This window comes from Kordiimonas sp., from assembly GCF_048264555.1.
Lineage (GTDB): Bacteria > Pseudomonadota > Alphaproteobacteria > Sphingomonadales > Kordiimonadaceae > Kordiimonas.
On sequence record NZ_JBLXCX010000001.1, the window covers coordinates 286,145 to 510,372 of the forward strand.

The 224,228-nt window shown below is 56.0% G+C and carries 238 protein-coding genes, 1 tRNA gene, 1 other RNA gene and 1 pseudogene (2 of these 241 running past the window's edge); 117 read left to right on the plus strand and 124 right to left on the minus strand.

Annotated elements, in window-relative coordinates; genetic code table 11:
• The 3 genes in view from ACN0XZ_RS01290 to ACN0XZ_RS01300 are tightly spaced (each overlapping or abutting the next) and all read right to left on the minus strand, a layout consistent with a single transcriptional unit that may run on beyond the window.
• Positions 1-1,121 carry the 5' portion of a recombinase family protein gene (locus ACN0XZ_RS01290; RefSeq protein ID WP_417455897.1) on the minus strand. Its footprint begins 640 nt before the window's first position, so only the first 1,121 of its 1,761 coding nucleotides appear in the window; it begins with the start codon at positions 1,119-1,121; the stop codon falls past the left edge of the window.
• Complete coding sequence (locus tag ACN0XZ_RS01295) at positions 1,069-1,311, minus strand: hypothetical protein (protein WP_417455898.1); 243 nt, start codon at positions 1,309-1,311, stop codon at positions 1,069-1,071. Before ACN0XZ_RS01295 ends, ACN0XZ_RS01290 begins: the two co-directional genes overlap by 53 nt.
• Positions 1,308-2,591, minus strand: a complete 1,284-nt coding sequence (locus tag ACN0XZ_RS01300) for a hypothetical protein (RefSeq protein ID WP_417455899.1) — start codon at positions 2,589-2,591, stop codon at positions 1,308-1,310. The genes ACN0XZ_RS01295 and ACN0XZ_RS01300 overlap by 4 nt, the downstream gene beginning before the upstream one ends.
• Before the next feature lie 287 nt (positions 2,592-2,878).
• On the opposite strand from ACN0XZ_RS01300, the gene ACN0XZ_RS01305 reads away from it, so the two are divergent.
• Positions 2,879-3,391 carry a hypothetical protein gene (locus ACN0XZ_RS01305; protein WP_417455900.1) on the plus strand — a complete coding sequence of 171 codons (513 nt, stop codon included), beginning with the start codon at positions 2,879-2,881 and terminating at the stop codon, positions 3,389-3,391.
• Between the two features lie 397 nt (positions 3,392-3,788).
• Here ACN0XZ_RS01305 and ACN0XZ_RS01310 read toward each other — a convergent pair whose 3' ends face one another.
• Positions 3,789-4,742: a S41 family peptidase gene (locus ACN0XZ_RS01310; protein WP_417455901.1), complete on the minus strand. Its 954-nt coding sequence runs from the start codon at positions 4,740-4,742 to the stop codon at positions 3,789-3,791.
• A 152-nt stretch (positions 4,743-4,894) separates the two neighbouring features.
• Between ACN0XZ_RS01310 and ACN0XZ_RS01315 the strand changes: the two genes are divergently transcribed.
• Positions 4,895-5,275 (plus strand): hypothetical protein, encoded by a 381-nt coding sequence (locus ACN0XZ_RS01315; RefSeq protein WP_417455902.1) that lies wholly within the window; start codon positions 4,895-4,897, stop codon positions 5,273-5,275.
• Position 5,276: 1 nt separating this feature from the next.
• Here the strand turns inward: ACN0XZ_RS01315 and ACN0XZ_RS01320 are convergent, their stop codons facing one another.
• Entirely contained in the window at positions 5,277-5,894 is a 618-nt protein-coding gene (locus ACN0XZ_RS01320) for a tyrosine-type recombinase/integrase (RefSeq protein ID WP_417455903.1), read from the minus strand.
• A gap of 252 nt (positions 5,895-6,146) precedes the next feature.
• Here ACN0XZ_RS01320 and ACN0XZ_RS01325 point away from each other — a divergent pair, with 252 nt between their 5' ends.
• The 9 genes from ACN0XZ_RS01325 (at position 6,147) to ACN0XZ_RS01365 (ending at position 13,591) form a co-directional block, all read left to right on the plus strand.
• Positions 6,147-6,905, plus strand: coding sequence for a hypothetical protein (locus ACN0XZ_RS01325; RefSeq protein ID WP_417455904.1), 759 nt, complete (start codon positions 6,147-6,149; stop codon positions 6,903-6,905).
• Between the two features lie 199 nt (positions 6,906-7,104).
• Entirely contained in the window at positions 7,105-8,235 is a 1,131-nt protein-coding gene (locus ACN0XZ_RS01330; RefSeq protein ID WP_417455905.1) for a DUF6884 domain-containing protein, read from the plus strand.
• Positions 8,236-8,252: 17 nt separating this feature from the next.
• Positions 8,253-9,929, plus strand: coding sequence for an SIR2 family protein (locus ACN0XZ_RS01335; RefSeq protein ID WP_417455906.1), 1,677 nt, complete (start codon positions 8,253-8,255; stop codon positions 9,927-9,929).
• Position 9,930: 1 nt separating this feature from the next.
• Positions 9,931-10,407, plus strand: coding sequence for a nucleoside 2-deoxyribosyltransferase (locus tag ACN0XZ_RS01340; RefSeq protein ID WP_417455907.1), 477 nt, complete (start codon positions 9,931-9,933; stop codon positions 10,405-10,407).
• 67 nt (positions 10,408-10,474) lie between these two features.
• Positions 10,475-11,110, plus strand: a complete 636-nt coding sequence (locus tag ACN0XZ_RS01345) for a recombinase family protein (protein WP_417455908.1) — start codon at positions 10,475-10,477, stop codon at positions 11,108-11,110.
• A 203-nt stretch (positions 11,111-11,313) separates the two neighbouring features.
• On the plus strand, positions 11,314-11,550 hold the full coding sequence (locus tag ACN0XZ_RS01350) for a helix-turn-helix transcriptional regulator (protein WP_417455909.1): 237 nt from the start codon (positions 11,314-11,316) through the stop codon (positions 11,548-11,550).
• A gap of 14 nt (positions 11,551-11,564) precedes the next feature.
• A complete protein-coding gene (locus ACN0XZ_RS01355; RefSeq protein WP_417455910.1) occupies positions 11,565-12,377 on the plus strand; it encodes a DNA adenine methylase in 813 nt (270 codons plus the stop codon).
• A gap of 2 nt (positions 12,378-12,379) precedes the next feature.
• Positions 12,380-12,646, plus strand: a complete 267-nt coding sequence (locus tag ACN0XZ_RS01360) for a hypothetical protein (protein WP_417455911.1) — start codon at positions 12,380-12,382, stop codon at positions 12,644-12,646.
• Between the two features lie 237 nt (positions 12,647-12,883).
• Complete coding sequence (locus ACN0XZ_RS01365) at positions 12,884-13,591, plus strand: hypothetical protein (protein ID WP_417455912.1); 708 nt, start codon at positions 12,884-12,886, stop codon at positions 13,589-13,591.
• A 686-nt stretch (positions 13,592-14,277) separates the two neighbouring features.
• Here ACN0XZ_RS01365 and ACN0XZ_RS01370 read toward each other — a convergent pair.
• A tRNA-Leu gene (locus ACN0XZ_RS01370) sits at positions 14,278-14,362 on the minus strand.
• A gap of 140 nt (positions 14,363-14,502) precedes the next feature.
• Here ACN0XZ_RS01370 and ACN0XZ_RS01375 point away from each other — a divergent pair.
• The 4 genes from ACN0XZ_RS01375 (at position 14,503) to ACN0XZ_RS01390 (ending at position 16,440) form a co-directional block, all read left to right on the plus strand.
• The gene (locus ACN0XZ_RS01375) at positions 14,503-15,081 is read left to right on the plus strand and encodes a YqaA family protein (RefSeq protein WP_417455913.1); all 579 of its coding nucleotides are present in this window, start codon (positions 14,503-14,505) and stop codon (positions 15,079-15,081) included.
• 18 nt (positions 15,082-15,099) lie between these two features.
• Entirely contained in the window at positions 15,100-15,585 is a 486-nt protein-coding gene (locus ACN0XZ_RS01380) for a disulfide bond formation protein B (protein WP_417455914.1), read from the plus strand.
• Positions 15,586-15,589: 4 nt separating this feature from the next.
• On the plus strand, positions 15,590-16,195 hold the full coding sequence (locus ACN0XZ_RS01385) for a demethoxyubiquinone hydroxylase family protein (RefSeq protein ID WP_417456638.1): 606 nt from the start codon (positions 15,590-15,592) through the stop codon (positions 16,193-16,195).
• 98 nt (positions 16,196-16,293) lie between these two features.
• Positions 16,294-16,440 carry a hypothetical protein gene (locus tag ACN0XZ_RS01390; RefSeq protein ID WP_417455915.1) on the plus strand — a complete coding sequence of 49 codons (147 nt, stop codon included), beginning with the start codon at positions 16,294-16,296 and terminating at the stop codon, positions 16,438-16,440.
• Positions 16,441-16,463: 23 nt separating this feature from the next.
• On the opposite strand, the gene ACN0XZ_RS01395 is transcribed toward ACN0XZ_RS01390, so the two are convergent.
• From ACN0XZ_RS01395 to ACN0XZ_RS01405, 3 genes are all read right to left on the minus strand, one after another.
• The gene (locus ACN0XZ_RS01395; RefSeq protein ID WP_417455916.1) at positions 16,464-17,183 is read right to left on the minus strand and encodes a VOC family protein; all 720 of its coding nucleotides are present in this window, start codon (positions 17,181-17,183) and stop codon (positions 16,464-16,466) included.
• Between the two features lie 158 nt (positions 17,184-17,341).
• Positions 17,342-17,914 (minus strand): HNH endonuclease, encoded by a 573-nt coding sequence (locus ACN0XZ_RS01400; RefSeq protein ID WP_417455917.1) that lies wholly within the window; start codon positions 17,912-17,914, stop codon positions 17,342-17,344.
• A 224-nt stretch (positions 17,915-18,138) separates the two neighbouring features.
• On the minus strand, positions 18,139-18,615 hold the full coding sequence (locus ACN0XZ_RS01405) for a VOC family protein (RefSeq protein WP_417455918.1): 477 nt from the start codon (positions 18,613-18,615) through the stop codon (positions 18,139-18,141).
• Between the two features lie 98 nt (positions 18,616-18,713).
• Here ACN0XZ_RS01405 and ACN0XZ_RS01410 point away from each other — a divergent pair, with 98 nt between their 5' ends.
• Complete coding sequence (locus ACN0XZ_RS01410; protein ID WP_417455919.1) at positions 18,714-19,328, plus strand: TetR/AcrR family transcriptional regulator; 615 nt, start codon at positions 18,714-18,716, stop codon at positions 19,326-19,328.
• A gap of 59 nt (positions 19,329-19,387) precedes the next feature.
• Entirely contained in the window at positions 19,388-20,242 is an 855-nt protein-coding gene (gluQRS, locus tag ACN0XZ_RS01415) for a tRNA glutamyl-Q(34) synthetase GluQRS (RefSeq protein WP_417455920.1), read from the plus strand.
• 58 nt (positions 20,243-20,300) lie between these two features.
• Here the strand turns inward: gluQRS and ACN0XZ_RS01420 are convergent, their stop codons facing one another.
• Positions 20,301-20,906, minus strand: a complete 606-nt coding sequence (locus tag ACN0XZ_RS01420; RefSeq protein ID WP_417455921.1) for a hypothetical protein — start codon at positions 20,904-20,906, stop codon at positions 20,301-20,303.
• Between the two features lie 294 nt (positions 20,907-21,200).
• Between ACN0XZ_RS01420 and ACN0XZ_RS01425 the strand changes: the two genes are divergently transcribed.
• The 5 genes from ACN0XZ_RS01425 (at position 21,201) to ACN0XZ_RS01445 (ending at position 24,790) form a co-directional block, all read left to right on the plus strand.
• Positions 21,201-21,389: a twin transmembrane helix small protein gene (locus ACN0XZ_RS01425; RefSeq protein ID WP_417455922.1), complete on the plus strand. Its 189-nt coding sequence runs from the start codon at positions 21,201-21,203 to the stop codon at positions 21,387-21,389.
• A complete protein-coding gene (locus ACN0XZ_RS01430) occupies positions 21,390-21,956 on the plus strand; it encodes a cob(I)yrinic acid a,c-diamide adenosyltransferase (protein ID WP_417455923.1) in 567 nt (188 codons plus the stop codon).
• A 177-nt stretch (positions 21,957-22,133) separates the two neighbouring features.
• Entirely contained in the window at positions 22,134-22,880 is a 747-nt protein-coding gene (locus tag ACN0XZ_RS01435; RefSeq protein WP_417455924.1) for an electron transfer flavoprotein subunit beta/FixA family protein, read from the plus strand.
• Positions 22,880-23,806, plus strand: a complete 927-nt coding sequence (locus ACN0XZ_RS01440; protein ID WP_417455925.1) for an electron transfer flavoprotein subunit alpha/FixB family protein — start codon at positions 22,880-22,882, stop codon at positions 23,804-23,806. Before ACN0XZ_RS01435 ends, ACN0XZ_RS01440 begins: the two co-directional genes overlap by 1 nt.
• A gap of 108 nt (positions 23,807-23,914) precedes the next feature.
• The gene (locus ACN0XZ_RS01445; RefSeq protein ID WP_417455926.1) at positions 23,915-24,790 is read left to right on the plus strand and encodes a 3-hydroxybutyryl-CoA dehydrogenase; all 876 of its coding nucleotides are present in this window, start codon (positions 23,915-23,917) and stop codon (positions 24,788-24,790) included.
• Positions 24,791-24,869: 79 nt separating this feature from the next.
• On the opposite strand, the gene ACN0XZ_RS01450 is transcribed toward ACN0XZ_RS01445, so the two are convergent.
• A complete protein-coding gene (locus ACN0XZ_RS01450) occupies positions 24,870-26,738 on the minus strand; it encodes a tetratricopeptide repeat protein (protein ID WP_417455927.1) in 1,869 nt (622 codons plus the stop codon).
• Between the two features lie 179 nt (positions 26,739-26,917).
• Between ACN0XZ_RS01450 and ACN0XZ_RS01455 the strand changes: the two genes are divergently transcribed.
• Entirely contained in the window at positions 26,918-27,553 is a 636-nt protein-coding gene (locus ACN0XZ_RS01455; RefSeq protein ID WP_417455928.1) for a hypothetical protein, read from the plus strand.
• A gap of 63 nt (positions 27,554-27,616) precedes the next feature.
• Here ACN0XZ_RS01455 and ACN0XZ_RS01460 read toward each other — a convergent pair whose 3' ends face one another.
• Complete coding sequence (locus ACN0XZ_RS01460; RefSeq protein ID WP_417455929.1) at positions 27,617-28,384, minus strand: FAD:protein FMN transferase; 768 nt, start codon at positions 28,382-28,384, stop codon at positions 27,617-27,619.
• A gap of 382 nt (positions 28,385-28,766) precedes the next feature.
• On the opposite strand from ACN0XZ_RS01460, the gene ACN0XZ_RS01465 reads away from it, so the two are divergent.
• Entirely contained in the window at positions 28,767-29,444 is a 678-nt protein-coding gene (locus ACN0XZ_RS01465; RefSeq protein ID WP_417455930.1) for a glutathione S-transferase family protein, read from the plus strand.
• Here ACN0XZ_RS01465 and ACN0XZ_RS01470 read toward each other — a convergent pair.
• Positions 29,441-30,034 (minus strand): TlpA disulfide reductase family protein, encoded by a 594-nt coding sequence (locus ACN0XZ_RS01470; RefSeq protein ID WP_417455931.1) that lies wholly within the window; start codon positions 30,032-30,034, stop codon positions 29,441-29,443. The genes ACN0XZ_RS01465 and ACN0XZ_RS01470 overlap by 4 nt on opposite strands.
• A 94-nt stretch (positions 30,035-30,128) precedes the next feature.
• Positions 30,129-30,710, minus strand: coding sequence for a TlpA disulfide reductase family protein (locus ACN0XZ_RS01475; RefSeq protein ID WP_417455932.1), 582 nt, complete (start codon positions 30,708-30,710; stop codon positions 30,129-30,131).
• A gap of 74 nt (positions 30,711-30,784) precedes the next feature.
• Between ACN0XZ_RS01475 and argH the strand changes: the two genes are divergently transcribed.
• From argH to lysA, 3 genes are read left to right on the plus strand one after another with little or no spacing between them, the layout of a single operon-like run.
• On the plus strand, positions 30,785-32,194 hold the full coding sequence (gene argH / locus ACN0XZ_RS01480; RefSeq protein ID WP_417455933.1) for an argininosuccinate lyase: 1,410 nt from the start codon (positions 30,785-30,787) through the stop codon (positions 32,192-32,194).
• Positions 32,191-32,313 carry a hypothetical protein gene (locus ACN0XZ_RS01485; protein ID WP_417455934.1) on the plus strand — a complete coding sequence of 41 codons (123 nt, stop codon included), beginning with the start codon at positions 32,191-32,193 and terminating at the stop codon, positions 32,311-32,313. The genes argH and ACN0XZ_RS01485 overlap by 4 nt, the downstream gene beginning before the upstream one ends.
• Positions 32,314-32,331: 18 nt before the next feature.
• Positions 32,332-33,609: a diaminopimelate decarboxylase gene (gene lysA, locus ACN0XZ_RS01490; RefSeq protein WP_417455935.1), complete on the plus strand. Its 1,278-nt coding sequence runs from the start codon at positions 32,332-32,334 to the stop codon at positions 33,607-33,609.
• Here lysA and ACN0XZ_RS01495 read toward each other — a convergent pair.
• Genes ACN0XZ_RS01495 through ACN0XZ_RS01505 form a run of 3 tightly spaced genes read right to left on the minus strand, consistent with a single transcriptional unit; the run spans position 33,543 to position 35,673 of the window.
• A complete protein-coding gene (locus tag ACN0XZ_RS01495; protein ID WP_417455936.1) occupies positions 33,543-34,004 on the minus strand; it encodes a response regulator in 462 nt (153 codons plus the stop codon). The genes lysA and ACN0XZ_RS01495 overlap by 67 nt on opposite strands.
• A 38-nt stretch (positions 34,005-34,042) precedes the next feature.
• Positions 34,043-34,597, minus strand: coding sequence for a phosphoribosyltransferase (locus ACN0XZ_RS01500; protein WP_417455937.1), 555 nt, complete (start codon positions 34,595-34,597; stop codon positions 34,043-34,045).
• The gene (locus ACN0XZ_RS01505) at positions 34,597-35,673 is read right to left on the minus strand and encodes a zinc-ribbon domain-containing protein (RefSeq protein WP_417455938.1); all 1,077 of its coding nucleotides are present in this window, start codon (positions 35,671-35,673) and stop codon (positions 34,597-34,599) included. Before ACN0XZ_RS01505 ends, ACN0XZ_RS01500 begins: the two co-directional genes overlap by 1 nt.
• A 200-nt stretch (positions 35,674-35,873) precedes the next feature.
• Between ACN0XZ_RS01505 and ftsE the strand changes: the two genes are divergently transcribed.
• The 5 genes from ftsE to ACN0XZ_RS01530 all read left to right on the plus strand — a co-directional run bounded on the left by ftsE (position 35,874) and on the right by ACN0XZ_RS01530 (position 39,971).
• On the plus strand, positions 35,874-36,602 hold the full coding sequence (ftsE, locus tag ACN0XZ_RS01510) for a cell division ATP-binding protein FtsE (RefSeq protein WP_417455939.1): 729 nt from the start codon (positions 35,874-35,876) through the stop codon (positions 36,600-36,602).
• A gap of 3 nt (positions 36,603-36,605) precedes the next feature.
• On the plus strand, positions 36,606-37,484 hold the full coding sequence (locus tag ACN0XZ_RS01515; protein WP_417455940.1) for a cell division protein FtsX: 879 nt from the start codon (positions 36,606-36,608) through the stop codon (positions 37,482-37,484).
• A 10-nt stretch (positions 37,485-37,494) separates the two neighbouring features.
• Positions 37,495-38,055 carry a YdcF family protein gene (locus tag ACN0XZ_RS01520; protein WP_417455941.1) on the plus strand — a complete coding sequence of 187 codons (561 nt, stop codon included), beginning with the start codon at positions 37,495-37,497 and terminating at the stop codon, positions 38,053-38,055.
• 19 nt (positions 38,056-38,074) lie between these two features.
• The gene (locus ACN0XZ_RS01525; RefSeq protein WP_417455942.1) at positions 38,075-39,022 is read left to right on the plus strand and encodes a DUF2125 domain-containing protein; all 948 of its coding nucleotides are present in this window, start codon (positions 38,075-38,077) and stop codon (positions 39,020-39,022) included.
• Between the two features lie 82 nt (positions 39,023-39,104).
• A complete protein-coding gene (locus ACN0XZ_RS01530; protein WP_417455943.1) occupies positions 39,105-39,971 on the plus strand; it encodes an SDR family oxidoreductase in 867 nt (288 codons plus the stop codon).
• 26 nt (positions 39,972-39,997) lie between these two features.
• On the opposite strand, the gene ACN0XZ_RS01535 is transcribed toward ACN0XZ_RS01530, so the two are convergent.
• The 3 genes from ACN0XZ_RS01535 to hisC are packed head-to-tail and all read right to left on the minus strand — an operon-like array spanning position 39,998 to position 42,647.
• On the minus strand, positions 39,998-40,612 hold the full coding sequence (locus ACN0XZ_RS01535) for a LysE family translocator (protein WP_417455944.1): 615 nt from the start codon (positions 40,610-40,612) through the stop codon (positions 39,998-40,000).
• Positions 40,613-40,615: 3 nt separating this feature from the next.
• Positions 40,616-41,539 carry a prephenate/arogenate dehydrogenase family protein gene (locus ACN0XZ_RS01540; RefSeq protein WP_417455945.1) on the minus strand — a complete coding sequence of 308 codons (924 nt, stop codon included), beginning with the start codon at positions 41,537-41,539 and terminating at the stop codon, positions 40,616-40,618.
• The gene (gene hisC / locus ACN0XZ_RS01545; RefSeq protein WP_417455946.1) at positions 41,532-42,647 is read right to left on the minus strand and encodes a histidinol-phosphate transaminase; all 1,116 of its coding nucleotides are present in this window, start codon (positions 42,645-42,647) and stop codon (positions 41,532-41,534) included. Before hisC ends, ACN0XZ_RS01540 begins: the two co-directional genes overlap by 8 nt.
• A gap of 174 nt (positions 42,648-42,821) precedes the next feature.
• On the opposite strand from hisC, the gene metX reads away from it, so the two are divergent.
• From metX to ACN0XZ_RS01560, 3 genes are all read left to right on the plus strand, one after another.
• On the plus strand, positions 42,822-43,982 hold the full coding sequence (gene metX / locus ACN0XZ_RS01550) for a homoserine O-acetyltransferase MetX (protein WP_417455947.1): 1,161 nt from the start codon (positions 42,822-42,824) through the stop codon (positions 43,980-43,982).
• The gene (gene metW, locus ACN0XZ_RS01555) at positions 43,975-44,574 is read left to right on the plus strand and encodes a methionine biosynthesis protein MetW (RefSeq protein WP_417455948.1); all 600 of its coding nucleotides are present in this window, start codon (positions 43,975-43,977) and stop codon (positions 44,572-44,574) included. Before metX ends, metW begins: the two co-directional genes overlap by 8 nt.
• 89 nt (positions 44,575-44,663) lie before the next feature.
• On the plus strand, positions 44,664-45,155 hold the full coding sequence (locus tag ACN0XZ_RS01560) for a hypothetical protein (RefSeq protein ID WP_417455949.1): 492 nt from the start codon (positions 44,664-44,666) through the stop codon (positions 45,153-45,155).
• 6 nt (positions 45,156-45,161) lie between these two features.
• Here the strand turns inward: ACN0XZ_RS01560 and rraA are convergent, their stop codons facing one another.
• Both rraA and ACN0XZ_RS01570 read right to left on the minus strand, forming a co-directional pair.
• Complete coding sequence (rraA, locus tag ACN0XZ_RS01565) at positions 45,162-45,668, minus strand: ribonuclease E activity regulator RraA (protein ID WP_417455950.1); 507 nt, start codon at positions 45,666-45,668, stop codon at positions 45,162-45,164.
• Positions 45,669-45,709: 41 nt separating this feature from the next.
• Complete coding sequence (locus ACN0XZ_RS01570; RefSeq protein ID WP_417455951.1) at positions 45,710-45,922, minus strand: hypothetical protein; 213 nt, start codon at positions 45,920-45,922, stop codon at positions 45,710-45,712.
• A gap of 221 nt (positions 45,923-46,143) precedes the next feature.
• On the opposite strand from ACN0XZ_RS01570, the gene ACN0XZ_RS01575 reads away from it, so the two are divergent.
• Positions 46,144-46,788, plus strand: coding sequence for a glutathione S-transferase family protein (locus ACN0XZ_RS01575; RefSeq protein ID WP_417455952.1), 645 nt, complete (start codon positions 46,144-46,146; stop codon positions 46,786-46,788).
• A gap of 4 nt (positions 46,789-46,792) precedes the next feature.
• Here the strand turns inward: ACN0XZ_RS01575 and ACN0XZ_RS01580 are convergent, their stop codons facing one another.
• The 3 genes from ACN0XZ_RS01580 to ACN0XZ_RS01590 are packed head-to-tail and all read right to left on the minus strand — an operon-like array spanning position 46,793 to position 48,957.
• Positions 46,793-47,527: a class I SAM-dependent methyltransferase gene (locus tag ACN0XZ_RS01580; protein WP_417455953.1), complete on the minus strand. Its 735-nt coding sequence runs from the start codon at positions 47,525-47,527 to the stop codon at positions 46,793-46,795.
• Positions 47,517-48,788, minus strand: coding sequence for an alpha/beta fold hydrolase (locus tag ACN0XZ_RS01585; protein WP_417455954.1), 1,272 nt, complete (start codon positions 48,786-48,788; stop codon positions 47,517-47,519). Before ACN0XZ_RS01585 ends, ACN0XZ_RS01580 begins: the two co-directional genes overlap by 11 nt.
• A complete protein-coding gene (locus tag ACN0XZ_RS01590) occupies positions 48,772-48,957 on the minus strand; it encodes a hypothetical protein (protein ID WP_417455955.1) in 186 nt (61 codons plus the stop codon). Before ACN0XZ_RS01590 ends, ACN0XZ_RS01585 begins: the two co-directional genes overlap by 17 nt.
• Before the next feature lie 209 nt (positions 48,958-49,166).
• Between ACN0XZ_RS01590 and phaR the strand changes: the two genes are divergently transcribed.
• Both phaR and ACN0XZ_RS01600 read left to right on the plus strand, forming a co-directional pair.
• The gene (phaR, locus tag ACN0XZ_RS01595; protein ID WP_417455956.1) at positions 49,167-49,757 is read left to right on the plus strand and encodes a polyhydroxyalkanoate synthesis repressor PhaR; all 591 of its coding nucleotides are present in this window, start codon (positions 49,167-49,169) and stop codon (positions 49,755-49,757) included.
• A gap of 93 nt (positions 49,758-49,850) precedes the next feature.
• Entirely contained in the window at positions 49,851-51,032 is a 1,182-nt protein-coding gene (locus ACN0XZ_RS01600) for an MFS transporter (RefSeq protein WP_417455957.1), read from the plus strand.
• Between the two features lie 5 nt (positions 51,033-51,037).
• Here ACN0XZ_RS01600 and ACN0XZ_RS01605 read toward each other — a convergent pair whose 3' ends face one another.
• From ACN0XZ_RS01605 to ACN0XZ_RS01620, 4 genes are read right to left on the minus strand one after another with little or no spacing between them, the layout of a single operon-like run.
• Positions 51,038-51,706: an ABC-type transport auxiliary lipoprotein family protein gene (locus ACN0XZ_RS01605; protein WP_417455958.1), complete on the minus strand. Its 669-nt coding sequence runs from the start codon at positions 51,704-51,706 to the stop codon at positions 51,038-51,040.
• Positions 51,703-52,674, minus strand: coding sequence for an MlaD family protein (locus ACN0XZ_RS01610; protein ID WP_417455959.1), 972 nt, complete (start codon positions 52,672-52,674; stop codon positions 51,703-51,705). Before ACN0XZ_RS01610 ends, ACN0XZ_RS01605 begins: the two co-directional genes overlap by 4 nt.
• Positions 52,675-52,692: 18 nt before the next feature.
• Positions 52,693-53,463: an ABC transporter ATP-binding protein gene (locus tag ACN0XZ_RS01615; protein ID WP_417455960.1), complete on the minus strand. Its 771-nt coding sequence runs from the start codon at positions 53,461-53,463 to the stop codon at positions 52,693-52,695.
• Positions 53,464-53,480: 17 nt separating this feature from the next.
• Positions 53,481-54,620 (minus strand): ABC transporter permease, encoded by a 1,140-nt coding sequence (locus ACN0XZ_RS01620; protein ID WP_417455961.1) that lies wholly within the window; start codon positions 54,618-54,620, stop codon positions 53,481-53,483.
• A gap of 139 nt (positions 54,621-54,759) precedes the next feature.
• Between ACN0XZ_RS01620 and ACN0XZ_RS01625 the strand changes: the two genes are divergently transcribed.
• The 4 genes from ACN0XZ_RS01625 (at position 54,760) to ACN0XZ_RS01640 (ending at position 58,689) form a co-directional block, all read left to right on the plus strand.
• On the plus strand, positions 54,760-56,166 hold the full coding sequence (locus ACN0XZ_RS01625; RefSeq protein WP_417455962.1) for an MmgE/PrpD family protein: 1,407 nt from the start codon (positions 54,760-54,762) through the stop codon (positions 56,164-56,166).
• A 36-nt stretch (positions 56,167-56,202) separates the two neighbouring features.
• On the plus strand, positions 56,203-57,018 hold the full coding sequence (locus tag ACN0XZ_RS01630; RefSeq protein ID WP_417455963.1) for an NTP transferase domain-containing protein: 816 nt from the start codon (positions 56,203-56,205) through the stop codon (positions 57,016-57,018).
• A gap of 168 nt (positions 57,019-57,186) precedes the next feature.
• Positions 57,187-58,152 (plus strand): prolyl aminopeptidase, encoded by a 966-nt coding sequence (pip, locus tag ACN0XZ_RS01635; protein ID WP_417455964.1) that lies wholly within the window; start codon positions 57,187-57,189, stop codon positions 58,150-58,152.
• An 87-nt stretch (positions 58,153-58,239) separates the two neighbouring features.
• Positions 58,240-58,689 carry a copper chaperone PCu(A)C gene (locus ACN0XZ_RS01640; RefSeq protein WP_417455965.1) on the plus strand — a complete coding sequence of 150 codons (450 nt, stop codon included), beginning with the start codon at positions 58,240-58,242 and terminating at the stop codon, positions 58,687-58,689.
• 6 nt (positions 58,690-58,695) lie between these two features.
• On the opposite strand, the gene hemH is transcribed toward ACN0XZ_RS01640, so the two are convergent.
• Entirely contained in the window at positions 58,696-59,703 is a 1,008-nt protein-coding gene (hemH, locus tag ACN0XZ_RS01645; protein ID WP_417455966.1) for a ferrochelatase, read from the minus strand.
• A gap of 123 nt (positions 59,704-59,826) precedes the next feature.
• On the minus strand, positions 59,827-60,870 hold the full coding sequence (locus ACN0XZ_RS01650; protein ID WP_417455967.1) for a succinylglutamate desuccinylase/aspartoacylase family protein: 1,044 nt from the start codon (positions 60,868-60,870) through the stop codon (positions 59,827-59,829).
• Between the two features lie 144 nt (positions 60,871-61,014).
• Between ACN0XZ_RS01650 and ACN0XZ_RS01655 the strand changes: the two genes are divergently transcribed.
• The 4 genes from ACN0XZ_RS01655 to argB all read left to right on the plus strand — a co-directional run bounded on the left by ACN0XZ_RS01655 (position 61,015) and on the right by argB (position 64,710).
• Complete coding sequence (locus tag ACN0XZ_RS01655; RefSeq protein ID WP_417455968.1) at positions 61,015-61,647, plus strand: cation transporter; 633 nt, start codon at positions 61,015-61,017, stop codon at positions 61,645-61,647.
• Positions 61,648-61,656: 9 nt separating this feature from the next.
• The gene (locus tag ACN0XZ_RS01660; RefSeq protein WP_417455969.1) at positions 61,657-62,946 is read left to right on the plus strand and encodes an MFS transporter; all 1,290 of its coding nucleotides are present in this window, start codon (positions 61,657-61,659) and stop codon (positions 62,944-62,946) included.
• Positions 62,947-63,044: 98 nt separating this feature from the next.
• Positions 63,045-63,761, plus strand: coding sequence for a lysoplasmalogenase family protein (locus ACN0XZ_RS01665; RefSeq protein ID WP_417455970.1), 717 nt, complete (start codon positions 63,045-63,047; stop codon positions 63,759-63,761).
• Between the two features lie 49 nt (positions 63,762-63,810).
• Entirely contained in the window at positions 63,811-64,710 is a 900-nt protein-coding gene (argB, locus tag ACN0XZ_RS01670; RefSeq protein ID WP_417455971.1) for an acetylglutamate kinase, read from the plus strand.
• Here the strand turns inward: argB and ACN0XZ_RS01675 are convergent.
• From ACN0XZ_RS01675 to ACN0XZ_RS01685, 3 genes are all read right to left on the minus strand, one after another.
• Positions 64,707-66,107, minus strand: a complete 1,401-nt coding sequence (locus tag ACN0XZ_RS01675) for a class II fumarate hydratase (RefSeq protein WP_417455972.1) — start codon at positions 66,105-66,107, stop codon at positions 64,707-64,709. The genes argB and ACN0XZ_RS01675 overlap by 4 nt on opposite strands.
• A gap of 72 nt (positions 66,108-66,179) precedes the next feature.
• Entirely contained in the window at positions 66,180-67,469 is a 1,290-nt protein-coding gene (locus tag ACN0XZ_RS01680; protein WP_417455973.1) for a DUF2336 domain-containing protein, read from the minus strand.
• A gap of 1 nt (position 67,470) precedes the next feature.
• Positions 67,471-69,135: a diguanylate cyclase gene (locus tag ACN0XZ_RS01685; RefSeq protein ID WP_417455974.1), complete on the minus strand. Its 1,665-nt coding sequence runs from the start codon at positions 69,133-69,135 to the stop codon at positions 67,471-67,473.
• 95 nt (positions 69,136-69,230) lie between these two features.
• Here ACN0XZ_RS01685 and ACN0XZ_RS01690 point away from each other — a divergent pair, with 95 nt between their 5' ends.
• The 3 genes from ACN0XZ_RS01690 (at position 69,231) to dapE (ending at position 72,026) form a co-directional block, all read left to right on the plus strand.
• A complete protein-coding gene (locus tag ACN0XZ_RS01690) occupies positions 69,231-69,923 on the plus strand; it encodes a pyrimidine 5'-nucleotidase (protein ID WP_417455975.1) in 693 nt (230 codons plus the stop codon).
• Between the two features lie 107 nt (positions 69,924-70,030).
• Positions 70,031-70,876, plus strand: a complete 846-nt coding sequence (dapD, locus tag ACN0XZ_RS01695) for a 2,3,4,5-tetrahydropyridine-2,6-dicarboxylate N-succinyltransferase (protein ID WP_417455976.1) — start codon at positions 70,031-70,033, stop codon at positions 70,874-70,876.
• Between the two features lie 4 nt (positions 70,877-70,880).
• The gene (dapE, locus tag ACN0XZ_RS01700) at positions 70,881-72,026 is read left to right on the plus strand and encodes a succinyl-diaminopimelate desuccinylase (RefSeq protein WP_417455977.1); all 1,146 of its coding nucleotides are present in this window, start codon (positions 70,881-70,883) and stop codon (positions 72,024-72,026) included.
• Positions 72,027-72,301: 275 nt separating this feature from the next.
• Here the strand turns inward: dapE and ACN0XZ_RS01705 are convergent, their stop codons facing one another.
• The 8 genes from ACN0XZ_RS01705 to ffs form a co-directional block, all read right to left on the minus strand.
• Positions 72,302-72,688: a GFA family protein gene (locus ACN0XZ_RS01705; RefSeq protein ID WP_417455978.1), complete on the minus strand. Its 387-nt coding sequence runs from the start codon at positions 72,686-72,688 to the stop codon at positions 72,302-72,304.
• On the minus strand, positions 72,678-73,007 hold the full coding sequence (locus tag ACN0XZ_RS01710) for a DUF4286 family protein (RefSeq protein ID WP_417455979.1): 330 nt from the start codon (positions 73,005-73,007) through the stop codon (positions 72,678-72,680). Before ACN0XZ_RS01710 ends, ACN0XZ_RS01705 begins: the two co-directional genes overlap by 11 nt.
• Before the next feature lie 4 nt (positions 73,008-73,011).
• On the minus strand, positions 73,012-73,617 hold the full coding sequence (gene recR, locus ACN0XZ_RS01715) for a recombination mediator RecR (RefSeq protein ID WP_417455980.1): 606 nt from the start codon (positions 73,615-73,617) through the stop codon (positions 73,012-73,014).
• A gap of 3 nt (positions 73,618-73,620) precedes the next feature.
• Positions 73,621-74,100, minus strand: coding sequence for an ABZJ_00895 family protein (locus tag ACN0XZ_RS01720; protein ID WP_417455981.1), 480 nt, complete (start codon positions 74,098-74,100; stop codon positions 73,621-73,623).
• Between the two features lie 4 nt (positions 74,101-74,104).
• On the minus strand, positions 74,105-74,386 hold the full coding sequence (locus tag ACN0XZ_RS01725; RefSeq protein ID WP_417455982.1) for a GIY-YIG nuclease family protein: 282 nt from the start codon (positions 74,384-74,386) through the stop codon (positions 74,105-74,107).
• 4 nt (positions 74,387-74,390) lie between these two features.
• Positions 74,391-74,714, minus strand: a complete 324-nt coding sequence (locus ACN0XZ_RS01730) for a YbaB/EbfC family nucleoid-associated protein (protein WP_417455983.1) — start codon at positions 74,712-74,714, stop codon at positions 74,391-74,393.
• An 18-nt stretch (positions 74,715-74,732) separates the two neighbouring features.
• Entirely contained in the window at positions 74,733-76,520 is a 1,788-nt protein-coding gene (locus ACN0XZ_RS01735) for a DNA polymerase III subunit gamma/tau (RefSeq protein ID WP_417455984.1), read from the minus strand.
• Positions 76,521-76,718: 198 nt separating this feature from the next.
• Positions 76,719-76,815, minus strand: an RNA gene (gene ffs, locus ACN0XZ_RS01740) — signal recognition particle sRNA small type.
• A gap of 85 nt (positions 76,816-76,900) precedes the next feature.
• Here ffs and nudC point away from each other — a divergent pair.
• On the plus strand, positions 76,901-77,812 hold the full coding sequence (gene nudC / locus ACN0XZ_RS01745) for an NAD(+) diphosphatase (protein ID WP_417455985.1): 912 nt from the start codon (positions 76,901-76,903) through the stop codon (positions 77,810-77,812).
• A gap of 218 nt (positions 77,813-78,030) precedes the next feature.
• On the plus strand, positions 78,031-78,510 hold the full coding sequence (locus tag ACN0XZ_RS01750; RefSeq protein ID WP_417455986.1) for a hypothetical protein: 480 nt from the start codon (positions 78,031-78,033) through the stop codon (positions 78,508-78,510).
• Between the two features lie 77 nt (positions 78,511-78,587).
• On the opposite strand, the gene ACN0XZ_RS01755 is transcribed toward ACN0XZ_RS01750, so the two are convergent.
• Genes ACN0XZ_RS01755 through cobB form a run of 3 tightly spaced genes read right to left on the minus strand, consistent with a single transcriptional unit; the run spans position 78,588 to position 80,030 of the window.
• On the minus strand, positions 78,588-78,992 hold the full coding sequence (locus ACN0XZ_RS01755) for a cupin domain-containing protein (protein ID WP_417455987.1): 405 nt from the start codon (positions 78,990-78,992) through the stop codon (positions 78,588-78,590).
• Between the two features lie 4 nt (positions 78,993-78,996).
• Positions 78,997-79,299 (minus strand): 4a-hydroxytetrahydrobiopterin dehydratase, encoded by a 303-nt coding sequence (locus tag ACN0XZ_RS01760; protein ID WP_417455988.1) that lies wholly within the window; start codon positions 79,297-79,299, stop codon positions 78,997-78,999.
• 29 nt (positions 79,300-79,328) lie between these two features.
• On the minus strand, positions 79,329-80,030 hold the full coding sequence (gene cobB / locus ACN0XZ_RS01765) for a Sir2 family NAD+-dependent deacetylase (RefSeq protein WP_417455989.1): 702 nt from the start codon (positions 80,028-80,030) through the stop codon (positions 79,329-79,331).
• A gap of 93 nt (positions 80,031-80,123) precedes the next feature.
• Here cobB and ACN0XZ_RS01770 point away from each other — a divergent pair, with 93 nt between their 5' ends.
• Positions 80,124-80,600, plus strand: a complete 477-nt coding sequence (locus ACN0XZ_RS01770) for a low molecular weight protein-tyrosine-phosphatase (RefSeq protein ID WP_417455990.1) — start codon at positions 80,124-80,126, stop codon at positions 80,598-80,600.
• 8 nt (positions 80,601-80,608) lie between these two features.
• Positions 80,609-81,517 carry a fructosamine kinase family protein gene (locus ACN0XZ_RS01775; protein WP_417455991.1) on the plus strand — a complete coding sequence of 303 codons (909 nt, stop codon included), beginning with the start codon at positions 80,609-80,611 and terminating at the stop codon, positions 81,515-81,517.
• Here the strand turns inward: ACN0XZ_RS01775 and ACN0XZ_RS01780 are convergent.
• Positions 81,514-83,076 carry an alkaline phosphatase D family protein gene (locus tag ACN0XZ_RS01780; RefSeq protein WP_417455992.1) on the minus strand — a complete coding sequence of 521 codons (1,563 nt, stop codon included), beginning with the start codon at positions 83,074-83,076 and terminating at the stop codon, positions 81,514-81,516. The genes ACN0XZ_RS01775 and ACN0XZ_RS01780 overlap by 4 nt on opposite strands.
• A gap of 142 nt (positions 83,077-83,218) precedes the next feature.
• On the opposite strand from ACN0XZ_RS01780, the gene ACN0XZ_RS01785 reads away from it, so the two are divergent.
• From ACN0XZ_RS01785 to ACN0XZ_RS01795, 3 genes are read left to right on the plus strand one after another with little or no spacing between them, the layout of a single operon-like run.
• Complete coding sequence (locus tag ACN0XZ_RS01785) at positions 83,219-83,590, plus strand: hypothetical protein (protein ID WP_417455993.1); 372 nt, start codon at positions 83,219-83,221, stop codon at positions 83,588-83,590.
• 51 nt (positions 83,591-83,641) lie between these two features.
• A complete protein-coding gene (locus ACN0XZ_RS01790; protein ID WP_417455994.1) occupies positions 83,642-85,699 on the plus strand; it encodes a TonB-dependent receptor family protein in 2,058 nt (685 codons plus the stop codon).
• A gap of 12 nt (positions 85,700-85,711) precedes the next feature.
• Entirely contained in the window at positions 85,712-86,245 is a 534-nt protein-coding gene (locus ACN0XZ_RS01795; protein WP_417455995.1) for a YcnI family protein, read from the plus strand.
• 48 nt (positions 86,246-86,293) lie between these two features.
• Here ACN0XZ_RS01795 and thpR read toward each other — a convergent pair whose 3' ends face one another.
• Together thpR and ACN0XZ_RS01805 are read right to left on the minus strand one after the other, a co-directional pair.
• Positions 86,294-86,914, minus strand: a complete 621-nt coding sequence (thpR, locus tag ACN0XZ_RS01800; protein ID WP_417455996.1) for an RNA 2',3'-cyclic phosphodiesterase — start codon at positions 86,912-86,914, stop codon at positions 86,294-86,296.
• Positions 86,915-87,058: 144 nt separating this feature from the next.
• The gene (locus ACN0XZ_RS01805) at positions 87,059-87,751 is read right to left on the minus strand and encodes an arylesterase (RefSeq protein ID WP_417455997.1); all 693 of its coding nucleotides are present in this window, start codon (positions 87,749-87,751) and stop codon (positions 87,059-87,061) included.
• A gap of 104 nt (positions 87,752-87,855) precedes the next feature.
• Here ACN0XZ_RS01805 and ACN0XZ_RS01810 point away from each other — a divergent pair, with 104 nt between their 5' ends.
• The 7 genes from ACN0XZ_RS01810 to ACN0XZ_RS01840 all read left to right on the plus strand — a co-directional run bounded on the left by ACN0XZ_RS01810 (position 87,856) and on the right by ACN0XZ_RS01840 (position 95,796).
• Positions 87,856-88,599, plus strand: a complete 744-nt coding sequence (locus tag ACN0XZ_RS01810) for an ABC transporter ATP-binding protein (RefSeq protein WP_417455998.1) — start codon at positions 87,856-87,858, stop codon at positions 88,597-88,599.
• On the plus strand, positions 88,596-91,130 hold the full coding sequence (locus ACN0XZ_RS01815; RefSeq protein ID WP_417455999.1) for an ABC transporter permease: 2,535 nt from the start codon (positions 88,596-88,598) through the stop codon (positions 91,128-91,130). The genes ACN0XZ_RS01810 and ACN0XZ_RS01815 overlap by 4 nt, the downstream gene beginning before the upstream one ends.
• Before the next feature lie 104 nt (positions 91,131-91,234).
• Positions 91,235-91,948, plus strand: coding sequence for a Bax inhibitor-1/YccA family protein (locus tag ACN0XZ_RS01820; RefSeq protein ID WP_417456000.1), 714 nt, complete (start codon positions 91,235-91,237; stop codon positions 91,946-91,948).
• A 65-nt stretch (positions 91,949-92,013) separates the two neighbouring features.
• Positions 92,014-92,463, plus strand: a complete 450-nt coding sequence (locus ACN0XZ_RS01825; RefSeq protein ID WP_417456001.1) for a GNAT family N-acetyltransferase — start codon at positions 92,014-92,016, stop codon at positions 92,461-92,463.
• 165 nt (positions 92,464-92,628) lie between these two features.
• Positions 92,629-93,726, plus strand: a complete 1,098-nt coding sequence (locus tag ACN0XZ_RS01830; RefSeq protein ID WP_417456002.1) for an acyltransferase family protein — start codon at positions 92,629-92,631, stop codon at positions 93,724-93,726.
• A 112-nt stretch (positions 93,727-93,838) separates the two neighbouring features.
• Positions 93,839-94,834, plus strand: a complete 996-nt coding sequence (locus tag ACN0XZ_RS01835) for a mechanosensitive ion channel family protein (RefSeq protein WP_417456003.1) — start codon at positions 93,839-93,841, stop codon at positions 94,832-94,834.
• A complete protein-coding gene (locus ACN0XZ_RS01840; RefSeq protein ID WP_417456004.1) occupies positions 94,831-95,796 on the plus strand; it encodes a zinc transporter ZntB in 966 nt (321 codons plus the stop codon). The genes ACN0XZ_RS01835 and ACN0XZ_RS01840 overlap by 4 nt, the downstream gene beginning before the upstream one ends.
• On the opposite strand, the gene ACN0XZ_RS01845 is transcribed toward ACN0XZ_RS01840, so the two are convergent.
• Positions 95,797-97,056, minus strand: a complete 1,260-nt coding sequence (locus ACN0XZ_RS01845; RefSeq protein ID WP_417456005.1) for an adenosylmethionine--8-amino-7-oxononanoate transaminase — start codon at positions 97,054-97,056, stop codon at positions 95,797-95,799.
• A 12-nt stretch (positions 97,057-97,068) separates the two neighbouring features.
• The gene (bioB, locus tag ACN0XZ_RS01850) at positions 97,069-98,049 is read right to left on the minus strand and encodes a biotin synthase BioB (protein ID WP_417456006.1); all 981 of its coding nucleotides are present in this window, start codon (positions 98,047-98,049) and stop codon (positions 97,069-97,071) included.
• A 130-nt stretch (positions 98,050-98,179) separates the two neighbouring features.
• Here bioB and ACN0XZ_RS01855 point away from each other — a divergent pair, with 130 nt between their 5' ends.
• From ACN0XZ_RS01855 to tusA, 5 genes are all read left to right on the plus strand, one after another.
• Positions 98,180-99,364, plus strand: coding sequence for an aminotransferase class I/II-fold pyridoxal phosphate-dependent enzyme (locus tag ACN0XZ_RS01855; protein ID WP_417456007.1), 1,185 nt, complete (start codon positions 98,180-98,182; stop codon positions 99,362-99,364).
• Positions 99,361-100,032 (plus strand): dethiobiotin synthase, encoded by a 672-nt coding sequence (bioD, locus tag ACN0XZ_RS01860; protein ID WP_417456008.1) that lies wholly within the window; start codon positions 99,361-99,363, stop codon positions 100,030-100,032. Before ACN0XZ_RS01855 ends, bioD begins: the two co-directional genes overlap by 4 nt.
• A 196-nt stretch (positions 100,033-100,228) precedes the next feature.
• Positions 100,229-100,453: a hypothetical protein gene (locus ACN0XZ_RS01865; RefSeq protein WP_417456009.1), complete on the plus strand. Its 225-nt coding sequence runs from the start codon at positions 100,229-100,231 to the stop codon at positions 100,451-100,453.
• A 273-nt stretch (positions 100,454-100,726) separates the two neighbouring features.
• The gene (locus ACN0XZ_RS01870) at positions 100,727-101,509 is read left to right on the plus strand and encodes a helix-turn-helix transcriptional regulator (protein ID WP_417456010.1); all 783 of its coding nucleotides are present in this window, start codon (positions 100,727-100,729) and stop codon (positions 101,507-101,509) included.
• A 126-nt stretch (positions 101,510-101,635) separates the two neighbouring features.
• A complete protein-coding gene (gene tusA / locus ACN0XZ_RS01875; RefSeq protein WP_417456011.1) occupies positions 101,636-101,884 on the plus strand; it encodes a sulfurtransferase TusA in 249 nt (82 codons plus the stop codon).
• A gap of 25 nt (positions 101,885-101,909) precedes the next feature.
• On the opposite strand, the gene ACN0XZ_RS01880 is transcribed toward tusA, so the two are convergent.
• From ACN0XZ_RS01880 to ACN0XZ_RS01895, 4 genes and pseudogenes are all read right to left on the minus strand, one after another.
• Positions 101,910-102,671, minus strand: coding sequence for a TIGR02186 family protein (locus ACN0XZ_RS01880; protein WP_417456012.1), 762 nt, complete (start codon positions 102,669-102,671; stop codon positions 101,910-101,912).
• Entirely contained in the window at positions 102,671-103,612 is a 942-nt protein-coding gene (locus ACN0XZ_RS01885; RefSeq protein ID WP_417456013.1) for a sulfite exporter TauE/SafE family protein, read from the minus strand. Before ACN0XZ_RS01885 ends, ACN0XZ_RS01880 begins: the two co-directional genes overlap by 1 nt.
• A gap of 136 nt (positions 103,613-103,748) precedes the next feature.
• The gene (locus tag ACN0XZ_RS01890) at positions 103,749-104,579 is read right to left on the minus strand and encodes a hypothetical protein (protein ID WP_417456014.1); all 831 of its coding nucleotides are present in this window, start codon (positions 104,577-104,579) and stop codon (positions 103,749-103,751) included.
• Positions 104,580-104,694: 115 nt separating this feature from the next.
• Positions 104,695-104,991 (minus strand): annotated as a pseudogene (locus tag ACN0XZ_RS01895) (Mpo1-like protein); the annotation flags it as partial.
• Positions 104,992-105,179: 188 nt separating this feature from the next.
• On the opposite strand from ACN0XZ_RS01895, the gene ACN0XZ_RS01900 reads away from it, so the two are divergent.
• The 16 genes from ACN0XZ_RS01900 to ACN0XZ_RS01975 all read left to right on the plus strand — a co-directional run bounded on the left by ACN0XZ_RS01900 (position 105,180) and on the right by ACN0XZ_RS01975 (position 121,488).
• Entirely contained in the window at positions 105,180-105,632 is a 453-nt protein-coding gene (locus ACN0XZ_RS01900; RefSeq protein ID WP_417456015.1) for a MerR family transcriptional regulator, read from the plus strand.
• A gap of 47 nt (positions 105,633-105,679) precedes the next feature.
• Positions 105,680-107,473: an acyl-CoA dehydrogenase C-terminal domain-containing protein gene (locus ACN0XZ_RS01905; RefSeq protein WP_417456016.1), complete on the plus strand. Its 1,794-nt coding sequence runs from the start codon at positions 105,680-105,682 to the stop codon at positions 107,471-107,473.
• A gap of 18 nt (positions 107,474-107,491) precedes the next feature.
• Positions 107,492-108,697: an acetyl-CoA C-acetyltransferase gene (locus tag ACN0XZ_RS01910; protein ID WP_417456017.1), complete on the plus strand. Its 1,206-nt coding sequence runs from the start codon at positions 107,492-107,494 to the stop codon at positions 108,695-108,697.
• 21 nt (positions 108,698-108,718) lie between these two features.
• Positions 108,719-110,938, plus strand: coding sequence for a 3-hydroxyacyl-CoA dehydrogenase NAD-binding domain-containing protein (locus ACN0XZ_RS01915; protein WP_417456018.1), 2,220 nt, complete (start codon positions 108,719-108,721; stop codon positions 110,936-110,938).
• 213 nt (positions 110,939-111,151) lie between these two features.
• Positions 111,152-111,577: a hypothetical protein gene (locus ACN0XZ_RS01920; RefSeq protein ID WP_417456019.1), complete on the plus strand. Its 426-nt coding sequence runs from the start codon at positions 111,152-111,154 to the stop codon at positions 111,575-111,577.
• A gap of 1 nt (position 111,578) precedes the next feature.
• A complete protein-coding gene (locus tag ACN0XZ_RS01925) occupies positions 111,579-111,815 on the plus strand; it encodes a helix-turn-helix transcriptional regulator (protein WP_417456020.1) in 237 nt (78 codons plus the stop codon).
• Positions 111,816-111,908: 93 nt separating this feature from the next.
• Positions 111,909-112,424, plus strand: a complete 516-nt coding sequence (locus ACN0XZ_RS01930) for a demethoxyubiquinone hydroxylase family protein (protein WP_417456021.1) — start codon at positions 111,909-111,911, stop codon at positions 112,422-112,424.
• A gap of 57 nt (positions 112,425-112,481) precedes the next feature.
• Positions 112,482-113,123: a B3/4 domain-containing protein gene (locus ACN0XZ_RS01935; RefSeq protein ID WP_417456022.1), complete on the plus strand. Its 642-nt coding sequence runs from the start codon at positions 112,482-112,484 to the stop codon at positions 113,121-113,123.
• Between the two features lie 74 nt (positions 113,124-113,197).
• On the plus strand, positions 113,198-114,601 hold the full coding sequence (locus ACN0XZ_RS01940; protein WP_417456023.1) for a hypothetical protein: 1,404 nt from the start codon (positions 113,198-113,200) through the stop codon (positions 114,599-114,601).
• Between the two features lie 78 nt (positions 114,602-114,679).
• A complete protein-coding gene (locus tag ACN0XZ_RS01945) occupies positions 114,680-115,513 on the plus strand; it encodes a crotonase/enoyl-CoA hydratase family protein (protein WP_417456024.1) in 834 nt (277 codons plus the stop codon).
• A gap of 41 nt (positions 115,514-115,554) precedes the next feature.
• Positions 115,555-116,478 (plus strand): NINE protein, encoded by a 924-nt coding sequence (locus ACN0XZ_RS01950; RefSeq protein ID WP_417456025.1) that lies wholly within the window; start codon positions 115,555-115,557, stop codon positions 116,476-116,478.
• Between the two features lie 8 nt (positions 116,479-116,486).
• On the plus strand, positions 116,487-117,131 hold the full coding sequence (locus ACN0XZ_RS01955) for a phosphoribosylanthranilate isomerase (RefSeq protein ID WP_417456026.1): 645 nt from the start codon (positions 116,487-116,489) through the stop codon (positions 117,129-117,131).
• Between the two features lie 54 nt (positions 117,132-117,185).
• Positions 117,186-118,394: a tryptophan synthase subunit beta gene (gene trpB / locus ACN0XZ_RS01960; protein ID WP_417456027.1), complete on the plus strand. Its 1,209-nt coding sequence runs from the start codon at positions 117,186-117,188 to the stop codon at positions 118,392-118,394.
• A gap of 15 nt (positions 118,395-118,409) precedes the next feature.
• Positions 118,410-119,234, plus strand: a complete 825-nt coding sequence (trpA, locus tag ACN0XZ_RS01965) for a tryptophan synthase subunit alpha (RefSeq protein WP_417456028.1) — start codon at positions 118,410-118,412, stop codon at positions 119,232-119,234.
• 27 nt (positions 119,235-119,261) lie between these two features.
• On the plus strand, positions 119,262-120,134 hold the full coding sequence (gene accD / locus ACN0XZ_RS01970) for an acetyl-CoA carboxylase, carboxyltransferase subunit beta (protein WP_417456029.1): 873 nt from the start codon (positions 119,262-119,264) through the stop codon (positions 120,132-120,134).
• A 34-nt stretch (positions 120,135-120,168) separates the two neighbouring features.
• A complete protein-coding gene (locus ACN0XZ_RS01975; RefSeq protein WP_417456030.1) occupies positions 120,169-121,488 on the plus strand; it encodes a bifunctional folylpolyglutamate synthase/dihydrofolate synthase in 1,320 nt (439 codons plus the stop codon).
• Between the two features lie 74 nt (positions 121,489-121,562).
• Here ACN0XZ_RS01975 and trxA read toward each other — a convergent pair whose 3' ends face one another.
• The 15 genes from trxA to ACN0XZ_RS02050 form a co-directional block, all read right to left on the minus strand.
• Complete coding sequence (trxA, locus tag ACN0XZ_RS01980) at positions 121,563-121,880, minus strand: thioredoxin (RefSeq protein WP_417456031.1); 318 nt, start codon at positions 121,878-121,880, stop codon at positions 121,563-121,565.
• 156 nt (positions 121,881-122,036) lie between these two features.
• Positions 122,037-125,474 (minus strand): double-strand break repair helicase AddA, encoded by a 3,438-nt coding sequence (addA, locus tag ACN0XZ_RS01985; protein ID WP_417456032.1) that lies wholly within the window; start codon positions 125,472-125,474, stop codon positions 122,037-122,039.
• Positions 125,471-128,455, minus strand: coding sequence for a double-strand break repair protein AddB (gene addB / locus ACN0XZ_RS01990; RefSeq protein ID WP_417456033.1), 2,985 nt, complete (start codon positions 128,453-128,455; stop codon positions 125,471-125,473). The genes addA and addB overlap by 4 nt, the downstream gene beginning before the upstream one ends.
• Position 128,456: 1 nt before the next feature.
• Positions 128,457-129,182, minus strand: a complete 726-nt coding sequence (locus ACN0XZ_RS01995) for a nucleotidyltransferase family protein (protein WP_417456034.1) — start codon at positions 129,180-129,182, stop codon at positions 128,457-128,459.
• Positions 129,179-129,658, minus strand: a complete 480-nt coding sequence (gene tsaE / locus ACN0XZ_RS02000; RefSeq protein WP_417456035.1) for a tRNA (adenosine(37)-N6)-threonylcarbamoyltransferase complex ATPase subunit type 1 TsaE — start codon at positions 129,656-129,658, stop codon at positions 129,179-129,181. Before tsaE ends, ACN0XZ_RS01995 begins: the two co-directional genes overlap by 4 nt.
• Before the next feature lie 62 nt (positions 129,659-129,720).
• Positions 129,721-132,078: a PAS-domain containing protein gene (locus ACN0XZ_RS02005; protein ID WP_417456036.1), complete on the minus strand. Its 2,358-nt coding sequence runs from the start codon at positions 132,076-132,078 to the stop codon at positions 129,721-129,723.
• 76 nt (positions 132,079-132,154) lie between these two features.
• The gene (locus ACN0XZ_RS02010; RefSeq protein ID WP_417456037.1) at positions 132,155-132,505 is read right to left on the minus strand and encodes a VOC family protein; all 351 of its coding nucleotides are present in this window, start codon (positions 132,503-132,505) and stop codon (positions 132,155-132,157) included.
• Positions 132,506-132,621: 116 nt separating this feature from the next.
• The gene (gene metK, locus ACN0XZ_RS02015) at positions 132,622-133,791 is read right to left on the minus strand and encodes a methionine adenosyltransferase (protein WP_417456038.1); all 1,170 of its coding nucleotides are present in this window, start codon (positions 133,789-133,791) and stop codon (positions 132,622-132,624) included.
• Between the two features lie 42 nt (positions 133,792-133,833).
• Positions 133,834-135,120 carry an adenosylhomocysteinase gene (gene ahcY / locus ACN0XZ_RS02020; protein ID WP_417456039.1) on the minus strand — a complete coding sequence of 429 codons (1,287 nt, stop codon included), beginning with the start codon at positions 135,118-135,120 and terminating at the stop codon, positions 133,834-133,836.
• A gap of 120 nt (positions 135,121-135,240) precedes the next feature.
• Complete coding sequence (locus ACN0XZ_RS02025; protein WP_417456639.1) at positions 135,241-135,516, minus strand: HPr family phosphocarrier protein; 276 nt, start codon at positions 135,514-135,516, stop codon at positions 135,241-135,243.
• Between the two features lie 33 nt (positions 135,517-135,549).
• Positions 135,550-135,948 (minus strand): PTS sugar transporter subunit IIA, encoded by a 399-nt coding sequence (locus ACN0XZ_RS02030; RefSeq protein WP_417456040.1) that lies wholly within the window; start codon positions 135,946-135,948, stop codon positions 135,550-135,552.
• Positions 135,949-135,981: 33 nt separating this feature from the next.
• On the minus strand, positions 135,982-136,869 hold the full coding sequence (gene rapZ / locus ACN0XZ_RS02035) for an RNase adapter RapZ (RefSeq protein ID WP_417456041.1): 888 nt from the start codon (positions 136,867-136,869) through the stop codon (positions 135,982-135,984).
• Complete coding sequence (locus ACN0XZ_RS02040) at positions 136,866-137,327, minus strand: HPr kinase/phosphorylase (protein WP_417456042.1); 462 nt, start codon at positions 137,325-137,327, stop codon at positions 136,866-136,868. The genes rapZ and ACN0XZ_RS02040 overlap by 4 nt, the downstream gene beginning before the upstream one ends.
• Before the next feature lie 54 nt (positions 137,328-137,381).
• On the minus strand, positions 137,382-139,025 hold the full coding sequence (locus ACN0XZ_RS02045; protein WP_417456043.1) for a sensor histidine kinase: 1,644 nt from the start codon (positions 139,023-139,025) through the stop codon (positions 137,382-137,384).
• 24 nt (positions 139,026-139,049) lie between these two features.
• Positions 139,050-139,757 (minus strand): response regulator, encoded by a 708-nt coding sequence (locus ACN0XZ_RS02050; protein ID WP_417456044.1) that lies wholly within the window; start codon positions 139,755-139,757, stop codon positions 139,050-139,052.
• A gap of 377 nt (positions 139,758-140,134) precedes the next feature.
• On the opposite strand from ACN0XZ_RS02050, the gene ACN0XZ_RS02055 reads away from it, so the two are divergent.
• Positions 140,135-141,739, plus strand: a complete 1,605-nt coding sequence (locus ACN0XZ_RS02055) for a phosphoenolpyruvate carboxykinase (RefSeq protein WP_417456045.1) — start codon at positions 140,135-140,137, stop codon at positions 141,737-141,739.
• A gap of 65 nt (positions 141,740-141,804) precedes the next feature.
• Here the strand turns inward: ACN0XZ_RS02055 and ACN0XZ_RS02060 are convergent, their stop codons facing one another.
• Complete coding sequence (locus ACN0XZ_RS02060) at positions 141,805-143,922, minus strand: ATP-binding protein (protein WP_417456046.1); 2,118 nt, start codon at positions 143,920-143,922, stop codon at positions 141,805-141,807.
• Between the two features lie 143 nt (positions 143,923-144,065).
• Positions 144,066-144,749 carry a DNA-3-methyladenine glycosylase I gene (locus ACN0XZ_RS02065; protein ID WP_417456047.1) on the minus strand — a complete coding sequence of 228 codons (684 nt, stop codon included), beginning with the start codon at positions 144,747-144,749 and terminating at the stop codon, positions 144,066-144,068.
• 256 nt (positions 144,750-145,005) lie between these two features.
• On the opposite strand from ACN0XZ_RS02065, the gene ACN0XZ_RS02070 reads away from it, so the two are divergent.
• A complete protein-coding gene (locus ACN0XZ_RS02070; protein WP_417456048.1) occupies positions 145,006-145,521 on the plus strand; it encodes a J domain-containing protein in 516 nt (171 codons plus the stop codon).
• Positions 145,522-145,530: 9 nt separating this feature from the next.
• On the opposite strand, the gene ACN0XZ_RS02075 is transcribed toward ACN0XZ_RS02070, so the two are convergent.
• Complete coding sequence (locus ACN0XZ_RS02075; protein WP_417456049.1) at positions 145,531-146,001, minus strand: Lrp/AsnC family transcriptional regulator; 471 nt, start codon at positions 145,999-146,001, stop codon at positions 145,531-145,533.
• A 146-nt stretch (positions 146,002-146,147) separates the two neighbouring features.
• On the opposite strand from ACN0XZ_RS02075, the gene ACN0XZ_RS02080 reads away from it, so the two are divergent.
• A complete protein-coding gene (locus tag ACN0XZ_RS02080; RefSeq protein ID WP_417456050.1) occupies positions 146,148-147,059 on the plus strand; it encodes a DMT family transporter in 912 nt (303 codons plus the stop codon).
• Positions 147,060-147,257: 198 nt separating this feature from the next.
• Here ACN0XZ_RS02080 and ACN0XZ_RS02085 read toward each other — a convergent pair whose 3' ends face one another.
• Genes ACN0XZ_RS02085 through ACN0XZ_RS02095 form a run of 3 tightly spaced genes read right to left on the minus strand, consistent with a single transcriptional unit; the run spans position 147,258 to position 148,935 of the window.
• Positions 147,258-147,935, minus strand: a complete 678-nt coding sequence (locus tag ACN0XZ_RS02085) for a GNAT family N-acetyltransferase (RefSeq protein WP_417456051.1) — start codon at positions 147,933-147,935, stop codon at positions 147,258-147,260.
• 27 nt (positions 147,936-147,962) lie between these two features.
• A complete protein-coding gene (locus ACN0XZ_RS02090; RefSeq protein ID WP_417456052.1) occupies positions 147,963-148,271 on the minus strand; it encodes a DUF1272 domain-containing protein in 309 nt (102 codons plus the stop codon).
• A gap of 10 nt (positions 148,272-148,281) precedes the next feature.
• Positions 148,282-148,935 (minus strand): pyridoxamine 5'-phosphate oxidase family protein, encoded by a 654-nt coding sequence (locus ACN0XZ_RS02095; RefSeq protein ID WP_417456053.1) that lies wholly within the window; start codon positions 148,933-148,935, stop codon positions 148,282-148,284.
• A gap of 108 nt (positions 148,936-149,043) precedes the next feature.
• Here ACN0XZ_RS02095 and ACN0XZ_RS02100 point away from each other — a divergent pair, with 108 nt between their 5' ends.
• From ACN0XZ_RS02100 to ACN0XZ_RS02115, 4 genes are all read left to right on the plus strand, one after another.
• Positions 149,044-150,465, plus strand: coding sequence for a PLP-dependent aminotransferase family protein (locus tag ACN0XZ_RS02100; RefSeq protein WP_417456640.1), 1,422 nt, complete (start codon positions 149,044-149,046; stop codon positions 150,463-150,465).
• Positions 150,466-150,567: 102 nt separating this feature from the next.
• Positions 150,568-151,308, plus strand: coding sequence for a carbonic anhydrase (locus ACN0XZ_RS02105; RefSeq protein WP_417456054.1), 741 nt, complete (start codon positions 150,568-150,570; stop codon positions 151,306-151,308).
• On the plus strand, positions 151,292-152,104 hold the full coding sequence (locus ACN0XZ_RS02110) for a hypothetical protein (protein ID WP_417456055.1): 813 nt from the start codon (positions 151,292-151,294) through the stop codon (positions 152,102-152,104). Before ACN0XZ_RS02105 ends, ACN0XZ_RS02110 begins: the two co-directional genes overlap by 17 nt.
• Positions 152,105-152,331: 227 nt before the next feature.
• Positions 152,332-153,747, plus strand: coding sequence for a sodium-dependent transporter (locus ACN0XZ_RS02115; RefSeq protein WP_417456056.1), 1,416 nt, complete (start codon positions 152,332-152,334; stop codon positions 153,745-153,747).
• An 82-nt stretch (positions 153,748-153,829) separates the two neighbouring features.
• Here the strand turns inward: ACN0XZ_RS02115 and ACN0XZ_RS02120 are convergent, their stop codons facing one another.
• Positions 153,830-154,246 (minus strand): SufE family protein, encoded by a 417-nt coding sequence (locus tag ACN0XZ_RS02120; RefSeq protein WP_417456057.1) that lies wholly within the window; start codon positions 154,244-154,246, stop codon positions 153,830-153,832.
• A 139-nt stretch (positions 154,247-154,385) separates the two neighbouring features.
• Between ACN0XZ_RS02120 and ACN0XZ_RS02125 the strand changes: the two genes are divergently transcribed.
• Together ACN0XZ_RS02125 and ACN0XZ_RS02130 are read left to right on the plus strand one after the other, a co-directional pair.
• A complete protein-coding gene (locus ACN0XZ_RS02125; protein WP_417456058.1) occupies positions 154,386-155,747 on the plus strand; it encodes a spinster family MFS transporter in 1,362 nt (453 codons plus the stop codon).
• 133 nt (positions 155,748-155,880) lie between these two features.
• Entirely contained in the window at positions 155,881-157,485 is a 1,605-nt protein-coding gene (locus ACN0XZ_RS02130) for an amidohydrolase family protein (protein ID WP_417456059.1), read from the plus strand.
• 37 nt (positions 157,486-157,522) lie between these two features.
• On the opposite strand, the gene ACN0XZ_RS02135 is transcribed toward ACN0XZ_RS02130, so the two are convergent.
• From ACN0XZ_RS02135 to ACN0XZ_RS02160, 6 genes are all read right to left on the minus strand, one after another.
• Positions 157,523-158,077, minus strand: coding sequence for a PAS domain-containing protein (locus ACN0XZ_RS02135; RefSeq protein ID WP_417456060.1), 555 nt, complete (start codon positions 158,075-158,077; stop codon positions 157,523-157,525).
• Positions 158,078-158,142: 65 nt separating this feature from the next.
• Complete coding sequence (locus ACN0XZ_RS02140; protein ID WP_417456061.1) at positions 158,143-158,733, minus strand: PAS domain-containing protein; 591 nt, start codon at positions 158,731-158,733, stop codon at positions 158,143-158,145.
• A 160-nt stretch (positions 158,734-158,893) separates the two neighbouring features.
• Positions 158,894-159,286 carry an envelope stress response membrane protein PspC gene (gene pspC, locus ACN0XZ_RS02145; RefSeq protein WP_417456062.1) on the minus strand — a complete coding sequence of 131 codons (393 nt, stop codon included), beginning with the start codon at positions 159,284-159,286 and terminating at the stop codon, positions 158,894-158,896.
• Positions 159,273-159,500 (minus strand): envelope stress response membrane protein PspB, encoded by a 228-nt coding sequence (gene pspB / locus ACN0XZ_RS02150; protein WP_417456063.1) that lies wholly within the window; start codon positions 159,498-159,500, stop codon positions 159,273-159,275. Before pspB ends, pspC begins: the two co-directional genes overlap by 14 nt.
• Positions 159,501-159,541: 41 nt before the next feature.
• Positions 159,542-160,252 carry a phage shock protein PspA gene (pspA, locus tag ACN0XZ_RS02155; protein ID WP_417456064.1) on the minus strand — a complete coding sequence of 237 codons (711 nt, stop codon included), beginning with the start codon at positions 160,250-160,252 and terminating at the stop codon, positions 159,542-159,544.
• Positions 160,253-160,426: 174 nt separating this feature from the next.
• A complete protein-coding gene (locus ACN0XZ_RS02160) occupies positions 160,427-160,597 on the minus strand; it encodes a hypothetical protein (protein WP_417456065.1) in 171 nt (56 codons plus the stop codon).
• A gap of 221 nt (positions 160,598-160,818) precedes the next feature.
• On the opposite strand from ACN0XZ_RS02160, the gene pspF reads away from it, so the two are divergent.
• Positions 160,819-161,850 carry a phage shock protein operon transcriptional activator gene (gene pspF, locus ACN0XZ_RS02165; protein WP_417456066.1) on the plus strand — a complete coding sequence of 344 codons (1,032 nt, stop codon included), beginning with the start codon at positions 160,819-160,821 and terminating at the stop codon, positions 161,848-161,850.
• An 18-nt stretch (positions 161,851-161,868) separates the two neighbouring features.
• A complete protein-coding gene (locus ACN0XZ_RS02170; protein ID WP_417456067.1) occupies positions 161,869-162,273 on the plus strand; it encodes a hypothetical protein in 405 nt (134 codons plus the stop codon).
• A gap of 9 nt (positions 162,274-162,282) precedes the next feature.
• Here the strand turns inward: ACN0XZ_RS02170 and ACN0XZ_RS02175 are convergent, their stop codons facing one another.
• Entirely contained in the window at positions 162,283-163,635 is a 1,353-nt protein-coding gene (locus tag ACN0XZ_RS02175) for a putative O-glycosylation ligase, exosortase A system-associated (protein ID WP_417456068.1), read from the minus strand.
• 133 nt (positions 163,636-163,768) lie between these two features.
• Here ACN0XZ_RS02175 and ACN0XZ_RS02180 point away from each other — a divergent pair, with 133 nt between their 5' ends.
• Both ACN0XZ_RS02180 and ACN0XZ_RS02185 read left to right on the plus strand, forming a co-directional pair.
• Positions 163,769-165,463 (plus strand): amidohydrolase, encoded by a 1,695-nt coding sequence (locus ACN0XZ_RS02180; protein WP_417456069.1) that lies wholly within the window; start codon positions 163,769-163,771, stop codon positions 165,461-165,463.
• Between the two features lie 148 nt (positions 165,464-165,611).
• On the plus strand, positions 165,612-166,574 hold the full coding sequence (locus ACN0XZ_RS02185) for a tetratricopeptide repeat protein (protein ID WP_417456070.1): 963 nt from the start codon (positions 165,612-165,614) through the stop codon (positions 166,572-166,574).
• Positions 166,575-166,724: 150 nt separating this feature from the next.
• Here the strand turns inward: ACN0XZ_RS02185 and putP are convergent, their stop codons facing one another.
• Positions 166,725-168,218, minus strand: coding sequence for a sodium/proline symporter PutP (gene putP / locus ACN0XZ_RS02190; RefSeq protein WP_417456071.1), 1,494 nt, complete (start codon positions 168,216-168,218; stop codon positions 166,725-166,727).
• Between the two features lie 108 nt (positions 168,219-168,326).
• Positions 168,327-169,361 (minus strand): helix-turn-helix domain-containing protein, encoded by a 1,035-nt coding sequence (locus ACN0XZ_RS02195; RefSeq protein ID WP_417456072.1) that lies wholly within the window; start codon positions 169,359-169,361, stop codon positions 168,327-168,329.
• Between the two features lie 108 nt (positions 169,362-169,469).
• Here ACN0XZ_RS02195 and ACN0XZ_RS02200 point away from each other — a divergent pair, with 108 nt between their 5' ends.
• Entirely contained in the window at positions 169,470-169,676 is a 207-nt protein-coding gene (locus ACN0XZ_RS02200) for a hypothetical protein (protein WP_417456073.1), read from the plus strand.
• A 410-nt stretch (positions 169,677-170,086) separates the two neighbouring features.
• Here the strand turns inward: ACN0XZ_RS02200 and ACN0XZ_RS02205 are convergent, their stop codons facing one another.
• Both ACN0XZ_RS02205 and ACN0XZ_RS02210 read right to left on the minus strand, forming a co-directional pair.
• Positions 170,087-170,248, minus strand: coding sequence for a hypothetical protein (locus ACN0XZ_RS02205; RefSeq protein ID WP_417456074.1), 162 nt, complete (start codon positions 170,246-170,248; stop codon positions 170,087-170,089).
• 47 nt (positions 170,249-170,295) lie between these two features.
• A complete protein-coding gene (locus ACN0XZ_RS02210) occupies positions 170,296-172,368 on the minus strand; it encodes a prolyl oligopeptidase family serine peptidase (protein WP_417456641.1) in 2,073 nt (690 codons plus the stop codon).
• Positions 172,369-172,616: 248 nt separating this feature from the next.
• Between ACN0XZ_RS02210 and ACN0XZ_RS02215 the strand changes: the two genes are divergently transcribed.
• Both ACN0XZ_RS02215 and ACN0XZ_RS02220 read left to right on the plus strand, forming a co-directional pair.
• Positions 172,617-174,230: an EAL domain-containing protein gene (locus tag ACN0XZ_RS02215; RefSeq protein WP_417456075.1), complete on the plus strand. Its 1,614-nt coding sequence runs from the start codon at positions 172,617-172,619 to the stop codon at positions 174,228-174,230.
• Between the two features lie 9 nt (positions 174,231-174,239).
• Positions 174,240-174,452 (plus strand): hypothetical protein, encoded by a 213-nt coding sequence (locus ACN0XZ_RS02220; RefSeq protein ID WP_417456076.1) that lies wholly within the window; start codon positions 174,240-174,242, stop codon positions 174,450-174,452.
• Here the strand turns inward: ACN0XZ_RS02220 and ACN0XZ_RS02225 are convergent.
• The 3 genes from ACN0XZ_RS02225 to ACN0XZ_RS02235 form a co-directional block, all read right to left on the minus strand.
• Positions 174,449-175,369 carry a hypothetical protein gene (locus tag ACN0XZ_RS02225; protein WP_417456077.1) on the minus strand — a complete coding sequence of 307 codons (921 nt, stop codon included), beginning with the start codon at positions 175,367-175,369 and terminating at the stop codon, positions 174,449-174,451. The genes ACN0XZ_RS02220 and ACN0XZ_RS02225 overlap by 4 nt on opposite strands.
• Positions 175,370-175,755: 386 nt before the next feature.
• Positions 175,756-177,558, minus strand: coding sequence for a translation elongation factor 4 (gene lepA / locus ACN0XZ_RS02230; RefSeq protein ID WP_417456078.1), 1,803 nt, complete (start codon positions 177,556-177,558; stop codon positions 175,756-175,758).
• Positions 177,559-177,658: 100 nt separating this feature from the next.
• Positions 177,659-178,651, minus strand: a complete 993-nt coding sequence (locus tag ACN0XZ_RS02235; RefSeq protein WP_417456079.1) for a 2-hydroxyacid dehydrogenase — start codon at positions 178,649-178,651, stop codon at positions 177,659-177,661.
• A gap of 115 nt (positions 178,652-178,766) precedes the next feature.
• On the opposite strand from ACN0XZ_RS02235, the gene ACN0XZ_RS02240 reads away from it, so the two are divergent.
• The 3 genes from ACN0XZ_RS02240 (at position 178,767) to ACN0XZ_RS02250 (ending at position 181,272) form a co-directional block, all read left to right on the plus strand.
• Complete coding sequence (locus ACN0XZ_RS02240; RefSeq protein ID WP_417456080.1) at positions 178,767-179,261, plus strand: SH3 domain-containing protein; 495 nt, start codon at positions 178,767-178,769, stop codon at positions 179,259-179,261.
• 116 nt (positions 179,262-179,377) lie between these two features.
• Positions 179,378-180,331, plus strand: a complete 954-nt coding sequence (locus tag ACN0XZ_RS02245; RefSeq protein WP_417456081.1) for a bifunctional helix-turn-helix transcriptional regulator/GNAT family N-acetyltransferase — start codon at positions 179,378-179,380, stop codon at positions 180,329-180,331.
• The gene (locus tag ACN0XZ_RS02250) at positions 180,328-181,272 is read left to right on the plus strand and encodes a GNAT family N-acetyltransferase (protein ID WP_417456082.1); all 945 of its coding nucleotides are present in this window, start codon (positions 180,328-180,330) and stop codon (positions 181,270-181,272) included. Before ACN0XZ_RS02245 ends, ACN0XZ_RS02250 begins: the two co-directional genes overlap by 4 nt.
• Positions 181,273-181,355: 83 nt before the next feature.
• Here the strand turns inward: ACN0XZ_RS02250 and ACN0XZ_RS02255 are convergent, their stop codons facing one another.
• From ACN0XZ_RS02255 to ACN0XZ_RS02350, 20 genes are all read right to left on the minus strand, one after another.
• Positions 181,356-181,811, minus strand: coding sequence for a MarR family winged helix-turn-helix transcriptional regulator (locus ACN0XZ_RS02255; protein WP_417456083.1), 456 nt, complete (start codon positions 181,809-181,811; stop codon positions 181,356-181,358).
• A 144-nt stretch (positions 181,812-181,955) separates the two neighbouring features.
• Entirely contained in the window at positions 181,956-182,495 is a 540-nt protein-coding gene (locus tag ACN0XZ_RS02260; RefSeq protein ID WP_417456084.1) for a hypothetical protein, read from the minus strand.
• A gap of 115 nt (positions 182,496-182,610) precedes the next feature.
• Positions 182,611-184,005 carry an NAD(P)H-dependent flavin oxidoreductase gene (locus ACN0XZ_RS02265; protein WP_417456085.1) on the minus strand — a complete coding sequence of 465 codons (1,395 nt, stop codon included), beginning with the start codon at positions 184,003-184,005 and terminating at the stop codon, positions 182,611-182,613.
• 124 nt (positions 184,006-184,129) lie between these two features.
• Positions 184,130-186,301 (minus strand): polyribonucleotide nucleotidyltransferase, encoded by a 2,172-nt coding sequence (gene pnp / locus ACN0XZ_RS02270; protein WP_417456086.1) that lies wholly within the window; start codon positions 186,299-186,301, stop codon positions 184,130-184,132.
• A 209-nt stretch (positions 186,302-186,510) separates the two neighbouring features.
• Positions 186,511-186,780 carry a 30S ribosomal protein S15 gene (rpsO, locus tag ACN0XZ_RS02275; RefSeq protein ID WP_417456087.1) on the minus strand — a complete coding sequence of 90 codons (270 nt, stop codon included), beginning with the start codon at positions 186,778-186,780 and terminating at the stop codon, positions 186,511-186,513.
• Between the two features lie 19 nt (positions 186,781-186,799).
• On the minus strand, positions 186,800-187,699 hold the full coding sequence (gene truB, locus ACN0XZ_RS02280; protein WP_417456088.1) for a tRNA pseudouridine(55) synthase TruB: 900 nt from the start codon (positions 187,697-187,699) through the stop codon (positions 186,800-186,802).
• A gap of 2 nt (positions 187,700-187,701) precedes the next feature.
• The gene (rbfA, locus tag ACN0XZ_RS02285) at positions 187,702-188,157 is read right to left on the minus strand and encodes a 30S ribosome-binding factor RbfA (RefSeq protein WP_417456089.1); all 456 of its coding nucleotides are present in this window, start codon (positions 188,155-188,157) and stop codon (positions 187,702-187,704) included.
• A gap of 42 nt (positions 188,158-188,199) precedes the next feature.
• A complete protein-coding gene (infB, locus tag ACN0XZ_RS02290) occupies positions 188,200-190,821 on the minus strand; it encodes a translation initiation factor IF-2 (RefSeq protein ID WP_417456090.1) in 2,622 nt (873 codons plus the stop codon).
• A gap of 1 nt (position 190,822) precedes the next feature.
• Positions 190,823-191,479, minus strand: a complete 657-nt coding sequence (locus ACN0XZ_RS02295; RefSeq protein WP_417456091.1) for a DUF448 domain-containing protein — start codon at positions 191,477-191,479, stop codon at positions 190,823-190,825.
• Between the two features lie 9 nt (positions 191,480-191,488).
• Positions 191,489-193,132: a transcription termination factor NusA gene (gene nusA / locus ACN0XZ_RS02300; protein WP_417456092.1), complete on the minus strand. Its 1,644-nt coding sequence runs from the start codon at positions 193,130-193,132 to the stop codon at positions 191,489-191,491.
• Between the two features lie 78 nt (positions 193,133-193,210).
• Positions 193,211-193,732 carry a ribosome maturation factor RimP gene (gene rimP, locus ACN0XZ_RS02305; protein WP_417456093.1) on the minus strand — a complete coding sequence of 174 codons (522 nt, stop codon included), beginning with the start codon at positions 193,730-193,732 and terminating at the stop codon, positions 193,211-193,213.
• Positions 193,733-194,037: 305 nt separating this feature from the next.
• Positions 194,038-194,760, minus strand: coding sequence for a tRNA (guanine(46)-N(7))-methyltransferase TrmB (gene trmB, locus ACN0XZ_RS02310; protein WP_417456094.1), 723 nt, complete (start codon positions 194,758-194,760; stop codon positions 194,038-194,040).
• Between the two features lie 69 nt (positions 194,761-194,829).
• On the minus strand, positions 194,830-196,446 hold the full coding sequence (gene lnt / locus ACN0XZ_RS02315; protein ID WP_417456095.1) for an apolipoprotein N-acyltransferase: 1,617 nt from the start codon (positions 196,444-196,446) through the stop codon (positions 194,830-194,832).
• Entirely contained in the window at positions 196,433-197,344 is a 912-nt protein-coding gene (locus tag ACN0XZ_RS02320) for a hemolysin family protein (protein ID WP_417456096.1), read from the minus strand. Before ACN0XZ_RS02320 ends, lnt begins: the two co-directional genes overlap by 14 nt.
• Positions 197,337-197,870, minus strand: a complete 534-nt coding sequence (gene ybeY / locus ACN0XZ_RS02325) for an rRNA maturation RNase YbeY (RefSeq protein WP_417456642.1) — start codon at positions 197,868-197,870, stop codon at positions 197,337-197,339. The genes ACN0XZ_RS02320 and ybeY overlap by 8 nt, the downstream gene beginning before the upstream one ends.
• Before the next feature lie 57 nt (positions 197,871-197,927).
• Positions 197,928-198,974 carry a PhoH family protein gene (locus ACN0XZ_RS02330; protein WP_417456097.1) on the minus strand — a complete coding sequence of 349 codons (1,047 nt, stop codon included), beginning with the start codon at positions 198,972-198,974 and terminating at the stop codon, positions 197,928-197,930.
• Positions 198,975-199,015: 41 nt separating this feature from the next.
• Entirely contained in the window at positions 199,016-200,419 is a 1,404-nt protein-coding gene (gene miaB / locus ACN0XZ_RS02335) for a tRNA (N6-isopentenyl adenosine(37)-C2)-methylthiotransferase MiaB (RefSeq protein WP_417456098.1), read from the minus strand.
• 185 nt (positions 200,420-200,604) lie between these two features.
• A complete protein-coding gene (locus tag ACN0XZ_RS02340) occupies positions 200,605-201,525 on the minus strand; it encodes a lysophospholipid acyltransferase family protein (protein WP_417456099.1) in 921 nt (306 codons plus the stop codon).
• 46 nt (positions 201,526-201,571) lie between these two features.
• On the minus strand, positions 201,572-201,997 hold the full coding sequence (locus ACN0XZ_RS02345; RefSeq protein WP_417456100.1) for a Fur family transcriptional regulator: 426 nt from the start codon (positions 201,995-201,997) through the stop codon (positions 201,572-201,574).
• Between the two features lie 135 nt (positions 201,998-202,132).
• Complete coding sequence (locus ACN0XZ_RS02350) at positions 202,133-202,543, minus strand: MucR family transcriptional regulator (RefSeq protein ID WP_417456101.1); 411 nt, start codon at positions 202,541-202,543, stop codon at positions 202,133-202,135.
• Positions 202,544-202,653: 110 nt separating this feature from the next.
• On the opposite strand from ACN0XZ_RS02350, the gene ACN0XZ_RS02355 reads away from it, so the two are divergent.
• Complete coding sequence (locus tag ACN0XZ_RS02355) at positions 202,654-202,953, plus strand: sulfurtransferase TusA family protein (RefSeq protein WP_417456102.1); 300 nt, start codon at positions 202,654-202,656, stop codon at positions 202,951-202,953.
• A 13-nt stretch (positions 202,954-202,966) separates the two neighbouring features.
• On the opposite strand, the gene rimI is transcribed toward ACN0XZ_RS02355, so the two are convergent.
• Positions 202,967-203,494, minus strand: coding sequence for a ribosomal protein S18-alanine N-acetyltransferase (rimI, locus tag ACN0XZ_RS02360; RefSeq protein WP_417456103.1), 528 nt, complete (start codon positions 203,492-203,494; stop codon positions 202,967-202,969).
• A 12-nt stretch (positions 203,495-203,506) separates the two neighbouring features.
• Positions 203,507-204,172 (minus strand): tRNA (adenosine(37)-N6)-threonylcarbamoyltransferase complex dimerization subunit type 1 TsaB, encoded by a 666-nt coding sequence (gene tsaB / locus ACN0XZ_RS02365; RefSeq protein WP_417456104.1) that lies wholly within the window; start codon positions 204,170-204,172, stop codon positions 203,507-203,509.
• Between the two features lie 117 nt (positions 204,173-204,289).
• On the opposite strand from tsaB, the gene ACN0XZ_RS02370 reads away from it, so the two are divergent.
• Positions 204,290-205,357: a polysaccharide deacetylase family protein gene (locus tag ACN0XZ_RS02370; protein WP_417456105.1), complete on the plus strand. Its 1,068-nt coding sequence runs from the start codon at positions 204,290-204,292 to the stop codon at positions 205,355-205,357.
• 21 nt (positions 205,358-205,378) lie between these two features.
• On the opposite strand, the gene ACN0XZ_RS02375 is transcribed toward ACN0XZ_RS02370, so the two are convergent.
• The gene (locus ACN0XZ_RS02375; protein WP_417456106.1) at positions 205,379-205,942 is read right to left on the minus strand and encodes a NifU family protein; all 564 of its coding nucleotides are present in this window, start codon (positions 205,940-205,942) and stop codon (positions 205,379-205,381) included.
• Positions 205,943-206,020: 78 nt separating this feature from the next.
• Between ACN0XZ_RS02375 and ACN0XZ_RS02380 the strand changes: the two genes are divergently transcribed.
• Positions 206,021-206,503 carry a GNAT family N-acetyltransferase gene (locus ACN0XZ_RS02380; protein WP_417456107.1) on the plus strand — a complete coding sequence of 161 codons (483 nt, stop codon included), beginning with the start codon at positions 206,021-206,023 and terminating at the stop codon, positions 206,501-206,503.
• Positions 206,504-206,523: 20 nt separating this feature from the next.
• On the opposite strand, the gene ACN0XZ_RS02385 is transcribed toward ACN0XZ_RS02380, so the two are convergent.
• Complete coding sequence (locus ACN0XZ_RS02385) at positions 206,524-207,084, minus strand: TetR/AcrR family transcriptional regulator (protein WP_417456108.1); 561 nt, start codon at positions 207,082-207,084, stop codon at positions 206,524-206,526.
• A gap of 151 nt (positions 207,085-207,235) precedes the next feature.
• On the opposite strand from ACN0XZ_RS02385, the gene ACN0XZ_RS02390 reads away from it, so the two are divergent.
• The 3 genes from ACN0XZ_RS02390 to ACN0XZ_RS02400 all read left to right on the plus strand — a co-directional run bounded on the left by ACN0XZ_RS02390 (position 207,236) and on the right by ACN0XZ_RS02400 (position 210,282).
• Complete coding sequence (locus ACN0XZ_RS02390) at positions 207,236-209,245, plus strand: transglycosylase domain-containing protein (protein ID WP_417456109.1); 2,010 nt, start codon at positions 207,236-207,238, stop codon at positions 209,243-209,245.
• 10 nt (positions 209,246-209,255) lie between these two features.
• Positions 209,256-209,651: a DUF1801 domain-containing protein gene (locus tag ACN0XZ_RS02395; protein ID WP_417456110.1), complete on the plus strand. Its 396-nt coding sequence runs from the start codon at positions 209,256-209,258 to the stop codon at positions 209,649-209,651.
• 226 nt (positions 209,652-209,877) lie between these two features.
• A complete protein-coding gene (locus ACN0XZ_RS02400) occupies positions 209,878-210,282 on the plus strand; it encodes a group III truncated hemoglobin (protein ID WP_417456111.1) in 405 nt (134 codons plus the stop codon).
• A gap of 1 nt (position 210,283) precedes the next feature.
• Here the strand turns inward: ACN0XZ_RS02400 and ACN0XZ_RS02405 are convergent, their stop codons facing one another.
• From ACN0XZ_RS02405 to ACN0XZ_RS02420, 4 genes are read right to left on the minus strand one after another with little or no spacing between them, the layout of a single operon-like run.
• On the minus strand, positions 210,284-210,988 hold the full coding sequence (locus tag ACN0XZ_RS02405; RefSeq protein ID WP_417456112.1) for a M48 family metallopeptidase: 705 nt from the start codon (positions 210,986-210,988) through the stop codon (positions 210,284-210,286).
• Positions 210,985-211,611 (minus strand): hypothetical protein, encoded by a 627-nt coding sequence (locus ACN0XZ_RS02410; protein ID WP_417456113.1) that lies wholly within the window; start codon positions 211,609-211,611, stop codon positions 210,985-210,987. The genes ACN0XZ_RS02405 and ACN0XZ_RS02410 overlap by 4 nt, the downstream gene beginning before the upstream one ends.
• A gap of 37 nt (positions 211,612-211,648) precedes the next feature.
• On the minus strand, positions 211,649-212,077 hold the full coding sequence (locus ACN0XZ_RS02415) for a YcgN family cysteine cluster protein (RefSeq protein ID WP_417456114.1): 429 nt from the start codon (positions 212,075-212,077) through the stop codon (positions 211,649-211,651).
• A complete protein-coding gene (locus ACN0XZ_RS02420) occupies positions 212,077-212,670 on the minus strand; it encodes an SCO family protein (RefSeq protein WP_417456115.1) in 594 nt (197 codons plus the stop codon). The genes ACN0XZ_RS02415 and ACN0XZ_RS02420 overlap by 1 nt, the downstream gene beginning before the upstream one ends.
• 152 nt (positions 212,671-212,822) lie before the next feature.
• Between ACN0XZ_RS02420 and ACN0XZ_RS02425 the strand changes: the two genes are divergently transcribed.
• The 4 genes from ACN0XZ_RS02425 to ACN0XZ_RS02440 are packed head-to-tail and all read left to right on the plus strand — an operon-like array spanning position 212,823 to position 216,239.
• A complete protein-coding gene (locus ACN0XZ_RS02425; protein WP_417456116.1) occupies positions 212,823-213,392 on the plus strand; it encodes an ankyrin repeat domain-containing protein in 570 nt (189 codons plus the stop codon).
• A complete protein-coding gene (locus tag ACN0XZ_RS02430) occupies positions 213,367-214,347 on the plus strand; it encodes a hypothetical protein (protein ID WP_417456117.1) in 981 nt (326 codons plus the stop codon). Before ACN0XZ_RS02425 ends, ACN0XZ_RS02430 begins: the two co-directional genes overlap by 26 nt.
• A gap of 9 nt (positions 214,348-214,356) precedes the next feature.
• Positions 214,357-215,694 carry an ActS/PrrB/RegB family redox-sensitive histidine kinase gene (locus ACN0XZ_RS02435; protein ID WP_417456118.1) on the plus strand — a complete coding sequence of 446 codons (1,338 nt, stop codon included), beginning with the start codon at positions 214,357-214,359 and terminating at the stop codon, positions 215,692-215,694.
• Positions 215,691-216,239 carry an ActR/PrrA/RegA family redox response regulator transcription factor gene (locus ACN0XZ_RS02440; protein WP_417456119.1) on the plus strand — a complete coding sequence of 183 codons (549 nt, stop codon included), beginning with the start codon at positions 215,691-215,693 and terminating at the stop codon, positions 216,237-216,239. The genes ACN0XZ_RS02435 and ACN0XZ_RS02440 overlap by 4 nt, the downstream gene beginning before the upstream one ends.
• 4 nt (positions 216,240-216,243) lie before the next feature.
• Here ACN0XZ_RS02440 and ACN0XZ_RS02445 read toward each other — a convergent pair whose 3' ends face one another.
• Complete coding sequence (locus ACN0XZ_RS02445; protein ID WP_417456120.1) at positions 216,244-217,575, minus strand: hypothetical protein; 1,332 nt, start codon at positions 217,573-217,575, stop codon at positions 216,244-216,246.
• 67 nt (positions 217,576-217,642) lie between these two features.
• Entirely contained in the window at positions 217,643-218,341 is a 699-nt protein-coding gene (locus ACN0XZ_RS02450) for a transglutaminase-like cysteine peptidase (RefSeq protein WP_417456121.1), read from the minus strand.
• 142 nt (positions 218,342-218,483) lie between these two features.
• On the opposite strand from ACN0XZ_RS02450, the gene ACN0XZ_RS02455 reads away from it, so the two are divergent.
• On the plus strand, positions 218,484-220,538 hold the full coding sequence (locus ACN0XZ_RS02455; RefSeq protein WP_417456122.1) for an HD-GYP domain-containing protein: 2,055 nt from the start codon (positions 218,484-218,486) through the stop codon (positions 220,536-220,538).
• On the opposite strand, the gene ACN0XZ_RS02460 is transcribed toward ACN0XZ_RS02455, so the two are convergent.
• Together ACN0XZ_RS02460 and ACN0XZ_RS02465 are read right to left on the minus strand one after the other, a co-directional pair.
• Positions 220,522-221,004: an MmcB family DNA repair protein gene (locus ACN0XZ_RS02460; protein WP_417456123.1), complete on the minus strand. Its 483-nt coding sequence runs from the start codon at positions 221,002-221,004 to the stop codon at positions 220,522-220,524. The two genes, ACN0XZ_RS02455 and ACN0XZ_RS02460, sit on opposite strands and share 17 nt — an antisense overlap.
• Positions 221,005-221,107: 103 nt before the next feature.
• Entirely contained in the window at positions 221,108-221,503 is a 396-nt protein-coding gene (locus tag ACN0XZ_RS02465) for a hypothetical protein (RefSeq protein ID WP_417456124.1), read from the minus strand.
• A 181-nt stretch (positions 221,504-221,684) separates the two neighbouring features.
• On the opposite strand from ACN0XZ_RS02465, the gene ACN0XZ_RS02470 reads away from it, so the two are divergent.
• The 3 genes from ACN0XZ_RS02470 (at position 221,685) to ACN0XZ_RS02480 (ending at position 222,871) form a co-directional block, all read left to right on the plus strand.
• The gene (locus ACN0XZ_RS02470) at positions 221,685-221,900 is read left to right on the plus strand and encodes a DUF3126 family protein (protein WP_417456125.1); all 216 of its coding nucleotides are present in this window, start codon (positions 221,685-221,687) and stop codon (positions 221,898-221,900) included.
• Positions 221,901-221,929: 29 nt separating this feature from the next.
• Entirely contained in the window at positions 221,930-222,148 is a 219-nt protein-coding gene (locus tag ACN0XZ_RS02475) for a YqaE/Pmp3 family membrane protein (RefSeq protein ID WP_417456126.1), read from the plus strand.
• Between the two features lie 129 nt (positions 222,149-222,277).
• Positions 222,278-222,871, plus strand: a complete 594-nt coding sequence (locus tag ACN0XZ_RS02480; RefSeq protein ID WP_417456127.1) for a GNAT family N-acetyltransferase — start codon at positions 222,278-222,280, stop codon at positions 222,869-222,871.
• A 2-nt stretch (positions 222,872-222,873) separates the two neighbouring features.
• Here ACN0XZ_RS02480 and ACN0XZ_RS02485 read toward each other — a convergent pair whose 3' ends face one another.
• Entirely contained in the window at positions 222,874-223,371 is a 498-nt protein-coding gene (locus ACN0XZ_RS02485; RefSeq protein WP_417456128.1) for an ureidoglycolate lyase, read from the minus strand.
• A 10-nt stretch (positions 223,372-223,381) separates the two neighbouring features.
• Positions 223,382-224,228, minus strand: the 3' portion of a protein-coding gene (locus ACN0XZ_RS02490; protein ID WP_417456129.1) for a urate hydroxylase PuuD. 344 nt of this gene lie beyond the right edge of the window; the window shows 847 of its 1,191 coding nt (coding positions 345-1,191); its start codon lies beyond the right edge, outside the window; its stop codon occupies positions 223,382-223,384.

Here is a 224,228-nt window from a genome sequence, read left to right on the forward strand (position 1 = left end):
CGTGCGCCCATGTAGACAATGCCTTTAGCGGTATAGGGCGTGAACACGCGCCTGCACTCACCACACCGCACAAGCCCGCGAAACGGCAGTTCCAGCTTGTTTTCATAGTGGACACTGACCCGCTTCTCGCCAAGCTTTGCCTGCACCGCATAGAAGGTTTTCTGGCTCACAAGTGGCCTGTGGCTTGAACTCTTCACATAGCCACCTTCATTGCCGACGATCATGCCGAGATAGAAGGGGTTGGTGAGGATGCGGTGTATCTGTGTTTTTGGCACCGGACGGCAGACCTTGGGTGATGTTGGTTCATCTTCATCCTCCTCCAGCATTTCCGCCTCGGTACGCCGTCTGCGCATCGGCGGGGTGGTGAGGCCCTGCTCATTGGCCCACCGGGCCATATCGGACAGGCTCATGTCCGCCTCGGCATAAAGCTCAAACATACGGCGAATGATGGGTGCCCGGTCGGGGTCAAACGGCTTTTCGGTTGAGCTGCCGATGTTGAGATAGCCAATAGGTGCCTTATAGGTACAGATACCGCGCTCCCGCATGTTGCGGGTCGCCAGCTTCACCTTCTCGCTGGTGACACGGGAATGATGGGCGGCGAACATGCCGTCGATATCCATATGCAGCGCCCCAGCGCTGGTATCGTCATATTGAGCAAAGGCAAAGCGGATATCGATGCCGCTACGCATCAGCTTGGCGATGATGGCATCATCGGCTTTATTGCGGCTCATACGGTCCCAGCAGAGGCATATGGCACCCTTGAAATACCCCTTGCTCAAGACCTGCATAAGCTGCCTGAACTTGGGCCGGGCAATGTCATATTGCACCATGCCTGCAGCATTGATGATGACGTTATTATCTTCCTTGAAGCCCGAATGTCGTTCGGCGATTATGCCGTCGGTGCAAAAGCCGGACAGGGATAGGGAAGCGACCGGCAGCCCTGCCCGCTCGGCAAATTTGAGGTTTTCTTCCCGCTGATATTTCAGCGAGTTTTTCTGGTTGTTCGGCTCGTCGGTACTTTTGCGGTCATAGACCAGATACCGATCGCGAAAGGCTCCTGCCCGCATGTCACGCAGAAGGTGCTTTTCCTGAGGTGTAGTTGGATTCATGGTGAGTGGCATTATCGGATAACTCACGCTCCGCCTCTTCTTCCATTTCTATCTCATTGATGAGGAAAGCCAGCTCCGTAAGTGACCGCACCGTCTCTTCTGAAAAGACATAGTCTTTCGGATCGATATACGGCAGGTTTGGTCGGCAGCGGACCACGCGGCGGATGACTTTCCGCCGCCTATCTGGAACCTTGCCGATCATACCTCGCTGTCGCTGATATTGCGAACCTGACTTGGGATATTGGCCGGTACCCCACTCGGGTTCCCACTGTCACCCGTCTCATTCGGGTCCGCAGGGAAGATGAATTTCCTGTTGCGATTGTTTGGATCGCGCTCCTCGATCACGAGCCCTGTCGTCTCCAGCATAGGCAATATCTGTTTGCGGAGCTGGGTGGCGTCAAGCATGCGGCCATAGACATGGAAATGCTCGGACAGAACCTCAGCCCGGGTCAATCCGACCAGCCGTCCGCCATAGGCTTTCTGCTTGTCCCGCCATGCCGGCTGGATGACGTCACGATAGATGGAATAGACATAGGGCGGCAGATTGAGTTCCTGACTGACGGATATTTCCGTCCAGAGAGCATGTGCCTCGGCAAAATCATCGGCGTGCACGGTGATGGTGGCACCATCCCTGTCCCGCCACCAGAAGTTCAACAGGGCGAACGCTTTTATCAGTGAGATGAAGCGTTTGATATCTCGTTGACTGCGCGGGCGTAGAACTTTCTGATCGTCCAGAAAGACACGTTGAATTTCGATCTGGAGTTTAGGGTTGATACGGATATCGGTGATATGCGCGTCCCGGATCGCCTGCAAACGATCCTTGAGCAGCATGCGACCTTTGTCACGCTCCACTTTGGAAATGTATTTTTCTCCACCGCTTGCACGATCAATGGCAGCACCGATGCTCTGGCGTATCTTGTCCTGATGCACCTCAGGCGACAGCAGGAAAAAGCGCGTCGCTTCCTGTTCATCCACTCTGAGCCCGGCCGTTGAGAAAATGACGCTGGGGTATCCCTTGAGAAGCACATCTTTGGTGCGCAATCCCTGCTTCTGGCTCTTGTCGGTGATCTTGATGTTGATCTCCTTTGCATCGTGCGACAGAAGCGGCCTGAGACGTGACAGGAGCTCGTTGTGGGGCTGATCGAGGAAGATCAGCACCTTACGGCCAAGATCGACGACAACGCGGCCCTTCTTGGTTTTGTCGGGGATGCCGACATCATGAAAAAAAGCGGTCGGGCTGCAATATCCCATCTGCATCACGTCGCCGTCGGGAAAGAGCTTGGCGACCTCAATGGGGATATAGCTTTTCCCGGTGGATGATGGGGCATTGTATGAGACGTTGAACTGGTCGTCCTCCGTGAAGGCCGACAGGGCACACAGGAAGGTCACCAGCTTGTTGGTGCGGTCATGTTTGATAGTGAGGTCGAGAACATGAGCAAGCCGTTCCGAATTGAGCGGCTCATAGGGCTGTTGGTTTGACATGGCATATGGGCGTTAACGAGTATGTCCATCAGTCTATGCAAAGTGTGCTCAGCAAGGTAGGGGGAGAGGCTTGTCGCCTCCATCAACTTCCCCCCCCTAGTGCATCTGTGATCAGTCCCGTAACCTATATGTCTGATGCCGCGCCTTCTGTGCCTGGTATCAACATTAAAAGACATGCTCGCTCGCTCCACCGAGAGCTGGAAACCGGGACTGTCCACCATGCACTTGAGCCTGCCTGACCGCCATCAGTGAAACCATTGATGCGCGCGAGATAACTTCATAACCCTATGAACAAGACCCACGGTCGTGGGCAGCGTGTTCTTGCTGCCTATCCAACCCGTATCGGTTTCGGCTATGCCCTTTACAACGATGACACCTTGGAGGATTGGGGTATCAAATGGGCTGCGAAAGGGGAGGAGAAGAACAAGGTCTGCGTCCGCAAATTCAAGCAGCTCATTGAAGACTGCCGTCCGGATATCCTGATCCTTGAATATATCCCTGACGAGCTCAATGAGCGCCGCAAACGGGTCGCTGAGCTGATCAATGCCCTCGGGCAGATCGCCCGCGTGAACCATATCAGGCTGTTCCGCTATTCACGGGGTGAGATCAAGCAAGCCTTCGAGAAACATGGCATCACAACAAAGCAGGCGATTGCCGAGAAGATTGGCGACATGACACCAGAACTGCAATCGCTGGTTCCACCGCCGCGCAAACTCTGGGATCCAGAACCCGATGCTATGACCTATTTCTCAGCCGTATCGCTGATCCTCACCTATTTTCAGTTCGCTGGTAGGGAATAAACGTTCTTACAACACTGTTCTTCAAGCCTCGGCACTGCCGGGGCTTTTCATATAAAGGAAACGCCGAAGCTCTGGTGATAGCCAATCACACGGGTAGGTGTTAATGCTGGAATAGAGCTTCGGCGCCAACAGAACGATGCAACAGATATTGATAATAATCCCTTAAAAGGGGTGAGGCGCGCCAGAACCACACCTCACCCCCTGCCCCGACAAGACACCATGAAAAGTCGGAGCTCTCTCGGCAGCCCCTGCGAAGGCCTGCCGAAAGGTACGGTTCGTGAAACAGGTGCGTGTCCAGCCGTCTTTTGGGAAGGAAGACTGGACACGCGGCTCTCGCACCACTTGCTTTTCATACGGAGGGGTAGAGAGCAAACTGGAAGATGATACCGGCAGCGCATTATCGTGCCCGCCGGAATAGCTGGCGGATGGCGAAGGTGTATACCGTGTCGGTGGCAACACCGAGTTCGCCGTCACGCCTGAGGTTATAGGTTCGCTTATAATCTGGCGTCACATGGGCAGGAGGCGCCTCATCTGCACCAGGCGCATACCGCAGCACCGTGTATCCGAGACGCCGCTTGTTACCCACGGCATCCACAAAGGGAAACCATGCCTGAGCTGACCATTTCCCAAAGGTCTGCCGACCGACCAGAAATACCTTGTCCGGGTTCAGTCGCCGCATGATCTCGGCGAGTATTTCACAGGCCGAGTATGTCTGGTCGTTGATGAGGATCGCGAAGCGCCGGTCTCTCAGGCTGCCAACCCGCTCAGGCTCTTCTGGATAGAAGCGTTCAGCCAGCTCGCGGACATGGAAGGTTTTGCTGATGAGGCGAAAATCGGATGCCTCGCTGTCCCGCTTGGTTTCGGTATAGACGGGATCATCACTGCCTGGGTCCACCACCATGAGCGCCACCTTGATGGCTTGATCCAACCGACCGCCGCCATTCTGGCGTAGGTCCAGTACGATGTGTTCCTGCTCGATACTGGAGACGGCCGTATAAAACTCCTCCGCAGTGTTCAGGCCAAAACGCTCTATCCGTACATAGGCCCAATCTCCCGGCACATCTGCAGAGACAGTTTTACCATCTTCCTGCCAATGCTTTCGGGCCGCTTCTTCCTGCCAACCACCGATGATGCGGTCAAAGGGACCGAAACATTCGTCGCCGTGACGGCCATCCAGTTCCTTTCTGATATCTCTCAGGCAAGCAGCCTCGTCAATCTCGCTGAGGGAGAATTGTTTGATGAGGTCAAGGAGGTGGGCTTCGATTTTCTCCGTTACAGCATCATCGGCCCACAGAGAAGAACCATGCATGAGCGCAGCAGCGACACACCCTCCCAGAAATATACTTTTCACACCTGCCTCCCCTTGGATCACGAATTTGTTCCAAGGGAAATGCGATTAGCCCTTGAACAGTTCGATCATATTGTTCAAGGGGGGGGTTGATGCGGCAGCTGTGCTAAGCTGAGGTGTTAATCTCTCAGTTGTGGTCTTTTGGGGAGGATGGAATGCACATTCAGATGACGGTGGCGGAAGCGGAGTCACTCATCGCAACCAGATATCCGGGCCTTAGTAAGCCTTTGACGAAATTCCCCAAACACGCTCCTCAGTCACTAGATGCATGGCTGACTGCACGCAAACGAGAACGCGGGTACATGCCTCGCAAATACGCTGCGGTCCCTTTTTATATTTACTTAGCAGAGCACGCTATAGACGCGTTACCGCCACGGGTGTTTCCAGCTGTTTTTAATTTCGAAGATGGCACTCGCTTGCCAGACAAAGGGCTGATTAAAGCTTTATTTTATAATGGTTCGTTATGTTGTCGGCATGTAGGAGAGTTAGCCTTCGGCTTGACAGAAGAAGGTCAGAGGAGATTTTTTGGGGATTAGATCAAGTATCTTGGGAGGCCACTCGCCTACTAAGGCCCTTCCACAGAAGATCGGCAAATTGCCGCTCCTCAGGCCCTGTCGCATTGGTATAGATTGCCGTCGTTTGCATATGTGTGTGACCCAGCCACTTCTGCACCATATTGAGCGGCACTCCCGACTGAATGGCGGATACCCCGAGGCTGTGACGTAACCCACGCGGGCTGGCGTGCACTCCCTCGATACCAGCTTGCTCCATCACCTCTTTTACTCGCGACCAACCAGTGGTCCTGCACCACGGCCATAGCGGCTGGTTTATATGCTGCGCATTTTGTTGCGCGTCCCTGATCGCATGAACCCTATCTATTATATTTAACAACTCCATAGGCACCGGCACGGACCTAAAATGGCCCTTATGTCGTTTCTTCAAACTCTCGAGCACCACGGCTTGGCCTTCAAGATCGATGCGCATCGGCGTAAGGGCGAGCACTTCAGAAATACGTGCGCCCGTATAAGCCATGACCATACAAAACGTCATAACTTCGGGCTCCGAGGCTGTCGCAACCCTCAAAAAGGCCTGTCGCTCAGACAAGTTGAGGTATTTGCGATTGCCACGGGCATCGAACACAAGAGATGTCGTCATAGCGCTAACCACTCGAAACAAATGAGGTTGACATCATCTCCGACCATGAACAATATGATCGAACTGTTCAAAAGCGCAGATTTCTGCGGAAAAATCATCCTATTCATCATACCATGTTCTCGGCATTTCGCGGTGCGTATCAGCCCACAGGGGGCGTGGCAGTTGCATTCTTCTCCGGCAAAAGAATAGGATATTTTGGCGCTATGGCTGTCGCATTGGGCCGATTTTATATGCGACACGTGGAGGAACAGGGTGGCAGCAATCTGTCTCAATGGAACATTACTCAAAACGCTTGTAGCTGACCACTACCCTAAACGGGTGCCTGGCTTGCTTGATGCCTGGGCCACATCCGAGCGGAAGATACTTTCAACCCCACCAGACCGCGCAACCATATATCGCTGGATGAATGGACAGCTTCCCCGCACGGCAGGCGATCTGCTCTCCTTATGCAGCCTGCTCGATATTGACCCCTTCAGCATCCTCACCGCCAAAGACGGCGGCATATCCGACGCCATTCACTGGCTGCTGACTTCTGTACAATTGCGGCAGTGGCGGCAACCATCGCTCAGCTTTTTGGCAGACCTCTTCGGTCGCCAGCAGGCTTGGCCGCCGTCTTCGCTCGCCGAAGATTACTATGGCCGTCCATGGCATATAGAAGAATTCGAGCATGACCCGACAAAACAGGCGCTGTATTACGCATGCATTGAACTGTCTGCTCCGGCCAATATGCCTTCAATACCACAGGTGTTTCACTTCGCCTTCTGCAACCCCGGCGTCTTTGGTGAACGCTGGCTGCAATATGGGTTTGTCGAGCGATATAAGAATACAGTGCGACTGGTGCATATCAACGGACATACAGAAACATGCGAGGCGGGAACGTCTAGCGAGCCGAGCCGGATAGAGACGTGGTTTGGGCCAGGACATGCTGTGTTTCGCGTAGCTTCATTACATCCGTTTCATTTGAAAATTAAAGAAACTACCTGCAGCCCTTATCTACGATTTCCAGCGTGACGGATAATAGTCTGGGCAAAGCTAAAAAACACGCATTTGACGAATGATTGGATACAAATAGCGTGAAACGCTCTAAGTTGTGCTACTATTAGCTTAACAATTCTCGCTTTTTTTGTAACTATTAAGATTGTTGGGAGTTTGGGGCAGCGAAAATATCTCAAAAAGCATGAGCGCAACACTACATTCCATTCGAAATGAAATGGCCCAATATAGAGAGAGGGGTTTCAGAGTCATCTGCCTAATATCCTGCAGCAAAAAGAAGTTGGCAGAGAAAATGGCGGCTCAAGATATCTACTGCTCGCCCCTGTTTAAAAAATCTAGAGAATTTGCTGAGCGCTATTGCGATGACTTTTTTATTCTTTCGGCGAAACATGGACTTCTATCAAAACATCACATCGTAGCACCCTATGATGAGACATTAACCCGATATAACAGTGACGCCCTTGCAACGTGGGGCGCTGCCCTAAGAAAACAGATTGCTGCAGAATTCTCACGTAACACAGTTTTCTATATGCTTGCCGGATCGAGGTATATAGCTCCAATCAAAAATGGGTTGAAAACCGAAGGCTACTCTTTGGAAAGTCCATTGGAGGGCCTCTCGCTCGGGAACCGGCTAAAGAGGTTAAATACGTGGCACAGAGCAGAAACACGTCATGAGTGGATTCAGGCACTCTATAAGTCGCTGGAAAGGCAATTCGTAGCAGACCAAGTCTTTCGATTATGCGACCTCGCAACCACCACTTTGCCATCCAAGGGGGTATATATATTTATGGATCCGGCGGAGGTGAGCGCTTACTCAGCGATGGTGCCACGCATTGTTAGGATAGGCACCCATGGAGTGTCCCTAAATTCAAAATCAACCCTAAGAAACCGCCTCAGAACCCACAAAGGAACAGAAGCTGGTTATGGGAATCACAGAGGCTCGATTTTTCGGCTGCATGTGGGCAGAGCTATAATTGCAAGAGACGACATAAGCGATGGAGCCCAGAATTGGGGAATTGGCTCAACGGCCCCTCAAGATATTCGTGAGGCGGAGATTAAACTAGAGAAATATGTCTCTGAAACGCTTTCCCAGTATCTCGTTGCCTTTATCCCAGCCGATGATGTGTCTAGCGCCAATAGTGTTCGTTCTGACATAGAATCCGGCCTTATTACCTTGCTGACAGAGGACATGGCCATACTGGACACACCCACAAATAAATGGCTGGGAAACTACTCTGACAGAGAGGTAATTGCCCATTCGGGCCTTTGGAACATTCGGCATGTGGGGGCTCGGCTGACGCCCAAAAACCTCGCCGCTTTGAAGGATTTTGGACTACTGGAAACTTAATTGAGGGCGGGGGCTTTATGGAAACCTTTAAGTACTTGCGTTCGGCTATCAGGCGGCAACCCAACTTAGCCAAGTGGCTATGCCATATCATACAGCGTAGAGATGGAAAGCAACTCTCCCTTATGCTTGGGGCCGGAGCCTCGACAGACGCAGGCATTCCTATGTGGGAAGAACTCGTTGAACGCATCTCTCACGAACTATCAGATTTTCGCGAAACTTATTCGGGGATAGTGGAATGTAGCCCCAACAAAATGGCTGCTGCATATCGGACACAACTACTATTTCAGCAATTTTGGTCTACTCGTGACGAGTATTCAGGCACAAGCGATTTTGCAGATCTAGAACACAAGAATGCTTGGCTAGATATCGTGCGGCGGGGCCTTTACAAGGATATTGCGGACACTGATGACATAGAAGCCGTGATATCTAACCATCCTTACTTGGCGGAACTAGCCAACTTGGCATTTCAATGCCCCCATGTGTTAACCTTGAACTTTGACGACCTTCTTTCCCTCGCCATGCGGCATCTATTGGAGAATGACGGCAGTAGAAAGCATATGGACGACAGGAAAGCTCCCGACGTCCGCTGGTTGCCAGAGCAACTCCCCACGCGGGGACGTACGACAATCTATCACTTGAATGGCCTATTGTCGTTCCACAGAGGGAAAAAACGTAGTGGTGATTTAGTGTTTACCGAAAGTGCCTTTGCCGATGTTCTCGTCGACGCGAACAGCCCGTCGGCAGAAAGAAGCCTATCTTATTTTTCAGAGAGCACTTTTTTACTACTGGGATTGTCACTTGAGGATGTTTCCCTCAAGAATTTGCTCCGCGCCTGTAGAAATAGGCACCCAGCTCACCCTCATTATTTCATCCACTGGATGCCAAATGCGGAAGCACTAACAGAGGGCTATCTTTCACACGTTTTTGCCACAAATTTGGAAGTTTATAATCTGGTAACCATCTTCCTTACCACCGAGGAAATTCATGAGTTCCTGAAGTTTGTCGCATATACTCGCAATACTAGTGAAGATCGATCAATGATACGGAGTGAATTACAGGACCTTGGTCATGATTCACCTTGTCAAAGATACTATATCGTGGGGCCTGTCGGTGCGGGAAAAACAACCTTAATCGAAAACTTAAGGTCTTTTGAGACTTTTGAAGAATGGACAGGAAATCCTCCGTCCGCAATGTATCGGGAACATACCTCTTTAAGTGCTTTAGAACGTAACAAAATTGATAATTGGGTGAGCAAACAAATCCGTCGTAAGAATGAGTTTATGAGAAATGCCGATGTCGGGTTTTATTTTATGGATCGAGGACCACTAGACGCGCTTGCGTTTTCCAAAACGGCCGAGGAAGTGGCAGAAAAAGCAGATAAAATTCTTAATGGCATTGGCAACGGTCGTCGCCTTGAGGAAGGCGAAGTTATTTTCCTTTCAGCCCTACCAAAAGAGCTAATCCGGAGAAACTTGGGGAGAGGAAGATTGAAAAAAAACGATGACGAATACCTACGCATCCAGAGCGAAGATCTGCGGGAAACTTATCAGGTCTCACCCGAGAAGATCAGGTATACAGATCGTGCTAACGCGAAGGAAATTGCCCGTCAAATTATGATAGAATGTTTGACAGGGGATTATACGCCCACCAAAATGCATGACCTAATTGAAAACAAAGCGCATGGGAGCAGTTAAATTGAAGAAAAAACTGTACTTAGCTGCCCCACTATTTACGCCGGAAGAAAGAGCTTTCAATCAAAAGCTGGCGAAGATTCTATCTGGCAAGTTTGACGTATTCCTCCCGCAACGAGATGGAGCTCTTGTCGCCGAAAAAATTGATGAGGGGACACCTCCTATCAGTGCAAAAATGGAAGTGTTCAATAATGATGTAACCGCAATCCAAAATAGCGACATTGTGTTTGCCATTTATGACGGGAGGACAATCGATGAAGGGGTTGCCTTTGAGGTTGGACTTGCGTTTGGGTTGGGGAAAAAATGTTGGGCATACAAAAGTGATGTACGGTCACTTCTTCCGCACGGTGATAACCCAATGTTGGAAATGCCCGTTACTCGCTGGTTTCGTTCCATTTCGGAGGTTCGTTCTGAGTTCTCTAACAACGATGATGTGAACCCTTCGCACCGACAAAAACAAATACCAGACTTGCCAGGGTAACCACTAACTTCGTATTCAATCTGAGCCGTTGGGTTGCTTTGCTGGTTGACTGGAGGTTTTAAAGGCAATGCTCCGTGCAGGTCCTACCCCATACGGCTATAAAAGGGAAGGTGGACAACTGGCCCTCAATCCTGACGAGGCTCCAGCCCGTCTCCGGCTCTTCGAGCTCTTCGCAGAACATGGCCGCAAGAAGACCGTCGCCGAGATCATCAACGCCGAAGGCCATCGCACCCGTGCTAGTGTCATGTTCACCTCCCAAACCCTCACCCGCCTCCTCACCGACCCCCGCGTCCTCGGCGTGCCGGGAGAGGTCGAGCAACTAGTTCCTCAAGAGCTGTGGGATCGCTGCCAAGCCATACTGCAATCACAAGAGGGGAAGGGAGGTGTAACGCGCAAGGTCACCAACCTTTTCTCGGGCGTCCTCTTCTGCTCATGCGGCCAGAAGATGTATGTGCCTTCCAGCTCACCGAAGTATGTATGCTCGGACTGCCGCAACAAGATTGCGCCCGACGACATCGAAGACATCTTTCACGCCCAACTGGAAGCATACCCCCTGCCCGCAGATCTCGCATCAGCCGAAGAGAGCCTCTTTGACAAATGGCCCTCGCTCCCGTTCGAGAGCAAACGAACCGTTGTCGAGGCCATCACCAAACGCATCGAAGTCGCCGACAAAAAGGTAATCTGTTTCCTTTATATCCTATGAAAAACCCGGCAAATGGGGGACATCTTTTCCCCTGTAACCCGACAGGTCTAACCCTTGGCACACCAAGGGATTACAGCATCCCAGACCAGCGCTCTCACATGTGACAAAACAACAGGGTCACATGTTACCCAATAGCCATACCCACACGTTTCCTGACGTGCCCACAGTACTCCGCATCAACCACAAAACGCGGAGACACACACATGACATCCACTCCTACCAATCAGGCCTCAGAAGGCCAAAATAGGGAAGTCGGCACCGACATGCTGACCACCCATGAGGCTGCCCGACTCCTCGGTCTGGCACCCTCCACCCTCAACAAATGGCGCCTCTACGGTCTTGGGCCACGCTTCGTGAAGCTTGGCCGCGCCGTGCGCTACCGCCGCCCGGATGTCGATGCCTATCTGGCCTCGCACACCCACACTTCTACCCGCACGTAACAGGAAACATCATCATGAACCATTTCACCCCCATTGAGCCGACCCGCCCGGCAGCACCCTATATTGGCGGTAAACGCATGCTGGCACCCGCCATCATCAAACGCATCAACGGCGTACCCCACGTTACCTATGCCGAACCATTTGTTGGCATGGGTGGCGTCTTCCTCCGTCGCACCAACGTACCGAAGGCAGAGGTGATTAACGACTACAGCGGCGATGTCGCAGTCTTCTTTAGAATTCTCCAACGCCACTATGCGCACTTCATGGAGATGCTGAAATTCCAACTCACCAGCCGCCGCGAATTCGAACGTCTGCGCGCAGCCAATCCCGATACGCTCACCGACCTCGAACGCGCAGCCCGTTTCCTCTATCTGCAGAAGGTGGCCTTCGGCGGGCTCGTTGAGGGCCGCACCTTCGGCGTTGATGTGCGGAATGCGGGAAGGTTCAACATCACCAAGCTGGGACCGCTTCTCGAAGACATCCACGAGCGGCTAGCGGGAGTTATTATCGAGAACCTGTCCTACGAGACGTTCATCGAAAAATACGACCGCGACAGCACGCTCTTTTACCTCGACCCGCCCTACTTTGGTGTCGAGGACTATTATGGCAAATCACTCTTCTGCAGGGCTGATTTTGAAAAACTTGCAGAGCAGCTCGCCAGCCTCAAAGGGAAGTTCATTCTGTCCCTGAATGACACTCCCGAGGTCCGGCACATCTTCCGCGCGTTCGATATCGAAGCGGTGCCAGTGCGGTACAGCGTATCCATGAAGAACAATACGCAGGCAGGGGAGGTTCTCATCTCCAATACAAACGGGAAGGGAGCGTAGTCATGGACAAGCCTTGGCCCCAACCGCGCATCGAGGAATTGCTGACATCTATCCTCGAAGAGTTGCGCATGACCAAAGTACCCAAGCGGCTCTGGTCCCTCGACGACATTGCCGCATACATGAACCGGTCCAAAATCACGATCCAGCAGCGAGTGGCCTGCAAGCCGGATTTCCCGAAGGCCATCCGCATCCCAACGAGCGCAGGCAAACTCGGACCGCTCTGGTACCCAGATCAGGTGAAGGCATACATCAAGCGTCACCAGAAATGAGTCTTAGAAAGTGGTGTTTCGGAAGTGGGTGGTCATGGTTCTGACCACCCACTGTTCACAGTATTACCCTCTATTCGACCAGCTCTCATTCGAACAATGTCCACAACGTATCTTCTCGGGGGGTCACCAACGGCTTGAATCATGACATGCTTCGCCGCAGAACTCTTTAGAGTAGCATTTTTACCCTAATAGGTTATACTTCCGGGGTTAGGGGTGTACTCACCGCAGGAGGGAGAAATGATGCGCTCGACGGCTTGTTTCATGTTTTTGGCTTTGACACTGACCAGTTGCAGTCAAATTGATCGCCAAGTATCACAAACCAAAGACAGTGCCGGCAGCAAGAAAGACACCGTAACCGTTCACTTGGTGCTCGACAAAATCAAACAAGAGCTCAGGATATTCAAACGCGAGTTTGAGACCGCTCCCAAACCCGGTCCATATACATGGAAGTGCAAACTATCAGAGGGCAACAAGGCAAAGGTCAAAGAGTTCGAACCGCCATACAAAATCAATAAGGTGGAAGTCTCACTCACCGTCACGGACAAAGCGTCAGACACAAACTCGGTTTCCGTCAGCGCTCTTCCCATTGCTGAGCTTGGCCTTAGCGGATCTAGATTCGTGGAATCTACAGCGAAAAACACTGTGGCATTGAAATTTGAAGTTGACGAAATCCCACCGGCAGAGATGAAGTTACCCCTAGAAGAGAACGGATTAGCTGACGCAATGCTTCAAATTTTGCGAGATTTTGGAAAGGTGGATAGTGAACAACCCTGCTTTATGTCAATGACCGCCACCTTGCAACTCGTCTTCATGGTGCAACATGACCAAAAATCCAATGGTGGCTTCAGGCTCTTGGTCTTAAATCTTGGGAAGTCCATGCTAAAATCTACAACCTATATGAACACAGTTACTGTAGAACTGAGCGTCCCCGGCGGGATTAACTGAATCTGCAGGGCTTCACTGCGTTTTGGACACCACAGAAACGAGAGTCTCACAGCCAACTCCATAGCGGCTGGATTGTGGTGATCCAGCGGCAACTTGAGATCGAGCTGGCCCGCCGTCTAGGCAAACTCAGGAGCGTCCAATTTTCTGGACAATTGCGTAGTTGCTTCGTGCCTAGGTAAGTCCTAAATGTCGGCGAACCTGATTTTTGCCTAGCACCTAGCTTCAGCCGATTCCGCGCAACTTTGACAAGCCCCTTCTTTGCTGGCTCCATCAACCGCAAAAGTCCATGGCTCGGACCGAAAGCTAAGCATTTCTCGGGTCACTGTTTTTGGTTTCTGTCGGCACGACGGAAAACCTCTCTAAATGGACATCTGACCAGTTCAAATTCCCCATTTTCCCCGCGCCCCATAATGGTCTCGATCGCAAACCGGACTTTCAGAGAGCCATTCGGCTCCCATCGAGCGCAGACAAGCACCGGCCATTCTGGTACTGAGACCACGTGAAGGCATACATCAAGCGTCACCAGAAATGAGTCTCAAAAGGTGGTGTTTCGGAAGTGGGTGGTCACGGATTTGGCCACCCATTTTCATGACTTGAATATGCTCAAATTCCGAGCATACTGATAAAAGTCACTGCGCCAAATTTACGCCATGTACTGTTAAGTACTTTGAAATATAACGAAAATGTGGTGCCCCCGGTCGGACTCGAACCGACACTCCCGAAAGAACCGGATTTTGAATCCGGCGCGTCTACCAGTTCCGCCACAGGGGCCTGTGAGGTGGGCTCTTATCGAGCGCCGTGCATCATATACACCGCCGCACACACGTCAAGCGCGGAAAAGTGAGATTGTGTGATTGTATTTCCCCGCCCGCATTGCTAACCATCATTTGGTGTAGTGGCGGGGAGCACCAATGCTGAAAAAGCTGTATGACTGGACGATCGCGAAGGCTGAAAGCCCGGCGAGTGAGAAGTGGCTGGCGGGTCTATCCTTCGCCGAAAGCAGCTTTTTCCCGATCCCGATTGACCTCATGATGATCCCGATGATTCTGGCCCGGCCCGCGAAGGCCTTTCGGCTGGCAACCATCACGCTCATCGCGTCCGTTCTGGGCGCGCTGTTTGGCTATATGATCGGCGCGCTGCTGTTCGAGGCCATCGGCCAACCCATCCTTGAACTTTACGGCTATCAGGAAGCTTTCGCCACCTTCCAGCAGAATTATGCCGAATACGGCATCCTCATTATCCTGGTGGCGGGTTTTACGCCCATCCCCTTCAAGGTGGTCACGATTGCAAGTGGTGTGGTGAGCATGAACCCCTTTGTGTTTTTCCTCACCTCCATCCCGGCGCGGGGCGCACGGTTCTATCTGGTCGCGGCGCTTCTGTGGAAGTTCGGCGATCCGATCCGTGAGTTTATTGAAAAACGCCTTGGCCTTGTCACCACCGCCTTTGTCGCCCTCGGCATCGCCGGGTTTGCCGTGATCAAGTTTTTGTAAGCATTCAGGAGAAAAGCCATGGCCTCAAACCTTATATCCCTGCCAGATCGTGAGCCCGTGCTTTTTGGCGGCCTTGTGGCGGCCCTCCTGCTCGGTAGCGCCTTTGCCTTCCAATATGCGGGCTATCCGCCGTGTGAGCTGTGCTGGTGGCAACGCTACCCCTATATGGGAGTGATTGCGGTTGCCCTTACCAGTAAGCTGGTGAAGGCCCTGCCGCACAAGCTGATCCTGCTTCTGCTCGCGCTTCTTTTTGCGGCTGACGCTGGCATTGCCGCCTTCCACTTCGGGGTGGAGCAAAAATGGTGGGAAGGGCTCGCCACCTGTTCAGGTTATGTGGACATGGGGGACAGTGTAGACGCGGCATTAGAGGCCATCATGAACGCGCCTGTCGTGAGGTGCGACGAAATAGCATGGTCCTTGTTTGGTATATCAATGGCGGGTTATAATTTCCTCATCGCCACAGGGATGGCCCTGTTTACGGCTAAAAAGATAAAAGATGCCTGAGCATATGCCCAAGACAGAAGCGGAATTTAAGCCAACCACCACCAAGCAGAAGCCTGCGCTGCCGCTGCCCGGTGACCGTGGTTTTGGGGCTGACACCGAACGCATGCTGCGGGTAGACCACGCCGGTGAGTTTGGCGCGGTGCGCATTTACGCGGGCCAACGGGCTGTGCTGGGTGAAAACCACCCACGTGCTGGCCTTTTCAAACATATGTATGAGCAGGAAGAGGTTCACCTCGCCCGCTTCAATAAAATGATCACCGAGCGCGGTGTGCGCCCAACCCTGATGGCGCCCTTTTGGCACGTAGCGGGCTTTGCCCTTGGGGCCACCACAGCCCTGATGGGGGAGAAAGCCGCCATGGCCTGCACCGCGGCCGTTGAGGAAGTGATCGACGATCATTACCAGCACCAGCGGGACAGTTTGGCCGCGCGCGCCGATGCCGACCGTGACCATGAGCTTGAAGAGGTGATTGAAACCTTTCAGGCGGAAGAGGTTGAGCATATGGAAATTGCAAAAGCCCACGGCGCAGAAGACGCCACCGGCTACCCCCTGCTTTCCGGGCTCATCAAAGCCGGATGCCGCACCGCGATTTGGATATCAAAACGGGTTTAATGCCCTCTCTCAATAATTGCTGACGCCGCGTGATAGCTGACGGTTTTTGTCAGCTGTCCTCGCGCATAGTTCTGCCCATAACAAACAAGGGCAAAACCATGCGACACGAGACGATAGCAACCGAGATAGAACCACCCGAAATCAAGACCGTTTATGAACCGCCAGCGGCAGAGTCCACGCGCATCTGGCGCTGGATGCTGGCCACGGCTGTGCTGTGTATCCTGCAGGGCTTTATTGCGGGATAAAAAACCGCCCCGCACAAGCACGATCAGCGTAGTTCAACCCTGCCATTTGGGGTGTTCAGGATGAGCATGAGCTGCGGTGCCGCCGCGCTGTCCAGCTCAAGCGGCAAACCATAAGCCTCAACAAGGCCTTCGAGCGCATCTGCAGACGGCCCGCTGAGCACAAGGGTGTCAATCCCGGCACCCGCCGGTGATGTCATGGCGGGGTGAGGTTCTGTCATCCACTCGATCGCAAACTGGAAGGTGTTTTCGCCCCAGTTGAGGCCAGAGAGGGATACGGTGCGCCAGCTCAGGCTTGTGCCGTCAGGTTTTTGCCTGCCACCCTCGCGCACTTCACCGAGCTCAAGACCCTGGGCCTGCATCAGGGCGGGCGCTTCATCAGCGCTCCGCATGCCAAGGGCAAAGCCTGCAATATGCGCATGGGCGTAGGTGGCGGCGCGCTCGCCCATCATATCAGGCGTAACACCTTCCTTCGGCCCTGCGATCTCGAGGTAGGTACAGGGGCCGAGCTGCGCCAGATAGTTGGCGGTGACACCATTGCTGTGCTCGCCGCCATAAACGGGCTTCACACCGGTGAGGGCTTCAAAGCGCAGAGCGTAAGCCGCGAGGTCCGGCACCGCATAAACCACATGATCGAGCGTAATGGCACCATCACAGCCTTCCTGCGCCTTGACCACAACACTGCCGCCCGCACACAAGAAACAAGCCGCCATAAGCGCCCGCAACTTTCCCCACGTATTTGTCATCACTTGCTCCAACCCATAATCCAGGAAGGTGCGCCATGCCCCCAGCGCACACTGATACAAAGACAATATCCGCTTGCTAGCGCGACAGCCATTACATCACACATCCTGTATGAGGTGTGATGCCCAGCGCACACACATATCGCGACAGGCTGACTGGCCTATTGCTCCAGTTCAGCGTCCCAATAAAGAAAATCCCGCCAACTTTCATGCAGATAGTTTGGTGGGAATTGGCGACCACTGGCATGCAGTTCCTGATTGGTGGGCCTATGGGGCCACCGCATGGGGAACATATGCGCCTCCTCAGGCGTGCGGCCACCCTTTTTCAAATTGCAGGGGGCACAGGCCGCGGTAATGTTCGTCCAGCTTGTGCGCCCGCCATAGGTACGCGGGATGACATGATCAAAGGTCAGGTCATCTGTGGCACCACAATATTGGCAGGTAAATTCATCACGCAGGAAAAGGTTAAACCGTGTGAAAGCCGGATAGCGCGGCTGACGCACATATTTTTTAAGCGCAATCACGCTTGGCAGGTTAATCGCTGTGGAAGGTGAATGCACCTGACGGTCATAATTTGAAAGGATATTCACCCGGTCAAGAAAGACGGCCTTGAGCGCCGTTTGCCAGTTCCACAGGCTGAGCGGAAAATAGCTGAGCGGCCGGTAATCGGCGTTCAGCACCAAAGCCGGGCAACTATCCGGCGAAGGCAAGTGGGGTGCGAAATGAACACCCATGTTTCTGTCCCCCTAACTGATCGTGGCGGTAAAAAAACCACCTGATCATACTGGGAACCGACGCCCACCGTCGGTCCCGCCCTTATGGGCTACAACTCCGACACGTCCGAGAATCAAGATACAGTGTTACGCCTTAATGACAAAGCTTTATCTTGTGTCGAATCAGCCGGAAGAATCAGAAAAATGCTGGGGGATGATTCATTTTTGCCGCACTCAAGCCGGGCTTAGGCGCAGCTTTCGTCAAACACGGCTTCCCAACGTTCCTGCATCTCCTCCGCACTCAGGTCCTCCACCTTCTGCTGCAAAAACCAGCTATAACCAAATGGGTCTGCCACGAGGCCCGAGAGATACCCATAAAACTGTTTTTCAACCGCCCGCATCGATTGGCAGCCCGCCGCCACCGCCTGATTAAACGCCGCATGCGCGTCCTCAACCTCAATTGTGAACTTCACCGGGCATCCGCCGATGGTGATGGGGCTGAGCGCACCAAAATCGGGATACTCATCAGCGATCTGCAAAAGCGTATCACCGATCATAAACTCGGCGTGGCCGATCACACCATTCGGATCTTCAAGCCGAAAAATCTCCCGCGCGCCAAAAGCCTGCGCGTAAAACGCCAGGGCTTTTTTTGCATCCTTCACTGTCAGATAGGTGCTGACAAGTTTTACTGCGCCGCCTTTATTTTTGCTGTCGTCACTCATGGCCTGCTCCTCTGTCTCTATATATGCCGCGATGGCTTGATCATGAGAATCAATTATGTTACGTTACGTAACGTAATTAAGAAAACGAGTCAAGCAGCATGGCAAAGAGCCCAAAAAACCAAAAGACAGATGTTGGAAAACCGGTCCGCGGTCGCCCAAGAAGCGAGAAAACCCGCACGGCCATTCTTAAGGCCACGGCTGAGCTGACCCGGGAAAATGGTGTGCCGGGCGTGACGATTGAGGCCGTTGCTGCGCGGGCGGGTGTTGGCAAACCGACAATCTACCGCTACTGGGCCAACGCGCATGAGCTGGTAATGGCTGCGCTGATGGAAGCCGCCCCCACTGGCGGCAATGCACCCTCAGGCGATGACCCTCTTGAAGCACTTCGGGCTGTGTTGCACCGCATTGCCGAAACATTTGCGAGCACAACGGGCCGTTATGTGGCGATGATGCTGGCCGCCGCCAATGAAGACAGCGAGGTTTCAAAAGCTTTTCGCAGCCATTTTATCCGCACCCGCAGAAGTGAGGCGGCATCTGAGTTGAAACGCGCGGAGGATGAAGGCCTGCTGCGTGAGGGCGCAGACGTGCAGCTCGCGCTTGATATGATGTTTGGTGCCGTGTTCTATCGGCTTTTGATGGAGCAAAAACCGCTGGATAAAACGGCGATGGACCGGTTGCTGGACGCTTGCCTGCACGGGTTATTGCGGGCCTGAGGGATGCGTGTGTGTTTCTTGTTTTCTTTCACCCGCCGCTTTCATAAGCTGCCCCCATCATGAAGAAGCCAGATCACCCATGTGTCACACGTTTTGCGCCCAGCCCCACCGGGCGGCTCCATAAAGGCCATGCCTATTCAGCGCTGATGGCCTACCGGTACGCTGAGGCACATAGCGGGCGCTTCCTTCTGCGCATTGAGGATATTGATACCACGCGCTGTAGGCCTGAGTTTACAGACGGCATTTTTGAAGACCTCAAGTGGCTCGGCCTCAAATGGGAAGAGCCCGTGCGCCAGCAAAGCCAGCATTTTGAAGACTATCAGGCAGCACTTGAGACGCTCAAGACCATGGGCCTCGCCTACCCCTGTTTTTGCACCCGCAAGGATATCGAGGCCGAGATCGCCAAATCTGCCTCAGCCCCCCACGGGCCGGACGGGCCGATCTATCCCGGCACCTGCAAACACCTGAGCGCCAAGGAACGCGCGGCACAGATTGAAGCGGGCACAGCCCATGCCTGGCGGCTTGACCTTGACGCGGCGCTCAAGGCAATCAACGAACCACTGGTGTGGCAGGATGAGGTGAAGGGTACTGTGCCCGCCACCCCGAGAGAGCTTGGCGACGTGGTGCTCGCCCGCAAGGATACACCCACAAGCTATCATCTGAGTGTGGTGGTGGATGATGCGCTGCAAGGCGTTACCCGCATCATCAGGGGGGAGGATCTCTATCACGCCACCCATATTCATGTGGTGCTGCAACGCGTCCTCAATCTACCCACCCCCACCTATCACCACCATGGGCTTTTGCTGGATGAAAAGGGGGAGCGCTTTGCCAAACGCAACAAATCTGTCACGCTTGAAAGCCTGCGCGCGGGCGGCATGACAGCGCCCGCGCTTATACAATCACTCAGGCTATAAAAAAAGGCCCCGCCAGCAGCGGAGCCTTCAAATGGGTCAGGCGCTTTCGCCGGTAAATCTAGCTGCCGGTTTTTGCGCAGGTATAGATTTTGGTGGAGTAAGCGATCGGCTCTTTTGATGTCGCTTCGCGTACATAAAGCAGGTACGGCATGTTTTTGGTTGCGGCCTGAAACTTATAATACCGCCCTGGCGCGTCCACACTTTCAAAATAGTGTGTGGGGATCGTCTTGGTGGGGCGGAAAAAGGCTTCAGGGTTACGGCTATAGTTGATCTGCGCCACATGGCGGCGACGGGAGTCGAGATCAAGGCTATCAATCTCCTCCGCATTCGCGTCGGTCATCAGCGCCACGCCCCCTGAGGTCATTTCAAGGCGGAAAGCCCAGTCGCTCAGGACCATCTCTTCAACCCGCTCTTTCGAATGATGGCGAAGTTCACGCACGAACATATTATACCCGCGCAGCGTCTCTTCATTCATGACCGTGGTTTCGCTGATTGGCATGGCCAGCAGGTCACGTACTTCTTCTGTCTGCAGGGGCTGCGCGCACACCACATCCAGCTTGCCAGCCGCTTGCGCGCCTGTGCCAGCCATGAGAATTGCGCCAACGCTTGTAGCCAGGGTTGCCAGCGTGTGCCGGATGGTGGGTTTGCGGGTTCTATCTGTCATATTCATCTCCATCTACCCCCGTGGGGGCACTATGTGACTTGCCACAACTCGCACACACACTCTACCGCCTGTCACCCCAATCAAATTGAACGAACAGCATAGCGTACAAGGCACGCAAAGCATACATCTTTGTAATCCTTGATTGTAATTTACGTCTAATGACATATCCCAAAAGTTATACCACTACACCCCATACAGGCCTTAGTCATGCACGGCCTGCGTCAATCTGTCCGGGCTTGTGGTCCTGCCTTATAGGTTTATAGTGGGCGAAATTAACTCGATAAGGTTTCCCCCATGAACTTCCTGTTTTTCCTTGGCCTTCTTTTCATGTTCATCACGCTTGTGGTGTTCTTTGTCGGTGTTGGCGGCATGTCAAAAGGCGGTGATTTCAACAAAAAATACGGCAACAAACTGATGCAGGCGCGGGTGGCATGCCAAGCGCTGGCGATCCTTTGTTTTGTGCTGTGGGCTGTCTCAAACTAGATGGTCAAGCTTACCAAAATATACACACGCGGGGGCGACGGTGGCCAAACCTCGCTCACCGGCGGGGACCGGGTGGCGAAAGACGATGCGCGTATTGAGGCTTACGGCACCGTTGATGAAGCCAATGCGGCCATCGGCATCGCACGGCTTACAACCGAGGGCGTGCCAGATACCATGCTGATGCGCATCCAGAACGATATGTTCGATTTGGGTGCAGACCTATCAACCCCCGGTGATGACTTCACGCCGGGTGAGATGACACTCAGGATCACCGATGCGCAAGTGACCCGGCTTGAGGAAGAGATTGACGCCCTGAACGCGGACCTCTCCCAGCTCACGAGCTTTGTGCTGCCCGGTGGCACACCGGCGGCGGCCCATCTGCATCTCGCGCGGACCCTTGTGCGGCGGGCTGAACGCAACACCATTACCGCAAGCCGCACCATGCCGATCAACCCGGCAGCGATAAAATATTTGAATCGGCTGTCCGACCACCTATTTGTCCTTTCAAGATACCTGAACAAAAAAGGTTCAGGTGACGTTTTGTGGGTACCAGGCGGCAATCGGTAGACGCTTTGTCGTTACGGAAAACCGGTTTTTGCTGCACTGCATTGACTCGGGTTTTTATCTGGTTTAACGCTTTGTACCCCTAAATTTTCCAAGGGCTGAGGCCATTTTCGCTTCGGTCTTGTCAACATAAGTTCCCCGGGCTTTGTTGCCCTGCACAAAAATGGGAGAGAGAACCCCATGAAGATCATGGTCCCCGTCAAACGGGTCGTCGATTACAACGTGAAAGTTCGCGTAAAATCAGACAATTCCGGCGTCGAACTCGCCAACGTTAAAATGTCCATGAACCCTTTTGACGAGATTGCTGTTGAAGAAGCAATCCGGTTGAAAGAAGCCGGCAAGGCAGAAGAGATCGTTGTTGTCTCTATCGGCCCAAAAGCGGCGACAGAAACCCTGCGCACGGGCCTTGCCATGGGCGCTGACCGCGGCATCCTTGTTGAGCATGACGGTGAAAGCGAACCACTCGCTGTTGCAAAAATCCTCAAAGCCATTGTGGAAGAAGAACAGCCCGGCATTGTGCTTCTCGGCAAACAGGCCATTGATGATGACTGCAACCAAACCGGCCAGATGCTCGCGCAGATGCTCGGCTGGCCACAGGGCACTTTTGCTTCTGAAGTTGCCGCAGAGGACGGTTCTGTAAACGTTACCCGTGAGGTTGATGGCGGCCTTGAGACAGTGAAGCTCAAGCTTCCTGCCGTGATCACCACTGACCTGCGCCTCAACGAACCACGCTATGCGTCGTTGCCCAACATCATGAAGGCGAAACGCAAGCCGATTGATGAGAAGAAGCCGGAAGACTTTGGTGTTGATATGGCAACCCGCCTCAAGACCCTGAAAGTTGAAGAGCCGCCAAAACGCGAAGCCGGTATCAAGGTTGAAAGCGTTGAAGCACTGGTCGCCAAGCTTAAAGAAAAGGGAGTAATCTAATGACCGCTCTCGTAATTGTTGAACATGATAACGCGTCCGTAAAAGACGCAACGCTCGCAACCGTGACTGCTGCCAAGGCTTTTGGCGATGTGCACGCGCTTGTTGCAGGCTCCGGCTGTGGTGCAGCCGCTGAAGCTGCCGCGAAAATTGACGGCGTTTCCAAAGTACTGGTGGCAGATGATGCGGCATACGCCCATCCGCTCGCGGAAGAGCTGGCCGCTGTGGTGCTTTCTGTTGCAGGTGATTATGACGCGATCCTCGCGCCAGCCACCACCTCTGGCAAAAACTTCCTGCCGCGTGTGGCAGCATCCCTTGATGTTGCGCAAATCTCGGACATCATCGAAGTGGTATCTGAAGACACGTTCAAACGCCCGATCTATGCAGGCAACGCCATCGCGACCGTGCAGTCGTCAGACGCGAAGAAGGTAATCACCGTGCGCGGTACCGCTTTTGATAAGGCGGCGGCTGAAGGCGGTTCTGCGTCAGTTGAGAATATCGCAGCGGCCGCGAAGGCTGGCGTGTCTGAATTTGTGGGTGCCGAGCTTTCAAAATCTGACCGCCCTGAGCTGACATCGGCGAAGATCATCATCTCTGGTGGTCGCGGCATGGGCTCCGGCGAGAACTTCAAGATCATTGAAGCTGTGGCAGACAAGCTGGGCGCCGCCGTTGGTGCGTCCCGCGCGGCTGTGGATGCTGGCTTTGTGCCAAACGACTATCAGGTAGGCCAAACCGGTAAGATCGTGGCGCCTGAGCTTTATATCGCCGTGGGCATTTCCGGTGCCATCCAGCACCTCGCCGGCATGAAAGACAGCAAGATCATCGTTGCGATCAACAAGGACGAAGAAGCCCCGATCTTCCAGGTTGCGGACTACGGCCTTGTGGCTGATCTCTTTGATGCAGTGCCTGCTCTTGAGAAGGCTCTCTAAGCCCAGAGACAATCAGAAATTAAGGGCGCTTCTATAGCGCCCTTTTTTTAAACGTGATAATAAGAAGCCAGTTAAGGCTCTGAAAACAAAGCTTCGAAAGAAATAAGAATGGTTGAGAAGGTAGGGGTTATTGGCGCGGGCCAGATGGGTAATGGCATTGCGCATGTCAGTGCGCTCGCGGGCATGGATGTTGTGCTTTCTGACGTGAGCATGGACCGGGTTGAAGCTGGCCTCAAGGTCATCAAAGGCAACCTGTCCCGCCAGGTGGGCAAAGGCAAAATCACCGCTGAGGAGATGAACGCCGCCCTTGACCGCATCAAGCTCGCGGACAATCTCGCCGCCCATAATCATTGCGACCTTGTGATCGAAGCCGCGGTCGAGAACGAGAAGATCAAAACCTCGATCTTCAAAGAGCTGTGCCCGCACCTGAAATCAAGCGCACTGGTGGCATCAAACACATCGTCCATCGCCATCACGCGGCTCGCGGCCACCACTGACCGGCCCGAGAAGTTCATGGGTGTTCATTTCATGAACCCGGTGCCGCTCATGCAGCTTGTGGAGCTGATCCCGGGCATTGCGACCTCTGAAGACACCTTTGAGCGCTTCAAGGTATTTACCGGCAAGCTCAACAAAACCACGGTGATCTCGGAAGATTTCCCCGCCTTTATCGTCAACCGAATTTTGATGCCCATGATCAACGAGGCCATCTATACGCTTTATGAAGGCGTTGGCAGTGTTGAGGCGATTGATAATGCAATGATGCTGGGCGCCAACCACCCTATGGGCCCGCTCACGCTCGCAGACTTTATCGGCCTTGATACATGCCTCTCCATCATGCAGGTGCTGTATGACGGGCTGGCGGACAGTAAATACCGCCCCTGCCCGCTGCTTGTGAAATATGTGGAAGCCGGATGGCTTGGCCGCAAAACCGGGCGCGGGTTTTATGATTACCGCGTTGAGGGTGACCCGGTACCAACCCGCTAAGCCTACCGCTCAATTTAGCCAAATGAAAAAGCCGCTCCATCATGAAGCGGCTTTTGTTTTTTGGTGGGGACCAGTCAGCTTATTGCTGTTTGTCTTTCTGCTCCTGTGCGGCCTTATATTCGATAATGGTGTTTCTCATCTCATCCTGAAACGCCTTATCAAAGCTCGCGAGATTGAGCGCGGCCTCCGTGGCGGTAATCGCCTCATTATAGGAGCCAAGTTGCGCCAGCGCGTAGCCATAGTTCGCGGCCACCACGGCGGAGTTCGGCAACAACTGCCGCGCCTGACGCAGGGCTATTCTGGCTTCTGAAAACTCAGACAGCATCAAATGGGTATGTCCGAGCTTGGCATAAAGCTGACCATCGTTCGCGACCTTTGAGACCAGCTCCTTAAGGTCTGCCTTGGCGGCCTTATAGTTGCCGAGCGCGCTGTAGGCATAAGCCCTGTTTTTAAGCGCAGACTGATAGTCCGCCTTCAGCGCGATGGCTTTTGAAAGCGACGTCACCGCATCTTCCATCTGGTTCATGCGGTAATAGGCCGCGCCCTTGATATTATGGGCCAGCGCGTCACTGCCGCCTTTTTCCAGAAGCTTGTTGGCGGTCGCCAGCGCATCCACATACCCAGCATTTTCAAGCTGCATATTGGCGATGGAGGTCAGGTGTTCGCTTGAGAGCAGACCCAAATCTTCAAGGCCTGACATCAGCTCAATCGCTTTTGGGGTATTGCCAGCCCGATATTCAGCAATGGCTTGAGCAGCGATCAGGCTACCCTTGATCTGCTGGTTGGTTTCGTCATTTTCGCTCGCGCCAGACTGCGACGCTATCTCGACCGCTTTGCGGTAATTCTCAGCCGCTTCCCTGCCCCGCCCAAGCGCCACATTGGCGGCGCCCGCTGCCGCTTGGGCATCGGCGTCCGCGGTATCTGCGGCCGTCAGCGGTGCAAGAACCTCAAGCGATGGTCCCGGAAAGCCCGTGCGCACAAGGCTTTCAGCCAAGGACAGCCTGACCTCACGGTCCTCGGGGTGTGCATCGAGGAAAATCTGCAAATACTTTGACGCGATGGAATATTTGCCTGCCCGGAAGGATACCATGCCGTAAAGGCGTGTTGCTGCTGGATAAGCCACCAGTAAATCCCCGGTACGCAACAGCGTTTCATGCGCTTCCTGCAAGTTACCTTTTTCCGCCAGAATAAAGGCCGCATAAAACTGGGTGATGGTATAGTTGGGCGCGATGGCGATAGCCCGGTCCAATGTTTCTTCGGCTTTTTCCAGATTGGCGACATCAAGGTACGCGGCCGTTAGCTCCAAGATAGCGTGGATATAGGTCGGCTGTATCTCAAGGGCGCTGTTGAACAATTCTATGGCCCGCTCAGATTCACCGCGAGCGCGTGCAACCGAGCCCATGATATATTCAGGCATCGCAGTGCTATTGTCTTTACCAAGTGCTGATCGCGCTGCGGCATCCGCAGCATCGAGATTTCTCTCACCCAGTTCAAGGAGAGCGATACCAAGATCTACCCGATGGTTTTGTGGCTCCATCTCAGCTGCGGCAGCATAATATTTCCGCCCGAGCTCCAGATTGCCTTCCTGCACCGCAAGGTCTGCCTGAAGCATTAGCGCTTCAAAACCACCACTGCCGGACAGCATAACGTTCCTGAGTTCAGCCTTGGCATCCTCCAGCCTGCGCTGCAGCATATAGGCCGAGCCCATGGAAAGGGCGGTTTGAGACCGGATGGCGCCGCTGTTGCGCGCTTTTTCAATCGCAACCTGGGCCGCGACTCCGTTGAACTGCGTAAGGTAAACATCGGCCAGAACAAGGAAATCGTCCGTACTCGCAATATTCAATTGCTCTTTGGCGCGGATGACCTGGATGACCCTATCCGTTTCGCCCTCTTCCACAAGCTTCTCGAGCGCGGCCTTGTCATAAGCCGCCAACTCATTGGAACTCAAACCCAATTCATTTGAATCGCCGCACGCAGCCAGAAGCAACGCAACCAGTAAACCGTATTTTCGAACCATGCTGAGACCTGCCCCGTCAGATAGTTGCGTACTTCTTACAATTTAAATAGAATTTCTTTCAGTTTTTAGATATAAGGACAACAAATCACATTGTCATGGGATATTTGAAGATGACGGGTCTAAAGAAAATCTTTGCAGCAGGCGTTGCTTTGGCGGCTGGTTTGGCGCTTTCAAACGCAGCATCAGCGGCCACAATTTATGGCGAGTTACAGGCCGATGCGGGCGAGTACTCCCCGATCGCTTTGGGAGAATCTGTTGCGCTCGACGGCTGCGGATCCTCATTCGATTCCAATCCCAACCCCAGCGTACAAGGGACTTTGACCTCCCTCTGTAACGGGGTTACTGATCTCGCTCCATTCGATTTTACCTGGAGTGTTTACGAGTTTGATGGCGTCGCCACCTATTCGTTCCTTGGGTATGTCCTCGAGGAAACGGTCTCACCGATCCTGACAACTGGCGGTGCTAGTGATCTTATTCAGGCGGCGGGCACTTATTTCCTTAGCTTGAACGTAACCCTATCACCGTCCTCATCTACATTCGCATTGCCTGGTGGCAACACTGGTGCATTCCAGCCGAATCCGGGTAACCTGTCTCCGAACTCGCACTCAGCCTTCTCTAATTTTGCGCTGATTGTGAACCCGGCGTCTGTGCCTGAGCCTGCTGGTGCGCTTCTTCTGTTGCCAGCCCTCGTTTACATGGCGCGCCGCCAGCGCAAACAGCGCAGCCAAGGCCAAGTGGCGAGCTAATACAGGCAGAAATTCAGTTCTTGTGAGAAGCCCGGCAAACGCCGGGCTTTTTGTTGTCTCGCTTTAGCTTAAGGCGCTTTCCAGCAGCCGTGGCCCGTCAGGCGTCAGCACAAGCCCGCGAGCGCCAAGCCCCTTTAGCACCTTCGCTGCATCCGCCTGCATCAGTGCCGCAACGCCGGTGAGGCTGTTGGCAAGCGCGGCCGACGGCGCCCGCACTATCACGTTTGAGGCGCCCAGTTCTTCCCGCGCGCGCAACATGCCTTTGCGGGTATCATAAAGCGCGGTTTCACCATAGCCGGGGCCAAAACACGCAAGCGCGCCGCCCCTCAAGGTAATCGGCAGGCTCGTCTCCCCCATCACCCCGAGGTTGAAGTGGATACGCCACTCCTGCGGGCCAAATGCCCGAATGCATCCGTCAAGGTCAACAATACCCCTGCCGACACCGGCTTCCTCCAACGCACGCACAGCCACATCAACCGCATAACCCTTCGCGATGGATTTCAGCTCCAACCGCAGCGGCTTGTTGAGGCGCACAAAGTTCTTCACGGAAAGGTCGATATCCGTCCAGACTGCAGCACCTGCTGTGCCCGAGGCGGCAATATCAAACACACCGTCCGAGCGGTAGGCGATCTCATTCGCGATCCTGAGCATCTGCCATAGATTGTTTGAGACATAATGGCTCTCCCTTACGGGGGCAGCCAGGAGGCGCATCAGTTCACTGTCCACACAGCCTGTGTTCACCGAGGCCTCCAAAGCCTCCACCGCATCAAATGCTTTCCTGATCACCCGCATGGCACAAAATCCGTGAAGCCCGAGCGTGGAAATTCGCATGGTTGCCCCCATCACAGGTTTTGAACGTGACATTTTCTGGCAACAGGTCATCGGTTTCCTTTCTCCGCATTGCTCGGTCTTTTAGAGGGCACTGGGGTCGCCGCAGTCGCGCCACACATACGCCGCACATAACCGGATAATCACCCCTGAAACGCCACAGAAACGCGCACACTTGCGCCACACATGTGTGGCGTAAAAATAGCACCAGTTTCAGCACCTTTCTGGCTTGTTCATTGAGTATAATTAATAATCATTCTTAATTGCAATACCTAAGATGAGGTGAATTTTTCTTCGCTCGGTGGCATGCCAAACCCGCTCGCGCGCTCGTGCTGGCTGTGGTATGTGGGGTAGTCTCTCTTATGCATCTGGAGGAGCCCACGCCATGCCCGCGCTTAAAATCATCATCGGAACAAAGACTTATTCAAGCTGGTCCCTTCGCGGCTGGCTCGCAGTGGCCCACACCGGCCTCGTTTTCGAGGAAGAGAAGCTAACGCTCGACACACCAGAATTTTATGAGCGCATTGGCGCCCTTTCGCCAAGCCGGACGGTGCCTGCGCTTCATCACGGTGCGACTGTTGTGTGGGATTCGCTCGCCATCATTGACTATTGCGCCCGCATCGCGCCACAGGCCTATTGGTGGCCGGAGGATGACGCCGCTTATGGTTTCGCCCGCAGCATCTGCGCGGAAATGCACTCTAGTTACATGGGCTTACGCACATATGCGCCGATGAACCTGAGGGGTTCATGGTCCAACTTAGACCTCTGTGACGCTGTCGCCAATGACGTGAAAAAAGTCACTGCCCGCTGGGATGAAGCCCGCCAACGCTTTGGTGGCGCAGGGGATTTTCTCTTTGGGGACTTCAGCGCGGCGGACATGATGTTCGCACCCGTTGTGGCCCGGCTTATCACCTACGGCATTGAGGTGAGTGATACCTCCCGCGCTTACATGGACGCGGTGCGCGCCCACCCGCTGGTGGACGCCTGGTACCAAGATGCAGCCCTTGAAGATGAGGTTGTTGCGCAGGACGAAATTCCCGCTGACGCTACCCGGCTCGGCTAGATTTTCCCGTCTGCCAGCGCTTCAAAAAAGGCAATGGTTTCCGGCGCTTCCCAGTGCCGGAGCCTGTATGACGTCGCCTTGATCACCCCGTCCGGACCCACAATAACCGAGGCAGGGCCAGTACCGTTCCGCCGGAAATCCGGGTCCATGGTCAGGTCCCGCAATATGCTCAGGTGATAGGGTGTATAGGGCGCAAGGCCCTCAATACCCCAGCGGTCCAGCGTGCGTTTGGCCTGGTGAATATTGCCTTCATCAAGGCTGAGCGCCACCACTTCCATCCGGTCATCGCCCAGTGTGCGCTGCAATGCCGCAAGGCTCCGGAGGTGCGCCCGACACCCGAGGCATTCTCTGCCATAGAAGGTGATAACAAGCGCCTTGCCTGCCTTCTCACCCAGGGTCTCAACGGTTTTCTGGCTGCCCTTGAAGTCAGAGACCACCTTCATATCAGCCACCTGCACCTCACCCGCCTTCACGTTGAGGCCGCTGAGGTCACCAACCAGATAGTCATCCACACCTGTGGCATGTGCCTGCCCGGCTATAAAGCCAGCCAGCAACATAAGTGAGAAGCCTGTGCGCCTGAGCGTGACCATGTGCCAATCCTTGCATCCGTTGAACCCCTACAGGATAGCACAAACGAGGGTGCAGCGTGATGACAAGCCTGTGAATTTATACGCTGGCCAGCCTTTATATCTTGCCGGCGGCCAATGCCTTGAAAAGCTCTATCGCTTCAGGCTTGTCCCATTTTAAGGGGCCAAGAAACAGGGCTTTCACCTCACCGTCACGCCCAACCACATAGCTTGTGGGCAATGCGCCGTCTGCCAGATCAAACGCGATCTTCATCGTGGGTTCCGCGTAAAGCGCGAGGCCTTCAATACCCCATTCCTTCAGGGTTTCCTCAGCCTGAAGAATGCCGCCACGGTCCACCGTTATCGCCACCACTTCAAAGTCGTCACCGCCCAGCTCATGCTGCAGGTTTGCAAGCTCTTTCATCTCCGCCCGGCACGGCGCGCACCAACTGGCCCACAGGTTTATAAGCATCGCCTTGCCCTTGAGGCTTGAAAGCGGCGCTTTGCTGCCGTCCGCAAAGATAATTTCATGCGAGGGCAACATCATGGGCGTTTCAGGCAAGGTCAGCTTTGCCATTTCGCCTTTCAGGTAAGAATTTATCGGTGCATCCGCCGTTGTCGGCGTTATAAACACTCGATAAGCTGCAACGCCCAAAAGAGCGACCACGATGGTGGAAAGTATAAGGACTTTTTTGTGCATCCACGGACTCCAGGTTACAAAGGGACGTTAGCGGCCACAAACATATAGGCGCTGATTGGAAAGGCAAGACTGGCATGGATCACAATAACGATAAGAACGCGAAAAAAGGTCAATCCATGTGGGGTGGGCGCTTTGGCGCAGGCCCGTCTGCCATCATGCAGGAAATCAACGCTTCTATCGGTTTTGACAAACGCCTTTATGCAGAAGACATCGCTGGCTCCAAGGCGCACGCGAGCATGCTAGGCACACAGGGCATTATCTCGCAGGATGACGTTACCGCCATCCACAAGGGCCTTGATCAGGTCAAGGCAGAGATTGAAGCGGGCGAAATGGTGTTCGACCCCGCCCTTGAGGATATCCACATGCATGTGGAAAGCCGCCTGCGCGAGCTTGTGGGGGACGCAGGTGCGCGCCTTCATACCGGCCGTTCCCGCAACGATCAGGTGGCGACGGACTTCCGCCTCTGGGTACGGGAACGCTGTGACGAGCTGGATCTGGGCCTGAAGGGCCTCCTGAGCGCGCTCGTTGATCAGGCTGACAAACACGCTGGGTCGGTGATGCCCGGTTTCACCCATTTGCAGACTGCGCAGCCCGTTACCCTTGGCCACCACCTGATGGCCTATCATGAAATGTTTGCGCGCGACCGCGCACGGCTGAAAGATTGCCGCACACGGGTGAACGAGAGCCCGCTGGGCGCCGCAGCGCTTGCGGGCACCAGTTTCCCCATCGACCGGCACATGACCGCTGATGCCCTTGGTTTTGACCGGCCGCTCGCCAACTCGCTCGACGCTGTATCGGCGCGGGATTTTGCGCTTGAGTTCTTGTCGGTGCTTTCAATCTCTGCTGTGCATCTTTCCCGCCTCGCGGATGAGATCGTGCTGTGGGCCACATCCGCCTTTAAGTTTCTCGAGCTGTCTGACGGGTTTTCAACCGGCTCGTCTATCATGCCGCAAAAGCGCAACCCTGATGCCGCAGAGCTTGTGCGCGCCAAGGTTGGCCGCATTACAGGGTCGCTGAACGGCCTGATGATGGTGATGAAAGGCCTGCCGCTCGCCTACTCAAAAGACATGCAGGAAGACAAGGAACCTGTGTTTCAGGCGGTAGATGATTTTGTGCTGTGCCTTGCCGCCATGACCGGCATGATCGAAGACCTGAAACCCCGCACTGATGAAATGGCGAAAGCCGCTGGGCTGGGCTTCTCAACCGCAACCGATCTCGCCGATTGGCTTGTGCGGGTGCTTGGCCTGCCGTTCCGCGATGCCCACCATGTAACCGGCGCGGTCGTCAAGGAAGCGGAGAGCCGCGGGCTTGACCTCAAGGACCTGCCCCTTGATGCCATGCAAGCGGTAGAGCCACGCATTACTGACGATATTTATTCGGTGCTGAGCGTCGAAGCATCTGTCACCAGCCGCACATCTTTTGGCGGCACGGCACCTGAGAATGTGAAAGCGGCTGTGAAAGCCGCGCGGGAGGCACTCAAATGAAACGTCTGATCAAAACTGTCACCATCATCGGCCTGATCGTGAGCGCGGGCACCAGCCTGAGCGCTTGCGGCAAAAAAGGCGACGTGAAGCCACCCCCAAGCTACCAGAACAGCAATTAGTGCAGACCTGAGGGCCAGATGGACCATTTCCAGTATAAAGACGGCGTAATGCACGCCGAAGACGTTGCTCTCCCCCGCATCGCAGACGAGGTTGGCACACCGGTTTACGTTTATTCAACGGCGACGCTCAAGCGCCATTTCCGCGTTTTCAGGGAAGCATTTGCGCGCATCAACCCGCTCATCTGCTTCGCGGTAAAAGCAAACAGCAACCAGGCTGTGCTCACCACCCTCGCCCGTGAAGGCGCAGGCGCTGATGTTGTGAGCCTGGGTGAGCTGATGCGGGCGCTGAAGGCTGGCATACCGGGTGAGCGCATTGTTTTCTCCGGCGTTGGTAAAACCGATGAGGAAATGGAAGTCGCGCTGAACGCGAACATCAAGCAGTTCAGTGTGGAAAGCGAAGCGGAGCTTGAGGCGCTCAATAGCGTCGCTGCGCGCCTTGGTAAAATTGCGCCGGTTTCCATCCGGGTTAACCCGGACGTGGACGCCATGACCCACGCTAAAATTTCCACCGGCAAATCCGAGAACAAATTCGGGATCGCATGGCAGAAGGCAGATGCCGTTTACGCGCGCATTGGTGAACTCGCGAACGTGAAAGCCGTTGCTGTTAACGTGCATATCGGCTCACAGCTCACCAAACTTGAACCCTTCAAGGAAGCCTTTATCCGTGTGATTGCGCTTGTGAGAGACCTGCGCGCGAAGGGACATGATATCACCCATATCGACCTCGGCGGCGGGCTCGGCATTCCTTACGCGCCGGATGCTGAAGTGCCACCTGCGCCAAGCGCCTACGGTGAGATGATCCAGGAGGTGATGGGCGATATCGACTGTGACATCATCCTTGAGCCTGGCCGTCTGATTGCAGGCAACGCAGGCATCCTGCTTAGCAAAACCATTTATGAGAAGCGCGGCGAAAACCGCACCTTCTATATCATTGATGCCGCGATGAATGACCTGACCCGGCCCGCGATGTATGACGCCTATCACGCCATCGCACCAGTCAACGAGCCGCAAGCAAACGACCCGGTGGTCGCTGATTTTGTTGGCCCCGTGTGTGAAAGCAGCGATGTTTTCGCGAAAGACCGTAAAACAGCGCCCCTCAAGAGAGATGATCTGGTGGTGATTAAATCAGCCGGAGCTTATGGTGCCGTGATGGCCTCAACCTACAACAGCCGCCCACTTGTGCCGGAAGTGTTGGTGGATGGTGACAGGTTTGCGGTGATCAGGAAACGTCAATCGCTTGAGGACTTGTTGGCGCTTGATGCCTTGCCGTCCTGGCTTTCGGATGACGAGGACTGAAGAACCTCCTCCGTCTCCTCCCGCTCCTGCTTGCGCCGGTTGGCAAGCGCCTTGTTAACCGCCCCCAACAGCTGGTCCATGGTGAAGGGCTTTGAGAGAAGTCCTTCGATCAAGAGAGACAGATTATGGGCGCGTTGGCGCTCATTTGCGAAACCCGTCATCAGGATAATCGGCACATGCGGGCGTGTGGCCCGCACCTTGAGCGCGAGGGATATGCCGTCCATCATCGGCATGGCGATATCAGAAAGCAGAAGATCGAAGTGATGGTCGTTCATCAACTCCACGGCCTGTGCGCCATCGTTAGCCACAAGAACCGTATGTCCATGCATCGTTAACACGCGGCTGACATAGTCACGCACCGCTTCTTCATCTTCAACAACCAAAACCCGTGCCACTGGGGTTCACTCCCACTAGAGAAACGGCATTGTTTTTTCTATGCCCGGCCCATTTTGCCTATAAACGGCAACTCCCGGTATCTATATGCAATGTCCATTCCATATCCGATAACAAATATATCGGGGCACTCAAAACCAACAAAATCAGGCTTTATATTAGTTGTCCGGCCGTTACTTTTGTCAAGTAATACAACACTGGTTACACTTTCTGCTCCCAGCGATAGAAAATACTTCCGCGCGAACTCCAACGTTTTGCCGTGTTCAAAGATGTCATCGATCACAAGGACATCCCGCCCCTCTACCGGCAAATCAGACGCCGATATAAGCTTAACAGACCCGGCTTTTCTGTCTTTTTCAAGGCGGATAAAGTCCATCTCCATGACACAGCCACGGGCGGACATGGCTCGTGTGAGATCAGCCGCAAACATCATTGCGCCGTTCATCACCACCTGTGCAATGGGTTCCGTATCAAACCAGCGGGTCAGCCTTGCGGCCAAGTCCTCCACCTTGGTAATGATTTCTTCGGCAGTGAATACGGGCTCAATGCCGTGGTGGGCATCTCCCGCTTTGTTCCAGTCGAAGAAATAATCCATCAGGGGGTCTGCGCTTCTGCGGCCGAGCGGCTGCCTTCAATGGCTTTCACAGCCACATTGGCCGCGCCGGAGGGTATGGGATAAAGACTTGTCTCAAAATTCAGGATAGCGCCCCGGCGCAGGATGCGGCCCGGCGGGTCTGTCACCCAGCTCGTAAGCACCCGTTTGTCGCTATCCAGCACTTCCACCCGCACCTGCGGCACGGTCGCAGACCGGGTTTTGCTGGTGTTTTGAATGAAGCCACGCACCATCAGCGTGTTGCGGCCATCAACCTCTTCCACCTTGGTGCGGTCATTATAGAGCACTGCGCTGACATAAACTTCAGCCTCGCCAAGTGGGGTGGAAACCTCTTCCCCCTCTTCTGGCTGGAAACGTTCAACGTCGCTAACGCCCTCAAACATCTCATAAAAGCCTGCCATGCCCGGCATCTTGTAGACCACTTCTTCCTTCTTGAAGACCAGAAGGTAAAGAACCACAAGCCAGAAGATAAGAAGCAGGCCCCAAAGGCCTGTCAGAAGCTTGCGTTTGCGCGCGGTAGAGGCCCGCTCGGCTTGTCGGCGCTGCTCAGCCCGACGGCGCGCGAGGAAATCGTCCTCATCATACTGCTCATCATCATCGGCGTGGTCATGATCGTGGCCGCTTGCGTCATCTTCGTCGTCATCAAACTCTGACCCGAAGTTGGCCCTGAGTGCAGCCCCTACACCAAAGTCATCGCTATCCGATTTTTCCGCAGCACTTGGGGGTGCCGCGCGCACATCCCCGTCGTCATCATAGATGTCGTCATCCATGGGCGGCGGCGGAGGTGCATAATCAGCCGGATCGTCCTGAACCGTACGCCGTACAGCAGCCGCACGGGCGGCCATGCCTGCATCCATCTCAGGCGGCGGGGAGGCTGGGCTTGGCACAGCAGGGCGCATAGGCGGTGCGGCTGGTGCCGCAGGGCGCGTGAGCATCTGGTCAGGCAGCGCGCGCCAGCTGTGTTTGCATTTCGCGCAGCGCACAGTGCGCCCGTCTGGCGGGATAGCACCGTCGGGAACTTTAAATTTTGCCTCGCACGACGGACAAACAAGGATCATGTGACAAGCCCGGACCTGATTTTGGGCTCAAAGCGCGGGGCCTTGAGCCGCGTTATATAATATTCCTCAACTGTATATGAAATCAGGCAAAAAAGACAAGCGCCACGGCGCACGACAGCGATAAAGACGCAACGGGGGCTTGGAAGCTGCCTCAATTAAGCGCTAATCTGCGCCATAGAATTGCCCGCTGGACGGATAGGATGCCATATGCAATTCTGCGCGCCGAGATCGTGGGAGCAGTAATGATTACCTTTGAGAATGTGGGCATGCGTTACGGCATGGGAGCCGAAGTCCTTAAGGATGTCAGCTTCACGCTGGACCGTGGCTCGTTTCATTTCCTCGTGGGGCCATCGGGGGCGGGCAAAACCACCCTCCTCAAACTGCTGTATCTGGCGCACCGGCCATCCCGTGGGTTGATCAATTTTTTTGGCCGCGACCTGATGACTCAGGAACGTGATGCCCTGCCCCGTCTTCGGCGACGCATTGGTGTTGTGTTTCAGGACTTCCGCCTGTTCGACCATATGACCGCTTTTGAAAATGTGGCCCTGCCCCTTCGCATCCAGGGCGCAAAGCGGGCACAGGTGGCTGACCATGTGGAAGAGCTTCTTTCCTGGGTTGGCTTGGAGGACCGCATGCATGCGCGCCCCGCCACACTCTCGGGTGGTGAAAAACAGCGGGTCGCTATCGCGCGGGCTGTGATCAACAAACCTGATCTTCTCGTCGCGGATGAACCCACCGGAAACGTGGACCCTGAGATGTCCCGCCGCTTGATGCATCTTTTTGTGGCACTCAATAAAGAGGGCACCACCACGGTTGTGGCCACCCACGATGACCATCTGGTGCAAAGCATTGGCGCTCCTACGCTCAAGCTTGATAAAGGCGAGATGTCTTTCATGCCCGGCGGCACACCGATTGACCCGGGAGCCTAGGCCATGTGGGGACGCACGCTTCAATTCCTGCCAAAAGAAAACATGCGCGAAGGCTTGCTGCCGTGGGTTATTGGCGTGATGCTTTTTCTTTGTACCCTTGCGCTGGCCTGTGGCCTCGCGCTGGGTCGCGGGCTTGACCGCTGGAGCGCAGGGCTAACCACCAACCTCACCGTTCAGATTGTGGTTGAGGACAAGATGGTCAGGGATCGCCAAACCGAAGCCGCCCTTACGCTTTTGCGTGCCACCCCTGGCGTGGTGGAGGCAAGCGTTTTGGCGGATGCAGACGTTGTCGCCCTGCTCTCACCCTGGCTTGGTGAAGTGCCGTTTGACGCGGGCCTGCCGATCCCGACCCTCATAGACGTGAAACTAGAGCGCCCTGACGCCGTGAACACTGCGGGCCTGCGTGAACGGCTGGTGGCTGCCGCGTCTGGCGCGCAACTTGATGACCATCAGGCATGGATGGGGCAGGTGCTTGACCTCGCCGCCGTGGTGCGCCTGTTGCTTGCGGGCATTGTGGTGATGGTTGTGCTGTGTACCATTGCCATCGTGATTTTTGGTTGCCGCGCGGGCCTCGCCACCCATAGGGAAAGCATCGAAATCATGCATCTGATGGGGGCGGAAGACAGCACTATCTCAAAGGCATTTGATGAGCGGTATCTCTCGCATGGCCTCAAGGGCGGGCTTCTTGGTGTGCTTCTGGCCGCGCTCACCCTTTATCTGATCGCACATATGGCGGAACGCATGGGTCAGGGGCTACTGACCGCAAGCCTGCCCACAAGCGACAATCTTATGTGGCTCGCGCTGCTGCCGCTTGTCTCGGCGGCGCTGACCATGCTGACCGCGCGCATTACGGTGCGCCGCGCGCTTCTTCACATGATGTAGGGCTGCCCGCATGCCAAAAGCCCGAACATCAACCCTGAGAATGCTGGTCAAAGCTGTCACCTATCTCTTTGTGGCGTGGCTTCTGGGGTTTGGGCTTTACTTCAGCCAGCTACCCAGAAATTCCGCGAAAGGAGCGCGGGCCGACGCGATTGTGGTGCTTACGGGCGGCGCGGGCAGGCTTGAAGAAGGCCTCGCGCTTCTTGAACATGGCGCCGCCAAACGCATGCTGATATCAGGCGTGAACCCGGTGGTAAAAAGTGGCGAACTGAGCGCCCTCACCGGCACCGAGCAGGCGCTGTTCAACTGCTGTGTGGACCTTGGCAAAGTAGCACTAAACACCGAAGGCAATGCACTTGAGACGGCAGAATGGGCGCTTGAGCATGAGGTGGACACACTCATCCTTGTAACAGCAGACTATCACATGCCGCGCACGCTCATCCTCTTCAAAGTGGCGATGCCAGATGTTATGATCATCGCCCATCCGGTGAGCGGTGAGTGGCCGCTCCTTTTTCTTGCCAAAGAATATAGCAAGTATATCGTCACATTAGTTCGCCACGCGGCCTACAGCTGAACAACGAACAGGGAATAAAATGACCAAACTTCGTGCGCTTATCGGGCTCATTTTCATCGCGATCCTCGTCTATTCAGGCTTGTGGTACACCTCTGCCTTCAAGGCGGAAAAAGAAGCTGCACGGGAGCTTGCAGACCTGAGAGACAAAGGCCTCAGGGTTGAGCACGGCAAGATCAAGCTTTCCGGCTTCCCTTACCGCATTGTATTGACGATCGACGGCCTCAGCATCAAGACCCGTGCGGAAGGGCTCGATTTTGGCGCGGAAAGCGTGACCCTGATCAGCCACCTCTGGACACCCGGCCACTGGATGGCCGAAGCACGCGCCACATCGCTTGACGCTGCCCAAGGCGCTATTGCCCTGAAGGACGGCTATATGCGCGCGAGCTTCAAGCGCCATAGTGAAAAACAGGCCGTTATCGCCATCGATTCGCTCACAACGGACGATTTCACCATCGAAGCCGCCCCCGGTATTGACGGACCCATCTCGCTCAAAAACTGGCAGCTTTTCCTCCGGTATGACGGCGAGGCCGAGCCCACTGACGGGCTTTATGAAAAACGCTTCCTTGATTTCAAGCTAACCCTTGATAGCGGTAACCGTTTTGAGGTGATGGGCGGTGTGATGGGCCCAGGCCTCAAGGACTGGACCCCTGGCGCCCTTGGCACATGGCGGGACGCCGGTGGCCTTGTGGAATTTGACAGCATTGACCTCGCTGTCCGCGGCGCGCGGGTGAAAGGCAACGGCAGCCTGACAGTGGATGAAAACTTCATGCCACTTGGTAGTGCAAGCCTCGCTGTCGCTGGTGGCCCTGCGCTCGCAGACTACCTGAAAGAATTTGGCGTTGATACGGGTGACGCGCTCTCAGATCTCGGCAGCCAGGCCGAAACCATGCAGTTTATGGCGCAGATGGGTATCCTGAGCATCAACAACGGCAGTGTGCTGCGGCTCAAGCCCTTGGTGGAAGAATAAGTCGAACACGACTTTCTTTAGCGCCAATCGCCCTATGTTATAGGTGATCAGATATCCACATTTTCGAAGGGGAGAGTGCGCCATGAGGCTAAAGGGAAAAACCATCTTCATGAGTGGCGGTAGCCGAGGTATCGGGCTTGCCATCGCCCTGCGCGCCGCGAAAGACGGTGCTAATGTGGCCATTGGCGCCAAAACTGCTGAGCCAAACCCCAAGCTGCCCGGCACCATCTACACCGCCGCTGAAGAGATTGAGGCGGCTGGTGGCAAGGCACTACCGCTCATTTGCGATATCCGGTTTGAGGATCAGGTACAGGACGCGGTTGCCAAAACGGTTGAAACCTTCGGCGGCATCGATATCTGTGTCAACAACGCGTCTGCCATTGCGCTCACCAACACACAGATGACGGAAATGAAGCGCTACGACCTGATGAACAACATCAACACGCGCGGCACCTTCCTTGTTTCCAAAACCTGTATTCCGCATCTGCTCAAGTCAGACAACCCGCACATCCTCACGCTATCACCACCTTTGGATATCAACCCGCGCTGGTTCGCGCCGCATGTGGCCTATTCAATCGCGAAATACGGCATGAGCCTTTGCACCCTTGGCATGGCCGAGGAATATAAAGCCGCAGGCATTGCCGTAAACTCGCTCTGGCCTTTCACCGCGATTGATACGGCGGCGGTCAGAAATGTGATCGGCGGTGACGGCATGGCCAAAAACAGCCGCACCACAGAGATTATGGCCGATGCCGCTCATGCAATCCTTGTGCGCAACAGCAAGGAATGCAGTGGCAACTTCTTCATCGACGAAGAAGTGTTGCGTGCGGAAGGCATGACAGATTTCTCAAAATACGCACCCAATGCCGATGGCCCTCTGGTGCCGGATTTCTTCGTACCGGATGAGGTGGTCAAACGCCTGCCAACCAAGCTGATGAAGGTCTGGTAAACACTAAAGTGGTTGAGGCTTGTGTCTCAGGCTCGCGAGAGCACGAGCTTCAGCCCCGCTGCGCCAAAAAGCAGGCCACACGCTGCCTGCACGGGCCGGCGCGCCTTCACATAACCAACCATCGCCTTGGGCGTTGAAAAGACCAAGGCGTAAGCCGTAAACACCACGGCACCCAAAAAGCTGCAGACTATCAGGACTGTTGGCGCGACCCACAAAGGTGCGCCCTCATAAACCCCGATGGTTAGGATAGAGCCCCACACCAGCACCGCCTTCGGGTTGGTGAGGTGAAGCAGCAACCCTTTGAGAAAATACCGCCCATTCGCCGCGGACCCCGCTGGGCAGTCACCCGGCTGCAGCGCAGCCCGAAAGGACTTATAGGCAAGCCATAACAGATATGCCCCACCCACAAATTTCAGAATAAAAAGGGCCGACGCTATTTCGCTCATCACCACTGAAAGCCCGAGCGTTGCAACAACACCCCATATGACTGAGCCGGTAATAACACCTGCGGCGAGACGAAGCCCCGCCGCGCGGCCTGCGCTCGCTGCCGTCATCATAATAGTGAGGGTTGCCGGTCCCGGGCTTGCGCTACCGATCACATACGCAAGGAAGGAGAGCAAAAGCGGGCCGAACGTTTCCATGGCTCAGTCTTCGTGCGGGCGGCCAAAGTCGGCCTTCGCGTCATCTTGCCCTGCGTCAATAATACGGCGGCGAATGTCGCGGGTACGGGAGAAGAGGTCAAAAAGCGCATCACCGTCACCCCAGCGGATCGCACGCTGAAGCGCTGTCAGATCCTCGCTAAACCGCCCGAGCATCTCGAGCACGGCGTCCTTGTTGTTGAGGAAGACATCCCGCCACATGGTCGGGTCAGACGCCGCGATACGAGTGAAGTCCCGAAAACCACCGGCCGAGTATTTAATCACCTCGGACCGGGTAACCTCTTCAAGGTCCGACGCCGTGCCCACGATATTATAGGCAATCAAATGCGGCACGTGGGAGGTAATCGCCAGCACCAGATCATGATGTTTGGCATCCATGATCTCAACGGTGCTACCCAGCCCCTGCCAAAAGGCGGTAAGCTTATCCAGAGCACCCTGATCTGCGCCCTCGCTCGGGGTGAGGATGCACCAGCGCCCGTCAAAGAGGGACGCAAAACCAGCGCCGGGGCCAGACTGTTCTGTGCCCGCGACCGGGTGACCGGGGATGAGATGCACATGATCCGGCAGCAGTGGCGACAAGGCCTTGAACACACTTTCCTTCACCGACCCCACATCGCTTACGATGGCACCGTCCATCAGCGATGGTGCCATCGTGGCCCCGACGGATGCCATGGCGCCCACAGGCACGGCGAGCATCACAAGCCCTGCCCCCACCACGCCTTCAGCCGCGTTCAGGCTATAGCTGTCGGCAAGGCCTAGCGCTGCTGCTTCGCTCAACACCTCTTTTGAGGCGTCAACCATACACAGATGTCCGGCAAGCTTGCCCCGGCGAATAGCGCGCGCAACCGATGACCCGATGAGGCCCGCACCGACGATGGTGATACGGTCAAAAATTGGGGTATCAGCCATTCTCTGCCCCCTCTTCGTCAGCGTTGCCACTCATGAAAGTAGTGATCAGTTGCACCACGGCCCTGTTTTGCTCGTCCGTACCTACAGAGATGCGCAGGTGGTGCGGTAGCACAGGCAGGGCCCGCACCAGATAGCCGTTTTGGGTCAGATAATCGTTGCAAGCGGCTGCGGTGAAAGGTGCCTCGTGCGGGAACTCCACAAGGATGAAGTTTGTCTCGCTTGGCACCACATCAAGGCCAAGGGCGCTCAGCTTTGCTGTCATCCAGTCGCGCCACTCATTATTGTGGCGCACGGCGGCGTCCAGATGCTTCTGGTCATTCACTGCGGCGAGGGCGGCCACTTGACCAGACAGGCACACATTAAATGGCATGCGCCAGCGGTTGAGCGCATCTATCACCGCGTCAGGTGCATAGAGCCAACCAACCCGGAGGCCCGCAAGCGCGTACATTTTTGAAAACGTCCGGGTCATCACCACATTGCTGGCAGCATCCACAAGCGCTTCACCCGCTTCATAGTCGCCAGCTGTCACGCATTCCGCATAGGCTGCGTCCAGCACCAGCATCACATGCTCAGGCAGCCCCGCATGCAAACGCTCAACCTCTGACCACGGCAGGTAGGCCCCGGTCGGGTTATTGGGGTTATCGATGATCACCATGGTGGTGCGATCCGTGACCGCCGCCAGAATACCGTCCACATCGGCGGCCCAGTTTTTGTTCGGCACAGCAATACCCGTTGCACCGGCAGCCTGCGCCTGGATCGGGTAAACCATAAACCCATAGGTGCTGAAGATCACCTCATCCCCCGGCCCCGCATAGGTGTGGATAAGAAGCGTGAGCCCTTCGTCAGAGCCTGCCCCGCAAAGAATGCGTTCAGCCTTCAGGCCATGCACTTTTGCGATCGCTTCTCTCAAATCTGCAGACGCCGGGTCCGGATAGCGCATCACACCATCCGCCGCCGCTTTGATCGCTTCAATCGCTTTCGGGCTGGGGCCAAAAGCGCTTTCGTTCGCGGAAAGTTTAACGACTTTTTTCACGCCATCCGCATGCGAGCGTCCGGGCACATAAGGGGCTAATCCCATAATCCAGTCATGTGCTTTAGGCGCGGGCATGTAAATCTCTCCCAAAAGTCGCTGAAATCCGATATTTATCGCGGCATTAGAGTTAATGGGAGGTGTGGTCAAAGGCAAAGGAAAGTTTCCTAATGTACCAAGTTAGATTAGGAAGATTGACATATGGGTGTGTGATCGCTTTTCTTGGCGCCCTTGATAGCTCAGGAGCGAGACGTGAACAAAGGTGCAGGCCAATCTGCTGTCTTGTTTGAAGACACTCCGCTGACACTCGACAGCGGCGCAACACTTGCGCCCGTCACCGTCGGCTATGAGACCTATGGCACACTGAACGCCGACGCTTCCAATGCTGTGCTCATCTGCCACGCACTGACGGGCGACCAATATGTCGCAAGCGTACACCCCATCACCGGCAAGCCGGGCTGGTGGGAGCGCCTTGTCGGCCCCGGCAAGCTGATCGACACCAACAAGTATTTTGTTGTCTGCTCCAATGTGCTGGGGAGCTGCTTGGGCACCACAGGCCCGTGGGAGACCAACCCGGCCACCGGCAAAGCCTGGGGCACAAGCTTCCCGGTCATTACTGTACGCGACATGGTCAAGGTGCAGGCTGAACTGATAAGCCACTTGGGCATTAATCGCCTTATGATGATCATCGGTGGCTCCATGGGTGGCATGCAGGTGCAGGAGTGGCTCACTACATACCCGGAGCGCCTGCACAGCGCCGTGATGCTGGCAACAGCACCGCGCCATACAGCGCAGAATATTGCTTTTCACGAGGTCGGACGCCAAGCCATTATGGCCGACCCGAACTGGCAGGATGGCCGCTATTATGAGCATGACGAAAAACCCGATAAAGGTTTGGCTGTCGCGCGCATGACCGCGCACATCACCTATCTGTCAGAGGACGCTTTAACGGCAAAATTTGGCCGCAACCTGCAAAACAGGGATGCTGTTACTTTTGGTTTTGAAGCGGATTTTCAGGTTGAGAGTTACCTGCGGCACCAAGGCTCCACCTTCGTGGACCGCTTTGACGCCAACTCTTACCTCTATATCACCCGCGCGATGGACTATCTGGATATCGCTGCACGGCATGACGGCAGGCTGGCGGATGCCTTCAAGGGTGCCGCGCACGTGCGCTGCTGTGTGATCAGCTTCACGTCAGACTGGCTGTACCCCACGGTTGAAAACAAGCGTATCGTGCATGCACTCAATGCAGCCGGTGTACCGGTCAGCTTCGCGGAGATTGAAAGCCCGTTCGGCCACGACGCCTTCCTTCTGGACGTGCCGGAGATGGACCATATGCTCACCGGCTTCGTGACCGCCGCCGCACGCACCAATGGGCTCAACCCCGAAACCGGGGAGGCCATCCATGACTGACCTAAGACCAGACCTGAAGCTGATTGCAGACCTTGTTGAAGACGGCAGCCGGGTTTTGGATGTGGGCTGCGACGACGGTGCATTGCTCGACTATCTCGTGCGCGAGAAAAATGTCGATGGACGCGGGATTGAGATCAGCCAACAGGGCGTGAACGACTGCGTCGCCAAAGGGCTTTTTGTTATTCAGGGTGACGCGGACAATGATCTGGCGGAATATCCTGACCAGAGCTTCGATTATGTGATTCTCTCAAAAACGCTGCAGGCTGTGCACCGGCCGCAGCTTGTCTTGTCTGAACTGTTGCGCATTGGCAAACATGCGGTTGTCACCATCCCGAACTTCGGCCAGTGGAAGGTGCGCATGAGCCTCGCGATGCGGGGCCGTATGCCCGTGACCAAGGCGCTCGACAAAACCTGGTACAACACAGACAACATTCACTTCTGTACGATCCTTGATCTTTTCGATCTGGTTGAGGCTGAGGGCTTCAAGGTGCGTGAGTTTGTGCCACACCGCCGTGATGGCACTCGCCTCAATATGGGCCGCACCCGCGCCAACTGGCACGCGGACCAGGGCCTGTTCCTTCTGGAACGCTAGTGCCCTAAGCGCAAAGCCTAGCCCAAAAGCTGGGATTGACCACATGTTCGCGCCGTGGCTCTCTTGCCCTTCATCAGAGGGAGGGGAAGATGACGATACGCCTATGGATATTGAAACTACTGAGCCTATGCATGGTGGCCATGGCCGCTAGTGCACAAGAGCGGTTCGACTACAGCAACTCGGACGCTTATGTCAGGCTCTATCTTGAGCAGGAATTTTCTTCCCTCGCCCCCTATACGGCGGACGACCTCACCTTCATTGACCGCCTCGCACAGACAGAAGGACGCACCACCACACTGAAGGGCTTCGCGACCCGCGCCAAGGCATCCCCCGTAAGCTTCAAAAGCTTCACGTTAGGCACGCCACTCTATAGTGGCAACCGCATGCTGTACCCGAGCCAGATCACTTTCACCCTGCCCGCTGAGGCTTTTGGTGCTGAAGGGGAGCCGTTCACCTTCAATGTGCCCATGACCTTATTGATCAGGATAAAAGACGACCTCGTGAGCTATCACGAGGACATTATGGATGTGCCCGAGTTTCAGAAACAGATGCGGGAACAAATGGCCGCACGAGGGGAATAAAGAGAGCTATAGCGACGGCAGTTCTTTTGCGATAACCACACCGTCTGCGTCCGCGATCACCCAGTTTCCAGGGTGAACGGTAACACCGCCGATCGCGATTTCAACGTTCACCTGCCCACGGCCAAGTTTTTCACTTTTCTGTGGGCAGGAACCAAGTGCCTTGATGCCCACATCCTCGCGCGCCAGTTCATGCTGGTCACGCACGCGGCCGTAAATCACAACACCTTCCCAGCCGTTTTTGGCTGCGAGCGCTGCGAGATTACCACCCAGAAGAGCCACGCGGCTGGAGCCGCCGCCATCCACCACCAGCACCCGGCCTTCGCCTTTGGTCTCCAGAAGCGCGCGCACCTTGGTATTATCGTCCAGCGTTTTCAGCGTGACAGCAGGCCCTGCAAAATCAAGCGTACCGCCGTAATCGTGAAAATCCACCGGCAGGACAGACACAGCGTCACCCATCGCGTCACACACATCGGCGGTCGCTAGTTTTGGCGTGATGATCTTGCCAAGGGGCATGGTATAGGTCCGTCCTGCTGTCAGTTCTGGTTTTCCGGTTCTTAGTCTTGCTTGTGAATGATTGGTACAAGCATATCGCCCCAGGCACCCTCTTCATTGTGGTACCGGGAAGCCCGCATCAGCTCAACCGTTACGCCCTTGCTTACGGCGGAAATAACGGCATCGTTCAGGCGGTGCAGGGCGTTTGCCACCTGCCGAATCGCCATTTCTTTGTCGTCACTCATCGTCGATTCTTTAGGGGTATCGTTCGTCATGGGGCTCTCCGCTTTTTGAGACGCTACTGAATAATTTTATGACCCAAACAATATTATCCACGCAATAATAATACAAGGCGTTTTCTAACCGTCCGGCCAACAGACAAGGTGGGCCACTGGCACCAAATGGCAAGGCAAACTCGCGTTCACATGGCATGATTGTGAATGGCGTGCACCTCCCTCGTCAGCTAACATCCTACCATATTCAGGGGAAGACACACATGGCTAATCAGCCCTCCGGCATAACACTATTTGGCGCAAAAGGCGGCGGCTCTGCCATCATAGAGGCCCAACTTGATTACCTGAAGATACCCTACACCCGAAAGTATCTGGACTGGGAAAGCCTGAACGACCCGAAGGGTGACCTAGCCAAGGTCAACCCGGCGCGCGAGATACCGACCCTGCTTCTTCCCGATGGCTCTGTGATGACAGAATCCGCCGCTATAACACTGTGGCTTGGGGCCGAAAAACCAGATAGCGGGCTGGTACCAAAAACCGGAACACCGGAATACGGACAGTTCCTTCGTTGGCTTATTTGGCTGGTTGCGAGTGTGTACCCTACCTTCAGCTATGGCGATCACCCCGAACGGCTACTGCAAGACGAAACCGCCGCCCGAGACCTAAGGGCTGCAACCGACAAGCGCCGTGAGGATATGTGGCGACAATTCGAAACGGCAGTTACACCCACGCCGTGGCTGCTTGGCGATAGCATGACCGCGCTCGATATTTATATCGCGGTGATGACCCATTGGCGTCCGCGCCGAGACTGGTTCAAGAAGAACTGTCCCAAGGTATTTGAGGTAGCGAAGCGTGTGGACACCATGCCGGAATTTGAGGGCATGTGGGCACGCAATCTGCCCGACTGACCCCTTAGGCTCCTGCCCCCGGCCCCGTCAACACAGGCATACCCCGGACAGCCTTTGAGGCCTTGGGGAGCGCGCCATAAACCTGCTTTTGGGCACACACGAGAAGTACCCCACCAAGGTTGCGGCCAAGTGCGTGCACAACACGCTCACCATAACGAACGATGCGCGCACCACCCGGCCAGGTGAAGGGTGGCAGCATCAAAGCGGTGTCCCATCCTTCCGGCGGCAACATCTGTTCGCTCATCAACTCATAGAGCTGTGCTTTTGAATAAGGTCTGCCGTGCCCAAACGGGGTGACATCAAGCGCAGACCAACTACGCCGCCGGTTCGGAACGATCAGAACAATCTGTCCGCCCGGCGCAAGCACCCGCCATATCTCCCGCAACATGTGTTTGGGCCTGTTGGCGTGCTCAAGCGCATGGGCAAGGATGAACCGGTCCACACTCGAATCCGGCATGGGCAGATGATAATCTTCCACAAGGGCTGTGCGGCTCTCGAGCGCACTTGGCCAGTGGCATACGCCCTGCTGAGCTGGCATGAAGGCGAGGTAACGTCCCTCGGTATCTGCCTCACGGTGCTCAATCGCGTCCAGATACGGGAGAGCATACCCCAAGCCGACCGTTACGCCACCCGGTCGTCTCGCCAAAAGGCCACGCAGGCGATCAGACACCAGCGCGCCGACGGTTTGGCCCAGTGGACTTGCGTAAAAACGGTGTAGTCTCAGCACATCAGGCCGCACAGGCTGCCTCCTGATTTTTTAGCCACCTTATGAGCGGCGCCCACAGCCCTGCCTCAGCACGGGAACCCACCATCATACCAACATGCCCGGCGCCCGGATCATGCGTGGTCGCATTCGGGAGATATTTCGCCATGGCAAATGCGCTGTCCTGTGGCACTAGCCTGTCTTTCTTTGGTGCGGCAATCCAGACGGGGCAACGGATATCCGCGAGATTTACCGGTTTTCCGCCTACGTGCCAAATGCCTCTGCCGGGCTCGTTATTAAGATACCATGCTCTAATGCATTCCTCCGCCGCATTTCGCGCGAGCGGCGCGCCCGTGTTGGCCCATGTCTCCAGCGCTATAAAAAACTGCGCCTCTTCGCTGTTTCCACCAAGCGCTGCAAATCGCCGGAATTTCCGGTCGCTCAATGTGGGGTCCACACTCGTGAAAAACACCTGCATCATGTCGGTGGGTACCGGCATACCTTCAGGCAAGCGGTCGAGCAGCTCTGCCATCACATGGGCATACCGTCGGCCGGCGTGCGGCACCTCTGAGGCAAAGTCCCACGGCGCCGCAACAAGCGCGAGGCTTGAGACAAGATCACCTGCCCGCGCAGCTAACCCCGTCATCAAGGTGCCGCCCATACAGTATCCAAGCACCGGGCACGCCCTACCCGCCAGTTTGCATATATACTCAAGCATCGGTTTCGCGCGCTTGAGGATAAAATCGCTCAGCCCAAAAGTAAGTTCCTCTTCGCCCGGATCAAACCACTTCACGAGGAATGGCCTGTACCCCTGTTGCCTCAGGTACTGCGCCACACTGCGCCCCGGCATCAGGTCGAGCACATAGTGCGGGTTGACGAGGCTTGGCACCAGAAGGATTGGCTGCCCGTCACCACCAAAATCGAACAGCTCACAACTGCCCACCTTTAGGCATGGCTGTGCATCACTTTCTGGGCGGGTATAGGTATTCTGCAGATACTGGTTAATACCGTTCAGGAAATTTTCTGCACGGTTGTTGGCCCGTTCCTCAACCGCTTTCAGGAAACGCGGATGATTGTCGGGATCGGCCAAACATTCCCTCAAGGCGGTCATATCGCCCTCAATATCCGGGTGCCACACACCGTTACCTGCGAGCAACCGCTCAGCCCCCGCTGGTGCCTCACGCCATATGCTCAATGCGTTTGAAAGATGAAGCGCCATGGGCCTCGGGCCTTTGATACTGCCGGATGACATGGCCTGAGACTGCGCATTCTCACCAGGATCAAGCGACACTTTCATGCCCCTTCTCCTCTGCGCGTTCCGCCGACGAACTTAGGCCTGCAGCTTCCAGAAGGGCGGCAAGCTCGCGGGGCGCCAACAGCTCCTTTTCAACGGCCCATAGGCGGATATTTTCCTGCCATAGCGCCAGGAAGACATCTGCTGCTTTATCAACGTCCTCGTCACCCATGGATATTTTCCTAAAGGAGCCACATCAGCAAGCAAAGCCATTTTCTGTGTGCAAATGCACAATTTTCCTTGCGGCAGCGCACCAAATACCATTTAATTCCGCGCCAGAATAAGGATTTATGCATATCTTGCGCAGCAGCAAAGCTTAGGCGCAATTTATGAACAGGGCGTCAGGACGGGACAACCAGCGCTCGAGGGGTAAAGTTTGATATGGCGCGTAAAAAGCGGGAGCCGGGCGAGCCAATCGTCATAAAAAAATATGCGAACCGGCGTCTCTACAATACGGAGACCTCGAGCTATGTAACGCTTGATCATCTCGCTGAGATGATCAAAAGCGGCGAAGAGTTTATCGTGCTTGACGCCAAAGGTGGCGATGACCTTACCCGCACCGTGCTGACACAAATCATTTTCGAGAAAGAGACTAACGAGAAGAACATGCTGCCGCTCTCTTTCCTCCGGCAGCTGATCAGCCTTTATGGCGATGGCCTTCAGGTTATGGTGCCCACCTACCTGCAAAGCGCCATGGAAGTGCTGACCCGCAATCAGGATCAAATTCGCAAGGCCTGTGGCGGCAATACAAACACCGGCAGCTTCATGCCCATTTTTGAAGAAATCGCACGCCAGAATATGGCGCTGTTTGAAGAGAGTATGCGGGTTTTCACCAGTCGCACGACCGGGAAAACAGGCCCCGCGCCCACCAAACCTGCCGCCAGCCGCACCGCAGAAAAAGACGAGAAGATAGCGGCCCTGCAAGCACAGCTTGCCGCGCTTAAGGAAAAAGTGGATGCGCTTTCAAACTAGCGCTGCCTGTTAACGCATATCTCCCGATCTTGTGATACCAAGCCACCGTAATTTCGCTATGCTGAGCGCGTTTTCAACGTCAGGATTTCCGGCATGCCCATCATTCTGTTTGCAATTTTTATCGACCTTCTTGGTTTCGGAATCATTGTCCCAATCCTGCCGTTCCTGACACTAAAATACGGCGGCGATGCGATGGTGGGTACCGCGCTCGTTTCCATCTATTCATTGATGACGTTTCTGGCTGGACCACTATGGGGCCGCCTCTCAGACCGTATAGGGCGACGGCCCGCACTGGCCGCCACGTTCCTTGGTTCAACCATCGCCTATATTGCGCTAGCCTTCTCAAGCAACCTGATCATGCTGTTCGTCGCCCGCGCCATGTCGGGCATGATGGCGGGGAATGTCGGCATCGCCATGGCCGCAATGTCTGACCTCACAGACGAAAGCAACCGGGGGCGTGCCATGGGCCTCATCGGCGCAACCTTCGGGCTTGGTTTTGCGTTCGGGCCGTTCATTGGTGGGCTACTCGGCAGCGTGGGCGGCGAGCCGAATATATTCTTGCCAGCTCTGGCCGCCGCGAGCTTCTCATGTACCGCCATGTTTCTCACTGCCCGCTTCATGCCTGAAACCAGCAAACACCGCAGCGGTGAAGATGATGAGGAAAGTGCGGCCGAAACCAAAAAGCCGCTGCCGCATTGGTCTGTTGTACTCAAATCCCCCGGTCAGCTGGCGCTTTTCGCCATGTTTTTTATTACCGCTGTTGGTCAAAGCATTTGTTTCGCCATCACACCATTTTGGGCTCAGGCCACCCTTGGGTGGGATCAGGTGAAAGTTGGCTTCCTGCTTGCGGGTGTAGGGCTATGCGTCGCGGCCATTCAGTCGCTTGCGATCGGGCCACTTTTCAAGAAGTTTGGCGAACTTAAGTCTTTGATGATCGGCGCAAGCGCACATCTGATCGGCTGTACCATCCTACTGTTTGGGCCCGGTACAGTTACCACTGCGCTGATAGCCTTTCCGCTTGTCATGAGCGGGCTGACCGTCTCTTTCCCGGCCCTCAACAGCATCCTGTCCAAAAGGGCAGACAAGCGCCTTCAAGGCACTGCGCTTGGTTTCTCAAGCGGGATGTCTGCTTTGGGGCGGGTATTCGGGCCACTTGCCGGGGGTATGGCTTTTGCGGGATATTCCGCGAATTCACCATTCTTTGTGGTGGCCTCAACGGGGGCTATCGCCTTCGTTTGGGCGTTGACCGAGGTCAGACGCCTCAACGGTGCCTGACAGTATTAACCCAGACACTCCGGCGCCTGCGCCTTTAACCACTGTCCCATCTCTGCTGTGGTTGCCGCCATCGCACTATTAAACGCGGTTGCGATCGCATCGTTTTCCCCTGCACCGCCCACACCGACGGATTTTTCAAAGGTGGGGTGGCTCAGTAGCTTGCTATCTCTCAAACGCACCAACGACATCTCAAGCGCCACTACCACCTTGTCATCGGTCGCGGCGGTTCCCGGTGCAAACTCAAGCGCCCAGACCTTGGTGCCCAACCGGCACCCGGCATGAATATCAAGGCCACCTTCCCCGATCATATGCACACCGGCTTTATCCCCGAGCGACCGCACCACATAGTCTCGCACAAGATTGCTGAGCGGCGCGGACCAACGCGCGCCCTTCAATGTGCTACGCTTCTGGTTTGGTAGCGCAACGGTAATATTCTGGCCCCCAAGGCCGTCGCCAAGATGGGGCTCATCCACATAAATCACCGCCGCATCGTCATCGCCGCTGCGGTAAGCGCCCTCGTAACGAAGGGAATAGACCGTATCCGCCGGGCCATCGTCGCCAAAAGAGATCAGGGGACCACAGGCCGATACACCCAGCCCCGCCGAGGTGAGCAACAGCGCCAGCGTTTTAGCTTTATGGGGACGAGAGAAGAATGTTTTGGCACGCAACATCATTTTTTCTTCTCCTCTTCCGCGCGGGTTTTCAGATCGTACTTGGTCTCATTTGGGCCAAACAAGGCTTCACCGGGATTGCGCTCGATCCGGGTCACGAGCCGCGACAGGCTTCTTGCTGTGCGCCTGAGGTCCGCAATCATCCGCGTTACCTCGGGCAGGCTGCCCGCCACGAACTGCGTGATGTTCTCCTCATTGGCGGCCACAAGGCCATCAATACGTGCCAACGTCGCCTCCGCTGCATTCACGGCCTTTACAGCTTCGCTCATCAAAAGCGCCGCATCATCGGATAGGAGCTTATTGCCGCTGTCAGCCAACTGATCCAGCTTGACGGCGGTTTCGCTCACCTTCACCATAAGTGACCGCGCTTCGGCCACCAGAAGGTCAAGGTCCTTGGTGCCGTCAGCGAGGTTAGCGCTAACGCTATCTGCGTTGGAAAGGATCGTTGAAACCCGGCCAAGGTTTTCATCGCTCAGCAGCTTTTGCACTTGCTGAATTGCGAGGATCGCTTCGTTGATCAGGTTTGGTGCACTTTCGTAAAACTCAAGCAGAGGTGACGCCTCGGACGGAATAACAGCGCGCTCCTGCCCTTCTCTCGGCAATAGTTTCGCGCCGCCCTGAGGCCCCCCTTTAAGCTCGATATAGGCAACGCCGGTCAACCCCTGGAACTCAAGCCGTGCTGTCGCACCCTCAGTCACCGGTACTTCGTCCTGCAAACGGACAATCACATGTACCTTGCTGCTATCCTTCGCTGCCACCCGGATATCACGCACATCGCCAACGGGAATACCGAGATAATAAACAACGCTCCGCTTATAAAGGCCGGATACCGTACCATCAAAATAGATATCATAATCACGGTATTCCGCGTCCAGATCGACCTTCGCAACCCAGATTGCAAAAGCGATCAGTCCCGTCAAAAATGCGAGGACAAAACCGCCAACCAGAATATGTGAAGCCCGAGTTTCCATCGCCTAACGCGCCCCTGCTTAGCTCTCTTCAATACCTGCCGCACGCGCACGCGGGCCACCAAAATATTCTTTAACCCAAGGATGATCAAAATTACGCACCTCACCAAGCGGCGCATTTACCAGTATCTTTTTGTCCCCAAGTACCGCCACACGGTCGCACACACGAGCGAGCGTGTCGAGGTCATGCGTCACCAGAAAGACCGTAAGCCCCAGCGACCGGCTCAACTCCCGCACCAGACTATCAAACGCGGACGCGCTGATGGGGTCAAGACCTGCTGTCGGCTCATCAAGAAACAGAATGCTGGGGTCAAGCGCGAGCGAGCGCGCGAGTGCCGCTCTTTTCCGCATGCCGCCCGAAAGACCTGCGGGATACTTTGCAGCAGCATCAAGCGGCAAGCCCGCCATGCTGATCTTGCTGAGCGCCAAGTCGTCCATCAACTCTTGCGACATGTGGAAATGTTCACGAAGCGGAACCTGCACGTTCTGGGCGACGGTGAGGGAGGTAAAAAGCGCACCATCCTGGAAGAGAACACCCCACTCGCGGCGGGAAAGCCTGTCTTCCTCATCGCTCAGGTCTGCCCGGTTACGCCCTGCGATCTCTATAAAGCCCTCAACAGGGTTCAAGAGCCCAACAATGGCACGCAACAGGACTGACTTGCCTGTCCCCGACCCACCTACAACGCCGAGAATTTCCCCTCGCCGTACGTCGAGATCAAGCCCGTCATGAACCACATTGGTGCCAAAGGCAGTCTTGAGACCACGGACGCGGATGGCGATATCATCTGTCACCTGTTCACCCTCACGCCTTAAAGCCCCACGCTTGTAAAGAAGATAGCAAAGAGCGCATCAAGCGCTATCACCATGAAGATCGATTGCACCACAGCGCGCGTTGTGCGCCCACCAAGCGAATCCGCGCTACCTTCAACACGTAAGCCATTATAACAACCGGCTGTGGCGATAATCGCCGCAAAAAACGGTGCCTTGATGATACCCACCCAGTAATGCTCAATCGCGATAACCTCACGGAAGTAAACGAGGAAATTGGCAGGCGTGATATCCAGCTGTATCCAGGCCATCAACGCGCCGCCTGCAATACCCACAACATCCGCATAGAACCCCAAAAGCGGCAGGCAGATAACAAGCGCCAACAGACGCGGCAACACCAGCACATCAATGGGGTTCATGCCGAGGGTCCGCATGGCATCCACTTCTTCATGCAACACCATCGATCCAATCTCGGCGGTAAAGGCACTGCCTGACCGCCCTGCAACGATGATCGCTGTCAGCAGAATACCAAGCTCACGCAAATGCCCAATGCCAAGCATATCAATCACGAAGATATCCGCCCCAAATTTGGCAAGCTGTATCGCACCCTGGTTCACCATCACAGCACCAATCAGAAAGGCAATCAGCCCCACGATGCCCATAGAGCGCAAACCCACAACTTCCATCTGATGCACTGTGGGCACAAGCCTCAGGCGCGCGGGGTCAATCACCGCGCCAAAGAGTCTGATAAGAACAAGCCCCATAAAGCTGAGCAACCGCCCGCTGGAGCGCAAACCGGAAACCGTGGCATCACCAAGCTGTAGAAGCGGCTGCAGATACCAGGCCACACTATCCGGCATCGTTGGTGCTGGGGGTGGGCGGCAGGAGATCACCTCAAGCAATGTTTTATGGTCCGCCAGCACCCCCGTGAGGAGTGCGGCGCCAGACTGCTCTATATTTGCCGCATACCGCCTGATCAACACGGCCCCCGTTGTATCGAGATGACTGATAGCAGAGCAGTCTATAACCGCGCCCGCGCCACACGCCGCCACTGTCTCGAGCATCGAGCCATCGATCGCTTCCGCGTTCTCGATCGTCCAGTCACCAGACAAGCGCACCATGGCGGAAGGCGTGCCCGCTTCCACCCTCACAAAGGCGCTTTCATAAAGTTTCTGTGTCACGGCAGCCGCAGCCCTTGATTATCAGTGCCTCAATTTGCACATAGGGGTCCGTAAGACTTTATCTAACATCACGAATTAACTATAACAAACCTTGCCTAAAACGGGCCAACAAACAACCCTTATAAAGGGCAGCGGACAAATGAAGATCGACCCAAGCAATCCCTTGCACGCATTTGCAGCGTGGACGGCAAATGTAGACCGAGACTGGTCAGAGCTGGCGCGCACCCGTGCGCGCGACGCCTTTATTGATGTTATTGCGGTGATGGTGCCCGGCGCGGCTGAGCCAGTGAGCGAAACAGTTTTCAACCTGGCGCGAAACTGGGGCGCGGGCAAATGCGCGGCTATCGGTTTTGAGGGCGGGTTGTCTGCCCCGATGGCGGCGCTTGTTGGCGGCACTGAAGCCCATGCGCTGGATTTTGATGACAACTTCGACCCCGCCAAGGCTCACGCCACGGCGGTGCTTGCGCCAGCTCTCCTCTCTCTGGCCGACGATCGCGACCTCTCAGGTGCCGACCTCATAGACGCTTATATTGTTGGCCTGCAAATCATTGGCCGGGTGGGACAGGGTGTAAACCCATTTCACCGAAGCCGTGGTTGGCACGCAACGGCAACGGTCGGTGCTGTAGGTACGGCAGCAGGCTGCGCGCGTTTGCTTGGGCTCGATACAGAGAAAAGCGCTCATGCCATCTCGCTTGCCACAAGCCTCGCAGGTGGTTTCATGAGCCAGTTTGGTACGATGACCAAACCTCTGCACGCTGGCCTCGCGGCATCTGGCGCCGTGCAGGCAGCACTTTTCGCGGAAGCTGGCATCACGGCGGGATCTGAGACCCTTCACGGGCCCAACGGCATGGGCACCTTGATGGTGGGGCAGGACGTGGAAGACCTGCGGGCCCTGATGGCTGACAAGGACGAGCATGGCCAGAAAGTTGTTTTTGCGACCAACGACATTGGCGCGCCATTACACATCGAAAAATATGGCCTCAAGGTGAAACGCTTCCCCAACTGCGGCAGTGTGCACCGGGCGCTTGATGGCTTGCTGGTGCTTCGGGAAGCTCATGACCTCAACCCGGAGAATGTCACCGACATCTTTGTACGCGCACCAGCCGCGCACTTGCGCAATCTGATGTATGAACGCCCGACAAACCCGATGGAAGCCAAGTTCAGCCTGGAATACGGCTTGGCTGTTGGCCTTCTCACAGGCAATGCCACGCTGAGCGACTATGAGCCGGAGGCCATCTCGCGGCCTGAAGTGACGGCTTTATTGCCGTTGGTGCGAAAAGAGTATGTGGAAAAGCTTGAAAGTGACTTTCCGACGGAAGTCCATGTAACGCTCAAAGACGGTTCAATGGTCCAGACGAGCATCAAAATGCCGGTTGGATCATCCGCCGCCCCTCTTTCCGAGGCTCAACTCCTTGAGAAATTTGACGGATGTGTCCACGGCAGGATGGACAAAGCGCGCGCTGATATGGTTAAAGGCGCCCTGCTGTCGCTTGAGCACGAACAAAGCGTTCGGAATCTCATGGCTTTGCTAACGCGGCAGAAGTGAATTATTATACCCCGCAGAAGGGCAAAGGATATAAAGATGGCAAAAGGAAAACTGGTGACCGCCCTTGTGCTGGCAGCAAGTCGGCGCGGGGCAGAGGACACAGTGGCAAAAATCCAGGGTGTTAGCCACAAGTGTCTTGTAACCCTTGATGGGGTTGTCATGCTTGAACGGGTTGTGCGTGAAGTGTTGGCCGCCAAATCCGTCGGCAAGATTTATGTATCCATTGAAAGCGAGGAGCTGTTGCGATCAGTCCCTGCGCTTGAGGCGATGCTGGATCGCGGCGAAATTCACTATGTGCAAAGCGCCGACAACCTCTACCTCTCGGTTGAAAAGGGCATCACCGCCATCGAAGACCCATGGCCGGTTATCATCACCACGGGTGATAATGCGCTGCATACATCCGAGATGATTGATCATTTCTGTAGTGAGCTGGAAGCAGGCGGCGCGGACGCCGCAGTGGGCATGACCCCTGCCGATGTGATCCTTGAGGCCTACCCCGACGGCAAGCGAGCGTTCCACAATCTGAAGGATGGTGGCTGGTCCAGCTGTAACCTTTACGCGCTTACCAGCAATAAGGCGATCATCACAGCCAAGGTATTTGAAGGTGGCGGTCAGTTCGGCAAAAAACCACAACGTATCATGAAGGCATTCGGGCTCATGTTCATGATGCTCTATAAGTTCAAGCTTGCAACCATTGACCAGCTTGCTGGCATGCTTGGGCGCCGCTGGAAGCTGAAAGTACAGGTTATTCGCATGCCGTTTGCTGATGCCCCTATTGATGTGGACAACCCCGGCGACTTTGCGCTGACGGAACGCATCTTGCAGTCGCGTCACGCTGCGGCCGCTGAATAAACCCAATATGCATTCATAGGGGCTACGGCGCTATCTCGCTGTGGCCTCTTGAGGTGCAAGCGCCCGGCGAGAAACACGCCATTTTGCGCATACTCCATACACGCAATTCTTGTTTTCTTAACCCTTGCTGCCTATTCTGATCCTAAGAAGAACCTGAAGGACAGCACGTTGCGAGCAGACAGCACCACCACTTTCCGTTCCCTCTATCCCTCGATCGAGCCTTATACGAGCGAACGCATCCCCGTGGCGGACGGGCATGAAATCTATGTGGAGCAATCTGGCAATCCGCACGGCATACCGGTGCTTTTTGTGCATGGTGGCCCGGGTGGCGGCACCAGCCCCATTCAGCGGCGTTTCTTCAACCCCAGTAAATATCGCATTATTTTGTTTGACCAGCGAGGCTGCGGCAAAAGCCGCCCGCATGCATCGCTTGAAAATAACACCACGTGGGACCTGATCGCCGATATGGAGGCCATTCGTACCCATCTGCGGGTTAAAACCTGGGTGCTGTTTGGTGGGTCTTGGGGCAGCACGCTATCGCTTCTTTATGCACAGACCCATCCCGAACGTACCCGACAAATTATCTTGCGCGGTATTTTCCTTTCCCGCCGGAAGGAGCTGGACTGGTTCTACCGTGATGGCACTCGCTCCCTTTTCCCGGAAGCATGGAAACGCTTTTCATCCATGGTGCCAACTGACGAGCAGGACGACCTTATCAAAGCGTATTACAAGCGCCTGACCGCGCCTGAGTTTGAGCGGGAACGCCTGAGTTTCGCAAAAGAATGGAGCCTGTGGGAAGGCAGCACCGTGACCCTTGTGCCGGATGACGAGCAGCGCGCGCATTCCGTAGACCCCGTGTTCGCCCTCGCGTTCGCACGCATCGAGGCCCACTATTTCCTCAACCAGTGTTTCCTTGATAGTGACAACCACATCCTGCGGGACTGCCACAAGCTGAAGGATATCCCGGTCACTATCATCCAAGGGCGCTATGATGCCATCTGCCCACCCACCAGCGCTTGGGAACTTGCCCAAGCCATGCCATGGGCAAGCTTGAAGATTGTGCCTGTCGCCGGGCATTCCGCTTTTGAGCCCGCTATCCAGCACGAGCTTATCTGCGCGACCGACGCTGTCTGATCTCCCCACGCGTGCGCCAATCTGTCACTTGCTGCCAATTGGAAAAGCCGGTAAGGCTGCGCATATCCGCAAACTGAGGAATTGATGATGAAGAGTATATTGGCTGCACTCATGTTTTGTTTCACGCTTGGCACTACGCCCGCATTTGCACACGGCGAGGAAGGCCACGGCTTGAGCATCGAGAAAGCCTGGGCGCGCAAAACCAGTCGCACTGTGTCCGCCGCCGTGTACCTCACCATCACAAACGATACCCACAATATGGAGTTCCTGAACGGTGTCTCTACAGATATCGCCAACATGGCCATGATTCATCAATCCCGGGAAGTGGACGGCGTGATGCAGATGGACCATGTGGATACGCTACCCATCGCACCGGGGGAGACGCTTGAGTTCGCACCGGGCGGGTATCATGTCATGCTGATGGGACTGAGCAAACCACTCGCAAAAGGTGACGTGTTCACCATCACGCTGGACTTCGAGAACGCAGGCACCACACCGGTGATTGTTGAAGTAACGGGCCTGATGGGGCTTGAATAGGCCCGACTAGAGCCACCCCTGCATCTCGTTCCGCGCCACAGCATCTATCACACGCATACCGCCCTCGGTCGCGTTAAGACAGGGTATGTAATGGAAGTGGGTGCCGCCGTTCTCCAGGAACGTTTCACGCAGTTCCATATTGATCTCTTCCAGTGTCTCCAGACAGTCTGAACTGAAGGCTGGCGCCAAGACGGCCAGTCGCTTCACGCCATCCTTCGCAAGCTTCTCTACCGTTTTGTCTGTGTAGGGGCTGACCCATTCGGTTGGGCCAACCCGTGACTGAAAGCTGGTTAGAAGCTCATCCTCAGACTTGCCCAGATGCTCCCGCAACAATCGGCTGGTTTTAAAACACTGACAGGGGTACGGGTCGCCCTTATCCCAATAGGACTTGGGAATGGAATGGTAGGACGCCAGGATCTTCTCAGGTTGCCAGTCAAGCGCGGCGAGTGACGCGGATACCGACCCTGCCAGTTCCGCCGCAAAGGCGGGATGGTCAACATAAGCCGGTACCGTGCGCACCGCCGGTTGCCAGCGCATCTCCCCAAGTATTTCAAAAACCTTGTCGTAGGCTGTGGCCGTCGTGGTGGCGCTATATTGCGGATAAAGCGCAAATGCGAGGATACGGTCGCACCCTTTCGCGCGAAGCGCCTCAAGCCCCTGCCGGGTTGATGGCTGACCATAGCGAAACGCCCATTCCACCTGCGCGGCCCCCCCAAACATCTGCTGTAATTTTTCGGCCTGGTCCCTTGAGTGAGTGCGAAGCGGCGATTCACCACGCTCATAATCCCAGATCTTGGCATATGCCTTGGCTGATTTGGCTGGGCGGAAGGTAAGGATGGGTCCGTAAAGAATGGGAAGCCATATTGGCTTTGGCGTTTCGATCACGCGAGGGTCGGACAGAAATTCTGCCAGATAGCGGCGCACGGCACCATAGGTCGGGGCGTCTGGCGTACCGAGGCTAAGAAGCAAAATGCCCAACTTGCCGCTTTTAACCGAAGGATGCTGATCGTTCATATCACTATAACCAAAGCCATTGTTTCAACACACTCTTTCCTACGACATACACACTGCTTTAGCTCATAAAAAAACACGATTTCTGCAATCGCTGCGACCATTTGCCCAATGCCACCGGTTCGCTTATTGCAAAATACGGACAAGCATCTGCCCCGCATCCCGCACAGGGTCGGTGGCAACTGCCAGAACCCAGCCGTCATGCGGCGCGTGGTAGTTTCTAAGGGCCGTGCCGAACGGGTCGTAAAGGGTTGCCACCAGTTGTCCCTTTTTCACTCTGTCGCGAAGTGCCGTGTGAAGCACAGCCAAGCCGCCCTCGTCAGCAATCACATTGCTGTAGTGCGTACCAACGATAGGGGACCCTTTTGGCCGACGTGGCGTCCCTTCAAGAAACCCGCTCGTGATCAGCATATTCTCAAGGCCCGCCACAGCTTTCTCAATCAACTCATCCTGAAAACGCTTTGGCGCACCAATTTCAAACGTCACGGCGGGAACTCCTTTCGCCAGCAGCGCGGTCTCCAGCGTGCCCTTCTCGCCCTTGTCATTCTTGATCATCTCCGGCAGCAGGGCATACGCCATCTTGCGCGCGGTGTTATTCCTGAAATCCGCAAACACAAAAAGCGGGTAAGCTGTGCCGGTTGTTTGGGTGTGCAGATCAACAGCAAGGTCTGTGCCGGGCAGGAATAGGTCCTCCCATAGATGGCGCACATAAACTGCTTCCGCCTCACCCCGCTTTTGGTTTCCTGGGAAGGCACGGTTGGGATCACCGCCATATGGGCCAAAATTGCGGCTGTGCGCTTCCATACCCGGTTGGTTAACGCCGGGAACGGCAACAATGATTCCTGAAAGCTCAGCGGGTGTGATGCCTTCAAGCAACCGATGGATGACACGGATACCGTTCAACTCATCGCCGTGCACTGCAGCCGTGAGAAGCAGCTGCTTGCCTGCCTTCTCGCCCTTCAGCACAATCACTGGCACGAGTACTGGTGCACCGGTACCACGCGCACCCGCCCGGAAGTAGAAATGATGCCGCCCGGGCGCAAGGCCCTTTGCCTCTAGCCGATCAATCAACGGCGGCACGCCTGTCTCGCTTGACGCAGCTGCTGTCAGGCTTCCAAACGACACCGCCGCACACAACACGGCCAACACAAGTTTCACGGCGAATGCCACCAGATAAACTCCTTCAAAGGATTTTTCGCCCACATATTCGCAGACCCACGCACCGTGTTGCAATCATCATTCTGTTACTGTTGAGAAATTTGGGTTGCACGCACAAACCAGCTAATGCCAAATAGGGTGGAAGGAGAGCTCCCCATGGGCGCCAATTGCTGCCATGACGTTAAATTTGAAGGCATGGACCCACGATACCGTCGTGCCCTTGTCCTTGTTATTTTAATAAACGCAGTGATGTTCCTCATCGAAATGCCTATGGGTTTTGTTGGCAACAGCCAGGCCCTGAAGGCAGATGCGCTCGACTTTCTTGGTGATACCTGCACCTACGCGCTCTCCCTCTATGTGATTGGCAAGGCTGCCAGCCTGCGGGCGAAAGCCGCTCTCTTTAAAGGGCTGAGCCTTAGCGCAATGGGGCTTTGGGTCTTGGGTTCCACCTTCTACACGGTGCTTTACCTGAAAGAACCACAGGCTTTCATCATGGGCTCAGTAGGTGCGACGGCACTGGCAGCCAATATCGCCAGCGTGCTTCTTCTTGTGCGCTTCAAGGATGGTGACGCAAATGTGCGGTCCGTCTGGCTCTGTAGCCGCAACGACGCCATCGGAAATGTCATGGTTATGATCGCGGCATCCGGTGTGTGGGCAACAGGCACCGGCTGGCCCGACCTGATCGTCGCCGCGATTATGGCGAGCATTTTCCTCAGTGGGTCGTTCAGCATCATCAAACAGGCCCGGGCGGAACTGGCCCACCTAAGCCACCACGCTGCCGCAGACTAGGGGCCGCTCATGAGCCACACACAATTTTCGCTCCTTGGAACCCGGCGGTTCCTTGCCATTTTTGTTACGCAGTTTCTGGGGGCCATGAACGATAACCTGTTCCGGCAGGCGTTGATCATGCTGATCACCTACCGCATTGCCGAACAGATGGCGATGCAGCCCGCTGTGCTGAACAATCTGGCTATCGGGCTTTTCATCCTGCCCTATTTTCTGTTCTCAGCTCTGGCGGGCCAGCTCGCCGACAAGTTTGACAAATCGAAACAGATCGTCTGGATCAAGCTTTGGGAGGTGGCTTTGATGCTGGTCGGCGCGCTTGCGTTCCAGCTTTCAAGCCTGCCATTGATGATTGCAGTTCTATCTGGCCTTGGCTTGCAAAGCACCTTCTTCGGGCCGATCAAATACAGCATCCTACCGGAGCTCACGAGCAAGGATGAACTTCTGAGCGCCAACGGCCTGATTGAGGCTGGCACCTTTGTTGCCATCCTTCTTGGCTTGTTGGTTGGTGGGCTTCTTGTGCTTCAGCCGGGTGGTACGGACAAGATGGCGATGCTGATGATCACACTGGCCATCATCGGCACGATATCCGGTAGCCTGGTCCCACGCACCGGGGCCGCGGCACCAGACCTGAAACTCAACCTCAATATTTTCACCGCAACTGGCCAGCAGGTTAAAGCGGCGTGGCAGCATGAGATCGCCCGCCCTGCCATCATTGGCATCAGCTGGATCTGGCTATATGGTTCCATCTATCTCACGCAAATCCCGGACGTCGTGAAAAATCGGCTAGGCGGGGATGAAACCGTCGTCACCATCATCATCGCATGTTTCTCGGTCGGCATTGGCGTCGGTTCACTGATGTGCGCAAGGTTGTTGAAAGGCGAAATTTCGGCCAAGCTTGCAAAGCCCGCGCTCTATATGCTGATGGCCACGAGCCTGCTGCTGTATCTCTCACTACCGGGTGAAAACGGCGTTACGCCCGACGAGATTATCGATATCGCAGGGTTCCTGGCGACACCCACAAACTGGATTGTGCTGGTGCTGCTGATTGGCGTGGCAGTCTCTACTGGCATGGTCATTGTGCCGTTTTACGCCATCTTGCAAGACCGCAGCAAACGCAGCGAACGCTCACGCATGATCGCCGCCAATAACATCTTCAATAGCGGCTTTATGGCGGGTGGGTCCATCATTGCTGCCATCCTGATTGTGTTGGGGCTGTCCTCATCCGAGATACTGCTGGTTTGCGCGTTTGGGAACCTCGCCATCGTGCCTGTTGCGGCGGCGCTTATGAAGCGAATGATGTAATAAATATGTGCATGAACGCCTTGAAATAGATACATTTGAATCAAAGGCTTGTGGCTTGGTTCACCTGCTGCCTATAGTGACAGAGAGAAGGAGTTTTTGTGACCCGCATCTTCAGTAGACGCAAGCGCCCGGTGCTTGAAGCAATAGGACAGATTTTCATCGTCCTCTCGCTCCTCGGTGCTATTGCATATGGTGCGGGCCTGTACCCTGAAGGTATCCTGTGGCAAGCGCTTGTGAAAATGAGCGCAGTCGGTTTCCTGGCCCTATTTGTTGGCATCAACCTTCGTACCTTCAGCCATCTGCTTCTGCTGCTGGCGCTTATCGGGTCGGTTGCCGGTGATGTGCTTCTGGTCCTGCCGCATGATCAGGCTTTCCTTCGCGGGCTCATGGCGTTCGCGGCGGCACATATTATTTTCATTATTCTGTATCTGGTTAACAGGCAAAGGCTTGGTGATGTCAGTAACGCACGGTTACGCACAGCGGCCCTTCTATGGGCAACCGCCTTTATCGCCTGCTTTATCATGTATGAAAAACTGGGCGATCTGACCATCTACGTCTTTGCCTACACGGGCATCCTCACACTGATGGCGACGATGGCGCTTTTGAGTAAATTCCCACCCAAGTTGGTTGGCTTCGGTGCCGTGCTTTTCGTGGCGTCAGATGCTGCTCTTGGCGCTCGGCAGTTCATGGATGTACCAGCCTATGTTGGTTATTTTGTCTGGACCAGTTATTATCTCAGCCAACTTCTAATGACCCTGGGGGTGATGCTGACCGATGACCGGCCAGCAAATTATGGCGGGTACCGATTTGACTAATCGGGCATTTCCGCCCAAAAGACGTCATTCGGTTTCAGGATAGAAGGTCATGATCAAAGTGGACCAGGATAAAAGAAAACTACAAAAGAAAGCCGCAACGCTTGTCGAGGCCCTGCCTTACATGCGCAAATATGCGGGCGAAACATTTGTTATCAAGTATGGCGGGCATGCCATGGGCGACCCGGCGCTTGCCAAACAGTTCGCGCAAGATATCGTCCTCCTCAAGCAGGTCGGCATAAACCCTGTTGTTGTGCATGGTGGTGGCCCACAGATTGGCCAGATGCTCTCCCGCCTTTCTATTGAAACCGAATTTGTCGATGGCCTTCGTGTAACGTGCAAGGCAACGGTCGAAGTGGCGGAAATGGTGCTGGGCTCGATCGGTAAATCCATCGTGGCAGACATCAATGAAGCTGGCGGGCGCGCCATTGGCCTCTCGGGTAAAGACAGCACCATGGTCACCGCCACCAAGATGGCGCGGACCAAACGTGACCCGGATTCGAACATCGAGAAAGTGATCGACTTTGGGTTTGTGGGTGAGCCAACCACCGTTGACCCGCGCATTGTTGAGCAGTGCATCTCGAACGGCATCATTCCGGTTATTTCGCCAATCGCGCAGGGTGAAGATGGCAATACCTATAACATCAACGCGGATACCATGGCCGGGGCGATTGCCGGGGCGCTGCACGCACGGCGCTTCTTCCTGCTCACTGATGTACCCGGTGTGCTAAACAAGGGAAAAGAGCTACTGACAGAGCTGGACCGCAGCGACATCGAGGCACTGGTGGCGGACGGTACGATCACTGGCGGCATGATGCCGAAGGTTGAGACCTGCCTGAACGCTGTCGATCTCGGGGTAAAAGGGGCTGTTATTCTTGATGGCCGCGTGATGCACGCAATGCTCCTTGAGATTTTCACTGAGCGCGGTGCGGGTACCCTTATCCGCCTTTAGTTTCGTTTGTCCGGCCCAACCATCTGGCTTGGGTCGGTCCAGCAGTCAAAATCTTCTTCCGAGACAAAACCAAGCTTGAGCGCTGCCGCCTTTAGGGTCGATTTTTCATCGCTCGCGAGCTTGGCAATCTGCGCCGTTTTATCATACCCAATATGCGGCACAAGAGACGTCGCGAGCATCAGGGAGCCTTTTAGAAGGCTCTCCACCCTCTCCTCATCGGGCGTCAGACCCAGAAGACACCGCTCCGTGAAACTGGCTACCGCCGTCGCCAGCAGATTGAGCGACTGCAGCACATTAAAGGCTATCACCGGCTTGAAGGCATTGAGCTCATAATGGCCCTGGCTACCTGCAATGGTAACGGTGGTATGATTCCCCATAACCTGCGCGCACACCATGGTCAGCGCTTCCGCCTGGGTCGGGTTCACTTTGCCAGCCATGATGGAAGAACCGGGCTCGTTTTTTGGCAGCAGCAGTTCACCAATGCCGCCACGCGGACCAGAGCCCATCATGCGAATGTCATTGGCGATTTTCATTAGCGCTACCGCTGCACCGTTCAACACGCCCGAGAGCGCCACAAGCTCGTCATGTGCGCTGATACCCGAGAATTTATTCTCCGCTGGGGTGAAGGCCAGCCCCGTGTTGGTGCTAAGATGGCGGCAGAATATAGCCGCAAAGTCTTCATGACAGTTGATGCCCGTGCCAACAGCCGTGCCGCCCTGCGGTACCGCCAGAAGTCTGGGCAATACATCATCCGCCGCTTTCAAGGCAGCCTCAAGCTGCGACTGGTAGGCTGAGAAAACCTGATCAAAGGTGATGGGTGTAGCATCCTGCAAATGGGTGCGGCCAAGTTTGATAATATGACCAAACCGCGACCTCAGCGCCTTGAAAGCCTCAACCATGCGCTCAAGAGAGGGCTTCAGTTCTGATGTAAGGCTCATGGCGCTTGAGATAAGCATGACCGTCGGGATCGTATCATTTGATGACTGCCCCATGTTTACATGATCGTTGGGGTGCACAATATCCTTCGCGCCGCGCGCGCCGCCCATCAGCTCCGCCGCACGGTTCGCGATCACCTCATTTGCGTTCATATTACTTTGTGTACCCGAGCCCGTTTGCCACACGGGCAGCGGGAACTCATCATCATGCTTGCCTGCGATAATCTCGCCAGCGGCGGTAATAATCGCGTCGGCAACGGCCTGATCCAACAATCCTAAGGCTTTGTTTGCTTCTGCGGCGGCCTTCTTTTGCTGAGCCAAAGCACGAATGAACGGGATTGGCATGCGTTCGGTACCAATGGGGAAGTTTTGCAAACAGCGCTGGGTTTGCGCGCCCCAAAGCCGGTCAGCGGGCACCTCAATCTTGCCAAGTGAATCGCTCTCAACGCGGGTTTTGTTCACGGGAACGCTCCTGCTAATGAAAATTTGTGCTGCCCGATAGCACCACAGCTTTCACCCTATATTGTGACAGATCTACGCCTGTTCAACAAAATAGCTCAGGTGCCAATCAAGCTCGTTTTCATCGATTGGATATTTGTTGCCGTCTTTTGCGCTTAGAAGCTGGGCGGTAGGAACAAGCGCATAGCGGGTCTGCAACTCATAGGCTGTGCGCATACCAAGGTTGGCTTTCCAGGCAAGCGCGGTAACAGCCCGGCCGCTTTTGGAATGGATAATCTGGCGCACAGTGGCCGCCGGCAGATCAGCCATCACCGCGAGGCATTGTAGCAACAACTCACGCCTGTTGGCCTCAATCTGTTCATGCACAAACTTGTCGTCAAGCATGCCTTTCTGGAAATACTCAAGCGCGCGGGCCGCCAGCTTGGCCTCTTCATCATCACCCACCCGCTCTTCGCTCAAGCGGTCACGCACACGCTCCAGAAGGTCTTCCGCCTGATCTTCCGGCAACTTAGCCTGTTCCATCATCGCATGCACAAGGGCAGACGCCACAAACCCGGCGATGCGTTTCATCGCGCGAATGGAGAGCTGGGGGCGCAGCGCCAAGGGTTCATGCAGTGCCTCTATCGAGGTTGCATGGTCGATAATCTGATCAAGGGTGTCCTCCCTGATCTGCGCACTTGCGTTCGCGAGCAACGCCGCAATGGCGGGCACATCAAGCGTCGCAGCTACGTCATCGGAAATTTCAGCTGGCAGGTTGGAGCGGCTGGCAATCGCTTTCAGCGCACCCTCGCTCACACCAGCCGCGATAATCTCCCGAAGATCATCGTCGTTCAGAAGGGGCGAATATTGCAGGATGGGCCCACAGACAATGGCTTCAACGTCTCGTGCCAGCCTGTCAATCAGGTCTTTTGGCACCTGATCACTGCTTTTGATCTCATCCGCGACAATGGCACGTACTTTTGGAAGTTGGTCTGCAGCCAGTGTTTCAAGCACCTTGATGGCTTTTTCACGCAGCGCCGTTTGCTCACCGGGCGCAAGCCCCGGCACAAGTCGGCCGATCTTGCGCGCCAGTTCCTGTCTGACTTCCTCGTCATCGTCGGAGATCAGTTTTTCTGCAGCCTGTATTGGTGTGGCCGGGTTTTGTGCAATAGCTTTGCGCACTTCGGGGGAGGCGTCTTCGGCCAGATAATATAAAACCTCAGGCCTCGCATCCTCCCGAAGCGCCAGTGCGTGCCGCTCGCCCGGTGTGCCGCCCTGCAAAATCTGTTGTTCATGCTCTTTGGTCAGCGTTTTGGGCAAGCCTTTTGCCCCGCCGTCCCTGGCTTTACCGCCTCCCCCCAAAAGCGATTTTAGCTTCCCGAGCATATCATGCATCCTCCGCCACTATGTCGGTTTCATCCCTTGCGATCGCGATATCGCCACGCCCCGAGCCCTTCACTTCATACAACACTGCATCCGCCCTATCGGCAAGCTCAACAAACGAAAGATCAACACCCGGCCGTGACTGGCATAGCCCTATCGACGCATTTAAGCGAAGGTCCTCACCACCAATGGCTTTTCTGATTTCAGGCATCATGTCTAAAAGCGCCCGGATTTTATCCGCCGCCTTCTCCGCCTTCATGTCCTCCAGCCATAAGACAAATTCGTCACCACCATATCGCCCTGCGTAGTCGCAAGGCCGGATCATATTCTGCATGGCATCCGCCACCATTTTCAGCGCTGTATCACCAGCTTGGTGGCCAAGGGTGTCGTTTACTTCCTTGAAATGATCGAGATCGATAAATACCAAACACCCGGAAAGGTCTGTACGGCACTGGTGTTTGAGCCGGGCTTCTACAGTCTCAGCTAGGGCGCGACGGTTGAGAAGGCCGGTCAGATCATCCTTGCTTGAAAGCCTGTATAGCCGGTCGATAAGTTCGGCCTTGCTAAATGCCGCCGTGAGCACGCCTGCAACGCCATCAAGCAACTGCTTCTCTTGGTCTGACCATGGACTAACCTCAGTGTCCCGGCTGATAATCACCATGCCCAACGCCTGATCGTTGAGATCAAGGCGTATGCCCAAATGCGCACGGTCCTCCCCCTCGATCACACCAGCGCCAGATCGGCCATCAAACGAATGCCAGATTGTATCCAGATCCAGTATCTCATGCCGGGACCCAGTGATGGAAATCGGCACCAGCCCTTCGTGATATTTAACAACGGCCCAAACCATGTCTGCCCGCAGCATTTCCTGCAACGCTTCAGACGCGTTATCCATCAACTCCTGCGCAGTTTCAGAGCTGTTCAGGCTGTTTGTAATGCGCTGGAGTAGCGTGAAACGGAGGCTGTCCTGCTTGGCTTTACGCTCCGCCAGAAACCGAGCTGTCATGTCACGGCAGGTGCCACGCAGGGAAATTCTGTTTCCGTTTTCATCCAGTTGCGGGTGAACGGCAAAATGAAGCCACCGCCGTTCCTGCCCTTCAAGCTGCACTGGCACCGCGTCAAAATGGGCTGACACCTTCGAGGCAAAAGGGTTACGCACCGGGGCGTCACCCTTAGGCCAGAAAAGCTGGCTCGCTGCTCGGCCAAGCCACATCTCTGTCTTGAAACCAAAAGCCTCAACAGGCGTGATAAAACGAAAATTCTGGTCGGCATCGACCTCAAAAGCGACGTCAACCGCCGAATCGAGTAGTTCCTTCAGTAGGGCGCGGCTGCGCATCAAGGCTTCGGTCACCTTGTCTGGCAGCGTGGTATCCCTGCCAACGATGATACATTCGTCGCCCTCTGGCACCGCAACCAGCCAAAAATTCGCGCCTGCCACATCTTCAAACCGCCCGTCACAGGGCACATGAGACGCGCGGGCTTTGCGCACCAACTCAGTGAGCGTAGGCTCGCCTTGCCGCCAAAGCGCCACCAAGGGAGATGCTTGGCGGGACTGATCACAAATGTTACCCTTGGCATCGATGCGCAGCACACAGCCCTCGGCTGAAGCAAGGCCGCCCGAGCCACCATGCTTTTTCCAGGACGCAACAAATTTCGCCAATGTGCTCACAAATGGAATTCCAAAACCAAGCAATGCCCTCAATAAACTAGAATAAACATTGTTAATGTAGATTTAACAGTGATTTGGGCATAATTCTAAGACTTATGTTGGATTATAAAAATCAAAGCTTCCACCCAGCCTTCGATGATAATCGAAACACCTGGGTATTTGACCTCGACAACACGCTTTACCCGGAGAAGTGCAACCTCTTTTTGCAGATCGACCAAAAGATCGGTGAGTATGTGCAAAGCTTGCTCCGGCTAGCCCCGGAAGAAGCGCGAAAAGTCCAAAAAGGATACCTTCTGGAACATGGCACGACGTTGAAGGGCCTGATGGCCAACCATAAGGTTGACCCCTATCACTATCTTGATCATGTGCATGATATCGACTTCAGCCCCATTGCGCGGGATGATGCGCTGCGTGATGCGCTGACTAAGCTGAGGGGTCGCAAGATTGTGTTCACGAATGCAGACCTCCCCTACGCGGAGAAGGTCCTCGACCGGCTCGGTATCGCTGATCAGTTCGAAGCGATTTTTGACATCCACGAGGCTGCGCTCGAACCCAAACCGAAGCGCGAGGTCTACGACAAGTTCGTAAAGAAGTTTGAGATAGACCCATCAAAAGCCGTCATGTTCGAGGATATGGTACGCAACCTGAAGCCCGCCCACGCGCTGGGCATGGCAACAGTCTGGATCAATACGGGCAGTGTTTGGGGGCAAGCGGACTATGATGCCTCATTTGTGCATGCAGAAACAGACGAGCTCACCAACTGGCTGCAGGCTTTTTTAAACCGCTAGATAAGGAATTCTAGGGTATCTGAGGCGCAGGTTTGATTGACTTCACCCCCTTCGCCGCTATTGTTCACGGGATTTTTGCGAAGATGCCGTAATGAGGATGCCCACCCATGTCTTATGCTAGCCTTGAAGCCACCATTGACGCTGCTTTTGAAAGCCGTGACCAAATTAACGCCCAAACAACAGGCGATGTCCGCGACGCTGTAAATCAAGCGCTCAAACTGCTTGATAGTGGGGAACTGCGCGTAGCATCCAAGGAAAGCGGCGCGTGGGTCGTGCATCAGTGGCTCAAAAAAGCGGTGCTGCTGTCCTTCCGGTTAAACGATATGGCGATGATTGCCGGCGGCCCGGGGGAAAGCACGCACTGGTGGGACAAGGTGCCGAGCAAGTTTGAGGGGTGGTCCGCCAACACGTTTCAGGCCGCCGGGTTCCGTGCGGTGCCTGGCGCCATCGTGCGCCATTCGGCTCATATCGCTAAGGGGGCTGTGTTGATGCCGTCTTTTGTGAACCTCGGCGCCTATGTTGGTGAAGGCACCATGGTTGACACGTGGGCCACCGTTGGCTCCTGCGCGCAGATCGGCAAAAACGTGCATATCTCAGGCGGCACCGGCATTGGTGGCGTGCTTGAACCCCTGCAAGCCGGCCCCGTGATTATTGAAGACAACTGTTTCCTCGGTGCTCGTTCCGAAGTAGCGGAAGGTGTAGTTGTTGAAGAAGGCGCCGTGATTTCCATGGGTGTGTTCATTGGCGCGTCCACCAAGATTGTCGATCGGGAAACCGGCGAGGTATTCATGGGCCGCGTACCGGCCTACAGTGTTGTTGTGCCCGGCACCCTGCCCGGCAAACCGCTGGCGGACGGCGCACCGGGCCCTGGTCTCTCCTGTGCTGTCATTGTAAAAAGGGTGGATGAGCGGACACGCTCAAAAACGTCGATCAACGATCTCCTCAGGGATTAAAGCCATGCTCACCCTCGATCCTGTCAGCCTGTCGCAACATCTGATCCGCCGCGAGAGCATCACGCCTGATAAAGGTGACGCGCTTGATTTTCTTGCAGGCGCCCTCACGACCCTGGGCTTTAAATGCCATAAGCTGACATTCGAGGAAGAAGGCACCGAACCGGTTCCCAACCTTTACGCCCGGTTTGGAACGGAAGGGCCAAACTTCTGTTTCGCGGGCCACACCGATGTTGTGCCTGTGGGTGCAGCAGATCACTGGAGCGTCGCCCCATTTGCCGCGGAAGTACGCGACGGCCAACTTTTTGGCCGGGGTGCTGCGGATATGAAATCAGCGATCGCAGCATTTGTGGTTGCGGCGGAGCGCTTCCTCGCGGGTCGGGACGCACCGCCAAATGGCTCCATCTCGCTTCTTATCACGGGTGACGAAGAAGGCATGGCCATCAACGGCACCCGCAAGGTGCTGGATTGGCTGAACGAACGCGGTGAAAAGATTGACATGTGCCTTGTGGGTGAGCCTACCAACCCCACCGAGATGGGACAGATGATCAAGATCGGTCGCCGTGGCAGCCTGCACGGCGTGGTGACAGTGAAGGGCGCACAGGGCCATGTGGCTTACCCTCACCTCGCAAAAAACCCGATCCCCGACCTTGTGAAGGTGCTGGCAACCCTCGAAGGGACGCTGGACGAAGGCAACAACAGATTCCAGCCTTCCAACCTCGAGATCGTGAATATCGATGTGGGCAACGAAAGCCATAACGTGATCCCAGCTGAGGCGAAATCACGCTTCAATGTGCGCTTCAACAATGAGTTTACACCGGAAAGCCTGAAAGCTGAGTTGACCCGCCGCATGGATAGCGCAGGTGTGGGCTATGAGATTGACTGGTGGCTCTCGGGTGACAGCTTCCTCACTGAACGCGGGGACCTCTCTGATGCTGTCTCCGGCGCTGTGGAAGCGCGGCTTGGCGTCAAACCCGAGCTTTCAACAACCGGCGGCACCTCGGACGCGCGCTTTATCAAGGATATGTGCCCTGTGGTAGAGTTTGGCCTTGTTGGCGCCACGATGCACAAGGTTGATGAGCATGTCTCGGTTGCCGATATTCACGCGCTGACGGACATATATGAAGACGTGCTCAAGCGCCTGATCGGATAATAGTCCGTAATCCCACCTAAATTAATTCTAGTTTCGCGCGTATATGTGCGGGTCTATTGTCGTCTTGTGGTTCACGGAAGAACACAGGGGTGAAACCCCGCCGTCCCTACGGTTCTGCCCCAAAGGGGTCCCTGTAAAAAGTGTTACGACTTGTCGTGCACTTTTCTTCTTTGAACCCAGCTCCCCTGAGCCCCTGCCCAACAATCTCAGGCGCTCAAATAAAAGGGGCCCGCACCTCCCGCGGGCCCCTTTTTTCAATCAGTGCTGTCGGGTAGCTATTCCTCGCGCAATGTCTGGATATTTGCTTCCCAGTTTGCGCCGTCAAACTCACTGACAGTCAGCGAGTTCACGGACGTCATATCAATGCAATTGGTGTTGACCGACCAGCCATCAGGATGGCTACGCGGCACGTAAAATGCTTTCACACCACATGTTTTGCAAAAGAGATGCCTGGCCGTGCCCGTATTGAAGCGATAGTCGGTCAGGTGATCTTCCCCCGCCGTGATACGGAACTCCGCCTGTGTGGCAAAATAATGCACAAAGCCTGTCATCTTGCAGATGCTGCAGGTACAGCTTTTTGCTTCCATATCCGCCGGGGCGGTAAGCTCAAAAGAGACGGCGCCACAATGGCAGCCCCCTTTATGGGTAATTTTATCGGCCATGATACTCCACCACCTCACCAATCGCGCGCTCTGCCCGGAACACACCATCAAATTCCTTGTATATAGGCGCAAACGACCGGAAGAGGTCGCTCGTTTGATAGGCTTCAAGCGCCTGCCTGCTCTCAAAAGCATAAAGCGCCAGAAAGCCAAGCCATCCGTCTGGGGCGCAATCCTCCAGCTCTATAAGCCGGGCCCATATTACACCGGGCGCAGACGCCACCTCGGCCACATGCCCGCCTTTGAGCCAGTTGATATAGGCTTGCCCTCGCTCAGGGTCGACCCACACCTTCACCGCATATAGCGTCTCGTCCAGAACCATCCGCCTAGCTCACGTTCCCGCGGGCCTTGAGGGCCGCCGCCAGTGTGCCGTCATCAAGATAGTCAAGCTCGCCCCCCACGGGCACGCCGTGTGCAAGTGCGGTTACCTTCACACCGCTTTCAGCCAAGCGCTCCGCCAGATAGTGGCTCGTGGTCTGGCCATCCACCGTGGCGTTGAGGGCGAGGATAACCTCAGCAACATCGCCCGCAGCCGCGCGGTCCAGAAGGCTCGCGATATTCAGTTCATCCGGCCCAACACCGTCGAGCGCGGACAACGTGCCGCCAAGCACATGGTAGAGCCCCCTGAAGGTCTCGCTGCGGTCAAGCGCCCACAGGTCCGCCACATCCTCAACTACACAGATAGTTGTCCGGTCACGCCGCATGTCCTCACACACATGGCAGGGGTTGCTGGTGTCGATATTGCCGCAGGTTGCACAAATCACGATCTTGTCTGCCACCCGCATCAGGGCGTCAGCGAGCGGCACCATCACGCTATCTTTTTTCTTGAGAAGCTGAAGGGTTGAGCGCCGCGCGGACCGTGGCCCAAGCCCCGGCAATTTCGCGAGCAGCTGGATCAGCGTATCAATTTCACTACCGTGGGAGCGGGGCATCTATCAGGACCCTGAATTTTCTGACGGGAGCGGCAAACCGTTTTTGACCCCAAGACCAATGAACAGAACGAGCCCGAGATAATAAAACAGCGACACCAGCGCAAACACAAAAGCCCATACATCAAGCGGCATGTTGGTGAGCGCATCCATGAAGCGTGCACTCTCACCCTCACCCATGGTCGCAAGGGTGATTGCCACAATATTGGCGGCGGAACACAGGTAGGAAACCAAAAGGCACCCTAGCGCCAGCTTCCATTTCTCGGTGCCCTCAAGCTCACGCTCATGGTCTTTCGCGAACCGCACACCCGCAAAAAAGCCGGAAAGCAACAAAATCGCGATGCTGCCAAGCCGCCCGAAGTTGATCCCAAGGCCAAGGCTAACCCCCGTAAGCGCAAGCATGGCGCATATATACCAGACCGCGAAGGTGCCAATGGTTGGCATCAACCGCGCGGGTGTTCCAGAAGGTGTGGTGTTGTCTGCCATGGTGCTAACCTGCCCTGCCCAAATAATCTTCCATCAGCTTTTTGCGGAATTTCCGGTCGCGTTTCAAGTGCCATTCCCGGCTCATGGCCTCACCACGGGTTTTAAATTCTTCGGTATGCAGAACCACCCATGCGCGCCCACGGGTTGATTTGGCGCCTGTGCCCGCGTTGTGGGCGGCGAGCCGTGCCTCAACATCTGTTGTCCAGCCCACATAGGTGCAGGCTTTGCTGTCCTTCAGGCTACCGAGGACATAGATGAAACAGGGATATTCAAACGTATCGCTCAACCGATCAGAAAGGCATTTTGAAGCCAGGCGGCAGGTCAAGGCCGCCGGTCAGGTCTTTCATGCGCTCCTGCATGGCGTCCGCCGCTTTGGCTCGTGCCTGTGCGTGCGCTGCGACGATCAGGTCTTCCACCACTTCTTTCTCTTCGCTTGAGAACAGGCTCGGGTCGATGGTGACCGATTTCATATCACCCTTGGCAGTGAGCACCACTCGCACCATGCCTGCGCCTGCCGTGCCGTCCACTTCAACGGTATCCAGCTCCGCCTGCATGTCCCCCATTTTGGACTGCATTTCCTGCGCTTTTTTCAGCATCTCGGAAAGGTTTTTCATCGCTCAACTGCTCCAGACTTAAAAATCAAACTCGGACATCTCATCCGCATCATCGAAAGAAACACCGTCAAGCGGATCATCGGATGCGCCCAGGTCTTCATCCTCCGCCCGGCTGTCCCGCACATGGATCAGTTCCGCATCGGGGAAGGAGGCAAGAAGCGCCTTCACGATCGGTTCTGCCAACGCCTCGTCACGTCGCTTTTTATCGCGCGCGATTTCCTTGTCGCGGATCGTGCTTTCGCCCTCCGCGTCCCGTGTGATGGTGATCTGCCAGTCCACACCCGTCCACATCTTGAGGCAGGATTTCACCCGCATCATAAAATCAGGCGGGGTTTGCCGTGTGGTGCGGATGGTGATGGAACCCGGTTTATAATCCACAAGCCGCACGTGATCCTTGAGCATCACGGCGAGCGTTGGTTCCTTCTCGGCATTAAAAAGCGCAACGAGCTTCTCAAAATCCACCGGCATGGGGTGTTTGGCGTGATCATCCCCGTACGCCGCGTCGTTCTTGAATGCCAGCACCTGCGCGCTTTGCTGCGCTGTTGGCCCTTGCCCTGTTGAGGCTTGTGGTGCCTGCTGGCTTGAGATGGCGTGCACATTGCCGCCGCCCCCTGATGGCGCCGGTCCGCCCGCAGGGGCCCCGCCACCACCATTTTGCAGCTGCTTCACAAGATCAGCCGGCCCCGGCAGGTTGGCCGCATAACAAAGCCGAATGAGGACCATCTCGGCAGCCGCAATCGGGCTTGGTGCCGTACGAACCTCACCAAGGCCCTTGAGGAGCATCTGCCACGCACGGGTCAGGTGCGGCATGCTGAGCTTCTGCGCCATCTCGCCACCCTGCTTGCGCTCCGCCTCCGACACCAGCGTATCCGTGCCCGTGTCCGGCGTCACTTTAAGCCGTGTGAGCCAATGGGTAACCTCGAGAAGGTCGTTCAAGACCACAGCGGGGTCAGCGCCCGCGTCATACTGGTGGCGCAGTGTCGTCAGGCCCGTCGCCACATCGCCTTTCATCAGTTGCTCAAAAAGATCGAGCACAAGCGCACGGTCTGCAAGGCCAAGCATATCCCGGACCTGGCTTTCGGTGACTTCCCCTGCACCATGCGCGATGGCCTGATCAAGAAGTGACAGGCTATCCCGAACGGAGCCTTCGGCCGCGCGGGCGATCAATTTGAGCGCGCCATCTTCCGCCTTGCAGCCTTCTTGCTCAACCAGCTTGGCGAGATGCGCAATCAACACGTCCGCCTCAACCCGCTTGAGGTCAAAGCGCTGACAGCGGGATAGAACCGTCACCGGCAGTTTACGAATTTCCGTTGTGGCGAAGATAAACTTCACATGCTCTGGCGGTTCTTCGAGCGTTTTAAGAAGCGCGTTAAACGCATTCTTTGAGAGCATATGCACTTCATCGATGATGTAGATTTTATAGCGGGCGGATACTGGCGCATACCGCACGCTTTCGATAATCTCGCGAATATCATCAACCCCGGTGCGCGATGCCGCATCCATCTCAAGCACATCAACATGGCGGCTTTCCGCAATGGCCTTACAGTTGTCGCACGCGCCGCAAGGGCTGATGGACGGACCGTCATGTACGGTGCAATTGAGCGCTTTGGCAATAATACGGGCCGTGGTGGTTTTCCCCACACCGCGTACGCCCGTAAGTACAAAAGCGTGCGCAAGCCGGCCACTATCAATCGCGTTTGAGAGCGTGCGCACCATGGCTTCCTGACCGATAAGGCTATCGAAGTCAGACGGGCGGTATTTACGGGCCAACACCCTGTAGTTCTGTGATTGTGCCTTATCGCTCATTTTAATGTGCGTCCCCACCTATGCGCATCTTTCAGGGTCATTCTTTGTGATCATGACTAGCAGGAATGGTTACAGGGGGAAAGGCTAAAGCAGCTTTTCGGCCGCGGATAAAAATACGACACCGCAGATGACAAACGCAGCAAGATTTCCCGCGTATGTCATGCGAATTTCATGAACTATTCTGAAAAATAAAGTGAAGGGTGGGAGGGCCAAAACGACCCATGCACAACTCGTTACGGCTGCTTCCTTTCGGACCTGACCGGGTTGGCGAGCGGAATGTCCGCCGGCTCTCCCGTGGGTGTATATGGCGATTCTTGATCTGACTTGCAAGGGGAATGTGCCCGCCCTAGCTTACGGAGCATATATTAAGGGAGAAAAATGTGGCCTTAGGTACCGTAACGACAGCATTTTCAGGCAACCCGCTTAACCGGGCAGACCATCTGCGGGCGGACAGTGATATCCTGGGGTGCTGGGCCAGCCGGGATGATGCTCGATTCGTGCTTATCGCAGACGGCAAGGTTTTAACCGATGAGTTTGGTGACATTCTCTGGTTAAGCCCGTCCAAATGCCGTTTTCTCCCCTTGGGGACAAAAGTATTCCTCGGCCTTGACGGGGAAGCCCCTCGCTACGGCGCAGAGCTGAGTGCGGCGGCGGAAGAATTTGATGACATGTTCGCGCCCGGCAAGTTTCGTGAGCCGCGAGCCATTGGCCTCAAGTTCGGGCACGCACATCCAAGCCTTGGCATCATCGCACAAGCCAAATCCATGCTGTCGTGGCACGCCAGCCACCAGTTTTGTGCTAAATGCGGCGCGCCGTCCACGCTTGTGAAAGCAGGCTATGAGCGCAAGTGCGACACATGCGAGGCCAGCCACTTCCCGCGCACAGACCCGGTGGTGATCATGCTGGCCTTCCACAGTGACAAGGCACTTGTGGGCCGCGGCCATCACGTACCGCCCGGGTTTTATTCTGCCCTCGCCGGATTTATGGAACCAGGAGAAACCATTGAGGAGGCCGTCGCACGTGAGCTCTATGAAGAAGTGGGAGTGCGCACAACACGGGTTGAGTATAAAACCAGCCAACCCTGGCCCTGGCCTTCCACCCTGATGATTGGTTGTTTTGCCTGGGTTGAGGACGACAAGCTCACCATCGACGCTACCGAAATCGACGATGCCATCTGGATCACGAAGGAGCAGGCGCGCGATGTGCTCTCAGGAAAAGACGACACGTTTTTCCTGCCGCCCTTTATCGCTATCGCTCGTGACCTGATGGATATATGGCTGGCTGAAGACTAACCACCCGAGTCTCTCTTTAACATAGTATTGCATTTGCAATAGTAGGGTGTGCAGGTGCAATAATAAGCCATCACATTTCCGTTAATTAGATAGAATTACAGTATAATTTTCCTAAAACGCTGCGAAGCGCCAAGTATTCATGTTAGAGTAAACAAGTTGTTAAGATTTGTTCAGGGTCGCCCTTTAATACCAAGCCAGAACGGCACATGGAGGCGTCTATGAAAATGTCTGAACCGCAGCAGAACATGCTGAGCCACTGGACGAAGCTTTCCATGCGTGATGGAGCCCTCCCTTCCCGCGCAGACATGAGGCTTCAAGACATCGGCAGATACGCATCAAAGATCATTATTGTCGATATCAAGAATGATCCGCTCGACTTCGAATATCGTGTGATAGGGCAAGATGTCGCGGACGAGCTGGACCAGGATTATACCGGCATTCGAATATCCGAACTCCCAGGAAAGGGGCCCGGAAGTGACTTCTGGGACCATATGATCAGAACATGCGAAGAAGGTCGTCCAAACTTCTGGACGGAAGTATGCAAGCAAGCCAAGGTTGGAGAGAAAGAAGCCGGAACGCTTTATCTTCCTCTCGCGTCCGATCACAAGACACCAGACAAGGTGATGCTCGTGATCCAGTTTGGCGAAAGCAAGGTACGCCCGATCCATATTCAGCACGCACCAGAATATTACGCGTAAGTCGGCAAAAGATTGAAATCGCTGGGGGAAACCCCAGCTGTTTCAGCCCAGTGTTTTCCGGTTATACCGAGCGTTTTTTACTTGCCCCGCACCGTGTTGGGCACGCCCTTGGCGCCCGCATAAAACACCACGATTTTCACAACCTCCGAGCCACGATTGTGGCCCTGATGGGCTGTGTGCTGGGCTTCAACAAGCGTATCCCCTACGCCTATCACCTTCACTTCGCCGGTTTCATACTCAACTGTCAGTTCGCCAGACAATATATAGCCAAATGTCGGCACCGGATGGCTGTGCCAGCCGTTGCTGTCGCCCGGCGCCATGGTGATCATGATGCCTGTAATCTCGGCCGGGTCACCGTTAGGGTAAGAAATGGCGTTCCCAAGGATATCCTTATCCGCTTTCATCATCTCTTCCACACCCGCAGCAGCTGCGGGTGCGAGCATCATGGAAGCAAGGGCAAAAGCAGAGAGCGACTTCAGCATCCTATCACTCCCCGGCAAAGCGGTTCATTGCGGTCGCCATCTCAATATCCAGCGCCGTCACACCGTCTGCGTCATGGGTGGTCATTTTAACCTCCACCCGGTTATAAACATTGAACCATTCGGGGTGGTGATCCATCTTTTCAGCGAGAAGGGCAGCCCTGTTCATAAAGGCCCAGGCCTCTGAAAAATCAGCGAACTTAAACGTTTTATTGATCGCAAGCGCTTCCGCGTCATAGGCCCAGCCGCCAAGCTTCGCCAGTGCGTCAGCGCGGTCGTCATCACTCAGTTTTTGCGGTCGTGTACTCATCGCTCTTCCCCTAACAATGCCAGAAAATTCTATGCTAAAATCTCGTCCACGAGTTTTGGCACAAGCTCGCCCGCGCGTCCATGGCGGCATTCTGCAAAATCGCTAACGCCCTGGCTGGGCTCAAGGTTCACCTCAATCGTGTGGGCGTAACCAATCGCGCGAACCTCAGCCACAAACCCGGCCGCAGGATACACATGGCCACTGGTGCCGATAGAGATGAACAGGTCACAGGCCGCGAGCCGCGCCATGATCTCGTCCATCTGGAAGGGCATTTCACCAAACCATACGATATGCGGCCGGAGCGCAGGCGCCCGCCCGCAGGCCGGGCACGGTGTTACTTGCTGGCAATCCGCCTCCCAATCATGCACAGCTCTGCAGGCTTCACAGCGCACTTTCGCAAGCTCCCCATGCATGTGAATAACTGCGCGGGACCCTGCGCGTTCGTGCAGGTTATCAACGTTCTGGGTAATAACCGTGACCTCGCCTGAGAACTCATTCTCCAGCCGCGCAAGCGCCACATGGGCCGGGTTCGGTTCAATGTCACGAAGCTGGGCGCGTCTGAGGTTATAAAACCGCTGCACGAGGTTTGGGTCTCGGGCGAAGGCTTCAGGCGTGGCGACATCCTCCACCCGGTGTTCTTCCCAAAGCCCGCCGTTATCGCGGAAGGTGCGCACACCCGATTCGGCGGAGACGCCAGCACCAGTCAGCACAACAATATTTTTATACCGCACCCCAGCCGCCCCTTTCGCTTTTCCCGCCAATCGGTTACCTCTTGGGTATATGTTTAGCCGAGAAACGAGACCAAGGCCAACAGGGGTGCGCATATGGTAGTGAAAGTTTTATTTGTCTGCATGGGGAACATCTGCCGTTCACCAATGGCTGAGGGCGCCTTCCGCGCTGCAGCTGAGCAGGCCGGTCTTGCAGACAGGTTCGAGATCGACAGCGCTGGCACCATTGGCTATCACGCAGGCTCACCGCCGGACCGGCGCGCCATCGCAACCGCGAAGGAGCGCGGGATCGATATCTCCCGCCAGCGCTCCCGCAAAGTGGAAGACGCGGATTTCAGCACATTCGACTATATTCTGGTGATGGACCATGACAACCTGCGGGACGTGATGGAGCGCTGCCCGGACGAATATAAAGACCGCATCTCCCTGTTTTTGACCCATGCACCAGACATGCCGCTGGATGAAATGCCGGACCCATACCAGGGCCATATCAGCCAGTTTGACAGCTGCTATCTGGCGGCGATGGACGCGTCAGAAGGTCTGCTCGCCAAGATAAAAGCTGAGCGTTTCTAGAGGGTTACATGGCCTCACCGCTTGCAAAAAAGCTTGAAAAAGCATTGGGTTGCGGGATCAGGGGCACAAGGCCCATGCACGGCGGGGACATCGCAGACGTCTCACTGCTCACGCTCACAAACGGCACCCGCGTGGTTGCCAAACGCCCGCGCGCCGACCAGCCCGATACCACCGGCACAGAAGCCCTTATGCTTCAACACCTTAAGGTGCATTCAAGCCTTCGGGTGCCAGACGTTCTTTTCCACGCGCCAGGCATATTGGTGCTGAGCCATATCCCGCACGCAGGCGTCAAAGATGTGGCGCTTGCCTCAGAATCTGTGGCGGAAAGTGTGGCGAAACTGCACAAATGTGTGGCGGAATCCGTGTCGGATTTTGGGCATGGTGTGGCGAAAGGTGTGGCGAAACCATACGGCTTCAAACACGACACTTATATCGGCCCACTGGTGCAACAAAACGCCGCCAACGCCAGTTGGGTTTCCTTCTTTCGGGACCGGCGCCTGCTCGCCATGGCGGGCTCATGCCTGCGCACTGGCAAACTAAGCCCTGCCGATCATACCCGCATAGAAACACTCGCCGGCAAGCTTGAGAGCCTGATCCCCGATACACCACCCGCCAGCCTGCTGCACGGTGACCTGTGGGCCGGAAACATGCTGATCGACGGGGACCATGTCGCGGCCTTCATCGACCCCGCAATTTCATATGGCCATAATGAGATGGACCTCGCGTTTATCAACCTCATGGGCGGGCTCGACCCGGTATTTTTTGACGCCTACCATGAGCACCATGCCATTGAGCCCGGCTTTTTTGAGGAGCGCAAAGCCCTCTACCAACTCTGGCCGCTTCTGGTGCATGTTCGCCTTTTTGGCGGCGGCTACGTCGCACAGGTCAGCCGTATCCTGGCTGAGTTCGGCTGTTAGGCTTCCTGCGGGCCCGCCACCCCATCTTCAATCACGAAGCGTTTCAGCGTTCTGGCATCAAGCTCCGGCTTGGTCACATCATCCACAACCCGCAGGTCAGCGGTCCAGCCGTCCCTGGTCACGTCACAGAGCGTATAGCCACGATACCGTCCTTCATAGAGCTTGATATGCGGGTTTTCAGGGATGGAGGGCATATTACGTTGCCAATAGCTGTTGCCGCTGGTGATGGAGGTGGCCACAAACTCGCTGGCCACGGTTTTCGAGTTTGGGTCGTCAAAGTCCCGCTTCACATCACAAACATAGGTGGCATGCACGTCCCCGCCGATGATCACCGGGTTGGAGACATTGCGTTTTTCAAACATGTCCAGCACCCGGTCGCGGGAGGCAACATAGCCGTCCCAATATTCGCTGCCGATCAACTCACCATCCCCCGGTTTATAGTCATGCTTTGAAAACAGCATGCCCTGCGCCATCACATTCCATTTAGCACCAGCACGGCCCATGCCCCACATCAGCCATTTTTCCTGCGCTTCACCGAGGATGGACCGGGTTGGCTCGAACCGCTCTGCGCACATGCCGTCAATAAGCTGCCAACCGCCGTCATCCGGGGTTTGGCAAGGCTGGTCGGTCCGGTACTGGCGGGTATCAAGCATGTTGATCTCAAGGAGGTTGCCATAATTTGTACGGCCAAAAAGCGCTGCGTCTGCCCCAATCGGCGCCGCCGCACGCCGGAGCGGCAGATGCTCATAATAGGCTTTGTAGGCCGCCGCGCGCCGCCTCAGAAACTCGATCGGGTCCTCAAAGTTCTGGCCCTGGTCGGCAGCATAATCGTTAGCCACTTCATGGTCATCCCAGGTGAACAGCCAACTTGTGTGCGCGTGGGCCGCCTGCAGGTCCGGGTCCAGCTTATAGGTTGCGTGCAGCGCGCGGTAATCATCAAGCGTGACGGCATTGCCCACCGGCACACGCCGGTGCGCCGCACCATAGGATTGCTCGTAAATATAATCCCCGAGATGGACGATCAGCTCCACATCTTCCGCCACCATGTCGCGGTAAGCCTTGAAATAGCCCTCGGTAAAATTCTGGCAGGAGCAGAAAGCAAACTTCATGCGCTCAAGCGGCGCCATGATCGCGGGTGTGGTGCGCGCCCGCCCCACCAAGCTGACCTCATCGCCTGCATGGAAGCGGTAAAAATACGGCCTGCCCGGCAGAAGGCCCACCACGTCCACATGCACCGCATGGGCGTTTTCGGCATGCGCCACCACTGCGCCTTTTTGCACAACGCGGGTGAAGGCTTCGTCCTCAGCGATCTCATAGGCCACGGGCACCGGGTCCGGCCCTACTGCCCTGTGGTCCAGGGGGTCTGGCGCCAGCCGGGTCCAGATCACAAAACCCGTGGGCATGGCATCACCAGACGCAACCCCAAGCGTGAAGGGGTAGGAGATAAAACGAGGTTTGCCGGTGATCCAGGCCGGTGTCGCCAGAAGCGGCGCCGAGAAAGCCGCAAAGCCCAGCATGCTGGCCGTCCGCATAAACTGTCGCCGTGAAAAATCGCTCATCCTCACCCCCATACTTCATGCCCAGAAAGAGCCAATACCTGTCGGTTATCCGCTTTATATCACAGCATAATGACACGTGAGGCAAACACCTGCGACAATAACGCACTTGTTGCACACCGGTGGACCGGCTAAAGCGCACACCATGACCCGCTTCAGGAAATCATCCAGCTTTGTGACCGACATCGCGCTTTTTGCGGTGCTGGCCCAACTTTGGCTTGCGCTTTCCTGCTGCGTGAGCCAGCCCGCGGGCGAACACGCCGTCTTTGGCGGTGACACCTGGTGTTCGATTGATAACCTGAGCACCAGCCAGCCGGGCGAACATGCGGCGCATGAGTGCGACTGCGTGATGATGGGTACACCGGTCATCGCTGAACCGGTAACCACAAACCTGCTGCTGCCCAGAACGCCTGAGCCCACCAGCACAGTAGTTGCCGAGCATCCACCCCTTAAAGGCCTACTGCACCACGGCACCATTGGCAGCCGTGCACCGCCCGTCCCCCTCCAAACCGCATAAACCCGATGTATCGGCGCGCATGGCCGCGCCACCCTGTTTTGGAGGAAACCCATGTATTCCCATTTTAAAGGCGCGTGCTCTGTCGCGGCGCTTATGCTCTCTATGCCCGCTGTTGCGGCAACCGCTACCACAGACGACGTGGAAACCATTATTGTCACCGCCAAACGCGGGGAGGGTGAACCCCCCGTGATTGCCGAAAACCGTGAGCGCCTCGCCCGCACACCGGGGGCCGTCGCCCTTGTTGCTGTTGAAGCTTATGAGGATCGCACCGCGCAAGGCTTCGCTGACATGCTGCGGGATGTGCCCGGCGTAATAGCGCAAAAACGCTACGGTGAAGAATCCCGCCTCTCCATCCGTGGTTCAGGTATCGGGCAATCCTACCACCAGCGCGGGGTTATGTTCGCGCAAGACGGTGTGCCGTTCGCGGACGCTGACGGTTTTTCCGATTTCCAGAAAATTGACCCGCTCGCTGCCCGGTATATTGAGGTCTATAAAGGCGGCAATGCGCTGCGGTTCGGGGGCGCACAACTTGGCGGGGCCATCAACCTCGTAACGCCCACGGGCCACACAGCGCAGTCGAACTATATGCTGCGGCTTGAGGGTGGCTCGTTTGATACCCTCAGGGGCGGTGCCGCTGTTGCCAAAGTGATGGGTGACTTTGATGTTTACGCGTCCGTGAACGCCCTGCAATCAGATGGCTTCAGGGAGTGGGCGGAGCAGGATCAAATTCGCGCCACCGTCAACATGGGCTACAGCTTTGGCGAGGACCGGGAAGTCCGCCTGATCGCCTATGGTGCTGATATCGACCAGAATGTACCCGGCTCGCTTGACCTCACCACCGCGCTTGATGCACCAGAGACCTCAACCGACGCAGTTAAAAACGGCAAGTGGGCGCGGGATCAACGCCTCGGTCGGCTGAGCCTGCAAACCCGTTGGCGCTTCAACGAAAACCTGTTGTTTGAAGGGGGGCTTTACGCCACTACCACGGACCTGCACCACCCGATCCCGATCGTGATTGACCAACAGTCTGACACCCAGGGCGCCTTCGGCCGGTTTGATTGGGCGGGCGACGTGGCGGGCCATAAAACAGATATCTTCTGGGGTGTTTCCTACCGTCAGGGGCAACTTGATCAACAACTCTACAGCAACATTGGTGGTGAAAGTGGTTTCCAGTTCGGGGATAGCCGCCACAAGGCAATCGGCCTTGATGTTTTTGCGGAGGCCCGTTTCTTTGCTACCGATACTTTGGCACTGGTTGCCGGGGCGTCCTACGGGCGCGCCACGCGGGACTATAACAATCACCTCGCACCCGCCAATGACGCGGAAAAAACCTTTGACTGGTTCGCGCCGCGCGTTGGCCTTTTGTGGGAAAATAAGAACGGCACGCAGGTTTACGCCAACATGACCCGGTCTGTTGAGCCGCCGCATTTTGGCGCGCTGGTGCAGGCGCCCTACCCCGGTTTTGTGCCCAACAAACCGCAGGAGGCTATAAGTGCAGAAGTTGGCACCCGTGGCCGCGCAGATAGCCTCATCTGGGATATCACGCTCTATCAGGCCTGGCTTCAGCATGAGCTGCTCTCATTCGCGAACACCTTTGGCTTGCCAAGTGCGGTTGCTGGCGCGGACGATACCGTGCACCGCGGCATTGAAGCAGCGTTTGACTGGCAGATAGTTGAGGAAGGTTTCATGGGCGGCGGGCTGACTGCGCGGCTTGGTTACACCTATTCGGACTTCAAGTTCAGGGATGATGCCACCTATGGCGACAACCGCCTGCCTGTGGTGCCCAAACACCAGATCCAGATCGGGCTGCGGTACGAAAACACTGCCGGGTTTTTCCTGGGCCCCAATGTGGAATGGCGGCCGGGCGATACCTTCGTGGATTATGCCAATACCATGAAGGCACCGGGCTATGCGGTCTTGTCAGTGAACGCAGGCGTTGAAGTGCGTGAGGGTGTCACCCTCTTTATTGATGCCCGCAACTTAACCGACAAAGCCTATGTGCCCGAGTTTGGCGCCATCAATGACGCGGGTGCGGCGGGGGCAAACCTGGCCGTATTTTACCCAGGTGAAGGCCGCGCCATTTATGGCGGCATCACCTACCGCTTTTAAGGGAGAGAGATGATGAAAAAGATGATCACCGCCCTTGTCCTTGGTGCCTCTGCTATGACTGTACCTGTGAAAGCGCATGTGGTGCTAAGTGAAACCGAAGCCAAACCGGGGGCGTATTTTTTCACCTTCCTGCGTGTTGGGCACGGCTGCGATGGCGAGGCAACCGAAAGCCTGACCGTTGACATCCCCACCGGCATCTATAGCGCCAAACCGCAACCCAAGGCGGGCTGGGATGTAGAAATTATCAGGGAAGACCTGCCCGCACCTGTGGTTGGCCCGCACGGTAAAATGCTCACGGACCGTGTGGCGCGCGTGCGTTGGAGCGGTGGTTCGCTGCCTGACACGATGGTGGACCAGTTCGGGCTTTTGGTGAAATTGCCGATGAGTTCAGGCCCGCTTTATTTCCCGACCGCGCAAAGCTGCGCGCATGGTGAAAAAAGATGGACCATGATCCCGCCCGAGGGGGCCGCGTGGGGCAGCGTGCCCACGCCTGCGCCGGTGGTGTACCTGAAAAGCGATGAGGGTTCACAAGCGCCGCATCACTAGGCGTTAACGCCCGCTGCCATGCTGGAAGTATCCGGCATGGCAGCATCTTCAGTAAGCGGGCTCCAGCGTCCAGCCAAACTCACGCGCCATGTCAAACGTGCTGTAGCTGTCTTCCACGTCAGGTTCGCTTTCAAGCGCGCGGCCAAAGCGGCTTTCCACCGTGTAGTAAGAGCCTTCATGCGTGCGCTGGCTTGAGAACAGCGTGAAATGCTGCACCGTCTCAACGGGTGTGTGAAGCATCTCGCCTTGCAGCAGCCAGTCCCCGACCCTCGCCTGTGCCCCGCGCCTGAACCGCGCGAGCGTGACATGCGGTTTATATTTCCGCCGCTCCACATCAACATCAACACGGTCCAGTGCGTTCAGCACCTTCTCGTGCAAATGCATCAGCGGTGCCTTGTCTTCAACACCGGCCCACAGGCATTTGGGCTGTTTGGGTTTGCCAAAAAGACCCACGCTTTTGAGCGCAAGGTCAAACGGCGTGAAAGAGATGCGCGAAAGCTCGCCTTCAATTTCACGGAAGGTCTTCTTCGGCACATCGCCGATAAATGCAAGGGTTAGGTGAAGCTGGTCATCCCGTTGCCAGTGTGCGCCTTCAACGCCGCCGCGTACATGAGAAAGCGCGTCCCTGATACTTTCCGGAATTTCCAGGCCGACGAATAAACGCACCATGGCCTGCCTCCTTCGATCAAGATATCGGGCTCAAAATGGCCCGACATACTAATGCTAGCGTAAAAATCGCCGGAGGGGAATCGTCAACGTGCCTGAATTTTTTGTGACAGTGCCAAAAATCTGGTCAGCCGAGCCTATGAAACTTTAGAAACCAAGCACCTCAAGAACCACGGGGCCGATCTTTTCCACAATGATTTTAACACCTTCTGCCGTGGGGTGCATGCCGTCTGACTGGTTCAGGCTGGCGTCTGCTGCCACACCGTCAAGGAAGAAGGGATAAAGCGGAAAACCGTATTTTTCTGCTGTCTCAGGAAAAATGGGGTTGAAAACCGCCGCATAATCCGCCCCAAGATTTGGCGGTGCCATCATACCCGCGATCAACACCGGGATATCCCGTTCCGCCAGCGTAGCCGCCATGGCATCGATATTTTCAGCCGTGATATGCGGGTCAATGCCGCGCAGGCCATCGTTTGCGCCCAGCTCTAAAATCACCAGATCGGGCCTGCCGTCCTTCACCGGCGCGAGGCCCCATTCAAGCCGCGCGCGACCGCCGGATGATGTATCGCCCGACACACCGGCATTGATCACCTCAATCGCCACCTCGGCGTTTTCATTGAGCCAGACCTCAAGCTGCTCGGTGAAGCCTTCACCGGGCGCAAGGCCATAACCCGCCGTCAAGCTGTCACCGAAGGCCAGAATTTGCACCACGTCACCCTCATCTGCCTTCACGGTGGTGGCTGAGATTTGCAGGCCAAAACCGAATATTGTCAGTAAAGCTAAACACCGCGCAAAAAATGCGCTAATAACTTTATTTATGGGGCGGTGATTGACCATCATAGGTCCAGCTCCTAGCTATATACGTATAAAATCACGGCAAACCGTGAATATAAAACAACAAAATACCGGATCAATGTATCTGGCAGCGAAGGAAGACTATTTCAATGGCTGATAACAAAGCAATCATCCAGCTTGAGAATGTTGCGCTCACGCTTGAAAGCGGTGCGGGCCCTGTAAACATCCTTAAATCTATCTCATTCGGCATTAAAGCGGGCGAAAGTGTTGGCATTGTGGGCCCATCTGGCAGCGGCAAGTCATCGCTTATGAGCCTGATGACCGGGCTTGAGCAAGCCACAGGCGGCAGCGTGACGGTGGATGGCCTCAAGCTTGAGGGTGCCGACGAAGACACACTGGCGCGCCACAGGCTGAGCCGTGTGGGTATCGTGATGCAGGCGTTTCACCTTATCCCAACCATGACAGCGCTTGAGAATGTGGCCGTGCCGCTTGAGCTTGCTGGCGTGAACGATGCGTTTGACCGCGCCGCGCGTGAGCTGGAGGCCGTTGGCCTCGCCCACCGTATGGAACATTACCCCGCACAGCTTTCAGGCGGCGAACAGCAGCGTGTGGCCCTTGCCCGTGCGCTTGCGCCCGAGCCTGCGATCCTGTTTGGGGATGAGCCCACTGGTAATCTGGACGGAAAAACCGGCCGCGCGATCATTGACCTGATTTTTGATCTGTCGGAACAGCGCGGCTCAACGCTTGTGCTTGTAACCCACGACCCGGCGCTGGCGGACCGCTGCGACCGTGTGATCTCCATGTCTGACGGCGATATCGTTGACGACACGGGCGATACCAAGTCTGTCCAGATTGAGGACGCGCCCACGAGCAAAGTAAAGGGCAGCAAATGATCACGCGCAGCCCGGCCCTGCCAGTGGCCCTAAGGCTGGCACTGAGGGAGCTGCGTGGCGGCCTCTCAGGCTTCAGAATTTTCATGGCATGCCTGATTTTGGGCGTAACCGCCATTGCGGCCATTGGCTCGCTCACCCGCGCTATTACCGAGGGCATGGAACGCGAAGGCCAATCCATCCTTGGTGGTGATATAGAGATCAATATTTTCCAGCGACAGGCAGGGCCTGAACTGCTGGAATGGGTAGACGGCAAAGGCACGCTTTCCGTATCCGCACGGCTGCGGACGATGGCACGTTTTGAGGACGGCGGCACATCCACCCTTGTGGAACTGCGCGCTGTTGACGGGCTTTACCCGCTTTACGGCAAGTTTGAGACCACCCCACAGCTTGATAATAACGCGCTGTTTGAAGAACGCGCGGGCCGCTGGGGTGCTGCGATCGACCCGATGCTGGCCGAAAGGCTTGGGGTAAAACTGGGTGACACCCTCACTTTTGGCGAAGTGAAAGCCGATATCCGCGCTTTTATTGACCGTGAGCCAGACAAGGCCAACCTGGGTTTCCAGCTTGGGCCAACGGTGATGATCCGCCACAAGGCGCTTGACGCCACCGGGCTTGTCACCACCGGCAGCCTGATCAATCACTACTATAAGATCCGCCTCAATGAGGGGCTTGATGTCAAAGCCATGCGCGAAGACCTCAAAGAAGCTTTCCCGGATGAGAACTGGCGCGTGCGTGACCGGTCTACGAGTGCGCCGGGCCTCCGCCGCTTCATTGACCAGATGGGCATGTTCCTCACCCTTGTGGGGGTGTCTGCGCTTGTGGTTGGCGGTGTCGGTGTTGGCAACGCGGTCAAAGGCTATATGGACCGCAAAACCCGCACTATCGCCACACTGAAGATTTTGGGTGCAGACGGTTCGGTCGTTTTCAAGACCTACTTCTTCCAGGTTCTGTTGATGGGGCTTGTTGCCATTGTGATCGGCATGATTGTTGGTGCAATGCTGCCGAGCGTTCTCGCGATGTTTTTGCCCGACACCTTGCCTGTGAAACCAGACGGTGGCGTGTACCCGCTCGCGCTCGCACTGTCGGCCCTATATGGCCTCATGATCACAGTGGCCTTCACCGTGTGGCCGCTTGGCAAAGCGCGAGACCTGCCGGCTGTTCGCCTGTTCCGTGCGCTTGTTGCCCCTGAAAGCCGTTGGCCGCGCATGATCTATCTCGCCACCATTTTTGGGGCAGGCATGATTGTTGTGCTGCTGGCCGTTGGCATGTCGGACAACCGCATTCTGGCCGCAGGCTTTATGGTAGGCGCGGGCATCACGCTCTTTATCCTGCGGGGTATCAGTTGGCTGATTGAACGCGGTGCCGCGAAAGCCCCACGGTCCAAAAACGCGCTACGCCGTATGGCGATTGCGAACCTGCACCGCCCAGGTGCCGCCACGGGGGCAGTTGTGTTGTCCCTCGGCCTTGGGCTTACGCTTTTTGCGTCCCTCGCGCTCATTGAAGGCAACCTTGAAGCACGGCTCACTGAACAGGTGCCTGATGAAGCACCGGCTTTCTTCATGTTAGATATTCAATCTGCCCAGCTTGAGGATTTTGAAGCAACGGCGCGCGGCGTTGGCGGTGTTGAAGAGCTGGTGACGGTTCCCAACCTGCGGGGCCGGGTGACCAAACTAAACGGCGTGAATGCTGCAGATGTTGAGATCAACCCCGAGGTCCGCTGGGTACTGCGGGGTGACCGTGGTTTGAGCTATATGCCAGAGCTCAACAAGGGTAGCCGTGTTGTTGAGGGTGAGTGGTGGCCCACTGACTATAGCGGCGAACCTGAAGTCAGCCTCGGCAAGGAAGTCGCCGATGGCCTTGGCCTTAAAATTGGTGACACCATCAGCGTTTCCGTGCTGGGCCGGGAGATCACCGCAACGGTACGCAGCCTGCGGGAGATTGACTGGGGCACCTTTGGCTTCAACTTCGTGATCCTTTTTGACCCCTATACGCTCAAAGCTGCGCCGCATACCTATATGGCAACGCTGAAAGCGGGGGGCGACGCGGAGGTGGCTGCCCACAAGGTGATCACCAACAAGTTCCCCGGCGTGACCGCCGTGCGCATGAAAGAAGTGCTTTCAAGCGTAAACGTGATGATGGAACAGATTGGTATTGCGGTGCGCGCCACAGCGGCCGTTGCGATCATCGCAGGCATCCTGGTGCTTGCGGGCGCCATTGCCGCAGGCTTCCGCCAGCGGGTTTACGAATCGGTCATCCTGAAGGTTGTGGGTGCTGTGCGCAGGCAGATACTAAGTGCCTATCTTCTTGAATATGCGCTGATCGGCCTGATCACCGCCACAGTCGCGCTCGCGCTCGGCTCCCTTGCCGGTTGGCTGGTGGTGGAACAGGTTATGGAGATGGAGTTTACCTTCCTGCCGTGGCCCATGATCTTTACGGTCACTGTCAGCCTTTTCATCACGGTGCTGTTTGGGCTTGGCTCCAGCTTCCGGGCATTAGCCGCGAAACCCAATCAAGTGCTGAGAACCGAATAGCCGCACATAAAATCGGCGTTATACCCTACCGATTGCAGTTGAAAGCGTGGGGTATAATCGCCATATTAGGCTCAAAGTAACAACCAAGCTCATGAGGAGCAAAAATGGTACAACGTAATTATTCAACTTATGGCGCTTCGACCACGCAGACTGCGGAGTTTGACGAGGGCCTACGCGCTTACATGCTCAAGGTCTATAACTATATGGCCTCTGGCGTATTGCTGACCGGCATCGTCGCGATGTTTGTTGGCAACAGCCCAGCCATGCTCAACGCGATTTACGGCACCGGCCTACACTGGATTGTAATGCTGGCACCACTCGCGTTCATTATGGTTATGAGCTTTGGCATCAATAAGCTTTCATCCGGCGCGCTGCAGATGATCTTCTGGGCGTTCGCAGCCACGATGGGCGTATCGATGGCGTGGATATTCACGGCCTACACGGGCACCAGCATCGCGCGTACCTTCTTCATCACAGCGGCTACTTTTGGCGCGCTGAGCCTCTATGGCTACACCACGAAGAAGAGCCTGTCTGGCATGGGTACCTTCCTGTTCATGGGCCTCATTGGCTTGATCATCGCCAGTATCGTGAACATCTTCCTTGGCTCTACAATGTTGCAGTTCGTGATTTCTGTGGTTGGTGTTCTGGTGTTTGCGGGCCTCACCGCCTATGACACGCAGCGCATCAAGGAAAGCTATTACATGATGGCGACAGGTGAAGCCGTAGCCAAAGGCGCGATTATGGGCGCAGTTGCCCTGTATCTTGATTTCGTGAACCTGTTCATGATGCTGCTGCAATTCCTTGGCAATCGCGAATAGGCGAAACTATATAGAACAACCGAAAGCCCGGCCTTGTGCCGGGCTTTTTTATTAGGAAGCTCATGATGGCAACTGCCCTGCCCCGCCCCTTCACATCACACGACAAACAAGCCTGCCTCGCGCTGTTTGATGCCAATGTGCCGCGCTATTTTGATGCTGTGGAGCGCGAAGAGTTCGACGCTTTTCTGACAAGCAAGCCTCACGACTATCTGGTGCTTGAAAACGACGGACACATTATTGCATGTGGCGGCGTGACATGGCACCAAAACGACACGATCGCCGGGCTCGCCTGGGGCATGGTAGCGCCAGAGCATCAGGGCGCAGGGTTTGGGCGATATCTTCTTGAAGCCCGGCTTGAGCTCATTCGTTCTCGCGGTGCGGCCTCAAAGGTGGTGCTCTCAACAAGCCAGCACACAGCCGGTTTTTACAAGCGCTTTGGCTTTCAGGTTACATCCACAACCCCAGACGGCTTTGGCCCCGGCCTTGATGAAGTTGAGATGAAGCTGCCTCTCTAAAGCGCCCTGCCCGACACCACTGCCTACCGCTGAGCACCCGACCGTCATACCACCCTCGTCATATTGCCATTGCATTTCATCGTCGCTGAGCTATTTTGTCTAACGTTGTCATTTTATCGTGGTGTTGCTTTATACGCCACAGGGCAACGAGGGGAGAAAAGGCACATGGCAAAAGAACGCCTTCTGTCGCTTGATGTATTTCGGGGCCTTGCCGTTATTGGCATGATCTTCGTGAACAGCGTTTCGGTATTTCACTACGGTGCAGGCGTGCCCGCGTATGATATATTCCTGCATGCCCCGTGGGCCGGGCTCACCATTGCCGACCTCGTCTTCCCCTTTTTCATCTTCATGGTGGGTGTTTCTCTTCCTTTCGCCTTGTCTGGTGTCAAAGAAACCGCCCCCACGCGCGGGCTCATCCTCAAGCTTCTCAAACGGTCCGCCCTTCTGTTCCTCATCGGGCTTGCGCTCACGCTTTCGTTTGCAGACTGGTCCGAACCCATTCGGCTGCTGGGTGTTCTACAGCGCATCGGCATCACCTTCTTTGGCGCGGCTATTTTCTTTATCGGCTATGGCTGGCGCGGGCAGTTGGGGCTGATTGTCATTATTCTGGTTGGGTATCATTTCCTGCAAATGATCCCGATCCCCGACGGGGAAACCAACCTTCTGGAGCCTGGCCTCAACTATTCTAACTGGTTTGACCGCTATTTCCTTGGTGACCATGTCTATGCCCGTAACGCCCCCGCACCATACGAGCCCGAAGGCCTTCTCGGCACCCTGCCAAGCATCGCGCAAGCCCTGATGGGGGCGCTTACCGGCATGTATATCCGCCACAAGGGTGCAGGCGCGACGCTACTGCGTCACATGTGTCTCACCGGTCTTATTCTCACGATCCTTGGGTTCGCGCTCAGCGGTATCCATCCCATCGTGAAAGCCACGTGGTCATCCACCTTTGTGCTCACCACCTCTGGCATGGCGCTTCTCGTGTTCGCCATTCTCATATGGATGCTGGATATCAAAGGCTGGCGTGGGCCGCTGACCCGTTTTGGCCAAGCCTTTGGCATCAACGCCATAACGGCCTATGTGGTCCATACCTATCTGATGGGGCCTGTGCTGCTGAACCCTGTCACCACCGGCATGCAGGACAGCCTGGCGGCACTCGTATCGCCCGCACTGGCCATGCTGCTACCGGTTGTCATTGTTGTGATGCTGAGTTGGGTACCCGTGGCTATCATGCAGAAACGCGGCATTATCCTGAAGGTTTAACCGAGCCGCCGGGAGCAACACAAAACGGATGACTTAAGGTTTCATTTCCGTAACAATATAGCCAAACGATAACGACCCCAACGCCCCTATGGGCAGGAGCGACCCTCAGGCTATGTCTTTTACATCCGAGTTTTTTCACCCCCGGACAATTCTGGCGAAAGTCCTGATCGTTGGCGCTCTCGCCGCGCTCATTTGGGCGGGTTACAACGGCCACCTGATACCCGTGCGTGAGTTCTTGAACGACGAGCGACTGACGCTCGAGTTTATGGACTATAAAATATCGCCCTACACGGTGCTCAAGGGCCTGCTGATCATTTTCGGTTTCTTTTGGATTTCTTCGCTTGTTGCAACCCAGGCAGAGAAGCGCATTGCAGGCATTTCACGCATGCGGGTCAGCAACAGGGAACTGCTCTCAAAAGCCGCAACGCTGATCATCTATTTCATCTTCTTTGTTGCTGCCCTTGATATGATCGGGATCGACCTCAAAGCCCTTACCGTGCTTGGCGGCGCGGTTGGTATCGGCATTGGTTTTGGTTTGCAGAAAATTACCTCCAACTTCATTAGCGGCATCATCCTGCTTGCGGAAAAATCTGTGGAGGTTGACGACCTGATTGAGCTTTCAGACGGCATACAAGGTTTTGTACGCCACACCGGTGCGCGGTACAGCCTTGTTGAAACCTTTGACGGTAAGGAAGTGATGGTCCCGAACGAGGATTTCATCACTGCGCGAGTGATCAACTGGACCCTCACCAACAAACAAGGGCGCGTAGAGATTGTGGTTGGTGTCTCTTATGGTGCTGACCTTGACCTTGTACACAAGCTGCTTCTGGAGGCTGCGCATGAGCATGAACGCTGCGCAAAGTTCCCTGAACCTGTGTGTTATCTGGACGGCTTTGGCGACAGCTCCATCAATTTCACGCTGCATTTCTGGGTGGCTGACGTTACCGAAGGCAGGCGCGGCCCCAAAAGCGATGTGCAGTTCACCATCTGGCGCAAGTTTGCCGAAAACGGGGTTGAGATACCGTTCCCGCAGCGGGACCTTCATATCAAATCCGCCCCACAAGGTTTGCTGGCGGAGGCCACTGAGCAGCAGGGCGATGAAGCATGAGCGAAAAGGCCCTTATCAGCGCAATCTATCTTCGTGACGGTGCCGACACCGGCAGGCATGCCGCCAAAGGTGAAGGAGATATCGACGAACCCATCTGGCTTCACTTCAATGTAGCGGGGCCAGACGCCAAGGCAGATGTAAAAAAAGCCGCGCCCTATATCGATGACGCCATGATCGAGGCGCTTTGTGCCACCGACACCCGCCCCCGGGTTGAAGAGTTTGAAAACGAATATCTCGTAATTTTGCGCGGCATCAACCTCAACCCGGAAGAAGACCCGGAAGACATGGTTTCCTTACGGATATGGAGTGACGGCAGCCATGTGATCAGCGCCCAAAGGCGGCCCGTATATGCGGCCCGAAAACTGGCTGCCAAGCTTGAAGCCGCCGACACACCGGCAAGTTCGTCAGAAGTGATTGTTGGCCTCACGGTTAACATCATTGAAAATATGGCGAGCCCTATCGCCGACCTGATGGAGGAGATAGACGAGCTTGAGCTTGAGATGATCGACGGCGGCAGGCCGGAGCATCGGATCAAGCTCGCGGACCTCAGGCATAAGGTCTTGCTGCTCAGGCGCTATTTCAACCCACTGCGTGCCGCCGTCGGGCTGCTGAAAGACCTTGCCACCACATGGCTTGGCGAGAAATACACCCGGAAGCTCAGAAACGCGCATGACGACCTGACCCGCCACCTCGAAGATCTGGATGCGGCGCGAGACCGCTTGCAGTTCCAGCAGGAAGAACTGGTGACGGTGCTTTCAGACAAGCTCAACCGCAATATGTACACGCTCTCTATCGTTGCGGCGATTTTCCTGCCGCTTGGCTTCCTGACCGGGCTTTTTGGGATCAATGTCGGCGGCATGCCGGGCGTTGAAAACGATGTTGCTTTCTGGGTTGTTACCGGCGGCTGCACGGCCATTGCGGGGGCACTGGCGCTCTTTTTCAGGCGCAGCGGCTGGTTCTAGCTAAGCCCCAAGAACATCACGAATGGCGCCAGTGAGGGTGCCAAGGTCATCCTCACCAATGGTAAGCGGCGGGGTGAGGTACACAATGTCACGGAAGGGGCGTATCCACACGCCGCGTTCCACAAACTTGGGTTTGAGCGTTTCTATCGCGGACGCATCCTCAAGCTGCACGACGCCAATGGCACCCTTCACGCGCACACTTTTCACATTGGGGGCAAAACCGCAGGGCGCCAGCTCAGCCATCATCTGCCCCTCAATGGCGTGAACCTTGGCGGCATAATCCTCACGCTCAAAAAGATCGAGCGACGCATTGGCGGCCGCACAGCCAAGGGCGTGACCCATATAGGTCGGGCCATGCATCAGTGCTTTCGACGGATCATCATCATAAAAAGCGTCAAACACGCTTTCCCGTGCAATACACACAGAAAGCGGTGAAACCCCGCCCGACAGCGCTTTGGAGAGCGTCAACATATCAGGCACTATGCCTGCCTGATCTACCGCGAAGCGGCTACCTGTGCGGTAGAAGCCTGTGAATATTTCATCAACGATCAGGAGTACGCCCGCGTCGTCACATGCCTCGCGCAACCACCTCAAGGTCTCCGGCTGATGGAACACCATGCCGCCTGCCCCCTGCACCAAAGGCTCCGTGATCACCGCAGCGACATCTGAGGCGTGTTTCTTGAGGAAGGCCGCAAACTGATCCGCCGCTTCCTGCGTGCGCGGCAGGTCGGCCAACAGGTTTTTCGCCAGCACATCACCAAACAGGCCATGCATGCCCTCTTCCGGGTCACACACCGCCATGGTGCCCAACGTGTCGCCGTGATAGGTGCCACGGAAGTGAACAAACTTCGTGCGCTTTTCGCCCCGGTTGAAATAATATTGAAGCGCCATCTTCATCGCCACTTCAACGGAGACGGAGCCGGATTCAGCGATAAACACGCGGTTCAAATCTCCCGGCATCATTGCGGCCAAACGCTTGGCGAGCTTGAGCGCAGGTTCATTCACAAGACCGCCAAACATCGCGTGCGGCATGGCTTCAAGCTGCTGTTTCATGGCGTCAAGAATGTGCGGGTGATTATACCCGTGCGCTGCCGCCCACCAGCTTGCAATGCCGTCAATCAGCTCCCGCCCGTCAGAGAGCGTGAGCCGCACCCCGTTTGTGGAAGCCACAGGCAAGGGCGGCACAGCCGTTTTCATCTGGGTATAGGGCAGCCAGATATGGCCCATGCCCTCATCATACCAATTTGGTGTGTTTGGCATATCAGGGGCAAATCAGGCTGGGCTGAGGCCCAGTTTGGAGAAGAGCGCCATATCCTTGTTGTTTTCAGGGTTTGGCGTGGTCAGGAGCTGCTCACCATAAAAGATGCTGCTGGCGCCCGCGAGGAAACAAAGCGCCTGAGTTTCCTCAGACATTTCCTGCCGGCCTGCGGAAAGGCGAACTTCAGCTTTTGGCATCATGATGCGTGCGACCGCAATGGTGCGCACAAATTCAAACGGATCGAGCTTTTCAACATGCTCAAGCGGGGTGCCCGGCACGGCCACCAGCATATTGATCGGCACGCTATCAGGATGCTCATCAAGGTTCGCGAGTGTCATCAGCATGCCTGCGCGGTCTTCAGGTTTTTCACCCATGCCCACAATGCCGCCCGAACACACATTAATGCCCGCATCCCGCACGCGGTTGAGCGTATCGATACGTTCCTGATAGCTGCGGGTGGTGATGATCTCTTTATAGTATTCCTCAGACGTATCCACATTGTGGTTGTAATAGTCGAGGCCAGCTTCCTTCAATTGTTTGGTCTGGCAATCATCGAGCATACCAAGGGTCATGCAGGTTTGCATGCCAAGCGCTTTCACGCCTTCCACCATGGCGAGGATGCTGTCCATATCCCGGTCTTTCGGGCTGGTCCACGCTGCCCCCATGCAGTAGCGCGTCGCCCCGCCTTCCTTGGCGCGCTTCGCGGCGTCAATCACGCGTTCCACTTCCATCAGCTTGGTTGCTGTCAGGCCAGTGGTTTTGGCGTGTTTGGCTGATTGTGAGCAATAACCACAGTCTTCCGCGCAACCACCTGTCTTGATCGAAATCAGTTGGCTCAATTGCACTTTATTGGGGTCATGATACAGGCGGTGCACCCGCTGTGCTTCAAACACAAGGTCCATGAACGGCATGGCAAACAGCGCCATGATCTCGTCCCGGCTCCAGTCATGACGGATGGGAGCATCTTTTGGCGTGATGGCGACAGGTGCGTTCATGAAAAACTCCTTGGGGCTATTTGCCCCGGAAAATCGCGACTGCGCCCGGGCAAGTCAAGTAAAATTACCTAACCATATGAGCGCGGATGCTTGCTTGACGGCAGGCTCACAAGCGCCTAAGCCAGCATCCATGACCAGAAATGACGATACCACATCAAGCCTTGATGCTTTCGCGCAAAACAAGTTGGCACAACTTGAAGCCAGGAACCAGCGCCGCCGTTTGGTGGAAAGCAGCCGGGCGGGCGCGATGAGCATGCATGTGGATGGCGGGCCGGAACTGATCAGCTTCACCGACAATGACTATCTGGGACTATCCACACATCCGGACGTTATTGCTGCCGCGCGCGACGCAGCAACAGAGTTTGGCGCAGGCGCGGGTGCAAGCCGCCTCGTGACCGGCAACCACCCCCTATACAGCAAGCTCGAGCAAACCATTGCCCGTATCAAGGGCACGGAAGACGCTGTGGTATACGGCTCAGGCTATCTCGCGAACGTGGGCATCATCCCTACAATCATTGGCCAAAATGATCTGATCATCGCGGATGAGCTTATCCACACTAGCATCCACGGCGGTGTGCAACTCTCGAAAGCAACTGTTCGTTTCTGCAGACATAATGATGTTGCTCATGTGCGGGACATACTGGAGACAGAGCGAGCTAATTTTGGCCGCGCGCTCATTGTGGTTGACGGTGTGTATTCGATGGATGGGGACATCGCGCCGCTGAAGGAACTGGGGGAACTGGCGAAAGCGTTTGACGCCTGGCTCATGAACGATGATGCGCATGCGCTCGGTACAATTGGTGATGGTCGCGGCAGCCTGCATGCCACTGGCGCCCACGGCTTGGTGCCTTTGCAGATGGGCACGCTTTCAAAAGCTGCCGGGGCCTATGGTGGTTATCTGGCCGCGTCTCGCGCGGTGTGCGATTTGATGCGCACCCGCTCGCGGTCTTTTATTTATACAACCGGCCTGCCGCCCGCCGCTGTTGGGGCCGCGCTCAAAGCGCTTGAATTGACCGAAGCCGATGCAGAGCTGGTGGCCCGGCCTACGAAGCTTGCACAGCATTTCGCAAACGAGCTTGGCCTGGCCAAGCCCGTCACCCCCATCGTACCCATCGTGATTGGCAGCGAAACCGATGCCCTCAAGGCGTCCAGCGACCTCGCCGACCTCGGCTTCAAGGTTATAGCCTTCCGGCCCCCAACGGTCCCTGAAGGCACGTCGCGTTTGCGGTTTTGTTTTTCCGCAAGCCACCGGGATCATGACGTTGAGCGCCTGATCGCCGCCTGCAAAAAACTGGGTTTGGGGAACATGTCATGAAAGGGCTGTTCATCACCTCCACAGGTACGGAGATCGGCAAAACACTGGTAACGGCCACGCTCTGCCATCAACTAAAATCGTCGGGGAAAGCCGTTGCGGCGCTCAAGCCCATCATCAGCGGCGTGACAGATGACACGATGCAGGGGAGCGATACCGCGCTTATCGCCGAAAGCCTGGGCTTGCCGCTCAATCTTGAGGTCATCAACCGTATCTCGCCCTTCCGTTACAAAGCGCCGCTTGCGCCCACTATGGCCGCAGCCCTTGAGGGCCGCACGCTTGACTATGAAGACCTTATTCGTGCGTGCCGCATCGCGATGGCTGAAAACCAGTTCACACTGGTGGAAGGTGTGGGCGGCTCTTTTGTGCCGCTTGTGGGCGACAAACTGGTGGCGGACTGGATCAAGGACCTCGGCCTTGAAAGCCTGCTCGTTGTTGGCAGTTATCTCGGCACAATTTCGCACACCATTGCCACCCTTGAGGCCATGACCGCGCGGGGGTTGCCCGTGCGGGCTATCGTGATCAGCGAAAGCGGAGGCGACAACCCTGACCTCGCAAAAACAACCGAGGAAATTGAGCGCCTCACCGGGCTCAGGGTTGCGGTTATCCCAAGGCTTTCCTCCGCCTTTGCACCTTGGGCCTCAGCGCCCGACCTTGCGCACCTGATATAAGGCGGCAAGCCTTACCGAGTGGGGATTACATCTGCCCGGCATCTTTGTCCGCTCCCTGCCGCGCAACTTGATTTCAACTGACCTCCGCGCCCGCAAAGCTGTTGAAATGCTTTGCCTCTAAAGCCTCGCGCAAAACTGGCATGCCTGTTGCTCTTACCTCTCACAAGTATCACTTACGACCCTGAGGAAGAAGATCATGCAACAGTCTTTGCCATTTGACCCAAATTTCTACTTCGGCCTTGTTGCCGACAATCTGCTTAAAAACCTGGGCCCAAAAGCATTGACCTACGCTGATGAAGCGCTTTCCAAGATGAAAGCCATCGGGGACGAAGAAGGTTTCGACCTATGGCTCGCGATCCACGCCCAGTTGACCACAAAAGCGGCGGACTGCTTCCGGCATGAGGTCAGCGTTCTGCACTAATTTGTTTTGAGTTTGGACGGGTCATCTCTCAGCACCCGGCACCTAACCGGCCCGTCCTTCGACCGGGACATACCCAATCCCGGTCACCAGCCCGCCCCTCACCCAAGGGGCGGGCTTTACTTTACCTGAAACCATAGGCAAGCCGATATTGGGAAACTTTCCCACCAAAACCGCGCAAACTGAATTTTTCATCTATCTTTCACTTGCCTGAAACTTTCTCACGTGCAGTAATTCAACCTAGAAAAAGAACCGATCACCAGTTGGAGACTGTTTGTGGACAGTGTCAGCACGCTCATAGGCCAACTTGAGAATGCCGCGACAAGCCATGATGTTTGGCAGCACTTCCTTGATTTCATCGAAGCGCGCGGTTTCAAGTGCGCCACCTATGGCTATTCATACGCCCCGATCAACACCGCAATTGAAACGGAAAATGGTAAGGAAACCCATGTGCGCGTTTCCCTTGCTGGCCGCACCTGGATCACCAGCATGCCCAAAGAGGGCGTGGAAGAGTACCAGAACCGGAAATACGAAAAAGTGGACCCGATGATCCACCAGATCGAGAAGCGCTCCATGCAGCCGCTTTACATGGCGCGTGAACTTCTTGACCCCAATGACCCCAACTTCAAGGGTTTTGATTTTATTCTCCAGCGCGCTGAACACTACGGCATTTTCTCGGCTGTTGGTTTCCCGCTGCGCCATGCATTTGGCCGTGGCCACGGCGAGGTTACCCTGCACGCGGCCCACCGTATTGGCAAACTGCAGGAAATTATGAAGATGCACGGCGACGAGGTGCACCTCGCATCCATCTATATGCATACCTTCTATCAACCACTTGAGCGTAAAGAGCGCGCAGAACGGCTCGGCATTAAGGGCCGCCCCCATGAAGTGTTGCAGCAACTCAATGCCGGGCTGACCAACGGACAGATCGCCATGCGCCTCGGTGTGAGCGCACCAACGGTTTCGTTCCATATCAAGGAGCTTAAGGAAGCGCTTGCCTGTACGTCCACAAGGGAAATCCTGCCAAGTGCCCTCAAGCTCGGGATTCTTGACGACTAAACACCCACCCACACCAGAAAAACGTACCGCACTGTTAACGGGCTATTGAGAAATAGCGCTTAATCTGAAATGTATCTGCGCGCACAGGCAAGATTGGGCTGGTTGAAACCGTCGGGGCAGTACGTAATGGAACCTTCAGAACACGAGTTTGACGCGACGCTGGACGCCACGGGCCTCGCGTGCCCGATGCCGGTATTGCGTGCGCGGCGCAAGCTTGATGAACTTGAGGTGGGCCAAACACTTCTTGTAATCGCATCTGACCCCGCATCCATGCATGACATGCCCGCCTTTTGCTCAATGGCGGGCCATACGCTTCTCATGGCGCATTCCAAGGATGGGAAGTTTTACTATGAGATTCGCAAGGGCCAAGCCTAGGCGATATTCAGTGGTGGTTCATTGCCTACTTTCGGCCCATTATTCCCGCAAGCCACCCTGCACCCAGCGCAACAAAAACTGCTGTCAGGCCGTACAGGAATGGCATCTCATGCGCGAAGCTATAGGCCGCACGTTCAAAACCTTCCTTGTCAACATGAAGGCTGATCCGGTGGCGCGCTTTCATACTGCCTTTCTGGAACACAAAAGTCTCAACCAGAAATTCACCAATAGGTACATTTGCCGGCAAGTGCACATCTGTGCGGAACAGACCTTCATCAACAATGCTGACCGGGTCGATCTCTTGCCGGTAAAGGCCCTCCCCCGACCTCAGCCGAAATAGCGCATCGCGAAACTCGGGCGGCGGGCGCATCAGGCCCCGCCCGCTATCCGCCACCAACGGCAGATTTTTAAAGCCGATACCGTAACTTGCAAAAGCAATCGGGCTCGCGATCTCCTCAAGAGGCCGGGTGGCAGCAACTGCATAATACCCAGGCGCAGCCGGGAAACGGATATTGTCGGCGTTCACCCAAATACCGCCGACCCGTTCCTTGCGCCTCACGATCGTGGGGGTTTCAGGGCCACGCACCACAATCACCACGTCGTATTTATCATAGAGCGTGTTGATCGCCGTGGCCCCTACCGCACCAAAAAGGATCAGGTCAGCACCATCAAAGCTATAGCGGATTTCAATACGCTTGTTCGACAGGTCGGTCACGATTGCCTGCGACGGTGTGGCTATGGTGAGGCATGCGACGGTTAGCAGCACTATGGTGAGGAAATGCCGCATCAGTGCTTCTCCCCCAGATCCGCCGCGTCAGTCACGCTATAAAGCTCGCTCGGTTCAACAACCAGCCCCAGCCCCATCTTCATGCACACCAGCAGCACCATAAGCCCCAGGAGCGCCCGCAACTGTTCAGCCTTCAGCTTAAGCCCGATCCAGGCACCAATCTGTGCGCCGATCACGGCGCCGGGGAGGAGCAGGATAGCAAGGAAGATATCCACCGTTTGCGTATTCACCGAATGGAAGATGGTGGTCAGCGCGGTCACAAAAATGATCTGAAATAGCGATGTCCCGATCACCACATTGGTGCGCATGCCGAGGATATATATCATCGCTGGCACCATTACAAAGCCGCCGCCCACGCCCATGATGGCGGACAAAAGCCCAACGAACATGCCGATCGTGAGCGGCAAGAGAGCAGAGATGTAGAGATGCGATTTACGAAACCGCATCTTGAACGGCAGGGCATGAATCCAGGCTTTGTGCCTTTCCTCGCGCGGCTTGCGAGGCGGCACATACCCGCGGCGCTGGCGCAATATAGCCCGCAAGCTTTCCCACAGCATCAAGCCCCCCACGGAGCCGAGGAACACCACATAGGCAAGGGAAATCATCAGATCGACCTGCCCGAGGGAGCGCAGATAGGTGAAAACCTGCGCGCCAAAGTAGGCGCCTACGGCACCGCCTACAATCAGCACCAGCCCCATTTTTACATCAACACCCTGACGCCGCCAATGCGCGAGCGCACCGGAGACGGAGGCCGCTGTAATCTGGTTGGACTGGGTCGCCACAGCAACTGCCGGGGGCACGCCTGCGAAAATCAAAAGGGGGGTCATCAGAAACCCGCCGCCTACACCAAAAACACCGGATAGAAAACCGACAATCGCACCCATGCCAATGACGAGGAATATATTCATCGAAAGTTCGGCGATGGGTAGGTATAGAGGCATATGTGGACTGATCCCAAAAGGACAGCAATTGGTTTATAACTCTGTCCTACCTAAAGTGGCGGCTGAATGCAAACAGATAGCCGCCTTATCCCCAGAATTGTGGGCTTAGTGTTGCGCTGTTGGGCTAGGCTGAACTCTAGGTCTTGATGCCCATCAGATAAGCGTTCAGAGCATTATTGATAAAATGCCGAAGCGATCCCCCCACCCTCGGATTTAGCTCAAATATCTTAGGCTGCCCTTCCGCGTCCAGTTTATAGTCAAAGCAGCAAAAGCCCTGATATCCAAGCTGCTCAAGTATCGCGCTGAAGAGCGGGTAGAAGTGACTGTGGTTGATTTCCTTGAGTGTGTCGGGTTCGGCCCATTTACCAAAAACGAAATGATCTTTTGAAAACCCGAACTCAATGGTTCGTGCAAAAGTGATGCGACCACCGACAACCAGCAGATGACAGGCATATTCCCTATTGCCTCGAATATAGGCCTGTTTGAAATGCGCTTCAGGTTTTAGAGACGCTGAATATTTTTCTTCATCTTCAACGTCTTGTATCAATACAGTTGACTGGCCCCACTCATCAATAGGCCGTTTTAGCACATAAGGAAAACACACACCTGCCCCAAGATCCGGCACATGTGCTCCAAATCCACCCGCCAAGAGGAACCGATTAAAGGCGACTTTGTCGTTGCACAAAGAGATTGTTTCTTCCCTTGGCAGCAGGCAACGAACTTGGTGGCCCTGCTGCATCAAAGACCGCAAATGAGCGGCGGCATCCAATGTGAGGGGAAGCACCCCGTCATAATCGTTGAAAGGGAGAAAAGAGTCAGAAAAATCGGCAAAGTCCGCGTCAAACTTTTTAAGCCGGGCGCGAATATGAGGCTCCCAATCATCTTTTCTGGAGAAAAGAATTCTTGAGCGCCTCTTGGCCTGATTACTAAATTCTGGTCCGCGCTGCGGTGAGGTATTGCTACTCATGACTGGTAATGGATAGCCTCGATGATTTCACCGCTTTATAGCATCAGGCTGCGCCAGAAACACCTTTGCTGTTGCGGCGACCAAACTTTGCCAGCGCATCTTCCATGGCTGGCGCGAGCCGTCCCGTCAACCACAGCGACAACATCTTATAGTCCCCGAGAAGCGACCACCAGGCATAGTCAAAGGTCGCGGGCTTGTTTTTCTCAAAAATAAAGTGCCCTGCCCATGCAAAGCCATACCCAATAACGGGATAGACAAGCAGCAGCCACCACGTCTGGCTATAGAGCGCGTAGATGAAAACAGCGGTCGCCAACATGGTGCCTGCATAGTGCAGCCCCCGGCAAACCGGGTCTGAATGTTCGGCCAGATAATAAGGGAAAAACTCCCGGAAACTCTCAAATTTTGGTGCCATTTTATCCTCCCTCTCGTTCGAGTCGCCTCGATTTCGGCCGTCTCCCCACGGCATAGCGCCTAAAACCATACTGGCTCGTCCAGAAAATATAGTGCGAAACCAGTGATCTAGCAAATATCATCCGCGCACCTGTTGACGTTAACGTAAACGTCAACTAAATAATGAGGCGCATTAATGGGAAGGGTACGATGCAAGCGGAAGAAATGACCGTCACTTATTCCATCAAGGAACTGGCGTGCGATTTTGGCGTTACGCCGCGCACGCTCAGGCACTATGAGGACCAGGGTTTACTCACACCTGAGCGCCAGGGCCAGAACCGAATTTATCATGCGCACGACCGTGTGCGCCTCGCGTGGATACTGCGTGGCAAACGCGTTGGCTTCTCCTTGCAGGAGATTGGCGAAATGCTCGATCTTTACGATCTGGGCGATGGCCGAGAAACCCAGCGCTCCGTCACTGTCGACAAATGCCGCGAACGCATTCGCGCTCTTGAAGAACAGCGTGACGACATCAACGCCACAATCGATGAACTGCACGACTTCTGTTCGCTGATCGCAAACCTTGTTCGGTGCAAAAAAACCGGCCGCTGGCTCAGGCGGGACACCGGCGAGCCCTTAAGCCACTACGCACCCCAAAAATGACATCCAAATCCCCTACAAACGTAATCAGACATAGTTGAGGTATCAAAATGCCAACCTATCGCGCTCCCGTAAAAGACATGAGCTTTGTGCTCAATGAGGTTCTGAACATCGGTCAGTATCATAACCTGCCGGGTTATTCCGAGGTAAGCCCTGACCTCATCTCTGCCATTTTGGAAGAAGGCGCCAAGTTCTGTGAAAACGAACTTCAGCCGCTCAACTATTCTGGGGACCGCGAGGGCTGCACCCGCCATGATGATGGCAGCGTCACCACGCCCAAGGGTTTCAAGGAAGCCTATGCCAAATATGTTGAAGGTGGCTGGGCCGGGTTGACCCAGCATCCAGATTATGGCGGGCAAGGATTGCCACACGTTCTTGGTTTCTGTTTTGAGGAGATGATGATCTCATCAAACCATGCGTTTGCCATGTACCCTGGTCTTTCTGCGGGCGCGATGGCGGCTATCTCAATTGATGGTACGGACGAACAGAAACAGAAGTATCTACCCAAGATGGTTGAAGGCAGCTGGACCGGCACCATGAACCTGACGGAACCACATTGCGGTACCGACCTTGGCATGCTGCGCACCAAAGCCGAACCTCAAGACGATGGCAGCTACAAAATCTCAGGCACCAAAATCTTCATCTCAGCCGGTGACCACGACCTGGCGGAAAACATCATTCACCTCGTGCTCGCGCGCCTGCCCGATGCACCAAAAGGGGTGAAAGGCATCTCCCTGTTCATTGTCCCTAAATACAAGGTGAACGACGATGGCAGCGTTGGTGAGTTCAATAATGTGAACACCGCATCCATTGAAGAAAAAATGGGTATCCACGGCAACTCCACCTGCGTTCTCAATTATGACGGTGCCACCGGTTACCTGATTGGCGAAGCCCATAAGGGCCTGCGCTCTATGTTCATTATGATGAATGCGGCGCGCATCGGTGTGGGCATGCAGGGCCTCGGCAACTCGGAAGTCGCGTACCAAAACGCGGCCGATTATGCGCGTGACCGGCTGCAAGGCCGCTCAATCGCTGGGCCAAAAAACCCGGACGGCCCCGCTGACCCGATTATCGTGCACCCTGACGTGCGCCGCATGCTGATGAACGCAAGAGCATTCAACGAGGCGTCACGCGCCGCGTCCCTTTGGTGTGGTGTGCTGGTGGACCTCTCCCACAACGCGGAAACCGAGGAGGAACGCCAGTGGGCCGACGATATGGTCAGCCTGCTAACGCCTATCATCAAGGGTGTGTTCACGGACCGCGGCTTTGAATATTGCGTTTCCAGCCAGCAAGTTTTTGGTGGCCACGGCTATATCGCAGAACACGGCATGGAACAGTTTGTACGTGATGCCCGCATCACTCAAATCTATGAGGGTGCAAACGGCATTCAGGCGCTTGACCTCGTGGGCCGTAAGCTTGGCGCCAACGGTGGCCGCGGCATTCAGGCCTTCTTCAAATACGCCGGGGAAATCCGCGAAAATGCCAAGGGCGATGATCGCCTACGTCCGTTCACTGATGCGCTCGGCTCCGGCCTCAAGGACCTGCAAACCGCCACCATGTGGCTGATGCAGAACGGCATGCAAAATCCGGATAACGCAGGCGCGGGCTCAACCCCATATATGCACCTCTTTGGTCATGTGCTTCTTGGCCTGATGTGGACACAAATGGCAAAAGTTGCAGCCGACGCACTGGACGCCGGTACATCCGACCCTAGTTTCTACGAGAACAAACTAATCACAGGTCGCTACTACGTAAAACGCCGCATGCCGGAGATCAAAGCCATGCTTGCGGAGCTGGAAGCGGGCGCAGACGAAGTGATGGCGCTAGACGCAGCCAACTTCTAATTCAAAAGGGAATTCAAAATGACCGAAGCTTATATTTATGATGCTGTCAGAACTCCTCGCGGCCGTGGCCGGGCGGACGGCAGCCTGCATGAAATTACCCCGATACAGTTGGCAACGCAGGTTTTGCAGGCCGTTCGTGACCGCAATGACGTAGACACCGAGAATGTAGACGATGTTGTGCTTGGCTGTGTGTCCCCCGTGGGTGAACAAGGCGCCAACATCGCCCGCGTTGCAGCCATCAATGCCGGCTACGCAGAAACCACAGCGGGCTTTCAGGTAAACCGCTTTTGTGCTTCTGGCCTTGAAGCCGTGAACATCGCCGCAGCCAAAGTGATGTCAGGCGAGGCAGACATGGCCATCGGTGGTGGTGTTGAAAGCATGAGCCGTATCCCTATGGGGTCAGACGGCGGTGCGTGGCCATCGGACCCATCCGTTGCGTTCGACAGCTATTTTGTGCCGCAAGGCGTATCCGCCGACCTGATCGCCACCAAATACGGCTTCAGCCGGGATGACGTGGATGCGTATGCGGTTGAAAGCCAGAAGCGGGCAAAAGCCGCGTGGGATGACAAGCGTTTCTCCAAATCGATCGTGCCGGTGAAAGACGTAGTTGGCATGAATGTGCTGGACCATGACGAGTTCATGCGGCCCGAAACCACCATGCAGTCCCTTGGCGCTTTGAAACCATCCTTTATTCAAATGGGTGAGTTTGGCTTCGATAATGTTGCCATCCAGAAATACCCCGAGGTTGAGCGCATCAACCACGTGCACCATGCGGGCAACTCGTCCGGCATTGTGGACGGTGCTGCGGCTGTGCTGGTTGGCACTAAAGAGATGGGTGAAAAATTTGGCCTCACACCACGGGCACGCATTCGCTCAATGGCGTCGGTGGGCTCTGAGCCAACCATCATGCTCACAGGCCCCTCTTTTGCAGCAGAGAAAGCGCTCAAGCGTGCGGGCATGAGCAAGTCAGACATCGACGTGTGGGAGCTGAACGAGGCCTTCGCCTCTGTCGTGCTTCGTTTCATGCAGGCGCTTGATATCGACCATTCAGACATCAACGTGAACGGCGGCGCTATCGCCATGGGTCACCCGCTTGGCGCCACTGGTGCCATGATCCTCGGTACGGTGCTGGACGAGCTTGAGCGTTCTGGCAAGTCAACAGCCCTGGCCACGCTGTGCATCGGTGCAGGCATGGGCACTGCCACCATCATCGAACGCGTATAAGAAGCGAGAGGGAGAGATATAATGACCGAGACCATTCGTTTTGAGGTTGACGCCGACGGCATCGCGCTTCTGACCATCGACCTGCCAAACACCGGCATGAACGTCTTTAACGCACAGCTTATTGAAGACCTTGACGCTTGCGTTGATAAAGTGCTGGCTGATGAAAACATCAAGGGTGCTGTGATCACCTCCGGCAAGGAAGCTTTCCTTGCGGGCGCTGACCTCAACATGCTGGGCAGCCAGTCTGGTGGGGACGCAACGCCTGAGGAAGCCTTTGAGAGCGCCTTCCGTCTGAACAAGATCCTCCGCAAGATCGAAACCGGTGACAAACCCCGGAAAGAACTGGCGCTTCAAGGCACCAAACCTTTTGCGGCGGCTGTTAATGGCCTTGCACTTGGTGGTGGGTTTGAGCTTGTGCTCGCGTGTCACTACCGCGTGATTTCAGACACCCCGAAAATGCAACTTGGCTTTCCTGAGGTTATGGTTGGCCTTCTACCGGGTGCTGGTGGCACACAGCGCCTGCCACGCATTGTGGGCATTCAGGCTGCTGCACAAGCCATCACCACCGGCAAGCCATACAACGGCCAGATAGCCCTTGGCCTTGGTATCGCGAACGAGATGGCGCCAACTGCCGATGTGGTTGAAAAAGCCAAAGCCTGGGTGAAAAAGTCACCAAGTGCGCTCGCGCCATGGGATAAAAAGGGCTTCAAATATCCGGGTGGTGCTGGTGCCATGAACCCAGCGGCTGTTCAAACCTTCATCGGTGCCAACGCCATGGCGCAAAAACAGACACAGCACAACTACCCTGCTGTTCAGGCGATCCTCTCGTGCCTTTATGAAGGTGGCATCGTTGATTTCGATACGGCTATCCGCATCGAGAGCAAATATTTCATGAAGCTGCTTGCAGGGCCTGTGGCTGGCAACATGATCCGCAGCCTGTTCATCAACAAACAGGCTGTTGAAAAAGGTTCGCTTCGCCCTGCGGGTTTTGAACGCAAAACCGTCAAGCGTCTTGGCATGCTGGGCGCTGGTCTTATGGGTGCGGGTGTGGCTTATGTCTCTGCCAAAGCGGGTATGGAAGTTGTGCTTCTCGACCGCGACATGGCCGCCGCTGAAAAAGGCAAAGACTATAGCCGCAACTTGGTCAAAAAAGGTGTTGAGCGCGGCAAGGTTAGCCAAGAGAAGGGCGACGCCCTCCTCGACCTCATCACACCAACAGACAGCTATGATGACCTGAAGGATTGCGACCTGATCATCGAAGCGGTGTTTGAAGCGGAAGACATCAAGAAGGACGTGACGGAGAAGACTGAAGCAGTGATTGGCAAGGACGTGGTATTTGCCTCCAACACCTCAACGCTTCCGATCACGGGCCTCGCCAAAAACTTCACGCGCCCGCATCAGTTTATCGGTATTCACTTCTTCTCACCGGTGGACAAAATGCCACTTGTTGAGATCATCATGGGCGAGAAGACCGATGACGCAACGCTTGCGCTCGCGCTTGATTATGTAAGCCAGATCAAGAAAACACCGATTGTCGTAAACGATAGCCGCGGCTTCTACACCAGCCGGTGTTTTGGCACCTATGTGCAAGAAGGCTACGCCATGGTGAAAGAGGGCATCAACCCTGCCCTTATTGAAAACGCCGGTAAAATGGCAGGCATGCCGGTAGGCCCGCTTGCCGTGGGTGACGAAGTGGCGGTCGACCTTTCCTATAAAGTAGGCATGGCAACCAAAAAGGCACTTGGCGACAAATATGTGCCAAGCCCCGCCGACGGCTTTGTTGAAAAGATGGTGGTTGAGCTGGAGCGTTTTGGCCGCAAAAACGGCAAGGGCGCCTATGTGTACCCTGAAGATGGCAGCCCAAAACACCTTTGGCCGGGCCTTGCTGAACACTTCCCGCTCGCAGACGAACAACCAAGCGTGGAGGAAGTAAAATCCCGCCTGATGGTTCGCATGGCCGTGGAGTGCGCGCGCTGCTTTGAGGAAGGTGTCCTGAGGGACACTGCGTCAGGCGACATTGGTGCCATCTTCGGTTGGGGTTTTGCACCGTTCACCGGCGGACCGTTCAGCTTTATCGACACCATGGGTGTGGATGAGTTTGTCCTGGCAGCAGACCGCCTGGCACAAGCCTATGGTGCACGGTTCACACCGCCCAAGCTTCTGCGGGACATGGCTGAGAAGGGCGAAACCTTCTACACCAAAGGCGACACACGCGGGCGCATCCCTGCCAAGGCTGCCTAGACAACCCCATCATGTAGATATACCGAAAAGGGCTGCCATCCGGCGGCCCTTTTTTTGTCCCGCATAGTAAAATATTATTGACATTATGTCTGCTCACGCATACATCTATCAATGTAAAGAATTTCAGACACAAAGAACATTAATCTTTACATCACTCGCGACAATCAGACCCGAGACCGACAGCGAGGATCACGGGCAATCAGGAGATAGAAAATGGGCTTCAATGAGAAATCATATATCGGCGTACTAGTCACCACCATTGTGGTTTACGGCTGGTACTTTACCGACGCTTTCAGCCGCGCAGCAGCAGGCGAGACCGCCGTCAGCCAGTTCGGCCCCACGATGTGGGTCATGTTCGGAATTCACATCGTGCTGATGATCGCAGCAATGGTCCTGACCGCTATCTTCAGCCACAAGGAGGCAGAAGAGCTCGAATTCGATGAACGCGATAGCTTGATCGACATGAAATCGGAGCGAGTGGGTAGCTATATCCAGGCCTGCGGGCTTTTTGCCCTGCTTGTGCTTGTTATGTTTGAATACAGCGCATTTGTGCTCGCCCACACGATTTTGGGCACGATGGTCATTGGTACGCTCATCACCTTCTCCATGCGGCTATATCTGTACCGCAAAGGCGCATAAAATGGCGAAGGCAACCAAAATCAAAAATAACATTCGCACGCTCAGGTTCATGGCGGGGGAGATGACGCAAGCCGCACTCGCAAAAGAGATCGGCATGACCCGGCAAACCATTATTGCCATTGAGCAGGAGCGCTATTCGCCCTCTCTCGAGGCTGCCTTTCAGATCGCCCGCGCGCTCAACAAACCGCTTGAAGAGGTATTTGAATATGTGGATGACGTGCCTGAATCGGACGAATAGCTCGCCACATATGAGATATCCGATACAAAAAGGCTGCCATCCGGCAGTCTTTTTGCTAGCGTCCCTATCAATTTCCACAACATGGTTTAATTTATGCCTCAGTCCTCCGAAACCATTCTGAAAGTCAATCATGCGGGCGAGTATGGCGCCATGCAGATTTACGCTGCGCAAGTTGTGGTCGCGCGCTTTTTCGGGTGGAAATGTGTAAACGCACTTAAGCACATGAAGGCCCATGAGGAGGAACATTTTACCACCTTTGACGATCTTATACACATGCGCAACGGCCGAACCTGCCATGCGCCTTGGCTTTGGGCACTTGGTGGTTTTGCACTCGGTTTTTTTACCGCTCTCTTTGGCGAGAAAGGTATCTGGACCTGCACCATAGCCGTTGAACGTAACGTGTTCACTCACCTTGAAGAACAACTAGATTGGACTGAGCGACACGACCCCGCTCTCCACGCCGCTGTACTCACTATCATCGCTGACGAAGCGGCTCACAGGGACGAAGCTGTTAACCGACGAGGCAAGCCGCGGGTGATAGACGGGTTGTTAGAAAGTTTTATCGGGGCAACCACCAATTTCGCCATCTGGCTATCCCACCGCCTTTAGGCTATGCCCTTGCCCTCGCCCACGAGTGGGGTAAGCTGGGGCACAAGGAGATGCGTTTTGGCTTTCACAATTGACCCCCAATTTCAGGATCTCGGTTTCGCCGTACATGTAGGAATGCTGGACTTTACCGTGGGTGTCAGGCCAAGCGACGATGGGCTAAAAAGCGCCATGCAAAGCGGGGCCGAGTTAAGGCTTGAGGAGCTGATGGGCGAAGCGGCATCCACCGACCCGGTGATTGCGGACGTGCGTGCAGCTTTCAAGGTTTGCGGCAAAGACCCGAGCCGGTACCGCCCGTCATCTGAAGCGCTAACCCGGCGGGTCATCGCGGGTAAAGGGCTCTATCTCGTCAATAACGTGGTGGACAGCGGCAATCTTGTCTCCCTGATGACAGGTATTCCCGTTGGGGTCTATGACGCCGAAAAGATCAAAGGCGATGTGCGCCTGACCATCGGCGAAGCGGGCGAGGAATACGCGGGCATCGGGCGCGGCAGCATCAACCTTGAAGGCCTACCGGTCATGCATGACAGTGAAGGACCGTTTGGCACCCCCTTCTCCGACAGTGCGCGCACCAATGTTGACGAGACCACCACCCGAATTGCGTTTGTGCTCTATGGGCTCAATATCGATATCGCTCATGTGGAAGCTGCCGCCGAAATTGCCGACACATTGATCACCGGTTTTTGCGCCCCTGCGCATTAAGACAACTTGACCCCACGCTCGCACCCTCGTTATACAATGTTACACTATTACACATCCAGCTCGGGGGGATATGGATGCTACGGTTGTTATCTTTCTGCTTGGTCCTGCTTTTTGCTTCAACCACCACCTACGCTACTCAAACAGATGATGTTGAGCTTCTGAATGCTACGCTTGTCGCGCGCCTTCACCTCGCGCAAAAACCTGAAGACGGGCAGATGGTCGGTGCCTATCAGGTAAGCTTCCGCGCCAACACAGAAGAACCGATCAGCAAGGTCCATATCCTGCTCAACCCGGGCTTACAGATCCTCAAGGTGGTTGGGGCTGGTAACAAGCCGCTGAATGTACGCGAAAAGAACACTACCATGACAGGCTCAAGCGGGCTTATGCTGCGCACGGCCACCATCACCCTTCCCAAACCGCTCAAAAAAAACAAGGGCCGGGCCGAGATTGTCATTCACTACAAAGGCTACCTGAAAGATCTCTCCGCCTACGGCGTTGAAGGGGTGCCAGACCAACTGCACCCTGATTTCACGATGATTCGCGCTGAGGGCTTTGCCTACCCCGTTTTCGCGAAACCAGACATGGCTGCAATTAGCGCCGCATGGAACCGCAAGCCGTTTCATCAGGTAGCTTTTCTTGATGTGCCGGGCAGCAATACAGTTGTGGGCAACCTCGCCATCGCACAAAAAACCACCAGCGGTGACATCACCAAGCTGGAACTGAAAAGCAGCCGCCCAACTGGTCTAATGGCTTTGGCAATAGGCCCCTACAGCACGAGCGCTATTGGGCCGGTCACGCTTGCTTTATTGCCCGCGGCGGATATAGCCATAAACCAGCAGGTGAAAGATGCCGTCACCGCTCTTGAAGAACAGTTGGGGGCACCAGCGAGTGGCATACGTATGACAGTTGCAACGCTGCCTTCAAGCTACAGCACACCCGATAGTCAGGGTGCCTATTTCACCCACGATAGCGCACCGATTAATATGGCCGAACTTAAGGGTGCGCTCTTCAATATGTGGCGGATGAACCCTGAAGGCAGGGCCGGGCACTGGGCTGAAGGTTTCGACCGGGTGATGGACGCCATCATAGAAGGGCAGCCCAATGTGGCGGCTTTCACGGATACCCTGTTCGCGACCAGCAAGACACTGCTGTCAAACGACCCGGCCATGGGGAAAGTTGCGCTCACCGACTATATCATTGAGGGCTATGATGACGAAAGCGGCACCATAAGTGCGCTTGCCTTTATAGTTCTCTACCAACTGATGGGCGAAGAGGCGTTCACCAACCTGATTGCGGAGATGCGGCGAGAGCTCAGCGCCGGGTATGTTGATATGGCATCCGCTGCCGAGTTTCTTGACGCTACGGTCACCGATAAAGACGCCCGAAAGTTTATCAAAAACTGGTTCGCAAGTGGCAAGATCGGGAAGGACATGGACCGGTCAGGCACGCTCAAGGACCTGGTGACCCGTTACCGGTAACATCTTTCGCTCAATTACTGGCCCTCGCCCCGATCCGCCCAATATCACTACAACGTACGGGACGGGAAGGAGCCGCATATGACCTATGAAACGCTTGAGGTAACCATCAAAGATCACATTGCGTATGTCGCGATGAACCGGCCTGAAAAGCTGAATGCCATGAACGGCACCTTTTTCTCGGAAATAGGGAAAGCCTTCAAAGCGCTTGATGCCAACCCTGACGTGCGTGCGGTTGTGCTGTCCGGCAACGGCAAACATTTCACCGCTGGGCTTGACCTCAAGGAGAGTGGAAGCGTTCTCGGTGCCGCAGAGGGTGACCCTGCCCGTGTTCGCGACAAACTTCGCCGCCACATTCTGTGGCTGCAGGATAGTTTCAGCGCCATCGACACATGCCGGGTGCCTGTGATTGCCGCCATCCACGGCGCGTGTGTTGGTGGCGGCATCGACCTCATCGCCGCTGCTGACATCCGGGTCGCGTCTGAGGATGCATGGTTCTCTGTGCAGGAGATTAACGTGGCGATCGTGGCCGACCTTGGCACGCTGCAGCGCGCGCCGTACCTGTTGCCCCTCGGTATCCTCAAGGAACTCGCTTACACGGGCCGCAAGATGATGACCGATGAAGCCAAGTCCCTAGGCTTTATCAACCATATTCATTCGACCAAGGAAGCCACGCTTGAGGCAGCCTTCGAGATCGCCCGCGCTATTGCGAGCAAAAGTCCTCTTGCGGTTGTGGGTACAAAAGCGGTACTCAATCATGCAAGGGATCACAGTATCGCTGACGGGCTGGACTATGTGGCCACATGGAACAGCGGCATGCTTCTTGGGGAAGACCTGATGAAAGCGGCCACAGCGGCGCTGACACGGCAGGAAACAACTTTTGCAAACCTGCTTGAAAGTGATGACCCGGCCTGAGGCACCCGTTGCCCTGGGCCTGACCGAAGGACACATGGGGCATGATAGACCAGGCCATTGCATGGATTGAAGCGAACGCTGATTTACTCGGCGGTATCGGCACGCTTTCAGCGCTCACCATGTTTATCATCACCCACGCCCGTAACATCGTGCTTCGCCGTGCTGCGGCCAAAAATTCGGTGGGGGACGGCGCGATCACCGTCTCAAGCGCAGGCGCCTATGACGCGGCAGCCCCGTCACCGGAGTATGGCGGCAAGGTCGCCATCGCTGTTTTACCCTTCGGCGAACTCGGCACCGTGCCCGATCATTTTGCCGATGGCTTGATGGAAGATTTGATCACAGACCTTCAGGCCCTTGGTTTCGCCACGCCTGCCAAACGCAGCACCCGCTCACTGGCCGCAAGCAGCACTGCACCACACCAGATCGCGCGTGACCTCGGCACACCTTATGTGCTGGAAGGCAGCATCAGAATACAGGATGACCGCTACCGCATCGCCGTTGAGCTGGTTGACCGCACGGCCGCCACAGTATGGTCTGAAAGGTTCAACTTCGCGGGCGACGACCTGATGGCCATGCAGGAAGCAATGGCGCAAAAAATCGCCCATGGCATTGCAGAACAGCTATCGCCTGAGCGAGATTCCAACCCTGTTGGGAGGGCAACATCAGCCGCAGCCGCCAGCACATCGCCCGCGTCTGGTTACCGCACACAAAGCGATATGCTGCGCGCCTACCGCTCCCCCAAAAGCCGGCTAGTGGCGCTGCTGCTATGTCTTTTGCTGGGCTGGTTTGGTGTTCACCGCTTTTATGTGGGCCGATGGATAACCGGCACCCTTTACGCCCTGACCGGGGGCCTTTTCGCCATCGGCTGGGTACTCGACCTGCTGCTTATTTTGTTCGGCTCCATGGCAGACAGCCGCGGTCGCCCTATTCGGGCTTGGCGTCCAGACCCACCGCTGAATGATTGAAACACACCGTGACAATCTCGACCAAAATCTGCGGCCTAACCACCGCCGAGCATGCCAACCTCGCAGCCTTCTACGGCGCGCGCTGGCTCGGCTTTGTGTTTTTTGAGCGCTCCCCGCGCCACCTGACGCTGGAGGCTGCCGCAAAACTGAGGCCTCACCTGCCGAAGCGAGGGGAACGGGTCGGCGTGTTCGTCAACGCGGAGCATAATTTCATTGAGGCGGCCGTTGACGCCCTTGACCTGGACTGGGTGCAACTGCACGGGGACGAATACCCACATGAAGCACAGCTACTGAAAGCACGCCTTGGTGTATCCGTCATCAAGGCCCTGGGGGTCAGCACGAGAGAAGACCTCAAGCAAGCAGATCTGTTTGCGCCGCACGTGGACGCTATTCTCTTTGACGCCAAACCACCGAAGGGCGCAGCCCTGCCAGGTGGGAACGCCATAAGTTTCCCATGGCATATACTGGCCGGCGAAAAGCTGCCCTACCCTTGGCTATTGGCAGGTGGATTGACGGCAGAGAACCTGCCGCGCGCCATTGCGGAAAGTAATGCCCATGCAGTTGATGTTTCCTCCGGCGTCGAAAGTGCACCCGGTCAAAAGTCGGGCGAGAAAATTGAGGCCTTCCTTCGCGCCGCAAAAGCCGTTAGGTAAGGTGGCTCGTATAGAGGCAGTCCCCAGCGTTTTATTGAGTGTTAGGTAATTCTTATGGCTCTTAACAGTTATCGCACCGGTCCCGATGAGAAGGGCCATTTCGGCAAATTTGGCGGCAGATATGTATCCGAAACGCTGATGCCGCTTGTGCATGAAGTTGAGGCGGCCTACCGAAGCGCTATCAAAGACCCGGACTATTTGCGGGAACTTGATGAGCTGAACCGGGTTTATATCGGCAGGCCCAGCCCGCTTTATTTTGCTGAACGTTTCACCGAAGAGCTTGGCGGCGCCAAGGTATACTTCAAACGGGAAGAGCTGAACCACACCGGCGCGCACAAGATCAACCACGCCATCGGTCAGGTATTGCTTGCGAAACGCATGGGCAAAACCCGCGTGATTGCCGAAACAGGCGCGGGCCAGCACGGTGTTGCCACAGCAACTGTGGCGGCGCGATTTGGCCTCAAGTGTACCGTTTTCATGGGTGCTGTGGACATCGAGCGGCAGAAGCCCAACGTCTTCCGCATGAAACTTCTGGGCGCGGAGGTAAAACCCGTCACGTCCGGCTCCGCCACCCTGAAGGATGCGATGAACGACGCCCTTCGGGACTGGGTAACCAATGTACACGACACATTCTACATCATCGGCACAGTAGCTGGGCCACACCCTTACCCCATGATGGTGCGGGATTTCCAATCCATCATTGGCCGCGAAACACGCGAGCAGATCATGGCGGCGGAAGGTCGCCTGCCTGATAGCCTCGTGGCTTGTGTGGGCGGCGGCTCAAACGCTATTGGTTTGTTCCACCCGTTCCTTGATGACCCTGATATTGATATTTTTGCGGTTGAGGCTGCCGGTCACGGCGTCGATACCGACAAACACGCGGCTTCCATTGCGGGCGGTGCCCCTGGTGTGCTGCACGGTAACCGCACCTATCTTCTGCAAAATGCTGATGGGCAGATAACCGAAGCTCATTCTATCTCAGCTGGGCTTGATTACCCCGGCATTGGACCGGAGCATGTGTGGCTGCATGAACAAAAGCGGGTAACTTATGTTTCCGCGACAGACAAAGAAGCGCTTGATGCCTTCCAGATGTGTTGCCGCACCGAAGGCATAATCCCGGCGCTGGAGTCGAGCCACGCGCTTGCCCACGTTATTCGTATGGCGCCAACACTGCCCAAGGACCATATCTGCGTGATGAATATGTCCGGTCGCGGCGACAAAGATATCTTCACCGTTGCTGACGCGCTTGGCGCAGAAATCTAGAGCAGGATAAATGTTATGAGCAGATTGAAGTCCTGTTTCGAAAAATTGGCTGCGGAAAATCGCGCAGCTTTTGTCACCTTCGTCACCGCGAACGACCCCGATTTTGATACCTCGCTTGAGATTGTATGCGGCTTGCCCGGTGCAGGCGCCGATATTATCGAACTTGGCATGCCGTTCACGGACCCATCCGCCGATGGCCCGGCAATTGACCGGGCGGCACAGCGCGCGCTCAAATCTGGCGGCTCCATGAACAACACGCTTGAAATGGTACGTCGGTTTCGCGCGGGAAATGATGAAACGCCTATCGTCCTCATGGGCTATTTCAACCCGATCTACGCTTATGGCATTGACCGTTTCACGCTAGATGCCGCCGCCGCGGGCGTTGACGGCCTGATTATTGTTGACCTGCCGCCGGAGGAAGATGAAGAGCTTCGCCTGCCTGCAAATGCCGCAGGAATAGACGTCATCCGCCTTGCCACGCCAACATCGGACGATGCTCGCCTGCCCACAGTGCTGGATGGCGCGAGCGGTTTCGTCTATTATGTAGCGGTTGCGGGTGTGACAGGCGGGAAATCCGCCACAGCAGATGACATCGGCACGGCTGTTGGGCGCATAAAAGCGCATACAGACTTGCCAGTTGCCGTAGGATTCGGTATCCGCACGCCCGAGCAGGCAGCAGACGTTGGGGCTGTTGCCGATGGGGCCGTTGTAGGATCAGCAATCGTTTCGCTGATTGAAAACGGTCTTGATAAAGATCATATGCCTAAAGAAGGCATGAGCAAAGAAGTGCTCGATTTCGTAAAAACCCTCGCCGATGGCGTGCGGTCGGTACGAAAATAAGCACGACAACAGAAGGGGTTGAGGCGCATGAGCTGGCTCACCAATTATGTCAAACCGAAACTCAGGAAAGTCCTGAATCCAAAAGAAACGCCGGATAACCTTTGGCACAAGTGCAAAAGCTGCGGGCAGATGATCTTCCAGAAGGAATTTATCGCCAACCAGTATGTTTGCGCCCACTGTGATCATCATGATCGTGTGCCGCCCAAGGACCGTTTCGACGCGCTGTTTGACAACCAGAGCTATGAACTGCTTGACCTGCCCGCCGTTAATCAGGACCCGCTCAAGTTCCGCGACACCAAAAAATATACGGACCGCCTCAAGGCCGCGCGCAACAACACCGGCGATGAAGACGCAATCAAGGTCGCTGTGGGTAAAATTGGTGGCGTGAACACTGTTGTTGCCGTGCAGAACTTCTTCTTCATGGGTGGTTCCATGGGCATGGCTGTAGGTGAAGGCATTATTGCAGGCGCGCGCCACGCGCTTAAAATCAAAGCCCCTATGGTCATGATGACAGCTTCCGGCGGCGCCCGCATGCAGGAGGGTATCCTGTCGCTGATGCAGATGCCGCGCACAACCGTGGCCATCCAGATGCTACGCGATGCAGGCCTCCCATATCTGGTGGTACTAACAGACCCAACCACGGGCGGTGTTTCGGCGAGCTATGCAATGCTTGGCGATATTCATATTTCCGAGCCAGGTGCGATGATTGGTTTTGCGGGCCAGCGTGTGATTGAGCAGACAATCCGCGAAAAGTTGCCTGATCGGTTCCAGACAGCTGAGTATCTGCAAGAACATGGCATGGTTGATATTGTCTGCCACCGTCATGAAATGGCGGAGAAGCTTGGCACCATGCTCGCTATGCTGATGAGCGGCAGCCACCGCAGGAAAGCGGCGGAATAAGCTTTCAGAACCCTTTTGCGCGCGAGGCAGCCCCATGGACACCACGGCCAGTGACAAGGTGCTCGCGCGCCTTAAAAAACTTCATCCGGTTGAGATCGATCTGTCGCTCGACCGGCTGTATCGCCTCCTTGAAAAGCTGGACAATCCACACCTGAAATTACCGCCCGTGATCCATGTGGCCGGCACGAACGGTAAGGGCTCGACTGTCGCAACCCTGCGGGCGATTGCGGAAGCCGCGGGCCACCGGGTGCATGTTTACACTTCCCCCCACCTTGTACGGTTTGCGGAACGTATTCGCGTAGCAGGCCAGATCATCGCAGAGGATGAGTTCACGGCCATTCTGGAAGAGTGTGAGCGCGTAAACGCAGGCGATGACATCACCTTTTTTGAAGTGACAACCGCCGCCGCTTTCCTCGCCTTCGCGCGCACCCCGGCAGACCTGTGCATTCTGGAAGTTGGCCTGGGTGGACGGCTTGACGCCACCAATGTGATCGACAAGCCCGCCGCCGTTGGCATCACACCCGTGAGCATTGACCATGAGCAGTTCCTTGGCTCAACGCTTGAAGAGATAGCGTTCGAGAAAGCAGGTATTCTGAAAGCAGGCTGCCCCGCTGTGGTGGGCCCGCAAATGGGGGAAGCCATGGGTGTTATACGCTCAAGAGCCTCAAAGCTCGGCGTAAGTCCAGCTGTCTTTGATGAAGACTGGTATGCGGCCCTCAACCCTGATAGCACAAGTTTCCGCTATCAGGACAGGCTGACCGAGCTTGACCTGCCGCTCCCCAGCCTGACAGGCGAGCATCAGGTCACAAACGCAGGCATTGCGATTGCCCTTGCCCGCATGCAGACGGCCGTGAGCATACCGGACGCTGCGATCCGTGCAGGGCTCGGCTGGGTACGTTGGCCCGCGCGGCTGCAGGAACTGACAGGCACGCCGCTCAACAAGCTGCTGCCCGAAGGGGCGAACCTGTATCTTGACGGGGGCCATAACCCGGCGGCAGGCCATGTGGTGCGCAGCTTCCTATCGGAGGTGGACCCGGTTGAACGCTCTGTCACCCTCATCCTCGGTATGCTGAACCGCAAGGATGCCAAAGGGTACCTGAAGCCCCTTTCAGGTGTGGTAAACCGTGTGATCGCCGTCCCGATCGACTGTGACGAAGACCCGGCTGAACCCGGCTTCCTTGCTGCCGCCGCAACAGATGCAGGCATCAACGGTGTCATCGCAAAAGATGTTGCCTCGGCCCTCAGAATGGTGGCTGAAAAAGCGCACCCCGAGCGCCCACCCTTCGTGCTTATCGCGGGCTCACTATACCTCGCGGGCAATGTGCTACGAGAAACGGGGTTATACCCAAACTAGAGCTGGCCTGGCTCGCACAAATGAAAAGGCGCCCAAACGGACGCCTTTTAAACTTCGACCCTACAGTTTCAGTATTAAACCGAACCGTTGATCCAGGCTTCGAGCTGCGCACGTGGCTGTGCACCCATTTTGGTGGCCACGGGTTCGCCGTCCTTGAAGATCAGCAGGGTTGGAATTGAACGCACACCAAACTGGGTTGGTGTTTCCGGGTTCTCATCAATATCCATCTTCGCGATGATGATATCGTCACGCTCACCGGAGATTTGCTCAAGAACCGGGCCAATCATCTTACAGGGGCCACACCATGGCGCCCAGAAATCCAACAGAACCGGCTTGCCTGCCTTAAGGACTTCAGCTTCGAAATTTTCATCCGTTACGGTGATGGTTGCCATCTCAATATTACTTTCTTTGCTGGCCGCCCGGCGCCTCGGCCAGTGCGGGGCCCACATCAGGAGGGCCTATTCTCTCGTCACAGTTCGTAAAGTAGGAAGCCGCTCTCATATGGTCAAGGCTTAGTAACACGCGTGTGATGACAGCACGCACCCCGCTCACAGCCCAACGCGTTTAAGTGCTTCATCCATTTGGGTTTTACCAAGCTCCATCAGAAGAGAAATATCTGTCCACAACAATGCCGCGCGTATTTTATGGTTCGGATAGATTCCCTGCAGCGCCCGCGCGTATAAACCCATTTGCTTGAGATAAACCTCCGGCACCTTTGCCGCATCTCTTGGTGGTGGGCGGTTGGTTTTATAGTCCACGATCAAAACCTCTGATTCGGTCACCACAAGCCTGTCCACCTGCCCGGAGATGGCCCGCGTGCCCACGAGCCCTGCGATCGGCACCTCAGCCCTGCTGTTGGGCCCGAAAATAGGCGCAAATTCTGCGTCCTCAAGGATACCTTTTACTTCCTGCCAGAATGCAGCCGCCGTTTCAGCGTCCAGCCCTGACCTCATGAGGAAACGCTCGGCGGCCTCTTGCTGCGCAGCTTTCTCAAGCTCAGGCAGCCACTCGAGCATGCTGTGAATAAGCCGTCCGCGCTCAAAACGCGCAGCCGTTGCTCGCGCGAGCGGGCTGGTGACAGCCGGTTCATCTTCATCCGGTTTCGAGGGCGCAAGTGGTCTCGGCGGGGTGGGCTCATTGGGCATAGGCTCGCGCGCCCAAGCGGGAAGAGCGGGAAGCGGTGTTCGTGTTTCTGCCTTCTCGTCGCTTGGGGCCACCGCCGCAGTTTGAGCCACAGTGAGGCGCCGGGCTGTGCGCCCGAGAGTGATCTCCACCTCCTCGGCACCAACGCGTTCAAAGCCGCTTTCAATCGCCTTATACCAACAGTTCGGGTCTGGCTCACGCTCCGCCTGCCATCCGGCTATGTAGAGCCTGTCTTCCGCGCGGGTGAGCGCCACATATAGAAGCCGCCTGTATTCATGGAGAGCTTTTTCTTTCAGCTCCGCTTTTTTTTCCTCCGCGAGCGCGAGGCCCGGCGCCGCAGAGGTCCACAAAAGAAGTGGGGGTTTGCCGGGGTCTGCCGCATCAATGGGTACAAGCCGCCCTTCCCGGCGGATATCAGGGATGCTCACCAGATCGGAAAGGAACACAATAGGCGCCTGCAACCCTTTTGAGCTGTGGGCGGTCATGATCCGCACCTGCCCACCGGCGGCCTCCATATCCCGTTTGATTTGTGTGCCGCCATGTTCAACACGGTGGATAAAAGCCTGCAAAGACGCCGTGCCCGTATGCTCAAACCGAAGAGCTTCCTCCATCAGTTCATCAATCGGGTCGTGTACCTCATCACCCAGGCGCGCCACAAGCTGCGCGCGACCGTTCAGGTCCGTCAGCACATGGGAGAAGAACTCAAACGGCGTCAGAAGGTCTGCACCCCTGATCACGCTCTGGAGGAACGCGAGAGCCCGCGCGAATACAGGCTCGTCCTTTGCTTTTGCCTGCAATGCGTGCCAAAGCGCGCCCTTGCGGCCGTGAGCAAGGGCAAAAAGCTGATCATCATCAAGGCCGACAAACGGGCTTTTCAGCACAGTTGCCAGCGTGAGGTCATCGGTCGGCAATAGCGCCGCATGCGCGAGCGCGAGCAGGTCCATCACAGGAAGCTCGTCCGTCAGCACCATGCGGTCACGCCCGGCGACAGGCACACCGAGATATTTAAGCGCCCGTACCAGATGGTCCACAAACGCGGTCCGCCTGCGCACCAACACAAGAATGTCGCCGGGGGTAATGGGACGGGCCTGTGCCTCCAGCACTTCGCCGCTTGCAATCATCTCCTTGATGCGGCGGGCAATACGCCACGCTGTGTGCCCCTCTGCATCGTCAGCATTTTCCTGTATAAGTGGCGGAATCCAGCCTTCTTCAGCGCTTTCTTCTTCCGCCACATTGGGCGCCTCAAGGGGCCACAGCTCCACGAGGCCACCATGCCCCTTCCGCACGAACTCATGCTTCACGTGCTCAAGGTCTGCAGACAGGCCGTGCCAAGCGTCGGCCCCCTTGTCAAACACAGCATCCACAAGGGAAAGCACCGCACCGCCCGAACGGAAGGACAGGTTAAGCGGCACCGGTTCCGCCTTCAATTCCGCCTGCCATGCCCGGTGGAACACCCGGTCACGCGCCGCCACAAATTCCTTGGGATCTGCCCGCTGGAAGGAGAAGATCGACTGTTTCGCGTCACCCACCGCAAAAACGGTGCGCATCTTATCGCTCGCGCCTTCGCCTGAGAAAAACTCAGCCGTAAGCGCCTCAACCACCCGCCACTGTTCGCGGTTCGTGTCCTGCGCTTCGTCAATCAGGATATGATCAACCTGCGCGTCCAGCTTGAACAGAACCCAGGGCGCCACATCAAGCCGGTCGAGAAGCCCAACCGTACGGCCGATCATGTCATCAAAGTCGACCATGCCGCGCTCGGTTTTCAAAGCCTTATACCGCTCAAGCTGCGCGAGGCCGAGGGTCAGCAGCGCGACGGTCGCTTCAGCTGCCGCGATACGGTTGAGCCGGTCGGCAACCCGCATCAGGCGGATTTGCTCTTTCTCGATGATGGCCTCAAACTCGGGATAGGTGGTCAGCGTTTTTTTAACGGCCACTGTCTTGCGCGGTGTGCCTTCTTTGGTCAGCAACCCGAGCATATAAGCATCAAACAGGACTTTACGCTCATCCCCCTCGGCTGCCGTATAGGCTGTCATCACCTCGCCAACCTTGGTTTCGGTTTTGCTGCCCGCGAGTAGCACCGGGCCCATGGCCCGAAGCCCGGTGATATCAAAAGCATCGTCAGCGGTAACCTGATCAAGGAGCACGTCACGTGTTTCACCGGGCGTAAGGTCCAGCGCGCGGTAAAGCGCAGCCGCGAGGCCAAATTTGCCGTAAGCCTTATCCGCCGCAGCCAAGGTTGACGCCTCAAACGAAAGTCGCTCGATCACCTCATCGAAGGTCAGCTCGGTCACGAGGCCCGCAACATGGTCAAGTGCTTTGCGGACGTGCGCGCCCTCCGGCCGCCGGGTCAGAGCGAGCATCTCGTCCTTCGCGCTCGCCATCATTTCCTGCGCGACCGCTTCATCAATGCCTTCAAAGCCGGGCGCCATGCCTGCCTCGAGCGGGAAACGACCAAGAAGAGCCTGACAGAAGCTATGGAAGGTCTGGATCTGCAAACCGCCAGACAGATCAAGCACGTAGGCAAAAAGTTGCCGCGCGCGGATGATCATATCTGCGTCCGCCACTTCTTCCGTACGGCGGGCGATCTCGGCGATCAGGGCATCGTCTGCCATCATGGCCCAGCGCCCCAGTTCCGCGAAAATACGGTTTTTCATCTCCGCTGCGGCGGCCTTCGTGAAGGTCAGGCAGACGATATTCTCAGGGTCAGTGCCTGTGAGCATCAACCGGAGCACCCGCGCGGTCAGGACGTGGGTTTTACCAGTACCCGCAGATGCACCCACCCACGCGGTAAGCTCAGGCTGGGTGGCTCGCGCCTGCGCCGGGGTCATACGAGGTTTGCTCATGCCTCCCCCTCCCCACCGTCAAAGGGATCGTCGGCATTTCGCCATTCTTTCACCCGCGCGAGATGGTCATAGTCACCATAGCCTGTGTTTTTAGGGCGCGGGTTTGAAAGATAGGCCGTCTTTTCATCGGAAAACGCCTTCACGAGTCCGCGCAAACCTTGTTCCGCATCCGAAATGGACGAGGGGACGTCTTTAACTGGACGCTTTGGCTCATGCACCGGGTTGCCGCCCGTGATACGCCAGAAAATGAGGTCTGAAACCGGGTTTGCTGGCACGCCATCAAACGCACCACGTTCCGCGAGCCACGCTTCTAGGGGCAGCTGGGGCGCAAAACCCGCCGTTATCTGCCGTTCGGTCGGTATTGTCCCTGTTTTATAGTCAATAATGGTGAGAGAGCTATCCTGCCTGTTTTGGTCAATACGGTCAGCCTTCGCAAAAAGCGTGAAGTCTGTGCCGGGCAACTTGGCTTCGGCCCATTTTTCAACGGCAGCGACGTCAAACTGCTCGGCACGCTCAACTTCGTTTGCGATAAACCATTCTGCGATACGCTCAAACCTCGGCCACCAGAACGCGTATACGGCAGGTTGGGTCAGCACAGGTTCAAAAACCCGGCGCCCCACCTCGAGCAAGCGCGCATAGCCCGCCTCACCCGCTGAGGGGCCATCCTCACTTAAAAACAGCTCAAGCGCCTCATGCAGCAGCGTTCCCTTGGTGGAAGCGTTCGGTTTGTCATCCAGCGGATCGAGCGGCTTAAGCTCAAGCACCTTGGCGGCATAAAGCGCATAAGGATCGCGCATCCATGTTTCCACTTGCGTGACCGACAACCGCTTAGGACGTGCTTCAAGCGGCGGCTTTGGGGCAGGTGGCAAAAGCGGCGCCGTTCTCGCCGCCGCGTCCATCTGATGAGCCCATGCGAGGTATTTGTCCGCGCGCGGTATCTCACCGCCCGCCAGTGCTTCAATGCGGAACAGCCAGCGGCTTGGCACTGTTGGCGCACCATCCACTTTTTCCGCGCGGGTTAAAACGACCTCACCGCCGCTCCCGGCCTGGACAAAATCGTGCGCAGCCTGACCTGTACGCCTCTCATGAGGTGGCAGACCAAACGCTTGCCGCATGGGGCGGTTCATCCAGGGGTCAGGCTTGATCTCACCCGGCCATGTGCCCTCGTTCATGCCGCCAAGGATCATCACATCCGCGCGCTGCAACCGTGCTTCGAGCGTACCCCAGATGAAGAGCCTCGGGTGCTTGCGCCACACCGGGCGCACAGCAATGCCCGCAAAAAGCTCTTCAAAAAGCGCTGCGTACCCTTCCGCTGACACATCTGTGATAGAGCCGGTTTCGCGTACCAGTTCCGCAAAGGCATCTGCAAGGGTCTGCCCCTCCTCGCCTTTCCATAAAACGTCCGCGCCGGGGGCTTCATTCGCCGCCGCCAATGCTTCGGCAACCTCAACATGAACTTTAAGGATATCGTCCAAAGCGCTGTCACCCGCGAACACCGCCTCAAGTGGTCTCAAACAGTTGATAGCGGCTTCAAGGACGGCCAGATCGCTGTCCCCAAACCCGGCTTTTTTATCGGCCACAACCACCTTGGCACGGCGCAGCAAACCATCAAGCCCGCCAGAGGGCCGAACGCCTCTTAAAACATAGGTATCCAGGCGGCGAAGCGACGCCAGATAACTGCGGCGGTCAAACCCCACAGACACAAATGGATGCTGCAGAAGGGCAAGCAAGCTAACCGGTGCGAAGCCTTCGCTCACCGCGTTTGCAACAAGGCCAAGGAAACGACCAGACACGGTGTTCAGCACCCGGTCACCGCCCGAATCGTCAACCTCGATACCCCAACGCGCAAGCGCTGCACGCACGTGGCGGCCAAGCGCGCGGTCAGGTGTAACAAGGGCTGCTGTGCGCTCAGGCTCTTCCAGAACTTCCCGCATGACAAGCGCAATGGCCGCAGCCTCCTCCCGCCGGGTTGGGGCGACGATCTTGCTTAAACCCTGAAACAGTTGAGCCTTGTCTTGCGCCTGATAGCCAAGGGAAAGCCAACCCTCTGTCACCGCCGCAGGCAACAAAGCATCCCGGAACAAGGAAGCGCGCCTCAAGAGCACATGATTGAGGCTGGGCCAATCACGGACCTCATGCCTGTTTACCCCCATGGTCTCCAACAGCGCTTTCAGCACACCGTGGCTATGTGTAGCGTCAACCGCGTTCCATGCGTCGTCTGACATCCCGCGGTCGAGACCCGGCAACACAACAGCGCCTTCCGGCAGGCGCGCCACGACCGACAACAGTCTTGCGGTCGCGGGGATTGAGCCGGTTGAGCCAGCAGCAATGATGCGTCCCTTGGGTGGCTTGCCTTCCCACAGGTCTGCAAGGGTACGCAGCATGAGGTCACGCCTCGCGGCAGGGTTCATGACACCTTCAGCCGCCAGAATGTCGGGCCAGTGCTCAGAGACAATGGTGAGGAACTGAAGTGTGATATCCCAGTGATGCGCCAGCCCCTCAGGCACCAGATCCCTGAGCTTTTCAAATTTCAGGCCTTCGGTTTCAAGCTGGTCCATCAACCGCGCCAACTCGCCCGCGAGCCGCCAGCCTTGCGCGGGCGCAAGCGCACCGCCCATATCCGATGCACGCAACTGACCCCAACGCATAACCTGCTGCATGAGAAGGGCTTGCCTACGCACTGAGGAAATAGCCGGCAGGCTATCGGACGGGTCGAACCCGAGCCCGGCACCGAGGAATGTGATCTCTTCCTCGTCAACCTCACCAATGGGGCGCATCACCGGCAGCACCATTGGCTTCTTGCCCACAAACCTCAGGAACGCCTCCCTCAGGGAACGCTGCGCGCGCCGGTTGGGTACAAGGATGGTGGTATCCGCGAGCTTGACGGGGTCCCCCTCTGCATCGCGCAACAGTTCTTCAGCCAACGCATCCACAAACGAACGACTGGCGTCGATCGTATAGACTGTTGGCGTGCGCACCATGTTAGCGGGCCCTCGCTTTGCTGATCTCAGACTCGGCCTCACTCACGGCTTCGGGGGTGCCAACATGGAACCAGCGCCCGTCATGCACCAGCCCATAGAGCCGGCCCCGCGCTGCGGCTTTGCGGAAAATCTCACGGTTTGACCAAGCGCAATCAGGCATGCCTTCGTACATCTCAGGCGCCACAACCTGTATACCGCCGAACATCACCGGTGCGCTCAGCGCCTCGCCCCGAAACTCTACCGGCGTCAGGTCCTCAAAGGGCAATTGAGGTATAAAATCACCGGGCCCATCATAACCATGCGCATGCTCTGTGCGCACAAGAAGAAGAAGGACATCCATCATGCTCGGGTCAAATGCCTCTTGCAAACGGGCGAGAGTGGGCCTCGCACCATCAAGCCAGAGCGCATCGCTGTTGATGGCAAAAAAAGGGTCCGCCCCGAGTAGCGGCAGCGCCTTTTTTACTCCTCCGCCGGTATCCAGAAGGGCTGCGCGCTCATCCGAGATTAGTACCCGACCGTCGCGGATACGCGCGCCCAAGTGTTCCTCAATCTTGTCTGCCAGATGGTGTACGTTGATGACCACAGGCCCCACACCCAAAGCGTCCAGCTTTGCGAACGTATGATCCAGAAGGGGTTGACCCAAAACCGGCACCAACGGTTTTGGTGTTATCTGAGACATCGCGCCCATGCGGGTACCCAGGCCTGCGGAAAGAACGATCGCCCTCATGACTTTACTTTCGCTTCAAGACCCGCCCACCTGTCCGCGTCACCACGAACGACGATGCTGCGTGCGCCGCTACCCACTATCTCAATTTTCAGCTCAAGGGCATCCGACCACCATTCTTCGGGCATCCGGTCCGGCCATTCGATCAGGCAAATGGATGACGAGAAAGCTTCGTCAATACCAAGCTCAAACACATCTTCCGGATCGCTGAGCCGGTAGAGGTCCGCGTGCCAAATCTCGCCACCCTGTGGCCGGTCATAGGTTTGTACAAGTGTGAAAGTGGGGCTTGGCACCTCTGCCATCGGGTCCGCCAACGCCGCCCGGATAAAGGCGCGCGCGAAGGTGGATTTACCAGCGCCAAGGTCACCCGTTAGCGCCACAAGGGCGCCAAGATCAAGCACGGCAGCAAGCTTTCCCGCAAAAGCTTGGGTTTCCGCTTCGGTATCACAGTGTCGCTCAAAAAGAGTGTTGTGGTGCATGAAGTTCTATTCTCTGACGCCTACGTTGGTGCTTCGGCTTATGGATACTATTGTTGAGGCCCTCAGGGTGCAGGCTGTTTCCGTGGCAGGGTACAGCTTAAGGCCAGCCCTTCATCGCCGTGTGGTTCCAGTTGAATACTGCCGTGATGGAGGCCCACAATACTGCGCACAAGCGCGAGATCAAGACCCGTTGCGCGGCGCCCACCAGGGGAGGCTCCCATCGCCACTGTTGCCACCAAGCGGTCCCGCTCCCGCGGGGTAAGGCCAGAATCAAGATTATAGATCGCAGCCGTCACCGTATCGTCACCGGCCTCAAGCTTGAGGGATAGTTCCCCGCCATACCGGGCAAAGTTCAGCATGGATGAAACCATGTTGTAGAATATTTGCTTGAGCCGCCGCCTGTCGGCCTCGATCACGCCCACGGCCTCACATCCATCAAGGTTAAGCGTGATATCAATCTTGCGGGCAATATCGGCCGCCAGCGTTGATGCCTCCTGAAGCGCATCAGCAACGTCCGTGTCCTCAAGCTCGAGCTTTGCCTCACCAGCATCAAGGACCGCGAGGTCAAGCACGTCCGCAATCAGTATTTTGAGATCATCCGACGCACTCAGGATATTCTTTACATAGTCCGCCTGCTGATCATTGAGGTCCCCGAACATTTTCTGATCAAGCATCTCGGCAAAACCAATGATGGAGTTGAGCGGTGTCCTCAGCTCATAGGACATGTTGGTGATAAACTCGCTTTTGAGCCTGTCTGCAGCTTCGAGCGCGCTGGAGCGTTCTCTCAGTGCCTGCTCCACCTTGAAGCTGTCTGTCACATCGCTTTGGGTAAGCATGACCCCACCATCAGGCAGCGGCACAAGGGCATAATCCACCACGAGGCCATCAGCGCGGTACCAGCGACCGGAGCGGTGAACCCGCTCGGACACCCAGCCGGCCAGCGCTGTACCAAAGTCATGATCATCCTCAAGGTTACCGCGCGCCTCATCTACCTTCAGGGTCTCGATCAAAGCGGACAAGTGCGGTTTGCCTTCAAGTTGCTCGTCGCCCAGTTGCCACATTTCCTGGAACGCGGGGTTTGAGAGTTGCAGCCGAGCGTCTGTACCAAACACGGCGATGCTTTCCCGCATATTGTCGAGCGTTTCCTGCTGCACGGCGATCAGGGTATTGTAGGAGCGCTCAAGCGCCAGTTTGTCCGTAACGTCTTCAAAAAGAATGAGCAGCCCGCCCAAGGGGTGCGGCTGGGTAACCACCCGGTGCGCCGTGCCATCCGGCAGGTGCCACATTTCCTCAAACGGCTCCAGGAGGGACGTATAGTGCCGGAGCACATTTTTCTTCCACTGCGGGAAGTCAACCTGTTCCGGCAGCCTGCGGTGCTCCCGCATAGCATCCAGAAGTTCGCTGTGCCTGATTTCAGATGCGAGAAGGTCTTCTGAAAGATGAGAAAGCCTGGCGAACGCACTATTGTAAAACCGCAAGGTTTGGCCGGGGCCAAAGATCGCCACCGGGCTTCTGAGCCTGTTCAGCGTTTCAGACTGGCTTTCGAGCACACGGGAAAGCTCCGACAGCGCTTCCTCTTCTCCGGTCACATCAACCGCAATACCCATGATATTGCCGTCGTCATCAAACGGCATATTGATCACAGAAAAAGCCCGGCGCTGGCCATCGATCACACCGAAGCGCCGCTCCCGCACCCGCTGGCCGGTCTCTCGCGCTTTCCGGGCGGAGGACAGGCTGCCTTTGTCAAAAAGCTCCACACCCCGCTCGACCACGTCAAAAACATTTTCACCGTCAACCGCTTCCACATAAGCGTAGTTCACCTCAACCAGCGCGAAGTCCGGCCCGCGCACCCACACAGGGAAAGGCAGGTTATTGAACGCACGTGTCATATCCTTAAGCCGCAGCTCAAGCGCGCGCACACCCTGCCGGTGCCCACGCGTGGGCCGGTCCCGCGCTTCTTCTATCCAAAGCACGCTGGTCGGCCAACGACTGCCGGTTGACGGCAACGTCTGCACGTCGATAATCAAACGGGGGTGGTCTTTGCCCTGATAGACAACATAAGGCGATGAGATTTCCTTGTTGGCGTTCAGGTCGCGCTTCAGCTCCCCCACCACACGCGACGGGATAACCGTGCCATTCTCGGCCAGGTCATCCAAGTTCATTGCCTTGCCAGACACCCCCAGAAGCGCAAGCGTGCCCGCGTCCGCCTGCAGGCGACCGTCAGGCCACAGCCACACCGGATGACGCCTGTCTGACCGGATCATGGTATCCAGAAAACCCGCAAGCTCTTGCAGGCTGTGCGCACGGTCTGTCATCCTGCCGGCACGCCATAGTGCGCTCAGGCTCACCGCAACCCAAGCTACGGCTACAAAAGCGATGATAATCCAAAGACTTAGAGGTGACAGATCGACACCGGTCATGGACATGCACTCCCTCATTCCGTGACGGTATGAGAGTAGCCTCTAAACTCCCTCAAACACAAGGCGCTGATTGAGCCTATAGGTGGGTCAGGACATTCAGAATTCGCCCGGTGGGGTCTTCCACATAAAAGCGGCGCACGCCCCAAGGTTCCTCAGCCGGGCCATAGGTAATCGGGTGACCCGCTGATTTTGCTCTCTCATATACCTCGTCAAGATTATCAACCTCGATCGAGAGGTCTGGCACCGCTGTGCCTGAGCCGCCCTCAGTCGCTATACTGACCTGCACGAGCGCCTTGGAGGAAGGTGAAAGTGTTACGATCCAGCCGTGATCCATCACAATATCGAGGTCAAAGATATCCTGATAGAAAGCCTTAACCACCTCGATATTTTCCGTCGCCAGATTGGAGACTATCCGTTTGACCGCCATCGTTTCTCTCCTTTTCGGGCACCATAACGCGGGCAATCAGATGCTGCAACGCGCGCAACTAAAAAGCCGCAGCAAACCATGTTCGCTGCGGCTTCGTAATGTTCATATGGTGTGGCTTAGATGCCAAACTCTGACTTCAGCGCGCCTACGAGGTCGGTGCGCTCCCAAGAGAAACCACCGTCTTCAGTTGGTTTACGGCCAAAGTGCCCATAAGCGGACGTGCGCGTATAAATAGGCTTATTGAGACCGAGATGCTCCCGAATACCACGTGGGCTCAGGTTCACCATATCCTGAAGCACACGAGACAACCGGTGCGGGTCGATACTCGCCTCATTTGCCCAAAGGTCCACATACACTGCGAGCGGCTTGGAAACACCGATCGCATAAGCGAGCTGGATCGTGCAGTTGGTTGAAAGACCAGCCGCCACCACATTTTTTGCGAGATAGCGCGCCGCATAAGCCGCAGAGCGGTCAACCTTCGTCGGGTCTTTGCCGGAGAATGCCCCGCCACCATGGGGAGCAGCACCACCGTATGTATCAACGATGATTTTCCGCCCCGTAAGGCCAGCGTCCCCGTCCGGTCCGCCGATCACGAACTTGCCTGTCGGGTTGACGTAAAACTCATCCTCTGGGCACATCCAACCTTCCGGCAGAACACCCTCAACGTGGCGGCGTACAAGCGCGCGCAAATCATCCTGGCTCACACCTTCTTTGTGCTGGGTTGAGACCACAACCGTGGTTGCACCAACAGGTTTGCCGTCCACATATTTGAGGGTGACCTGGCTTTTGCTATCGGGCTCCAGTTCAGGGCTTTCACCCGAGTGACGAGCGGCAGCAAGTGACTTTAGGATGCGATGCGAATAGTCAATCGGGGCAGGCATCAGGCTTTCGGTTTCGTCACAGGCATAACCAAACATGATGCCTTGGTCGCCCGCGCCTTCGTCCTTGTTGCCGGAGGCATCAACACCCTGTGCAATATCTGCAGACTGCTCATGCAGGTGGTTTTCAAACACTGCGTTTTTCCAGTGGAAGCCTTCCTGCTCGTAGCCGATTTCGCGAACGGCGTTACGCGCCACTTCTTCAATATCGTCAGACGTGATCGATTGTGGGCCCCGCACCTCGCCAGCCAGCATGATGCGATTGGTTGTGACCATGGTCTCACACGCCACGCGAGCTTCGCTCTCACGGCCAAGATAAAGATCAACCACGCTATCGGAGATGCGGTCAGCTACCTTGTCCGGATGCCCTTCGGAAACCGATTCACTGGTGAATACATATTCTTTCATGAAATCCTCTTTTCGCGGAAGATGTCAGCAAGCATGCTGTGCCTAGTAGCGGTAATGTTCCGGCTTGAACGGGCCCTGAACCTTAAGGCCCAAATATTTGGCCTGCTCTTCGGAGAGTTTCGTGAGTTTCGCACCAAGCTTCGCGAGGTGAAGGGACGCCACTTTTTCATCCAGGTGTTTCGGCAGCACATAAACGTCGAGGCCGTATTTATCCGCGTTATTCCAAAGTTCGATCTGCGCCAGCACTTGGTTGGTGAAGCTGGCTGACATCACGAAACTTGGGTGACCAGTGGCACAACCGAGGTTCACGAGGCGGCCTTTCGCCAGAACGATCAGGCGTTTACCGTCAGGGAATACTACTTCATCCACCTGTGGCTTCACCTCTTCCCACTTATAGTTGGCGAGGCTCGCGATCTGGATTTCGCTATCGAAGTGGCCAATGTTGCACACGATAGCGCGGTCTTTCATATCGCGCATGTGCTCAAGGCGGATCACATCCTTGTTGCCTGTGGCTGTCACGAAGATATCACCAACGGAAGCGGCGTCATCCATCGTGGTAACCTCATAACCTTCCATCGCCGCCTGCAAAGCACAGATCGGGTCGATCTCGGTAACCATCACACGTGCGCCTTGGCTCCGGAGCGATTCGGCACTGCCTTTACCCACGTCACCATACCCGCACACAACCGCGATTTTACCTGCGATCATCACGTCAGTCGCTCGTTTAACACCGTCCACGAGGCTTTCACGGCAACCATAGAGGTTATCGAACTTGGATTTGGTCACGCTGTCGTTCACGTTGATAGCAGGCACCTTCAGGCGGCCTTCCTTGGCCATCTCGTATAGCCGCATCACACCAGTTGTGGTTTCCTCCGAGATACCACGCACACCGTCCATCAGTTCCGGATAGTCATTGTGCATGATAACCGTCAGGTCACCACCGTCATCAAGGATCATGTTTGGCACCCAACCATCGGGGCCTTTAATGGTCTGGTGGATACACCATTCAGCCTCTTCTTCAGTTTCACCTTTCCAGGCAAAAACAGGAATGCCCGCCGCTGCCATCGCAGCTGCCGCCTGATCCTGGGTTGAGAAGATATTACAGCTGGACCAACGCACTTCAGCGCCAAGCGCCGTCAGTGTTTCGATCAGAACAGCGGTTTGAATGGTCATATGCAGGCAGCCCGCGATGCGTGCGCCTTTGAGCGGTTTTTTCTCGCCGAACTCTTCCCGAAGCGCCATCAGGCCTGGCATCTCGGTTTCAGCAATGTTGATTTCTTTCCGCCCCCAGTCGGCAAGCGAAATATCGGCTACTTTATAATCTGTCATGGGAGGTTCCTGCTAACTGATAAGTACAAAACGGGCCCGCGGCCACACGTCATTTGGTCGCGGTTATAACAGGTACACCCAAAAAGATAAAGATTTCTTTATATTGAAAAGAAACTGATGCTACTCAGCTTCGCCAAAGCGGTTGGACACAAGGGCGGAAAGCGCCTCAACAGCTGCAAAAGCTTCGTCACCATCAGCAGAAATTTCTATTTCATCGCCCTTGGCAGCGCCCAGCATCATCAGGCCCATGATCGAGGTACCCGTTACTTTCACACCGTCTTTTGCGACCGCAACATCGGCATTATAGCGTCCCGCCTCTGTCGCAAACCGGGCAGACGCGCGAGCGTGAAGGCCCCTCGCGTTCACTATCCCCACTTTTTTTGATAGATTCTCCATCGCAATACTCACAACAACTCACTCCCCTAACCCTTAGGCACCCAAAACCTGACTAGCTACATTGATATATTTCACGCCCGCATCTTTCGCGGCTTCTACCGAATCCTGCAACGTTGCCCCGTGGCGCACGCTTGCAAGCTTGATCAGCATCGGCAGGTTAATACCCGCAATCACCTCAACCTTGTCTTTCTCGAGAAGTGAGATCGCAAGGTTTGATGGTGTGCCGCCAAACATGTCGGTCAGCAGCACCACCCCGCTCCCCGTGTTGACATCCTTCACGGCATCCATGATTTCCTGCCGGCGCTGTTCCATATCATCATCGGGCCCGATACAGATTGCCCGGATCTGCTCCTGCGCGCCCACCACATGTTCTGTCGCGGCGATAAATTCATCCGCGAGCCGTCCATGCGTTACCAACACCATGCCTATCATACACACGACCTCATTATAGTTGCCTGAAAGGCTCTAACGGCCTTCATCCCCTGCAATTTCCCGATGGTAGCGATTGACCGTCATGCCGTCGAGCGTCAAATGGCCAGCGATCCTCTCCACCACCGTTACAGACCGATGTTTGCCGCCTGTGCAGCCAATTGCAAGGGTGAGATATGATTTTCCTTCATCCCGGTACCTTGGCAGCAGGAAATTAAACAGGTCCATCGTCTTCTCGATAAACGGCTCAAAGCCCTCATCCGCCCGCACATAGCTTGAAACTGCGTCCTCCAGCCCCGTTTTTGGCCGCAGTTCATCTATATAATGCGGGTTTCGCAAAAACCGCACATCAAGGACGATATCCGCATCTCGTGGTACACCGTTTGCGAACCCAAACGACATGAAGGTCACCACCATGCTGGGTGCTTCATGAGCGGTGAAGCGGGAGAGAACAACCCGGCGCGTCTCTGCGCCTGTGCGCCTGCTGGTATCCAGAAGGCCATCCACAAGCTGCCGGATTGGCAGCATCATATCGCGCTCCTGCTTGATCGCTGTGCGCAGGAGTTGCCCTTCACCCAGCGGGTGGGCGCGGCGCGTTTCCGAGAAGCGCTTCATCAACACATCATCAGATGCATCCATGAACAGCACATGCAGGTTGATGTCGTTGCGACCCCGTAAAACTTTAATCGCCTCTTCAAAAAGGCTGGGAGAGAAATGAAGCGTGCGCGAATCGATCCCAACGGCGATGGGTGCGGTGCTTGACCCCGTCACCGCTTCATCAATAAGGGCAGACAGCATGGTAAGCGGCAGATTGTCGATCGCCTGAAACCCGATATCCTCAAACGCGTGAAGCGCTGATGACTTCCCGGCACCCGAAAGGCCGGTCACGATCACTACCTGTCTTTTTGCGGTCTTTTGTGTCACCGGCGCTGTCTCCTCTCGTCGGCGGGCCTGTCATCCCCCACCTGATCCGGATATTTAAGGGCGAGTTCAACTTTCACCGGTGTTGCAATATCGAAGGCGTGCAGGCTGATGCGCGGCACGGACACACCCACGATCTCTATCGCCTCCGGCTCCGGCAACCGCGGCACATCCTCATGGGCGACAAGGTCAACCACCAGTTTCACCAGGCTAAATTTAGCCGCTGGAATGGAGACAACACCAATGCCGCGTACCTCAATAAGGCCATATATCCGGTCCGGCGCTGTCGCAACGATACCGCGGCTTCCGGCCCGCAAGAGCACTTGGTCGTCCGCAATAAGGACCGCGCCCCGATCTATCAGCCGCAGGGCAAGGTCAGACTTGCCGCTGCCGGATGGGCCGCGCAGCAACACACCGGCGCCCGCCACATCAACAACTGTCCCATGGATTGGATCACTCATGCCCAACGTGCCCCATCTGAATTTTACGGGCTGTGGCCGAATGGACGCCAAGCCCTAACGAGCGAGGGGCAACTCTACGACAAAGCGCGCGCCAGAAACAGACCCGTCTTCGGCTATTTTATTTTCAGCATGGATGCGCCCACCATGCGCTTCAACCACCTGGCGGGAGATGGCGAGCCCAAGCCCCGAATGCGAGCCAAAGGCTTCTTCATCGGGCCGTTCCGAGTAGAAACGGCTGAAGATTTTCTCTTCCGCGCCCTCTGGCATGCCGGGCCCTTCGTCTTCGACGGTGACTTTCAACCGCTTGCCCTCGAGGCTGATATCCACTTTCACGGTACCGCCGTCGGGGCTAAAGCTGATGGCGTTATCGATCAGGTTGCGCCACACTTGGCCAAGCCGCCCTTCAATGCCGTCCACCACAAAAACCCCTGCTTCATAGTCACCGATGGTGACCTCCACGCCTGCGGGGCAATGGGTTGTCATGTAAGCTTCCACCAGCATATTGAGCATGATGGCGAGGTCGAGCGTTTCCATCTCACCGCGTGTCAACTCGGCATCCAGACGGGACGCGTCAGAGATATCCGTGATCAGCCGGTCAATACGCTTCACGTCGTCACGCAGCACAGCAAAAAGTTTGGCCTGAATTTCCGGCTTGTTGGTGCGCTCTAGTGTCTCAAGTGCGCTCCGCATGCTTGATAGCGGGTTCTTGATCTCATGCGCCACATCGGCGGCGAATTGCTCCACCGCGTCGATTTGGTTATATAGCGCGCGGGTCATATCCGAGAGAGAGCGGGAAAGATCACCGATCTCGTCCATTCGCTCTGCAAATTCGGGGATGTTTTCCTCCCGCCCGATCGCGCTTTTCACACGCTCGGCGGCGCGGGCAAGGATACGGATGGGTCGTACAAGTGTGCGCCCAAGGAAGAACGACAGCAGGATCGTCACGAGAAGTGCGCCGGTGAAAACTTTTACCGTCAGCATCTGCTCAGACCGTACGATCCGGTCAATGTCCTCCGTCTGTGCGGTCAGCAGCAATACACCAAGCACCCGGCGAAACCGTTGGATCGGCACCGCGATATTGATCACAAGCCTGTTGTTCGCCAGCAGGCGAAGCTGGGTCATGGGTTCGCCCTCAAGGGCGGCCTGAACTTCGGTGAAATCTGCGCCGCGCATACCGGGACGGTCAACGCTCGGCGGTGCACTCGGGCGCGGCGAAAGGCCATCCAGCAGCCGGTGCAGGCCGTCTTCCATCTGGTCCGCAAAGCTTGGCTTCAGCTCAAGGGCTGGCAGTTCTTCCGCCACAAGGCGTTTGTCGCCCGCGAGGAAACGGCTGTCGGCAATCAGGCGGCCGTCTGTCGCAAATATACGGGCGCGGTTGTCTGTTGGTCCCACAAGCCGGGTGATGATCTGCCGCGCGGGCGCGAGGTCAATCTCGGTGGCCTCAGGCCCACCCGCCGCAGATTCACCCAAAGCACCCGCAATAATCTCTGCCTGCACAATAAGCGCCGCCATGCGGTCATCGATCAGGTTTTGCCGGAACTGGTTGAGGTAAAGCACACCCCCCACAAGGATAAGAAGCGCCATGGCGTTCACCACCATGATGCGCACCATAAGCGGCGAGAGCCCGCGCGTATAGTGGCGCGGCTGGCTGGTGCGGCCGCTCCCAATTGTATCCTGTGTGCTTGGGTGTCTTCTCAAGGGTCTGGCTTTCGTTACCGGCCGTTAGGCGTCGCGGTAACGATAACCAACCCCGTAGAGCGTTTCAATCGCGTCAAAATCATCGGCCACCGCGCGGAACTTCTTGCGCAGGCGTTTGATGTGGCTGTCGATGGTGCGGTCATCCACATAAACATCGTCAGAGTAGGCCGTGTCCATCAACTGGTCCCGGCTTTTTACGTGGCCCGGATGCATGGCAAGCGCCTGCAGGATCAGGAATTCTGTCACCGTCAGGGTAACATCAAGCCCTTTCCACGTCACCCGGTGGCGCAGTGGGTCCAGCACCAAATTGCCGCGGGTCATGATCTCGTCACCCTCTTCCACGGCTTCCCCGGGCTGGGTTTTGATCATTTCCATGCGCCGCAGCAGGGCGCGGATACGCTCAATCAACAACCGCTGGGAAAACGGCTTACCGATATAATCGTCAGCCCCCATGCGGAGGCCCAGCACCTGGTCAATCTCTTCATCCTTGGAGGTGAGGAAAATCACGGGCATGTCGGTCACTTCACGCAACTTGCGCAGAAGCTCCATGCCATCAAGGCGCGGCATCTTGATATCCAGAACGGCAAGGTCTGCCGGATTTTTCGACAAGGCATCCCATGCCTTCTGGCCATCCGGATAGGTGCGCACACGAAACCCTTCTGCCTCCAGCGCAATTGTCACAGAGGTCAGGATATTACGGTCATCGTCGACGAGCGCAATTTGTGCGGTCATAGTATTTCCCTCTTCATGTACCAGCCACCCAGGCTCAATCCATATCCGGTCGAATATAAAAATTATATTATGTCTTCGCCCGAATCCGGATCAAGGTAAACAGCTAAGCAGCATTTAAGACCAAATCATGGCGGCCAAATGGCGCTGATAAGTCAGTGTATTTTACCTTTTTAAAATTGACAGCGCTATCATTTCAAAGTGGGGCAGAATCAAGTTGATTTCCCCACCCAATTCCGCAAGTTTAGCCGCCTGTCTTGCGCATGCGCGAGGCCAAAATAAGCTAGGGCAACACAAAAAACATGCCCGGCACTACGTGTTTTGCGCAGCCAAAATGTGCAGCGTAAAACGGCCCCAATAATCACTTGGAGGACAAGACGTTGCAAGTCTTTGGCGCCCGTCTGAGCAATGTCGGTCTTGATGCCCAGGGTATCACCGGCACTGGCAATCAATACTGGAATCTGGGAACATCCCAACTTTATGAAGAAGCGATTCGTCGCGGTGAAGGCAAACTGGCCAAGGATGGCCCGCTTGTTGTTAAAACCGGCAAACACACTGGCCGGTCAGCGAATGACAAGTTCACCGTCCGTGACGACATGACCGAAAACACCATCTGGTGGGGCGATACCAACCGCCCAATGACCCCCGAACAGTTCGAGACCCTGCACCAAGCGTTCCTTGCCCATATGAAAGGCAAGGATCTTTTTGTTCAGGACCTGTGGGGCGGCTCTGACCCGGAGCACCGCGTTGCCGTACGCACGCTTGGTGAATATGCGTGGCACAGCCTTTTCTGTCGCACCATGCTTGTACGCCCGACCGACGAAGAACTGCCAACCATGGCGCCACAGTTCACCATCATCAACCTGCCGTCTTTCCGTGCAGACCCAGCCACCATGGGTTGCCGCTCGGAGACCGTGATCGCGGTGAACTTCTCCAAAGGCCTGGTGCTCATCGGCGGCACGGAATACGCGGGCGAAAACAAAAAGTCCGTCTTCTCCATCCTCAACTACCTGTTGCCTGAAAAAGGCATCATGCCGATGCACTGCTCTGCCAACATTGGTGATGAGGGGGACGTTGCCATCTTCTTCGGCCTTTCCGGCACCGGCAAAACCACACTTTCCGCTGACAGCACCCGCACGCTGATCGGCGATGACGAGCATGGCTGGTCTGACGATAGCGTCTTCAACTTTGAGGGTGGCTGTTATGCCAAGCTGATCCGGCTTTCGCCAGAAGCTGAGCCTGAAATTTACGCCACCACCAAACGTTTCGGCACCATTGTTGAAAATGTGGTGATGGATGAGGAAACCCGCACGCTTGATCTGGATGACAATACGCTCGCGGAAAACACCCGCGCGGCCTATCCAATCAACTTCATCCCGAACACATCGGCTGAAAACCGGGGCGGCAAACCAAAAAATATCATCATGCTCACCGCTGATGCTTTTGGTGTTTTACCTCCAATCGCGCGGCTCACGCCTGAGCAGGCCATGTATCACTTCCTCTCTGGTTACACCGCAAAAGTGGCTGGCACCGAGATTGGGGTGAAAGAACCACAGGCCACATTCTCAACCTGTTTTGGTGCACCTTTCATGCCCCGCCACCCAAGTGTTTATGGCGACCTGCTGCGCAAGAAAATCGCGGAAGGCGCTGTGAACTGCTGGCTTGTGAACACAGGCTGGACCGGCGGCGTATACGGTGTTGGCCACCGTATGCCGATCAAGGCGACCCGTGCCCTTCTGCACGCAGCGCTGGACGGCAGCCTGAACGCAGCCCCCATGCGCATCGACCCGAACTTCGGGTTTGAGGTGCCCGAGGAAGTTGCGGGTGTTGACAGCCTGATCCTGAACCCACGCGAGACATGGGCCGACAAAGCAGCCTATGACGCAAAGGCGCAGTATCTGGTTGGCCTGTTCATCAAGAATTTTGAGACCTTCGCGGACCATGTGGACGCAAGCGTGATCGCCGCCGCGCCAAACGCCGCCTAAGCGACCACAGAAATTAGCGATTTGGAAACGCGGGGCTTCGGCTCCGCGTTTTTCTTTGTGCCCTCTTACTGCACCGCCATCTGGTCGGCACTTTTAAGCACGCGCTTCGCCGGGAAGGTAACAGTCACATGGGTGCCTTCCCCGAGCTCGCTTGTGATCGTAATCTTGCCGCCGTGCTGGCGCACCAATACATCGCTAAGCGGCAACCCAATACCAGCGCCCGCGTTATGGCGGCGGCGCTCGCTATCTGCATGGCCAAACTGAGCCAAAATCACCGGAAGGTTGGCTTTGGCGATGCCGAGCCCGGTATCAATAATCTCTATGGTCATGCCACTCTTATCTGAGCGCAGAACAATACGAACGCTGCCCCGGTCCACATTAAACTTGATGGCATTTGTGATAAGGTTGAGCAGGATCTGGCGCATTTTCCGCTCATCCCCCAAAAACCGAGGCAGGTTTTTCGGGCAATCTACCCGCAGGATCACCTTATGCTGCTCCGCGAGAAGTCGCAGCATACCAAGCGTTTCCTCCAAAAGCGCCGCAAGGTTCAGCGGCTCTTCCTTCAACTCATCTATCCCGGTTTCAATGCGGGAAAGGTCCAGAAGGTCATCAACCATCGCCAGAAGATGGGTGCCTGACGCATGAATGTCGCGGGCATAGTCCTTGTAGATCGTGTTGCCGAGCTTACCCAAAAGCTCGCGCGACATCATCTCAGAAAAGCCGATGATCGCATTAAGCGGCGTGCGCAGTTCATGGCTGAAGGTGGAGAGGAAATGGCTTTTTGCGTTCGAGGCTTCTTCCGCGTTTTTAACCGCAAGGTCGAGCGCCAGCGCCTGATTTTGCAAGTCCCGGTTGGTGTCCTGAAGGCTTGCCATCAAGGTATCACGTTCACGCTCTGTCCGGCGCGCCTGTATCACAAACGCACGCGCGTGCATCATCATCACCGCGAAAATCACAAACTGGGACCATTCAAGCGATGAAGGGATAACCCCGGTGGTGGACATGATTTCATAGGCCCCATAACCGAGCCCCCCCAAGGCAACCGTAACAGCTTCGCTGCGGGTTTCCGGGTTTGTGATAGTGGCGTGAAACACCGCGTAGAGAACCATCAATATGATAATGGCCCACACGATCTGAATAGGCTCTCGTGTCAGGGTGATGGTGCCGGGCGGGAAGAAGGGCGCCAAAAACAGCGCGAAAACAATTAAAAACGCCATAACGCCAAAAATAACATAGTCGATCAACAAACGGCGCCCCGGGCGCAGCAAGTGATTGATAAAGGCGTAATAAGCGAAGGCGATGACAAAGAGCGACAGATACTCAAAATCATATTTCCGGGCCAAATCAAACGAAGGGAAATAGTCCCAAACCAGATCGCTCACAAAAGCAGCGCGCATGGCCGCCGCGATGGCAAGGAAAGCAAAATACCGGTGTGCCGCAGAGGAACGTTTGTTTTCGCCAAGCACCAGAGCGGAAAGCCCCACGCACAAAAGCACAATCACCAAAGCACTGGGCATAGCGGTCGCCCGGTTTTCAGACGCCGCCAGCCGCCAGCGATAATCAAGAAGCGGCACCTCTACCATGCCGCCCTGCTTGTGGATCCGGTTGCTAAGCTGCATCACGAGCGTGAAATCCCTGATGCCATGCGGAAGGGAGATCATCGGGATGCCGGGGTTGGCAACAACTTGCGTGCCCTCCGCACTCAGGTCACCATTCTTGAACAACAGCCACACGCGCGGTGCATCGGGCTGGCTACCATCAACCGCATAAATATGGGAAACAGACCTAAGCGTACCCATGCGGAAGGCAAAGGCTTCGTCACTTTCCGGCAAGTTGATCTCACGGCAGTAGGTGGCGAAACCATGACCCGAGGTCACGGTTGTAGTAAAGCCCGGCCCCCATACGTCCGGCGCGCTGATAGGCTCGGCGCCCACTCCTTGCCTACATTTTTCGCCAGCCAATGTGTGAGGGGAGACAAACTGGTTTCGGTAGACGGTCCAGCCGTTCTTAAGCGGCAGCGCGCCTTTTTGTTCATAGGGCCACAGAGCAGAGCTGTCTGTAGTGTTGGTGGTCTCCTGAGCCTTGGCCGCCACCCCAAAATACCAATGGGTGACCGCAAGCGCCAGGCAAGCCAGCCGCAAGAGCTTCCTCAGTATCGCGCGGTCAGGACCACAAAAACGCATCCAAACCCCCACCAAATGCCTGTACGGCGCCCACCACGAAGGCTGATCAGCCGTACAGCTATTATTCCCAGACTTTCGGCACAAATATCAGCTTGCACCAGCAGCGATGGTCTAGGCAAGTATGCAATAGGAAAAAGGGTGGGTTATAAAGCTGGTGCTGCGTCTATGCTCGCGGCCAATGTACGGGAGATATGCGCGAACGGGCGGCCGGATTCCTTCGCCCACTGGCTATAGGCTGCCTGCACCGCTTTCATCGCGCCTTTGCCCGTTGGGGTTTTGTCTACCACACCTTCACGGATAAGGGCCGCCACACCGTCACGCCCGAGGACCCAGCCGTCCTTGCCGATAAAGCGCAGGAAATACTGGCCGGTATTGCCGCCCAGGCGGCTACCGCGTTTCTTGAGCATATCGAGAAGCCCGATAAAATCATCCATCGGCCAATCGGCGATGCATTTTGCGGCGGAACCGTATTCATCTTCAAGATCGCACAGGAAGGTAGCGTTTTCACGCACGGTTAAAATCTTGGGGCCGTTGCGGACAATACGTTTATCAGAGACAAGACTATCGAGGTCATCATCTGACATGAACTTCCAGCGGACAGGCACAAAACCCTCAAACGCCTCTTCAAAGCCGGGCCATTTGGCGTCGATTACCTTCCAGCTGAACCCGGCCTGAAAGATGCCCCGTGTCATGGCGGAGAGGATACGGTCGTCAGGCGTGGCCGCAATCTCGGCCGCTGATTTTGGCTGTGGCATCAGGGCCTCAAGCGCATCCGCGCCGCCCTTGCGTTCCGCCGCAATGGCAAATATCTCGTCAAATGATCGCATGGCCCAGCCTCCTCTCGTACCTGCCACGCAACGCTAATCACCTGCCTTTGGCCAGCCAAGCGAAAAAGTACGCACCTGCCAACTCTCCTGACAGTTTCTGTCACACCTACAGGGGCTGCCTCATATTTCTTTGATGGAAATCAGCAAACAGGGACAAGAAACCATTGCAATAGGACGCGCGGTGCACCAAAGTGCCCGGCCACTTTAGAGCGACAGAACACAAGACAGAAAAGCCCACACGGCTTATAATAAAACGATGGCAAGCGACTATATCAAAAGTTTTGGATTCCCCCGTTGGGGCGAGTATGGCCGTGACAAGGACGCAGAGCCCGTGCGCATGTGCGACTATTCCGGCTGCTCGGAAAAAGGCGCACACCCGGCCCCTAAATCTCCTGGCTCAAAAGAGCGCTGGTACTTCTGCCGTCCGCACGCAGCGGAATACAATAAAAACTGGGATTTTTTCCAGGGCATGAGCGACGAAGAAGCCCGCCGCCATATGAATGACACCAGCGAAAGCTCGGACGCGTTCGCGAGTGCGCGGACGTTTGAGTGGGGTGGCGCGGTTGATGCGGACGGTTACACAGCCAATGAGAACGCTGCCTATGACGCGCTTGAGCTGGACCCAGGCGCCGGGCCTGAACTCATTAAAAAACAGTACCGCAAGCTCGCGAAAATCTACCATCCGGACGCCAATCCCGGCGACCCTGCGGCGGCGGAACGTTTTCACCAGATACAAACCGCCTATGACCTGTTGAAAGACAAAGGCGCCTGATACCCGGCCCTAGCTGATGCCAAGCGGGATGCCAAATCCTTCCTTGAAGGTATCAATCGCCACGATGGTCTCAAACCGCCCGATAGAGGGGTTCGAGAAGAACCATTTGCGGGTGATGCGGTCAAAATCCTTCATGTCTTTCACTGTCATCACCAAAATAAAGTCTGTTGAACCAGTGACATAATAGCACTGCTGCACCTCGGGCACCTTGGTCATCTGCTGCTTGAAGGTTTCGATCGTCGCCTCACCGCCGCACGAGCAAATGATCTGCACAATCAGCGTGGTCCGCCCGCCAAGCGCCGCCGGGCAAAGGATCGCCACTTCCTTCTTGATGGTGCCATCTTCGCGGAGTTTTTTGATGCGGCGCTGGGTTGCGGCGGGCGACAGGCCTACCTGTTCGCCAATGGCCTCCGCCGTCTGGCGACTGTTTTCCTGCATACAGTTGAGAATTTTAAGGTCAAAACTATCCAGATCATTCATTTTTAAATATTTTCATCGCTTTATTTCAAAGATAAGGATTTTTTTATCGCGTAATCAGAAAAAATGCGAAGAAAAAACACGACCCCCACCCTACATTTATAAAAACAGCGGTGCGTCAACAAACCATAGACAGCAGGATAAAGATCATGACGAACCAAAACGACCGCCAGACCACCATCGGCATATTATGCGGGCTGGGCGCCGCCCTTATCTGGGGGGCGTGGCCTGTGGTTACTTCCATCGGTATTCAGGGCGACATTACGCCTGTGCAGATTGTGATGCTGCGCTTCTTCATCGCCGGGCTTATCCTCGCGCCGTTTGCCTTCCGTGGGCCGTCTACTGCGCGGGATTGGGGCAAGGCGCTTGTGCTAACCCTTTGTGCGGGCGCGCCTTATTCCATTCTGGTCTCAAGCGCCTTTTATTTTGCGCCCGCCAGCCACGGCGGTGTTGTTATCCCCGGCACCGTGCTTTTCATCAGCGTGCTGGCCGCGCATTTCTGGCTGGGTGACCGGCTGACCCGCACGCGCACCACGGGCGCAGGCCTTATCATCCTTGGGCTTATCGGCCTTTCGCTGGGGGCGGCTGGCGGCATCGCCACACTGGGCGGCGACCTGATGTTCATGGCTGGCGGTATCTTGTGGGCGAGCTATACGTTTCTGCTGCGCCGCTGGCCTGCGGATGGGCTGATGGTCGCGAGCCGGGTTGCTTTCCTCTCGCTCCTGATGTTTGGCATCATGGGCCTCTTTGGTCTTGGGGCTGGGCTGACCGACGTACCGGTTAAAACCCTTGTATTCCAAGGCTTATGGCAGGGTGTGCTCTCCGGCATTGTGGCCATTCTTCTCTTCAATAAAGCCGTTGGAATCCTTGGCTCTAGCCGCGCGTCTATCGTGAACGCCATGACCCCGGCCATCGCGGTTTTGCTCTCGTTCCTGATACTGGGCGAGACGCCAACGATGATCGAATTTATCGGCCTTCTTACCATCATGGTGGGCATTGCGGTTGCGCTGGGCCTGCGCCCGAAACTGAAACGCGCCCCCAAAACTTACGCCACACTTTGATGAAAAGTGTGCGCGAAAGTGCGGCGTATATGTGGCGCAAGTGTGCGTGTTTTTGTGGCGTAAAGTGTGGCGCAAATTAACTACCCCTCCGGGTAAAGCACTCTCCCCCGAGGTATTATCGCTTTACCCAGCACCACTGGCCTGAGGAAGGGAAGATACCCAACCTCAGGCCAGCTTTTTAAGGGTGCTGAAAAAACGCTAAAGCGCGTTCAGGTAGGATTGAAGCTTGGCCTTCTGTTTGCCCTGCTCGTCAAAATTCTCGGGCCTGAGCCAAAGCTGGAAGGCCGCACAAACATCAGGCCATTCGCTATCGATCATGGAATACCAGGCCGTATCGCGGTTTTTGCCCTTCATCACCATGTCGTTGCGGAAGGTGCCCTCATAGGCAAAACCAAAACGGATAGCCGCTCGCTTCGAGGCATCATTCGCCGCGTTGCATTTCCATTCAAACCGGCGGTAGCCGAGGTCATCAAACACATGCCGGGCCATCAGGGCAATGGCTTCGGTCGCGCCCCGGGTGCGTTGCAGCGCATGGCCGAACACTACACAGCCGACCTCGGCGCTGCCGTGCTCTTCCCGGATGCGCATATAGCTTGCCATGCCGAGAGCCTCACCGCCCTCGCGCGCGCGGATCACCATGGTTTGCCAGCCCCGGTGCCGCCCCGCCTCTTTCATGGCGTGACAGAGCGTGGCTTTATCGGGGAAAGGCCCAAGCGGGATATATTGCCAAAGGCCTGCGTTCACATCCCCGCCCACAGCCGCATATAAACCCGCGCCATGCGCCGCCAGATCAAGCGGCTCAAGCGTCACGTACCGCCCCTCAAGGATCACAAGACCCGGCCGGGCTTTCGGCTGCCAGTCTATTACATCAAACATCTGTCCTGCTTTCTCAGATGGTCCCGCTTATCGTGCCTCGGGCGCGGTTTTCCGCACGCGGGCCGCAAATTCTTTTTGGTCCTGCTCGTCTACCGGCTTGAAAACCTTATCCTCTCGCGCGGGCTGGTGCCTGAGCGAAACACCCGGCCGCCACTCGTGGGAAGGCCGGATCGGGCGCGGCACAAAGTTACCGCCGCAGTTCGGACAAACCTGGCCGAGCACATGCTCAACACAGTCTGCACAGAAGGTGCATTCATAGGAACACACCATGGCCTCCCGGCTGTTGGGCGGCAGGGCCTTGTCGCAGTGCTCACAGCTTGGGCGCATTTGCAGCATTTCTCTCTCCTCAGCGTACCCAGTGGTATGCGGGCAATACCTTGTGGTTAAGCGGGGCCTTCTCCCCCTCTGGCGCCACGTGGGCCGCGCCGGTTACCGTGCGGATATCTACATGCCCGGCCCAAACCGGCCAGTCGGCCTCATCCGCGTCGCCGGGGCCGCCCGCGCGCACCTTCGCGCTGGCGTCTTCAATTTCCATCACCAGAAGGCCGGTGGCTTTGCGTTCCTGCGCGGTCATGGGGCGAAGCTGACCCCAGCGCGCAGGCGCAAGCTGGTCAAAAAACAATTGCATCTGGCGGTCAAACTCTGCGTCGTCTGTCACCAGTTCCGGCACACCAAAACACACCACGGAGCGGTAGTTCGCGCTGGTATTGAAGGCCGAACGGGCCAGCACAAGACCGTCAAGCTGGGTCACGCACACGCTCGCGCGCGCACCGCTTGAAAGATGCCGGATCATCCGGCTCGCGCTTGAACCGTGCCAATAAAGCCGGTTGTCCTCGCGCCAGTAGCTTGTGGGCAGAATATGCGGCTGGCCATCCATTTCAAACGCCACATGGCACAGGAAATGGCTGTCGAGAATGCGGTAAACCGTCTCCTCGTCATACAGCGCACGCTTATGGCCGCGCCGCACGCGGTTTCGGTCGTTTTTAACAAAATCGCCCATGTTTTAATCCTCAGGAACTGCATACTTTTCACCTGAGGAGATTGCGTTTATATTGATCCCATAAAAAGAGCCAATTACGTTAAGTTAAAGGTGCCAATTTTGGACGGCATGTTCGAAACCCTTTTTGCGCCGGGGCTGGACGGCAGCAGTGAAACCCCGCTCAATGAGCAGCTTCAGACCATGCTTCGGCATGCGATCCTGAACGGCAGCCTGCCAGCGGGCCACCGCCTGCCCGCGAGCCGCGCGCTGGCGGACCGGTTGGCCATCTCCCGCAACACGGTTCTGGCCGCTTATGAACACCTGATCGCCGAAGGGTATCTGGAAACCCGTCAGGGCGCTGGCACCTACGTGAGTGCTGACCTGCCGGACACCAGCCTGACCATGACCGCCGTGCCGGACGGCGAGCGCACCCCCCACAGCGCACGAGAGAAAAAAGCGGCAAGGCCACTATCGGGCATGCCCGCGCTGGACCAGTTCCCCACAGATATCTGGGCGCGGATTGCCGGTAGCGTCTGGCGGCATGCGCGCGAGGCTGAGCTTCTTTATAACGACCCCGCCGGGTACCTGCCGCTCCGGCGTGCGATCTCCACATATCTTGAGGCTGCGCGCGGTGTCACCGCCGGGCCAGACCAGATCGTGATCACCTCCGGCCTGCAGCAGGGTGTGCGGCTGGTGATGGAAAGCTTGGTGGAGGAAGGCCGCGCCATTGTGCTTGAGGACCCGGGCTACCCGGGCATGACCTCTGCCGCCAAAACCCTGTCCAACCCTGTTGTCTATACACGGGTGGATGGCGACGGCGCTGTGCCGCCCAAAATGGCCGGTGTGCCCGCAGGGCTTCTGATCACAAGCCCGTCACGGCAATATCCGCTTGGTCAAACCATGCCGCTTAAACGCAGGCTTGAGATTCTCGATTGGGCACAAAGGGAAAACTGTTTTGTGCTGGAGGATGATTACGACAGCGAATTTCGCTACGCCGGGCGGCCCATCAACTCCCTTCAGGGTATCGATGGCGGGGAGCGGGTCATCTATGGCGGCAGCTTCTCGAAATCCCTGTTTCTGGCGCTGAGGCTTGGATATCTTGTGCTGCCGGAACGTTTTGTAGAGCCCCTTCTCAGGCACCGGGCGGCGGTTGACAGCTTCCCCAGCATCAGCAACCAGTTGATGCTCACCCGCTTCATTGAGGAAGGGCATTTTGCCCGGCATATCCGCCGCCTGCGCGGTGTGCACAAAACCCGGCTGGGGCTTTTCATGGAAGCTGCCGAGCGGTGGCTTTCTCCTTATTTTACCTTCCAGCAATCCGACACCGGCCTGCATGTGGTGGCCACGTCAAAACTTAACCATATGAGGGATATAGACCTTTCCCTCATCGCGGGGCGCGCGGGCGTTGGTGCCTCCCCCCTTTCAGAAACATATCGCGAGCAAGCACCACAACATGGTTTGCTTTTTGGATTCGCTAATCTACAAGAACGGGAAATTAACAACCGCCTCAAAGAGTTGGCGACACTTTTATCCCAACAAACAGGCTTTTAATAAAATCCGCGCCATAGTAGCCTATAGCGACAGGGGCCACCGCGGGGGCGGGTGTGCAGCTAGGGGCCGCACCGCACAGGACCTTATATTCGGGAGAGACTTATGAACTGGACCAGACCGGTTGGATCACTTTTCATGGCAACTGCACTTGCCGCGTCAGCCTCCGCGCAGGATAACTGGAGCTATTCCGGCTCCAATGGTCCTGATAGCTGGGGGGCTGTTTCCAGCGTGTGCGCCAACGGTTCCATGCAGTCCCCGATCATGATGGAAGGCACCGAAGCTGTTCTCCTGAACCGGCTTGAAACCAATTACGGTGTTTCACCCGTTGATATGAAAAACGACCGCCGCACGGTGCGCTTTGATTATGCGCCGGGCAGCATGCTCAAGGTGGGCGATAAAAGTTTTGAGCTGACCGGCTTTCATTTCCACACGCCCGGCGAACATTATGTGATGGCCCAAAGCTTCCCGATGGAAATTCATTTTGACCACCGAGCAGCAGACGGCACCCTTGCCCGTGTTGCGGTGCTGGTAAAAGAGGGAGCCGCCAATATAGCCGCCGAAGAGCTGTGGCCGCACCTCCCTATCGAGCCAGACCAAACATCCCGCAGGCCCGAGATCAAGATCAACGCCCGCGACCTGATGCCCAACGATGGCGCCTATTACCGTTATATGGGCTCGGAAACCCATCCACCCTGCACAGAGGGGGTGAACTGGTATGTCTTCAAGGAACCGGTAGAGTTCTCGAAAGAACAGATAGCCGTCATAAACGGTATCATGGGGGGAAATGCGCGACCCCTGCAGCCGCGCAACAATCGGATGATCCTAGATGCGCTGCCTAACTGATATCCCGCACCGGGCTGGCCTCAAGCTGGTTAGCCTCACCACGGTGCTCCTGCTCCTCGGCGCTTGTGCAACCGGCGGCACAGGCCGAAGCGTAAGACCACAAGGCGCAAGTGTGCAAAGGGCCAGCGACGCAGTTGAGCAAGCCATGTGCGAAGGGCGCGCGATTGACGCTGCCCGCATGCTGATGAGCGAACCTTTATCCTCCGCGCCTGACAGATTTTATACCGGCCTCGCGCTTGAGCAGAGCGGCAAGCCCGTGGCCGCCCGCCGTGTTTATGCCTCGCTCATGAACTCTGGTTCACGGGATATGGTTTTCATGCGGTGCGGCAATGAAATAATGGCTGACGGCATGGTCGGCTCTGAAGCTGGTCGTCGCCTCGCTATCATTGCCAGCGAATTACAGACCATGGACGTGGCTCGCATGCAGCCGGTCAGGCTTGACCACGGCCTGCCAGCCATGACGGAGAAACCGGCGGACGTTACGCGCACCGCGCCCGCAGCCGGCAACACCGGCCCCCGCCGCGATGTGACCCGCCCGAGCGGTAGCTCGCCCCTCGGTCGCTGGTTCGCACATCTGGCGTCCTACCGGTCTTATGAGCAGGCGGTATCCTCCAAAAGCATCCTGGAGAAAAAATACCCGGCGCTGAGCGGTATTATCGATCAGTGGGAAGTGAACGTGGGCGGCTTCGCCCTGCGGCTTGGCGTGCGCCTTCAGGAAAAATCTGACGCGCAGACGATGTGCAACCAGGTGAAAAGCCAGGGTGACTATTGCGCGGTTCTTGATACTTCTCAGTAACTTAGAGGCCGTTTGGATGGACGGGAAAGCCCCGTGGGTATCCTCACTAGGCACCAAACCAATTTCAGGCTGGTTATCGCGGCGTCATCTGCCTATGATGGCGCCGTTTTTATGGGCTGCAGAACCATGTGGCCGTTATAAAGAAACAGGCTAGAAAGCCTGCAACTTATGTAGCTGGCGTTCACAGTCGTCAGCATGCGTACCTAGTACTCTGGGGAGAGGGAATAATGGCTGGAGCCACACAACACGCCCATTGGTCTTCAAAATGGGCATTCATGCTGGCAGCGGTGGGTAGTGCTGTTGGTCTTGGGAATATCTGGAAATTTCCATATGAAGCGGGCCAGGGCGGCGGTGGCGCCTTTGTGCTTGTGTACCTGATTTTCGTTTTTGTTATTGGTGTGCCAATGCTGGTGGCTGAGCTTTCGCTCGGTCGTCGCGGGCAAATGTCGCCGATCAACTCGATGGCAAAAATCGCCAAAGAGGAAGGCCGCAGCCCGCTGTGGTCGCTCATCGGTTGGTCTGGTGTTGTTGGTGCGTTTATCGTCATCAGCTTCTACTCGGTCGTGGGTGGCTGGACGCTCGCCTATATGGCGAAGTCAGCCATGGGTGCCTTCTCTGGCATCACGGCAGCAGCGAGCCAGGAAACATTCCTTGCCTATATCAGCGACCCGGTGATGACGATTGTCTCGCATGTGGCCTTTATGGGCATCACCATCTTTATCGTGGCCAAAGGCGTGCAGGGTGGCCTTGAAAAAGCGGTGACGCTTTTGATGCCTGCGCTTTTTGCACTCCTGCTGATCCTCGTGATCTACTCTGCGTTCAACGGTGCGTTTGTCGCGACGCTCGACTTCCTGTTCAACCCGGATTTCGACCAGCTCTTCTATAAAGAGACGGTTTTGGCCAGCGGGGAAGTTACGCGGCATTTCAGCCTTGATACGGTGTTGCAGGCGCTTGGGCAGTCTTTCTTCTCGCTCTCGCTCGCGCTTGGTTCGATCATGACCTACGGCTCATACCTGCGCCGTGACGTGAACCTCGGCAAATCTGCCGTGATTATCGCAAGCGCCGACAGCGCCGTTGCGCTAATGGCAGGCCTCGCGATCTTCCCGATCGTATTTGCTTACGGCCTTGATGTAGGCCAGGGCGGCGGCCTTGTGTTCATGACCTTGCCGATTGCCTTTGGTCAGATGCCGCTTGGCGGGCTTGTGGGTACGCTCTTCTTCGCGTTGCTCGCGGTTGCAGCGGTTACGAGCGCGATCTCACTTCTTGAGCCGCCTGTATCCTATGTGGCAGAGAAAACCAGCATGAGCCGCCGCAAGGTTGCGATCACCATGGGTGTGGCCGCGGGCCTTCTTGGTGTGCTGTCGGCATACAGCCAAGGTTCAAACCTGCTCTCGGACGTTCGCATCTTCGGTGTGAACATCATGGATGCAAAAGACTTCCTCACCAACAATATCATGATGCCACTTGCGGGCATGTTTACCGCGCTCTTTGTTGGCTGGTTCGTGAGCCGCAAAGCCATGATGGACGAGCTGGCGATCGAAGACCGCAGCTTCCGCATCTGGTACTTCCTTGTGCGTTTCGTGAGTCCGATTGCGGTTGGTGTGATTTTTGTCAAGATCATCTTCGATACCATCGCCGGTTAGATGAGCTGACTGGTAGAAACAATAAAGGGGCCCACGTGGCCCCTTTTTCATTGCCTCAAGCGCATGCCTGTCAGGCGGCTAATCAGGCGGCTTCGGCAATGCCGTAGATGCGCTCCACCATCGCAAAAAGCCCGTTGGCGCGCAGGGGCGACAGGTGGGACGCGAGGCCAAGCTGGTCAAGGATCGCTCGCGCGTCCGTCGCCTTGATCTCCGCCGGGGTTTTGCCTGAGAAGATCAAGAGCATAAGCGCCACCAGCCCCTTGACGATATGGGCGTCGCTGTCACCGCGCAGGATGATGCGGCCTTCTGCGTCCACCTCAGGCACCAGCCAAACCTGGCTCTGGCAACCGCGCACCTTGTATTCGTCCGTCATCTCATCGTCGCTGAGCGGCGGCAGCTTGCGGCCCAGATCAATGATATAGCGATACTTGTCTTCCCAATCCTCGAGAAACTCAAATGTATCCAAAATTTCAACGATCGTTGTATTTTCAAGCGACATCGTATATCCCAAACGCTACGGTACCTTGACAGTCAGGCGTTTCGCCCGACCTAATGTCTCGAGTGTCTAAAGGATCAGGCCAGTGAATAAAAGGCCAAAAACCGAATGACAGCCTTCGGGCAAAGCGAGGGGAGCGCCTATGTCATCGAACCAAACCGGTTATCCACGCCCGGCCTATGCGTGGTATATGGTGGCATTGCTGCTGGTTATCTACACCTTTTCTTTCATCGACCGGCAGATTCTTGGCCTGCTTGGCCCCGCGATCAAGGCAGATTTTGGTATTTCTGACACCCAGTTCGGGGTGCTGACCGGCTTTGCCTTTGCGGTGTTCTATACTGTCTTTGGCCTGTTCTGCGCCCGGATCGCAGACAGCCGCAGCCGGCGCGGGCTTATCGCCGCGGGCCTGCTGCTCTGGAGTTTGATGACCGCCGCTTCGTCGCTCGCGCGCAGTTTCACCACACTTTTCCTTTTGCGGATTGGTGTGGGTGTGGGCGAGGCAACACTGGCGCCCGCCGCCAACTCCCTGCTGGCGGACAGCTTCCCGAAAGAACGGCTTTCAACGGCGCTAAGCGTTTATTCCATGGGCATTCCCATCGGCTCGGCGCTTGCTTTCATTGTAGGCGGCACGGTCATTGACCTCGCGGAAACCATGCCCGATATCGCCATCCCCGGCTTTGGCCTTTTGGGGAACTGGCAAAAAGCCCTCCTGATGGTGGGCCTGCCGGGTATCCTGCTCACGCTTCTTATGTTCACCATCAAGGAACCCATCCGTAAAGGCGGCGTGGCAAGTGAGAGCGCGAGCCTGCCCATCTCAGTGGTCGCAAAACATGTGCTGGGCCGTTTCCGCGCTTATGCTGGCATCTGTTTTGGTGTTTCTTTTGTGGCAATGCTTGGTTTTGGCACGCTCATTTTCCTCGCTTTTTTCTTCTACCGCTATCACGGCGTGATGCCCGGTGAGGCCGGTAAGGTGTTTGGCTCCATCTCCATCATCACGGGGCCCATTGGGCTATTGCTTGGCGGTTATCTCGCCGACAGTTGGTTCAAACAAGGCAAAAAGGATGCGCACATCCGCGCGCTTCTTGTGGCGCCGCTTGGATACGGTATCCCCGCCCTGATCCTGCCGTTCATGCAGGACATAACAACGGTGTGGGTCGTGCTCGGGCTTTCCAATCTCTTTATCAACCTGCCGTCCGGTGTCGCCTTTGCGGCCCTCCAGATCATCACGCCGAACCAGATGCGCGGGCAGGTCATTGCGCTTTATGTGCTGTGCACCAGCATTATCGGCTATGGCTCCGGCCCGTGGCTCATCGGCTTTTTCACCGACTATCTGTTTGGTGACGAGATGATGCTCAACTATTCGCTTGCGCTTGTTGCGGCCATCACAACACCCGCCTGTATTGGCCTGCTGCTTTGGGGGCGCAAAGCTTTTGCCGCCGCCGTGGTGGAAGAGGAAGAGCGCCAGAAGGCATTGGCACAAACGGTGGAGACCCCCGCGTCATAAGCAAACGGCGGGCTGTACCTGTCGCCTAAAATATGTACTGTATCCCCTTGGGTTTCATAAGGGCGCATATGGGGGAGGAGGCTGCCTCCCCGCGCGCCCAGGATCGACACGAGAACAACAAGGGGGAGCAGGAATGAATACGCTCAAACGTTTGGGCCTCACGGCTCTGGCCATTGCGTCTTTAGGCTTTGGCCTGTCTGCCGCAGATAGCACAAAAGACGAACTGCCTGACGGCACAGACGGTGAAGGCCGCTATGAACGCCTTGTGCTCAGAGGCGGCTATATTATCGACGGCACCGGCGGCCCGGCCTACGGCCCCGCTGATGTGGTGATCGAGAACAACCGCATCACCGAGATCAAAGTGGTTGGTGTGCCCGGCAGCCCAATCAAGGAAGAAGGTCGCCCCGCAAAAGGCGACCGCGAGCTGGACGTCACCGGCAAATACATCCTGCCCGGCTTTGTGGACGTGCACGCCCATATCCACGGCAAGGATTTTGGCCAAGGTGTCGCCCCCGACTATATCTTCAAGCTGTGGCTCGCCCACGGTGTGACCACCGCCCGCATCGTTGGTTTCAGCGGGTTTGAACGTACGCTTGATTTCAAGAAACGTAGTGCGGCGAATGAGATCACAGCGCCCCGGCTTGTGGCCTACCCGGCCTTCTCAGGCATCAAAAGCGTGAAGGAAGCCCGCGAGACCATCCAGCGCTTCAAGAAAATGGGCGCGGACGGTGTGAAATTTGTCGGCAACCCCAAAGCTGTGCTGATGGCGGGGCTTGATGAAGCGGAAAAGCTTGGCCTGCCCACCACCATGCACCACTCACAAACAGCCGTGACCGACGCCAATGTGCTCGACACCACCGCCCATGGGCTTGATAGCATGGAACATTGGTACGGCCTGCCGGAAGCCATGTTTGAAGACAAGCTTATTCAGGACTATCCGGCTGACTATATCTACACGGACGAGATGGACCGTTTTGGCGAGGCCGGGAAGCTTTGGAAACAAGCGGCCAAACCCGGCTCACCAAAATGGAACGAGGTGATGAATACGCTGCTCGAGCGTGATTTTGCCATCAACCCCACCTTCACCATTTATGTTGCCTCCCGCGATTTGATGCGCATGAGCCGCGCCGTATGGCACGACGAATACACCATGCCAGCCCTGTGGGATTTCTACCGCCCGAGCGCGGAAGCCCACGGCTCCTACTGGTTTGACTGGACCACAGAACACGAGATCGAGTGGAAGAAGAACTACAAACTTTGGATGCAGTTCATCAACGACTATAAAAACCGGGGCGGCAAAGTGGGTGTCGGCAGCGACACCGGCTATATCTACAGCCTCTATGGCTTTGGCTACATTCAGGAGTTTGAGCTTCTGCAGGAGGCTGGTTTCCACCCGCTTGAGGTTATCCGCTCTGCCACCACAATTGGCGCGCAGGAGCTGGGGATGGAGAGCGAAATTGGCGCCGTTGAAGTTGGCAAGAAAGCTGACATCGTGGTGGTGGATGAAAACCCGCTCCATAACTTCAAGGTGCTTTACGGCACAGGTGCCGTGAAACTGAACCGGGAAACCGGCCTTGTTGAGCGGGTTGGCGGGGTACGCTGGACCATCAAGGACGGTATTGTCTTTGACGCCGAAAAACTGCGGGCCGACGTACGCAAGATGGTGCGCGACGCTAAAATCGAGGCTGGCATGAACCCGGACAAACCGCTGGCAATTGCCAACAGTCCGGCCAAATAGCCACTTAAACGTTCAGGTATTGCACCGCTTCTCCGGGCTAAAGCTTTGCAGCTTTCAGGAGCGGTGCAGTATCGGGAATACCCGCGCCCACATCCACGGGCTCGATAGTGAAAAACTCAGCGCCAGAACTCAGGAGCGGGCCAAGGTTTTCACCGGGCTGCGGCTGCCAACCTTTATTGAAATAGAGGAAGGTGTCAATCTCGCCATGGGTGCCCCTGATGGGCAGGTTGAGGCTTTCATACCGGCGGGATTTATTGTCAGCGAACTCAAGGCTCATTTCGTGCCAGGCCGCACACGGTTGCGCAACGATCTTGTCCAGCCACTTATAGGCATAGTCATGCAGATGCTTGGGCAGATATTTGAAGAAGTCTTCGCCAACCGGGTCGTCCCCCATCTTGAGGTTGACCTCTGAGCCGAGGAGCCGATAGCGATAGTCGCGGGGGCCGTATTTTTTCACCATGGTGACATGAGCAAGCAAATCACCAAACATCATCGGCCTGACATTTTGCCAGAGCGGCACCAACTGCCCCGGCTCCCGAAAGGCGGACCAGACGTCATAAAAAGGAATGAATTTTCCGCTCACATGCTCCATGGCCTCTCCTGCAGGACACAGGATACCATAGCTTGCGCGTGCTCAAAAATGCTTATGGAAAATAGCTATTTATTCTTCTGGAACGCGCGAAAGAGAGAGCGTTTGCCGCGCGGCTGGTTAGCAAGCTTCGGCACACCTGCACCGATATCCACACCAACACATTCAAGGTGATTGGCACCCGCGCTGATGAGCCCACCAAGCTCATCCGGGTGTTTTTCCCCCCAGGCATAATTGCCAAAGAGGTAATAATCACCCTCACCGCCTTTACCAAGCAGCGGCAGGCCAAGCACCTGTGCACCCCGGCCCGCTTCGTTGTTGTATACGAGGTCCATCGTGGTGAGTGTGCCACAGCCGTGGGAACTCATGGCCTCAAACCAGTCGCTCAGAAACTCGCGAACCTCAGGCACAAAATATTCAAGCATGTTGAAGCCGACCGGGTTTTCCTGCTGGCGGGCACTGACGGCCGTACCCATGACCCGGTATTCATAGTGCCCACGGCCAGCGCGCTGAACGAGCACAATATTCGGCAACGCGGGCCCAAGCGACATGGGGTTAAACCGGTCGCGCGTTGGTATAATCTGACCATCAGACCTGATGCTATCCCACACCTCAAAAACAGCCCGGAAAATTTCGTTGTCCTCAATAGCCTTAAGCATATACCAGCCTCACATGAACACAGCCGCATATTAGGGATGCAATACCATACAAGCAACTGACAAGGCTCATTAAATGATCAAAAAAGAGGGCGGGAAGATCCCGCCCTTGCCTTTCTCGTCCTGGAGAGGATGGGAAAGTGAGTGTCTAAGTCCTGTCCGTCTAGTCTTCCAGCGCCCGGAGTTCCCTTTCAAGCCGGAACCGTTTGCTGGTCATATAGGTCTCCATCTCGCTTGTGCGGCGCTCGATATCGCGGAAGCGGCGGCGCAGCTCTGCTGCTGTATAGTCCGGGCTCTTGCGTGTCTGGCGCCAGAACTCCTCTTCCTTGTCGTCGCGGTAGAGGCCTTCGGGGCGGGGGTCCAGTGCCATGCCAAGCACAAAATACCCGATGATAAAGAGCCAGAAGCCTGTGAAGATCGCACCGACGATAGTGAGGAACCGAACAAGTCCAACCTTGACGCCAAGATAATCTGCAATCCCGGCACATACCCCCATGAAACGCCCTTCTTCGGGGATTTTATAAAGTTTGGTGGGGCGGCTGTTAAAACTTGTCATGATGGCGGCTCCTCCAGTCTGGTACTTCATCGTCCATGATGCGTTCCATGGTGCGCAACCGGTCCTCTAACCTGTCGGCGGCGGTACGCAGATCACCCAGTGACGCTTCGTCTTCTGCTGTGATGCCCTTCATCTGCTTCCACTTCGTGATGTAGTGGAAAATGATCCAGAGCGGCGCCACGATCACCAACAGTAATATTGGTATGACTTCCATTGTTGACCCTTCCTCTTTTTCTTATTGTGGGTGGGCGCCGATTATTTCGACGCCGGTTTTTTTGCAGGTGCCTTGGCAGCTGGCTTTGCAGCACCACCGCTTGATTTAGCCTTAAGGGCTGCAAGCTCTTTCTCGATATCATCGTCCGCTTCAAGTGCACGGAACTGATCTTCAAGGTTTTCACCGCGACCGATCGTCATGGCTTCTGCTTCACCTTCAAGGCGGTCAAGACGGGCATCTACCTTATCAAAGCGGTCAAACGCGTCCTGGATACGGTTGTCATAGAGGTTCTTGCGAACCCGAACCTGGTTGGTGGCTGACTTGTGCCGCGCCTGCATGCTGGCTTTCTTCGCCCGTGCTTCACGCAGTTTGGCATCAAGCTTGATGACATCTTCCTCGTTCCGCGTCAGCGCCTCGGAAAGATGCTTCAGCTCTTCCTTGAGGTGCGCTTCCATATCAGCCACTTTGGCTTTCTCGATCAGCGCGCCCTTGGCGAGATCGTCACGACCCTTGGAGATAGCAAGCTCTGCTTTTTTCTCCCATTCAGCCTGTGCGCTTGAGGTTTTTTTGATGCGACGCTCGAGGTCTTTCTGGTCTGCGATTGTTTTCGCAGCGGAAGAACGAACCTCAACCAGCGTATCTTCCATCTCCTGAATAACCATGCGGATGATTTTTTCAGGATCCTCGGCTTTATCGAGAATGGCATTGATATTGGAGTTGATGATGTCGGTCAGGCGGGAAAAAATACCCATTTTTATTGTCCTTTCTTAAGTCCTCGCTTACGTGTCCCGGGTGGCTTTCGCGGCCATTTTTTCTGGGACTTCCTCCCCGATTTATGCTCGAGAGCAACCTGGGCCACTTTAACCTTGGCCTCTTTTAGTCGCTGACCCGGCGTCCCCTCGCAGACGCCGGGCTAGGCGTTGAAACTAGTGGAAACGGCGACGACGACGCTCAATGCGGCGATTACGACGCTCTACGCTCTGGTTGCGGCCTTCCGACTGGCGGATCAGGCCAAAACCGGCAATCATGCCATCAAGCTCTGCGCTTGTGTCGTTCATGGCTGAAAGGGCTGAGCTAAGTTGCAACATCTTGTTCATCGTTTGTGTCCTCTAGTTCCGTTCGCTGTCTTTGTTGTTTTTCTGTCAGTCTTTTTCTGTATCTCTCGCTGACGATCCAATATTTGCAGGGGGCGTGCCAGTTTTTGAGAAAAAATTAAGCCATTGAATTTAAAGGATATTTTTATAATCACTCAAAATATTCGATATTCATGCTGATTATATTTGCTAATAGTTAGTGAAAAATACTAATATTCAGCACCATGGAATTACGCCAAGATCAGATTATCGGCAGCTCGCCCGCTTTCCTCGACCTGATGGACCGTATCAGCCGCGCCGCCCCTCTTGACCGCCCCCTTCTGGTGATCGGTGAACGCGGCACAGGTAAGGAGCTGATTGCCGCGCGCCTGCACTATCTTTCCAACCGCTGGAACAGGCCGTTCCAGAAAATGAACTGCGCGGCGCTTGCGGAAACCCTGCTTGAGAGCGAACTTTTTGGGTATGAGCCCGGTGCTTTCACCGGTGCCCGCAACAGGCGCGCAGGCCGCTTTGAGGCGGCCGACCAGGGCAGCCTGTTCCTTGACGAGATTGGCACCATGAGCATGTCCGCCCAGGAGAAGCTCCTGCGCGTGATTGAATATGGCGAATTTGAACGTGTTGGCGGCAATGAGACGATCGAGGTGGACGTGCGCGTTGTGGGTGCCACCAACATCGACCTGCCGGCAGCAGCCGACGCGGGCGAGTTCAGGCATGACCTTCTCGACCGGCTGGCCTTTGATGTCATCACTGTACCGCCCCTTCGGGAGCGCCCGGAAGACATCATGCTGCTTGCGGAACATTTCGGCCGCAACATGGCGCGGGAGCTTGAGTGGCTCGTCTTCCCCGGTTTTAGCGACAAAGCCGAGGACGAGATGATGTGCCACAGGTGGCCGGGCAATGTGCGGGAGCTCAAGAATGTGGTTGAACGCGCGATCTACCGGGCATGGGACGGTGAAAAACCGATCTGCGATATTGTGTTTGACCCGTTTGACAGCCCCTATCGCCCGCCCGTGAAAAGAAACCGTATGACGGCGCAACCGGCCCCTGTCGCACCACCGGCGGAAAGCAAGGAGCCCCCCAAGCGAGAGCTTCCCGACGGCCCCTTCTGTTTTAAGGAAACCGTCATAGCTTATGAGAAGAAACTTCTCTCCCACGCCATGGAAGACGCACGGTTTAACCAGCGGGTTGCCGCCAAACATCTGAACCTCAGCTACGACCAGTTGCGGCACGCGCTGAAGAAACATGACCTCCTCTAGAGGTGATGCGATCTTGTCTTGACCATACCACGCAGCCAGCGCCATAGTGCGGCCATGTCAGAGAACCCGTTCATTCATAAACGCCAGCGCCAGCGCGCGAAAAAAACCGCGCTTTTGAGCACGCGGAATATTTTTGGCCTTATTGCTGTGATGCTCGCCGCTTACGCGGCCTTCCGCCTTTGGGTGGGGGACCCAACCACCGCCATTTGTGAAGACGGCTGTGAATCACTCTATAGCCTCGCGGCCTGGGTTCTGGGTTTCTTCATGCTGTTTGCCGTGGTGATTGCAGCTGGTGCCGTTGTTGGTTTGCTCGTCGCCTTCATTCGCCGCCGCGCAGACGCGGGCGAAAGTGCGATCACCCGCATGCAGGAAAACGAAGCCGCCGCCAAACAGTCTCCCACCCAAGGTAGCGACCAGCCTTAGCCCCTGCCCTTAAATGGGGTTAGCCTTCTCACGCGCGGCTTGTGACGTGGGTTTGGGCGGCGACCATTTTTTCGGACCCGCCGCCACCACGGTTTTCCCATCATCTGACAGCTTGAAGGTCTGGCGTTTCAGAATCTCATTGCCCACGTTTGAGCACATCACGATCACAGCCAGATAGTGGTAGAAGAGGTCAAACGTGGCAATATTCACCGTGAGCCCACCAACCGCATACCCCACGAGCCCAAGCTGAATGGCGGCGCTGAGATCCCCGATCCACTTGGTTTCCTCATGTTTGCGCATATCCTTTGCAACGGTACCCGCCGCGTACCATCCGGTCAGCAGCATACTCAAATATAGCAGGAGGCCGGTGTATCCATGCTCCGCCAACACTTCAAAATAGGCCGAGTGTGGCGCCCGCGCTGTCTCGCCCGGAGGCATATAAAGTTCCTGTGCGCGGCGAATATAAAAGACGTTATACCCACCGCCTTCAATGGGATTGTCATCCGCCACATTTGACGAGAACCGCCACATCACCACCCGCCCCTGAAAGCTCGAATCCTCCGTTGCGTTCTCCGTACTCTGCATCCGGTTTTTCCAACTGTCCGGCATGAAATAGAGACCACCAACAATGAGGGGGATCAGCACAGCAATCAGCTTGAACTTATATTTGGTTTTTAGGAGCATCATGCCCATCACGGCCGCAAGCGCGACAAACCCGCCACGGGACTGGGTACCCACAATCGACAGCATGATAGCAACCGTGGCACCAGCAAATGGCCACTTGAGTATCTTGAGCGGCGGATACTGCACAAAATACATGGCGAGCGGCAACAGCATCGCCATCGCCATCGCAAGCTGGTTGTTGTCCTCCATCATGCCGCCCGCGCCCTGCACACGACCGCTACCCCCTGTCATGATGGTAAAAAGCCCACCTTTGATACCGATGTAAGCAAGCGAGGCCACCATCACAAACACGAAGGCTTTCAACCGATTCGGCGACTGCATCACCATCATTGCCACAAAGGCAAACAACAGCACCTTGAACACATAGGTATATTTCTCAACCGAATAGCTTGGCTCAAAACCGAGGATGGTGGTGAAGGTCACCCACACAAAATATATGAGAATAATCGCCACAATCGGATGGGCGGGCAGACTTTTTTTATCCTTGCTGAGAAGCAGCCCGCCAATCGTGAGCGCCGCCACAAAGTCCAGAAACGGGAAGAACATTGCAAAGCCATAGGTCTGCTTGTGCGGGTTCATGTGCGAAATCCAGTCCCACAACAAAATCCCGACGAAGGGTTTGAAGAGGATGAAAGGCATCCACATAAACATCAAAAGGGCGACAATCGCACCACGCATGACAGCACTTCCCTTTGCTTTAAGAACAGGCGTTCGCCCTATTGTGCCTCAGCCCTCATAGCTTGCGCAAGTCTATCGCTTGACAGGCTTTTTTGAAGTCATAGCATGGGGCGCACATTAGGGGAGAAATTCAATGCGCCACTTAGCTGTGATGTTGGTTGCCATGGTGCTTGGCACCACAAATGTTGCCTCGCAAGGCACGCCGCCCATGGGCACCGCACCTGAGGTTGCTGATCTCGTGATCTGGGGCGGCCCAATTTACACGGCGGACGACAGCCAACCACAAGCCGAGGCTGTGGCCGTGAAGGACGGCCGGTTTATTTTTGTGGGTGCCCGCGCGGGCGCAGAGGCCCTCATAGGTGACAGCACAACGGTGCTCTCGCTTGATGGTGCTGCACTTTTCCCCGGCTTCACGGATGCGCACGCTCATATGTCCGGCATCGGCTCCCGCGAGCTGACCCTCAACCTTGAGGGCATTCCCTCGATCAAGGCACTACAGAAAGCCGTAAGCGACTGGGCGACAACCCATGATGCGCCCGTACTTTTTGGCCGCGGCTGGATCGAAACCCACTGGCCTGAGGCACGTTTCCCCACACGGTGGGATATTGACGCCATCCTCCCCGATGTGCCTGTTGTGTTGCGGAGGGCTGATGGCCATGCACTGGTTGCCAACTCCAAGGCCCTTGAAGCTGCGGGTATCAGTGAGGCAACCGAAGCACCTTTTGGTGGTGAAATTCTCAAGAACGCACTGGGTGAGCCAACCGGCATGCTGGTTGATGCGGCGATGAACCTCATTGCACCGCTGATGCCCGAACAAACGGACGCTGACCTCAACCAACAGCTCATGGTCGCAAGTGAAGTTTATGCCCGCTACGGCTGGACAGGCATGCACAATATGTCTGTCTCGTGGGATGAGGTTGAAGCGCTTGAGATGCTAACGGGCACCGGGGATGTCAACATCCGTGTCTATAACTCGGTAAACCCCGAGGAAGCGGACAAGCTTTTCATCGGCGGCAAGCGTGAAAGCGCCGATGGGCATATCATCACCCGCGCGATCAAGCTTTATATGGACGGCGCCCTGGGCTCTCGCGGCGCAGCACTGCTCGAGCCCTATGCAGATGCTGCAACAAGCTCAGGCCTTCTTCTCACCACCAAAGAAGAAACCATGCCGATCCTGCGGCAAGCACTTTCCCTTGGCATTCAGGTCAACACACACGCGATTGGTGACCGGGGCAACCGCCTGCTGCTTGACTGGTACGAAGAAGTTATGGGCGAGATCCCTAGCGTTGAACGCGCGGTTGCGGAACCCCGCTGGCGTGACGAGCATACACAGATCGTCAACCCGGCAGATATCCCGCGCTATCAGGCGCTTGGTATTATCCCATCCATGCAGCCAAGCCACGCGATTGGTGACCTGCATTTTGCACCCGCCCGGCTTGGTGATGACCGCCTTGTTGGGGCATATGCATGGCAAAGCTTTATCGACAGCGGCGTGATCGTGGCAGGTGGCTCAGATGCCCCGGTTGAGCGTGGTGACCCGCTTATCGAATATTATGCTGCCACCTACCGTCATGATCTCGCGGGCTTTCAGGGGCCAAACTGGCATGCGGAAGAAGCTGTTAGCCGGGCGGATGCCCTCAAGATGTTTACACTCTGGCCCGCCATTGCCTCCTTCCAGGAAGACCGCATCGGCTCCATCACTGTTGGCAAGGAAGCGGATATGACAGCCTTCTCTGTCGACCTGATGACAGCCCCCGCCGCTGATATCCCGAAAGGCGAAGCGATTATGACGGTCGTGGGTGGCGATATTATTTATGTGAAAGAATAGAGCAGCCGCTACGCTCTAAAGCTTACCCGAGCCCGCCGGTGACCCCGGCGGGCTTTTTCTATGCCCGCCTGTCGCAAAAAACCGCCACGCCCGTTTTATGCCCAGATGTAAATACGCAAAAAGTAGATACGAATGGGGGGACAGATAGATGGCACCACGGTTATGGCCTGGCCGAGCAAGCACTCGGGCGATATTGCTGGCAACTGCGATAGGTATTAGCGCCTCTTTCGGCCAGGTCACGCTGTCTGCTGACGCACCCACAGCAAACCCGGGTGAAACCCTGATCGGCACCCCGCTCAGAACGCCAGACTTCTCGCAAGAAACCTTCAAAAGGCTGAGCGAGGATTTAGCCATTGCTGAAGCCCGCATGCGCATCGCACCGGACCGGGAAGACAGTTTTATCTGGCTTGGCCGTCGCCACGGCTATCTGGGGAACTATGAAAAAGCCGTTGAAGTCTTCACCCAAGGCTTGGCGAAGTTCCCTGAAAGCTACCGGCTGCTGCGCTACCGGGCGCGTCATCTGGCCCGCAGCCGGCAGTTCGTCCAGTCCATCACTGACTATGAGCGTGCCGCCCAGCTGATGGAAGACCTACCCGACACGGTAGAGCCTGACGGCATGCCCAATGCCCTCGGCCTGCCGCTCGGGACCTATAAATCCAACATTCATTATTACTGGGGCCAGACCAGCTTTGCGGTCGGAGACTATACCACCATGCTGCGCGGTATGGAGCGTGCCATGGAACTGGTGCCCGACTATGCCTATAACGACCTTCTGGTGCCCACCAGCCTGTGGCGCTATATGGCGCTGATGAAGCTGGGCCGGAGAGCCGAAGCCCAGCGCATCATTCGGGCCGTACCCTCAGACCTGAGCCTGATAGAAAACCACGCTTATTATGAAGCCGTGCAGTATCTGAATGGCAATCTGGAAGAGGCTGTGAGCAAAAGTAAAAACAATATATTGCTCGCCTTCACCATCGCCATGCAGGACATGTTTGAGGGCAATCACACTGAGGCTCAAGCACGGCTGGAGCATATCGTGAAACGCAGCGCGCTTGGGTTCTGGCCCGCAGAAATTGAGCTTGTCTCCACCTATAAAGTCACACCCCAGTAAGCGGTATAGCCAAAAGAAATACGGGGCCGCCACCATAGCCCCCCTATGGTGACCATCCATCTCCTCCCGCGGCCTCAAAAAACCCCGGCAAGGCGTCATGCCCTGCCGGGGTTCCCCATTTCTGGGCTAGCGGTATATCACCGTGTTGGCTTAACCCTCGGTCAGCCCTTTTTCCATATCGTCAAAACGGCTTGTGATGCTGTCGCTTGGTGCTTTTGTCATCCGGCTCACAATCAGGATCGCAAGTGTTGCCACAAGCGCACCCGGCGCGAGTTCAAACATCACACTGCTCGGGCTTTCCCCGCCGATGGTGAAGGGGGCATATATCCACACAAGCACCGTGACGGCCCCACTTACCATGCCCGCAATTGCACCGGCTGCGTTCATGCGCTTCCAGAAGAGGCTCAGGATCACAAGCGGGCCAAACGCCGCGCCAAAGCCCGCCCAGGCGTTACCCACAACAGAAAGCACACTTGAGGAACTGTCATACGCGAGCGCAATGGCGGCCAGAGCCACCAGCACCACAGACAACCGCCCAACAAGCACCAGTTCTTTCTGGCTGGCGTCCCGGCGAATGAAAATTTTATAGAAATCCTCCGTCAGCGAACTGGAAGACACCAGCAACTGACTTGAGATCGTGCTCATGATCGCCGCCAATATTGCCGCGAGCAGAAAACCCGCGATGAGCGGATTGAAAAGGATCTGCGATAGCACGATGAAAATCGTCTCCGGGTCTTCAAGCTGAAGACCAAACTTGGTGACATAAGCGAGCCCGACAAAACCTGTCGACATCGCACCAATCACGGAAACAAACATCCAGCTCATGCCAATACGCCGCGCGGTACGAATTTCCCGAACCGACCGGATGGCCATGAAACGCACAATAATATGCGGCTGGCCAACATAGCCCAACCCCCAGGAGAGGGCCGAGATGACCGCAAGCACAGACATGCCGTGCGTCACGCTAACAAGCGTTGGGTCAACGCTTGAAGCGGCCGCCATCAGCTCGCTCAAACTGCCAAATTCGCTATAGGCCACAAACGGCACCAGGATCAGCGCCACAAACATGATACAGCCTTGGGCAAAGTCGGTCATGCTGACGGCCAGAAAACCACCAATCATGGTGTAAAGCACAACAACACCTGCCGTGATGAAAAGCCCCAGCTCATAGGAAAGCCCGAACGAACTTTCAAAAAGCTTGCCGCCCGCCAGCACGCCTGAGGATGTATAGAGCGTGAAGAAGATGATAATCACCACAGACGGCACAATACGCAAAAGCTGTGTCTTGTCTTCAAAGCGGCGCTCAAAAAACTCAGGCAGCGTGATGGCGTCATCCGCAAGCTCCGTATAAACACGGAGCCGAGGTGCCACGACGAGATAGTTCATGAAGGCGCCCAAAAAAAGCCCAGCCGCAAGCCAGGCATTGGAAAAGCCGCTCAGGTACACGGCACCCGGCAGGCCCATCAAGAGCCACCCGCTCATGTCAGAGGCACCGGCAGAAAGCGCCATCAGGCCCGGGCCGAGCTTACGCCCCCCAAGCATGTAGCCCGAGACGTCGTCAGTTGATGTGCGATAAGCGTAAAAGCCGATACCCAGCATTAAGATGAAATAGAGCGCGAGCGATACGAGCGTACCTGTCGCCATAATGTTCCCCCCTTATTTGAATTTTTATGATCTCCCCAGAGATACAAAACATACCGGGATAAAACGCGAGCCGCCACGCTTTGCGACATTGCCAGCGCATGCCGGGCGCTAACCGGCGGACTTTATCTTCTGCTCCGGCAAGGATGTAACGCGATATTCACTGGGGGTCATACCAACCTCCGCCTTGAAGGCATCATTGAATACAGACTTTGTACCAAACCCCGCATCCATGGCGATATCGAAAACCGAGCTGTCTTTCCGGGCGGGATCAGCGAGAAATTCTTTTGCGTCCGCGACCCGGCATGACCGCAGATAGGCCCGAAAGCTCTGGCCCGAGCATCTGTTCACAGCGTTTGAAAGCTCACGCGGTGTAACAGCGAGTGTGTCTGCAACAGACGCAAGGCTCAGCGTATCCTGCCGGTGCATGCCCTCCCCTTTAAACGCAGCCTCAAGCCGCGCAAAAACATCACGGTCAAAATCGGTGACAGGGAGTTCTTTCTCACTGTCCTGCACCGGTGTATCGAGATAAATCTCGGGGCGGATAATCGCCCACCACATCAGGGCCAGCGTCACCGCACTCGCGCCAAAGGCTTTCAAGGCCACAGTTGCCTCAATCGGTATCCAGTCCCCCGCGCTGCCGGGCATGATGTAAAGCACGCCACTCCAGAGCGATGACCAAACCAGCATCAGAATAAACGCCGCCAGCCATACAAGCCTGTTTTTCTGCGCAAGCGCATGGCGGTTCCGCCACAACTCAACGCCAGCCACAAAGCCGTACGCAACCCGGCTAACCGAAGCCGCCCACAAGAACGTGGTGAAGCTTGTGGACGGAATGCCAAGGCTGAACGCCACAGCAACCGGAAAGGGCACCATGTGAATCCAGTGGAACATGGTGCGTGAGCCGGATATCTGGCTCCTGACCAGCCACCAGACGGAAGGCCCCGCGAGGAACATGAGCGCAATTGTCCCGTTCCTGATCCAGCTTGCGTCATTCAGGTGGTAGCCGAAAAAAAGGCTGTTCCCGAGCCACATAAGAAGAAAGGTGAACTGCACCGCAGGTGTCGCCCGCTTTTGCAGGGAAAAGGCGAACAGAAAGAGGGCCAAAACGGCCCTTACCGCCAATAAAATAAGGATGATATCCACTATTTCCCCGCCCGTGCTTTCCTGCCCTGTTTTTGGGTATCAGGTATATTGTTTTACCAACTTCCTACGCACACGCAAACCATACCTTCGGTCTAGGGCGTCCGTGCATTGCGGACGGCGAAAAACATCCACGCAGTCGCCTCCGGCGCGACAGAGATGGACGCGGCGATCCATGAAATCGCCACCAATATTCAGGAAGCCTCAAACGGGGTAGATAACGTGAGCCGCAACATGCAGCGCATCGTTGAAGAAACCACCCGTGCAGGCGCCGCCGTGGACAGCATTGCCGCTGAAAGCGAACGGCTGGTGGAATAGTCAACGCAAGGTGCGGAGAAATTCCTTCACGCAAGGGCGGAGCCTATGGCGGCTCTATAAGAGGATACAGGCCGAGTGAGCTACCCATACCTAGCGGCGTAGCGAGCGAAGAGGGCCACTCATAAGTTGGTTCCCTACATCAGCAGGGAGCCATCTTTTACTGCTCTGTGGCATTTTTCTCGTCAGTGAGAAAGCGCCTATACCGATATATCAGATAACCTGAATAAGCCGCCGTCGACGTGATTGATACAGATGCCCAAAAAATACTGAGCCCCAGAAGATAATGAAGCAAGGCAACTCCAATCAAACTCGCGATAACCAACACCACAAGTGCATACATAAGGCGCGAACGCGCTTTGATCGTACCCCCGAACATTTTTATTACCTTCAAAAGAACAAGCTGCTTGCTGTTATGCGTCTTGGATCGCTCCCACATTGCCAGTAACAACAGCTTGAGTTTGAGCAATGATCGTCTGAGTTTGCCCTCGGACACCCGTACCAACAACCCATGAAAATTCTGGAATAATCGCCTGCACCCCTTTCACGATAGCCCATTCATCATCCCCAAACATAAACCCCCGACCACAGGGCCGGGGGTTTGGTGTTTTAGCCTGAAGGTTTAGCCTTCAGCAGCGTCGCCCATATCGGCTTTATCATCCTTTTTTGGCCCGTGTTTTTCGAACCATGCGAGGATGTTGCCAACCTTCTGCGCCAGATTGCTTGGCTTGGCGGCAATGCCGTGACCGGAGCCGGGGATGCGCACCATCACGCTATCCACCTTCTGGAGTTTGAGGGCCTGGTAATATTGCTCCGTCTCCGACATCGGGGTGCGGTAATCCACCTCACCGGTCAGCAGCATGGTTGGCGTTTTCACGTTGCCCACAAGGCTAAGCGGTGAGCGTGCCCAGTAATGGTCGGGCGCGTTCCATGGCATGTCCGGGAACCAGTATTTAGTGAAGAAGGGGCTGAAATCAGCGGTCAGCACAAAGCTGGCCCAGTTGATCACAGGTTTCGCCACCACAGCGGCCCGGAAACGGTCTGTTTTGCCCACGATCCAGGCGGTAAGCACACCACCGCCCGAGCCACCAGTGACATACATCTCGTCTGTGTTGACAGCACCGGTTTTGATCACTTCATCCACCGCGTCCATCAGGTCGTCATAGTCGTTGGACGGATAATTGTGGTGGATGGTGTTGGCAAAATCATTGCCGTAGGATGTGCTGCCGCGCGGGTTGCCGTAAAGCACCATATAGCCTTTTGCTACATACATCTGCACCTCAGCCGAGAAGTGCGGGCCATAGGCTGTGTGCGGGCCGCCGTGGATCTCAAGGATCAGCGGGTATTTTTTGCTGGCGTCAAAGTCCGCAGGTTTTGCGAGCCAGAACTGAAGCGCCCGGCTATCGGTGGAGGCCGCGAGTTTCACCTCTTCAACGCTCGCCATCGCCTTGTGGCCCAGCACGTCGCTGTTGAGGTCGGTGAGCACATCAACACGGCCAATGCGGTTCACCACCGCGAGGTCCGCCGGCCTGTCAAGGCGCGAGAGCGTGAAAATCACCCGGCCATCATCCGCCACACGGAAATCGCCAGAGGTGTATGGCCGCCCAAGCGTGGTGCCACCAAGCGCATCAGTGAGCACACGCCCGCCGCCCGAAAGCGTGGCATAGGCCACCAGCGTTTTGCCCTGGTCGTCATAGCTATAATAAAGGCCCTTGCCGTCCGGCGCCCACTGGAAACCGTTCACGCTGCGGTCAAGCTCAGCCGTGATAACAGATTTGCCGCTGCCGTCTGTGTTCATCACATTCAGGCGGTTGATCTGGTTCGACATTTTGCTGTCGTCAAAACCAAGGTAGGCAATGCGCTTGCCGTCGGGCGACAGCTCAGGCGCTGCGTCCGGGCCGTCCCGGTCGGTGAGCGCTGTGTAGGCACCGTCTTCCACATTCACGCGGTAGATTTCCGTGCCAAACGGGTTGAGCTGCCAGTCCTCGTTGCGGTTGGCGGAGACAAAAAGCGCTGAACCATCCGCAGACCAGCTGACCGGCCCGTTATGATGAAAGTCGCCTGATGTGATCTGGCGTGGTGTGCCGCCATCCGCTGGCACCACAAACACATGGGTGAAGCCGCGCGGCAGATAGCCCGCGCCGTCCGCCCGGTAAGTTACCTGATCAATCACCTTGGCAGGGCCTGCCCATTCAGCCCCCTTTGGTTTGGCTGGCAGGTTGAAGAGCGGCTTGGCGCTCGTGGGTACAAACATGGTGAAGGCGATCATCTTGCCGTCAGGCGACCACGCAAGCGCGCCGGGGCCAAACTGCAGGTCGGTTACCCGCGCCGTGTCACCGCTTGAAAGCCAGCGCACATAAATTTGCGACTTGCCCTCCACGGCGGACACATAGGCCATGCGGCTGCCGTCTGGCGAGAAGCGCGGCATACGATAGCTGTCCTTGCCGGAAAGCACCGGTTTGTGGCCGCTGCCGTCCAGCCCCACCTGCCAGATATTGGTGCGGGTGCTGTCGGTCATGATATCCATTGAGCGGCGTTCATAAACAACCGATTTGCCGTCCGGTGTCAGCCGTGCACCGGTGGCATACTCAAGGTTAAAGATATCTGTGTAATCGAACGATTTTTTATCGCCATCGTCAGCGAGCACGTGCCCACCACCTGCAACGAGCATGGCGGCTGCGCATATAATCCTCATCTTCATGAGCGTTCCCTTTTAAAGTCCACCCCACTGTGGTGACGGGAGCGTAGCAGAGCCGGGCCGCATTTCAAACCCTATGAGAAAAGACGTAATCCGTGCAGAATTTATTTACAAATTCGGATTAATGATGGTGTTCGGGCGAAGCCGGTTTTATAGGTTGTGACAGCGGAATTCTGTGAGCGCTTGAAAGTTGCTCAGGCCGCACACCAGCAACGGTGCACCACCGGGGGCCAGACAGGGAATTTATGTCAGCATCAGTGGAAGAAATAAAAAAAGAGCGCGAGCGGTTTGTGGCTTTTGCCTTCGCCGCCGCCGAGCTGTTTTTTGAAATTGACGGTAAAGGCACCATCGTATTTGAAGGCGGCGCTGCGGACCGCATCGGCACCGAGCCCGGTAAAAGCCTTGTTGGCGAAAATATCTTCGAACATATCGATGAAGATGACCGGGACGTTTTCTCCGCCCTTTTGATGCATCTTGAACATAAAGGCCGCATTGGCCCTATCCCTGTGCGGTTTTCTTCCGGGGGTGGGCGCGGTGTTGCGCTCCGGCTGTTTGCGCTTCGCATGCCGGGGGCTGAGGGCCGCGTGTTCCTCGCTCTCCGTGCCGCACCGCTTGGCACCGGCGGCAGCACAGAACAGAACACCGACCCTGAAACCGGCCTCCTCAACCGGGACAGCTTCATGGAGCTTGCATCCCGTACCATGAAGGAAAACCCGGCGGGCAGTAACCTTTACATGACCGCCATTGAAGTTGACGGCATTGAAGAAGCCAAAGAACGGTTTGGCCCCAAATATATGCACCAGTTGCTGTCGCGTGTGGCGGCGCACATGAAAACCCTGTCGGTGGACGGCGAGATCGCGGGCCAGATTGATGACCGGCACTTCGCGTTCCTGCACCGCGCCAAAGGGGACGGCAAGCAACTTGAAAAATCGCTCGGCAATGTGGACGAGAATGTAAAGCTGAAGGCGGCTTATTCCACCCTCGCGTCTGACACCGCAGATGTTGCTGAAGACCAGATTTTGCGCACGCTTTCTTATGTTTTGAACCAGTTCTGCAAAGACCCGGGCAAAGTGGATTTCAAAACCCTATCCACCGCCTATGAAACCATGGCCGGTGACGCACAGAAGCGTGTGGTGCAGATGCACAATATGATCGAGACCGGCAGCTTTAACATAGCGTTCCAGCCGGTTGTGTCGCTATCGAACGGCGATATTCACCACAATGAGGTGCTGAGCCGGTTTGACGAGCGCATGGGCGGCAGCACCCCGCTTGAGGTGATCAAATTCGCGGAAGATGTGGGCATCATTGAAGAGTTTGATATCGCCACAAGCAAGAAGGCGATCGACTATGTGCGCAAGATGAAAAAGCTGGGCACGCCGCTCACGCTTGCCATCAACCTTTCTGGCCGCACGATCGAGAGTGACCGGTATCTCAGCTCACTGATGGATGTGTTCAAAAACGCGAAGGATGTGTCGCGCTCGATCCTTCTGGAGCTCACTGAAACCGCCGCCATTACCAAGCTCGAGAAAGCCGAAGCCGTCTTTAGCGACTTGAAGGCGATGGACTACCGCATATGCCTTGATGACTTTGGCGCAGGCGCCGCGGGCTACCAGTACCTGCGCTCCTTCAACGTGGATTATGTGAAGATCGACGGCCAATATGTGCGGGACATGAACAACCCCGGCTATCGCCCCACTTTCCTGCTTTCCATAGTGCGCCTGTGCGCTGACCTTCGCATCAAAACCATTGGCGAGCATGTTGAAAACCGCTTCCAGGCGGATTTCCTGCGGTCACTCGGGGTTGATTTTGCGCAAGGGTTCCATTTTGGCAAGCCGGATTTCTCCCCCAAAACCAACTAGGCCGCGACCATGTCACTTGAAGGTACGATTATCGGCCTTGTGGCCTGTGTTCTCATCTGGGTTTTTGGGTTTATCAAGGAAAAGCGCCACCAAACCGGCGTGGTGCCGATCATTCCACCCTTTTATATTCAGTTTATCGCGATAGTGGGCATTTTCGTTTTTGTGGCGCACCTATTTGTGCTGCTCACGGGTATCGACTGGAAGCCACCCTTCCAGCGCTAGGAAAGGTTGACCAATTCGTCGATCGTCTCCGCCTTAGGTGCTTCAAACTCAGGCATTTCAATCGGGTCCGGCGCCCCGGCCTCAAACATGCGCCAGCCAAGCAAGGTGTATGTTGTTGCCCAGAAACGAGATTTGAAGAAACGCCGCTTGCCTTTTTTGCCGCGCGCTATCAACACGCCTGAAGGATGCTTGAAAAGCTTCTTACTGATCTGGGTGCTTTCCTTGAGAAGCTGATCCTTGATGACGGAGGACGCCGCCACCGCATGTTTGGCCATAGGCTTTATGCCCCGGTGATGACGGCGCTTGCCCTTGCGGTGACGCCACATCTTAAGCCACACCAATGCAATCGCGCTCACCACCGCCAAAAGCGTGGCAAACATGGCCAGCACATACATCATGTTATACTGATCACCAAGCTCAAGGCGTTCCACGGTCTCGTCAAACGCGTCGCCCGCTGTGATCCGCGAATCGGACTCAACCCTGCCGTCTGCGGCGAAGCTGTATATGAGCGCGTCGCGCCGATCAAGCGGTGAGACCATGCCGTTGCCGCCAAACACAGCGACATAGCCGTTTGACGCCACGGTAACACCAAAGAGAGGCTCACCGCTGCATTTCACCTTGATATCAATAAGGTTGGGGCGCGCACCAAAGACCTGATAGTCGGTCACCCGTGTACAGCGGAAGCGATAGGCGTTGATAAGCTGCGTGATTTTCAGCGCGATAGTCTCAGGGGGTGAGCCTCGGTTCACACCGGAGAAAATATCAAGCGCCATCTGCCGCGGGTCCTGTTCAAGGGACAGAATACCCTGAGCGCTGGCCCGTTCTGGCGCAAGAGCCCCAAAAGCAGATATCAGCAACAGAAAGCCTACCCCGGCTTTCGCCACACACCTCGACATGACAATGAATGTCTGCACCATAACCTACGCCCTAAACTCTCCCCGCATCAGCAAAGACCATTGAAATGCATCTTGCGATATTGTGCAAGGCTGATGGAGCGATATGGAAAATGTTGGCAGCTAAAAAAAATGCGGAACCGCAATCGGGGGAGGACATGCGGTTCCGCGCGACACAGTCAGATCAAGGGAGCTATTAGGCTGTATCAGCATCTTCCTTATAGAATAGAGGCTGTTAACAACGGGTAAACAAGCGTCACATTTGCGCGATTTTTGACTAAAAAGCGAAAAATTTTCCGCAAGTCCCAAAGCGGTCCTAATTAAATAGTTGGAAAATAAAGCAAAAACCGGCCCCTGTCTTGAGCCGGTTTTGCGATTTTTTTCAAAGAATCTGCCAGAGATACCGTTTTTTAGGTCTCGCGCATCTTCAAAGCGGCGATAAAGGCGGTGTGTGGTATCTCCACCTTGCCGTACATGCGCATTTTCGCCTTACCTTTTTTCTGCTTCTCGAGGAGCTTCTTCTTACGGGTTACGTCACCGCCATAACATTTTGCGGTCACATCCTTGCGCATGGCGGAGATGGTTTCACGTGCCACAACACGGCCACCAATCGCAGCCTGAATAGGAATTTTGAAGAGTTGGCGCGGGATCAGGTCCTTGAGCCGCTCACAAAGCGCGCGGCCACGGCCCTCAGCCTGGCTGCGGTGAACCAGCATCGCCAACGCATCAACGGGTTCCGCATTCACGAGGATGGACATCTTCACGAGGTCACTTTCCTGATACCCCGCCATGTCATAGTCGAAGCTTGCGTAACCGCGACTGACCGACTTAAGGCGGTCATAAAAATCATAAACCACCTCGTTGAGCGGCAGCCTGTATTTCACCATGGCGCGCGTGCCTGCGTAGGTCAGGTCGGTCTGTTCACCGCGCTTGTCTTCGCACAGCTTCAACACCGCGCCCAAGTGCTCATCCGGCACGAGGATTGTCGCATTGATCCATGGCTCCTCGATATAATCGATCTTCACCACATCCGGCATATCAGCCGGGTTATGAAGTTCCTCAAGCGAGCCATCGGTTTTGTGGATCTTATAGATCACGCTCGGGCTTGTGGTGATGAGGTCGAGGTCAAACTCACGCAGCAGGCGTTCCTGAATAATCTCAAGATGCAGCATGCCAAGGAAACCGCAGCGGAAACCAAAACCAAGCGCTGCCGAGCTTTCGGTCTCAAACTCAAAGCTGGCATCATTGAGCCGCAGCTTGCCAAGCGCGTCGCGCAGACGCTCAAACTCGGCGCTGTCCGCCGGGAAGAGACCACAGAACACAACCGACCGGCTCGGCTTAAAGCCCGAAAGCGCCTTCGCGCATGGCTTCTTTGCGTCGGTGATGGTGTCACCCACGTTTGTGTCCGCCACTTCCTTGATGCTGGCAGTGATGAAACCAACTTCACCGGGGCCAAGCTCCGGCACGATCACGCCTTTTGGGGTGAACACCCCCACGCGCTCAACAAGATGCTCGGTACCAGCCGCCATCATCTTGATGGTTTGGCCTTTCTTGAGCTTGCCGTCGATGATGCGCACAAGCACCATCACGCCGAGGTAACTGTCATACCAGCTATCCACCAGCATGGCTTTAAGAGGCGCATCCGGGTCACCTTCAGGGGCTGGCAGGCGGGTCACAATCGCTTCCAGAACTTCCGAGATACCAATGCCCGACTTGGCGGAGCATTCCACAGCCTCTGATGCATCAAGCCCGATCACATCCTCAATCTGCTGACGCACGCGCTCCGGCTCCGCCGCAGGCAGGTCGATCTTGTTCAGGACCGGCACAATCTCATGGTCGTTTTCAATAGCCTGATACACATTCGCGAGTGTTTGTGCTTCCACGCCCTGGCTTGCATCCACGATCAGGAGCGAACCTTCGCAGGCGCTCAGGCAGCGGCTCACCTCATAGGCGAAGTCAACGTGGCCCGGCGTGTCCATCAGGTTCAGCGTATAGTTCTGGCCGTCCTGCGCTTTATATTCAAGCCGTACGGTCTGCGCCTTGATGGTGATGCCACGCTCGCGTTCGATATCCATCGAATCAAGCACCTGGGCTTTCATCTCACGGTCCGTCAACGCACCGGTTGACTGGATAAGGCGGTCGGCCAGCGTCGATTTGCCGTGGTCGATGTGCGCAATGATAGAAAAGTTGCGTATGTTTTTAAGCTCGGTCATGGCCGCCAACTGGTACTTCCAAAATAATCGTTCTTGTTCACTATAGGTCGGGCCGCATCACACACGCGGCCCTCCTTATTCTTAAAACTGACGCTGTGCCCTAGTAGGGCAGAACCCGGTCTGGTGGGCGGTGCCCGTCTACAAAAGCGCGGATATTGATCAGCACTTTTTCACCCATCGCCATCCGGGCCTCATAGGTTGCCGAGCCCATATGCGGCAGCAGGACCACATTATCAAGCTCCAGAAGCTTGGGGTTGATCTCGGGTTCCTGCTCAAACACGTCAAGCCCGGCACCAGCGATGCGCCCAACCTCGATCAGGTCAGCAAGCGCTTCTTCGTCAATAATCTCACCGCGGGCTGTGTTGATGATCACCGCATGCGGCTGCAATTTCTTGAGCCGCGCCCGGTCCATCAGGTGATGCGTATCTTCCGTCAGCGGACAGTTGACGGACACAAAATCCATCCGGCTCAGCATCTCGTCAAGGTCATCCCAATAGGTGGCCTCAAGCTCGCTCTCGATATCCGTCGGCAGGCGTTTGCGCTTATGGTAATGCACCGCCATGTTGAAGGCTTTTGCGCGCCGCGCAATTGCTGTCCCGATCCGGCCCATACCGATAATGCCGAGGCGCTTGCCCTGAATGCGGTGCCCCATCAGGAAGGTTGGGGTCCAGCCGGTCCACTCACCCGCGCGCAGGATTTTCTCACCTTCAAACAGTCGCCGCGGCACGGATAGCAGCAGCGCCATCGCGAGGTCGGCCGTGTCTTCCGTCAACACACCTGGTGTGTTGGTGACAGCAATGCCTTTTTCCTGCGCGGCTGCCACATCGATATGGTTTACACCGGCACCGAAGTTTGCGATCAGCTTCAGCTTCTTGCCAGCGGCCGCGATCACTTCAGCATCGATACTGTCTGTCACCGTTGGTACAATCACGTCTGCCTCGGCCACCGCCTTTTGAAGCGCGGCCTTGTCGAGCGGCTTGTCAGCCAGATTGAGCGTGACGTCAAAAAGCTCGGCCATGCGCGTTTCGATATTGTCAGGCAGCTTGCGCGTGACAATTACCTTGGGGCGTTGCCGGTTTCCTGTTTGACTCATAGGACAAAATAACCTTTTCTGACGGGCGTGGGAGCGCCCCCGCCTAAAACTTACGGGCTTCTGTACCAGAAGGCGCGGGCTCTTTCAAACGCCAAGCGATAGGGGACCATACGCGATGCAGCGCTTTTTTGCGATTCTTCTGTTTTTGGGCTTATTGAGCACAACAAATGCGGCCTCTGCCGCAACCGTTGGCGCAAGCGGCAACCCGCTGCCGCGTTTCATCTCGCTCGCCGCGGACAAAGCCTATATGCGCACAGGGCCCGGCCTTCAGTATCCTGTTGCCTGGGTATATAGCCGCGACAACCTGCCCCTTGAAGTGATTGACGAGCACGGCGCCTGGCGACAGGTGCGTGACTTTGAAGGTGTAACCGGCTGGATGCATGTAAGGCTTTTGTCCAGCAAACGTACGGCCATGATCACGGGCGGCGCGCGGCGGCTTTTCAAGGAAGCTGATAGCGGCTCCCCCATTCGGCTGACCGCCGACGCCGGCGTGATCGGTGAAGTGCTTGAGTGCACAGCAGACTGGTGCCACATGGAAATTGACGGCACCCGCGCCTGGATAGACCGGCGCTACATCTGGGGCGTTTATGCTGGCGAACTGATCGACTAAGCAACCCTTCCTTACCCCACCTCCATTCCTGCGCCTCACCAACGTGCAGAATCCCTCTTGACGATTTTATATAAGTACTTACATAATTTCTTACATGAAATACAGGAGTGGGTGGCATGAGCATCCCTGACGAGATTTTTTTTGAACTTGGTATCGGTACCCGCATGCGCAGGCTTTATGAGCGTATGTCTGCGGACGCGGACCGTATTTATGAGGAAGCCGGGATCAATATCCGGGTGAGCCATTTTTATGTGATTTATGCGCTTTCAGTGCGTGGCAGCATGCCTATATCTGAGATCGCACGGCTCGCGGGCTTCTCCCACTCTGCCGTGAGCCAAACAGTGAAGCGGTTGATTGGTCAGGGTGTGGTTGAAACCACCGCCACAGAAGACGGCAGGCAGAAGCTTGTGAGCTTAACTGCCACTGGCACGGACCTTGTCGAGAACGTTCAGCCGTTCTGGAAAAACCTTGAGGCTTCTGTCCTTGAAGCGCAGGGCGAGGCGGGTGTGAACCTGTTGGCCGCGCTTGATGGCCTTGAGAGTTCTTTCGACCGTAAATCGCTTTACGATCGGCTCAAGGAACAGCAGGCACGCAATGTGAAACCAAGCTTTGAGATTGTGCCTTATGATGTGACCTACCGGCAGGCTTTTTATGACCTCAACGTTGCCTGGGTAAAACAGTATTTCAAGGTTGAGCCGATCGACGAAAAGGTTCTGTCTGACCCTGAAGGCACCATCCTTGATAAAGGCGGCGAGATTTTCTTCGCGGTTGCTGACGGCAAAGCTGTTGGCGCTGTCGCCATGAAAGCAGAGGGGGACGGCCGGTTCGAGCTTACCAAGCTGGGCGTGGACCCGAACGTGCGCCAGGGCGGCATTGGTCGCGCGCTGTGCATTGAAGTGATCAACCGGTTTCAGGCCCGCGGCGGCAAAACCCTGTATCTTGAAACCAACACGGTTCTTGAGCCCGCAATCCGGCTATATCACCGTATCGGCTTTAAGGAACTGCCGCCCCCGGTGCCAAGCCCCTATGAGCGCTCAAACTACTATATGGAATGGCGGGCGGCATCATGAAGGCACTTCAGAACGGGTTGAGCATCAGCACCTATAACCCCGCTTTCAGCCAAGCATTTTATGACTTGAATGCAGCGTGGCTTGAGAAATATTTTACGATTGAGGATGTGCACCGCCGCGTGTTGGTGGACCCTGAAGGCACAGTGCTGCGCTCAGGTGGGGAAGTGTTTTTTGCGGTGAAAGACGGGAAAGCCGTTGGTACCGTTGCCATCAAACACTGCGGCGATGGGGTTTATGAGCTTACAAAGCTTGGCGTTGCAGACAGTGCGCAGGGCCTCGGTCTTGGCCAAGCCCTCTGCGAAGCTGTCATCGACTGGTTTCAGGAAAAGGGCGGCAAACTGCTGTTCCTTGAAACCCATACCAAGCTTGAGCCCGCCATGCGCCTCTATGAAAAACTCGGTTTTGTGTTAGCCAAAAGCCCGAATGCCGACATTTATGAGGGCACAGACTGCTACATGGAATGGAGGCCACAGCAGATGAGGAACGCGCAGATCGTCATCACAAAGGCGAAAACGGCTGAGGACATCAAAGCCACGAAGGATATATTCCGCGCTTTCTCTGAATGGCTGCCTATCGACCTTGGGTTCCAGGACTTTGAGACTGAGATGGCTCGTTTCCCTGAAGGCTATGTGCACCTGCTGCTTGCTAAACTGGGCAACAAGCCCGTTGGCGCTGTAGCCCTCAAAGAGCATTCACGCGATGTGTGCGAAATGAAGCGGCTCTATATGCTGCCGGAGGCCCAAGGCACCGGGGCGGGGCGCAAGTTATGTGAAAAACTGCTGAGCGACGCAAAAACACTCGGCTATAAAACCATGCTTCTTGATAGCCTCAGGCGTCTTGAGGCTGCTGTGGCGCTCTACCAGAAGCTCGGGTTTGAAGAGATAGAACCCTATAATTTCAACCCTGAAGATGACGTGGTTTACATGAGCCGCGCGCTGTAGCCGACGCCAACCCTATGGTTAACGGCGTGTTAGGGATTCTAACCTTCCCCGCACAGACCGTTGGTATTTCAGGGAATGCCTGATCAGTTTGTGCGTTGGCGTGCGCGTTTGGCCGCACGGCCCGCAGAAAGCGCCAGAATATCCGCCTGGTGGTCGCCTAGTGCTGCAAGCAGGTGCGATGCGGACCGTTCATAGAGCGACAGGCCGTTTTTCACCGCTTCCCTGCCCTCTGCCGTCAGCTTGATGTGCTGCGCGCGGGCATCGAGGCGGCTGTGCTTGCGCTCCACAAGGCCTTCTTTTTCAAGCTTGGTCAGCATGGTGCTGGCAGACGCGCGGCGCACGGCAAGCGCATCGGCAAGGTCGCTCAAGCGCGGGCCAAACCGTTCCGTCGCGGTTTCCGCTTTGCTTGCGGTCTCTTCCAATTGGCCGATGGCCCGGAGATAGGAAAATTCATTGAACGTATGGCCATCAGTTGCCGCTTTGGCCCATTCAAGGGTCAAAAACCGATGTACCTGCTCCAGCCAGTCTGCTTTGCTCATACCCCTCTGCCCCCAGAGAAATTGGTCTTGATGCGATTTATAGCTACCTTGGCGATAATACTCGAAACACTGGCCGCCCGTAAGGTTAGTTCGCCTAACAAACAACGATCATAGAAAGATGTCAACTGGGACTTTGGATTGGCGTTATTTGACAGGTGGCGATACGAGATTTCTCCCGTTCTCGCTCCGCTTTTTCCAGAAAAGCTGCATCTTCAAAGTTTCACGGTTTTGAAGGTAGCGTTCATAATAACGGCCCGCCATAAGGCAAAATGCATCGCGAGTCTCAGGAGCGTCGCGCATAATTGAAAATAGCAGCTGCCGCGTTGAGACCGCATAACCCGTGACCAGGCGACCGTATTCCTTTTCCGCCATCGCCCTAAGTTGCTGTTCTTTTTCCGCATCAAGCCCTGAGGCTCTTGCCACAATTTTACGACTGAAATCTACCTTGTATGGCAACAGGTCACGTATCAGGTTGCCAGCTTCAGCCTTTTTCCCGCAGGCCCCGAGCAGTGCCAAACCGTTCCAAAGATCTGATTTGTGCGCAATCAGTTCAGCAAAAGCCTCGCTCATGTTGCCTTCGATGTGCTCCAAGGCCCAATTTTCAAACGTCTCATCCGCTTTTGCAGCGCCACTAATGGCCGATACAAAAGTCAGGAACGCGCCCAACCAGAAGTGAATTTTCACGATATTCCCCAAAATATACGTTTAACGTTCAGAAGCGTCTGTTATAGGACATCTGACAAAGAAAAAGCGAGGCATCTGCCTCGCTTTTATTGTGCTTGCGCTTTGTGGTTTCCCTCTAGTCGCCAGAGACGATCCGGTCCACCAACTGTTTCACGGTTGGGATAAAACCGTTGGAATAGAACGGGTCTTTCGCGAATCGGAACGCATTGTGGCCGGCAAACACGAGGTTATCGTCCACACTGCCGCCGTGCGCCACATCATCCAGCGTTTTCTGGATACAGAAGCTGCGCGGGTCGGCAAGGCGACCGGTGCTGTTTTTCTCGTTTGTCGCCCATGAGGAGAACCGGCACTGGCTAAGACAGCCAACACAGTCTGCCTGATCCTTGCGGATTTCAGCGCATTTGTCGGGGGTCACAAAAATCAGTGATCCGTCCGGCGTTTTCATGGCGCGCTCAAAACCTTCTGCTATCCAGTCGCGAGCTTTGCCCTCGTCCGCCCGGCGCACGATATAGGTTTTGCGTTCAACCACCAACTCGGTATCAAAATCGCCTTCCTTCTCGGTGCGAAACTCGATCTGACGATCATTGCGCTGCACCAGCTCACCAATGAAGCTGTTTTTGATGGCGCTGGAGAAGAAGCCGGTTGGGCTGAAGTTTTGCAGCAACACATCGCCAGGCTTCAGGTTCAGGAGGCGCTTTTTCCATTTATCGGAAATCTGGCTCTCTTTGGTCAGAAGCGGGCGCGTGCCAAACTGGAACATGATTGGACCAAGCTCTTTGTTGTCGATCCAGTCTTTCCATTCCTTGAGGTTCCATACACCGCCAGCCATGATGATCGGCACATGGTCAAGCCCAAGCTTGCGCATGATCTGCCGCAATTCCAGCACCCGTGGGTATGGGTCACCCGGCTTGTTGGGGTCTTCAGCGTTTGAGAGGCCATTGTGGCCGCCCGCAAGCCATGGGTCTTCATAAACCACACCGCCAAGCAGCTCGGAAACATTTTTGTACGCACGCTTCCAGAGAAGGTTAAACGCACGGCCAGATGAAACAATCGGGTAATAGTGCGCGCCGTATTTGCTCGCAAGGTCACCCAGTTTGAACGGCATGCCAGCGCCACATGTAACGCCGTGGATCATGCCTTTGGTTTTCTCTAAAACTTCGTGAAGGATGCGCTGCGCGCTGCCAACTTCCCAAAGCATATTGATATTGATATGGCCTTCGCCTTTTGAGATTTCCCAGGCCTTGCGGACCTGATCGATCGTGCCTTTGATCGAATACTGGATCATCTCTTCATGGCGGGCCGTACGAGTGCGGCCTGCATATTCATGCGGCTCTACATTTCCGTGCGCGTCATACTGGTCTGCGATCACTGCAGAGATTGTCCCGATGCCGCCAGCAAGTGCCCATGGGCCCGAGCTTGCACCGGTGGAAATGGCAACCCCTTTGCCCCCCTCGATCAGTGGCAGCACGTCCTTGCCGCCGAGGCGGATCGAATTCAAACTGAAACTCATTAAACTCTCCCAAAGTCCAGAGGTCCGTAGCGTCCCCCGGCGCCCTCCGTCAAGTGCCTCCTCTAGAAGGCGAAACCGGCGTGATCGTATCACACGCCGGTTTCATTTCAATTAATACGCGGTGTTAGTCGCGCTTGCCACCACCTTTTTTCGGTGCTGGCGATGCTTTAGGCGGACGTGCATCCGGGTTTTCTTCACCCGTCTCCTGGTCCACAACACGCATGGAAAGGCGCACTTTACCGCGGCCATCGATCTCAAGGCACTTGACGTAAACTTCGTCACCTTCGTTCACGACGTCGGTCACTTTCTCGACACGGTCTTCAACAAGCTCAGAGATGTGTACGAGGCCGTCACGGCTGCCCATGAAGTTCACGAATGCACCAAAGTCCATGATTCGCACAACTTTACCCTTGTAGATCACGCCTACTTCTGGCTCGGCAACAATGCCAGTGATCCAGGCTTTTGCAGCTTCGATCTCGCTTGCGACGCTTGACGCGATCTTGATTGTGCCATCGTCCTCGATGTTCACTTTCGCGCCGGTTACTTCAACGATCTCACGAATCACTTTACCGCCAGTGCCGATCACTTCACGGATTTTGTCCGTTGGGATCTTCATGGTTTCGATGCGTGGTGCGTGCTCGGAAAGCTCCGTACGCGCGCCAGTGAGGGCTTTGTTCATCTCGTCAAGGATGTGTGCGCGACCACCATGTGCCTGGTGAAGCGCTTTTTCCATGATCTCACGGGTGATGCCCGTGATCTTGATGTCCATCTGCAGCGCGGTCACACCTTTTTCTGTGCCCGCAACCTTGAAGTCCATATCACCGAGGTGGTCTTCGTCACCAAGGATATCGGAGAGAACTGCGAAGTCGTCGCCTTCCTTGATGAGACCCATGGCAATACCGGAAACCGGACGGCTGATCGGAACACCTGCGTCCATCATGGAGAGCGAGGCGCCACACACCGTTGCCATTGAGCTTGAACCGTTTGATTCGGTGATCTCAGACACAAGGCGAATAGTGTAAGGGAACTCTTCACCCTGTGGCAACACAGCGCTTACCGCACGGTAAGCAAGCTTGCCGTGGCCAACTTCGCGGCGGCCGGTAAAGCCGACACGACCACATTCACCAACGGAGAATGGTGGGAAGTTGTAGTGCAGCATGAAGTTTGAACGCCAGCTGCCCTCAAGCGCGTCGATGATCTGCTCATCTTCGCCGGTGCCGAGGGTTGCAACCACAAGCGCCTGCGTTTCACCACGGGTGAAAAGCGAGGAACCGTGTGAACGTGGCAGCACGCCAACTTCAGACATGATCGAACGAACGTCAGCGAGGCCACGACCGTCGATGCGCTTGCCGGTCTCAAGGATGTTGCCGCGAACGATGGAGCTCTCGAGCTTTTTCGTCAGGTCACCAACCATCTGTTCGGTGAGCTCTGGGTTAGCTTCGAGAACCGGTGCAGCAGCTTCAGCGATTTTTGCTTTGGCTTCAGAGATTTTGGCAACGCGGTCTTGTTTGGTTGTGATCTCGTAAGCGGCACGCAGGTCTGCTTCGCCAGCTTCCTTGATCGCAGCAACAAGTGCAGACTTGTCAGGACCTTCAGGAAGCTCCCATGGGTCTTTTGCTGCAACTTCAGCCAGCTCGATGATCGCGTCGATCACTTTTTTGGATGCTTCATGACCGAAGGTCACAGCACCAAGCATAACGTCTTCAGAAAGCTCTTTTGCTTCTGATTCAACCATCAGAACAGCGTCAGATGTGCCTGCAACAACAAGCTCAAGGTCGCTCTCTTTCACTTCTTCAAGTGATGGGTTGAGGATGTATTCGCCGTCTTTGTAGCCAACTTTTGCACCAGCGATCGGGCCCATGAACGGGAGACCGGAGATGGTGAGGGCCGCAGACGCGCCGATCATGGCAACGATATCGCTGTCGTTCTCAAGGTCGTGGCTCAGAACGGTACAGATAACCTGTACTTCGTTTTTGAACCCGTCAGGGAACAGCGGGCGGATCGGGCGGTCGATCAGGCGGCTTACGAGCGTTTCTTTCTCGGATGGGCGACCTTCACGCTTGAAGAAACCGCCGGGGATTTTACCGGCAGCGTAGAATTTTTCGATATAGTTGACCGTAAGCGGGAAGAAGTCTTGCCCTGGCTTTACGGATTTGGCGCCAACAACGGTACAAAGTACTTCGGTGTCACCATATTTGGCCATTACGGCCCCACTAGCTTGTCTTGCTACATGGCCGGTTTCAAGAGAGAGGGTACGGCCACCCCATTCGATTTCTTTGCGATGGATATTGAACATTTTCTAACCTTTCAGCAGCTACCCAGGTATCGCACTTCAAGCCGGGCAACCTCGGCGCATTCCCTATGAATACGCCCCGCTTTTCATATATATCCCGGGCCTCCCGGATTAGAGACCAAGGTGCTTTCTAAAATGCTTAAGGGGCGCAACGCCCCTCGGAAGCAGGAAGGCCGGTCCTTATGAACCGGCCTCCTTGAACTATTTCTGGCTTATTTCCTGAGACCCAGGCGACCGATCAGCGTTGTGTAGCGACCTTCGTCCTTGGATTTGAGGTAATCCAGCAGCTTGCGACGCTGGTTAACCATCTTGATCAGGCCACGGCGGGAATGGTTATCCTTTTTGTGGTCTTTGAAGTGGTCTGTCAGTGTCACGATACGCGACGTCAGAATAGCAACCTGTACCTCTGGGGAACCAGTGTCGCCTTCATGTGTGGCGTATTCTGCAATCAGTTCTTGTTTCCGTTCAGCAGTGATCGACATCGATCTTCTCCTAAAAAAATTACATATTGAAGACCCGCAGGGATTTGACTGTGCCATCTGTGTTTTCAGCAACCGCCAAAGGCGTATCGCCAAGCATCAACACAATCGTTCCTTGCTTAGCCGTGGGCAATTGGAGGGTTTGGCCGCAACGTATGCGATCTGCCTCCGGTTCGGTTACGGCAACCGCCGGGATGTCGTCCAGCGCCGTCGTAATCGGACATAGGTAGTCCACAGCGCGCGCACTATGGCCTAACTCATCCAGCTTTTCCAGCGAAATCGCCCCTTTGAGCGTGAAGGGACCGACCCTCAAACGCCTGAGCGCCGTCACATGGCCGCAGGTACCAAGGGCTTTTGCGATATCCCGCGCGAGCGAGCGCACATAGGTGCCTTTACCGCAGCTCACATGCACATCCGCGGTGCCGGCGTCAGAGTCGAACCCGGTGAGGCTAAGTGATTGAATTTCAACCGTTCTCGGCTTCAGCTCAACCTGATGGCCGTCGCGCGCGAGCTTATAGGCGCGTTTCCCGTCAACCTTGATCGCACTATAGGCGGGTGGCACCTGCTCAATCGCGCCGGTGAAGTCTGGCAGAACCGCCACAACTTCCGATTCTGATGGGATTCGCCCGCCATCCTCAATCACCGCGCCTTCAAGGTCGTCCGAATCGGTGGCAGAGCCGAATCTGATGGTAAACGCATATTCCTTGGTGGCGTCCACAATGAAGGGCATGGTCTTGGTGGCTTCGCCAAGCCCGATGGGCAATATGCCGGATGCCAGCGGGTCGAGCGTGCCGCCGTGGCCAACCTTCTGTGCTTTGGTAAGATATTTGATGCGAGAGACAACCTTGGCGCTTGAAAGCCCCAGCGGTTTATCGATGACCATCCAGCCGTCGATCTTTTCGCCCTTTCGCCGCCGCGCCATCGTTACTCTTCGTCATCGCCGACGGCACCTTCGCCGTCATCACCCAGCTCGTCCTCATCCACATCATCATCGTGGTCAAGGTCACGGGTTACACGGGGGTCCCGCAACAGCGCGTCAATGTGACTGGCTTCATCAAAGCTTTCATCAATCACGAACTTGAGGCGCGGCATATATTTCATATGCACGGATTTACTGAGCTCACCCCGCAGGAACGCAGAGTTTTTATTGAGCGCCTTGGTGATAACCCCTTCAGGGTCCCCGCCAAGCGGCATCACAAACACGGTTGCGTTCCTGAGGTCAGGGCTGATGCGCACTTCAGATACGGTCACTGATGCTTTGGCCAGATCCTTATCCTGCACGTCACCGCGCTGCAAAATCGACGAGATGGCATGACGCACATTCTCGCCAACCCGCAATAGCCGGAGGCTAGGGCCTTTGGCATGATGAGATCTGGACATGGGCTCAAACCTTATTAAGCGGCGGAAAAGCCGAACGCAGGCCTAAAGCTTGCGTTCGATTTCCTGCAGTTCGTAAACTTCGAGAACGTCACCGGCTTTAAAGTCGTTGTAGTTCTCGAACGTCAGGCCACAATCCTGGCCCGCGCGAACTTCCTTAACGTCGTCCTTGAAGCGGCGCAGGTTGTCGATCTGGCCTTCATAGATGATGACATCGTCACGAAGGATGCGCGCCTTGAGGTCGTTGCGGATCGACCCTTCGACCACAAAACAACCAGCCGCTTTGCCAGCTTTGCCAGCCTGGAAGGCTTCGCGGATTTCCGCCTGACCAATAACGTTTTCCTTGAACTCCGGCCCTAGCTGACCAGCCATCGCCGCTTTCACTTCGTCAATCAGGTCATAGATCACGGAATAATATTTGATCGTGATGCCTTCAGCTTCCGCTGCGTCGCGTGCCTGTTTGTTCGGGCGTACGTTAAAGCCGATCACCAGCGCGCCAGAGGCTTGTGCAAGCGTGATATCCGTTTCCGTAATACCACCCACAGCACCGTGGATCACACGACACTGAATGTCGTCGTTACCAGCTTTCTGCAGTGACTGTGTAATCGCCTCAACCGAGCCCTGCACATCACCTTTCACAACAACGTCAAAGGTTTGCAGGCCTTCGTTTTCTTTCATCTGGCTAAAGATGCTCTCAAGCGTCTTCGGTGCCGCAACAGCCGCCTGGCGTTTCTTGCGCTGCATGTCCTGACGGTAGCTTGTCACTTCCCGTGCACGTGCCTCGTTTTCAACAACGGCAAAGTCGTCACCCGCGCCCGGCGCACCATTGAGGCCAAGCACTTCAACCGGCTGGCTCGGGCCAGCTTCAGATACCTGCTCACCCTTGTCGTTTACAAGCGCGCGCACCCGGCCCCACTCTGGGCCCGCGACGAAAATGTCACCAACACGAAGCGTACCGCGCTGCACGAGAACCGTGGCAACCGGGCCGCGGCCTTTATCAAGCTTCGCCTCAACAACCACACCTTCCGCTTCGCGGTTCGGGTTGGCTTTCAGCTCCAGAATTTCTGCCTGCAGGGCAATCGCTTCCTTGAGTTTGTCAAGGCCAGCACCCGTTTTGGCTGATACTTCAACTTCCTGCGTGTCACCAGAGAAGCTCTCGGTCACCACTTCGTGCTGCAGCAACTCGTTACGCACACGGTCAGGGTTCGCGCCTTCACGGTCCATCTTGTTGATGGCCACGATAATCGGCACGCCCGCCGCTTTGGAGTGGTGGATCGCTTCAATGGTTTGCGGCATCACACCGTCATCGGCGGCCACAACGAGGATAACGATATCCGTTGCACTGGCACCGCGCGCCCGCATCTGCGTAAACGCGGCGTGGCCCGGTGTATCAAGGAAGGTGATTTTGCTGTCACCAACGCTCACCTGATACGCACCAATATGCTGGGTGATACCGCCTGCTTCACCAGACACAACGTTTGCTTCACGCAGGGCATCAAGAAGGGAAGTTTTACCGTGGTCAACGTGGCCCATCACGGTCACGATCGGCGCACGTGTTACCATATCGCCTTCGTGATCATCTTCACCCACGAGGCCGATCTCAACGTCTGCTGCGCTCACACGTTTTGGTGTGTGGCCCATCTCGGTCACAACAAGCTCAGCCGTGTCCTGATCAAGGGTCTGGTTGATGGTTGCCATCACCCCCATACCCATCAGGGTCTTGATCACAAATGTCGCTTTTTCAGCCATCCGGTTCGCAAGTTCCTGAACCGTAATCGCCTCAGGGATTGTCACCTCGCGCGCCTGTTTTGGCTGGTTGGCGCTGGCATCATGCGCCTGACGCTTCTTCGCCTGTGCGCGCTTGAAAGCGGCGAGCGAACGCTGGCGCTCATCACCGCCGGAAAGGGCGGATGAGATCGTCAGGCGGCCACCACGGCGGTCATCACGGCCACGGCCACGGGTTGGGCGTTCAGCAGCTGGCGCTGCGCCACCTTTTTTGCGTTTGCCGCGTGACTTGCGGTCGTCATCGCCTTCGGCCTCATTGCCACCGCCAGCCTGGCGGGCTTCATTGGCTTTCTTGAGCTGAACAGCACGAGCTTCAAGCTCGGCTTTCTTCTTCGCTTCCGCTTCTGCTTTTTCACGAACAGCAAGGTCATCAGCCACTTTTTTCTCAGCCTCGGCAGCCGCCTTCTTCTTGGCTTCTGCTTCTTTTTTGGCTTTCATCTCGGCTTCTGCGCGCTTGCGAGCTTCCGCCTCGTCATCACGGGCTGCTTCTTCGGCTGCTTCGCGTATCTTACGCTCTGCCGCTTCTTTCGCTTCACGCGCTTCGCGAGCCTCACGCTCTTTCGCTTCTTCTTCAGCGCGGCGTTTCGCTTCCTCAAGCACGCGCATGCGGTTTTCCTGCTCTGCGCTTGTCAGGTTCTGTGGGCCATCACCAGCGGGCTTCTTGGGCACGTAGGTTTTTGGTGCCTTGCGCTGTGTTGGGGCTTCCTGCTGAGGTGTCTCAGCGGCGCCGCCTTTATGCAGGACACGCTTTTTCTTACGCTCGACAACAACTGCCTTGCTGCGCCCGTGGCTGAAGCTTTGACGAACCTGACCGGTCTCAACCCCCTTGTTTACCCCAAGAGTGCCGCGGCCGGACAATGTCAGTTTCTTTTCGTCGCTCATATTACTCTTCGTTCCCTTGCGCTTCACAAGTCTGCGGATCATATCCGCGTAAACTCAATAGGCGGCCAATATCGGCCTTCAATTTTTCTGCACCACCGCTTGAAAGCAAAAGTGCATGAACCACATTTTCCCGCCCCAGCGCTTTCGAGAGCACTTCGCGGTCAAACAGCGACACCACCGGTACATCTGTACCAACAGCCGCTTTAATCTTTCGGCGCCCATCATCGGCACCATCGCTGGCGGCAAACAGGAGCGCCGGTTTCCCTGCCCCTTTTTTGGTGAGCGCGATTTTGATCTTGTCAAAACCTGTCACCAGATTGCCTGCCCGTTTCTCAAGCCCCAGCCTGTCCAGACAGCGCCGCGACAAAAGCCGGTCGATCAGGTCGACCAGATCTTCGGGCACCGCTTCCTTACGGACCGTGGCCTTCAGCGAACGGCTGGCTGCCTTGGCGAGCTTGCCGTCCTTGACGGCAGCGCGAAGTGCGTCACCGTCAACGCTTACCCACATGCCCCGTCCAGGCAACCGGGCGGCCACATCCGGCACAATCATGCCGTCCGGGCCTAGGGCGAGGCGAACCAGAGCTTCCTCCGGTTTCACCTCATGATTTAATATACACCGCCGTTCGCGCACCTTCGGCTCCTCAAACATGCGGCGCATGGCGAAGGATTACTCCTTCTCCTCAGCCTCAACAGCGACACCTTCTTCTGGCGCTGCTTCTACGGCTTCGCCTTCTGCTTCCACTTCCGCGTCAGCCTCGGCTTCTTCGCCGTGACCAAAAGCTTCTTCAGCGGAAATCCAGCCAAGCACAACACGCGCAGACATGATCATGTCGCTTGCATCGTCTTCAGCGAGGCCGAAGGCTTTCAGAATACCGTCGTCTTTGCTTGTCAGCTCGTCGGCAGCACAGCCTGCAAAATCTTCAAGCGTCTTCACTTCCGCTTCACCCAGCGCCACAAGCATTTGTGGTGTCAGGCCTTCTACGTCAGCAAGGTCGTCTTGTACGCCAAGCTCGATACGCTTTTCGTCAGCCGCACGGGCTTCGGCGTCGAGGAAATCACGGGCGCGGCGCTGAAGTTCTTCAACGAGGCCTTCATCAAAGCCTTCCACAGCCAGAAGTTCTTCAGGTTCAACATACCCGATTTCTTCCACTTCCGTGAAGCCTTCTGCAACAAGCAGGTGTGCCAGTGTATCATCCACGTCGAGCGCTTCAACAAAACGCTTGGACTGGCTCATGAATTCTTCCTGGCGGCGTTCGCTTTCTTCCGCCTCGGTCATGATGTCGATGGTCCAGCCGGTAAGCTGACTTGCGAGACGCACGTTCTGGCCGCGACGACCGATCGCAAGCGAAAGCTGGTCATCAGGAACAACCACTTCAACGCGGGAGCGTTCTTCGTCAAGCACAACCTTGGAAACTTCAGCAGGCTGCAGCGCGTTCACAATGAAGGACGCCACATCGCCAGACCACGGAATAATATCGATCTTCTCGCCTTGCAGCTCGTTTACAACGGCCTGCACACGGGAGCCACGCATACCAACACACGCGCCAACCGGGTCAATGGAACCGTCGTTTGACAGTACGGCGATTTTCGCACGGCTGCCCGGGTCACGGGCGACAGAGCGGATCTCGATGATACCGTCATAAATTTCTGGCACTTCCTGCGCGAACAGGGCAGCCATGAAATCAGGCTTGGTGCGAGACATGAAAATCTGTGGGCCACGGTTTTCACGGCGAACTTCATAGATAAAGCCGCGGATACGTTCGTTTTGGCGGATATGCTCACGCGGGATCACCTGATCGCGGCGCATGATTGCTTCCGCGCGGCCCATGTCCACAATCACGTTGCCATATTCAACGCGCTTGACCACACCGGTGATCACTTCACCTACACGGTCTTTATATTCGTCATACTGGCGCTGACGCTCGGCATCGCGCACCTTCTGCACAATAACCTGCTTTGCGGTTTGTGCGGCGATACGGCCAAAATCCATCGGCGGCAGGGAGGATGCCAGATAATCGCCCACTTCAGCGTCGGCTTTATCAAGCCGTGCATCGGCAAGGCTGATCTGAACCGCTGGCTCTTCAACCTCTTCAACAACCTCAAGAACCCGGAAAAGACGGATGTCGCCGGTGTTTTTGTCGATCTGCGCCCGGATCTCGTTTTCCGCGCCATAGCGTGACCGCGCGGCTTTCTGGATCGCCTCTTCCATCGCTTCAAGCACGATGTCTTTGTCGATCGCTTTCTCGCGCGCCACGAGATCTGCAATTTGCAGCAGTTCCAACCTGTTTGCACTGACAGCAGCAGCCATCATCTTCACTCCGTCGCTTTCAGGGCATGAGCACCGGGCAAGCCCGATGTCCGTGCAAAAACTTCAATCCCAGACCTCAGCCTACTCGGAAGCAGCCTCAGCCTCGTTTTTCTTTTCCGCTGCGCTTTTTTGCACAGCCTCAAGAAGTTCGTCTGTCATCAGGAGCTTGGCTTTGGCGATTTCACCAAATTCAAGTTCCACCACACCTTCGTCCGTTTCCATCGTGAGCATGTCACCAGTAAATGATGTCATGCGGCCACGATAGCGGCGCCGGCCATCCATTTGAGTGCCAAGTTCAACCTTGGCTTCAAAACCGAGCCAACGCTCAAAATCCTTTGGCCGGGTTAGCGGCCGATCGATCCCGGGTGAACTGACCTCAAGGAGGTACTCACCGGGCAGCGGGTCTTCCACATCAAGAATGAGCGAAAGCTCCCGGGACAGCTTGGCACAGTCTTCGACCCCCATGGAGCCATCAGGCTTTTCCGCCATGATCTGAAGCGTAGGCTTGCGGCCCCCGCCATAGGTCACCCGAATAAGCTCGTAACCGAGCGCAGATACGGTCGGTTCGATCAGTGCAGCAATATTATCGGCGGCGTCGCTCACCAACTCTGTCCTTTCGTCTACTTCCCTGCCGGGCCAACACGTAACAGAAGTTCCTGACAATTATGCGGCAGAAACAATGCCCAAAACGCTCTAGATGTGGGTTATCGCGGGCAGTGGGTTTTTAACCCACTCCTGTGAAAGTTGACCAATCATCTAGGAGAAGCGGGCCCTGTATACAGCTAAGTGCCCTTGCTCGCAAGCCCGAAATCAGCCATTTGCCCGCCATGTGTTCACGAAGCGTGCGAGGGTGCTTCCCACCGGGCCCGATACCCCGAGTCGTTTCTGGAAGGATACGCCGTGTGGGCTTAGCCGCGCGGCAGGCGACGGAAACGGAAATAAGTGGCCCTGCCCTCAATGGCCTTTACCTCATAGCGGGTTTCCGGCCAATCGTCGGGACGTACGAGCCAATCTTCCGGCCCTTCCGCCAGCCACTCAAACTCGCTGCGCTGGCTCATCTGCAGGGCTGTCCATTCCCGGTACAGCGGGTGGTCGGTACCGATGCGCAGTTCAGCCCCGTCTTTCATGATACGCGCGAGGTCATCCAGATTGTGTTTGTTCACAAACCGGCGGCGCGCGTGGCGTGATTTGGGCCATGGGTCAGGGTGAAGGAGGAACACGCGGCCCACGCTGGCATCCGGCAGTTTCCAGATCACATGGCGCGCGTCATCACCATAGATGCGGATGTTGCTGGTGTCTGTATGTTCAATATGATCCAGAAGGCCAACCACGCCGTTCAGATATGGTTCGCACCCGATCACCCCAACATTGCGGTGATTGGCGGCCTGCCACGCCAGATGCTCACCCTTGCCAAAGCCGATCTCAAGCCAGACATCATCAACCTTGCCGCCAAAAAGCGCATCAAGGTCGATCATGCCTTCTCCGTCTGCGGGGATAGGCACATCAAGTTTTGGCAGTAGCGTATCCATCAGCCCCTGCTGGCGCGGCGAAAAGCTCTTGCCCTTGCGGCGGCCAAAGAAGCGTTTCTCAGGGATCTGGAACTCGCGTTTTATGTCGGTCTTGTCGGTCATGGCGGCCCCTATAGCCGATGTGGGCACGGCTTTCAAAAGAATTCAGGCAAAGAAATTTGGCAAAAGAAATCAGGCGCCCGGCTTGTCTTGCCGCCAAACATAGATAAGCCGCGCAAACAGGATAAACGCACAAAGCATCGCCGCCAGCACCACTTTGAGGGAAGATGACATAGTAGGCGCGTCAATGGACCGTGGTAAGGGGCTTTCAAGCACACCCTGCCGTCCAAGCCCGAGCGAGGTTACCGTGCGGCCGTAAGGGTCAATCACCGCGCTGACGCCGGTGCTGGCGGACCGCACGAGCGGCAGGCCCTCTTCAATCGCACGCAGGCGTGCCTGCGCCAGATGCTGATACGGCCCTTCGGTCATGCCAAACCAGCCATCATTGGTGATGTTGAGAATCCATTCGGGCCGCTCACCCCTCACGATCACCTGGCCGGGGAAAACCACCTCATAACAAATAAGCGGAGAGAAAGACGGCACGCCGGGCAGGCTCAGGGTTTTAAGGCCCTCGCCTTTTGACCAGGCGCTGCCACCGGTGAGCTGCGCGATGCCGATTTTATTGAGCAGCTCCTCAAACGGCAGATATTCGCCAAATGGCACCAGATGGGTTTTGTCATAGCGCGCATAAAGCTCAGCCTTTGAGTTGATGGCAAAGAGGCTGTTGTAAAAATCTACCTTGTCTGGGCCCGCGCGAAACCGCGGCGCACCCACAATCGCGAACGAACCATAGTCCAGAAGCTTTGATATGCGCCAGCGGTGCAAGGAGCCTTCCCGGTCGAAGGTTTCACGCTGCACGGTGGTTTCAGGCCAGATAAGGAGGCGGATGCCGCGCGCACGACCGTCTTCATCATCCCCGCGTGAGAGTTTCAGGTGTTTGTCAAAATGGTCAGGGATCAGGTGCGCGAGCCATTTTTCATGCTGCTGCACATTGGCCTGCACGAGGCGCATGGAAACCGCCAGGTGAAATTTGGTTTCCGCCCCCAGCAGGCGGCCATATCCGAGTGCGGCCACGCTTGCCATAAACACAACCGCCACAGCGGGCCAGATGAACCAGAACCGGCGGCCATTACCGTCAACCACCAGCGCGAGGCTACCGGCGGCGAGCAGCGTGATAAAACTGAGGCCGTATACGCCAATATAATAGCTGGCCTGCGCCATGGGCAGCCATTCAGCCCACGCCGTGCCAATCAGGTGCCACGGGAAGCCGGTAAAAAGATAGCTGCGGGTTATCTCAAAAAGCGTCCAGCAACTGGCAAACACGAGAACACGCAGCGCCCCCTCAGCCTTGAGCCGCCACGTCACCCAGAAGGTGAGCCCAATATAAAGCGACAGAATGGCCGACAATGCGAGGATCGCCACAGGGGCCAGAATAACCGGCACGGCCTGTTGCTGGGTGAAAGAATGCCCGATCCAGTTCAACCCGATTGAGAAAAAACCAAAGCCTGTCCACCACCCTATGCCAAACACGCCTGAGCGCGAGCGAGCGTGGTCGATCATCAGGATCATCAGCGGGATGGAGATAAAAAGAAGCGGCCAGACGTTAACCGGCGCAAAAGCACGGGAAAGCAAAACACCATTGAGAAAGGCAAGGAGCGGCAAGCCAAAACGGCCTTTGCTGCCCAGCCAATCAAAAAGGCGCGCAAAGGGCGCGCCCGTCACCATGGTGTCACGATTACTTTCCGGCATTGTCGCTGGCTTCGTCCTTCTCAAGCACTGGCCCCGGGATATGAATACGCACCTTATAGATGCGGCGCGGGTCCGCATCCACCACTTCAAACCGGTAACCGCTTTCGTGCGAGATCACCTCGCCGATTTCAGGCACACAGCCCGCAAGGGTAAAGACAAGACCGCCCAGCGTGTCCACGTCTTCGTCGTCTTCTTCCGGCAACAGGTCTATGCCCAGCTCTTCTTCAAGCTCGTCAATCTCAATACGGGCGTCAGCGTCATAGCCCCCTGCCTCAATAGGAATGAGGTAGGGATCTTCAATCGTATCGTGCTCGTCTTCAATCTTGCCGACGATTTCTTCAACGATATCCTCAACTGTTACGAGGCCGTCCGTGCCGCCATATTCGTCCACCACAATGGCCATATGGGTGCGGGCAATCCGCATTTTGGCGAGAAGGTCGATCACCTTCATGGACGGCGGCACAAAAAGCACAGGCCGCTGAATGCTCTCAACCTTGAAGGTGTCAGCATCCAGACCATCAGCCACCGCCTTCAGCGTGTCCTTCACATGCACCATGCCAACCACTTCATCGAGCGTTTCACGGTACACCGGCATGCGGGAATGGGAGCCGTCGGCAAAAGTCCGCACAAGGTCTGTGTAGGAAATCTCATTGGAGACCGAGAGGATATCCGCGCGCGGCACCATCACGTCATCCACCCGCAGGGCCGCATACTCCAGTACATTGAACAGCATTTCACGCTGTTCCTGCCCAAGAGCTGGCGCACGGGTTTCTTCTTCGTGTTCCTCGAGCGCCTCTTCAAGGCTTTCCCGAAGGCTGGTTTCGCTTGCGCGAAAACCAAGCATATCTTTAAGGGAGCGCATGAAACCACCCTGGTTTTTCACGCCTTCATCAGTCATTGGTCTCGTCCGTCACAGGTGTCACTTCATAGGGGTCGGGAATATCAAGCCCCGCAAGAATGTCACGCTCAAGCGCTTCCATTTCCTCCGCCTCGTCATTCTCGATATGGTCATAACCCATCAAATGTAAAACCCCATGAACCGACAAATGGGCCAAATGATGGAAAAGAGGTTTGTTTTGCGCAACTGCTTCGCGCGCCACCACAGGGGCACAGATCACCATGTCCCCCAGCATAACGGGCGGGCCACCGGCAAGCGCGAACTGAAAAGCGTCATGCAAATCCTCAGGCTCGGTCGCCGGGAAAGACAGCACATTGGTGGGATAATCCCGGCCGCGATACTCTGCGTTGAGCGCCTGGCTTTCGTCTGCGCCTGTGATGATGACCGAGAGGTCCATCGGCGCCGCGACCTTGAGCGCAGACGCACGCAGTGCTGCAACAACCGCCGCAACAACGGCCTGCTCAGCAGCCTCGCCACCAAGGCTGGTATCGCGCTGATCGAAATCGAGGGTCAGATCGGGAAGCATGCCTGAGGCCTCCCGACCATCGGTACTAGATGAAGGGTCGTCGTTCATTGTCCTGCCTTAACGCCCGTCCTCGTCGCCGTATGCTTCAACGATCCGGCCCACAAGTGGATGGCGAACCACATCGCGCTGCGTGAAGCGGGTCACGGCAATACCCTCAACCCCGCGCAGGATATCAAGCGCGTTCCTGAGGCCAGAGCGGGTGCCGCGCGGCAAATCCACCTGGGTGATATCGCCGCAAATAGCCATGCGGGAATTTTCCCCGAACCGGGTGAGGAACATTTTCATCTGCATGGGGGTGGTGTTTTGTGCTTCATCGAGAATAACAAATGAATTGGCGAGCGTACGGCCCCGCATATAAGCAAGCGGTGCAATCTCGATCTGGCCACTGGCGATGCGTTTTTCAACCTGCTCGGCGGGCATCATGTCATAAAGCGCGTCATAAAGCGGCCTCAGGTATGGGTCCACCTTGTCCCTCAGGTCACCGGGCAGGAAGCCAAGGTTTTCACCCGCCTCCACCGCGGGGCGCGAGAGCACAATGCGGTCGATCTCACCTGCCAGCATGCGCGCAACCGCCATGGCAACCGCGAGATAGGTTTTGCCTGTACCTGCAGGGCCGACACCAAACACCATCTCGGACTTGAGGAGATTGGCTATATAATCGGCCTGACCGGGTGAGCGCGGCATCACAACCCGGTTGCGGGTGGTGATTTTAAGCCTGTCATTATCACCGCCGCTTTGTGTCGGTTTCGCGGGGATGGTGCCCTCTTTTTTCTGCACGGGCTCAACGCCTTCCATCATGCGTACAGCACCGTCAACTTCACCAATATCCACCGCCTGCCCGCTTTGGGCCATACGGTACAGGTCATTCAGCACCCTGCGGGCAACGTCCGCACGGTCATGACTTCCTTCGATAGCAACACGGTTACCACGGTTGATAAGCACAACACCCAATCTCTGCTCTATGCGGGCGAGATTCTTGTCATGCTGACCGTAGACGATGGCGGCTAATCGATTGTCTTCGAATTCGACCACCCGGCGGGTGGCCTGTTGGCTGTTTGATGGGTTGCCCGATGATTTGGGCGCGTGGCTGGCCTTGGCATACATATCGTGCAGTTTGCGGCTCCTTTTTGCCGGCCCTAACACCGTTAGTTGAGGGCCCTGACAAGTTCCCCTTTAAGACTGTTTGGCCCGGCTTCAACAATCCGTACCCGGACCAGTTTGCCCATAAACTTACTGTATGGTTTATCGCCCGTCAGGTCCAGCGCATTGTCATGCTTTGTGAGATCAACATGCACAGACTGCAAATAGGGGCTGCGGCCCAGAAGCTGGCCCTCAAGCTTGCCTTCACGCTCAAGAAGCACGTCCATCTCGCGCCCGAGGGTGCTTTCATTAAATTCAAGCTGGTGCTCGTTAAGAAGCGCCTGCAGCCGCGCAAGGCGTTCAGACTTCACATCTTCCGGCACCTGATCCTCATTCACAGAGGCTGGGGTGCCGGGGCGCGGGCTATATTTAAAGCTGTAGGCTTGCGCATATTTCACCCGCCGCACGAGGTCGAGCGTATCCTCAAAATCTTCATCGGTTTCACCGGGGAAGCCGACAATAAAATCGCTTGAGAGTGCGAGGTCAGGCCGTGCAGCGCGCAGCCGTTCGATGATGCCGAAATATTCTTCCCGTGTGTGTTTGCGGTTCATGGCATCCAAAATACGGTCTGATCCGCTTTGCACCGGCAGGTGCAAATAGGGCATGCAGGATGCAATATCGCGGTGCGCAAAAATCAGCTCGTCATCCATATCGCGCGGGTGCGATGTGGTGTAGCGGATGCGGTCAAGGCCGTCGATTTTATCGAGCTCGGATATCAGCGCACCAAGGGTTGCCGTGCCGCCCTTGCCGTCGTCACCATGGAAAGCATTCACATTCTGCCCGAGAAGCGTGATCTCAACCACGCCCTTCGCCACAAGGCGCTTGGCCTCATCAACGATATCCTTCACCGGGCGGCTGTATTCCGCGCCGCGGGTGTATGGCACCACACAGAAGGTGCAGAATTTATCGCAGCCTTCCTGAATGGTGAGGAAAGCGGCAGGGCCGTCAAAATCGCTGTCTGTGGGCAGGTGGTCAAATTTGGTATCAACCGGGAAGTCCGTATCCAGCACACGCGCCGACCGGCGACCACCTGTGCGTTGCTCCTCGGCTGATTTCAGCATATCCGGCAGGCGGTGATAGGTTTGCGGGCCAAGCACCATATCAATCGCGGGCGCGCGTTTCATCATCTCAGGCCCTTCAGCCTGCGCCACACAACCGGCCACAGCGATATACATGTTCTTTCCGCTTTCGGCCTGCACTTCTTTATGCGCCTTCAGGCGGCCAATCTCGGAATAGACTTTTTCAGCAGCTTTTTCACGGATGTGACAGGTGTTGAGAATCACGAGATCAGCGTCTTCCGCGCTCTCGGACTGCTCATACCCATGGGGTTTGAGAACATCGGCCATACGCTTGCTGTCATACACATTCATCTGGCAGCCGTATGTTTTGATGAAGACTTTTTTACTCAAGCGACCTGCTCCTGCCCCGACTGTTTCGGGCTCACACTCCGGCCCCACAGGGCCTATTCTCTGAAAAAGGTGCCGGAGACTAGCATTAAAGCCCCCAGAGTCAAGAAGTCGGGTCAACAATCCGGTCGAGAAATCGGGGTCAAAGAGCCGCTCTGTGGCTACGCTTTTAGCGTCGCGCCGCCTGATTACGCCGTACCGATAGTGAGATCGACCGGTGCTTCGATCCCTTCTTCACCCGGTGCAGGCAAAGCCGCGTGTTGCGGCCCCATTTTCAGCTCGGCCCGGTGTGCGCGTTCAAGCCCGCGCCGCACTTCCGCCTCGCAATAGGTGGCGAGCGCCTTGCGTGACCCGGCTTCCGCCAGCGTTACCGGCGCATGAAACTCGATCACTGCTTCAACCCGCGCGCGGCCCATCAGCTGGCGCAGGTGACCAAACAGTTCCACATCACCAAGCCATGCAACCCATGGCTTGAGCGAGCGCACAAGCGGGATGCCGTTCACTTCGGTGTAAGCAAGCGTCACCGGCTGAATAACAAGATTATGGTGGCTGGCTTCGTCCGCCCGTTCTGCCACAGAAAACAGGGCAGATTTGAACGGCGCCACCCGCATGCCGTCCGTAGATGTACCTTCGGGGAACAGGATAAGGCTATGGCCTTCCTGCACGCGCTCGCTCAGGGCATCACGTTGGCGCGCGCTCTCGGACCGGCGTTCCCGGTTCACAAAAATGGTTTTATGAAGCTTGCAGAGCGTGCCGATGAAACCCCAGCCCGCCACTTCTGATTTTGCGATAAAACTTGCGTTCTCAAGATGGCCGCCAAGCACGATGATATCAAGCCACGAGATATGGTTGCAGGCGTAAAGCACCGGACCTTTGTGCCCAAGCTCCGCACCGCTGATATTCACGCGGATACCAAGGATGCGGCACATGGTGCGGTGCCACAGGCCAGCCACAGGCCACCAGGCCTTACGGGCAAAACGAACGAGGAAAAATTGAACCGGCAGGATGAAAATAGACGTGGCAATAACAAGGCTGATGCGCGCTATCCCTAAAATGGTCCAGCCGTCGCCGCCAAGGTTGGATCTAAGCCCGCCGTATTCCTCCGCCATGTCCTTGCTCCGCAAACCCGCAACCGCTCAGGCTGCGGTGCGTCAGTTATTTCGCTTCTTTTATCGGCACGCCATATAGCTCCATCCGGTGGTCCACCAGTTTGTAGCCAAGCTTGCGTGCAATCTCTTCTTGCAACTTTTCTATTTCATCATTGTGAAACTCGAGCACTTCGCCTGTTTCCACATTGATGAGATGGTCATGATGCTCGTCAGACACTGGCTCATAGCGCGAGCGCCCGTCCCGGAAATCATGTCGCTCCAGAATGCCCGCTTCTTCAAAAAGGCGCACAGTGCGGTAAACGGTTGCGATACTGATGCCGGAATCGATAGCCGTTGAGCGGCGATAGACCTCTTCCACATCAGGGTGGTCGTCCGCTTCAGACAATACCTTGGCGATAATCCGCCGCTGGTCTGTCATCCGCATGCCTTTTTGCAAGCACAGGTCTTCAATATTAGGATGATCCATATTCATGACCTACAGGCGCTCCTTAAGTCTCACTAATTCGGGAATATGTCCGGAAGATGGCACAGCAAAAAGCCAAGCGCAAGGCGCAGCAGCCCTTATTCTGGCCACGCGCCCGGCGCAATCTTTAAGAGGCAGGAAAAATCAGCGTTTCTTGCCGCGTCCAAGGCCGATTTTTTTTGCCAGATCCCGACGCTGTTTGGCGTAATTTGGCGCCACCATCGGATAGTCGGCTGGCAAACTCCAGCGCTCCCGATAGTCGTCCGGGGTCATGTCGTACCGTGTCTTGAGGTGACGCTTCAGCATTTTCAGCTTCTTGCCGTCTTCAAGGCAGATCAGGAAATCCGGGGTAATCGACTTTTTGATCGGCACCGCCGGATCAGGAAGTTGCTCTGCGGCAGGGCCATCGCTACCCAAGCCTTTCAGCGTACCAAACACCTGCTGGATCAGATTAGGCAACTCATCCACCGCAACAGCGTTGTTTGATACATGTGACGCGACAATATCCACCGTCAGCGCCAACAATTCTTCGTTCACTACTTTATCTTGCTCCATATCCCTCAGTCCGGCTACCAGGTTTGAACTGGAACTTGTCTTTTGTTGCGTTTTCCCTGTAGGAAAACCTGAATAAACCCTGCAAACATATGCACTCAGGAACCCTTGGCATGCTCAAGCCAGATCTCTCACAACCCCTTGACCTTCGCGGCGCCTTTTGCCCCATGGCCTTTGTCAAAACCAAAGTCCACCTGGACAAACTCTCGCCCGGCGATGTCACAACCATCCTCTATGAGGATACACCACCAAACGAGCCGCTTGTTCGGTCAATCCAGTCCCTTGGGCACAAGGTTCTGGAAGTCACATCAGTTGAAGCAGAATTGGAGCCCCCCAAAGCCGGTAATTCAGACGCTTCGCCCACAAACGGTTCAACACAGTTAACCCTACTTAAAATTGAAGTAAATAGTTAACCCAGCTTTTTATTTAAATTTCTTTGTGATCACATGCAGTTTTCAAAAACAAAGCCAAACATAGAGCATCAATATGACTACCACTTCGGGTCTTGTAATAGTTTGATCTTTTACCGATTTTTTCAAACCCAAGGTCTGAATACAGTTTAACTGCACGAAGATTGTCCGCCCGCACCTCAAGAAACAGTTTTTCTGCCCCGCCTCCTTCAAGATGGGAGATCATCTCTTTCATCAAGGCACGCGCAACACCCCGCCCCTGATATTCAGGCAATGTGGCAAGCGTTATAAGCTCCGCCTCCCCCGCAATACTGCGGTAAAGTGCAAAACCCACCGGCACGTCATCCTCGCCCGCCACCAAATGTGCCATGAGAAGATGAACGCCGGATGAAGCCATCAGCTCCGCAATCGCCGCTGCACTCCAGCCGTCTTCATCAAGGGGTGCAAAGGCGGCTTTATGAATTTTGGAACATATCTCGGCACCCGCTGTGCCTGAGAGGTCCATCATCCTGATCTCGGGGGCTATAGGGGAAGGGGTGGTCATGCTATCCGCCCACTACTGCTCAATGGGCAAAAGCGCCTTGGCTTTCACTGCATCTGCCGCCCGGAAATAAGCGGGCTCTGGCGGATAGGCCGCAGGGTCAAGGCTGGCGGCAAGGTGCGCCAGCACCACGGGGTCAATGGTCGCAACCGCCGCATCGTCACCAAATAATGCCGCACCGCTGCCAATCACTACGCCCGGCTTCGCGTCAATCTCGGCCTGAATGTCTGCTGCATCCATGCCGCGCGGCTCACCAGTACTTTCCGGCAGCGCATCGCCCGTCGCGGTAAAAGCCTGATAAAACGCCTGCCCGCCCCGGCCCATCAGCACCGTGTGCACACGGCCGCCCTCAGGCGCGCCCGCTTGCGCCGCCAGCACCTGCAAGCTCACAAGCCCCACCACCGGTTTTGAAAGCGCGAGCCCAAGCCCGCGCGCGACCGAAAGCCCGATCCTGAGGCCCGTGAAGGTGCCAGGGCCGATGGTGACCGCAATACGGCTCACATCACCATAGTCGGCACCCGCTTCCGCAAACATCTCGTCAATCATCGGCAAAAGCCGCTCGGCATGCCCACGGCCAATGGCTTCAGAGCGTTTGGCAAGCACACGCTCCCCCACCACAAGCGCGGCGGAGCAACTGCCTTCGCAGGTATCGATTGCCAGAATAGTGCCGGGAGTTGCCATGGTTATCGGTCCATTCACAAGAGGCTCGGTAGGGTATCAAAGAAACGGCTTCTTCGCGCCCCGTCTTGCCAGTTTGCATCAAACAAGGCAAGACTAGGCATGAAATGAGGGCTTCAGATGAGAAATAGGGCGACCATGAAACTGCCAATCAAACACCTGCGCGCGCTTTTTGCCGCCCTGCTTGCCTTTGCCACCTTCAGCGGCGGCGCACTGCTCGCGGACCAATCGGCGGCGATCCTCCTGTATCACCGCTTCGGGGAAGATGATTACCCCAGCACAAACGTGCGGCTGGAGCAGCTTGACGCCCAGATCAAGGAACTCAAGGAAGGCGGCTATAACTTCCTGCCCCTTGGTGAGATTGTGCGCCGCCTCAAGGCCAACGAAGCCCTGCCTGAGCGCACCGTGGCCATCACGGTGGATGACGCCTATAAATCAGTGGCCGATAACGCCTGGCCGCGCCTTAAGCGGGCGGGCATCCCCATGACCCTTTTTGTCTCCACCGAGCCGGTAGACAGCCCCAGCAGCAATTATATGGATTGGGATGATGTGCGCCGCCTGCACAGCGAAGGGGTTGAGATCGCGCATCACACCGCCACCCACCTTCATATGATAGAAGCTGGGCTTGAAGCCGCGATGGCAGATGTGCGCACCGCAAGTGCGCGCTTTGAAGCAGAGCTTGGTTTTGTGCCCACGCTCTTCGCCTATCCTTACGGCGAATATAATATCGAACTAAAAACCGCGATTGAGAAAGAAGGGTTTACAGCCGCCTTCGCGCAAGTATCAGGTGCCGCCGCCGCATGGGGAGACCCCTATAGCCTGCCGCGCTTCCCGGTGAACGAACGCTACGGCGAGATGGACCGCTTCAAGCTGATCGCGGGCACCATGGCGCTGCCGGTCAGCGATGTTGTACCGCTTGAACCTGTGCTGGTGGATGACCGCAACCCGCCACTTTTTGGCTTCACCGTTGACGATAGCGTGCGCGGGCTATCGGCGCTCGCGTGTTATCCAAGCCATCTTGGTAAACCGGCGGAACTTCTGACGCTGGAGGGCAACCGTATCGAGGTACGCTTCAAGGAACCCTTCCCGAAAGGGCGCAACCGTATCAACTGCACCCTGCCAGCAGGCCAGGGCCGCTGGTACTGGCTTGGGCAGTTTTTCTATGTGCCGGGGGGTGTACTGGATTAAGATGCGAAGCTTGCGCGAGGCTTAGTCAACCGCGCGCACATCCACCACTTCCGGCACATAATATTTCAGCAGGTTTTCAATACCGTGCTTGAGCGTGATAGTGCTGCTTGGGCAGCCAGAGCACGCGCCCTGCATCTGCAAATAAACAACACCTTCCTTGAAACCACGGTAGATGATATCGCCGCCATCACCTGCAACGGCCGGGCGGATTTTCTCGTCCAGCAGGGTTTTGATCTGGCTGGTGATGTCCGCGTCGGCTTCGTCCTCATCCACGGCGAGGTCTTCACCGCTTGAGCTGGGGTGTGTAAGCACCGGCGCGCCGGATGAGAAAAACTGCATCAGGCCCGCAAGCACATTCGGCTTCACGTCCTGCCACTCAACCTCAGTGGCTTTGGTGATAGTGATAAAGTCATAGCCGAGGAACACACCCGCAACACCGTCGAGCCGGAACATGGCTTCCGCAAGCGGCGACGCCTCCGCGCCCTCAGGACTCGCAAAGTTGGCTGTGCCTGTCTCCAGAACCGTACGGCCGGGCAGGAATTTCAGCGTATCAGGGTTTGGCGTGGCTTCGGTTTCGATAAACATGACTAAATCCTTCTTGATTTAGCCTCCATGTGGTGCTTTTTTGCCTGCCCGTCAAGTCACAAGAGGCGAAAGGGCACTATGTCACACGACAAAACCATGGCCAAAACCGCCTTTCGCAAGGCTGAGAGGTCAGACACCGATCAACTCACACCCCTGTTTTGTCGCTTCTTTGATGAAGAAGGCATGGCGGTCGACCCCGCACGCCTGACAGAAAACCTTGGCCGCATGCTGGATGATAGCCGTGCGCATATTGTGCTGGCGCTTGAAGGCACCGCTATTATCGGCTTCGTCTCTATCACGCTTACCATCGGGGTCGAGTTTGGCCTCGCCGCAGAAATTGAGGATCTCTATGTGGTGCCGGACCATCGCGGGTGTGGCCTGTCACGCCAGCTCATGGAGCAGGCCCTTGCGTGGTGCGAAGCTGAAGAAGCCAGTGAAGTGATTGTGGTTATCACCCCTACCGGGCGCGACGACCAGGGCCTCGCGGATTTTTACGCAAAATTCGGCTTTAGTGATAGCGAGCGGTTGGTGATGTACCGCAACCTGCGCCCATCGGCCTAGGACGCGCGCCTCACCCGCCGCTAGTCCGCCAAATCTTCAGCCAACAGCTTGAGGCAGGCTTCAAGGGGTTTCCGGCTCCCCTGCACCCGGCAAAGGATCAGGCTACCCTGTATGCGCTCAATCGCCTCAGTGGCCCAGCTTTCTGCATCCGCCTTGGAGAAGCCGCTGTCTGCCGCCGCGGCCCCAAGCCCCTTGGCCCAGGCGTCCACCGCCCCTTTGATGCGCGCGCCAAAAAGGCTGCGCCCCTCACCCAGAAGCAGGCTGTTCATCAGGCAGATCGGCACCGCGCCGTCATAATATTTGGCTGTGCCCTCAAGGGAAGCCTTCACACGCCCCTCGCCCGCACCTTTGCCGCTGAGGGGCCCGAGCACCAGACGTTGCAGTTTGGCGCCGGAGTGCGCCAGCACGTGCGCCGCGATATCTTCCTTGCCGCCGGGGAAATGATGGTAAAGGCTGGCCTTTGAAAGCTCCACCGCCTCCGCCAGCAGGGAAAGGCTCGCGCCCTCATAGCCGAAGCCCTTGAAAACTTCGCTCAGCTTGTCTGCCATCACAGACCGGGTAAACTTTGCAATGCGCGGCATGGTGCCCTCCCACTATCACGCCATCCTAACCAATCGTTCGGTTAGTTTAAAGATTTGTTTGCGAGTGCCCGCAAATTCTTGTTTTCCCAACTTTGCCCTAATTGATGCCCATGCTAAAAGAGGCTAACGCGAGGAAAAGGATAAAACCCACTTGAGTAAAAAGCCCACCAAAAAGGCGAGCCCCAAACAAGGCAAGAGCACCGCGCCTGCGAAAAAGGCCTCAGGCCGCGCCAATGCCAAGATGAGGGTTGAGAGCCAAACCCCGCCCAAGGGGAAATCTCGCCTGCGCCGCATCCTTTATGCAGGTGCTGTGGTTGGCGTTTGGGGTTTTATCATCGGGCTTATCACGCTTGCCTATCTGGCGCTTGACCTGCCCAACCTTGATAACCCGCCAGCGCCGGGCGCGGGTGACCAAGCCGTTGTCATCAAGGCCGCAAACGGCGCCACCCTTGTAACCCAAGGGCCTATTTATGGCGACTGGGTGCAATATTCCGAAGCGCCGGAAGCCTTGATCCGGGCGTTCATGGCCGTGGAAGACCGGCATTTTTTCAGCCATTCGGGCATTGACGTTCGCGGGCTTGGACGGGCGGTTGTCTCAAACCTGGCGGCGGGCCGGGTGCGCGCAGGCGGCAGTACCATCACCCAGCAGCTTGCAAAAAACCTGTTTCTGTCGAACGAACGCACCATGAAGCGGAAAGCGCAGGAGCTTTTGCTCGCCTTCTGGCTTGAGCAGAAGTTCACCAAAAACCAGATCATGACGCTTTATCTGAACCGGGTGTATTTTGGCGGCGGCGCTTATGGCATCGACGCGGCATCGCGCAAGTTTTTTGGCCATAGCGCCACCACACTTTCCGTGGCGGAAAGTGCCATGCTCGCGGGTCTTGTGAAAGCCCCCTCCAGCCTTGCCCCGCACATCAACCCCGAAGGGGCATGGGAAAGGGCGCGGGTTGTGCTCAACACCATGGTGGACGCGGGCGCGCTCACCCGTGCAGCGGCGGAGAAGATCAAAACACAGCCGCCCACCATTCGGGGTGCTGCCTCAGGCCGGGATGTGCGCTATTTCACCGACTGGGTGCTCAGCGAAACCGACCGGGTTGCCCCCATGTCGCGCGGCAAATCGCTTGTTATATACACAACGCTTGACCCCGGTGTGCAGCGCGCGGCGGCCATGGCGCTGGACCGTGGCTTGGCTGACGAAGGCGCGCGGCGCGGTGCAAGCCAGGGCGCGATTGTTGCGATGGACCATGACGGTGCGGTGCGGGCCATGGTTGGCGGCGCAGATTACGGCAAAAGCCAGTATAACCGCGCGGTGCAGGCGCTCCGGCAGCCGGGCTCAGCTTTCAAGCTGTTTTCCTACCTTGCAGCCCTTGAGGCCGGGATCGACCCGAACGACCGCTACCGTGACCAGATGATCAACATCGATGGCTGGTCGCCCAAAAACTATACCGGTGTGTTCTCAGGCGACATGGATGTGCGGGAAGCGTTTGCGCGCTCCATCAACACAGTAGCGGTGCAGGTGGCGGAAGAGGTGGGGCGTGACAAGGTGGCAGCCATGGCAAAACGTCTTGGCATCACCACCCATGTGGCGCCGCTCGCGAGCCTGCCGCTCGGCACCGAAGAAGTGAAGCTTGTGGACCTGACCGGCGCTTACGCCGCTGTTGCGAACGGAGGGTTTGAGGCTGACCCTTACGGCATTGTTGAGATCACTACGCTTGAGGGGCAGGTGATATACCGGCGCAACCCCTTGAGCCCACGCGCGGTGCTGACCTACCCCGTGGTGGAAGACATGGCCAGCATGCTTTCCTCCGTTGTGGAATGGGGCTCCGGCAAGAGTGCGAAAATCGACCGACCAGCGGCGGGCAAGTCCGGCACCTCACAGGATAGCCGCGACGCGGTGTTTGCAGGGTTCACCAGCGATATGACGGCAACCGTGTGGGTCGGCAATGACGACGGCACCCCGATGAAGGGGGTCACCGGTGGCGGCTTGCCCGCCCGCATCTGGGGGGATTTCATGCTGGAAGCGCACGCAGGCGCACCGGTGAGGCCGCTCCTCGCCGATTCCGCCCTTTTCATCAAGGCCGCAAAAGATTACGAAGAAGAACGCGAAGATGAAGACGGCGATAAAAAGAAGGGGTTCTTTCGCCGCCTGTTTGGCACTTGAGGACACGCCTATGCTGACGGCAAAAAACCGGAACCCCGACGTTGATACTTTTCTGGACGGGCGAGCCCACCCCGAGCGTGAGATGATCGATCTGTTACGTGATATGGTGCTGGGCATCAGCGATGAAATTACTGAGCAGATCAAATGGAACGGCCCAAGCTTCTGCATTGATGGTGACGACCGGCTGACCATGCGCCTCGCCCCCAAGGGTGATATTCAGATGATCTTCCATTGCGGCGCGAAAGGTGCCGCCGACAAGGTGGTGGATTTTAAAGACACCACCGGCCGGATGACATGGCCTGCCCCCAACCGGGGTGTGCTCACCCTCGGTAGTCGGGACGATATCCACGCGGAAGCGGGCACCCTCACGGATCTTTTTAGCCGCTGGATATATGCGGCGCGGTAAAGCCGCCACACTCGCGCCGCACATCACCCGGTTTATGACACACATACGCCACAGAAACGCGCACACTTACGCCACAGAAATGGGGGTTTTCGCCACACATCTGTGGCGCGGGTCGCCCTTTTTTCCGCTTTGCAGATGCGGCATTTCGTCCGCATTGGCACGCGGGGCTTGTGTATTTTGCCCAGCCTATTATCTATAGGCTAGCTTTTAGATAATAGGAAAAGCCATGACAGCCATCACCGGAAATCTGGACCGAAACCTGATCAAATCCTTCGTTGAAGCCTTCTATCAGGGCATTCGCGCGCATGGGGTATTGGGCCCGATTTTTGAGGATAAACTGGCTGATCACTGGGACGAGCATATCGAGACCCTGACCGATTTCTGGATGACCGTTTTGGCGGGCGAGCGGGCCTATAAGGGCAACCCGTTCGCTGTTCACAAGCGCCTTGAAGGCCTTGAAGCGAGCCACTTTCCGCTATGGCTTGAGATTTTTGACGAGACCGCAGATCGGGTGCTGCCGCCTGAGCTTGCCGCCTATGCGAGGGAGAAAGCGCACCGTATTGCCGATAGCCTCAAGCAGGGGCTTTTCTTCCGGCCGGATCTGGCGCTCAGCCACGCATCAGCAGGCTAAATCACTCAAACCGCACCGCCATCAGCGCCTGCCCTTCCGCGCCCTTTAGTCGCTTGCGCTGGGCCCTGTAATCCGGCCTCAGTTTTTCAACATGCGCCCAAAAACGCGGGCTGTGGTTCATCTCACGGAGGTGCGAAACCTCATGCGCCACCACATAATCCAGCACCTCATCCGCCGCCATGATCAGCCGCCAGTTAAACTTGAGCGTGCCCGCGCTTGAGCAACTGCCCCAGCGACTTCGCATATCCCCAACGGCGAGCCGGTCAAAACGAACACCAAGCATCTCCGCATGATGGTCAGCGCAGCGCTTAAGCTGGGCCCGTGCTTCCGATTTTAACCATGACATCAAGCGCTTGGGCGCCATATCCCTAGGGCCACCGATGGTGATGGCACCCCCCTCCCGCGTTACCTTGCGGGGGCTCTCCCCGGTGAAAACCAGCCGGTGGGGCACGCCGCGGAAGCTGAACATGGTGCCGTCCATAAGCGTTGGTGCACGGGGTAATGCCGCGCGCGCATCCTCAAGCCAGCCCGTATGTTTTTCCATAAATTTGCGGGCCGCACGCAGGCTCGCGCGTTTCGGCAGGGTGAGCTTCACCTCGCGGGAGACATCACAGATGCGCAGGATCATGCGTTTGGCCTGGGCACTTCGACGCACGCGAACCGGCACTTCTTCACCTGAAAGCGTGATATGAAGCGGCTCGTTCACCCCTCGCGACCGCCTCCGGCGCCAGCTTTAGTCTTGGCTTCGGCCTGGGCTTTGGCTTTCGATTCCGCATGTTTGGTTTTCTGGTCCCCCCACCAGCGCCAGAGCTGCGGGTGCCCAACATCTTCCGCCAGATGGATATTCGCGAGCTTGCTGCCAAGGAAATACCCCGCGTAGGCCGTCAGGAAATTAACCCAAATGTAAGCGTTACCGCCCACTTCCCAATATTGGAACCACAGGATCGCAGACACAAAATTCATGATGCTGTTGATGAAGAAGTTGACGATCAGATCGATACCGATATGAAACGACCAATTCTCCGGGTGCATGATCTTGCCAAGGAAGCTCAGTATTTCTGCAAGCTCAATCACAAAATAGGTATAGAAAGCCGCGGTGCCGTAGAAGCCTCCGCCAAAGGTCATCCATTTCTTGAGAGCAAAGTTGGTTTCTTTTTCCTTGCGCTCCTTGCGGCCTTTCTTCAGCGCCTTCAGCTTTTCCTCAAGCTCTTTTTTATTGCCGAAGGGTTCGATCTTGCCAGCGTGCAGCATCCAGCCAATCAGCAGATAAGCGGTTATCCCAACCGGGATCAGAACCTTGAAGATCGAAACAAATAATGCGCTGAACAAATTTATTCCCCCACGCCAAAGCGCCAAAGCTTGCCTGTCAGGCGGGCCAGTCTACCAGATGGTCTTCATAGTCCCCGGCAACCCGCTCGTCCACGGCACGACCTTTTACCGAGTGCCCCGCCTCATGCACGCTTTCGCGCGAACCAGAGATAAGCGGGTGCCAATCATACAGGTCTTTTCCTTCATATAGGAGCCGATAAGCACATGTTGAAGGCATCCACGGCAGTTTATCAAGGAGATCAGGGCTCATCACCACGCAGTTCCCGACATAGCGTTGGCGCACCATATATTTGCTGCAGGCTGTGGTATCGGGGTCGAGAAAGCGGCACGCGATGTCTGTATAGTGAATTTCACCCGTGTCTTCGTCTTCAAGCTTGTGCAGGCAGCATTTACCGCAGCCGTCACACAGGCTTTCCCACTCTTCACGGGTCATCTCGTGCAGCTTTTTCTCTTTCCAGAAAGGCATCAGTTTGCTCGTTTCACCACCGGTTTCAGCGCGTTTGCCATGTCTTCCGGGTTATCCCGCGCGGAAAACAGGCTCTGGTATTCACCATCCGGGCCCATCACAAAAATGAAGGATTGGTGGTCCATCAGGTAACCATCAACGCCTTCTTGCACACGCTTCTTGAAATATACACGGTATTTTTGCGCAACATCCGTAATTTCTTCCATCGTGCCAGTGAGCGCGATCAGGCGCGGGTGAAAATCCGTCACATAGTCATTCAGCGCCTCGACCGTGTCCCGCTCGGGGTCAACGGTGATGAAAAGCGGCTGCAAGGGCGTGGTGTCATAGCCTTCATCCTCAAGAAGTTGCAGGGCCCGCGTCATTTTCGCCAGCTCAAGCGGGCACACATCCGGGCAGAAGCTGTAGCCAAAGTATATGAGCATGTATTTGCCGCGGAAATCCGTGTTGCTCATGCGTTCGCCCGTGTGCGCCGTGAGCGTAAATTCACCCCCAAGGGCGGCACCCACGTCTTTACTCGAGGTGAACTTCTGCGCGAGCATAAAAATCGCAACCGCCGCGACGGCTGCCCAGGCCACTATACGTATCACTTTCATGCCACATCTCCATAAATTGATCGCCGCCAGGGAGAATCTACTCCCTTTGCCCTTGTGATCGACGTGTTGTTATAGAAATATGAAAAGCATATGTCACCTAGATGCGGCATATCGCCCAAGATGATGACAAATAATTGAAAATGGAGTTCCTGATGTTTGCGATCAAACGCGCCCTGATGCTTGTCTGCCTGTTTATGGGGGTCACTGCTGTGACGGCCCCGTCAATGGCAATCAACCCGCAGTATGACCTGCTGAAAGCGGTTGAGGAGGACGACATCAACAAAGCAACTGATCTGCTTTCAAAAGGTACCTCCCCCGATACCCGCCGCCGCAGTGACAGCATCCCGGCCATTCTGATTGCCGCTGAGAGGGGCAATATGGCAATGATGAAGCTCTTGCTTGATTATCACGCCAACCCGGACCTCGCAGACCGCAACCGGGGTGAAACCGCGCTGATGAAACGTGCTGTTGCAGGCGATACCGCGATGATCCAGCTGCTTCTCAGCTACAAGGCAGACCCAAACCGGGCGGATATCGCGCAGGAAACACCGCTGATCAAAGCGGTACGCAGCCGCAAGTTCAAGGCGGTTGAAATGCTTCTCGAAGCGGGCGCTGACCCCAATGTGCAGGACCTCACCGGCAAGACAGCGCTCGAATATGCTAAACTGAACAGGAACCGCCGCATGGTGCGGGCGCTTGAGGACGCGGGGGCGACTTATTAACGAGCTGGTTGGCACATTCTTAACTGCAAATGCCGATTGGCTGCTTCTGTTCAGCCTTGGCCTTCTTGTTGAATTGGTGCTGGGCGGCAAAACCATCCTTGGCCGCCTGCCCAGCACAGATAGCCTGATAAGCCACCCTTTCACCTTCATCAAAAAGCGGCTGGACCGCGCCAATCGAAGCCCCGGCGCCCTGAAGCTGCGCGGGTTTCTCACCCTCATTGTGCTTGCCCCCATCACCGTTTACTTGGGCGCGCTTCTCAACACCCTGATGATGTTTGAGCCTTTTGGCCCGCCGCTTGCCGCCCTTCTGCTTGCGCGGTCTATCAACCTCAGGGGGGTGTGGGAAGAAACCATTGAGACCGCACGCACGCAAAACGCGGGCATGCATGCGGCCCTTAGAACGGGCAACGCCCAGATAGTGCTCAATGTCGCGCGGGACTGGGGGGGCAACATGATACTCTTCACGCTGGGTGGTTTTGCCCTGCTGCTCCCCTTCCGGCTTTTCTCTGTTGCGGTTGACGGTGTTAACCCCACAAGCGCCGCCTGGCCAAAAGGGTCGTTCACCCGCCCATTCACGCTGCTGTACGATCTGATGGCGCTGCCGGGAGCGATCCTGACCAGCCTCTGTTTTGCGCTTGCGCCCATTCTTGTGCCAGGCACCAAACTGGGTGCAGCGCGAGGACCCATTGCAGAAAGCACGCGCGAAGGTGGGCTTCGTGGCATTTTGTCGCGGATCATTCCGCTCTCAATTGTGGCATACGGCCTTGGCTATGCTTTCCGGTTTGACGGAAGCGGCGCAGATAAAGCAAAGCGCTGGTTAGGGCCCAAGGACGGACGCGCAAGACTTGAAGGCAGCGACACCCGCCAGACCACTAGGTTCCTGCTGGCTTCTGGCGCATGGATGGTATTGATGATGATCATGCTGGCCATGTTGATCCTTCTGGCAAAAAACTAGGAAACCCTGGTGCCGACGAGAAAAGAAACTGACGACGACCTGATCCTGTTTGATCTCGACATGCCACACGGCGGCGGTGTGCGGCTTGGCACGCTGGTGATGATTCGCTGGATGGGGATCGCGGGCCAGCTTCTCGCGCTTATTGTCGTGGGTGCCGTGTTGCGGTTTGACCTGCACCTGCATCTCACGCTGCCCATTGTGCTGGTATCTGCCCTTATCAACATGTGGTTTTCCTTCAGGGTCGATAAAAACACCCGCCTGAACGACAGACAATCAACAGCACACTTGGCGTTTGACCTTATTCACCTTGCGGCCCTGCTTTTTGTCACAGGGGGCCTTGCAAACCCGTTTGCGCTTTTGATGATCTCGCCCACCAGCGTTTCAGCCTCTATTCTCGGGCGGCGCAGCACCAAATATCTGATCATCCTGTCACTCGCGCTTGTCACAGCTCTCGCCTTCACACCGTTTCCGCTACCATGGGATGGTACACCGCCGCGCATTGATCCGCTCCTTCTCGCGGGGCTCTGGATCGCGCTTTGTTTCACGCTCGTTTTCCTCGCGCTTTATATGGCGCGAGTTGGCCGGGAAGGCCGACACCGGGCGCGCGCCTTGGCTGCCACACAAGCAGCGCTTGAGCATGAACAGCGGCTCGCGGCCCTCGGCACACTGGCGGCGGCTGCCGCGCATGAGCTGGGCACACCCCTTGGCACAATCCTGCTCGCATCAAAAGACCTGCTCGAAACCTGGGAAGGCGACGCAAACAGCAAAGCCGACCTTGAGCTGATCGTGCAGGAAACCAGCCGGTGCCGGGATATCCTCTCTCAGCTCAGGGAACACCGGCAGGCAGGCTCGGCCGAGCATTTCACCCATATTGAACTTGAGGCTCTTCTCCGTGAGGCAGCCGCCCCGCATGAAGAACGCGGCATCACCATCAAATTCGTAGCGGACGGCGTTGGTGTGCTCAGGGTCAAACGCTCGCCTGAATTTATTCATGCCGTGCGCAATATTGTTGAAAACGCCGTGGGCTACGCAACCTCCCTCGTGCAGGTGAGCGCGGGCTGGGACGAGGACACTGTCTCCATCACCATTGTTGATGACGGCCCTGGGTTTGACCCGCAGATTATCCGCCGCCTGGGGGAGCCATATGTTACAACCCGTCACCCGACACCGGGACGGGATGGCGGTTTGGGGCTTGGGCTGTTTATCGCAAAAACACTTCTGGAACGCACGGGCGCGACGGTAGAATTTGGCATGGGCAGCACCGGCGGTGCCGAAATTCTGATAGAGTGGCCACGCCACCGGCTTGAATTTGCGCCAAACGAACCACAACAGGACAAAAAAGCATGAGCGACACCATGATCGACCCTTCAGAGAAAAGCCTGCTGATTGTTGAGGATGACAAGGCCTTTCGCACCCGGCTCGCGACCTCAATGGAGCGGCGGGGCTTTACGGTGTTTGCGGCGGAAGGCATTGAGGAAGGTGCTATTCTGGCATCCCAGAACCGGCCTCGTTACGCCGTGCTTGATATGAAGCTTGAGGACGGTAACGGCCTTGACCTGGTGCCGTCACTGCGGCAGATCCGCGCTGACATGCGCATTATCATCCTCACCGGCTACGGCAATCTCGCGAGTGCTGTAGCGGCGGTGAAAGCCGGTGCAGTTGACTTCCTCGCCAAACCCGCAGACCCGGACCAGATCGCGGCAGCGCTGTTGACGCCCGAGGGCCAGACACCGCCAGTGCCTGAAAACCCCATGTCTGCCGACCGGGTGAAATGGGAGCATATTCAGCGCGTGTATGAGATGTGTGACCGCAATGTATCGGAGACCGCGCGGCGGCTGAACATGCACCGACGCACCCTTCAGCGCATCCTCGCGAAACGCTCCCCACAATAACGGGTTAGACGGAGATCATCGGGTCTACAGCCTGACCCTGGAACAGGGTAATACCAAGCAGGTGACCAAGGTCGATATCGCTTGGTTCAGCACACCCATCAAGAATGACCCGTGCCTTGCCGATGCGGTCGATCTTGTTCTGGATGGCTGTCTCGGTTTTATCGTTGAGCCAATCAATCTTGTTACCAGGAGGCAGAGCAATCTTCACAAAAGCCGCCTGCATGGGCTCAATATCAATGGCGAGGAAGGCGAGCGGGTGCAAGTCCCCGATCGACAGGCGATACCCGGCATCAAGCAGCATGGCGCTGGCCTGCTGATACGCGACCGGGTTTGCAATGATGTCAACGGCACTGAATTCAACCACCACCTTTGAGCGCGGTTGTTTGCCAAGCGATTTTTCAAACAGCTCAAACGCGGGCGAGTGAATAGCGGCGCATGTAACCTTGAGGCTGGACGCGAGCGACGCTTCATTGGTCATGCTGGGGGTGGACGCCAGCACCTGCCGCGCGACAAGGTCGTCCATATAACCGGACAGCCAGCGATTTTCGCCCAAAACCTTGCCTTCAAGCAGGGTTTCATACACGAGCTTACGCGGCACAAACTTGTGTTCCACCACAGCCATGGGAGGAGAGGCACCCAAAATTGCTTTTACAAACTGCTTGCGCAGAAGCCCTGCCACATCAGCCCCCTGAAGCGCTTTTGTGAGCGTCAGCAAGAGCTCTGGGTCAAGGTCGCGGTCAACAATGCCTTCTTTTGGCGGCGGGGTCACCGGCATCATGCGCACATGGGCAGGCCGGTGTGTCGTAACAGGCATATCGCTCTCAGGCGGTTTGATCAGGCCTTTACCGCCCTTTTTGCCGCCCACTTTTTTAAGCGTCAGCTCGCTGTTTTCACCAACCTGCTCTGGCGCCATCTCACCAAGCCGCAACAGGTCGCTCAACTGCTCGCTATAGTTCTTGAACTCTTCATAATCGGCCTCAAGGTCGAACCAGACCACAAATTCATCGCTGACCCCTTGCACCGGATCAAGCGACGCGATCAGGGACGAATCCTTCATCTTGCGGCGAATAGCATTCAGCGCCGGGTCGATATCATCCACACGCGCATCTTTGGTAATGAGCACCAGATCCGCGTTCGGGAGCGCAAACATGGTGGCGCCAAAACGGGTAATCACCCCCCTGAGGGCCGCTGCCGCAAACAGGCGGTAGTGTTCTTCCCGGAAGTGACGCTCAAGCGCAGACAGGCGGATATGAACCGCGCGCCGCCCTTCGGTATGGCGCCGCAATTGCTTCACATAGTCAACCATACGGTCGAGCGATGTCAGATCTTTACTCACGTCGTTTCTGGTCCAGCCTGGCCCTGTGGTCCCTGTCTCACCGGATATTAAGACAAATTAGGTTAATTTACCCTGAAAACTTCTTAACCCTGTGCAGCCACCATGCGCTTTCGTTGATCGAATAAACTGGTCTGTAGTGCAAAATCTGGGTGTCCGGCAAGACGCTATCGATCTGGTTATCAAGGATATAAGTGACATCCTCAAGTTCAACCGCCAGAACAGCGTGTGCAACATGCAGGTTTTCATCCTGAAGGATGACCAGGCGCATGCTGTCCGGGTCAACACCCAAACGCTTCAGCGTGATATATTTGCTGATGGCATAGTCTTCACAGTCACCATCCTTAAGGAAAAATTCGTCCGGCGTTGCCCAATAATCGGGGATACCCCAATTCACCGGGTCAACGATATAGGCCGCGCGGTTCATATAGGCGTTCACTGCATCCAGTTGCTCGCGCGCTGGTGTTGTTTTCTGTTCTTCAACGAAGGCGTCCCAAGCCTCGCGGCTGCACACAATCCGCCCCGCACCCCGGCAGCGTTCTGCCGCTGTTCCTGTCGGTATATCCGGGAGCGTTGAGGGTTTGTTGTGGCGCTGCCACATCTCGGTCCATTTGCCAAACTTGGCCATATTGGTGGACTTGAGCTCCATGCTGCCAAAAAGCCCACCCATCCGAACCTGCGCCCACGCCTGCGGCTCGGCAACAAAAAGCAGCAAAACCATACTGATTATGAGCGAACGTGCGAAGCCTGACATAAAATCCAGTACCAAAAATGTTTGAGCCCGAAGGCAGAGCGTTTAAACATAGTGTGATGATTTTGATGTTCCAAGTCACTTCGTTAACGGGCTAGACTGGCCACGGAAGTAACGCATGGGGAAAAGGGCTGGTTCCTCCAGCCGCAAGGGGCAACTTATGGCAGGCAAAAAAAACAGCAGCAAATCCATCCTGATGGCGGGGGCAGGTATTCTGGCCGTTGCCGCGCTTGGATTTTTCGCGATTCTCAAGTTCGCAGAATCGGAAGCTGAACAGAATATGGCGCGCTGGCAAGACAGGCTCAATCTGGTTGCTGACAGCCGCGCTACTGAGGTTTCTGCCTGGTTGAACCGCTACCTTGCAAGCGTGGAAGAGCTGGCGAGCGATGCCACCATCCAGCTATACGCCGGCGGGATGGACGATATTCCGGAAGCCGCCGAGGGGCAGCGCGGTTATGTGTTTGCCCTGCTTTCCGCGGCGGCGGAACGGGAAGGTTTTCATGAGAAAACCGCGATCGATCAACTAGCCGCCAACATCAAACGCCCACAGCGGGCAGGCCTTGCTATCCTGCGCAGCGATGGCAGCGCCATGGTGACAACAAGCGGCATGCCAATCCTGCGCCCCAGCGAATGGCCGTCTGATGCGCGGGGGCCTTTCATTGCTGTCGGGCCGCAGCTGGAAGACAAAACACCGCTTGTGTTGTTTGGCGCGCCTGTGGTTGCGTCTGAAGGGATGGCCGGGGATGCGTCCACCATCAACTGGGTGGTCGGTGCACGGCCCTTGGACGGTGATTTCCTGAACACGCTCAAACAACCCGGCGCCGCGAGCAAAACAGCGGAAACCTATATCGTGCTCAGGGGACAGGATGACCTTGTCACCCCGCTCACCCCGCTTGCGGAAGGGGGCCGTGTTGGTGAAGCCCGGCGGGACGCTGCGGCCGCATTTGCAGCAACCGCGCCCGGCGCATTTGGCATTCACGCGAACTACGCGGGCACCGAAGTGCTGGTGACGGGGCGTGAGCTTTCAGCCCCGGTACCGTGGGTTCTCGTGCGCACCATCAGCGGGCAGGAAGCCCTTTCCGAGATCAACGAGCGACGCAACAGCCTGATCATCACCCTGTCGCTGGCAGCGCTTTTTGTGCTGGCCGGTCTTGTTCTTGTGTGGCGCCACGGCGTTTCCATGCGGCTGCAAGCCAGCTACCGCGAGCAAGCGGCGCTCTCCCGGCAAAACGAAGACCTCAGCCGGTTTTTGCAGTCGGTCAGCGATAGCCAACCAACTGCCATCGCCGCGCTTGATGATGACCTGACCGTGCGCTTCGCCAACAAAAAGCTTGGCGAAGTAATTGACCTTCCAGTCGCGGACCTCACGAACCGCAGGCTGGATACGGCCTTCAAAAATGACACGGCGGACAAACTGCGGGGTGCTTTGAGAGCCGTTGGCAAAGGCCAAAGCTCGGAGATGCAGCTCAAGTTACCTGTTGGCGAGGCTGAGCGTATTTTCCAGACACAGCTGCTACCGCTTGAAGGGGCAAGCAAGGACAAGGCAAATGCCCTTTTGGTGATGCAGGATATCTCCTCGCTTGTGCGTGCGAAAGAGCAGTCGGAAACCCTGTTCAAACAGCTCGTGAGCACCCTCACCCAGATTATTGACGCCCGCGATCCCTGGAGCAAACACCACTCTGTTCGTGTGGCGGATGTAGCCTCTGCCATCGCAGCCGAGATGGGATGGGACGCGGACACCCTTGAGAGCGTACGCATCGCGGGGCAACTCGTGAACCTCGGCAAGATTTTTGTGCCAACGGAAATTTTGACCAAACAGAGCGGCTTAACGGACGACGAAATTGCCCTTGTGCGCGAGAGCATGCAAAAGGGTTCCACTCTCGTGGCTGGCCTTGACTTCAAAGGGCCCGTAGCTGCCATTCTTGGTGAAATGCGTGAAAACTGGGACGGCACCGGCGAGCCAAACGGCAAGAAGGGCGAGGATATTGAGCCCGGCGCAAGGGTCTTGAGCGTGGCCAACGCTTTTGTGGGCATGGTTTCCGCTCGCGCGCACCGCGAGGGCTTGGGCTTTGATAAAGCACTGGATATCCTCAACGGTGATGCTGGCAAACGTTATGAACGGCGCACTGTTGCTGCCCTTCAAAACATCCTTGAAAACAAGGACGGCCGCAGCCGGTGGCAAAGCTATACCCAGGTGGTTAAAGAAGGCTCCTGAGCCCTACCGCAGAACCTGAGCGAGTGACAGCAGGTGCACCCACAGCCTGCTCCGCCAACCGCATGCCACCAAGCCGTGCTATCTTGAGCGTCAGCGTTTTTTTGCGCGCGGCGTTCACGCGTCGCAAAGCAGCCGGGCGAATAATTTCACCGCCGTATCCGTCTGCGATGATGATGCCGGTGATATCGGGAAGGCTTGTTTCCTCGTTTAACACATCGCGCGGGAAATCCTGATCAACCGCAAAGTAAAACTCTTCGCCATACTCAAGATATTCCTGCCATTTGTTATCGCTCCGAAAATCGGTAAGACAGGACTTCACTTCCACAATCACGCAGTGCCCCCTGGTGTTTAGCGCCACAATATCAGCGCGCCGACCATTGGTGAGAGGCACCTCGGTCATCGGCGCATAGCCAAGCTCAAGAAGCAAACGTGTCGCCCCGCGGGTTACAGCTTCCGTGCTGGTCATGAGGTTTCCTCCTGCAATGGCTCAAAAGCGAATCGCAGGGAAGCATCCCAAAGCTTTATTCAGGGCGCAAGAAAAAAGAACAAAAAGAGAACATTTGGAGAGGTTAGCTTTCCTCGGAGACAATCTCGGCCAGCCGCTTCACAAGCGCCTCACCCTTCTCGCCGCCTTCGCCGGTGATCTTGTTCTCAAGCACCACTTCAAAGATGCGCACATGAGCCCCCACGCCCCGCGCACTGGCGCCATCACCTGCGGTTTTGATATAGCGGCAAAGGGAGGTGCCCACGGTTGTCATCAGGCCAAAGTTGAAGCTTGCACCCATGCCTTTGATGTTATGGCTAATGTCATACACGCGGTCAGCCTTGCTTTGGTCTGCGCCTGTTTCTTCCATCTCGGTAACAATTTCACGCAGCTCTTTCACGGCATCTGAAGTCCATGTCAGGAATTGATCAACCAGTTCCTGATCGTCCGCGTATGAATAGTCACCTTGTTCGCCAGCCATAATTCTTCTTCTGTCACCGTTGTAGGAAACACTGTTAATAAATATATCAGATTAACAAGCCTTTAAGGGCAAAAATGCAACTAGGATTATATTGGCCTGAAGTTTTGGGCCGGTTTTGCTTGCAATACGGTGCCTGCCTTCGATAAACCAAGGCAAACCCATGCGGAACAAGGAGCATACAGTGAGCCCAAATGAAATCGCGCGCTTGCAGGCATACCTGCAGGCAAAATTTAACAACAACATGATCAAGCTGGTCCGTCGCCCTAAAGCGAAAGACTCGGTTGAGGTTGTTTTGGGCGAAGAATTTTTGGGCGTCGTTTATCGTGACGATGACGAAGGTGAAGTTTCCTACGCCATGTCTATCTGTGTTCTGGAAGAGGACCTTCCTCAGGTTTAACACGCGCACCAACGCGCCCGGAGGCATCCATGCTTTATCTTATCGCTCTTCTTATTCCGCCCCTTGCGCTTCTTCTTTGCGGAAAGCCCTTTCAAGCCATCTTCGCCGCGGTGATCTGGATCATCGCATGGTTCCTCACCATTCTTGCGGGCGCGGGTTTCATCGTTTGGGTTATTCTCGCAGTGTGGTCGATCATGGTTGTACGTGACCGCAATACACGCAAGATGTTTGAAGAAACACGCGGATAGCCAAAAAAAACCGCTCTCCTTTTTTATATTTCGCTCTACCCGGCCGCAGCACATCACCGCTTGTGCGCGGCCTTTGGGCGTGCCACACTTCATATATGAAATAGTTTCACATTATGAAGGCATAGCACAATGAACGCGAAACCAATCCGGCTACTGACAGCTGGTGAGCACGAGCTGATCGGGCGAATAGTCGCAACAGGTTTTGCAGATGATGCCGTCAACCTATGGGCTTTTTGCGGCACGGGTGCCATGAAACCAGCCTTCACCACCATGGCAAAATACCTCTATCTCAAGCGAGGGTTCGGCCATGTCACCGCTGATGGGCTTGCTGGCACCCTGTGGTTACCGCCCGGTGCCAAAAAGGGATATGGCCTCGGCAACCTGAACCTTGGCGCCAGCATTCTCAGGCACGGCGGTGTGGGAGCCCTTAAAAACTCTCTCGCGATCGACGCTTTCATGGCACAAAAACGAAAGGCTCACCCGCCGCATTATTATCTGTTTGCCATTGCTGTTGATCCAGGCCTGCAGGGCAAAGGCATCGGCGGCACATTGATGCGGGAGGCGCTCAGCCAGATTGATGCTGCGCATATGCCTGCCTATCTCGAAAATTCGAAAGAACGGAACATAGCCTTTTATCAAAACTATGGGTTTGAAGTGCTAGAGGAAGCGGCCCCTGCAGAAGGATGTCCACCCATGTGGCTTATGTGGCGGCAGGCGCGGTAGATTTATAGTGAAACAGTGAACTGCTCCGCCTCGTCCAGATGATGTTCGACACAGTTCTCACCCTCGCCAATGCGGTCAATCACCAGAAAATCACTCACACCTTCAAGCGCCAGACAGAAGTGATGCCATGTACCGGCGTGATAGTTCACACCCTGCCCCGGTAGCGCCTTGAAGACCCGAATGCGACTCACATCAAATTCACCCTTTGGCGCCACCACCACCAGATAAGGGCGCGGCCCAAGCGGCATGAAAGCCTGGCTAGAAAGCGGATGATATTCCATCAGCTTTACGGTGATGGGCGCCTGAAGCGGTGTTGAGCGGAAGATGCTCACGCCTGCGCGGCCATCTTCCGCTGCCGTGTCAATGCGAGCCAGATCATGAAAGCGAATCGTATGGCCATAGTTGATATCAAACTGGCGGGCCGCATCTGACGCCTCAATCACATCGCCAAACGGCTTGAAAGCGTCAGGCGTCAACGGTTCTGCGGTCACTATTCGCATGATGGACTCCTCAGCGCTTCGCACCGTCTTCAATCCATTTGCCGATCAGGGCACGCTCTTCATCGGTCATCCCGGTTTCATTGCCTAGCGGCATGATGTCGGCCTTCACGGTTTGCTCCATGATACGCGGTGCGTAAAGTTCGATCAGCTCGGCGCGGTCCAGCATCACACCTCCCGGCGCCTCGTCAAAACTTTCATGGGTTGGCACTGCGGCGTGGCAGCTTGTGCAGTGCTTGCCAATAATGGCCTGCACCCGCGCGAAGGAAGCGTCAGTGGCCGAAACATCGGCCCGCCCGCGTTTTTCCATATCTGCCGCAAACATGGCAATCAGGATGAACAGGAGCACCGCCCCCGCCACAAGGCCCGGGCTTGATTTGCCTTTGTGTCGCAGGTTGAAGAAATGCCGCACCATCACCCCAACAAGACCGATACCCGCCACGATCAACCAGTTATAGGGGTTTGAGAAGGTCATCGGATAGTGATTGGAAATCATCAGGAACAGCACCGGCAGGGTCATATAATTATTGTGCAGGCTGCGCTGCTTACCGATCTGACCAAGGCGTGGGTCTGGTGCCTCACCCGCTGTCAGCGCGGCGACAACCTTCCGCTGGTTTGGGATAATCACCATAAACACATTGGCCGCCATCGAGGTGCCAACGATAGCCCCGATATGGATAAATGCCGCACGGTCAGAAAAGATATGGGTGAGCGCATAAGCGGCCCCCACGAGGGAGAGAAACCAGATAATACCTGTGAGCTTGTTGTTTTGGCCGATGGGGGAGCGGCAGAGACCATCATAGAATATCCAACCGCCCACAAGAAATGCGAGGCTTATGCCAATGGCCTCAAGCTGGGTG

Excerpts from the sequence above, each read along its gene's own strand:
- ACN0XZ_RS01295 (WP_417455898.1), bottom strand. The coding sequence starts at position 1,311 with ATGATCGGCAAGGTTCCAGATAGGCGGCGGAAAGTCATCCGCCGCGTG.
- ACN0XZ_RS01300 (WP_417455899.1), bottom strand. The coding sequence starts at position 2,591 with ATGTCAAACCAACAGCCCTATGAGCCGCTCAATTCGGAACGGCTTGCT.
- ACN0XZ_RS01305 (WP_417455900.1), top strand. The coding sequence starts at position 2,879 with ATGAACAAGACCCACGGTCGTGGGCAGCGTGTTCTTGCTGCCTATCCA.
- ACN0XZ_RS01315 (WP_417455902.1), top strand. The coding sequence starts at position 4,895 with ATGCACATTCAGATGACGGTGGCGGAAGCGGAGTCACTCATCGCAACC.
- ACN0XZ_RS01320 (WP_417455903.1), bottom strand. The coding sequence starts at position 5,894 with ATGACGACATCTCTTGTGTTCGATGCCCGTGGCAATCGCAAATACCTC.
- ACN0XZ_RS01330 (WP_417455905.1), top strand. The coding sequence starts at position 7,105 with ATGGCCCAATATAGAGAGAGGGGTTTCAGAGTCATCTGCCTAATATCC.
- ACN0XZ_RS01335 (WP_417455906.1), top strand. The coding sequence starts at position 8,253 with ATGGAAACCTTTAAGTACTTGCGTTCGGCTATCAGGCGGCAACCCAAC.
- ACN0XZ_RS01345 (WP_417455908.1), top strand. The coding sequence starts at position 10,475 with ATGCTCCGTGCAGGTCCTACCCCATACGGCTATAAAAGGGAAGGTGGA.
- ACN0XZ_RS01350 (WP_417455909.1), top strand. The coding sequence starts at position 11,314 with ATGACATCCACTCCTACCAATCAGGCCTCAGAAGGCCAAAATAGGGAA.
- ACN0XZ_RS01355 (WP_417455910.1), top strand. The coding sequence starts at position 11,565 with ATGAACCATTTCACCCCCATTGAGCCGACCCGCCCGGCAGCACCCTAT.
- ACN0XZ_RS01360 (WP_417455911.1), top strand. The coding sequence starts at position 12,380 with ATGGACAAGCCTTGGCCCCAACCGCGCATCGAGGAATTGCTGACATCT.
- ACN0XZ_RS01365 (WP_417455912.1), top strand. The coding sequence starts at position 12,884 with ATGATGCGCTCGACGGCTTGTTTCATGTTTTTGGCTTTGACACTGACC.
- ACN0XZ_RS01375 (WP_417455913.1), top strand. The coding sequence starts at position 14,503 with ATGCTGAAAAAGCTGTATGACTGGACGATCGCGAAGGCTGAAAGCCCG.
- ACN0XZ_RS01380 (WP_417455914.1), top strand. The coding sequence starts at position 15,100 with ATGGCCTCAAACCTTATATCCCTGCCAGATCGTGAGCCCGTGCTTTTT.
- ACN0XZ_RS01385 (WP_417456638.1), top strand. The coding sequence starts at position 15,590 with ATGCCCAAGACAGAAGCGGAATTTAAGCCAACCACCACCAAGCAGAAG.
- ACN0XZ_RS01390 (WP_417455915.1), top strand. The coding sequence starts at position 16,294 with ATGCGACACGAGACGATAGCAACCGAGATAGAACCACCCGAAATCAAG.
- ACN0XZ_RS01395 (WP_417455916.1), bottom strand. The coding sequence starts at position 17,183 with ATGACAAATACGTGGGGAAAGTTGCGGGCGCTTATGGCGGCTTGTTTC.
- ACN0XZ_RS01400 (WP_417455917.1), bottom strand. The coding sequence starts at position 17,914 with ATGGGTGTTCATTTCGCACCCCACTTGCCTTCGCCGGATAGTTGCCCG.
- ACN0XZ_RS01405 (WP_417455918.1), bottom strand. The coding sequence starts at position 18,615 with ATGAGTGACGACAGCAAAAATAAAGGCGGCGCAGTAAAACTTGTCAGC.
- ACN0XZ_RS01410 (WP_417455919.1), top strand. The coding sequence starts at position 18,714 with ATGGCAAAGAGCCCAAAAAACCAAAAGACAGATGTTGGAAAACCGGTC.
- gluQRS (WP_417455920.1), top strand. The coding sequence starts at position 19,388 with ATGAAGAAGCCAGATCACCCATGTGTCACACGTTTTGCGCCCAGCCCC.
- ACN0XZ_RS01420 (WP_417455921.1), bottom strand. The coding sequence starts at position 20,906 with ATGACAGATAGAACCCGCAAACCCACCATCCGGCACACGCTGGCAACC.
- ACN0XZ_RS01425 (WP_417455922.1), top strand. The coding sequence starts at position 21,201 with ATGAACTTCCTGTTTTTCCTTGGCCTTCTTTTCATGTTCATCACGCTT.
- ACN0XZ_RS01430 (WP_417455923.1), top strand. The coding sequence starts at position 21,390 with ATGGTCAAGCTTACCAAAATATACACACGCGGGGGCGACGGTGGCCAA.
- ACN0XZ_RS01435 (WP_417455924.1), top strand. The coding sequence starts at position 22,134 with ATGAAGATCATGGTCCCCGTCAAACGGGTCGTCGATTACAACGTGAAA.
- ACN0XZ_RS01440 (WP_417455925.1), top strand. The coding sequence starts at position 22,880 with ATGACCGCTCTCGTAATTGTTGAACATGATAACGCGTCCGTAAAAGAC.
- ACN0XZ_RS01445 (WP_417455926.1), top strand. The coding sequence starts at position 23,915 with ATGGTTGAGAAGGTAGGGGTTATTGGCGCGGGCCAGATGGGTAATGGC.
- ACN0XZ_RS01455 (WP_417455928.1), top strand. The coding sequence starts at position 26,918 with ATGACGGGTCTAAAGAAAATCTTTGCAGCAGGCGTTGCTTTGGCGGCT.
- ACN0XZ_RS01460 (WP_417455929.1), bottom strand. The coding sequence starts at position 28,384 with ATGCGAATTTCCACGCTCGGGCTTCACGGATTTTGTGCCATGCGGGTG.
- ACN0XZ_RS01465 (WP_417455930.1), top strand. The coding sequence starts at position 28,767 with ATGCCCGCGCTTAAAATCATCATCGGAACAAAGACTTATTCAAGCTGG.
- ACN0XZ_RS01470 (WP_417455931.1), bottom strand. The coding sequence starts at position 30,034 with ATGGTCACGCTCAGGCGCACAGGCTTCTCACTTATGTTGCTGGCTGGC.
- ACN0XZ_RS01475 (WP_417455932.1), bottom strand. The coding sequence starts at position 30,710 with ATGCACAAAAAAGTCCTTATACTTTCCACCATCGTGGTCGCTCTTTTG.
- argH (WP_417455933.1), top strand. The coding sequence starts at position 30,785 with ATGGATCACAATAACGATAAGAACGCGAAAAAAGGTCAATCCATGTGG.
- ACN0XZ_RS01485 (WP_417455934.1), top strand. The coding sequence starts at position 32,191 with ATGAAACGTCTGATCAAAACTGTCACCATCATCGGCCTGATCGTGAGC.
- lysA (WP_417455935.1), top strand. The coding sequence starts at position 32,332 with ATGGACCATTTCCAGTATAAAGACGGCGTAATGCACGCCGAAGACGTT.
- ACN0XZ_RS01500 (WP_417455937.1), bottom strand. The coding sequence starts at position 34,597 with ATGGATTATTTCTTCGACTGGAACAAAGCGGGAGATGCCCACCACGGC.
- ACN0XZ_RS01505 (WP_417455938.1), bottom strand. The coding sequence starts at position 35,673 with ATGATCCTTGTTTGTCCGTCGTGCGAGGCAAAATTTAAAGTTCCCGAC.
- ftsE (WP_417455939.1), top strand. The coding sequence starts at position 35,874 with ATGCCATATGCAATTCTGCGCGCCGAGATCGTGGGAGCAGTAATGATT.
- ACN0XZ_RS01515 (WP_417455940.1), top strand. The coding sequence starts at position 36,606 with ATGTGGGGACGCACGCTTCAATTCCTGCCAAAAGAAAACATGCGCGAA.
- ACN0XZ_RS01520 (WP_417455941.1), top strand. The coding sequence starts at position 37,495 with ATGCCAAAAGCCCGAACATCAACCCTGAGAATGCTGGTCAAAGCTGTC.
- ACN0XZ_RS01525 (WP_417455942.1), top strand. The coding sequence starts at position 38,075 with ATGACCAAACTTCGTGCGCTTATCGGGCTCATTTTCATCGCGATCCTC.
- ACN0XZ_RS01530 (WP_417455943.1), top strand. The coding sequence starts at position 39,105 with ATGAGGCTAAAGGGAAAAACCATCTTCATGAGTGGCGGTAGCCGAGGT.
- ACN0XZ_RS01535 (WP_417455944.1), bottom strand. The coding sequence starts at position 40,612 with ATGGAAACGTTCGGCCCGCTTTTGCTCTCCTTCCTTGCGTATGTGATC.
- ACN0XZ_RS01540 (WP_417455945.1), bottom strand. The coding sequence starts at position 41,539 with ATGGCTGATACCCCAATTTTTGACCGTATCACCATCGTCGGTGCGGGC.
- hisC (WP_417455946.1), bottom strand. The coding sequence starts at position 42,647 with ATGCCCGCGCCTAAAGCACATGACTGGATTATGGGATTAGCCCCTTAT.
- metW (WP_417455948.1), top strand. The coding sequence starts at position 43,975 with ATGACTGACCTAAGACCAGACCTGAAGCTGATTGCAGACCTTGTTGAA.
- ACN0XZ_RS01560 (WP_417455949.1), top strand. The coding sequence starts at position 44,664 with ATGACGATACGCCTATGGATATTGAAACTACTGAGCCTATGCATGGTG.
- rraA (WP_417455950.1), bottom strand. The coding sequence starts at position 45,668 with ATGCCCCTTGGCAAGATCATCACGCCAAAACTAGCGACCGCCGATGTG.
- ACN0XZ_RS01570 (WP_417455951.1), bottom strand. The coding sequence starts at position 45,922 with ATGACGAACGATACCCCTAAAGAATCGACGATGAGTGACGACAAAGAA.
- ACN0XZ_RS01575 (WP_417455952.1), top strand. The coding sequence starts at position 46,144 with ATGGCTAATCAGCCCTCCGGCATAACACTATTTGGCGCAAAAGGCGGC.
- ACN0XZ_RS01585 (WP_417455954.1), bottom strand. The coding sequence starts at position 48,788 with ATGAAAGTGTCGCTTGATCCTGGTGAGAATGCGCAGTCTCAGGCCATG.
- ACN0XZ_RS01590 (WP_417455955.1), bottom strand. The coding sequence starts at position 48,957 with ATGGGTGACGAGGACGTTGATAAAGCAGCAGATGTCTTCCTGGCGCTA.
- phaR (WP_417455956.1), top strand. The coding sequence starts at position 49,167 with ATGGCGCGTAAAAAGCGGGAGCCGGGCGAGCCAATCGTCATAAAAAAA.
- ACN0XZ_RS01600 (WP_417455957.1), top strand. The coding sequence starts at position 49,851 with ATGCCCATCATTCTGTTTGCAATTTTTATCGACCTTCTTGGTTTCGGA.
- ACN0XZ_RS01605 (WP_417455958.1), bottom strand. The coding sequence starts at position 51,706 with ATGATGTTGCGTGCCAAAACATTCTTCTCTCGTCCCCATAAAGCTAAA.
- ACN0XZ_RS01610 (WP_417455959.1), bottom strand. The coding sequence starts at position 52,674 with ATGGAAACTCGGGCTTCACATATTCTGGTTGGCGGTTTTGTCCTCGCA.
- ACN0XZ_RS01625 (WP_417455962.1), top strand. The coding sequence starts at position 54,760 with ATGAAGATCGACCCAAGCAATCCCTTGCACGCATTTGCAGCGTGGACG.
- ACN0XZ_RS01630 (WP_417455963.1), top strand. The coding sequence starts at position 56,203 with ATGGCAAAAGGAAAACTGGTGACCGCCCTTGTGCTGGCAGCAAGTCGG.
- ACN0XZ_RS01640 (WP_417455965.1), top strand. The coding sequence starts at position 58,240 with ATGAAGAGTATATTGGCTGCACTCATGTTTTGTTTCACGCTTGGCACT.
- hemH (WP_417455966.1), bottom strand. The coding sequence starts at position 59,703 with ATGAACGATCAGCATCCTTCGGTTAAAAGCGGCAAGTTGGGCATTTTG.
- ACN0XZ_RS01655 (WP_417455968.1), top strand. The coding sequence starts at position 61,015 with ATGGGCGCCAATTGCTGCCATGACGTTAAATTTGAAGGCATGGACCCA.
- ACN0XZ_RS01660 (WP_417455969.1), top strand. The coding sequence starts at position 61,657 with ATGAGCCACACACAATTTTCGCTCCTTGGAACCCGGCGGTTCCTTGCC.
- argB (WP_417455971.1), top strand. The coding sequence starts at position 63,811 with ATGATCAAAGTGGACCAGGATAAAAGAAAACTACAAAAGAAAGCCGCA.
- ACN0XZ_RS01680 (WP_417455973.1), bottom strand. The coding sequence starts at position 67,469 with ATGCTCGGGAAGCTAAAATCGCTTTTGGGGGGAGGCGGTAAAGCCAGG.
- ACN0XZ_RS01690 (WP_417455975.1), top strand. The coding sequence starts at position 69,231 with ATGTTGGATTATAAAAATCAAAGCTTCCACCCAGCCTTCGATGATAAT.
- dapD (WP_417455976.1), top strand. The coding sequence starts at position 70,031 with ATGTCTTATGCTAGCCTTGAAGCCACCATTGACGCTGCTTTTGAAAGC.
- dapE (WP_417455977.1), top strand. The coding sequence starts at position 70,881 with ATGCTCACCCTCGATCCTGTCAGCCTGTCGCAACATCTGATCCGCCGC.
- ACN0XZ_RS01705 (WP_417455978.1), bottom strand. The coding sequence starts at position 72,688 with ATGGCCGATAAAATTACCCATAAAGGGGGCTGCCATTGTGGCGCCGTC.
- ACN0XZ_RS01710 (WP_417455979.1), bottom strand. The coding sequence starts at position 73,007 with ATGGTTCTGGACGAGACGCTATATGCGGTGAAGGTGTGGGTCGACCCT.
- recR (WP_417455980.1), bottom strand. The coding sequence starts at position 73,617 with ATGCCCCGCTCCCACGGTAGTGAAATTGATACGCTGATCCAGCTGCTC.
- ACN0XZ_RS01720 (WP_417455981.1), bottom strand. The coding sequence starts at position 74,100 with ATGGCAGACAACACCACACCTTCTGGAACACCCGCGCGGTTGATGCCA.
- ACN0XZ_RS01730 (WP_417455983.1), bottom strand. The coding sequence starts at position 74,714 with ATGAAAAACCTTTCCGAGATGCTGAAAAAAGCGCAGGAAATGCAGTCC.
- ACN0XZ_RS01735 (WP_417455984.1), bottom strand. The coding sequence starts at position 76,520 with ATGAGCGATAAGGCACAATCACAGAACTACAGGGTGTTGGCCCGTAAA.
- ACN0XZ_RS01750 (WP_417455986.1), top strand. The coding sequence starts at position 78,031 with ATGAAAATGTCTGAACCGCAGCAGAACATGCTGAGCCACTGGACGAAG.
- ACN0XZ_RS01755 (WP_417455987.1), bottom strand. The coding sequence starts at position 78,992 with ATGCTGAAGTCGCTCTCTGCTTTTGCCCTTGCTTCCATGATGCTCGCA.
- ACN0XZ_RS01760 (WP_417455988.1), bottom strand. The coding sequence starts at position 79,299 with ATGAGTACACGACCGCAAAAACTGAGTGATGACGACCGCGCTGACGCA.
- ACN0XZ_RS01770 (WP_417455990.1), top strand. The coding sequence starts at position 80,124 with ATGGTAGTGAAAGTTTTATTTGTCTGCATGGGGAACATCTGCCGTTCA.
- ACN0XZ_RS01775 (WP_417455991.1), top strand. The coding sequence starts at position 80,609 with ATGGCCTCACCGCTTGCAAAAAAGCTTGAAAAAGCATTGGGTTGCGGG.
- ACN0XZ_RS01780 (WP_417455992.1), bottom strand. The coding sequence starts at position 83,076 with ATGAGCGATTTTTCACGGCGACAGTTTATGCGGACGGCCAGCATGCTG.
- ACN0XZ_RS01785 (WP_417455993.1), top strand. The coding sequence starts at position 83,219 with ATGACCCGCTTCAGGAAATCATCCAGCTTTGTGACCGACATCGCGCTT.
- ACN0XZ_RS01790 (WP_417455994.1), top strand. The coding sequence starts at position 83,642 with ATGTATTCCCATTTTAAAGGCGCGTGCTCTGTCGCGGCGCTTATGCTC.
- ACN0XZ_RS01795 (WP_417455995.1), top strand. The coding sequence starts at position 85,712 with ATGAAAAAGATGATCACCGCCCTTGTCCTTGGTGCCTCTGCTATGACT.
- thpR (WP_417455996.1), bottom strand. The coding sequence starts at position 86,914 with ATGGTGCGTTTATTCGTCGGCCTGGAAATTCCGGAAAGTATCAGGGAC.
- ACN0XZ_RS01805 (WP_417455997.1), bottom strand. The coding sequence starts at position 87,751 with ATGATGGTCAATCACCGCCCCATAAATAAAGTTATTAGCGCATTTTTT.
- ACN0XZ_RS01810 (WP_417455998.1), top strand. The coding sequence starts at position 87,856 with ATGGCTGATAACAAAGCAATCATCCAGCTTGAGAATGTTGCGCTCACG.
- ACN0XZ_RS01815 (WP_417455999.1), top strand. The coding sequence starts at position 88,596 with ATGATCACGCGCAGCCCGGCCCTGCCAGTGGCCCTAAGGCTGGCACTG.
- ACN0XZ_RS01820 (WP_417456000.1), top strand. The coding sequence starts at position 91,235 with ATGGTACAACGTAATTATTCAACTTATGGCGCTTCGACCACGCAGACT.
- ACN0XZ_RS01825 (WP_417456001.1), top strand. The coding sequence starts at position 92,014 with ATGGCAACTGCCCTGCCCCGCCCCTTCACATCACACGACAAACAAGCC.
- ACN0XZ_RS01830 (WP_417456002.1), top strand. The coding sequence starts at position 92,629 with ATGGCAAAAGAACGCCTTCTGTCGCTTGATGTATTTCGGGGCCTTGCC.
- ACN0XZ_RS01835 (WP_417456003.1), top strand. The coding sequence starts at position 93,839 with ATGTCTTTTACATCCGAGTTTTTTCACCCCCGGACAATTCTGGCGAAA.
- ACN0XZ_RS01840 (WP_417456004.1), top strand. The coding sequence starts at position 94,831 with ATGAGCGAAAAGGCCCTTATCAGCGCAATCTATCTTCGTGACGGTGCC.
- ACN0XZ_RS01845 (WP_417456005.1), bottom strand. The coding sequence starts at position 97,056 with ATGCCAAACACACCAAATTGGTATGATGAGGGCATGGGCCATATCTGG.
- bioB (WP_417456006.1), bottom strand. The coding sequence starts at position 98,049 with ATGAACGCACCTGTCGCCATCACGCCAAAAGATGCTCCCATCCGTCAT.
- ACN0XZ_RS01855 (WP_417456007.1), top strand. The coding sequence starts at position 98,180 with ATGACCAGAAATGACGATACCACATCAAGCCTTGATGCTTTCGCGCAA.
- bioD (WP_417456008.1), top strand. The coding sequence starts at position 99,361 with ATGAAAGGGCTGTTCATCACCTCCACAGGTACGGAGATCGGCAAAACA.
- ACN0XZ_RS01865 (WP_417456009.1), top strand. The coding sequence starts at position 100,229 with ATGCAACAGTCTTTGCCATTTGACCCAAATTTCTACTTCGGCCTTGTT.
- tusA (WP_417456011.1), top strand. The coding sequence starts at position 101,636 with ATGGAACCTTCAGAACACGAGTTTGACGCGACGCTGGACGCCACGGGC.
- ACN0XZ_RS01880 (WP_417456012.1), bottom strand. The coding sequence starts at position 102,671 with ATGCGGCATTTCCTCACCATAGTGCTGCTAACCGTCGCATGCCTCACC.
- ACN0XZ_RS01885 (WP_417456013.1), bottom strand. The coding sequence starts at position 103,612 with ATGCCTCTATACCTACCCATCGCCGAACTTTCGATGAATATATTCCTC.
- ACN0XZ_RS01890 (WP_417456014.1), bottom strand. The coding sequence starts at position 104,579 with ATGAGTAGCAATACCTCACCGCAGCGCGGACCAGAATTTAGTAATCAG.
- ACN0XZ_RS01900 (WP_417456015.1), top strand. The coding sequence starts at position 105,180 with ATGCAAGCGGAAGAAATGACCGTCACTTATTCCATCAAGGAACTGGCG.
- ACN0XZ_RS01905 (WP_417456016.1), top strand. The coding sequence starts at position 105,680 with ATGCCAACCTATCGCGCTCCCGTAAAAGACATGAGCTTTGTGCTCAAT.
- ACN0XZ_RS01910 (WP_417456017.1), top strand. The coding sequence starts at position 107,492 with ATGACCGAAGCTTATATTTATGATGCTGTCAGAACTCCTCGCGGCCGT.
- ACN0XZ_RS01915 (WP_417456018.1), top strand. The coding sequence starts at position 108,719 with ATGACCGAGACCATTCGTTTTGAGGTTGACGCCGACGGCATCGCGCTT.
- ACN0XZ_RS01920 (WP_417456019.1), top strand. The coding sequence starts at position 111,152 with ATGGGCTTCAATGAGAAATCATATATCGGCGTACTAGTCACCACCATT.
- ACN0XZ_RS01925 (WP_417456020.1), top strand. The coding sequence starts at position 111,579 with ATGGCGAAGGCAACCAAAATCAAAAATAACATTCGCACGCTCAGGTTC.
- ACN0XZ_RS01930 (WP_417456021.1), top strand. The coding sequence starts at position 111,909 with ATGCCTCAGTCCTCCGAAACCATTCTGAAAGTCAATCATGCGGGCGAG.
- ACN0XZ_RS01940 (WP_417456023.1), top strand. The coding sequence starts at position 113,198 with ATGCTACGGTTGTTATCTTTCTGCTTGGTCCTGCTTTTTGCTTCAACC.
- ACN0XZ_RS01945 (WP_417456024.1), top strand. The coding sequence starts at position 114,680 with ATGACCTATGAAACGCTTGAGGTAACCATCAAAGATCACATTGCGTAT.
- ACN0XZ_RS01950 (WP_417456025.1), top strand. The coding sequence starts at position 115,555 with ATGATAGACCAGGCCATTGCATGGATTGAAGCGAACGCTGATTTACTC.
- trpB (WP_417456027.1), top strand. The coding sequence starts at position 117,186 with ATGGCTCTTAACAGTTATCGCACCGGTCCCGATGAGAAGGGCCATTTC.
- trpA (WP_417456028.1), top strand. The coding sequence starts at position 118,410 with ATGAGCAGATTGAAGTCCTGTTTCGAAAAATTGGCTGCGGAAAATCGC.
- accD (WP_417456029.1), top strand. The coding sequence starts at position 119,262 with ATGAGCTGGCTCACCAATTATGTCAAACCGAAACTCAGGAAAGTCCTG.
- ACN0XZ_RS01975 (WP_417456030.1), top strand. The coding sequence starts at position 120,169 with ATGGACACCACGGCCAGTGACAAGGTGCTCGCGCGCCTTAAAAAACTT.
- trxA (WP_417456031.1), bottom strand. The coding sequence starts at position 121,880 with ATGGCAACCATCACCGTAACGGATGAAAATTTCGAAGCTGAAGTCCTT.
- addA (WP_417456032.1), bottom strand. The coding sequence starts at position 125,474 with ATGAGCAAACCTCGTATGACCCCGGCGCAGGCGCGAGCCACCCAGCCT.
- addB (WP_417456033.1), bottom strand. The coding sequence starts at position 128,455 with ATGGTGCGCACGCCAACAGTCTATACGATCGACGCCAGTCGTTCGTTT.
- ACN0XZ_RS01995 (WP_417456034.1), bottom strand. The coding sequence starts at position 129,182 with ATGAGGGCGATCGTTCTTTCCGCAGGCCTGGGTACCCGCATGGGCGCG.
- tsaE (WP_417456035.1), bottom strand. The coding sequence starts at position 129,658 with ATGCACCACAACACTCTTTTTGAGCGACACTGTGATACCGAAGCGGAA.
- ACN0XZ_RS02005 (WP_417456036.1), bottom strand. The coding sequence starts at position 132,078 with ATGACCGGTGTCGATCTGTCACCTCTAAGTCTTTGGATTATCATCGCT.
- ACN0XZ_RS02010 (WP_417456037.1), bottom strand. The coding sequence starts at position 132,505 with ATGGCGGTCAAACGGATAGTCTCCAATCTGGCGACGGAAAATATCGAG.
- metK (WP_417456038.1), bottom strand. The coding sequence starts at position 133,791 with ATGAAAGAATATGTATTCACCAGTGAATCGGTTTCCGAAGGGCATCCG.
- ahcY (WP_417456039.1), bottom strand. The coding sequence starts at position 135,120 with ATGACAGATTATAAAGTAGCCGATATTTCGCTTGCCGACTGGGGGCGG.
- ACN0XZ_RS02025 (WP_417456639.1), bottom strand. The coding sequence starts at position 135,516 with ATGGAGAATCTATCAAAAAAAGTGGGGATAGTGAACGCGAGGGGCCTT.
- ACN0XZ_RS02030 (WP_417456040.1), bottom strand. The coding sequence starts at position 135,948 with ATGATAGGCATGGTGTTGGTAACGCATGGACGGCTCGCGGATGAATTT.
- ACN0XZ_RS02040 (WP_417456042.1), bottom strand. The coding sequence starts at position 137,327 with ATGAGTGATCCAATCCATGGGACAGTTGTTGATGTGGCGGGCGCCGGT.
- ACN0XZ_RS02050 (WP_417456044.1), bottom strand. The coding sequence starts at position 139,757 with ATGACCGCACAAATTGCGCTCGTCGACGATGACCGTAATATCCTGACC.
- ACN0XZ_RS02060 (WP_417456046.1), bottom strand. The coding sequence starts at position 143,922 with ATGCGTTTTTGTGGTCCTGACCGCGCGATACTGAGGAAGCTCTTGCGG.
- ACN0XZ_RS02065 (WP_417456047.1), bottom strand. The coding sequence starts at position 144,749 with ATGCGATCATTTGACGAGATATTTGCCATTGCGGCGGAACGCAAGGGC.
- ACN0XZ_RS02070 (WP_417456048.1), top strand. The coding sequence starts at position 145,006 with ATGGCAAGCGACTATATCAAAAGTTTTGGATTCCCCCGTTGGGGCGAG.
- ACN0XZ_RS02075 (WP_417456049.1), bottom strand. The coding sequence starts at position 146,001 with ATGAATGATCTGGATAGTTTTGACCTTAAAATTCTCAACTGTATGCAG.
- ACN0XZ_RS02080 (WP_417456050.1), top strand. The coding sequence starts at position 146,148 with ATGACGAACCAAAACGACCGCCAGACCACCATCGGCATATTATGCGGG.
- ACN0XZ_RS02085 (WP_417456051.1), bottom strand. The coding sequence starts at position 147,935 with ATGTTTGATGTAATAGACTGGCAGCCGAAAGCCCGGCCGGGTCTTGTG.
- ACN0XZ_RS02090 (WP_417456052.1), bottom strand. The coding sequence starts at position 148,271 with ATGCTGCAAATGCGCCCAAGCTGTGAGCACTGCGACAAGGCCCTGCCG.
- ACN0XZ_RS02095 (WP_417456053.1), bottom strand. The coding sequence starts at position 148,935 with ATGGGCGATTTTGTTAAAAACGACCGAAACCGCGTGCGGCGCGGCCAT.
- ACN0XZ_RS02100 (WP_417456640.1), top strand. The coding sequence starts at position 149,044 with ATGTTCGAAACCCTTTTTGCGCCGGGGCTGGACGGCAGCAGTGAAACC.
- ACN0XZ_RS02105 (WP_417456054.1), top strand. The coding sequence starts at position 150,568 with ATGAACTGGACCAGACCGGTTGGATCACTTTTCATGGCAACTGCACTT.
- ACN0XZ_RS02110 (WP_417456055.1), top strand. The coding sequence starts at position 151,292 with ATGCGCTGCCTAACTGATATCCCGCACCGGGCTGGCCTCAAGCTGGTT.
- ACN0XZ_RS02115 (WP_417456056.1), top strand. The coding sequence starts at position 152,332 with ATGGCTGGAGCCACACAACACGCCCATTGGTCTTCAAAATGGGCATTC.
- ACN0XZ_RS02120 (WP_417456057.1), bottom strand. The coding sequence starts at position 154,246 with ATGTCGCTTGAAAATACAACGATCGTTGAAATTTTGGATACATTTGAG.
- ACN0XZ_RS02125 (WP_417456058.1), top strand. The coding sequence starts at position 154,386 with ATGTCATCGAACCAAACCGGTTATCCACGCCCGGCCTATGCGTGGTAT.
- ACN0XZ_RS02130 (WP_417456059.1), top strand. The coding sequence starts at position 155,881 with ATGAATACGCTCAAACGTTTGGGCCTCACGGCTCTGGCCATTGCGTCT.
- ACN0XZ_RS02135 (WP_417456060.1), bottom strand. The coding sequence starts at position 158,077 with ATGGAGCATGTGAGCGGAAAATTCATTCCTTTTTATGACGTCTGGTCC.
- ACN0XZ_RS02140 (WP_417456061.1), bottom strand. The coding sequence starts at position 158,733 with ATGCTTAAGGCTATTGAGGACAACGAAATTTTCCGGGCTGTTTTTGAG.
- pspC (WP_417456062.1), bottom strand. The coding sequence starts at position 159,286 with ATGACAAGTTTTAACAGCCGCCCCACCAAACTTTATAAAATCCCCGAA.
- pspB (WP_417456063.1), bottom strand. The coding sequence starts at position 159,500 with ATGGAAGTCATACCAATATTACTGTTGGTGATCGTGGCGCCGCTCTGG.
- pspA (WP_417456064.1), bottom strand. The coding sequence starts at position 160,252 with ATGGGTATTTTTTCCCGCCTGACCGACATCATCAACTCCAATATCAAT.
- ACN0XZ_RS02160 (WP_417456065.1), bottom strand. The coding sequence starts at position 160,597 with ATGAACAAGATGTTGCAACTTAGCTCAGCCCTTTCAGCCATGAACGAC.
- pspF (WP_417456066.1), top strand. The coding sequence starts at position 160,819 with ATGGAATTACGCCAAGATCAGATTATCGGCAGCTCGCCCGCTTTCCTC.
- ACN0XZ_RS02175 (WP_417456068.1), bottom strand. The coding sequence starts at position 163,635 with ATGCGTGGTGCGATTGTCGCCCTTTTGATGTTTATGTGGATGCCTTTC.
- ACN0XZ_RS02180 (WP_417456069.1), top strand. The coding sequence starts at position 163,769 with ATGCGCCACTTAGCTGTGATGTTGGTTGCCATGGTGCTTGGCACCACA.
- ACN0XZ_RS02185 (WP_417456070.1), top strand. The coding sequence starts at position 165,612 with ATGGCACCACGGTTATGGCCTGGCCGAGCAAGCACTCGGGCGATATTG.
- putP (WP_417456071.1), bottom strand. The coding sequence starts at position 168,218 with ATGGCGACAGGTACGCTCGTATCGCTCGCGCTCTATTTCATCTTAATG.
- ACN0XZ_RS02205 (WP_417456074.1), bottom strand. The coding sequence starts at position 170,248 with ATGTTTGGGGATGATGAATGGGCTATCGTGAAAGGGGTGCAGGCGATT.
- ACN0XZ_RS02210 (WP_417456641.1), bottom strand. The coding sequence starts at position 172,368 with ATGAGGATTATATGCGCAGCCGCCATGCTCGTTGCAGGTGGTGGGCAC.
- ACN0XZ_RS02215 (WP_417456075.1), top strand. The coding sequence starts at position 172,617 with ATGTCAGCATCAGTGGAAGAAATAAAAAAAGAGCGCGAGCGGTTTGTG.
- ACN0XZ_RS02220 (WP_417456076.1), top strand. The coding sequence starts at position 174,240 with ATGTCACTTGAAGGTACGATTATCGGCCTTGTGGCCTGTGTTCTCATC.
- ACN0XZ_RS02225 (WP_417456077.1), bottom strand. The coding sequence starts at position 175,369 with ATGGTGCAGACATTCATTGTCATGTCGAGGTGTGTGGCGAAAGCCGGG.
- lepA (WP_417456078.1), bottom strand. The coding sequence starts at position 177,558 with ATGACCGAGCTTAAAAACATACGCAACTTTTCTATCATTGCGCACATC.
- ACN0XZ_RS02235 (WP_417456079.1), bottom strand. The coding sequence starts at position 178,651 with ATGAGTCAAACAGGAAACCGGCAACGCCCCAAGGTAATTGTCACGCGC.
- ACN0XZ_RS02240 (WP_417456080.1), top strand. The coding sequence starts at position 178,767 with ATGCAGCGCTTTTTTGCGATTCTTCTGTTTTTGGGCTTATTGAGCACA.
- ACN0XZ_RS02245 (WP_417456081.1), top strand. The coding sequence starts at position 179,378 with ATGAGCATCCCTGACGAGATTTTTTTTGAACTTGGTATCGGTACCCGC.
- ACN0XZ_RS02250 (WP_417456082.1), top strand. The coding sequence starts at position 180,328 with ATGAAGGCACTTCAGAACGGGTTGAGCATCAGCACCTATAACCCCGCT.
- ACN0XZ_RS02255 (WP_417456083.1), bottom strand. The coding sequence starts at position 181,811 with ATGAGCAAAGCAGACTGGCTGGAGCAGGTACATCGGTTTTTGACCCTT.
- ACN0XZ_RS02265 (WP_417456085.1), bottom strand. The coding sequence starts at position 184,005 with ATGAGTTTCAGTTTGAATTCGATCCGCCTCGGCGGCAAGGACGTGCTG.
- pnp (WP_417456086.1), bottom strand. The coding sequence starts at position 186,301 with ATGTTCAATATCCATCGCAAAGAAATCGAATGGGGTGGCCGTACCCTC.
- rpsO (WP_417456087.1), bottom strand. The coding sequence starts at position 186,780 with ATGTCGATCACTGCTGAACGGAAACAAGAACTGATTGCAGAATACGCC.
- truB (WP_417456088.1), bottom strand. The coding sequence starts at position 187,699 with ATGGCGCGGCGGCGAAAGGGCGAAAAGATCGACGGCTGGATGGTCATC.
- rbfA (WP_417456089.1), bottom strand. The coding sequence starts at position 188,157 with ATGTCCAGATCTCATCATGCCAAAGGCCCTAGCCTCCGGCTATTGCGG.
- infB (WP_417456090.1), bottom strand. The coding sequence starts at position 190,821 with ATGAGCGACGAAAAGAAACTGACATTGTCCGGCCGCGGCACTCTTGGG.
- ACN0XZ_RS02295 (WP_417456091.1), bottom strand. The coding sequence starts at position 191,479 with ATGCGCCGCATGTTTGAGGAGCCGAAGGTGCGCGAACGGCGGTGTATA.
- nusA (WP_417456092.1), bottom strand. The coding sequence starts at position 193,132 with ATGATGGCTGCTGCTGTCAGTGCAAACAGGTTGGAACTGCTGCAAATT.
- trmB (WP_417456094.1), bottom strand. The coding sequence starts at position 194,760 with ATGACCGACAAGACCGACATAAAACGCGAGTTCCAGATCCCTGAGAAA.
- lnt (WP_417456095.1), bottom strand. The coding sequence starts at position 196,446 with ATGCCGGAAAGTAATCGTGACACCATGGTGACGGGCGCGCCCTTTGCG.
- ACN0XZ_RS02320 (WP_417456096.1), bottom strand. The coding sequence starts at position 197,344 with ATGACTGATGAAGGCGTGAAAAACCAGGGTGGTTTCATGCGCTCCCTT.
- ybeY (WP_417456642.1), bottom strand. The coding sequence starts at position 197,870 with ATGCTTCCCGATCTGACCCTCGATTTCGATCAGCGCGATACCAGCCTT.
- ACN0XZ_RS02330 (WP_417456097.1), bottom strand. The coding sequence starts at position 198,974 with ATGTATGCCAAGGCCAGCCACGCGCCCAAATCATCGGGCAACCCATCA.
- ACN0XZ_RS02340 (WP_417456099.1), bottom strand. The coding sequence starts at position 201,525 with ATGGCGGAGGAATACGGCGGGCTTAGATCCAACCTTGGCGGCGACGGC.
- ACN0XZ_RS02345 (WP_417456100.1), bottom strand. The coding sequence starts at position 201,997 with ATGAATATGGATCATCCTAATATTGAAGACCTGTGCTTGCAAAAAGGC.
- ACN0XZ_RS02350 (WP_417456101.1), bottom strand. The coding sequence starts at position 202,543 with ATGGAGCAAGATAAAGTAGTGAACGAAGAATTGTTGGCGCTGACGGTG.
- ACN0XZ_RS02355 (WP_417456102.1), top strand. The coding sequence starts at position 202,654 with ATGCTCAAGCCAGATCTCTCACAACCCCTTGACCTTCGCGGCGCCTTT.
- rimI (WP_417456103.1), bottom strand. The coding sequence starts at position 203,494 with ATGACCACCCCTTCCCCTATAGCCCCCGAGATCAGGATGATGGACCTC.
- tsaB (WP_417456104.1), bottom strand. The coding sequence starts at position 204,172 with ATGGCAACTCCCGGCACTATTCTGGCAATCGATACCTGCGAAGGCAGT.
- ACN0XZ_RS02370 (WP_417456105.1), top strand. The coding sequence starts at position 204,290 with ATGAGAAATAGGGCGACCATGAAACTGCCAATCAAACACCTGCGCGCG.
- ACN0XZ_RS02375 (WP_417456106.1), bottom strand. The coding sequence starts at position 205,942 with ATGTTTATCGAAACCGAAGCCACGCCAAACCCTGATACGCTGAAATTC.
- ACN0XZ_RS02380 (WP_417456107.1), top strand. The coding sequence starts at position 206,021 with ATGTCACACGACAAAACCATGGCCAAAACCGCCTTTCGCAAGGCTGAG.
- ACN0XZ_RS02385 (WP_417456108.1), bottom strand. The coding sequence starts at position 207,084 with ATGCCGCGCATTGCAAAGTTTACCCGGTCTGTGATGGCAGACAAGCTG.
- ACN0XZ_RS02395 (WP_417456110.1), top strand. The coding sequence starts at position 209,256 with ATGCTGACGGCAAAAAACCGGAACCCCGACGTTGATACTTTTCTGGAC.
- ACN0XZ_RS02400 (WP_417456111.1), top strand. The coding sequence starts at position 209,878 with ATGACAGCCATCACCGGAAATCTGGACCGAAACCTGATCAAATCCTTC.
- ACN0XZ_RS02415 (WP_417456114.1), bottom strand. The coding sequence starts at position 212,077 with ATGCCTTTCTGGAAAGAGAAAAAGCTGCACGAGATGACCCGTGAAGAG.
- ACN0XZ_RS02420 (WP_417456115.1), bottom strand. The coding sequence starts at position 212,670 with ATGAAAGTGATACGTATAGTGGCCTGGGCAGCCGTCGCGGCGGTTGCG.
- ACN0XZ_RS02425 (WP_417456116.1), top strand. The coding sequence starts at position 212,823 with ATGTTTGCGATCAAACGCGCCCTGATGCTTGTCTGCCTGTTTATGGGG.
- ACN0XZ_RS02440 (WP_417456119.1), top strand. The coding sequence starts at position 215,691 with ATGAGCGACACCATGATCGACCCTTCAGAGAAAAGCCTGCTGATTGTT.
- ACN0XZ_RS02455 (WP_417456122.1), top strand. The coding sequence starts at position 218,484 with ATGGCAGGCAAAAAAAACAGCAGCAAATCCATCCTGATGGCGGGGGCA.
- ACN0XZ_RS02460 (WP_417456123.1), bottom strand. The coding sequence starts at position 221,004 with ATGACCAGCACGGAAGCTGTAACCCGCGGGGCGACACGTTTGCTTCTT.
- ACN0XZ_RS02465 (WP_417456124.1), bottom strand. The coding sequence starts at position 221,503 with ATGGCTGGCGAACAAGGTGACTATTCATACGCGGACGATCAGGAACTG.
- ACN0XZ_RS02475 (WP_417456126.1), top strand. The coding sequence starts at position 221,930 with ATGCTTTATCTTATCGCTCTTCTTATTCCGCCCCTTGCGCTTCTTCTT.
- ACN0XZ_RS02480 (WP_417456127.1), top strand. The coding sequence starts at position 222,278 with ATGAACGCGAAACCAATCCGGCTACTGACAGCTGGTGAGCACGAGCTG.
- ACN0XZ_RS02485 (WP_417456128.1), bottom strand. The coding sequence starts at position 223,371 with ATGCGAATAGTGACCGCAGAACCGTTGACGCCTGACGCTTTCAAGCCG.